This window comes from Thioclava sp. GXIMD4216, from assembly GCF_037949285.1.
In the GTDB taxonomy this organism is placed as follows: domain Bacteria; phylum Pseudomonadota; class Alphaproteobacteria; order Rhodobacterales; family Rhodobacteraceae; genus Thioclava; species Thioclava litoralis.
In genome coordinates, this window is the sequence record NZ_CP149926.1 from 2110154 (window position 1) to 2340839 (window position 230686).

A 230686-nucleotide genomic window follows, 5' to 3' on the forward strand; every position below is an offset into this window, starting at 1 on the left:
GGTCGCGCATCAGCTTCTGCGCGCGGGCCTGATCGTCCCACAGCGTCGGGTCCTCGATCATGGCGTTGAATTCCTCGATCCGGTGCGGAGCCGTTTCAAGGTCCATCCGCTGCCCCAGAAGGTCGAGCGATTTCTTGATCTGTTCAACGATGTTCTGCGTCTCGGCGCGCATGTCGAAACCTGTCCTTTTCCTGTTCTGGCCGGTCATACAGATTTAAGGCCCCCTCGACAAGTTGTCGAAGGGGCCGAAAATCCGTGGCCTGCGATGTTAGTATAGCCCGCCGGCACTGATTGTGCCGAAATTCGCGCGCTGTTTGGGGAGGATCGCGGTCTTGCCGGAGGAGGTGGTGACAGATGTCCCGCCCTCATCGCTTTCCCCGGGCGCAAAGAGCGGCAGGTTGGAGCCCATGCCGAAGCCGCCATCAACCACCAGCCCCATACCGGCAATGCTCTGGCCTTCGCGCAGATATTCGGCCTGCACATAATCGCCCGACGCCCCCGGCGGCAGCATCTCGCCGGTGAAGCGGTTGAAGTTCTGCCAATGCCCGCCCGGCGGCACGGTGAATTCGGAGCCGCCATATTTCTTGACCGCTTCCTTCATGAATTCGTTGAACACCGGCACACAGAGCGTCCCGCCGAAAGCATGCGCCCCCAGCCCTTTGGGATTGTCATAGCCGATATAGCACGACGCGACGATATTCGAAGTAAAGCCCGTGAACCACACGTCTTTTGCATCATTGGTCGTGCCGGTTTTTCCCGCGACGGGCACGCTGATATTCACCCCGCGGCCCGAACCACGCTGGACCACGCCCTTCATGAGCGAGATCATCTGATAGGCGGTGATCGGATCGACCACCTGCTCGGAATTCGACTCGATCCGCGGCCCCTCGCCCGCAGGCAGGGTCTGGGCGCTGCAATCGTCACAGACGCGCTGGTCGTGGCGGTAGATCGTGCGGCCATAGCGGTCCTGCACACGGTCCACCAGCGTCGGCTCCACCCGCTTGCCGCCATTCGCGAACATCGCATAGGCCGAGACCAGATTGAACATCGTGGTTTCCTGCGCCCCGAGCGCGTTGGCAAGGAACTTCTTCATCGGGTTATAGACGCCCATGCGCTCGGCATAATTGGCAATGGTATCCATGCCGATTTCCTGCGCGATCCGCACGGTCATGAGGTTACGCGACTGTTCCAGACCGGTCCGCATCGGGGTCGGGCCGTAATATTTGTTCGAGGCGTTCTTCGGACGCCACAGGCCTTGCGGGGTATTTACCTCGATCGGGGCGTCCACCACCACCGTCTCGGGCGAAAAGCCCGAATCCAGCGCCGCCGCATAGACGAAGGGTTTGAAGTTCGAGCCCGGCTGGCGCATCGCCTGCGTGGCGCGGTTGAATACGGTCGACTGATAGGAGAAGCCGCCCTGCATCGCGATCACACGGCCCGTATGCACGTCCATCGCCATGAAGGCCCCTTCCACCTGCGGCACCTGCCGCAGCGTCCAGCGGATGAAACTGCCATCGCTGTCCGAGGTCATGGCGCGCACCATCACCACATCGCCCACACTCACCAGATCCGACGCCACACGCGCCTTCGGACCCAGCTTGCCGTTCTCGTTCAGCTTGCGGGCCCATTGCACATCCTTGGCGGGGATCCAGTTGCCATTGCCTTCTTCCTTGATCCCCTCGATGCCGATGCGGGCATCTTCCTTGCCGACAGACAGCACGACGGCAGGCATCCAGCCCTCGACATCGCGCGGCACCTTATCGCTGCGCACATCGGCCAGCGCCGCGCGCCAATCGGCCTCGTTTTTCAGCTTGTCCGCCGGAATGGTCACCCCCGTGCCCCGCCAGACACCCCGGCTGCGGTCATAATCTTCCAACGCATGCTGAAGGGCGCGTCCTGCCTGTGCCTGCATCTCGGGATCGACGGTTGCGCGCACGGTCAACCCCCCCGAGAAGAACTCGTCCTGACCGAAGCTGCGCGAAAGCTGGCGGCGGATCTCGTCGGTGAAATAGTCGCGCGGCGGCATCTGGTCGCGGAACGGCGCGTAATCCCCGTTCTGCACCGATTTCACCGGCAATTCACGCTCTTCGCGATAGGTTGCCTCGGAGATATAGCCGTTCTGCCACATCTCATGCAGCACATAGTTGCGGCGGTCCTTCAACCGCTGCATATCGCGCACCGGATGGTAATTCGACGGGGCTTTCGGCATCGAGGCCAGTGTCGCGGCCTCATAGGGCTTCAGTTCCGACAGCGGCTTGTTGAAATAGGTCAGCGACGCCGCCGCCACACCATAGGAATTCTGGCCGAGGAAGATCTCGTTGAGATAGAGCTCCAGAATGCGTTTCTTGGGCAGCGCATGTTCGACCCGCGAGGCCAGAATAAGCTCCTTGATCTTCCGCTCGACCGACCGGTCCGAAGACAGCAGGAAGTTTTTCATCACCTGCTGGGTGATGGTCGAGGCCCCGCGCACGTCATGGCCGCCGGTGCGCACCGCCTCGAACACGGCTTGCGCGATCCCGACCGGATCATAACCCGCATGGTGCCAGAAATTCTTGTCCTCTGCGGACACAAAGGCATCCTGCACGATGGGCGGAATTTCGTCGATCGGCACGAACAGACGGCGCTCGGTGGCGAATTCGTCGATCAGGCGCCCGTCGCCATTATAGATGCGCGAAATCGTCTTGGGCTGGTATTGCGAAAGCTGATCATGGCTCGGCAGGTCACGGGAATACATCCAGAAGATCGCCCCGACCGTCAGCGCGGCGAAGAACACCGCCGTAACAATCCACGAAAAGATGCTGCCGAAGAAGGACAGGATAAATCGGATCAAGGTTCGCTCCTTACCGGGGGATGCCCGTTTATCGCGGAAAACCGCAATTCTGCCCGCCTATAGCCGCCACGGCCTGCGGGGTCAAAACAAGTTATACGCCTTCGCGGCAAGATCGCGCTCACATCTCGGCTATGTGAGCGGCGTTTCTACAGCATTCAGCGTCATTTATAGGGCTACTGGCGCAAAAGTCTTGCCTCTGCCGCATCCGATTGCGCCCAGGATTGCACAGCTTGCGTGATCGCGGCGGCCGCGGTTTTGCGCCAGCTGTCATCCAGCAGATGCTTGCGATCCCGTTCCGAGTCCAGAAAGCCCAGCTCGATCAGCACCGAAGGGAAATCGGCGGATTTCAGCACCGAGAAATCGGCCCCCTGCACGGGATGTTTGTAAAGCGTCACCCCCGCCGATTTCAGTGCTCCCACCAGAACCTGCGTAAAACGCACGGTGCGCGGGCGCGTCTCGGTGCGCGCCAGATCCATCAGCACCCGTGCGACATCATCGCCATGCCCGTCCAGATCGACACCGGCCAGAATATCGGCGCGATCATGGCGCTCGGCCAGTTTTTGCGACGCGTCGTCGGTGGCTTTCTCGTCAAGCATATAGATCGCCGTTCCGGTGGCTTTCCCGCTGGCCAGCGCGTCGGCATGCAGCGAGATGAACAGATCGGCCTCGGATTTGCGCGCAATCGTCAGACGGGTCTCAAGCGGCACAAACACATTCTCGTTGCGCGTCATCACCACATCGATCCCCGCGCGGGTCAGGGCCTCTTTCAGCTCGCGCGCGAAGGTCAGCACCAGCACCGCCTCCGAAGTGCCCTCCGCCTCCGCACCGGGATCAATGCCCCCATGACCGGGGTCAAGCACCACCCGCAGCGGGCGCGAGCCATCTTGGCGCAGGATCGGAGCCGGAACCGGCGCCGGCTGCGGCAAATCCCACAAGGCCGAATTCGGGTCGCCCTGCGTTGTTTCGAATTTGTCTTTGCTGACCGGAGTCAGCGAAATATCCAGTTCCGGCGCCTCGCCGGTCCGCAGCTGCGCGGCCGCGATTTTCATCGGGCCGGACAGCTCGGCCACCAGACGCGACCAGCCGGGGCGGAACGGCCCCCAGCGCAGCACCTGCACCGCGCCGCTTTTGCCCCCCTTGCCCAGCATCACCGCCGGATCCTGTGCGGAAAAATCGACCTCGCGGAAATCCACCACCAGACGCGGCGGATTATCCAGCAAGAACGCCCGCCACGCGACAGGCTGCGACAGCCCCAAGCGCAGATCCGTCTGCGTTGCATCGCCGGTGATGCCACTGCGCGCCGGATCAAGCTGCGCCAGCGCCGAAAGCCGGCTGTCTTGCGCCTGCGCCAGACCGCACCCCGCCAGAAACGCCCAAAGCGCCATGACCCAGAAAAGCGCCAAGCGCCCATGACACGGCTGCGCCGATCTCCGCATTCTGCCCGATTCCGTTCTTGTATCCTGTTCGGGGCGAGCTTAGCGCAGCGCCCTCCGAAAGTCAGTGCTCACTTGCCACGCTGCGCCATGAAGCTCTGCAACCGTGCAAGCCCCTCGCGGATGCGGTCGGTCGACTGCGCATAGGAAAACCGCAGCGTCGTGGCCCCGCGCGCAGGGTCGAAATCCAGCCCGGGGGTCACGGCAACCCCTGCCTCGCGCAGGATCTCTTCGGCAAAGGCCAGCGAGTTATCGGTCAGATGCGCGACATCGGCATAGATATAGAAGGCCCCATCGGGCGGCGCGATGCGGTCAAAGCCGATCTGCGGCAGAACCTCCAGCATCAGGCGGCGGTTCTCGGCATAGGCGGCGCGATTGGCCTCCAGCTCGTCGATGCAGTCCAGCGCGGCAAGGGCGGCAATCTGGCTGGCATGCGGCGGGCAGATGAACATGTTCTGCGCCAGACGCTCGACTGTGCGCACATGGTCTTCGGGCACCACAAGCCAGCCGACCCGCCAGCCCGTCATCGAGAAATATTTCGAGAAGGAATTGACCACATAGGCCTGATCCGAGACCTCAAGCGCCGTCACCGCGCGGTCCTCGTAATGGAGGCCATGATAGATCTCGTCCGAGATGAAAGCCAGATCGCGCGCCTCGGCCAGATCCATCAACGCCTTCAGTTCAGCCTTGCCCAGCATGGTGCCCGACGGATTGCCCGGCGAGGCCACGATCAGCCCCTGCACATCTTCGGGGATATCCGAAGGCACCGGCTGATAGCGGTTTTCGGCACTGGTCGGCATGCCCACCGGTTCCACCGACATCGCGCGCAGGATCTGGCGGTAGCTGGGATAGCCCGGCTCGCCCAGAGCAACCTTGTCGCCCGCGTCGAACAGCGCCGAGAATGCCAGTACGAACGCGCCCGAGGAGCCCGAGGTGACCACCACCCGCGCCGGATCGAGATCGACCCCGTACCAACGTTTATACAGCCCCGCGATCCCTTGACGAAGCTCCGGAATTCCCAGCGCCACGGTATAGCCCATCGCCTGATCGTCCAGCGCCTGCGCCAGCGCCTGGCGGGCACCGGAGGGCGCGGGGGTCGAGGGCTGGCCCACTTCCATGTGAACGATATCGCGCCCCTCCCCTTCGGCTGCGCGCGCAGCCTCCATCACATCCATCACGATGAAAGGATCGACTTGTCCGCGGGTTGAGAAACGCATGGTGGGGCTCCATTTTAGGCTTCGACCCCGCCGCGATAGGCCAGCCGCTGCCATAGGTCAATGCAAAGGCTGTGCCCCCCCTTGCCCCGCCGCCGCGCTTGCGCCAGTGTGGGCGCCAACCTCCCGCGCCGGTCTGTGGCGCTGGACCAAGGATCGACAGAGGACCCAGATGACCCGCAAACTCCTTCCCGCCTTCGCCCTTTCTGCGCTTTTGGCCCAGCCCGCAGGCGCGCTTGATCTGGGGTCGATGACCGATAGCGAACGCGCCGATTTCGGACGGGCCGTGCGCAATTACCTGATGGACAATCCCGAAGTCCTGATGGAGGCGATCAACGAGCTTGAAAAGAAGCAGAACGCCCAGATCGCGCAGAATGACCAGCAACTGATTGCGACCAATGAAGACGAGCTGACCAATGATCCCGAGTCATGGGTGGGCGGCAATCCCGATGGGGATGTGACGATTGTCGAGTTCATGGATTACCGCTGCGGCTATTGCAAGAAGGCCTATCCCGAAATCAACGCGCTTCTGAAATCGGATGGCCATATCCGTTTCATCGTCAAGGAATTCCCTATTCTGGGCGACGCCTCGGTAAAGGCTGCGCGTTTTGCCATTGCCACCAAGCAGGTCGCGGGCGATGAGGCGTATGAGAAGGTCCATAACGCCTTGATGACCCTGCGTGGCGATATTTCCGATGACAGCCTTTCGGCGCTGGCCAAGAAGCTCGATCTGGACGGCGATGCGATCCAGAAAGCCGCCGCCTCGCCCGAGGTTGAAAAGGTGATCGAGGCGAATTACGCGCTTGGCCAGCGGATGGGCCTGTCCGGCACCCCGTCTTTTGTGATCGGCGACGAGATGCTGCGCGGTTATGCGCCGGAAGAGGCCATGAAAAAGATCGTCGCCGATCAGCGCGGCTGAACAGGCGCGGCTGTAACTGGCACCGATTTCTGGCACTGATGTCTGGCGCGGCGATAAGACGCAGCGCCGGTCCTGATGGCAAGTTTCGGGAGAGATTGCCCCAAGCCTTCCACCGCACGCGACACTGGGGGATCGGAAGCCCCCGAACAGGCAGCTCTCTGGCCTCTGGCAGGCGGCAAGCCGGAGCGGTCCTCTACGGGGCGGCTTTTGCGGGTTCTGCCATTCGGGCCAGCCCATCTGGATAGCGGCCCCGTCCGACAGGATCGTGCTCTGGACCACGCAGCAGAAAGCTGGCCCGAGGGCCAGCTTCCGGATCTTCCTCAACAGAAGAGATCAGTTGAACACATAGACAATGGCACGGCTATGCGGGTCCACCAGAACCGGTTCCTTGTTGACGTTCACATAGGCGTATTTGCTGTCGGGCACGGGCTGCAATGCCACGTTATCGGGCAGCTTCGCACCGGTTTTCACATCGCCTTTCAGGAAGACCGGATCAACCGGATGCTCCTGCACATAGGTGACCGTGGTGGGCTCGGGTTTGGCGGCCTCGCCAACCAGCGCGCCCCCGATAAGCGCCCCCACAACGGCACCAGCCGGCCCGCCGATCACCGTGCCTGCGGCAATGGCGCCGCCTGCCGCCCCACCTGCGGCGGCACCGGCAAAGGCACCGGCCGCTTGGCCATTGCCGTTATCCTTGATCTCGATGGTCTTCACATCGACATTTTTCGGGCGATCGGCCAGATAGACGATGTTGTTCCCCTCATGGATCGCGATATTCGACGCGGGGGTCCAGCCGGTATTGTCGCCATAGCTGACCTGACACCAGCTGCCGGTCGAGATGCAGCCATCCACCTCGATATTGGCGGCTTGCGGCACGGTCGAGCTGACCTGATAATCCGCCCCCGGCCCTGCGCGCAGCGAGCTGTCAGTGCCAAGCATGGCCGGAAACGCCGAGGCGCTGGTGGCCAGACCTGCGGTTGCAAGCGTGGCGAATGCGGCAACGGTCATCGTGGTTTTCTTGAACATCTTCTATCTCCTAAGCTTACCCGTCGCAGCCGCTGCGCACCGATCCGGCGCTGTGCTGCGATTTGGACAAACAACCCGCATTCGGGCAGAGACGTTCCCCGCAAACCGTTCACAAGATTCTCAAGCCATCGGCGGGAACCGGCCAGCGCCCTCAGCCGCCAAAGCTGCGGCTGGTGCTGGAGCTGGTCCCGAACCCCCCGCGCGAAACCGCCGTGGCACGGGTCATCGGCGCCTTGCCGATGGTCGTGGCCGGTTTCTTGAACAGCCCCTGACTGAGCTTGGCCTTGCCGTTATTGGTCGAGAAGCTGGCCGAGCGGTCGGCATTGGTATAGCCTCCCTGCCCGTTACGATACAAAGGCTGCGCCGAGCCGCGCCCGCCCAGCATATTGCCGATCAGATAGCCTGCCAGAAGCGGCATGAAGATCCCGCCCATACCGCTGCCCTGATGCCCCGTGGCCTCTTCTTCGCTGCCGCAATTCCCGACCCCGTGCTGCTCTTCGCAGACCTGCAGGCTGTCATAGCGCGGGGCGGATTCCACGTTCAGCTCCTGCGCCTGGGCAAAAGCGGTGCGGCATTGCTCGGCGGTGAAGTCGCCCCCCGCGCCTGCCGCCTGCTCGCAAGAGGCCAGATCGGGGAAAGCCTGTGCATCGACCTTTTCCTCCTTGCACCCCGCCAGCGTAAAGGCGGCAGCCCCCATGATGGTCAGGGCAACATAGCGTGAGCGTTTCTTCATCAATCTGGTCCTTCATCAAACAGTATCGGAGCCCCGAGCACGCACGGCATAAGGCCCCATATCACAGGTCCGCGGCATCGGCACCGCAGCTACGGGCGCATCAGCCCCGAATGAAATGCGGCTTGAAGCGCGACAGGTCTTGCGTGATCCGCGAGCGATCCTCGCGCAGCCCCATCCCCACGCAGTCCCCGCCCACGATCCAGGCCCCGATAATCGGTCGGAAGCCTGAAAATTCCGGTAAGGGCTGATAGGCCTGCACGATGCGGGGATATTGCGCATAGCCGTCCTGCTGCGACGTCTCGACCTTGCTGCCCTCGATGATATGCACCGATGCGCCCTCGCGCGAGAAAATCGGTTTGGTGACATAGCCCCGCAGAAGCTGGCCATGCGCGCGGGCGAAACTTTCGGCAATCTCGGGAGCGGGGCGGCCCTTTCCGGCCAGCCCCTCGCGCACATCCTCCTCGAAATAGGCGGGCAGCAGATTGGGATGGCCCTCGAAGAAATACCAGAGCATCGGCAGGATGGCCTTATTGGAGACAAGCGCCTTCCAAGCGGGTTCGATAAACTGTGCCCCCGACCCTGCCAGATACTGGGCATAGTCCTCGCGCAGCAGATCTTCCCACGGATACAGCTTGAACAGCGTGCCGATCACCCGATCCTCGTCATCAAGAAACTGCTGCTCTTCGCTCAGCCCGATCTTTTCCAGATCACAGTAATGCGCCCCCAGACCCGCCTCGCGCGCGGCCCAACCCAGCGCCTCGACCGTGGCATAATCCTCGGGATTGCCGCCCATCGCGGTGAAATGCAGGTCCGTCTTGGGCGCAAACAGGGCGCGGAACCGCTCGACCAGCGCCTCGTGGATGCCGTTGAACTGGTCGGCGTCCTCCGCCAGCACGCCCGCCGCGATCTGCTCTTCGAGCCATTGCCACTGGAAGGCCGCGCTCTCGTATAAAGAGGTGGGCGTATCGGCGTTATATTCCAGCATCTTGGCCGGTCCCTTGCCGTCATAGGCCAGATCGAAACGGCCATACAGTTCGGGCTGCCCGTCGCGCCAGCTATTGCGGACCAGATCCCAATGCGCCTCGGGCAGGCCCATGACCCCGATCAATTCCTCCGAATTCACGATCCGGTCCACCGCCTCGCGGCACATCGCGTGCAGCTCGGTGGCAGGGTCCTCGATGCGGTCCTCGATCTCGCGCAGCGTGAATTCATAGGCCGAGCTTTCGTCCCAATAGGGTTCGCCATGCATATCGGCAAAGGTGAACCCCACCTCTTTGGCCATATCGCGCCAGCCAGCACGTTCGGGCAGATCGAGTTTGCGCATATCATCCTCCTCGGACCCTGACCGGATACCGCAAACCTACGGATATCGCGGGGGGCCTTGCCCGCGCTCTACCCGTTTTCGGCCCCCCATGCCAGCCTTGGCCGCCATCGGTGCGGTTTTCCTCCGAGGGTTTAACCGCTCATCAGGGTTTGCCGCTTATAGCTTTGCCCATTGCAGGAGACCACTTGATGCCGCATTCGCCTTTCCCCACCCGTTCTGTCTTGCGCCTGTTGCCCCCTGCGCCAAGCCGCGCGCTGATAGTAAGGCCGGGGCTGATGCTGACCCTGCTGCTGGGCCTGATGATCTTCGGTGGTCTGCGCGCAATGGCACAACCGCAAAGCAGCGCGCTGTTTCTGGCGGTCACCTCGATTGCCGAGCCGCAGGACGACATCCGTTCGACCGCGCTGTTACTGGCGGGCGGGGCGGCGGATGCCACGGCAGGCCGGAGCGAAACGATTGCCCGGACACTGGCGGACATGCATACGCTTGTCATTACCATCGATCCGGACTGGCTTCTGGATCTCGGGGGCGGCTGCCAGCAGGCAACCGACGCCCTGCTATATATCGCACAGGAAATCGGCAAGCGGCGGGAAGCCGCGCCCCGTGCCCCGGTCCTGCTTGGCATCGGAGAGGGGACGGCCCTTGCGCGCTTGGCGGCCGCCACCCGCCCCGACCAGTTCAAGGGGATCGTGACGCAGGATCTGCACAGGGATCTGCCCGATACCTGTCAGACCGCCCTGCCCGAAGCGGGCCGCAAGACGGTGCTGCGTTGGCATGATGCCGCAACCGACGCGGCCTCGGTGCTACAGGCGGTGCGTGGTGTGCGCTTCTACCCGCCCGCCGAGGACAGCACCGAGGCCCGTAACGCGGCGCTGGTGCAGGCCTATCTGGCGCTGGCAGGAACCGATCACGCCTTTGACACCGGCACCCGTGCACAGGATCTCCAGGATCTGCCGATCACTCTCCACCTGCCCGAAGCGGCCACCGATCATAGCGCTGCGGACACCCCACCGGAGGCATTTGTGATTTTCCTGTCGGGCGATGGCGGCTGGGCCAATTTCGACGAGGAAATCGCAGACCGGCTGGCACAGAACGGGCTACCTGTCATCGGGATTTCAACCATGCGTTATCTGTGGCAGGAACGCAGCCCGGACCGGATTGCCGCCGATATGACCCGCATCCACTCGCATTTTGCGGCCCGTTTCGGCACGCAGAACGTCATTCTGGTGGGATTTTCGCTGGGGGCGAATGTCACCCCGTTCTATGCGCCCTTGCTGCCCGCGACGCTGCGCGAGAACGTGTTGGGGCTGGCCTTGCTTTCGCCCGAAACCCATACCGGCTTCGAGGTGGTCATGGGGGGATGGCTTGGCCAGAAGACCGGCAGCCGCGATGTGGTCGCGGCCCTGGAGGCACTGCCGCCGTCCCTGCATGTGCTCTGCCTGTACGGGCGCAAAGACCAATACAGCGCCTGCCCTGCCAGCCCCTCGGTTACGGCGCTGGCCTTCGAAGGGGGCCATCATCTGGACAAAAACTATGACCGCGCAGCAGAGGCCATACTGGGTCTGCGCCTTCCCGACGCACAGGAGGCAAGACCGCCCGCCGATGCTCTTCCCGCACAACAGGCAGACCCCGCCCCCGCGCCCTCAGTGCGGACCGACGCCGACAGACCGCCTGCGCTTGGCACCGTTTCACTGCCCGTCTCCTTGCCCGTGCCGTTGCTCCCGCCTCTGCCTTCCCCCCCGCCTCTGCCCGCCGATACCGCCGCCTTACCCTGAGCAAGACCCTCCGGAACTGGTCAGCCGGTGCCGTGTCAAAACGGCCACCGCTACGGGAGAGCCCCCCCCCGCGGCATTACCACGGCCCATCAAAGCGAGAGCAGCCTACCCCGATGCAGGATCGATCGCGGGCCCCTGTGGAACGTGCGAAACAACGAAATGAGCCTGCGCCTTTAATGACAGCGCGGGCCCGCGCGGACTGGGGGCCTGGATCGGCCTGTTCGACGCTGAACGGGACCGTGAGGGTATCAGCCGGATTGGCGCGCGCCAAAGCAGGTCCGTGCCAAACCGCCCCCTCCCGATCTCGGCCTTGCTATCCGCAAGCCCGTCAATGCGCGCCCATGCCTTTCTTGATCCGCCGCAGCATCAGCCAGACCGCCAGCACAACCAGTGGCGTCAGCCCCGCAACCATCATCTCTTTGCCCATGCCCAGCTTCTTGGCGAGCGGATAGGCCAGATATCCGCACAGGCTGACGGCGTAATAGCTGATCGCCACCACCGATAGCCCCTCGACCGTATGCTGCAAGCGCAACTGCAGATCCGAACGGCGATCCATGCTTTCCAACAGCTTCTGGTTCTGCGCCGAACGGTCCACATCCACCCGTGTGCGCAGCAATTCGGCGGCGCGACCGGCACGTTCCAGCATCGCATTCAGCCGCTGCTCGGCGGCAAAGACGGTGCGGATCGCCGGATCGTAACGGCGCGAGACGAATTCGCCCAGCTTCTGCCGCCCCGCAAAACGTGTCTCGCGCAGCATCTCGACCCGCTCGCGCACCAAGGCGGCATAGGCGCGGGTCGCCCCGAAACGGAAGGACAGATGCATCGCCAGCATCTCCAGCTCGTAGGAGATATCGAGCAACGCGTTCAACACCTTCTCGGGCGTGGTATCGGCATCGCGCATGGATGCGATCAGCGAGGACAGGGCCGGATCAAGGCTGTTAAGCCGCGCGGTCAGCTCGCGCGCGCGCGACAGCCCCAGCATGGACATCGCGCGATAGGCCTCCAGATCGCAGAGCCGCTGGACCACCCTCCCGACCCGACCCGGCCCCGTTCCGGGCCGCACGAAAAGCGCAAAACGCATCTGCCCTGCCGCATCGATGCGGAAATCGCCCGCCAAAGCGATCGCCTCATCCACAACCCAGGTGCAGACCAGATTTTCCGGTACGAACCAGTCATCGACCATCTTGGCCAGTTGCCCCGGATCTTCGGGCATTTCCTTGATGCGGATATGCACGGCCACCAGACGCTTTCCGGGGGCCGTTCTAAGCCAGTCCTCGGGGAAAACCGCCGTTTCCGCAGGATCGAAGGGGCGCTGTGATACCCCGTCGGACTGCGCAAGATAGCTGACAAACTCTGTATGGCTTTCCCAAGACAGCCGGTATCGCCCGATATTTCCCGCATGGTGGGTGGCCCCTTCGGGAGGCAGCGGCGCGCCATGCCGGTCCAGAAGATCACATAGATGTTCCATATCTGCCGCCCGCGAACGCGATGCCGCCCCCAGCGGTTCTTTCACCGCCAGATAGACCACATGCGAGGGCACCGATATCTTGGGAAAGGGGCGCGCATGAAGCTCTGCCACCATCGGGTAGCGCTGCGGATGGTCTTCGACCGGAGGCATGGGCATGACAGTCATTCCTGGTTACGACCGTCGGAGCCTGCCTCAATCACACCCGCCTGTAAATAATTTTTTGCATTAATATCATATATTTATTAGCATACATTCGTATGCCGCAACAGTTTTTCCGCTGGCACGCGTAGGGACCGCGCGCGGATTGCGTAAAGGAAGACATCGCCAGTTTGCCGGAGACCGCCATGACCTGCCGCCTGTCACGCCCCTCATCGCTTGTGATGTCCTGCCTGTTTGCCCTTTTCGCCCCGCTGGCCGAAGCCAGCCCCGACACAGATATGGCCCGCGCCGCCCAGATCCTTGATCGCTATGACCGCAATCAGGACCGGAGGCTGGATCTGGCGGAATTCGACGCCCTGCGCCGCACGATCTTCAACGGGATCGATCGCGATCAGGATGGAAAAATCCGCGCGCAGGATGTGGCGCAGGCCGCACAGGCCCGCGGGCAGCATGCGGATGGCCAGCGTCTGATGAAACGTGACACAAATCGCGACGGATTTGTGGACTGGTCCGAGTTTAAGGCACAGACACAGGGCTTTACCCGTGCCGACCGCAACAGCGACGGACATCTCAGCGCGGCAGAACTGGCGCGCCTGATCGCCCGCCTTCCTGCAGGCCTCTCGCCTGCGTCATTTTAACAACGGAGCTGTCATGCTCTGTTTTCTCCCCCGCAAAAGGATTTTGCTATGAAACTTCTCCCTGTTTTGCTGACCTCGCTCGGCCTGTTCACGATGGCCGCCACCGCGCAGGCGCAAAGCGTCACCGTGCAGACCGGCAAAGGCAGCACCGTCACCAAGGACCGCGACTGCGTGCGTGAAAACGGTCAGGCCAAATGCACCACGACCACCAAGGCGACCAGCCCGACGGGGCAGACCGCCTCGAAAACGCGCACCCGTAGCAGCGACGGCACCGGCACCGAAACCACCGTTACGGCGACCGGCACGAATGGCGAAACCGGCCAGACAAGCCGCAAGATCAGTGTCACCCGCTGATCACGCTTGCCCTTCCTTCCTGCCTGCGATCCAATCCGGTTGCAGGCAGGGATCGGGCGGAAGGAGGCCCGCGTGACACAGGCCGACAACCGCCCCGAAACCGAATGGGTCGCGCTGATGGCCGCACTGGCGCAGGGCGACCGGCAGGCCCTGCAGCGCCTGATGCAGCGCTTCGGCCCCGGAGTAACGCGGTTCAGCGCCGCTATGTTGCGCCGCCCCGAAGAGGCCGAGGACGTTGTGCAGGAGGTGTTCCTGCGCGTCTGGCAGAAAGCCTCCCGCTATGACCCTGCGCGGGCCGCCGTCTCGACTTGGATCTACCGCATTGCCGCCAACCATTGCACCGACCGCAACCGGCGTCTGGGGGTCCGGCACTTTCTGGGGCTTGACGCAGCCCCCGACCCGGTCGATGACCATCCCCCTGCCGAATATGATCTGGCGATGCGCCAGCGGCTGGGGCTGACGCGAGCCGCCCTGCACCATCTGCCCGACCGCCAGCGGCGCGCGCTTTTGCTGCGCGCCAGTGGCGAGCTGAGCACCCGAGAGATTGCCCAGATCATGGGGCTGTCGACGGGGGCTGTCGAACAACTGCTGATCCGCGCCCGCGCCAGACTGCGCGACCAACTCAAGGAGATCGATCCATGACGCAAGACACCGAAGACATCGACGCGCGCGTGATCGAACTGATGCAGGCGACACCCGTAGACCTCCCCCGACTGTCGCGCACCGTGCTGAGCGAAATCGCCCGACAGACGCCGCACAGACCGCCTCTGGCCGAGGTTCTCATCCGCCCCCTGCCCGTTACGCTTGGCTTCGGTGGCGCGCTGATTGTGGCGCTCGCCCTTGGCTGGGGCGTGATCGGGCCGCTCTTCGGCGATGATCTGGCCCTGGCGCTGATTACCGGCAGCCTGCCGCCGGGAGGCTTCTGATGCAGCGCAAGGTTCTGATTTGCGTACTGGCGGTGTCTTTATTGGGCAATGCGCTGGCGATCGGCGCGGGGCTGCGGCTGATGTCGCTGCGCGCCCAGCTGACCGGCCCCGTGGGCGAGGCGGTGATCTTCCCGCGCGAGATCCGGCGCGATCTGCGGGACGCTCTGGCCGAGAACCGCGAGACCCTGACCCCTGCCCTGCAAGAGGTGCTGAAGGCGCGCGCCAGAATTGTGGCGCTTGGCACCGCCCAGCCCTTCGACCGCGCAGCGACCGAAGCGGCGATGGGCGACTTCCGCCGCGATCTGGATGCGCTTCTGGATCAGCTACAGCCCTTAGTGCTGGACAGGCTTGACGCGCATCACCAATGAAAAAGGCCCCGAGAAACCTCGGGGCCTTTTCCTGCCTGATCAGGCTTTCATCATATGTAGGAGTTCATCCACCGACTTACGGGCATCGCCGTAGAACATGCGGGTGTTTTCCTTATAGAACAGCGGGTTCTCGATGCCCGAATAACCGGTGCCCTGTCCGCGTTTGGACACAAACACCTGTTTCGCTTCCCAGACCTTCAGAACCGGCATGCCCGCGATGGGGGAATTCGGGTCTTCCTGGGCGGCGGGGTTCACGATGTCATTCGAACCGATGACGATAACCACATCCGTCGAGGGGAAGTCGTCATTGATCTCGTCCATCTCCAGCACGATGTCATAGGGCACTTTGGCTTCCGCCAAGAGCACGTTCATATGACCCGGCAGGCGGCCTGCCACGGGGTGGATCGCAAAGCGCACGGTCTTCCCACGCGAGCGCAGCATATTGGTCAGCTCGGACACGGCGTTTTGCGCCTGCGCCACGGCCATCCCGTAACCCGGCACGATAATGACGCTATCGGCATCATGCAGCGCATCCGCCACACCACCGGCGTCGATTGCGATCTGCTCGCCCTCGACTTCCATCGCGGGGCCCGTGGTCGTGCCGAAGCCGCCAAGGATCACCGACACGAAGGAGCGGTTCATCGCCTTACACATGATGTAGCTCAGGATCGCGCCCGAAGAGCCCACCAGCGCACCGGTGACGATCAGCAGGTCATTGCCAAGCGAGAAGCCGATGGCCGAGGCCGCCCAGCCCGAGTAGCTGTTGAGCATGGACACCACCACCGGCATATCGGCGCCGCCGATGCCCATGATCAGGTGATAGCCGATGAAGAAGGCCAAAAGCGCCATCAGGATCAGCGTCCAAGCCCCCGAGCCACCCATGTAGCACAGCAGAAGCGCCAGCGACAGGATCGCCGCACCGGCGTTCAGAACATGGCCACCCGGAAGTTTCTTGGCCTTGCCGTCGATCTTGCCTGCAAGCTTGCCGAAAGCCACGATGGACCCTGTGAAGGTGACCGCGCCGATGAACACGCCAAGGAAGGTCTCGACCTTGAGGATATTCACCTCGGCCATCGACTTATGCGCCACAATCGCGGCAAAGCCCGACAGTTGCTCATAAGCGGTGGGCATTACGCCGGTTTGGGCATGTTCCAGAATGATCGGCATGACCGAGGCCAGCACGATATGGGTATTGATGCCGATAAAGACAGCGGCCAGACCCACGAAGCTGTGCAGCGCCGCCACAAGCTGCGGCATGGCGGTCATTTCCACCTTACGCGCCAGCTGCGCACCGATGCCGCCGCCGACGATCAGCATCAGCAGGATCAGCCAGTAGAAGCCCACACCCGGACCGAAAACGGTCGCAATGATGGCCAGAGCCATGCCCGAGATGCCATACCAGACAGCGCGCTTGGCGCTTTCCTGCCCCGAGAGGCCACCAAGGCAGAGGATGAACAGGATGGCCGCCGCGATATAGGCGGCCGAGATCAGAGCGATATCCATAGATCCCACCCCCTTACGACTTCTGGAACATGGCAAGCATCCGGCGCGTAACCAGGAAGCCGCCGACGATGTTGATCGTGGCAATCAGGATCGAGATGGCCGAGAGGATCACCACAAGCCAGCCGCCCGAGACCTGCGTGCCCGCGCCGATCTGCAACAGCGCGCCAAGGATGATGATCCCCGAAACCGCGTTGGTGACCGCCATCAGGGGCGTATGCAGGCTGTGCGAGACATTCCAGATGACCTGGAAGCCCACAAAGCACGACAGCACGAAGACCACGAAATGCGCCATGAAGCTGGCCGGTGCGACCGCGCCCACCAGAAGCAGCAGCACGGTGCCCGCCACCAGCAGCGTGACCTGAGACATGGTCTGCTTGCGGAAGGCCGCCTTTTCCTGCGCCTTATATTCCTCGGGCGTCAGCTCTTTGGCCTTTTCCTTCGGTTTTTGCGCGGCAATCGCCTTCACCTTGGGCGGCGGCGGCGGGAAGGTGATCTCGCCCTGATGAACCACGGTCGCGCCACGGATCACGTCATCTTCCATGTTATGGTTGATGACACCGTCTTTTTCCGGCGTAAGATCGGCCAGCATATGGCGGATATTGGTCGAGTAAAGCGTCGAGGATTGCGTCGCCATCCGCGAGGGCAGATCGGTATAGCCAAGAATGGTCACGCCATTCTCGGTGACAATCCGCTCGTCCTTGACGGTCAGCTCGCAGTTCCCGCCACGCTCGGCGGCCAGATCCACGATCACCGAGCCGCGCTTCATCATCTCGACCATATCCTTGGTCCAGAGCACCGGCGCATCACGACCGGGGATGAGGGCGGTGGTGATGACGATATCGACTTCCGGCGCAAGCTCGCGGAATTTCTTCAGCTGCGCTTCGCGGAATTCGGGGGAAGACGGGGCCGCATAGCCGCCCGTCGCCGCGCCATCGGTCTGGGCTTCCTCGAAGTCCAGATAGACGAAGGACGCGCCCATGGATTCAATCTGCTCGGCCACTTCGGGACGCACGTCAAAGGCCATGGTGATCGCGCCGAGCGAGGTCGAGGCCCCGATGGCGGCAAGACCTGCCACACCCGCGCCCACGATCAGCACCTTGGCAGGCGGCACCTTACCCGCTGCCGTCACCTGACCGGTGAAGAAGCGCCCGAAGTTATTGCCCGCCTCGATGACCGCGCGGTAGCCCGCGATATTGGCCATGGACGACAGCGCATCCATCTTCTGCGCGCGCGAAATCCGCGGCACCATATCCATTGCGATCACATTCGCGCCGGTGGCCTTGGCTTTTTCCAGCATCTCCGGCGATTGCGCCGGATAGAAGAACGAAATCAGCGTCTGACCCGTCTTCAGGCGCGACAGCTCCGCCTCCTCCGGCGGACGCACCTTGACAACGAAATCAACCGCGTCGAACAGCGCCTCGGCGCCCTCGATAACGGTGACGCCGGCAGCCGTATAGGCCGCATCGGTAAAGCCCGCCTTGATGCCGGCCCCCGATTGAATGAAACACTCATGGCCCAGCTTTTGCAGCTGGAGCGCGGAATCCGGCGTCATCGCAACACGCGATTCCCCCGAATAAATCTCCTCTGGAGCACCGATCTTCAAGTTGATCCCCCCTTTTGACGCGGTGTCAGGTCAATAGACGACATGCCCAAAGCGACACGCCCTGCAAAAGGATTAGACTGCGCAAGATTGTTTCACAAGCGCCCCTATAGTCGAAATCCTTGAAAAGAAGAGCGTTTCACCCCGGAATACAAAGGCATACCTCTGCATACCAAGGCATACTGAATAATTTCATATATTTTTCAGCATCTTGCGGTGCATTTCAAATTCACCTGCAATCCATAAATGGACAGCATGGTTGCCATATATTTTTTTGATTGCGACCATAGACCGCAGTATGTTTGCGGAAACATTCAAATATAGGACACTAATACTGCCTCTTTTTCAGCAACGGTTTGAAAATTATAGGCAAGTTTCCACACGGGTTTTGGCAAATAAAAAACCGGCCCATCCTCCGACGGGCCGGTCGCGGGTCAGCACCCCCCTCGCCAATGCGGATTACAGCGCATAGACCGTCAGGGTCGGCAGGTCGGTAAGCGAGACATCCAGCATCCGGAGCGCCGAGAGCGAAAGCTGGCTGGCACCATCTTCGGCGGGCAGAAGCATCACCTGCACGGATTTGCCGTTCGACAATGTGACCCGGCCCTTGGTCTGGGTTTTCACCAAAGAGGTCTTCAGCCAGAAACCGGCTTGGGTCGGGTCGCCGAGGCTGGCCACGGTCGTGCCAAGCTTGGTGCCGCCGGTGCTGGTTGCCATCGCCGCCGCGCGCTCGCCCGCGCTGGCCTGATCCAGCGATTGAGCCGTATGGGCCACCCCCTGCGGAATGGGGCTTTTGATCAGCCCCGTCCCCGGTGCAGCCGCCGGGTCCGTATGGCCGCCCAACTGGGAACAGGCGCTCAGGCCAAGGCCGCAAACCAGCACCACCAGCCCCTGTTTCAACCGCACGGTCTGCCCCCAGACCCGTTCCTGCGTCCGCTGCCTCGCCATCATGCACCCATCCTTTTATAAAAATACAGCGTGTTCCCGAAGCCATTGCCGCAGGTCACGCCCGTATAGCTAGCGCAAGGGAATTCCTTGGGCAAATCGCATTGCGCAAATCCCAGAGACCGCTTGCTCAATGCCGCTGGCAAACCTAGATTTCGGACATGACACATGCGCCTCTCATAGACCCTTTTGCACGGCCTATCTCGTATCTGCGGGTTTCAGTGACCGACAGATGCGATTTCCGCTGCACCTATTGCATGGCCGAGCATATGCAGTTCCTGCCCAAGCGCGATCTACTGAGCCTTGAAGAGCTTGACCGGCTCTGCTCGGCGTTCATCGGGCTGGGCGTGCGCAAGCTGCGCATCACGGGGGGCGAACCTTTGGTGCGGCGCGATATCATGACCTTTTTCCGCGCGATTGCCCGCCATCTCGACACCGGCGCGCTTGACGAGCTGACGCTGACCACCAATGGCTCGCAACTGGCGCGGCATGCCACAGAGCTGGCCGCCTTGGGGATGCGCCGGATCAATGTCTCGCTTGATACGCTTGATCCGCAGAAATTTGCGCAGATCACCCGCTGGGGGCGGCTTGAGCAGGTTCTCGAAGGGCTACAGGCCGCCAAAGCGGCGGGGTTACGGGTCAAGATCAACACCGTCGCTCTGAAAGGGTTCAACGAGGCAGAGCTGTTCGATCTGGTAAAATGGTGCGGCGACGAGGGGTTCGACCTGACCTTCATCGAGGTCATGCCGATGGGCGAGATGGGCGAAGACCTGCGGCTGGACCAGTACTGGCCGCTTTCGGCGCTGCGCACCCGTCTGGCCGAGCGGTTCACACTGACCGACCTGCCCGAGAGCACGGGTGGGCCTGCGCGCTATGTCCGCTTGCGCGAGAGCGGTCAGAAAATCGGCTTCATCACACCGCTCTCCCATAATTTCTGCGAAAGCTGCAACAGGGTGCGCGTCACCTGCACGGGCGAGCTGTATATGTGTCTGGGTCAGGAGGACCGCGCCGATCTGCGGGCGCCCCTGCGCGCCGACCACGCGGATGCCCCCCTGATCGCTGCCATCCGCGACGCCATTGCCCGCAAACCCAAGGGCCACGATTTCGACTATTCGCGCCAGCAGGTCGCGGGGCAGATGTCGCGCCATATGAGCCATACCGGCGGCTAGACAGGGAACCAACCCCTCCTTTGCGGCTTGTCTCAAGACATAGGTCACGAGGGAAAGAACATGTCATCCGCCACACCAGCAAGCCCGCGTTCGGGGCATGGCACCGCCTGCACCGATTGCCCGCTCCGCAAGAAGGACTGTTTCGAGACATTCTCCGATCAGGAAATCGCGTTCATGGAGCGGTTCAAGGCCGGAGAGATGAGTGTAGCGGCGGGCACGACGGTGATGCTTGAAGGCGCGGCAAGCCCGCAGATGTATACCGTTCTTGAGGGTCTGGGGATGCGCTACAAGACCCTGCCCGACGGCAGCCGTCAGGTGCTGAACTTCGTGTTTCCCGGCGATTTCGTCGGGCTGCAGACCGCTGTGATGGGCGAAATGTGCCACGGCTTCGAAAGCTCTTCCGACATGCGGCTATGCGTGTTCGATCGCAGCGCCTTCTGGGATCTGATGCGCACACAGCCCGAACGCGCCTTTACCGTGACATGGCTGGCCGCCCGCGAGGAGCATTTCCTTGGCGAAAGCCTTGCCGCCATCGGTCAGCGTGAAGCCACAAGCCGCATCGCCTGGGCGCTTTTGCAGATCTTCCTGCGCCAGATCGAGCTGGAGCCTTCGCGCTCTGCCGCCCCCGGAACGGAACGGGGTCTGAAAGGACCGACCGTGCCGATGCCCTGGAAGCAGCAGGATCTGGCCGACGCGCTGGGGATGTCTTTGGTGCATACCAACAAGACGCTGGCCAGATTGCGGCGCGAGAAACTGGCCGAATGGAAGCGGGGCTGGCTGACCCTGCCCGACCCCGAAAAGCTAGCCCGCGCGCAGGATATCATCCTGCCGCAAAAGGTCACGCGCCCTCTGTTGTAAGCCCGACACCGGCGCTGCGCCGACCGCATGCCGGACCCGTCAGGTCATCCCCGTCACGCCAGACCCGTCACGTCAAACCGGCAGACGGGTCTCGACCATTTCGACAAACCAGCTCGCCCCGTAAGGCAAGGCACGGTCATCGAAGATGTAATCGGGGCTATGCAGGATCGCGCTATCGCCATTGCCCAGCCAGATATAGGCGCCGGGACGGGCTTCGAGCATATAGCTGAAATCCTCGGCCCCCATCATCGGGGTGACATCCGGATTGACCTTATCGGTGACCCCGCGCGCGCCCTGCACGGCAAGCGCGGCATATTCGGGCGGGTTCGAGGTCACGGGATAGCCGCGGTCATAATGGATCTCGGCCCGCGCCCCGAAGGCCTCTGCGGTGGCGGTCACGATCTGGTGCAGGCGCGCTTCGACATAATCGCGCAACTCGGGGCGCATGGTGCGCACGGTGCCGCGCAGCTTCACCTCCTGCGCGATGACATTATGCACCGAGCTGTCGGATTTGACCGCGCAGGTCGAGACCACCACCTGATCATGCGGGTTCACATTGCGCGAGGCGATGGTCTGGAGCGCCATGATGATCTGCGCCGAGACAACCACCGCATCCACCGCATCATGCGGGGTCGCGGCATGCCCGCCCCGCCCGAGCACACGGATATCGAACTGGTCGCAAGCCGCCATGATCGGACCATCGCAAATAGCGAATTCGCCCACGGGGATGCCCGGCATATTATGGATGGCATAGACCTCCTCGATGCCGAAGCGGTCCATCAGCCCGTCGCGGCACATTTCAAGGCCGCCACCGCCCCCTTCCTCGGCGGGCTGGAAAATCACCACGGCGCGCCCTGCAAACTGCCGCGTTTCACACAGGTATTTCGCGGCCCCCAAAAGCATGGCGGTATGCCCGTCATGGCCACAGGCATGCATTTTGCCCTTCACGGTCGAGGCATAGGGCACATCGGCCTGTTCAAGGATCGGCAATGCATCCATATCGGCGCGCAGCCCGATGGCACGCTCTGCGCGAGGTCCCTGCGCCTGAGTGGACTGCCCGTGGATCACCCCGACCACACCTGTGCGACCGATGCCCTCGACCACCTCGTCGCAGCCGAACTCGCGCAAAAGCGCGGCAACCCGCCCAGCCGTGCGTCCAACATCGAACAACAGTTCAGGATGCTGGTGGAAGTCATGCCGCCATGCTGTGATTTCCGAAAGCATCTCGGCAAAACGGGTCTTGATCGGCATTGGCGGCTCTTTCTACGCTAAATCCCCTCGCAGCTTGCGCGATGGCGTGCGCGGGCACAAGGCCTGCCGTCTTTGCCCGTGTCGCTTTGCCTCCCCCCGAGGATCTTTGTCCCCTATGAATGGCCTGAAGACGGCTTTGGGGCGCAGGAGGCGACACCCCGCCCCCGCAACTGGCTGTAAAATTACGCAATATTCGGCCTTTAGGGCAAAAAAATCCGCAGAATGCGGAAAATGATTGACGAAGCGCCAAGAAGCGTGATCACCTTAAAGTTGAGTTAATCATAAATCAAAATTTGACCATTTTCTCCCTGTGGATGCGTTTGACCAGTCTGATCGGTTTTCTTGCTTAGGACATTGCGATGGCACATAAATCTCGCGGGACAGCCCCCATTTCGGTCACGATGGTCGGTCAGCCTTTTCCGCCTGCGCAGACGCGAGGGACCTATCAGTTGCACGAATTGGAAATGCGGAACCTGCGCGCAGCCCATTGGCAGGAAAAGCAGGACGCGACGCTGGACGCGACGGACAGTTCCCCATTACTTTTGCAAGACCTCTCGGCGCTGGCGCAACGTCTGACAGGGGCCACGCGCGCGCATGTCACCCTTGCGCAGGACAGCCCCGCCGAAAGCCGCACCGAGGGCTTCACCGAGGGCCGCACCACCCAAGAGGATGCGCTCAGCTTCGGGCTGGAAGAGGTCACGGCACAGTCCCATCTGCACGGGCGCGCAACCCCGCCCTATAGCTGCAGCACCGAGGACTACGTGTTCTACAGCCACGGGCTGTTCAGCGAAACGGGGCGGCGGCTCGGGGGGCTCAGCACCGCCTTTCCGACCAGCGCCCCCGCCTGCGCCTATCGCGCCGAACAGCTTGACACCACCGCCCAGCTTCTGGCGCATACGCTGGCCGTGCATCTGGAAAAGCAGGCGCTCCAGAACAGCTATCAGGCCGCACAGCGCCGCGCGAAACGGCTGGAACGCGAGGCCGAGGTCGATCCGCTGACGCAGGTCGAGAACCACTGCTCGTTCGAGCGCAAGGTCGCGATGCGGCTGGACCTTCTGAATGCCAAAGAGGCGCAGGGGGCGTTCATCATGCTCGACATCGACCATTTCAAGTCGATCAACGATATTTACGGCCATAGTTTCGGCGACAAATATCTGCGCATCATCGCCTCCGCCATCACGTCGGCCTTCCCTCCGCCTGCGATCGTGGGGCGTGTCGGCGGGGATGAATTCGGGATTTTCGTCGAAACGGGTCGGACCTCGTCGAACTATCTGGAAACGCTTCTGTCGCGCTGCCGTTCGGCGGTGCAGCGGGGTGCGGCCATGCTGGGAAAAGCGGATCTGGGGCGGGTCAGCATCGGGGCCAGCCTGTTTCCGTCGCAGGGGCGCAGCTTCAGTCACCTGTTCGAACTGGCCGATAGCGCGCTCTATGCCTCGAAACATGCAGGGCGCGCGGTCAATACCATCTTCTCGCCCAGCCATCACGAACGCTTCAATTCGCGTGCCATCGGGCGCCGCTTTGACGAGGCAATCGGGGCCCACCGGCTGGAACCCTATTTCCAGCCAATCGTCGATAGCGGGACGGGCGAAGTGCAAGGCTATGAGGTTCTGGCCCGCTGGTGCGATCCGCAGCGCGGCATCCTGCTGCCCGATGCTTTCGCCTCGATCTTCAAGGACTACCGCCTTGCCGAGACCTTGACCCGCACGGTGCTCGAACGCGCGCTGATGGCCTATAACGAGGCCGGTCTGGGTCAGCGCGGCGCCCGCCCCGCCTCCCTTTCGATCAACCTGACCGCCTTCGACCTGCTGAACCCCGAATTCGTCTTCGATGTCCAGTCCATGCTGAACCGGCACCATCTGGACTGGAGCATGATCACCATCGAGGTCACCGAAAAGGTCATGCTGGACGAACGCTCGGGGCAGATCCTGCGGTCGTTGCTGGAATTGCGCACAAGGGGCGCGAAAGTGGCGCTGGATGATTTCGGCACGGGCTATGGGGGCTTGCGCCATCTGGACAACTGGCCGGTGGATATTCTCAAGATCGACCGGTCTTTCTGCGCCAAGCTGTCGCAAAGCAGCTCGGGGGGCGCGATTGCCGAAGCCATCCTGCTGATCGCACGGAAATGCGGCTACGAGGTGGTGGCCGAAGGCGTCGAAACCCTTGAACAGCTACAGATGCTCAAGGCGATGGGCTGTCCGCGCGCGCAGGGGTTCCTGTTTGCCCGTCCGATGTCCATCGAAGACCTGATACAGGCCCCCACCCGCTACGATCCGGCCTCACCGACGCCCTCTGCGCAAAAGTAGCCCCGCACGCCAAAACAACAGCGCGTCACGGCGCAGACGGGCCCGGCCCATCACCGGGCCTGTTATGCAAGGTCAGCGCAATGGCATTGACCAGATTGTCCAGTGCCAGCGGTTTGCGCAGCAACAGCCCCTGCACGCTGCGCCCCGAACGGCTGATCTGGTCGGTATAGCCCGACATGTAGATCACCCGCAGATCAGGCCAGATCTTGCGGCTTTCAAAGGCCAGACGATAGCCGTCCAACCCGTTCGGCAGCATGATATCGGTGATCAGCAGATCTGGCACACGGGTCTGGCGCGCCAGAATATCCAGCGCCTGCGCCGCCGACGAGGCCGACAGCACCTCGGCCGAAAGCATTTGCAGGGATTGGGTCAGAATATCATGGAAATGCGGGTCGTCTTCCACCACCAGCACCCGCAGACCGCCCAGATCCGGCAGCTGCATCTGCGGCGGGGCAGCTTCGGCATCGGCCGGTGACACCACCCCGAGCACCAGCGTCGCGGTCGTGCCCTCGCCTTCGGTCGAGCGCAGCTCGAACAGGCCATTCGACTGACGGGCGAAATTATCGACCATCGGCAGCCCCAATCCGGTGCCGCCCTGCGCCTCGCGCGTTGTGTAGAACGGTTCGCGCACATGTTCGAGCAATGCCGCCGACATGCCCGGCCCCGTATCGATCACCGAAATCGCGACACGACCATCGGGGCACGCATGGCTGCGCAGCGTGATCCCGCCCGCCCCCGGCCCTTCCATGATCGCATGGCTGGCATTGAGCACCAGATTGAGCAGCGCGCTTTCCAGATCACGCGGCACACAGCGCACGAAGAGATCCCCGCAGCCCAGATCGAGGTCGAAACGGATCGCCGCCGGAACCGTCTGGCGGGCCAGATCCGCAACCTCGCGCAGCTTCGCGTCCAGCCGCAGCGTCTCGTCCTCGGCGGCGCGGTCTCGGGTCAGGTTCAAAAGCCGTTCGGTCAGATCGGCCCCGCGCTCGCAGACCGTGCGGATAGCCGTGATCTTGCCACGCTGCGTCTCGGAAAGCTCTTCGGGTTTCAGCAGCAACGTATCCACCGAAAGGCGCGCAGCCCCCAGAATATTGGCCATTTCATGGGCAACGCCCCCCGCCATCTGGCCGATCGCATCCAGCCGTTCGGTGCGCGAGAGGTTCTCGCGCAGGATCCAGCCCTCGGTCTGGTCCTGAATGGCCAAAATCCGCACCGGCTCGGCAAAGCCCTGCCCCGGATGGGTCCGCGTCACCGACAGCCGCAGCGCATGTTCCCGACCGCTCCCATCGATCCAGCCGCAATGCAGCTCTGTCGGACCGCCCTGCGCCAGAAGCCGTGTAACGGGATGCTCGTCCCCCTCCAACGGACGGCGGTTGCGCATCGAATGGAATTCTGCCGTCTGCAGGAAGGTGTCGGGGGCGTTGGCCGCCATCTTCTCGGCGGCATGGTTGACCATCCGCAGCACGCCCTGCGCATCAATCACGAAGACCGCCGTTTCCAGCCCATCCAGCACCTCGCGCAGGCGACGCTCTTCATAGACCGCCCTGCGCGCGGCGATATTCTGGTAGCGTGCCCCGCGCAGGGTGGCCACCGCCGCCAGCAGCAGCAGCACAATGGCCAGACTGCTGAGCCGCAAATTGGGCGAGATCAGCCCGTGCTCGGTGCTGCGCAGCGCGACATAGCAAAGCGCGATAGGCCCTATTACGGCCCAAGGCAGCACCCAACGCGCCATACGCCCCCCTGGAAGGTCGGTAAACAGGTCGGGCACCCAGCTTCCTTCGGGAGATGCCAGCAAAGCCGCGACATATAAAAGAAAAAAACCCAAAGCCGTATGGAAGGCCATCGCCGACAGGAAGGTGATGCGCGACAAGGCGGGCGCATCGAAGAAATAGGCATCCATCGCGATCAGGCACGAAAAGATGCCGAAACTCGCCAGCGCCGCATGGCCCCATTTGCACCATTTGGCTCTGGCCATCTGCAATGCCAAAATCGCCACCATCAGCAAGACGCCCGCAATGGTTGCGGGGGCCATCCGTCCGGTGCTGGAGGTCACCAGCGGGTTCAGAGACAGCCGCCGGATCTGGGTTTGCGGCAGGGTATGCAACTGGTCCTCGATCCCGATCCCCGCCATTGCCAGCGCCAGCACGAGCGTCACCAGCACCGGCCCCCGCCCGATACCGCGCAACAGCCCGCCTTGGGCCAGCGCCAGAAACAGCAGGGCATAGGCGGTCTGCGGCACCATCGCGGGCCAGCCCGGCGCAAGCTGGCGCAAAAGCGCGATGTCAAGAACATAGCCGCCAAGCAGAACACAGGCGCAGAGCGCCAGACAGGCCCCCAGCAGCGCATAGGACCCGCCGGAAACATTGCGGATCTGCGGGCGCGCAAACAGGCGATCTTCGAGCTGCACTCTGTGTCTCATGCGATCCTTCCCGCCTGCGCCCCCTGAGATAGGCCCGTGACATATGCGCGCCTGTAACGCCGCCGCAAAACCGGCGGGTGGCTACACGCGATACGTGTTATTGCCGCGCTTTACTGACGAGATCATCGACCAGTTCCGACAGCTTAGCGAGCGATGTCGATTTGGACACCCGCGCATTTGCCGCGCGCATACCCAGCGTGAAAATCGGCGAATCCACCACCTCGGGCATGCCCGAAATCACCACAACGGGAAGGCTCGCGCTGAATTCACGCACCTTGTGCAACGCCACGATCGCCCCGCCTCCGGCCATCACCACGTCGAGAAAAACGATATCGAACCCGCCCAGTTCCAGATTCGGAAGCAGCCTGTCGGATTGCGTCACACAGACGGTTTCATGACCAAGCGCCTCCATCCCCTCCGAAAAGGCGATCAGATAGTTTTCGTCGTCATCTGCAATAAGAATTCTGGCCAAGGGGGTGTCCTTAAAGTTGCGGCTGGCAGAGTATGTGCTACGGTTTGAATTAACTCAAGACCGACAAGGACTTCACAATGACCGATGCATCTCAGGCTCAGCACGGGGATTCACACGCTCTTCCCGTTGTGGCGTTGGGCGCATCGGCGGGCGGGCTGGAACCGCTGGAGGCTTTCTTCTCCAACTGCCCCGATTCGACAGGATGGGCTTATATCGTTATCCAGCATCTATCGCCCGATTACCGGTCCATGATGGACGAGTTGCTCAGCCGCCGTTCGAAGATGCGCATCGAACATATCGAAGACGGCATGCGGCTGGAGCCGAACACCATCTATCTCAACCAGCCCAACCAGACGGTCGAACTGGTCGGGGACCATTTCGTGACCACGGCCTTCGGCGAGAGAGGGCACCGCCCGCCCATGCCGATTGATGCGCTTTTTCGCTCTCTGGTAGAACGCCCGCCCGAAGCGACGGTTGCGATCATCCTCTCCGGCTCGGGCACCGATGGCACCCGCGGCGCGCAAATCCTGCATAATGCCGATGCCACGGTGCTGGCGCAGGCCCCCGCACAGGCGGCATTTTCCTCGATGCCGCGCTCGGTGCTGACAGCCGGTGCGGTGGACCGCGTGCTGGAGGTCGAGGAGATGCCCGAGGCGATCTCTATCGTCTTCACGATGGGCAAGAAAGGCCGTGGTGCCCTGACCGAGATGGAAGGATCGGCCTCGCAGGCGATCCTGAAACTTCTGGAACGCAAATACCATGTGGATTTCTCGTCCTATAAGCCGATCAACGTGCAGCGGCGGATCGACCGCCGCCAGCATCTGCGGGGCCTGCCCTCGCTCGAGGCCTATCGCGTTCTGCTCTCCGAGGATGCGAATGCGCTGGAGGAGCTTTATCAGGACCTGCTGATCGGCGTCACCGAATTCTACCGCGATCCCGAAGCGATCCGCATCCTGCGCAAGGATGCGCTGGATGAGTTGGTAGAACGTTCCGATGACGATGCCCCTTTGCGTATCTGGATTCCGGGCTGTGCCAGCGGCGAAGAGGCCTATACGATTGCCATCGAACTCAGCGAAGCGCTGGAAGCCGCCCGACTTGACCGTAAATTCCGGATCATCGCCACCGATGTGCATCGCCGGTCCATCGATATCGCCTCGGCGGGCATCTATTCGGAAACCAGCGTGGCCAAAGTCCCCGCCGAACTGCGGGCCAAATATTTCATCCAGCATCGCGACCAGTATATCATCGAACCCAAGCTGCGGCAGTCGATCATCTTCTCGGTGCATGACGCGCTCAGTGACCCGCCCTTCATGAATCTGGATCTGGTCTCGTGCCGGAACCTGCTGATCTATCTCAACGAAGAACCACAGGCGCGCATCATCTCGATGTTCCTGTTCGGGTTGCGCAAGGACGGGTTCCTGTTGCTTGGCCCGTCCGAGACGATCGGCCGCTTCGGACCGGAATTCAAACAGATCAATGCCCGTTGGCGACTGTTCCAGAAAGCCTCCAGCCGCAGGGTGCTGGACAGGAACATCCTGTCACACCAGCTGGGCTCGGCCACGCGCAATTCCGAGCGCGCGCCGGTGACCTCGGCCCGCCCTGCCCCGCGCCGCAACGCCGCCACCAACAGCACTTTCTTCGACATGTCGCATCGCGAGATGCTGATTGCGGGATATGATGCGCTGCTCAAACGCTACGCGCCCTCCTCCATTCTGGTGACCACGGACGGGCATGTGCTCAGCTGGTTCGGGGCCGCCAGCGCCTTTATCGACACGATGAACAATCTGGCCGAATGGACGGTGGACGAGATCGTGCATCGCGATCTGCAATTCCCGATCAAGGTCGGGATGGAGCGCCTGCGCCAAGGGGTGCTGGATATCTCGTCGCGCGAGGTGAAGGTGGATATGGGCGGCGGACGCCTGCGGTCGGTTGTGCTACGCATCGAGCCGCTGGATCAACTGACCCGCTCGCGGCTCATGCTGGTGGATATCACCTTCCGCGAGGCAAGCGAGACCGATGCGGAGGACGCCCCGCCCAAATCTGCCAAGCCGATCAGCTTCAACGAGGATGTGCTGCTGCTGACCCGCCGCATCCAGGAACTGGAACGCGACTTGCGCCTGACCGAGGAAACGCTCCAGCATGTGACCGAGCGTCTGGAAGCCAGCGGCGAGGAATTGCAGGCCTCCAACGAAGAGCTACAGGCCTCGAACGAGGAATTGCAGGCCTCCAACGAAGAGCTTCAAAGCTCGAACGAGGAACTGCACGCGGTCAACGAAGAACTGGTGACGCTGAGCACAGAGCACGAATTGCAGATCGACAAGCTTTCCGAGCTGAACGAGCATACCGACACGGTCCTGCGCAAGCTGCGCGTCGGGGTGATCTTCGTGGATAGCGACCTGCGCATCCGGCGTTTCAGCGATCTGGTCGGGGCGCATTTCCTGCTGGAAGCGCATGATGTGAACCGCCCGCTGGCGGTGGTCACGCCGAAGCTGTCCTTCATCGACCTGCCGAAACTGGCGCGCGAGGTGATCAGCTCCAAGACATCGCGCAATGCCGAAGGGGATCACGAAGGCCATCATCTGCGCATCGAGGTCCACCCGATGATGCAGAAATCGACTACGCAGGCCGAACCGACAACGGGGGCGATGCTGCTGTTTCACGGCATCGATACCACGCCCGCCTGAGATCTAGCCCCTGCCCGCGTCAGACGGCAGGCGGGCCATAGGCCAGCAGGAAGATGCGCACCGCCTCCTGACAGTTGCGCTCGATTTCGGCGTCGCTGGGTGGGGCCGTACGCAATCCGAAAAGACATTGCCGCCAGATCCCCGCCGTCACCAGTTCGGAAAACCGGTGCGCGGCCATCACCGGATCGCTCAGCGAAAGCTGTCCGGCCTGCGCCTGCGCGCCCAGCCACTGACTGAAGACGCCAAGAAAATTCCGCGCGCCCGCCTCGTAAAAACGCTGACCCAGCTCGGGCATCCGTTCAACCACACCAATCACGATCCGCTGCACCCGCACCACATCCTCGGCGCATAGCCGCCCCGCCAGAAGGCGCGCCGCCCCCAGAAGTTTGTCCCGCGTCCCTCCCGGTCCGGCAAGACAATCCTCGACACCGGCCAGAAAAATACGTTTGCGCTGCTCGACCAGCGCCACGAACAGATCCTGCTTATCGGCAAAATACACATAAAGCGTGCTTTTGGAGACACCCGCCGCCTTGCAGATGCTGTTCATCGTGGTCGCGTCAAAGCCGCGCTCCAGAAACATCTCCCAGGCACCATCCAGAATCTGTTCACGCTTTTCGGGGTCTTGGCCCGCAGCATGTCGCTTTGCATATCCGGTGCACGGAGAATCTTTTTCGGTCATTACGGCCCTCAAACTTTCCCCATTATTAATCGAACCATCCGGTTCGATAAAGTCTTGATTGATAAGCAGGCTTGCGTTAATGACATCGAACCCAATGGTTCGATTTATCTCTTCGCCTGCCCTTTATCCTCCGTTCCGCCCATATGTCCCGAAAGTCTGCCATGTCCTCCGATCCCAAATCCGCGCCGGATTCCACTGCAAATTCCGGCACCCCGAAATCCGGCAACCGCAAAAAGAAGATCCTGACGGGCGTCGCGGTGGTCGCGATTCTGGCGGGCGGCTGGTTCGGCATCAGCTGGTGGACACATGGGCGGTTCATGGTGAAAACCGACGATGCCTATGTGCAGGCCGATGTCTCGCTGATGTCATCGAAACTGCAGGGCTATATCTCGGAAATCCCCGTGCAGGATAACCAGCATGTGCATAAGGGCGATGTGCTGCTGCGCATCGACGAGGGCGACTACAAGATCGCGCTTGAACTGGCGCAATCCAAACTGCCGACGCTGGAACGCACTCTGGCGCGTATCGACACGCAGATCGCGGCCGCCGAAACCGCCGTGACCCAAGCCAAGGCCCAGCTTGCCGCAAGCGACGCGGCGCTGAGCAATGCGCAAACCAATGCCAAACGCGCCAAGGATCTGGCGGCACGGCGCGTCACCTCGCAGGCGGATCTGGATACCGCCAACGAAACACTGGCCACGGCACAGGCCAATCGCACCGCCGCAGTGGCCGCCATCGCCGGAGCCGAAGCCGATGTGGATGTGCTGCGCGCCGAACGGGCCGAAAGCGATTCCAGCCGCAAGGAGCTTGAACTGGCGGTGGCCCAAGCGCAGCGCGATCTGGACCATACGGTCCTGCGTGCGCCCTTCGACGGGGTCGTGGCCAATATCGCGATCAAGCAGGGCGAACTGGTCAGCATCGGCGAGACCCTCGCAGCGGTCGTGCCCGATCACGGCCTCTATGTGGAAGCCAATCTCAAAGAGACCCAGCTGGCCGGCATCGCCCCCGGCGCCAAGGCCCGCGTGGTGCTTGATACCGATAAGGATCACCCGCTCGAAGGGGTCGTCAGTTCGGTGGCCCCTGCGACGGGCGCGATCTTCTCGCTGCTGCCTGCCGATAATGCCACCGGAAATTTCACCAAGATCGTGCAGCGGGTTCCGGTGCGGATCACCCTGCCCGAGGACGATCATGAACGCCTGCGCGCCGGTCTTTCGGCGGTGATCGAAATCGACAGGCGCACGTCGCCCGAACCCGGTGCGGCGGATACGGCCAGCGCGCAATGAACGCCGCCGCTGCCCATGCTGCGCCCGAGATGACGCCCCGCAGGATGATCGCCTTCATGGTGATGGTCTTCGGGATGTTCATGGCGATTCTGGATATCCAGATCGTCTCGGCCTCGCTGACGGAAATCCAGGCGGGGCTGGGTGCCTCCAGCGACGAGATCTCTTGGGTGCAGACCGCCTATCTGATCGCCGAAGTGATCATGATCCCGCTCTCGGGCGTGTTGGGGCGGATGATGTCCACCCGCTATCTCTTTGCGGCCTCGGCGGCAGGTTTCACGGCGGCCTCTTTCCTGTGCGCCACCGCAGGCTCGATCAACGAGATGATCCTGTGGCGCGCATTGCAGGGGTTTCTGGGGGGCGGCATGATCCCTGCGGTCTTTGCCGCAGCCTTCACCATCTTCCCACCCTCCAAACGCAATATCGTCTCCCCCATCATCGGGTTGATCGCCACGCTGGCCCCGACCGTCGGGCCGACAGTGGGCGGTTATCTTTCCCACGCGCTGTCATGGCACTGGCTGTTTCTGGTCAATGTGCCTGCGGGGATTCTGGTCACGCTCGGCTCGCTGAGCCTGATCGATTTCGACGAACCCAACTGGTCGCTTTTCGACAGCTTCGACTGGACCGGCCTGCTGGCGCTGGCATGTTTCTTGGGCGGGGCCGAATATGTGCTGGAAGAAGGCCCCGGCAATGACTGGTTTCAGGACGAGGCCGTCGCCATTCTTTTCGTCGTGGCCACGATCGGCGCGGTGGTCACATTCTGGCGCGCCTTCACCCGCGAAAATCCGGTGGTCGACCTGTCGGCCTTTGCCGATATCAATTTCTCGGTGGGCTCGGTCTTTTCCTTCGTCATGGGGATCGGGCTTTACGGGATGACCTATCTCTACCCGCTCTATCTGGCGACGGTGCGCGGCTATGACAGCCTGATGACCGGCGAGACGGTTTTCGTCTCGGGCATCGCCATGTTCATTGCGGCACCGCTGGCGGGGATACTGGCCTCGAAAATCGATCTCAGACTGATGCTGCTGATGGGGTTTCTGGGCTTTGGCAGCTCGACCTATCTGCTGACCTATATGACGGCAGACTGGGACTTCTGGGAACTGTTCTGGCCACAGGTGCTGCGCGGCCTGTCGCTGATGATCTGCATGGTTCCGATCAACAATCTGGCGCTTGGCACGCTGCCGCCTGCCAAGATCAAGGGCGCGTCGGGGCTGTATAACCTGATGCGCAATCTGGGCGGCGCGGTGGGGCTTGCCCTGATCAACCAGCTCCTGACCGACCGTCAGGCCCTTCATGGGGCGCGTCTGTCCGAAGCGGTCAGCTGGGCCAATCCCGAAGCGATCCGCCAGCGCGATCTTCTGGCCCAAATCTATAGCTCCTCGGGGATGGATGGCACCACCGCCGCGCTGTCGCAACTGGCGGCCCGCGTCTCGGCGCAGGCACATGTGATGGCGTTTATCGATACATTCGTCGTCCTGACCTGCCTCTTTGCCGGCCTCGCCGCGATGGCTTTGGCGATGAAGCCACCACAGGCCCAAGGCAAGCCCCCCGCGCATTGATCCCCATGCGCTCCTGCGCGAAATCCCCAAGGGCGAGGCCTATCCCGTAGACGCGCTAGGGCCGCTCACAGAGGTAGTGCAGGCTGTGGTCGACATAACGCAGGCACCCACCGCCATTGCTGCGCAATCGGCCCTCTCGGTGGCCTCTCTGGCCGTGCAGGGCTTTGCCGATGTGGAGACCCTGGGCGGAGATTCCCCTCTATCGCTATTCTGCCTGACCATTGCCGAGAGCGGGGAGCGCAAAAGCACCTGTGACCGTCTGCTTATGCGCGGGGTGCGGGAGTATGAACAGGCTGAGGATGAAACCTATCGGGCAGATCTGGCCGAGCATGAGGTGCAACTCAAAGTTTGGACCAAGAAGCGCGAGCGTCTTATGACCGAGGCGGCAGGGGCCAAGGCCGAGAAAGCAGCCGGTGCCCGCGCCGATCTGGCGGCAATGGGGCCGGAGCCTATGCCGCCCATGCGCCCGAACCTGACCGCAATGGACCCGACCTTTGAAGGGCTTATGAAACTCTATGGCATTGGACGCCCGAGCCTTGGCCTGTTCTCGGATGAAGCGGGCGGGTTTATCGGGGGCCATGCTATGAACTCGGATAACCGGCTGAAGACAATGGCGGGGCTGTCGTGCCTCTGGAACGGGGAGCCGATTGACCGCACCCGCGCAGGGGATGGCTCACAGATCTATAGGGGGCGCAGGCTGGCCGCGCACCTGATGGTGCAGCCGGTAGCGGTTCGCCCTCTTCTGGCCGATCCTCTGGCGTCTCGACAGGGCTTTACCGCCCGCTTCCTGATTACCGAACCGCCCAGCCGGATCGGCACCCGCCTTAAGCGTGGCGCTGGGCCGGAAAGCGCTCGTTCGGTGGATAGGTTCACCGCCCGTCTGACGCACATTTTACAAACTGATCTGCCAACCGACCGGCACCCGCAGGAACTGACCCCGCGCCGCCTGACCCTCTCGCCCAGTGCGAAAGAACTTCTATACCGCTTTGCCGAGGCGGTGGAGCTTGCGCAGGCCGCTGGGCAGGACATGGAACAGGTGAGGGCCTATGCCAGTAAGGCGGCAGAACAGGCCACGCGAATTTCCGGTGTACTGACACTGTGGGCGGATCTAGACGCCGCCGAGGTGACACCGCAGGCGATGGGTTGGGGTATCACCCTCGCGCAATTTTATCTGGGGGAGGCCAAGCGGCTGGCCGAGGCGGGCGGTATCTCTATCGAGACCGAGAATGCCGAGCTTGTGCGCCACTGGCTTCTGGAGGAATGCCCTTATGATGAGGTGACTATCCGCGACATTGTACAAAGAGGTCCGAACCGCCTACGGGAGACTAAAACCATCCGAGCGGCGGTAGCTATTCTCGAGAACTATGGCTGGCTTGTGCGCCTCCCTGCAGACACGGTGGTTCGCGACGCAGTCTGCAAGGAAGCCTATCGGATCGTAAGGCCCGCCAATGCTGTTTGATGTGCAAGCCGCACTGGCGGATATTTTAAAGACCTCGCCCCCCGCTACATTCGCTACACCCGCTACATTGGACCTTCTTGTAGCAGAAGTAGCGGATGTAGCAGAGACCCCCACCCGTAATGGGATGCACCGCCCGCAGGCAACGCCCAGCGCCCGTGTAGCGGAAGTAGCGGGTGTAGCAACGCCCCCCGTCCGAAATCAGGAAAACCCGCCCACCGTATTTACTGCGCATCGAATGCCCAGCGATGGGCCGGATGACGCTTGCCACCGGCACGGGCGCGGCATCAACGGGGAGCCTGTCACATGGACGGGCCGCGTGGTCTCTCTGGATCAATGGCGCAGGCTACGCCTGCGGATCAACCTTCCTCGAACTATCAAAAAAGGACTTCAAGAAGTGCTCCTTCCTTGTTCCTGATCTCCCTGAACAAGAGCGGATAGCTGCGGTTCTAAACGACGCAGATGCCGAGATGCACGAGCACCGCCAAGAGATTGAGAAGCTCCGCACCGAGAAGAAAGCCCTGATGCAGAAACTCCTGACCGGTAACCGGCGGGTTGTGGTTAGATAATTTGATTATAGGAGTATTTTATGACCAGCAATTATTGGACCGAGCGTCTTCAAAATTCGCCGAGAAACGATCACCGGAGTGAGTGAGAACGGGATTATGCACGTGTCGTGCACTCCGCAAGCTTCCGCCGTCTCCAAGCTAAGACACAGGTTCTTGGCTTGGGTGACGGTGACTTCTATCGGACCCGCCTGACACATTCGATGGAAGTCAGCCAGATCGGCGTTTCGATCACCAAGAAGCTTTTCCGTGATGCGAAGGCAGCGAATTTCTCAGGAAAAGAACACGTCCTCAGTCAAGCGGCGATTAATTACCTACCTCATCCTATGCTAATGAGCACTATCTGCCTGGCTCATGACATCGGCCATCCTCCGTTTGGTCACGGCGGGGAGGTGGCTTTAAATCGGTGCATGCTTCCTTATGGTGGCTTTGAGGGTAATGGACAAACGCTAAGGATCGTAACTAAGCTCGAAAAGTACGCTGAGCTTTGCGGTATGAATCTCACGAGGCGCGCGGTGTTAGGTGTCATTAAATATCCCGCGCCATTTAGCGAAACAGTGGATTGGAATATCGTTCCTGGTGGAAAACCTGCTTCTGTTATCAGAGAAGCGCCGCTTGAAAAGGGTAACCCAGGTTATAAGGTCGTTACGCCCGACAGTTCTCTTTTTGTGGCGAGCGACTTTAAGCCGCCAAAATGCTATTTGGACGAAGAGCACGAAGACACGGTGCTCAATTGGGTCGCAAAAGATATTAAAGACTGGGATGTTATTCGATCGGACCGCAAGCCAAAAGAAAACGGTAAGCATGCAAAAACGAAGTATAAATGCCTCGATACGTCCATCATGGAACTGGCGGATGACATTGCGTATGGCGTCCATGACTTAGAAGATGCGATTGGGCTCGGCTTGATCTCCCGTCGTAAGTTCTTGACCTGGTTTGACGAGAAGGAACAGCGCAAGAAAAATCTATCCTTGCTCTTGGACAAGATCTTTGACGGTAAATTTGAAGCCTTTACTCAGGAGCTTTTCGACAAACCTTCTCCCGAAAGGAAGCGCGCTATAGGACAGATGGTCGGGTTCTTCGTTGAAAACACTTCGTTTAGCGAAGAACACCCAGAATTAAGTGAGCCGCTGTTCAGATACCAAGCCAAGTTCTGCACTAATCCCGGACGAGATAATTCGACGGTCGAGAGCGCCTTGGAGGTCCTTCGATCGCTCGTCGTAGACTTAGTCATACGGACTCCAGCGGTGCAACAACTCGAATTTAAAGGGCAGAAAATGGTCTCGGAGCTTTTCGAGGCGTTTGCTACCGACCCGAAAAGATTGCTTGATGAAGAACACTACCGAAAAACCATTCAGGCAGGCGGAAAAATCACAACAGCTCGAGTGATCTGTGATTATATCGCGGGAATGACGGATAACTATGCAACGAAACGCTACCAGCAACTTTTTGAGCCCCTAACAGGCTCGGTTTTCGATAGATTATAAGCGGTCTCAATATGTCTCCCGACACCCGCGAAGAAGCCGCCGCCAAGATTCCCGCGCTACATGTACTGATGGCGATGGGCTACCGCTATCTCAGCCCCGCGCAGGCTTTGGCGATGCGCGGATCGGATCAGGCCGTATTGCTGAAAACCGTTTTGCGCGAGCGGCTGAAAGCGCATCGTTTCGAGCATCGCGGCAAACTTCACCCGCTATCCGAAGGCGGGATCGACGAAGTGATCAAGACACTGTCTTCGACGGGGATGACCGAAGGGGTAATCCCCGCGAACAAGGCAATGACCGCGCATGTCACCCAAGGCATCACCGTCACGGAATTTGTGGAGGGCGAAAAGACCAGCAAGACGGTCCCGCTGATCGACTGGGCGGATATTGATGCGAATGTGTTCCATGTGACCGAGGAGTTCAGCGTGCAGCGGCCTGCGGGCCTTGGCAGCTACCGCCCCGATATCGTGGTCTTTGTGAATGGTGTCCCCTTGGCCGTGCTGGAGGCGAAGCGTCCGGTTTCGGCCACCAAGGAAAAGGCCATGGTTGAGGAAGGGATCAGCCAGCATCTGCGTAACCAGCAAGGGGATGGCATTCAGGATCTTTACGCTTATGCCCAGCTCCTGCTTTCCATCTCCGGCTCGGACGGGCGCTATGGCACGGCTGGAACGAAAAAGAAGTTCTGGTCGCTCTGGCGGGAAGAAGGGCTATCGGAAGGCGAGCTTGGCGCCGTACGCAACCAGAGACTTTCACAGAGCCAACAGGACGCCCTGTTTGCCGATCGCCCTACCAGTGCAAGGACTGCCTACCTGCGGCTTCACGCGGCCACTGTGGCCGTGACAGAGCAGGATCGGCTGATCATCGGTCTTTTGCGGCCTGATCGCCTGATCGATTTCACCCGGCGTTTCACCTTCTTCGACAAGAAGCTTGGCAAGATCGCTGCCCGCTATCAGCAGGTCGAGGGCGCGAAGGCCATCATCCGGCAGGTGACGCGCAAGAAGCCCGATGGCAGCCGTCAAGGCGGGGTCATCTGGCACACGACAGGGTCCGGCAAGTCCAATCTGATGGTCTTTCTGACCAAGGCGCTTCTGGTGGAGCCTGAGCTGGCGAATGCGCGGATCATCATCGTGACCGACCGCGTCGATCTGGAAAAGCAACTGGCTGGGACATTCCTGACGGGTGGCGCGTTCGGCTCGGAGATTGCCACCAAGAAGGATGGCGAGAAGGCGAAGGTGCAATCCGGTCGGGATCTGGCGCAGCGGATCGGTCAGGGAAATGAGCGCATCATCTTCACGCTTCTTCAGAAGTTCAATTCCGCGACCAAACTGCCGGAATGCCACAATGCGTCCGATCAACTGATTGTTCTGGTGGATGAGGGGCACCGTAGCCAAGGCGGCGAGAACCATGAACGGATGCGCATGGCCCTTCCGAATGCGGCCTTCATCGCCTTCACGGGGACGCCCTTGTTGAAAGAAGACAAGACGCACAACAAATTCGGGCCGATCCTCCACGCCTATACGATGCAGCGGGCCGTGGAAGATGGTGCCGTCACGCCTCTGGTCTATGAAGAGCGCAGGCCCGTCGTCGATATCAACGAGGCCGCAATCGATAACTGGTTCGACAAGATCACCAAGGGGCTGACGGACAGCCAGAAATCCGACCTCAAGAAGAAATTCTCGACGCGCGGCAGTATCTATGGAGCGGCCAATCGGATCGATCTGATCGCCTGGGACATCGCCGAGCATTTCAGCGAGAATTTCAAAGCGCTCAATCTGGGTCTGAAGGGGCAGCTCGCTACGGATTCGAAGCTCTCTGCCATCCGATATAAGGCGGCCCTTGATGCCACAGGGCTGGTCAGTAGCGCCGTGGTCATTTCGGCCCCGGATAGCCGCGAAGGCCATGAGGATACCGATGAGGCAAAGACGCCGGAGGTGCAAGCATGGTGGAAAGCCAATGTTGGCAATGATCCAAAGACCTATGAGGACGGGATCATCGAGGATTTCGGAACCGATGGCGATCCGGACATTCTGATCGTCGTCGATAAGCTACTAACGGGGTTTGACGAGCCACGGAACGCCGTCCTCTATATCGACAAGCATCTCAGGGGTCATAACCTGCTTCAGGCTATTGCCCGTGTGAACCGCCTGCATGATGCGAAGAAATTCGGCCTTCTGGTGGATTACCGCGGCATTCTGGCCGAGCTTGATACCTCGATACAGGACTATCAGGATCTCGCCGCACAGACACAGGCGGGCTACGAGATCGACGATCTGGCAGGGACTGTCAGCAATGTCTCGACCGAATACAAGCGGCTGCCAGCCTTGCATGATGCCTTGTGGGCTCTGTTCAGCCCTGTGAAGAACAAACATGACTGGGAACAGTATCGCCAGCTTCTGACCCCGCGCCTAAGCGAGGATGATAGCGGGCATATGGTCGATGACACCCAGAAACTGCGCGAGGATTTCTATGATGCGCTGACCGAATTCGGGATGTGTCTGCAGCTTGCCCTGTCGTCGCGAAGCTTCTTTGAAGACAGCGCCTTCGACGAGGCCCTTGTGAAAGCCTATAAGAAGGATCTGAAGTTCTTCAGCGATTTGCGCGCACAGGCAAAGCTCGATGCGCAGGAGACGGTCGACTTCACCGAATATGAACGCCAGATCCGGAACATGGTCGATAAGCAGGTCATCGGCCAGAATATCGTCGATCCACCGGGGGTGATCAGCATTGGCTCTCTGGGCAATGACGATCCGGAAAGCTGGTCGCCCGAGAAGACCCGCACCGAAGCTGACCTCATCAAAACCCGCATGAAGAAGACGATCGAACAGGATCTGATCGACGATCCTTATGCGCGCAAGGTGTTCTCGGAGCTTCTGCGCGACGCGATCAGACAGGCCGAAGCGCTGTTCGACCATCCGGACCAGCAATATATCCTCTTCAAGGATCTGCAGGCCCAGATGGATGAACGCCGGACGCCAGGGGTGCCGGATCGCTTTGCAGGCCATCCCAAAGCCCAGAGCTACTTTGGCCTCTTGCGCCTACAGGGCGAGGAAATGCCCTCCGGCCTCAGCGAAGACCAGCTTATCGATGAGGCATTCCATATCGACAGGGCGGTCGAGGAGGCCGTACAGACGCATTCGATCAATCCCGGCAATATCGAGGGTGAAATCCGCAAGCAGCTTCTGCCGCGCTATTTCAAGCTGCTAGAGGGGCTCGATGCCGCCAAAGCGCTGATCGAGAAGATCATCCTTGTGGTGCGGGCGGGCCGGACGAAGGGCTCCGAGGGATGAATTACGTCAGCTATGGCGGGCAGCGGCTTGAATATTCCGTACGCTCCGATGGCGCGCGGAGCGCCAAGATCGCGATCCATGTCGAGCCGGATGGGCGCGTTCTGGTCGATGCGCCGGAGGCCGCCGAGCAAGCCGACATCCGCAACGCCGTACAGAAGCGCGCCCGCTGGATCTTCACACAGGTGGAAGAAGCCAGAAGCCGTTTTCAACATGTGCGCCAGAAAGAGTATGTGTCCGGCGAGGAAATCCTCTATCTCGGGCGCCGCTATGTGCTGAAGGTCATCAGGGATACCGAGGGCCGTCAGCCGGTCAAGCTGCGCGGCAACCGGCTCGAGGTCACCTGTCGCACCGGCGCGCCCGCAATCGTTCGGGCCAGCGTCCGCGCGTGGTATCGGGTAAAGGGCCGCGATTACTTTGATCGCAGGTTGGCGTTCTGGGAGCAGAGGCTCTCATGGATCAGCGCCCGCCCGCCGTTCCGCATGCAGGAGATGGAAAAGCGCTGGGGAAGCTGTGCGTCGCATGGCGAGATCGTCCTAAACCCGCATCTCATCAAGGCGCCGCAGGAATGCATCGATTACGTCATCCTGCACGAGCTGGTCCACCTCAAGCACCACAACCACGGCCCCGAATTCTGGGCAACACTGAGCGCCGCCGACCCCGACTGGGAACGTAAGAAGCAGCGGCTTGATGCCGATGTCGAGCGGTTGATGGCGGAGTAACAGGCGTGCAAGTGGGGCGGCCCATGGGAGACTAGGCGCTGACGACCTAGAATCACGTCTTAAGAAAGGACAGTCTGGCGATCTATGAGAAGTTTAGACGATCCATTCACACTAGATTTTAACGCTGCCAGACCAAAAAACAATAGGTGGGCCAAAAGGTGGACCAGATCCGAGGTGACCCCATTAAGTCATTGAGTTATGTAGATTTTTAAGCAAATTTTGGTGCCCCCAGAGAGACTCGAACTCCCGACCCTCGACTTACAAAATCGCAGCTCTACCAACTGAGCTATGGAGGCACTCCCGTTCAGATACAAACTTGTTCGGGCGCTGGCAAGTCCTTGCGGCACTTAACGTCTCGAAAGATTGGCTTTGGCCAGAACCACCACCGCCAGCAATCCGACCGCCATCACCAGAAGGGCGGGCGGCGCGGCATCGCCAAGGTTTTCGAGGCTCGCTTTTTCGTGCACCCGCGTTGCCAGCGTCTCGTAATTGAAAGGCCGCAGCAGCAATGTCGCAGGCAGTTCTTTCACGCATTCGACAAAGACCAGAAGCAGCGCCGAGCCGACAGATCCACGCATCAACGGCAGATAGACCGTGCACAGAACCTGCCCCAAGGACCGCCCCAGCGAGCGGGCGGCCATTGGCAAGGACGGGGCCACCCGCCCGAAAGCGGCATCGGTCGAGGCCTGCGCGATGGCAAAGAACCGCACCACATAGGCCAGAATGATCGCCATGCCCGTTCCGGTCAGGATCAGCCCCGGATCATGGCCGGTCAGCGCCCAGATCGTATCGGCCTGCCAGTTATCAAGCGCCGCCAGAGGTATCAAGATCCCCACCGCCAGCACCGCGCCCGGCGCGGCGTACCCAAGTGCCGTCAACGGAATGACCAGACGCGGCAGTCCCTGCCCCGACAGGCGCATCCCGTAGACCATCACCAGAGCCGCCAGCACACAGATGACAGAGGCCAGCCCCCCCGTCAGCAGACTATGCCAGACCGCAAGCAGCAATCCCGATCCGGCCCAGGCCTCGGGATTGGCCAGCGCATGGCCGCCGATCACCAGAACCGGCAGAACGAACCCCGCCGCAAAAGGAATGCAGCACAGCCCGAAGGCCAGCCATCCCGCCGCCCCATGCAGGGAGACCGGCGTCACGGGGCGGCTCTGCCGCGCCGACTGGTAATAGCGCGACCGTCTGCGCCCTAGCGTTTCGGCCGCAAAAAGAGCAAAGATCACCGCAAGAATAACCAGCGCGATCTGCGCCGCGCCTCCGGCATTTCCGGCCTCGAGCCATGTGGTAAAGATCCCCGTGGTCAGGGTCTGCACGCCGAAATAGTCCACGACACCGAAATCGGCGACCGTCTCCATCATGGCAATCGCCGCGCCCGCAACAATGGCCGGACGCGCCAGCGGCAGCCCCACCCGCCAGAACAGCGCCCAAGGCCCCGCCCCCAAGGCGCGGGCCACCTCGTAGCTGGCACCGGATTGCTCGCGGAAGGCATTGCGCGCCAGAAGATAGGCATAGGGATAGAAACTTGCCGCCAGCACGATGACCGCCGCCCAACGCGAGCGCACTTGCGGAAACCAGTAGGCCTGCGCCCCCTGCCAGCCGAAAACCCCGCGGGCCAGCGTCTGCAGCGGACCGGAATAGTCCAGAAAATCCACCAGCGCATAGGCTGTCACATAGGCCGGAATGGCCAGCGGAAACAGCAGCGCCCATTCCAGCCAGCGATGCCCCGGAAAGCGGTACATCGCCACCAGCCAAGCGGCCCCCGTCCCCACCACCGCAGTCAGCACGCCAACGCCGCCCGTCAGAATGGCCGAATTCGCAAGATAGCGCGGCAGGGTCGTGGCCAGAAGATGCGGCCAGATATTTTCCACCGGATGCGCGGCAAGCCAGCCCACCGCCCCGATCGGCGCAAGGATCAGCAGGGCAAACAGCACAGCCACCGCCGACCAGCCCGCCGTACCTGCCGCCCTGCCCCGTTCGAGATGCGCCTTTAGCTTGCCCATATCCTGCCCAATTCCGAGTTTATCCATCAGGAACACCCTTCCCGCATAGACCGAAAGCCGTTTGCCTGTAAAGCAAAGCTCCTTTAATCTAACCCCATAATGAGAGCGGAGAAAAAACATGCAGGTTGTCTTCCATCTTGGCGCCCATGCAACCGACGAGGATAGTCTGGTGCGCTGTCTGGCAAGAAACCCGCGCGTGCTGGACGAGAACGGGGTGATTGTCCCGCATCCGCGCCGTTACCGGATGGTGCTGCGCGACACGCTTCTGGCGCTGAAGGGCGGGGAAGCCGATCCCGAGACCGCCGATGCCGTGCTGGCTGCGGTGACCGATAAGGAAGAGATCAACCGCATCATCTTCAGCCATGAATATTTCATGTGCATTCCCGAGCGTGTGGTCACCGATAAGGGCTTCTATACGATGGTTCCGGGCAAGCTGGAGCCATTGGCCAATATCTTCCCCGATGCCGAGATCGAATTCCATCTGGCACTGATCAACCCCGCCACCCTGATCCCCGCTTTGGCCACGCGCCTGCCCGAGCGCAGCTATGACGATCTCATGCAGGGGGTCGACCCCCGGGATCTGCGCTGGCGGCCTGTCCTCGAACGGATGGTCGAGGCCGCACAGGGCCATAAGATCGTGGTCTGGTGCAATGAGGACGCGCCGCTGATCTGGCCGGAAATCCTGCATAGCCTGAGCGGCATCAGCGGGGATGTCACACTTAACGGCGAACAGATGATCCTGAAGACGATCATGACCGAGGGCGGCTTCCGCCGCTATGCCGATTACATTCTCAACAACCCGCCCAAAACCGTCGAGCAACGGCGCAAGATCACGATGGCCTTTCTCGACAAATTCGCCAAGCCGGACGAGCTGGAAATGGATGTGGCCCTCCCCGGCTGGGACGAGGCCCTGATCGACGAGGTCACCGCCCTCTACGAGGCCGATATCGACGCCATTGCCGCCATGCCGAATGTCACCTTCCTCGCGCCCTGACCACGGTTCGGGCCGCCGTCAGGCCACGCCGGAAGCGGGGGACTGACGCGACAGAAGGCTCCGATTGCCCACATAGACAAAAGGCCCCCCGCAAGGAGAGGCCTTTTCAGGGCGCCATAGCTGGCGGGGATCATTCCATCCCCAGCGCCTGCTTGTAGATATCCATGATCGCCTCTTCTTCCGCGACATCGTTCTTGTCGCGCTTGCGCAGGGCGATGATCTTCTTGATCACCTTGGTATCGTAGCCGCGCGCTTTGGCTTCGGACATGATGTCCTTCTGCTGCTCGGCAATATCCTTTTTCTCGGCTTCGAGACTTTCGAACTGCTCGATGAACTGGCGCAGCTCGTCGGCGGTTACCTGATAGGCGGCATCATTGGGCATGACATGTTCCTCTTATTCGTCTTGCCCTGTTCCCTAAGCCAGCCGCGCCTGCGGAGCAAGCACTCTCGGGGGGCACGAACCGCCTGAATGCTTGTCACATTGGCGCGAAATCGCTAAGCGCAGGCATAACAGCAATTCTTTGAAAAGGGCAGCGCGATGCAATTCCTCATCTGGACCGGCGCGATCATTTCCGTATTGGGGCTGGCGGGCCTTGCATGGTGCATTCTGACCGTCGCCAAAGCCAAACGCGCGGGTCTTTCCGAAGACGAAATGCGGCTCAGGCTGCAACGCATCGTGGCGGTCAATCTGGCCGCGCTTTTCGTGTCGGTGATCGGGCTGATGATGGTCGTCGTCGGGATCTTCCTGCGCTAGACGGGCGCCCCCCAGACCGCGACAGAGGCGCGTCGGGGGCGTGAGCGCTCAGGCGCGATCAAGATCCCCGAAGCTGCGCCCGTTACGGATCAGCACATCCCACAGCGTAACAGGCTCCGGCGCGCCCCCTGCGGCAAGCTGCGCCAGTTGTTCGCGGCAGGCCAGCAGACCGCGCTGGTCGGCCATGAACATCGGCCCGCCCTCGTGGCGCGGGAAGCCCAGCCCGTGCACGGCGCTCAGATCAAGATCACCGGGCCGGTCCACCGCCCCCAGCTGCAAAAGCTTCGCCCCCTCTGCCGCCATTGCCAGCCAGATCCGCTCGACAATCCGCTCGGCATCCAGCGGACGTGCCACACGGTCCGCCTCGGCACGCAATGCGTCCAGCAGCGCAGGCTCGAGCGGGTCGGGCCGCGCCACCCCGTCACTGTAAAGATAGACGCCGCGCCCTTTGCGGATCCCCCCATAGCCCTCGACCAGAAGATAGGTCAGAAGCGGGCCGGGCACGAAACCGGCACGACGCAGACAATGCGCCACGGTCTCGACGCCAAGCCGGTCGATCTGCTGGAAGGGAGGCTGCAAGCCGAAGGCCTGACAGGCCTGATCCACCTGTACCGGCGTCGCCCCCGAAAGCACGGACTGTTCCGCCGCAGCCCATAGCGCAGCCTGAAGACGCGCGACCAGCCCCGGATCCAGCCCCGGCAGGCCGATCGCCAGATCGCCGCCTGCCCGCAGGATCGCGGCCAGAAAATAGACATCCTCGACCGCTTTGCCATGCACTTCGACATGGCGGCCATAGCGTTCGATCCGGATGGCGGCCTCGGGCTGGTTCGTTGCCACCAGCGCCGCCGCCGAGACCGCCTGTAGCGCCCCGACGATCTCGGCGCGCTCTTGCGGCGCAGAGTCGGCAAGGATGATATCGGCCTTGGCAAAGGCCTGCGCCGCGTCGGTCGTGGCGCTGACACGATCCCATGCGGCGTCGCGCTCTGCCGCGCTCATCCGGCCCAACAGCACGGCCGCTTCCTGCGCCCGCGCCAGCCCCGACAGCCCTGCCTCCAAACGGTCCTGTTGTGCCTCGGCCCAGATCACCCGATGACCGGCACCGGCCAGCGCATAGACCAGACCCTCGGGCGGGTTCCAGACGGCAAAGGTCCTTGCGCCGATCTCGCCCGCCCCCACCGGCTCCACCTCCTGCGCATGCACCCGCGCCGCGGACGCGCGCAGATGGCGGAGCGCCCGCGAGGCAGGCGAAGACAGCAGATCGCTATGCGCCACCGCCTCGAAATCCAACGCCTCGGGGAAGGGCAGCAGAACCGCCGCCTCGGCAATGCTCAGCGCCTTTTCCCAGACCGCGTGCTGCGGCCCGGCCTCAAGCGTGTCGCGCAGCGCATCGAGTTCGGTGAAATAGCGTCCGGTCTCGCGGCTGGCCCCTTCCGGATCGGGCACCAGCCCCTCTTCGGCAAAGGCCTGCTGCAAGGTATCAGCCAGAGCGGACATATCCAGCGCATCTGTCGGAACGACCGCATCGCAGCCCCCCAGCTCGACCGCCTGCGCCGCCGAAAGCGCACGCCCGGCCTTCAGGAAAGACAGAAGTTTGCGCGGCCCGCTCCGGCGTAGGAAGCGGATCAGGCTCCCCCCTGCCGGAAGATAGCCAAGGCTCGGCTCGACCGGATCGAAGCTGGCGGTCTCTAGCGCCAGACGCAGACGTGCCGCCTGTGCCAGAGCAAAAGCCCCCGCGCGGATGCGCCCCTCAAGCACGACAACCACCGGACAGGGCAGATCGGACAGGCTCTGCGCAAGCGCCGTCATCGACGGGGTCTCGGCCTCATCGGCGAAATCCGTTTCGGGAGTGTCGGCGCAAGGCCATGCGCCGGTCGCGCGGATCACAACGCCCCGCAGGTCGGCCTCCTGTCGGCACAGGCCGATCGCGCCCCCCAAAGAGCGGCGCAGCACCGCATCGAAGCCTTCACCGCCTGTCTCCGGCAAAGTCAGAAAAGTGACCCCATCACATCGCTGAACCCTGATCCGCCTGACCATACGACCCCGCCCCGCTAAACTGCACATGGCAGGCCCGCGCAGGCCCGCCTTCTCACCGCTTACGGCAAGCCATAGGCGTCTCGCAAGTCGCACGGGGGGAATTTGGTGAAAATCATGCAAAGCCCTGCCCGGCGGGCGGGCCTAGCCACCCGTTCCGGTGCGTTGGGCGTCATCCTCTTCGAAGGCGCTGAAATCCATCGCGGGGAAGCCGCCTTCCGCGGCATCATCACCGCCCAGACCGCCCATATCCATCGCCGGAAAGCCGCCAGCATCGGCCTCCCCGCCCATGTCGAAGCCACTCATTGCCGGAAATCCGTCGCCGCTGGTCCCCTCTTCGCCAAAGGGCGTGTTGCCAATGGCCATAGCGCCCAGATCGGGGCGGGTCTGCATCTCGTCCAGTTCGTTGATTTCCGCGCTTTCGGCTTCGCTGGCGGTCAGTCGCAAAGCGCGGCGTCCGCTATGCTGGCCCAGCTTGGCCATCCCCATCCGGCGGCCATCCACCCCCTCGACACGCAGCTTCTCGAGCGCCTCGCGCGGGATCGGAATCTCGACCCCCGGTTTGAAATTCATCACCCCCGAAAGCGGCATGCTCCAGCGATGCAGTACCGCCGTCAGTTCGGCGCGGGTGCTCATAACGGTGCTTTCCATCTGCTGCGCCCACAGCGCCTCTGCCTCGGGAGCGCGGTTATCGGCATCGCTTTGCGGCAGAACACGCTCCCCGCGTCCGCGCGCGGGCACGGCCCAAAGCAGCGAGACCTCGCGGTCCATCGCGCTGCCGATCTGCATCGTGATGCGGAACATGCGATAGGTGATTTCCTCGAGGATCAGCGAAAGCGGGCGCGGATCATCGAAGAAGGACAGATAGCGGAACCCGCCAGCCCAGATGATGTCATCGCTTTCCGCCAGCGCGTCCTCCAGCCCCGCCAGAAGCGAATCGAGCACCCCCTGCACCATAGAGGCATCCACGCGCGTCGGCCTGCGCGGCGCGGGCTGGATGCGCGAGAGCACCCCCATCGTCTGCACCTCGATCAGGGAGGAAAAGGTGATTGGCGGCAACGCCACAACCCCAAAAGCGTCTTTCGGCCCCTCGATCACGCAGAGCATCGGCTGTTCGGGGAAAGACTCCATCAGTTCGGTCAAGGAGACCTGAGACTGATGCACATCCAGCACCTGAAGCGGCAGCCCCAATGTATCCTGTGCGACTTTCGCGAAGACATGGCGGATCGCACGCTCGGGCGAGACCGGACCGCCCGACGCCGCCGCCTTGGCTGCATCGGTCTTCATACGCAAGATTGTCGAAGGCTTCTGATCCACCATAATATCCCATTTGTACCCGACTGAGGGTCGCTTCCGTCAGACTCGCAGATCAGGGTTTACAAAACATTTAATCCTGTCCCGATTTACGTCTCTTCCGCGCCCTCGTGAACCATTTTTCCGCGCCGCAGCGGTATCAAAACACGAAATGCCGCCCCTCCCTGACCCGGCAGATAATCAATACGTCCCCCGAGATTGGTGAGAATCTCCCGACAGATGGCAAGACCAAGCCCCGCTCCGCCTGCCCTAGACATATCTGTAAGCCTTGAAAATTTCTCAAAGATTAAATCCTGAGCCGACTTCGGGATACCTGCACCATTATCGACGAAATCGATCTGCGCCTGATCATCCTGCCGTTGCACCTCGATTCGCAGCACGGGTTTCTCCGCATCGCAGTATTTCTGGGCATTGGTGATAAGGTTAATAAAAACCTGCACCAGCCTGTCCCCATCGGTAAACAATGCCACATGTTCATTGGGGAAATCTCGCTCGATACGGCACTGCGCCGCAGTGCCGCTATGGGCGGCGGACTGCACCGCCCGATTGAGCAGCTCATGCAGATTGCTCAGGCCGATATGCAACTGCACCTTGCGATGCTCCAACACGGAAAGATCCAGAAGATCGTCAAGCAGCCGGGTCAGGCGGCGCGCTTCCTCAAGGATGATCTTGGCATAGCTCTGACGCATCTCGTCGGGCAGGTCCGGCTCCATCAGGATCTCTGAAAAGGCGCGGATCGAGGTCATCGGCGTGCGCAGTTCGTGGCTGATTTGGCCCAGAAACGCATCCTTTTGCACCGAGATCTGCGTCAGCTTCTCATTGGCCAGCCGCAACTGACGTGCCACCTGTGCAAGCTCTTCGGACTTTGCCTCAAGCTGGGAGGAATGCTCTTTCATATCAGCGGCTTCGCTGGCCATATTGATAAGATCCCCGACCGAGATCACCCGCCCGCCCGACAGTTGCGCCAGCATCGCATGGGCGGTGGCCGAGCCGACAGAACCGGCAAATTTCCGTTCGAGAGCGGCCAGAAAATCGGGGGTCGGGTCCGGCAGCCAGCCGGTTTTGCCCTGCCGCGCCGCCTCGCTCTGGAAGAACTTCTGCGCGGTCTGCGCCCCCAGAATACGCTGCGCCGTCGACAGGTAATCCTCGGATTCGGCCACCGCCATATGCCAGCCCCGCGGCCCCGGCCCCTCGTCATAGATATTGACGAACGCCACCCCCTGCAGCCGTTCGAGCGGCGGCGGAAAGGCCCGAAGCGACAGGCCGATATAGGCTGTCACATTGGCAAACAACGACCAGAACAGCGCATGCAGCAGCGGGTCCATCCCGCTGAGCCCGAAAAGGGCCTCCGGACGCAGCCAGCCGATCCCCCACGGCCCTTCCGCCAGCATCTGCGGCGACATCAACCCGTCGATCCCCAGCGAGGGCAGAAACAGCGTATAGATCCAGATCCCGCCGCCCAGCAGCACCCCGCCCATCGCCCCGTGATGGGTGCCACCGCGCCAGTACAGCCCGCCCAGCAACGCCGGTAGGGTCTGCGCGGCCCCAACAAAAGCGATCAGCCCGATCTCGGCCAGCGCCCCCTGCCCTGACAGCCGGTAATAGCCATAGCCCAGCGCCAGCACCAAGGCGATGGAGAAGCGCCGCGACATCAGCACCACATGGCGCAGATTACTGTTATGCGACGGCCATAAAGCCAGCCAGAGCGGCGTGACGATCTGGTTCGAGATCATGGTCGCCAAGGCGATAGCCGCAACGATCACCATCGATGTGGCCGAGGAGAAGCCCCCTAGAAAGGCCAGCAAAGCCAGCCAGTCGTGATGCTGCGACAGCGGCAGGGTCAGCACGAAAAGATCGGGATTGGCGCCCTCGGGCAGAAGCTCCAGCCCGATCACCGCAATCGGCAGCACGAACACGCTGATCAGCGCCAGATAGGCCGGAAAGGCCCAGGAGGCGATGGCCAGATGACGCTCTTCGACATTCTCGACCACCAGAACCTGAAACATGCGCGGCAGCGTCAGGATCGCCGCCGCCGAAAGCAGTGTCAGCCCCATGAAACGCCCGGGTTGGGGCACCCAGTCCTGCGTGGCGAAATGGTCGATACGGTCCATCACCGCCCCCCAGCCGCCGCCCAGCCCCCAGACCACGAAGCTGCCGACCGCCAGAACCGCCACCAGCTTGACCACCGCCTCAAGCGCCACGGCCATGACCACGCCATGATGGCGCTCGTTGGCATCCAGATTGCGCGTCCCAAACAAAATCGCAAACGCGGCCAGCCCGACGGCGATCCAAAGGGCCCAGTTCTGCTGGGCCCCTTCCGCGGGGGGCGTAAAACCGGGGGTCGCGAAGGCGCTCAGGCTTTCGGTCACCGATTGCAACTGCAACGCGATATAGGGGGTGGCTGCCAGCACTGCCAGAAGCGTCAGCACCACGCCCAGACTGTTGGATTTTCCGTAGCGGGCCGAGATCAGGTCTGCGACAGAGGTGGCCCTTTGGGCCCGCCCTACCCGCACAAGCTTGCGCAAGAACCACCACCATCCACAGAAGACAAGGCTCGGCCCCAGATAGATCGTCACGAATTCCAGCCCCGAACGGGCCGCATAGCCGACGGCGCCGTAAAAAGTCCATGCCGTGCAGTAGATCGACAAGGACAGCGTATAGACCCACGGGCTTTGCAAGACCCGCATCCGCCCCGAACGCGCGCGCCCCTCGGCCCAGAAGGCCACGCCGAACAGCAAGACGACATAAAGCAGGCAGACAAGGATCAGGCTGTCGAACGTCATACCGACGGGTGTTTCAGTCATTCGATCGCTCAGTCATCGCAAATTTCGGCCAGCGGTTCGCCGGGATCCAGCGCCCGGTCGAGCCTGCGCGACAGATAGGCCGTCACGGCAATCACCGCCCCCCAGACCGCAAAGATATACAGCCCGAACCGCGCCACCTGCGACGGCTCCACCACAAACATCGCGGGCAACACAAACAGGATCAGCCCGAACAGCGGAAGCAGGCGCAGCGCATCCATTACCCGCCGCAGCCGGTAGGACCGCCTAGCCAGAAAAAGCGGCGCTCTAGCCGGTGCCATGACGCACCCCCTGCGCCGCAGGCGCGCGACACGCGGCCAGCATACCATCCAGCGCCGCGACCAGATCGGCATTGGCGAAGGGCTTGGCCAGAAAGGCCGTCGCGCCCGCCTGATCTGCCGCGGCACGGTCACGCGCCTGCCCGCGCGCGGTCAGCATCAGCACGGGGATCGCCCGCAAGGCCGGATGTGCGCGCATCTGCGTCAGGATCTCCAGCCCCGACAGGCCGGGCAGCATCATATCCAGAATCACGGCATCGGGTCGGGTGGTCTCTATGGCCCCCAACGCCTTTGCCCCATCGGATTCACTCGACACAACAAAACCACGCCGCGACAAGATAAAGCGCAGCGCCTCGACAATATTCGGTTCATCCTCGATCAGAAGAACATGGTCTTGCGGCATGCCCGTCTCTCCTTCTCCCGTCTCGACTATCTCTTGCCGGAGGGGTTGTGTCAAATTCCGCGCTCAAGATCTTGCTGCCGATTGGTCTTAAAGCGGAGCCTATCCCAGCTCGGCGCGCACCGCCCCCAGAATCGAGGGCTCGCGCCGCGCGCTGCAGGCACTGCGCGGGCAGATCCGGCAGGTCACGCCAATCGGCCTGCGCGGCTGCAACAGCGCGGCCGGATCCAGCGGCACGATCAGCATATAGGCCTGCACCGCAACCGGCTGACCAAAGCCGGCCCCCACCACCTGCGGCACGGAAATCGCATAGGTGGTAAAGCTCTGGCTGACCCGACCGGCAATTTCCACATCATGGCGCAACGGCTGCATCGGCTGGCGCAGCGCATCATAGATCGGCCACAAGGCACATCCCGCCCCGTAACGCGGCAGGGCAAAGCCGCTGCACGGCCTGCGGAAAATCACCGCCCCCGAAGCATCGCAGATCACCAGCCCCAGATCGGGCAGCACCGGATGCCCCGCTGGCAGTTGCGCCAGACGGCGCAGAACCAGATCGGCGGGCAACTGATAGGCCGCCGCGATCTCGCCCGGAGACATTCCGAACCGCGCGAGCCCCTCTTCCAGCCGTGCCATCGGAAAGGCGCGGATATCATTGCGCATCCGCTCCAGCCAGTCGCGCACCAAAGCACGGGCCGCATCCGAGGCAAGCTCGGGCGCATTCTGGACAATATCGGCCACCCTGGCACGGGGATTGGCCTCCAGCTCGGCCACCGACCAACCCTGATCGCGCAGCCATGCCTCCATCTGCTCGAACGGGCCGGACTGCCCGAGATCCGCCCCGCTTTGTGCATCCAGATAGCCCACCAGCGCCTCTGCCGCCCCCGACAGACGCAGGCTTTCCCCCGAAATCGTCTGCAAGAACCGCGCCTGCCATTCCGGTTCGATCTGCGGCTCGTCGGTGAGGATCGCCGCCGTCGAGCGCAGACTGGTCACCGCCGAGATGACCTCGTGCAGACCATCCAGCAGAAACGGGTCCTCCGACAGCCGTTCGGAGAGCTGCTCCACCAGCCGGTTCAGCGCCCCGACCTGCCGCTGGCGCTCGGACAGAAGCGCGGCCCAGCCCGGAAAACGGCTGACGAATTCCTCGATCCGGTCGCTCTCGATCTGCGTGGCGATATCGGCAGGCGCCTGCGCCGCCGCCTCGCGCAGATTATCGAACAAGACGCCCTCGGCCCCTTCGGCCAGCGCCATCGGATCGACCTCCAACGCGGCGGCAATCTGCTCCAGCAGGCTATCGGCCACCCGACGCCGGTTATGTTCGATCAGGTTGATATAGGCCGCGGACATGCCGATACGATTGGCAAGCTCTGCCTGCCGCATGCCCATCGCCATCCGTCTTTCGCGGATGCGGGTGCCGGTAAGCGCCGCGCGCACCATGCCAGTCCTCTCGCCCAAAAGCCGCCAATCAGACAGTCCTGTCAAAGGGATAGCGCGAAACATCCCATCACGAAAGCAAAATGCCGCAGATCGGGACGGCTCGGCTTGACTTCTTCGCGCCGCAACGCAGCATAAGAGGGCGCGTAAGAGATCGGAGACAAAGATGGCCTCCCAGACCACCCCCGATACCGGACAGACCCTCGAAGGGGCGCATGAGACCCTGCCGGAAGGGTTGCAGGACCTTGAAACCGCGGTGAATGATGCGGTCAGCACGGCGGTGGATCATGCCAGCCGCTACCTGCCGGATTGGGCGGTTTCAACGCTGGTGCTGGCGATGTGCCTGCTGCTGGCATTGGCGCTGCATCGGGTGGTGCGCAGCATGCTGGACCGGATGGTGCGCAACCGTGATCTGTTCTGGCGTTCGCTGGTCGGGCGCTCTACCCGACCGCTGCGTCTTCTGATGATCGTGCTGGCGCTTGGCATAGGGATCAGCGTCGCGCCCCTGTCCGAGGGAGCGGCGCGGCTGATCAGTCACCTGCTGCTGATTGCCTTCATCCTCTGTCTGGCATGGATCGCGCATACCGCGCTCTACATCTGGACGACGCTGCATATGCGCCGTTTCAAGCTGGATGCCGAAGACAATCTTCTGGCGCGCAAGCATGTGACGCAGGCGCGCATCCTGCTCCGTGTGGCAAATGTTGCCATCGTGGTTCTGGCGGTCGCCGCCGCCCTGATGACGGTGCCTGCCGTGCGCCAATATGGGGTCTCGCTGCTGGCGGCGGGTGGAGCTGCGGGGATTGTGGTGGGCCTTGCCCTGCAACCCATCCTCAAAAACCTGATTGCCGGTATCCAGCTTGCCCTGACCCAGCCGATCCGTATCGATGATGCGCTGATCGTGGAGGGGGAATGGGGATGGGTCGAGGAAATCACTTCGACCTATGTCGTGCTCAAACTCTGGGACTGGCGCCGGCTTGTGGTGCCGCTGAGCTATTTCATCGAGCAACCCTTCCAGAACTGGACCCGCGAGAATGCCGAACTGATCGGCACCTGTATGTTCTATCTCGACCATTCCGCCCCGATTGCCGATCTGCGCAAGGCGGGCCAGAAAATCGCCGAGGACAACCGGCTCTGGGATGGCAAGGTCTATGCGATGCAGGTCACCGATTTCCGTGAACGGGTGATGGAGGTGCGCGTTCTGGTATCGGCCCGCACCGCGCCACGCGTCTTCGATCTGCGCTGCGAGATGCGCGAGGGGCTGATCGACTATATCCAGCGCGAAATTCCCTCGGCCCTGCCCAAGACCCGCGCCGAAGCCATGCTGAACACCGAACCCGGGCCCGGGCGCGCGCTGCCCGAGACAGATGCCGGAGCACAGGGCCAGACCCGCGGGCCGCTTGGATAGCGACGTTACTGGAATTCGCGGAAACGCATACCGTAGCTTGTGGCCTTATGGCTGCATTCGCTGACCGTAAATTCCAGCCATTCGCGTTTCGGGTTGGGTTTCGTGACCTGTTCGATATCGCGCGTCAGCTGAACCCGCGCCTTGAGAAGCGCCTCGCCCATTGTCGGCCCCGCGATCTTGCGCAACCGCTCCATCCAGAAATTGCGCGCCTCGCTGATATACGAGCCGGGCGGCACCAGATTGGGATGGATCTCTTCGGCGACGACCATGCAATAGGCCGCCTCGACCTCTTGCGTGGGTGTGTTGAACAGAAATGACGCAGGGGCCGCAAACTGGCTTTGGGACACCGCAAAGAACGCCCAGCCAAAGCCGCCGATCATGACCGGAAACAGGCCCCATTTCACCCATGCCGGCAGCCCGTCTTCCTTGACGATCTCTTTATGTACTGTCGCTTTACTCATACCGCCCTCCTCTGGGCCTCGTCCACATGCAGACTGCCAGAGGGCGGTGAAATTTCGATTAAAACCGGAAGGGCGCGCGATCCTCTGCCCGCGCGCCCTCCCCGTCATGCCAAAGGCTTACTTCAGCGCCTCGTCGGTAATCTCCAGCGTATAGGCGCCTTCCGGCTCTTTGGTGATCACCGGATCCGAGCCGCCATTCATCAGCACCTTCACGGTGCGCTGGTAATCTGCCGGATCCAGCGCGCCATTGGACCCTGCCGTCAGCTTGGCGACCTCTTCCATCATGCGCTTCTGGTGCTCTTCGGTCTGCGCCCCGGTCATATCGTTGTCCAGCACGATCTCGGCGGCCTCATCGGGGTTTTCCTCGGCCCATTTCCAGCCCTTCATCGACGCACGGACAAATTTGACCATCTTCGCCTTGAAGTCCGGATCTTCCAGCTTGTCCTGCATGACGTAAAGACCGTCCTCAAGCGTCGCCACACCCTCGTCCTCGTATTTGAACGTCACCAGATCATCAGGGGAAATCCCCGCCTCGATGATCTGCCAGTATTCATTATAGGTCATGGTCGAAATGCAGGAGGCCTGCTTTTGCAAAAGCGGATCGACATTGAAGCCCTGCTTGAGCACCGTCACCCCCTCGGGGGAGCCATCTGTGGGGATGCCCAAGGTGCTCATCCAGCTCAAAAACGGGTATTCATTGCCGCCAAACCACACGCCCAGCGTCTTGCCCTTGAAATCCTCGGGGCTCTTGATGCCGCTTTCCTTCAGGCAGGTCAGCATCATGCCCGAGGATTTGAACGGCTGCGCGATATTCACAAGCGGCAGCCCTTTCTCGCGCGCGGCCAAGGCCGAGGGCATCCAGTCCACCGTCACATCGGCCCCACCACCGGCCATCACCTGCGTGGGCGAGATATCGGGACCACCGGGCAGGATATCCACATCGATGCCCTCATCCTCGTAAAACCCTTTGTCCTTCGCCACGTAATAGCCTGCAAACTGCGCCTGCGTGACCCATTTCAGCTGCAGCGTCACATCCGCCGCAAAGGCAGGGCTTGCCGTCGCCAAAGCCGCCAGCGCCGCGCCCATCATCCAGTTCTTCATCTTACTCTCCTGTTGGTTTTTATCTTGCCGTCTCTTGGCCCGCCTCATCCCCTTTGAGACGGATGCCAGAAGGTCAGCACTTTTTCGGCCAGCGCAATCAGCCCGTAGAATCCGGTACCAGCCAACGCCGCTACCGTAATTTCAGACCAAACCAGTGCCATGTCGAGTTGCCCCACCGCGGTCGAGATCCGAAACCCCATCCCCCGCGTCGGAGAGCCGAAAAATTCAGCAACAATCGCCCCGATCAACGCCAGAGTGGTGGCAATCTTCAGCCCGTTGAACAGGAAGGGCAAAGCCGCAGGCAGGCGCATTTTTATTAGCGTCTGCAGATAGCTGGCCGAATAGGTGCGCATCAGATCGCGCTGCAGCGGATCGGTGGCCTTCAACCCCGCGACCATATTGACCAGCACCGGAAAGAACACGGTGACAATCACCACCGCCGCCTTCGACTGCCAGTCAAAGCCGAACCACATGACGAAAATCGGCGCGATCCCCACGATAGGCAGCGCGGCAAGGAAGTTCCCCACCGGCATCAGCCCCCGTTCCAGAAAGGCCGAACGGTCCACCAGCACCGCCATCACAAAGGCCGCAGCACAGCCCATCACATAGCCCGAAAGCGCCCCCTTCAGAATGGTCTGGCGGAAATCGACCCAAAGCACACCGGTCGAGGCCGCAAAGCGCATCGCAATCTGGCTTGGCGCAGGCAGGATCACCTGTGGCACCGCAAAGCCGCGCACGATCCCCTCCCACAGCACCAGAAGCGTCACGCCAAAGAGCGCAGGCACAAAATAGCGCGCCCATCCTGTCTCGGACCAACGTGCCGCGATGGTTGCATTCATCCAGAAGGCCACGGCCCAGAACAGGATCGCAAAGATCAGAAAGCTCATCTTACCAACCCCATCCGTTTCAACACGACCGCCTCGATCAGGCCCACCAGCCCCACCAGCACCGCTGCCAGACAGGCTGCCGCAATCAGTGCCGCCCAGATCTGGACCGTCTGCCCGTAATAGCTGCCCTGCAACAGACGCGCACCAAGCCCCGCCACAGCCCCTGCGGGCAATTCGGCCACAATGGTGCCCACCAAAGCCGCCGCCACCCCGACCTTCAGCGAGGCAAAGAAATAGGCCATCGAGGACGGCAACCGCAGCTTCCAGAAAATCGCCGCCTTCGGCGCGCCATAGGTGCGCAACAGATCAATCTGCATCGCATCAGGTGCGCGCAAACCCTTCACCATCCCCACCAAGACAGGGAAGAAACTCAGATAGGCCGCAATCAGCGCCTTCGGCAAAAGCCCCTTCACCCCCAGCGAGGCCAGAACCACAATCACCATCGGCGCAATCGCCAGCACGGGGATCGTCTGGCTTGCAATCGCCCAAGGCATGAAACTCATATCCAGCGCCTTGTTATGCACCAGCGCCACGGCCAGCAACAGCCCCGCCACGGTCCCGATGATAAACCCGAGCCCCGTGGCCTCCAGCGTAATCCAGCCATGATAGACCAAAGACCGCTTCGACGTCACCTTCTGCCCCGTCACACCGTCCCAAAGCCCCATCACAACCTGATGCGGCGCAGGCAATACGGGCCTGTCCAGCGCCATCGTCTGACCAACCATATCCCAAAATCCAACCGCCTGCCCCGAACGCGCCGCCTGATCATAAACCCAGGCACTGTTCAGCCAGACCGTCGCGCCATACCAGACCGCGATAATGGCACAAACCACAACCAATACCGGACCAACCCGCGTCATGAGTCCCCCCCGATCACAGTTCCAGCTGCCCTAAATATCCCGGGGGGTTTGGGGGGCAGCGCCCCCCTTCCTATCCAAACAGACTCACACATGGGCATGCCCCGCATGCAGCCCCTCACGCACCCGATGCGCAATCTCCAGAAACTCTGGACTATCGCGGATCTCCAAGGGACGCTCCTTCGGCAAGGGGCTATCGATCACATCGGTGATCCGCCCAGGGCGCGGGCTCATCACCACAATCTTGGTCGAAAGATAAACCGCCTCTGGGATCGAATGGGTCACAAAACCGATCGTCTTGCCGGTCCGCGCCCAAAGCGCCAACAGCTCCTCGTTCAGCTTGTCCCGCACGATCTCGTCAAGCGCCCCGAAAGGCTCGTCCATCAAGAGGATATCGGCATCAAAGGACAACGCCCGCGCGATAGAGGCGCGCTGCTGCATGCCGCCCGACAGCTGCCACGGAAACTTCCGGCCAAAGCCCTTGAGGTCCACCAGCTCCAGAACCTTCTCGACCCGCGCATCCATCTCGGCCTTGGGATAGCCCATGATCTCCAAGGGCAGCTTGATATTTCCCGCAATCGTCCGCCACGGATAAAGACCCGCCGCCTGAAACACATAGCCATAGCTTCGCGCCTTACGCGCCTCATCGGGCGAAATCCCGTTAACGGTCAACGCGCCCCCTGTGGGCGTCTCGAGCGCCGCGATACAGCGCAGAAAGGTCGTTTTGCCACAGCCCGAAGGCCCGATAAACGACACGAACTCCCCGCGCTCGATGGACAGGTTCACATCCTTCAGCGCCTGGACCGGCCCGTCATTGGTTTCAAACACCAGATTGACATCGCGGGCATTGATAATCGGTTTCTTCATCTTCCCCGTTTTTCCCTAATGACCCGTTTTCCGGGCTCTGTGGGTTGAGGATGCCCAGAAGGCGGGCACCCCGCAAGAGTTGACGTCTCAGACGCCGCTGGCCGGAATACCGGCGCGTACCACAGGGCGCGGCGCGGTCAGTTCCTTCCATGTCGACAGCGCTTTCGAGACCGCCGTTCCCGGCGGGCGGGCGACAAATTGCCCGTGGCCCTCGGGCGCCTCGACACGGCCCTCGGTTGCCGCAACCACCCCGCGCGACAGCGTATAGCGCGGCAGGCCCTTGACCTCTTTGCCCTCGAAGACGTTGTAATCGATCGACGACACCTGCGTCTTGGCGGAGACCACCTTGCTGGCCTCGGGGTCCCAGACCACCAGATCGGCATCCGCGCCCACCAGAACCGCGCCCTTCTTGGGATAGATATTCATGATCTTGGCGATATTGGTCGAGGTCACGGCGACAAACTCATTCATCGTGATGCGGCCCGTATTCACCCCATAGGTCCAGAGCATCGGCATCCGGTCCTCAAGCCCGCCGGTGCCATTGGGGATCTTGGTGAAATCGCCCACGCCATAGCGCTTCTGCTCGGTCGTGAAGGCGCAGTGGTCAGTCGCCACACAAGACAGCGTCCCCGAAGCCAGACCCGCCCAAAGACTGTCCTGATGTTGCTTGTTGCGGAAGGGCGGCGACATCACGCGCCGCGCCGAATGGTCCCAATCCTTGTCGAAATACTCGCTCTCATCCAGCACCAGATGCTGGATCAGCGGCTCGCCATAGACGCGCTTGCCCAGCATCTTGGCACGGCGGATCGCCTCATGGCTTTCCTCGCAGGAGGTATGCACCACATAAAGCGGCACGCCCGCCATATCGGCGATCATGATCGCGCGGTTGGTGGCCTCGCCCTCGACAATCGTCGGGCGGGAATAGGCATGGGCCTCGGGGCCGGTATTGCCCTCGGCCAGAAGGCGTGCCGACATCTCGGCCACCACATCGCCATTCTCGGCATGGACCATCGGCAGCGCGCCCAGCTCGGCGCAGCGTTTGAACGAGGCGAAAAGCTCGTCATCATTGACCATCAGGCTGCCCTTATAGGCCATGAAATGCTTGAAGGAATTGATGCCGCGCTCGGTGATGGTCTTCATCTCGTCAAAGACCTGCTCACCCCACCATGTCACCGCCATATGGAAGCTGTAATCACAATGCGCGCGGGCGGCCTTATTGTCCCATTTCTTCAGCGCATCGAGCATGCTCTCGCCCGGATTGGGCAGGGCGAAATCGATCACCATCGTAGTGCCGCCCGAGACCGCCGCAGCTGTCCCCGCGTCAAAATCATCGGCGGAATAGGTGCCCATGAAGGGCATTTCCAGATGGGTATGCGGGTCGATCCCGCCGGGCATCACATAGCAGCCCTCGGCGTCCAGAACCTTGTCGCCTGCAAGGTCAGGCCCGATTTCGATGATCTGGCCGCCCTCGACCAGAACATCCGCCTTGTAGGTCAGATCGGCGGTGACAATCGTGCCGCCCTTGATGACCGTTTTCGTCATGGGTGTCTCCCTATTGTGGCAGGGGCGCAGCAGATCTGTGCTACGCCCGAAGCCGCAACAGAGATCAGAGTTCGCCCGTCAGGAATTGCGCGCGACCGAAGCCGAAGCTCCAATCCGCGCGTGTGTTGGACATCACCGACACCATCAGATCTTTCGGATCCAGACCGATCGCTGTTTCCAGCTTGCGGCAAAGAATGTCGTAGAAGGCCTGTTTTTGTTCTTCGCTGCGCGGCGAGGAGAAGACCTGCACAAGGATCGGGCTCGGGCCGCGGGTAAAGCCCAGCCCCGTATCCAGCAGCACCATGCGACCGGGTTTGTATTCGGTCACCAGCTGGTAGCGGTCGTCCTGCGGCACAGCGAAGGCCTCCAGAACGGCCTCGTGACCGGCATCGAGCATCGCTTTGATCTCGGCCTCGGGGCGCCCTTCGATGACATGAAACTGGATAAGCGGCATCTGTGATCTCCTTCATTGTCGCATCCGGCACTCCCAAAGAAGGTGCGCCGTCTTGACAGTGAAATTGACCCATCACGCCCATGTTTCAAGCATCCTTGTTGCAAGGTTCGATTTGCGAAAATGCCGGTATGCATTGAGGTAATACCTCCATGAACCGAATTATCCGCAAAATACATCACCCCACGATCTGCGCGGTTTCCAGAACGGCATGACACAGAACATCACAGCCCGCCGCCGCCCATTCGGGGCTGATTTCCTCGGCCTCGTTATGCGAGAGACCATCGACACAGGGGCACATGATCATCGTCGTCGGCGCCACTTTCGCCGCCCAGCAAGCGTCATGGCCCGCCCCCGAGATGATATCCATATGGCTGTAGCCCAGACGCTCGGCGGCAGTGCGGACATTGGCCACCAGCTCCGGCGCGAAGGTCACAGGATCAAAGTGCCCCACCGGATCAATGACGCAGCCCACACCAAGCTCTGCACAGATCCCAGTGGCGCGGGTCTCGATCTCGGCGCGCATCGCATCCAGCTTGGCCTGATCGGGCGTGCGGATATCGACGGTAAACACCACCTTGCCCGGCAGCACATTGCGCGAGTTCGGGGTGAAGGTCACCTGCCCCACACCGCCCACAGCTCCCGGCTGGTTCTTCATGGCCACGTCCTGAACCATCTCGAAAATCCGGCTCATGGCAAGACCCGCATTCACCCGCATCGCCATCGGCGTAGAGCCGGTATGCGCATCCTTGCCGGTCAGCGTGAATTCCAGCCACCACAGCCCCTGACAATGGGTCACGACGCCAATGGATTTCTCGGCGGCCTCAAGGATCGGCCCCTGTTCGATATGATATTCGTAATAGGCATGCATCTTGCGCGCGCCGACCTCTTCGACGCCCTTCCAGCCGATACGTTCAAGCTCGGCCCCATAGGTCTTGCCCTCAAGATCCTGACGGCCATAGGCGTAATCCAGATCGATCTCGCCCGCGAAAACCCCAGAGGCCAGCATGGCAGGGGCGAAACGCGCGCCCTCCTCATTGGCCCAGTTGGTCACCACGATCGGATGTCTGGTCTTGATATTGAGGTCGTTCAAGGTGCGCACAACCTCAAGCGCGGCCAGCACCCCCAGCACCCCGTCATATTTGCCGCCCGTGGGCTGGGTATCAAGATGGCTGCCGATATAGACGGGCAACGCCTCGGGGTCCTCGCCCGCGCGGGTGGCAAACATGGTGCCCATCTTGTCGACGCCCATCGACATGCCCGCCGCCTCGCACCAGCTCTGGAACAGCGCGCGCCCTTCGGCATCTTCATCGGTCAGGGTCTGTCGGTTATTTCCGCCTGCAACCCCTGGCCCGATTTTGGCCATTTCCATAAGACTATCCCAAAGGCGTGCGGAATTGATGCGGAGGTTTTCTCCGGGTGCGGACATATTCAAATACTCCCTGTCACCGGAACGTCTTCGCGGGCGTCCTCTTTGTGACGAATTCGTTTCTGACCAACTGGTCAAGAATATTGAGACACCCCAAGCCGAAACGGGTCAAGGGCCTGACAGGGTCCGCCCTAACCGGAGCGTAGAAACCTGAAGCCTGCGCCTAAATTTTACGCATAAGCTCCGGATGGCGGGGCGGGACAAGTAAAATGGTCAGGAAAATCGGGGCCGAGCCAGTCGCTTAACGCAACTCCGCTTTGCTGGGTTGGCGCCCGCCCGAGCGGATCTCAGGACACGGCAATCAGCGAATCCGCCGCATAGGTGCCGGGCGCATCAAGGATCAGCGGCATACGGCGCAACGGAAGGCCGTTCTGCATCCGCCGGTCGAACGTGATAAAACGGCCAATCCCCGCCGCCATCGGCTCTTCGGGGATCACCATCGGGAAGCCATGCTTTTGCCGGTGCGCGACAATCAGTTCCACCTGCTCGGGGCGCTTTTCCTTGAGCAGCATGATGGCCGAGAAATCGACGCGCTCATCCGCCGGATTATGGATTGCCAGAATGGGGGTGCGGGTCGCACCTATGAAACTCGGGAAGGCAAATCCGCCCGATAGCACGAAGGCGGCGCGGATCGGCGGCAGCGTGCGGCCAAGATGCTCGGCCAGAAACAGGGTATTGAGCACCGAAATCCCACCGGCAGAGGCCCCTGCCAGCAGGTATTCCCCCGACAGGCCGAACTCGGCCTCGCGCGCCGTGATCCAGCCGAAGAACGCGCAGACATCCTCGACCACTGCCATCGGACGACGGCCACGGAAAGACTCGTTCAGCCCCGGGCAATGGGTTTCCCCATCGTTCAGAAGCTCGGATAATTTCTGCTGGGTTGGCCAAGACAGAACCGCTGGCGGGCGCGCCAGACGGTAATCCAGCGCGGCAAAGGCATAGCCCTCATCGACAAAGATCTGGGCGATCTTGGCATGGGTCCAGCTTTGACGGCTTCCCGTGCGAAATCCGCCCGCATGCAGCCACACGACAAGCGGCACCGGCCCGGAGGACTCTTTCGGGCGATACAGATCGACATGCAGATCGACCTCTCCCTTCTTATGGGAGGAGGTTGTGTAGACATGCGTGGAACAATCGAAAGAAGACATGGCGGAACGGATCGATGCAGGGAGGGAACTTCCCCGACCATACCGTCACGGACCTCAAAAGCAATTTTTAAGATCTTCCACGACGCCAAAACGCCCTTAAATCAAAGTTAACCCTGTCAACGCGTCATATCCAGCGTCACGATCTCCGCATCTGCACCGCTTTGCGGCGCCGTCTCCGGCACCGCCGCCACCTGATTCGTCGCCTCCGGCGCGGTGCCCTGCGTGGCCGTACCACCGGCAACCCAGCCCGTGTCTGTCTGCGTCAGATCATGCGTCAGACTGGCATAGGCTTCGGTCATCAGTTCCGGTGTCACCGTCTCGGCGCTGCTGACACCGGCCCGCACACGCGCCGCCTGTTGTTCCAGCAAGGAGACGCGGAAGGCAGGGCTTGGCCCCGCAGGCAGAGCCAGGATCTCGCTATCGACATAGCTGGCCGATACGGTTTCGGCGGTGCTGCTTTCCGCCTGCCGCGCCAGTGCCACACCCGTGCCCGTTCCCGTGCCGGACCCGCTTTGCGTGTCCACATTTGCCCCCTGTCCGCTATTGCTCGACGACAAGGCAGCCGCCGCCTCGACTGTTGTCGCCGGAGCGGATTTTGCCAAAGCCGGCATCAACAACGGCGACCAACCGATTGAGGGCAAGAACCCCGAAAAACGATCCATCACCACAGCCCTTTCCCCAAAGAGCCCCCACAGATCAAGCTTGGGCGCGAGTCGTTACCGAAGCCCTAACCATGCCGATAAAGACATGCTATAGTTAACGCCTTAAGGGCTATTCCGGCGAGCCTCGGCACAGGATCTCAGGGATCGACAGACAGCAGCCTGCCGAACAGAAACTCCAGAAAACGCTCGGCCTCGGCGAAGGGATCGCGTTCGGACCCCAAGATGGTGCGGACCTGCACATCGAAATCAGCATAATGTTGTGTCAGCGACCATATCGAGAAGATCAGGTGATACGGGTCAACCTTGGCCAGCTGACCGGCATCGATCCACTGCTGGATAATTAACGCTTTCTCCTCGACCAGCGTCTTCAACTGCCCCGCCAGACCGTCATGGAAGCGCGGCGCCCCCTGAAGCACCTCATTTGCGAAGAGCCGCGATTCGCGTGGCATCTCGCGCGACATCTCCAGCTTGCGGCGCATATAGGCCATAATCTCGGTTTTCGGGTCCCCTTCGGCGGTCATCGCATGCAGCGGAGCCAGCCAGACATCCAACAACCCCGACAGCAATTCGACATGGATCGCCTCTTTCGAGGGGAAGTAATAAAGCAGATTGGGCTTGGACAACCCCGCCTCGGTGGCAATCTGGTCCAGTGTCGATCCGCGGAACCCATGCGCCGAGAACACCTCAAGCGCCGCTTCCAGAATGGTCTGGCGATTCCGGCGCTGGATGCGGGTCAGGGGTTTGCCCGATGTCTTCCCCGCTGCGGTCTGGACAGCGGTCTGCACGCCGTTGTGCTGCGCATTCTGGGGGGCGGATGGGCGTGTATCGGTCACAGAATTCCTCCGAAGCTTTATTTTGCATATCCAGCAATCCGGTTTTCATCAAGTTTGCGCCGGTGAAAGGGCCGGATTTCCCCGCAAGAAACCGTAGATGCGCGCGAAACTGTCATTGGCGCGGCAATAGCCAAGCTGATAGGATATGTCGCGCTATTCCTTTTCGGTGCATATGATGAGATCACTCTCCCTGCCCTGCCTGCTGACAAGTGCCCTGGTCGCGGCCTTGCCTGCAACATTTTCCGCCTTCCCCGCCCATGCAGAGCTGCAAAGCTGCCAGACCTCGATTCGCGGCCAGCAGAACCAGTTCGTCTTCGATGCCGACAATCCGCAGGTGAAAGAAAGCCTGAGCCTGCGCGAAAAGATCTTCGGATCACGCGGCAAGGTCACCTGCCCCGGTCAGGTCACCCTGCGCGCGATGACCCCCGAGCTTGACGATCAGGGCCGCGCGCCCTTCTGCCTGCAATGGGACAAGGACGAGGACACCTATATCGGCTATGCGCAGGGCGAGCGCGACGGGTTCGGCCATTGTATCGAGGCGTCCAAAAGCTTTTGCGAGCGGGTGAACGGCTCGGGCGATGCCGCCAAACAGATGACCGAGAATACCAACGGGTTTGCCAAGGATGTCACCGGCAAGGTGGTGGGCAAGAAGATCGGTTCGGTCGTTGTCAAAACGACAGGGGACAAGCTGAAAGGCCGGCTGAAGGATGCAGGCGTGGCCGCTATTGCCGCAGCCTCTCCGGCAGGTCTGGCCGCAGTCGCGGTGACTGCGGTGGCTGTGGGCGGCACGATGTATGTCTGCTCGGATAAGGGGGCGAAGGGCGCGGATGTCGAGGGCACCACAAACCAGTTGCCCGATGGCGCGAATGTCGATGCGACGGTCAATGCCAATGACGGGGCAGAGCTTCTCGGGTCGGAGCTTCCGGTCTTCACCGACCCCGAGGCCGTCACCCCGCCTGTCACGCAACCTGTCGAGGAAGCGCCGCTAAATGCGATCAATCCCGAGACGGGGATCGGCGTTCAGGGCGCGGCCGAAGACGACGTGTCGAACAAGAACAAGCACTGACCTGCTGCCTTTCGAAACGATAAAAGGGGCCGGAACATCCGGCCCCTTCCTTTATTCCGCCGCCTGAGAGGCGGGATTGTTGGGATGGGTCGTCCAATTGGCATAGGCGGCGACTTCGCGCCCCGTGCGGGGATCAACCTCGCCCAATTCCAGCTCGCGCATGGTGATGCAATCCACCGGACAGACATCGACACAAAGGTTACAGGCCACGCATTCCTCGTCCTTCACCGAATAGATGCGGTCTTCCGAAACGGCGATGGCTTGGTGGCTGGTGTCTTCACAGGCCGCATAGCAACGCCCGCATTTGATGCAATCGTCCTGATTGATCTCGGCCTTGGTGACATAATTGAGGTTGAGATACTGCCAGTCGGTCGTATTGGGCACCGCGCGGCCTACCAGCTCGTCAATCGAGGTGAACCCTTTCTCGTCCATATAATGCGACAGCCCCGAGATCATCTCTTGCACGACCTTGAACCCATAGGTCATCGCCGCCGTGCAAACCTGCACATTGCCCGCCCCTAGCGCCATGAACTCGGCGGCATCGCGCCAAGTGGTCACGCCGCCGATGCCGGAAATCGGCAGGCCTGCGGTTTCGGGGCTACGCGCGATTTCCGCCACCATATTCAGCGCGATCGGCTTCACCGCAGGGCCGCAATAGCCACCGTGGCTACCCTTACCGTCAATCGTCGGCTGCGGCGCGAAACTGTCCAGATCGACAGAGGTGATCGAGTTGATCGTGTTGATCAGGCTCACCGCATCGGCGCCTCCGCGTTTGGCGGCCTCGGCGGGTTTGCGGATATCGGTGATATTGGGCGTCAGCTTCACAATCACCGGCTTGTCGTAATACTGCTTGCACCAGCGGGTGACCATCTCGATGTATTCCGGCACCTGCCCCACGGCAGAACCCATCCCGCGTTCGGCCATTCCATGCGGGCAGCCGAAGTTCAGCTCGATCCCATCGGCGCCGGTTTCCATCACCCGCGGCAGGATCGCCTTCCAAGCCTCTTCCTCGCAGGGCACCATGATAGAGGCAATCAACGCGCGGTCAGGGTAGTCCTTCTTGACGCGGGTCATCTCGTCAAGATTGGTCTGCAGGTCGCGATCGGTAATCAGCTCGATATTGTTGATCCCCAACACGCGACGATCCGCCCCATAGACCACGCCATACCGCGGGCCTGACACATTCACCACCGGCGGGCCTTCCATGCCCAAAGTCTTCCAGACCACCCCGCCCCATCCAGCCTCATAGGCGCGGCGGACGTTATATTCCTTATCGGTCGGCGGCGCCGAGGCCAGCCAGAAGGGATTGGGGGATTTGATACCGAGAAAATTGCTCGACAGATCGGCCATGTCTTAGCCCTCCATCAGGAAAGAGTGAATATCTTCAGCCGCATCGCGCCCCTGCGCGACCGCCGTCACGGTCAGATCCTCGCCCGCATGGGTGCAATCGCCCCCCGCCCAGACACGCGCCATGCTGGTGCGGCCGATGCCATCAGTGATGATCTTGCCGCCCGCCACTTTGACCTCTTCCGGCGTATCCCCCAGCGTCTGGCCGATGGCCTTGAAGCATTGATCCGCGCTCAGCCGGAAGGTGTCTTCGGTTATCTCAAGCCCCTCAGGGCCCGCCTTGGTATAGGCGAATTCCACCTCGCGCACCGATCCATTGCCGATAATCCCCACAGGGGCGGCATGTTCGATGATCCGCACGCCTTTGGATAGCGCCAGATCCTGCTCGAAGCCCGAGGCCGGCATCTCGGCCCGCGAGCGGCGGTAGACGATGGTCACATTCAACGCGCCCAACAGCTTCGCCTGCACCGCCGCATCTACCGCTGTCATGCCGCCGCCGATCACCACCACATCGCGACCAATCGGCAAAGCGGCCAGATCGGATGCCTGACGGAGGTCCGCGATAAAATCGGTTGCCGGAAGAATGCCGTCCTTCTCTTCGCCCGTCAGACGCAGCGCATTCACCCCCGACAAGCCCATGCCAAGGAAGACCGCGTCATAGTCCTCCAGCAACTCGGCCAGATCGCCATCGCCCGCACGGCCCAACATCCAGTTTTCCACCAGAGTGATCCCGCCGATCTGCATCAGCCAAGCGACTTCCTTCTGCGCGAAATCATCCGGCGCCTTGTAAGAGGCAATGCCATATTCATTCAGCCCCCCCGGCTTGCGGCGCGCATCATAGATGGTGACCTCATGGCCCTTCATCGCCAGCCGATGCGCACAGGCCAGACCCGCAGGCCCCGCCCCCACCACGGCCACCGAACGTCCCGTGATGTCGGCGCGCACATAGGGGTGGCTCTGCTTGGCCATCAGCGTATCGGTCGCATGGCGCTGCAACAGCCCGATCTCCACCGGCTTGCCCTCCGCCGTCTCGCGCACACAAGAGCCTTCGCACAGGTTTTCCGTCGGGCAGACACGCGCGCACATGCCGCCCAGGATATTGCTATCAAAGATGGTCTTGGCCGCAGCCTCGGGAGTGCCGGTCGACACCTGACGAATAAATAACGGAATGTCGATCGAGGTCGGACAGGCCGTCACACAAGGCGCATCATGGCAGAAATAGCAGCGATCTGCCGCCACCTGTGCCTCATGCCCGTCGAGCGGCGGATGAAGATCGGTAAAATTGGCCCCAAGAGCCTCCGGATCAATGCGCCCCGCCACTATTCCGGCTGTGAGCTGGCTGTTGGACATGATGTCCTCCCTGCTTGCGTCTTTTTTCCACAGTGCCACCGAATATTTTTTTATCAAATGGTAAAATATAGGAAGTGCCGAAAAAACTGATCATTGCCCAAGAACAGATCGATGACCCTCTCTGTGCCGTGATTTTCAGCACCCCCCGAACGGCTCTTGATGCTTTTCACTGCGCTATACCTGGCGTATAAGCACGGCCAGAACGCCTGTGGACAAGGAACATTGGCATTCTTGACAGGCCACAACACGCACCTTTCGAGGACCCTATGAGCAATAATATCCGTGAAACCGATGTCGCCTTCATTCAGGCGCTTGCCGAGCTGCTGAATACAAACGATCTGGCCGAAATTTCGGTCACCCGTGAATATGGCGAAGATGACAGCCTGAAGGTGCGCGTCTCGAAACAGTCGACTGTTGTGACCCAGATCGCAGCTGCGGCACCTGTTGCGACGCCCGCACCTAGCGCGGCCCCTGCTGCCGCCGCTCCTGCCGCTGCACCGGCCAGCGAAGACCTCGCCGCCCATCCGGGGGCTGTGACCTCGCCGATGGTCGGCACCGCCTATCTGTCGCCCGAACCGGGGGCTGCCGCTTTTGTCACCGTTGGCGCACAGGTCAAGGAAGGCCAGACGCTGATGATCATCGAAGCGATGAAAACCATGAACCACATTCCCGCCCCGAAAGCAGGGACCGTGAAACGCATCCTGATCGATGATGCGCAGCCGGTCGAGTTCGGCTCGCCCTTGATGATCATCGAGTAAGGCCGGACCCATGTTTGACAAGATCCTTATCGCGAACCGGGGCGAAATCGCGCTACGCGTGATCCGTGCCTGCCGCGAGATGGGCATCGCCTCTGTCGCTGTCCACTCGACCGCCGATGCCGATGCCATGCATGTGCGCATGGCCGATGAATCGGTCTGCATCGGCCCGAACCCCTCGTCCGAAAGCTACCTGAAGGTCAGCCAGATCATCGCCGCCTGTGAAGTCACCGGCGCGCAGGCGATCCATCCGGGCTACGGGTTCCTCTCGGAAAACGCAGGCTTCGTGCAGGCGCTGGAAGATCACGGCATCACCTTCATCGGCCCCTCGGCGGAACATATCCGCATGATGGGGGACAAGATCACCGCCAAGGAAACCGCGAAACGTCTCGGCATTCCGGTCGTGCCGGGTTCGGCCGGTGGCGTGCCCGATATCGAAACCGCGCAGGCCGTGGCCAGCGAAATGGGCTTTCCGGTGATCATCAAGGCCACCGCAGGCGGCGGCGGGCGCGGCATGAAAGTCGCGACCTCGCTCGAAGATCTCGAAGTCGCCTTCCGCACCGCCCGTTCGGAAGCCAAAGCCGCTTTCGGCAATGACGAGGTCTATATCGAGAAATATCTCGAAAAACCGCGCCATATCGAAATTCAGGTCTTTGGCGACGGCAAGGGCCGCGGCGTCCATCTGGGCGAGCGCGACTGCTCGCTCCAGCGCCGTCACCAGAAAGTGCTCGAAGAGGCCCCCGGCCCCTGCATCACCCCGGAAGAGCGTGCCCGTATCGGCAAGATCTGCGCCGATGCGATTGGCGAACTGGGCTATGCCGGTGCCGGCACCATCGAATTCCTCTATGAGGATGGCGAGTTCTATTTCATCGAGATGAACACCCGCCTGCAGGTGGAGCACCCCGTCACCGAGGCCATCTTCGGCGTCGATCTCGTGCGCCAGCAAATCCGTGTGGCCGCAGGGCTCGGCATGGAGTTCACGCAGGACGATCTCAAGATCAACGGTCATGCCATCGAAGTGCGGATCAATGCCGAACGCATCCCCAACTTCGCCCCCTGCCCCGGCAAGGTCACGGCCTTCCATGCGCCAGGTGGTCTGGGCGTGCGCATCGATAGCGCGCTTTATGCGGGCTACAAGATCCCGCCCTATTACGACAGCCTCATCGGCAAGCTGATCGTGCATGGCGCCGACCGTCAGGAGGCACTGGCCCGCCTGCACCGCGCGCTTGGCGAAATGATCATCGACGGTGTCGATACCACGATCCCACTGTTCAACGCCCTGCTGGAAGAACCCGATATTCAGGCCGGCAACTACTCGATCCACTGGCTCGAGAAATGGCTGAAAGCCAAATACGCATAACGGCAAACCGCGTCCGAGACGCTGCCACATGCTCCAGAAAAAGCAGCAAGGCCGCCGATCAGGCGGCCTTTCCTTTTGGCAAACGGCGCCTCAGACGGTTTTCGGGCGCAGCAAGCAGCTATAGCGCCGCTTCTCGCCCTTGCGGTAGTAATCCCCGACATGCTCCCGTTGCGCCACGGGCAGCCCCTCCCAGTCCAGCCAGTCGATATCAAAGCCCTGCACCTCGGCAATCAACTCCATCGCCTTGCGCGAGGGAATGCCGATGGCCGTCACCTCCTGCCCCTCGAACTGGGCAATCGCGTTCAGGTCCTTATGGGTCCGCTCGCGCTGGAGCGCGATCACCGCCCCCGGACGGTCCAGAAATTCGCTATCCACCACCACCAGTTTCGGCCCCAACTGACGCACCAGATCGAACAGGCGCATATGGTCCATCACATGGTAAAGAATGCCCAGAACCCCAACCACATCATAGCGTTGCCCCGCCTCAATCTCGGCCTGCATTCCCGCAAAGAGATCGCCACATTTCAGGCTGACCTTCTTCTTCAGATGCTCGCGCGGAAACTCGGCAAAGCGGTCGATCAGGCTCTGGCGCCCCTCGATCCCCACCACCTCTGCGGCCCCTGCCGCGGCAAAGGCATAGGCCCAACGACCGTCATGGGCCGCCAGATCCAGCACCCGCTTGCCCGCGATCTCCTCCGCCAGCGGTTTGATCACCATCTTATGGCGGGCATTCATTCGGGCCACAGTTCCGGGATCTTCGGAATATCGATCAATCTCCGGCAAAAAATCAAAGAAACCCATGATTTGCGCTCGCCCCCAATTCGGTCCATTCTCGCACTAGGCAGACCCTAAAAGGATAATACGGGCAAGAAAATGGCACAAACGCTAACAGCCGAGCTCCTTCTGAGCGGCTATGCAAATGGCATCTTCCCGATGGCCGAAAGCCGCGAGGATCCGCGCCTGTACTGGTTCGAACCCAAGCTGCGCGGCGTGATGCCGCTTGAGGGCTTCCACCTTTCCCGTTCGCTGGCCCGCGAGATCCGCCGCATGCCCTATCATATCAGGGTCAATCACGCTTTCCGTGCCACGGTCGAAGGATGCGCCGACCGTGAGGAAACATGGATCAACGCGCAACTGTTCGACCTCTATGACCAGTTGCACAGCCACGGATTCGCCCATTCGATGGAGGTCTGGGAGGGAAAGACGCTGGTGGGTGGGCTGTTCGGCATCACCCTCGGGGGCGCGTTTTTTGGCGAATCAATGTTCTCGCGTCGCACCAATGCCTCGAAAATCGCGATCGCCTATGTGATTGACCGCCTTCGTGTATCTGGCTTCACATTATTTGACACACAATACCTGACGCCGCATCTGGCCAGCCTTGGCGGGATCGAAATTCCCCGCGAAGCATATCGCGCAGAACTGGCACGGGCTTTGGAAAGCGAGGGCGATTTCACAAAACGCCCCCTGCCCTCGGGTCAGGAATTGGTGCAGCGGATGACCCAGACATCGTAACGCTGATTGTCGAGCGCCGAAAGCGCGGGGCTCGACGCGATCATCCAGCCGGAAAATGCCTGTTTATCGGTCTGATTGTCGAAAATGGTCAGATGTGCGAACGCATTCGAACTCGGATCTTCCGAAGGGTAGCGGCATTCGTTCAGAGTCACCTTCAACGTGCCATAGGTCACGCTCTGGCCGGTTTTCAATGCAATATCCGAAGCGATGCCATTGATCTTGTCGAGCCCGCGCAGCTGCGCCCCCGAGGCATCGGCAAGGCCGGTCATAACACCGCTTTCCTGCGCATACACAGCCGCTGGCAGGATGGCCATCACCGCCACAGAAAGAAACTTGAAGATACGCATGGATCAGATCACTCGGGCTGCCATGCCTCGTAGTCGTGACGCTCGACCGGCATCACGCGACGAAGCGACCCTGCAGGCGCATAAGCCGCAGGCGTCCCGGTGAGGTTTTCCTCATGCGGTTTTTCCCAGGTCTTATGGATCATCGGACGTTCGGTCGGCGGCTCTGCAAAGGTGTGATGCAGCCAGCCATGCCAATCGGGCGACACGCGGCTTGCCTGGCTCTCGCCATTATAGATCACCCAGCGACGCTTGCCGTCCTTGGTCTGGTAAAAGATGTTACCTTGCTCGTCTTCGCCGACTTTCTTGCCATTGCGTGCCGACCAGATGCGCGTATTGAGCGTCTGACCATTCCACCATGTCAGAATCTGAAGCAGGGTTTTCATCTTATTCCTCCGCAGGCTGTCTCAGCCCCTTATATCGCAGCGCACGACAAGGTCCAGTGCGCAGATAGGCTTTGCGACCGATCCCGTGGTCACGAAAACGCCGCCCCGAAAGAACGGAGCGGCGCAAGGATCTTAGCTCGCAGAGCTGCCCTCTTTCTTGGCATCTGCATAAATCAGAAGCGGCTTGGCACTGGCTTGAGTGACCGCCTCTTCATTGACCACCACTTCGTTCACGCCATCCATGCCCGGCAGTTCGAACATCGTATCCAGCAGGATATCCTCGAGGATCGACCTCAGGCCGCGTGCACCGGTTTTCCGCTCGATCGCGCGTTTGGCAATCGCCGACAGCGCATCTTCGGTGAAGGACAGGTCGACGCCTTCGATCTCGAACAGACGCTGGTATTGCTTGACCAGCGCGTTTTTCGGCTGGGTCAGAATGATGACCAGCGCATCCTCGTCGAGATCGGTCAGCGTTGCAATCACCGGCAAACGCCCCACGAATTCGGGGATCAGCCCGAATTTCAGCAGATCTTCCGGCTCGAGTTCGGCAAACAGCTCGCCCACGCCACGGTCATCGTTGTTCTTCACATCGGCGCCAAAGCCCATGGCCGAACCTTTGCCGCGCTGCGCGATGATCCGGTCAAGCCCCGCGAATGCGCCACCACAGATGAACAGGATGTTCGTGGTATCCACCTGCAGGAATTCCTGCTGCGGGTGTTTGCGCCCCCCTTGCGGCGGAACCGACGCCACGGTGCCTTCCATGATCTTCAGCAGCGCCTGCTGCACGCCCTCGCCCGACACATCGCGGGTGATCGAGGGGTTGTCGGATTTGCGGGTGATCTTGTCGACCTCGTCGATATAGACGATGCCGCGCTGCGCCCGCTCGACATTATATTCCGACGCCTGCAGAAGCTTGAGGATGATATTCTCGACATCCTCACCGACATAGCCGGCTTCGGTCAGCGTGGTCGCATCGGCCATCGTGAAGGGCACATCCAGAATGCGCGCCAGCGTCTGGGCCAGAAGCGTTTTACCACAGCCGGTCGGACCGATCAGCAAGATGTTCGACTTCGACAGTTCGATATCCTGTTTCGACCCGTGGTTCAGACGTTTGTAATGGTTGTGCACCGCGACCGAAAGAACGCGCTTGGCCTTTTCCTGACCGATGACATAGTCATCCAGAACCTTGCAGATATCGCGCGGCGTCGGCACGCCTTCGGAGGATTTCAGCCCCGCCGATTTCGTCTCCTCGCGGATGATGTCCATACAAAGTTCAACGCATTCATCGCAGATGAATACAGTCGGCCCGGCAATCAGTTTCCGGACCTCGTGCTGGCTTTTGCCGCAGAAGGAACAGTAAAGGGTGTTCTTGCTGTCGGAGCCTGTAGTGTTCGCCATGATATCCCTCTGCAGTAACGGCCGGGCGGGTCCGGTCCTTTTGGGCGGCGGGCCACCCGCAAACAAAGTCTAGGGCAGCCCGACCGTCATGCCAATGTCAAATTACCTCTCCCGGTTAAGGGAGGGTCACTTCTTGTCTTCGGTTTTCCCGCGATTTTCGAGAATTTCGTCGATCAGACCCCAGTCTTTGGCCTGCTCTGCCGACATGAAATTATCGCGTTCAAGGGCCGCTTCGACGGTCTCGTAGTCATTGCCGGTATGCTTGACATAGATCTCGTTGAGGCGGCGTTTCAGTTTTGCCGTTTCCTGTGCGTGGATCATGATATCGGTCGCCTGACCCTGATAGCCACCGGACGGCTGGTGGACCATCACGCGCGAGTTAGGTAGCGAGAACCGCATGTCTTTTTCGCCTGCCGTCAGCAGGAGCGAGCCCATCGAAGCCGCCTGACCGATCACCAGCGTCGAGACCTTCGGCTTGATGTATTGCATGGTGTCATAGATCGACAGACCTGCCGTCACCACACCGCCGGGGCTGTTGATATACATCGAGATCTCTTTCGACGGATTCTCGGCCTCGAGGAACAGAAGCTGCGCACAGATCAGGGTGGCCATGCCATCATGGACCGGACCCGACAGGAAAATGATGCGCTCTTTCAGAAGGCGCGAGTAAATATCGTAGGACCGCTCCCCGCGCGAGGTCTGTTCGACCACCATCGGCACGAGCGTGTTCATATAGGTATCCATCGGGTCTTTCATGGAAATCTGCCCTTCCCTGTCATTAGTCAGACATGTCTAACGCCAAAATCGTTACTTGAGTCTTATGATCGCGCACCGTCCTTCGCAAGGGACGTTCACGGTTTGCTCAGCGTATTGCGAAGAAATCTCCTCGATTTTGCATAAGATTGTTCGTTTCTCTCCACACAGATCGCCAAACCGCTTTGAGACACCCGCTCCGCGCAATCCGCGTTTGTATGAAATATTTTTCGCGCTTTCGATCAGAGCCGCCCTGCCTGCTAGCTGCCGCGATAGGTCGACATGCCATAGGGCGACACAAGCAACGGCACATGGTAATGTGACTTTGCGTCATTGATCCCGAAACGGATCGGCACGATGTCCAGAAACAGCGGCTCGCCTCCTGCTTGGCCGGTTGCGCGCAGATAGTCCCCCGCATGGAAGACCAGCTCGTAAATCCCCGTGGCAAAATCCGCAGCGGGGAGAATCGGCTGGTCCGTGCGCCCATCGGCATTGGTGCGCATCCGCGCCAGTTCAACGCGTTGCTCACCCGCAAGACGAAACAGCACCACCTCCAGCCCCTGAGCAGGGCACCCCCGCGCTGTGTCCAGAACATGTGTGCTCAGATAGCCTGACATGCGATCGCTCCGTCTCGAACCCCATATAGCCCTGCAAGATTGGCCCGAGCGGCAAGGCAGCGCAAGCCGATCATGCCCTGCCACCGCAATTCCCTGAGCGCACTCTTGAAGTTGCCGCATTTTGGGCTTTTGATCGGACCCAAGACAGGAGAGATAAAAATGGACCGGTATCCCAGAAACATGCGCGGCTACGGTCGCGACGCACCCGATGCACACTGGCCGGAAGGGGCAAAGCTCGCGATATCGCTCGTGCTCAATTACGAAGAAGGCGGCGAGAACAACATCCTGCATGGCGATGCCGCATCCGAGGCGTTTTTGTCCGATATCGCAGGGGCCGCGCAATGGGCCGGCCAGCGCCATTGGAACATGGAATCGATCTATGAATATGGCGCGCGTGCGGGGTTCTGGCGGCTGCACCGGCTGTTCACCCGCCGGAACCTGCCGGTGACCATCTATGGCGTGGCCACGGCGCTGGCCCGCAGCCCCGAACAGGTCGAGGCGATGAAGGAGGCGGGGTGGGAAATTGCCAGCCACGGGCTGAAATGGGTCGAACACAAGGACATCCCGCCCGAAGAAGAAGCCCGCCAGATCACCGAAGCCATCCGCCTGCATACCGAGGTCGTGGGCACCCCGCCCAAGGGCTGGTATACGGGGCGCTGCTCGGCCAATACCGTGGCGCTGACCGCCAAAACCGGCGCATTCGACTGGATCTCGGACACCTATGACGACGACCTGCCCTATTGGCTGACGCTCGAGGGGCGCGACCAGCTGGTGATCCCCTACACGCTGGAAGCCAATGACATGCGCTTTGCCACAGCCCCCGGCTATATCGAGGGCGAGCAGTTCTTCCAGTATCTCAAAGACACATTCGACACGCTCTATGCCGAAGGCGTGGCCGGTCAGGGCAAGATGTTCTCGATCGGGCTGCATAACCGGCTGATCGGACGTCCGGGCAAAATTGCGGGGCTCACACGGTTTCTCGACTATGCGCAAAGCCACGAGGGCGTGTGGTTTGCCACCCGTGGCCAGATTGCCGCGCATTGGGCCGCCACCCATCCGCCGGTCCACAAACCCCGCCCGAGCGAGATGACACAGGATGAATTCGCCACCCGCTTTGGCCGAATTTACGAGCATTCGCAATGGATTGCGGGCCGCGCATGGGAGCTGGAGTTGGGCCCTGCCCATGATTGCGCGGCAGGGGTGGCCTCTGTGCTGGCGCGGATCTTCCGCACCGCAGGCCACGAGGCGCAACTGGCCGTGCTGCGCGCCCATCCCGATCTGGCAGGCAAGCTGGCACAGGCCAAACGCCTGACCGCCGAAAGCACCTCCGAACAGGCCAGTGCGGGCCTTGATGCGCTGACCGATGACGAACGCGCGACCTTCCAGCAGCTCAATGCCGATTACGTCGCCAAATTCGGCTTTCCCTTCATCATTGCCGTGCGCGACCATAGCAAGGCCTCGATCCTTCAGGCTTTCCACACCCGCCTCACCCATGACGCCGAGACCGAATTCACCGAGGCCTGCCGACAGGTCGAACGGATCGCGCGCCACCGTCTCAACGATATGGATATCTGATGAGTTCTTCCTATTACGCCCCGCCGGGTGGTCTGCGCGACCAGAACACCCGTACTGTTGATCGCGCGGTTTTCACCGAAGCCTATGCCTTCCTGCCCGCCCATACGCTGTCAGACATCACCACCTCCTACCTGCCGGGATGGGACAAGGCCCGCGCATGGGTTCTGGCCCGCCCCATGTCGGGCTTTGCCGAAACCTTCGCGCAGCTGATTGTCGAGATCGCTCCGGGTGGCCATGCCACCAAACCCGAGCCGGACCCCGATGCCGAGGGCGTGGTTTTCGTGCTGTCGGGCCACCTTGACCTGACGCTCAAGGGCACGCACCATGATCTCTCCGAGGGCGGCTATGCCTTCCTTGCCCCGAACGAGGACTGGTCACTTGCCAATGTCTCCGCGGCACCTGTCACTCTGGTCTGGATACGCAAGATCTGGACCCCCGCCGAGGGCATTGCCAAACCCGAAAGCTTCGTGACCTCGGACCAGCAGACAGCGGCGCGCCCGATGGCGGGCACCGAAGGCAAATGGGCCACCACCCGTTTCGTCGAACCCGACGACATGCGCCACGACATGCATGTCAACATCGTCACCATCCAGCCGGGGGCAACGATTCCCTTTGCCGAGACCCATGTGATGGAGCACGGGCTATATGTGCTACAGGGGCGCGGGGTCTATCTGCTGAACAAGGACTGGGTCGAGGTCGAGGGCGGCGATTTCATGTGGCTGCGCGCCTTCTGCCCGCAGGCCTGCTATGCGGGCGGCACCCAGCCCTTCCGGTACCTCCTGTATAAGGACGTCAACCGCCACATGCCCTTGCGCGGAATGCTGGGGCGCTGATGGATATTACCACCGAACCGCTTACCGCCGAAGCCTTCGCCCCTTTTGGCGATGTCCTGTCGGCGGAGGGAGCGCCCGACCGTCTGATCAATGCCGGCAAATGTGGCCGCTATCATGATCGCGCCGCGCTCAGTTTCTTCGAAGGCCGCGCGGGTGTGTCGATCTTCAAGGCCGAACCGCGTAGCCTGCCCTATGAATGCGACCTGCTGGAGCGCCATCCTCATGGCAGCCAATGCTTTATCCCGATGTCGGAACATCCTTTCCTGATCATCGTGGCCACCGATCTGGGCGACCGCCCCGGCAGCCCGCGCGCTTTTCTGACAAACGGCGCGCAGGCGATCAACTTCCACCGCGGCATCTGGCATGGTGTGCTGACGCCACTGGCCGGTCCGGGGCTCTTTGCGGTGGTCGACCGCATCGGGGACGGCAAAAACCTTGAAGAGGTAAGGATCGCCCCGCCCTTCCGCGTGCGGACCAGCTAGAAGCAGCGCTTCCCCAAACCTGCACGGGCCTGCCCTTATCTGGGCGGTCCGGGAGGCACAGTCTTCGGGGCCCTCTATGCGGTCCCGAAGCCCCCCCCTGCTATGGCCGATGGCCGCCCCGTTTGCAGGCCGCTCAACCGCCCCCAATTCCCCAAGAACAGAGATACGGCCCCGCAATGTGACGCAGCGGAAAAGCCGCCTTTGATTGATCTTGCGCGCAAAGGACCAAGATCCTGTCTTAACGGATAAATCTGGAGGGATCACAATGCGCTGGCGCGGAATAAACCATGTCGAATTTTCGGTTCTCGATTACGATGCCTCGGTCGCCTTCTATGACCGCATGTTCGGCTGGCTGGGATATCGCTGCTTCTGGACGCTCGATATCGGGTATCGCTCGACCTATTACATGGCGCGTTTTCCCTTCCCGCATAGCTATATCGGGCTGCAACCCGCCAAATCGGGCGGCAAACTTTCGCATGAAGCTCGCGCGACGGGCATCCATCACATCGCGCTCTGGGCCCGCAACCGGCGCGAGGTGGACGCGTTCCATGCGGAATTTCTGTGCCCGAACGCTGTCCCCGTGACAGATGCGCCCGCAGAATATCCCGTCTATTCACCGGGGTATTATGCGGTATTTTTTGAGGACCCGATCAACGGTATTCACTGGGAACTGGCGCATATTCCGCGACTGCCGTCTTTGGGCGCATGGAAACGCTTCCGTCAGGCGGTGAAAGAGCAAGAAAAGCAGCACCCCGAATGGGGCGGCTCGGCCATGAAACAGGCCGAACGCCCCCTGCCCGGAAGAACCGGGCGATAAAACACCATCGCGCCTGTGACATCAGGCAAACGGGGGCTCCGGGTGAACGGGGGAGCCCCCATCACCTTAAAGATCCGGATTGATCAGCCGGTGATATTCCTGAATGGCGAAACGGTCGGTCATGCCCGCCACATAATCGAGCACCACCCGCGCCAAGAGGATTTCGGCATCCCCCCCCGAGGCCAAGGCCTTGCCCACATCGCCCTGCCAGTCAGACGGAAGCTGCTGCGGGTTTTCCATGAAAAACGGGAATAGCCCGTTGACCATCGTCGTCACCCGCTTGCGCTCGACCACCACGGTCGGGGCGCGATACATGCGGGTGAACAGGAAGCGCTTGATCGCCTTGAGGTTCTGGTAAAGCGGCTTCGAGAAACGGATGATCGGCCCCTCCATCGAGCGGATATCGTCCACCGTCTCGGGGCGCAAAGATTCCAGCCGGTTCTGCGCCACAGCGATCACATCCTCGACCATCACACCAAAGACACGGCGCAAGGCCTCGTGCTGGCGACGCGAGCGGTCCAGCCCCGGATACAGCTTGTCGACCGCCGCGAAACACTCGCCGATCACCGGCAATTCGCACAGGTCATCCTCGGTAAACAGTCCCGCCCGCAAGCCGTCATGCAGGTCATGGTGGTTATAGGCACAATCATCGGCCACCGCAGCCACCTGTGCCTCGGCACTGGCATTGGACGCCAGTTCCAGATCCCACATCGCATCGACTTCGGCCAGTGCGTAGGGCAGATCCTCGCGCCGCGCGACCGTATGGCTACCGCCACGATCCGAAATCACCGGACCATTATGTTTGGCAATGCCTTCAAGGGCTTCCCATGTCAGGTTCAGCCCGTCGAAATCGGCGTAATGGCGCTCAAGCTTGGTCACGATGCGTAAGGCCTGCGCGTTATGGTCGAAGCCGCCATAGGGCGCCATCAGCTCGTGCAGCGCATCCTCGCCGGTATGACCGAAGGGCGGATGGCCCAGATCATGCGCCAGCGCCACGGTTTCCGCCAGATCGGTGTTCAGCCCCAGATGGTTGGCAATCGTGCGCGCCACCTGCGCCACCTCGATCGTATGGGTCAGACGGGTGCGGTAATAATCGCCCTCATGTTCGACAAACACCTGGGTCTTATGTTTCAGCCGCCGGAAGGCCGAAGAATGGATGATCCTGTCGCGGTCCCGTTGAAACGCGGTCCGGAACGTGGAATAGTTTTCCGGAATAAGTCTCCCCCGAGTCTTCTCGGGATGGCAGGCATAGGGCTTGAGCACGGCAACCTCTTCTTGTCGCGGCATATAAGACATCCTATATCCCCTAGCCTAGGGAAGAACAGGCCCCAACGGGCAGAAAGCGTGTGAAAATGCTGCAAATTCCGCCAAAAGTCACCGAGCGCGCCTTCGCGCGACTGGCAGAAATCAACGAAGATGCCGAGACCCCGCGCGCCCTGCGTGTGGCCGTTGAGGGCGGCGGCTGTTCGGGCTTCCAATATGACATCAAGCTCGAAGAGCAGGCCGCCGAAGATGACCTGATCCTGCAAGGCGCGGGCCAGCGCGTGCTGATCGACCCCGTCTCGCTGCCGTTTCTGGAAAACGCGGTGATCGATTTCACCGACGAACTGATCGGCGCGCGCTTTGTGGTCAATAATCCCAATGCCGTATCCTCCTGCGGCTGCGGGATTTCCTTCTCCATGTAACATGCCACAGGCCGCGCCCGTTTCGTCATGACCGGTGCGGCCTGCGACCTTTTTGAAAGCCGCCCATGCGGATCCCTGATATACTTCTCGCCGGATCGGTAGCCGCTGCCGCCTGCGCCTTTTTTCTGGATCAGCCAGATTTGCTGGCCCTCTGCCTGATTTCCTCGCTCGCGGCACTTTATCTGGTGCTAAGGGTCCGCAATTTCCGGATATCGAAGCCACCGCGCCAGTGGCAACTACGCCGCAAAGCCCCCGCACCCGCCCCGCACAGGGATCTGCGCGGACACAAGCCCATCCTCATCGACGGCTCCAACGTCCTGCATTGGCGCAAGAACCTGCCCGAGCTGACCGCCCTGCAACGGGTTCTGGCACGGGCCAAAGCCGCCGGTTACGCGCCCCTCGTGATCTTTGATGCCAATGTGGGCTACAAGCTCTCGGACCATTACATGGGGCCAGAAGAGCTTGCGCCGCTGCTTGGCCTGCCCCCCAGGCGGATACAGGTTGTTGATCGCGGCCTGCCTGCCGACCCCGAAATCCTGCGTCAGGCCACACGGCTTGGTGCAAAGATCATCACCAATGACCGTTATCGCGACTGGCTCGACCAGTTTTCCCACGCCAAGCGCAAGAATGTCCTGATCCGCGGCCATTTCCGCGGCGGGCGACTTGTGCTTTCTCTCTGACCAGAGTCAGCCATCCACACCGGACACCCGATGCAGCTCGAAACCGCGATCCGTATTGCCGCACTGGCCCATAAGGGCCAGACCGATAAGGGCGGCGCGCCCTATATCCTGCATCCTTTACGGGTGATGCTGGGGGCCAAGGACCATGACAGCCGCGTGGTGGCCGTGCTGCATGATGTGGTCGAGGATAGCGACTGGACGCTCGCGGCGCTACGCATCGAAGGGCTGAGCGACCTTCAGGCCACAGCCCTCGATGCGCTGAGCAAACGCATGGGCGAGCCCTACGAGGCCTTCGTTCTGCGCGCCGCCGCCCACCCGATTGCGCGGGTCGTCAAGCGCCTCGACCTCTTGGACAATCTGGATCTGTCGCGTATTGCTCATATCGGGCCGGAAGACAGGCAGCGGATCGCCCGCTATCATGCCGCGCTCAAGATGCTGGACCAGAGCGGAGACAGGCCATGAAAATCGCGACCTTCAATATCAATGGCGTCAAGGCCCGTATCAATGCGCTGGTGGACTGGCTGAAAGAGGCCGATCCCGATGTCGCCCTGCTGCAAGAGATCAAATCCATCGACGAGGCCTTCCCCCGCGAGATCATCGAGGATCTGGGCTATCGCGTTGAAACCCACGGGCAGAAAAGCTTCAACGGGGTGGCGATCCTGTCGAAACTGCCGCTAGAGGACATCTCCCGCGGCCTGCCGGGTGATGACAGCGACGAACAGGCCCGCTGGATCGAGGCGACCGTCATCGGCGAGCGCGCGGTTCGGGTTTGCGGGCTGTATCTGCCCAATGGCAATCCGGTGGAGTTCGACGCCGAGGGCGCGCCGGTTGCCGAAGGCAAATACGGCTATAAGCTGGCATGGATGGAGCGCATGAAGGCCCGCGCGACCGAGCTTCTGGCGCTGGAAGAACCGCTGGTTCTAGCGGGCGATTACAACATCATCCCGCAGGATGAGGATGCCGCCAAACCCGAAAGCTGGCAAAAGGACGCGCTGGCCCTGCCCGAAAGCCGCGCCGCCTTCCGCCGCATCCTGAATCTTGGCTTCACCGAGGCCTTCCGCGCCCGCACCCAAGGCCCCGGACATTACTCTTTCTGGGATTACCAAGCGGGCGCATGGGCGCGCAATAACGGCATCCGCATCGACCACCTGCTGCTGAGCCCGCAGGCCGCCGACCTGATGACCGACTGCCAGATCGACCGTGACATCCGTGGCCGCGAGAAGCCTTCGGACCACGTGCCGGTCTGGATCACCCTCGACGCCTGATCCGCACCTTCTCCCCTGCCTCCGTCTAAGACCCGCTTCCCGTTTCGAAAGGACCCCGCCTATGGCAACGAGCTTCGAGCAGCTCAAACAGACCACATTGCTGGATCGGGCCATCGGGGTCATTCTGGGCCTGATCATCCTTTGCACCATTCTGGCCAACTGGGAGATCTTCGCCTTTGCCGCGCCCGTCGCGAAAGTCCTGAGCGTCATCGCCGTGCTGGCGCTGACACCTTCGGTCAAGAATTCGCGCCGGATCTTCGTGGTGGTGGCGCTGGCACTATGCGCCTATGCGTTCCTCTTCTATCCCACACCCTGGGCGGTGATCTCGGAGGCGCTTGGCCGTGCGAGCTTCATCATCGCTTTTTTCTCGGCTCTGGCCACATTGCGCCATGTGGCGGGGATCTCGGAAAAAATCACCCGCGCGGCGATCTATCTGGCCAGCCAGCCGCCCGGACGGCGCTATAGCGCGCTGACCATCGGCACACAGGCCTTCGCCCCGATGCTGAACTACGGCGCGATCTCGCTTCTGGGGGGCATGTCGCGTGCCTCCTCAGACCGCGAACCCGACCCCGAAATCCGCAAAATCCGCATACGCCGCATGCTGCAGGCGGTCCATCGCGGCTTTGCCGCCAGCCTGTGCTGGTCTCCGCTGGGCTTTGCGATGGTGATCTCGACCTCGATCGTGCGAGGGGCGGAGTTGAACCATATCATCCTGCCCGCCCTCGTGTCCTCCGCGATCCTGATCGGGGTCGGCTGGGCGATGGACCAACTGTTCAAGCCGGTGATCCCGCAAGGCCATCACGCAACCCCGCTGCGCGACAGTATGCCCACCACCGCCCGCGATCTTCTGCCGGTGCTCTGGCTGATCCTGCTGATCGCGATCCCCGCTGTCATTCTGGATCTGACCGCCGGATTGCCCGCTGCCATGTCCGTCCTGATGATCATTCCGCTGCTCTCTGCGGGCTGGCTGCTGATCGGGGCCCCCAGACGCACGCGCCTCAACCATGCGGTGCTGCACGCCTGCGAATTCGGGTTCATCGAGCTGCCCTCCTATCGCAACGAGATCGTTCTCCTGTCGATGGCGGGGTTTATCGGCTCGTCTGCGGGCACCATGCTTGCGCCAATCGTTGCGGGAAGCGGGCTGGATCTGGCGGCGATGCCGGTCTGGCTGCTGCTGATCCTGCCCATCGTCCTGATCCCGATCGGCGGGCAGTTGGGGATGAACCCCATCCTGTTCGTCTCGCTTTTCGGGCCGCTGCTGCCGACACCGGAGGCGCTTGGCATCTCGCCCACCGCGATGGTGCTGTCGATCACGGCAGGATGGTCGCTTTCGGGGGTTACCTCGCCCTTCACAGCCTCGGTAATGCTTGTGGCGCGGCTGGGCGATGTGACGCCCGCGACCGTCAGTCTCAGATGGAACGGTGCCTATAGCGCCGTCTGTGCGGTGATGCTTGCGCTCTGGCTGATGTTCTGGATCTGATCGAAAAAGCGCGCGACTTTGGCCGCGCGCTTTTCGTATCCGGTTATTGCCTGACTTAAGTCAGCGAAACCATATCATCGCGATGGATCAGCGCCGCCCGTCCGGGATAGCCCAGAATCTCGGCAATTTCCTGCGACTTATGCCCCGCGATCGCGCGCGCCTCGCTCGAGGTATAGCGCACAAGCCCCTTGGCCACGATCTGCCCGTCCGGCGCAAGAATGGCCACCGGCTCGCCGCGACCGAACTCGCCCGAGACCCGCGTCACCCCCGCAGGCAACAGCGATTTGCCATGCGATAGCGCCTGCACGGCCCCTTGATCGACATGCATCTGGCCTTGCGGTTTCATGCCCGAAATCCAGCGCTTGCGCGCCGCACGCGGGTCCCCCTCGGGGAGGAACCAGCTCGCCCTTGCCCCCTCTTCCAGCGCCAGAAGCGGGCGTGCAACGAAACCGTCCATGATGGCCATCGCACATCCGCCCGCCACAGCCACTTTCGCGGCCAGCAGCTTGGTCTTCATGCCGCCTTTCGAGACACCAGAGATGGGGTCGCCCGCCATCGCCTCGATTTCGGGGGTGATATGCGGCACGACCGGAAAATGTTCGGCGGTCGCGTCGGTCTTGGGGTTGGCGGAATAGAGCCCGTCGACATCCGACAGAAGCACCAGATGGTCCGCCCCGATCGTCACCGCAATCGACGCGGCCAGACGGTCATTATCGCCAAAGCGGATCTCGTCCGTGGCGACCGTATCGTTTTCATTCACAATCGGCACGACGCCCAGCGACAGCAGGGTTTCCAGCGTCGCGCGCGAATTCAGATAACGGCGACGGTTGGCGGTATCGTCCAGCGTCATCAGGACCTGCGCGGTGATCACCCCATGCGGTGCAAGCATTTCCTGATAGCCCTGCGCCAGCCGGATCTGTCCGACAGCAGCGGCCGCCTGCGACTGCTCCAGCGGCAGATCACCTTGGGGCAATCGCAGGATGCGGCGACCAAGCGCGATCGAGCCCGAGGACACCAGCACCACATCGGTGCCCTGCCCCCTGAGCATCGCCACATCCTCGGCCAATGCCTGCAACCACTCCGCCCGCAGACCGGCCTGATCGACCAGAAGCGCCGAACCGATTTTGATCACCACCCGCTTGGCCTGCGACAGGCGCGGGCTTTGTGCGGCGGTTGACACGCTGGGGGCACCTGCCATCCGGCCCGCGATCAGGGTTGCCACGATCCGTCCTCGTCATCACCATTGCCACCGCGGTCTTCCACGATCTGCGCCCAAAGCGCGCGCAGCACGGTATCCACGTTTTTCTTGGCCACGCTAGACATCAGATAGACCTTGCCGCCCACGGCCTCTTCCAGCTCGGCCTTGCGCTCGGCCAAGGTCTCCTCATCCAGCGCGTCGATCTTGTTGAGAACGGTCACGCGGGGTTTGTCGAACAACGCCTCGGAATAGGCTTCCAGCTCGCCCACGATGGTCTGCCAGTCCTCGACCACGGTCTCGGAGGTGCCATCCACCAGATGCAGAAGGACCGAGCAACGCTCGACATGGCCCAGAAACTGGTCGCCCAAGCCACGGCCCTCGGAAGCGCCCTCGATCAGACCGGGAATATCGGCCATCACGAATTCGCGCCCGTCCACGCCTACGACGCCAAGGTTCGGCACCAGCGTGGTGAAGGGGTAATCCGCGATTTTCGGGCGCGCATTCGACACGGTGGCAAGGAAGGTCGACTTGCCCGCATTGGGCATGCCCAGAAGCCCCGCATCGGCGATCAGTTTCAGACGCAGCCAGATCGTGCGCTCCACCCCTTCCTGACCGGGATTGGCCTTGGACGGCGAACGGTTGGTCGAGGATTTGAAACGCAGGTTGCCCCAGCCGCCATTGCCCCCCTTGGCCAGCAGGATACGCTGCCCGACCTCGGTCAGGTCGGCAATGACCGTCTCTTCATCCTCTTCGATAATCTCGGTGCCGACCGGCACTTTCAGCACGATATCATCGCCATCCTTACCGGTGCGCTGGCTGCCCATACCATGCTGACCGGATTTGGCGAAAAAGTGCTGCTGGTAGCGGAAATCGATCAGCGTGTTCAGCCCTTCGACCGCCTCGACATAGACCGAGCCACCCTTGCCGCCATCGCCCCCGTCAGGGCCACCGAATTCGATGAATTTCTCGCGACGGAAAGACACACAGCCGGCACCGCCGCCGCCGGAACGGATATAGACTTTGGCGAGGTCGAGAAATTTCATCGGGCTGTTCCTTCGGGTTGCAGCAGTTTCGGGCGTGATGTGGCGTTGATACCAATGGCACGGGATACGCTGCCTGCGCCTGCGGATCAAGGTGGGAAGTGGGGCGCGCGGCCACAGCTTGGGGATATTTGCGAAATTCAGGCCTCGGGGTCGGGCGCCTCATAGTCCAAGCCCCAGTCCGGTGCAGGGGCAGCGCGCTGCGCCGACGTTCCCGAACCGGTGCCGGTCACACGGAAGCCCGCCTTTTCCAGCACATGTCGCGAGGCAGGGTTGTCGCAAAACACCCGCGCCGTCAGTTGCCGCAGCCCCCAGGCCTCGGACAGCCAGCCGATAAACCCCTCTAACGCTTCGGACATCAGCCCCCGCCCCGCCTCCGCCGGATCAAGGAAATAGAAAATAGCGGGGCACGCGCCCTGCCCCACCCCGATCGAGCCAACGAACCGGCCCTGATGGCGCAGCGCAAGACGGCACGGACGCGCGCCCTGCCAACGGGCTTCGGCCAGAAAGGCGCGTGCCTGCGGCAGTGTCCAATCGGCAGGAAACCGTTGCAGCATCCGCCCGATAGACGGACAGGTCACGAGCCGGTGGAAGGCCACATCATCCTCGGGACGCAGCGGGTCGATCCGCAGGCGCGGCGTGCGGATCTGTGGAACAAAGCGCCGCGCCCAGCCTGCGCGGTCAAGGCGCAAAGGCTGATGCGGGCGCAGGTCCGCCCATGCCACGCTCGGCCGCCTGTCTGCCGGACCATCCTCGACAAACCCGAGCCCGTAAAGAATTCTGGCCGATGCATGGTTGCCGATAAAATAGCCCGCTTTCAGATGATCCACCTGCGGGTCGGCAAAGTGGCAGGCCACAAGATGCAGCGCCGCCTCCTGAATATACCCCTTGCCGCGCGCGTGCGGCGCGAGCCAGTAGCCAAGCTCGCCCACCATCCCGATCATACCGGCAAAGCCCGCGCCATCCTCGATGGCCCAGACCTGCTTGTCCTGACTGCGCGCCACGAATTCCTGTGCATCGGACAGACGATAGGGGTGCGGCACCCGCCCCAGCCAGCGCGCTGTTTCGAACCCCGAAAGCGCGGAGACAATGGCAGGCACATCCGCCGGAGATAAAGGGCGCAACCTCAGGCGCGCCGTATGGACATGGCGCGCCAGAAGCATGGCTCAGTCCATTTTCCGAAGATAAGTCCATGTCGGCACCGAGGCATTGCGCGCCACGGACCAGCTTTCGGCATCCCCAAGATATTCGAAACCGGCATTGGTCAGGACACGGCCCGAACCGGGATTATCCTGAAACACCTCGGCCAGCAGCGTGCGCGAGCCATGCGGATTGGCCGCAACCATCGCCTGCACGGCTTCGGACGCATAGCCCGCATTCCAATAGCCTGCCCCGACCCAGAAGCCGATCTCGGACTGGGTGTCATTGATACGGGTCAGCGACACAATGCCCAACAGTTCGCACGAGCCCTGCGCAGAACCGTCGATCGCCCAGACATCCTCATCGCCCTGTCCTGACAGGATACGCGCGATGAACTGGTCTGACGCCCCCGGCGGGAGCGGATGCGGAATGGCACGGGTTCCGGTAGCGACACGTTTATCCGAAGTATACATGGTCATCAGCCCGGCATCGGACTTGCGCAGCGGGCGCAGGATGAACCTTTCAGCTTCGATCACAGGTTGGTCAGGGATGGCTTCCTGAAACATGTCGTCCTCCGTAATGCCTCTAGTGTAATCCAGTTTCGAGGCGAATTCTGGCAGATAATGTGCCAAGGTAAAAATCGTATAAAGACCTAGCGTCAATTCGCAAAGAAGCGCCGGATGCCGGATCATTTATCGCGTTATGGGCGTTTCGCATTGCATTATGCACAAGGCCCCTCCTCCTCGCGCCAAACGCAAACCCTGCGACACGCAAAAGGGGGACCGGCTGCTGCCGATCCCCCTTCATATTATCCGTGTGACGGGAAGGTCGGCTTACTCGGCCGCCTCCGCAACAGGAAGAACCGAGACGAAGGTGCGGCCCTTGAGGCCCTTCTTGAACTCGATAGTGCCTTCGGCGACAGCAAAGAGGGTGTGGTCTTTGCCCATCATGACGTTATCGCCGGCCCAGACTTTGGTGCCGCGCTGACGCACGATGATGTTGCCCGGGAGAGCCGCCTGACCGCCATAGAGTTTGACGCCAAGACGACGACCTGCGGAGTCGCGACCGTTACGGGACGAACCGCCTGCTTTCTTGTGTGCCATGGGTGGTTACTCCCCTGATTACTTGGTTTCGTGAGCCGCACGACGTGCGACGGCGGTGCCAACAGCTGCTTTCACCGAAGCATCTGCGCCCGAGGCGACGATGTCGGTGACGCGCAGCAGCGTGAGCTTCTGGCGGTGACCACGGGTACGCTGCGACGAGTGCTTACGACGGCGCTTGTGGTAGGTGATGACTTTGTCGGCTTTGATCGAGTCGATGACTTCGGCTTGCACGGCAGCACCTTCAACGAAGGGCGCGCCAACGACAAGCTTGTCGCCGCCAACCATCAGAATTTCATTGAACTGGACTTTATCGCCAGCTTCAGCAGCAATCAGTTCCACGCGGAGCACGTCGCCCGCTTGAACCTTGTATTGCTTGCCGCCAGTCTTGAGGACCGCAAACATCGCGTCTTCCTTTTTGCTTCCGCGTCCTTTGGCCCCTGACGGTGTTGTGGTCCCTCATGGGACCGCCTTCGGACAGCGCGCCCTTTTCAGGGCGGTGACAATGATAAACCCGGCAGACAGAATCATGCCGGGTTGGCGCTGTATGCGTGATCACAGAACAAAAGTCAATCTCCAGATGTCCCGTTCACAAGATCGCCCGACTGGCGCGCGGCTGGAACCGCACGGCAACGGCAAATCCCCGCTCGACGGGCACCTGTTCATACTGCCCTGCCGCCTGCGCAGCCGAGGCCTCCATGATCTGCAATCCCAACCCTTTGCGCGTCACACCGCCTTCGGGAAGACCGATTCCGTCATCGGAAAGCTCCAGACAGGCCTCGTCGGGCGCGATCTGGCGCAGCCCCACACGAATATTGCCGCGTCGCCCGTCGGGATAGCCATGTTTGATCGAATTGGCGACGAATTCGTTCACCAGCGTCCCGATAGCGGCAGATTGCTCGGCCACGACGGCCAGATCGCAGGCCTCGCACAGGATACTGACCCGATCCGGCGTCTGCCCTTCGAGATAGCGCGCCACATCCGTCAGATAGCCTCCCAGATTGACCGCAGAACCGCTATCGGAACGATAGAGCTGTTCGTGCAGCATGGCCACGGTCTGGATGCGCCGCTGAATGGCCTGCAAGGCCTCGCGCCCCTCATCGGAAGCCACATTGCGCGCCTTGATCGAGGCCAGCGCCGCCAGCGATTGCAAGGAGTTCTTTACGCGGTGATCCACCTCGCCGCGCAACTCGCGCGCCAGACGCAGGGTCCGGCGCAGCTCCAGCCGCGCCATGACCTGATGCGCCATCACCCGCAGGGTCTGACGTTGCAGATCGGTCAGAACACGCGGGCGGTGATCCAGCGCGCACAGGCTGCCAATCGCAAAACCCTCCTTGGTCACCAGCGGCATCCCCGCGTAGAAACGCAGATCGGGGTCCTGCGTGCACAGGCGATTGTCGCGCGTGCGCGGATCAAGCAGGGTATCGCCGATTTCCAGAATATCGTCCTGCAAGACCGTATAGGCACATATGGCGACATCGCGCGGCGTCTCGTCCACATCCAGACCTCGGCGCGCCTTGAACCACTGCCGCTCTTCCGCCACCAGCGAAATCAGCACGATCGGCACGTCACAGACCGCGCGCACGAAATCGACAACCTCATCGAATTCCGCCTCGAATTCGGTATCGACAATATCGTAAGACCGGAGGGCCTGAAGACGGTCGGCTTCGCAGGGATGCAGCGGGGCTTGCATAGGGATCTCGTTCACACAATCCGGAACATGCGCAAGCGCAGGTCCCTCAGAAATTTCAACGTTTTGTGAAATCTAGAAGCGCCTCTGCCGCAAGGCAAGCAGGGAGTAAGCCTCCCCGCTTCACTTTTTATCCCTGCGCCTTTTCTTCCAGCTCCAGCCACTCTTCTTCAGCCTCCGACAGCGCCTGCTGCCGCTCGACCAAAGCCTCCGTGGCTTTCTGGAACTTCACCGGTTCCTTGGCGAAAAGATCGGGGACCGACAGAAACTCTTCCAGCTTGGCAATCTCGGCCTCTAGCCGCTCGATCACCGCAGGTAGCGCCTCAAGCCGATGCTTTTCCGTAAAGCTCAGCTTTGCCTCGGTTTTGGCCGCGACAACCGGCGAAGCCGCAGGCCGGACCGCCTCCCCCGCGGGTTTGTTCACAGGCCGGTCCTCGGGTTCGGTCAAGGACCGCTGATGGCGGTAATCGCTCCAGCCACCGGCATAGACCACAGCCCGACCATTGCCTTCCATCGCGATGGTGGTCGAGGCCACACGGTCGATAAAGTCCCGATCGTGGCTGACCAGCAAAACAGTGCCGTCATAGTCGCCCAGGATATCCTGCAGAAGATCCAGCGTCTCGACATCCAGATCGTTGGTCGGCTCGTCCAGCACCAAAAGGTTTGACGGCTTGGCCATGATCCGCGCCAACAAAAGCCGCGCCCGCTCGCCGCCCGACAGCGACTTGATCGGCGCCCGCGCCTGTGCCTCATCAAAAAGGAAATCCTTCAGATAGGCCACAACATGCTTGGGCGTGCCGCGCACCATCACCTGATCCGAGGCCCCGCGCACCGCCATATCGGGGTCATTCACCAACCCCTCCCACAGCGTCTGCTCGGGATCAAGCGCCGCGCGGGTCTGGTCGAAAATCGCAACCTCCAGATTGGTGCCAAGGGTCACGGTCCCCGCATCCGGCTCCATCTGCCCCATCAACATCTTCAGAAGCGTGGTCTTACCCACACCATTGGGGCCCACAAACGCAATCCGGTCACCGCGCAAAACCCGCAGGTCGAAATCCTGCACGATGGTCTTGCCGCCGAACTCCTTGCACAGCCCCTTCGCCTCGATCACCCGCTTGCCCGACGCCTTGCCCGATTCGATCTCCATCGCGGCCACGCCCTGACGCTTGATCTGGTTTGATCGTTCCGCGCGCATATCCTGAAGCGCCCGCAACCGCCCCTGATTGCGCTTGCGCCGCGCCGAAATGCCCTCCACAGCCCATTTCGCCTCGACCTTGATCTTCTTGTCCAGCTTGGCCCGCGCCTCGTCCTCGGCGGCCCAAACCTCCTCGCGCCATTCCTCGAAATGCTCGAAGCCGCGCTCAAGACGGCGCACCTTCCCACGGTCAATCCACAAAGTGGCCCGCGTCAAAGCCTTCAAAAACGCCCGGTCGTGCGAAATCACCACAAAGGCCGCCTTCGTCGCCTTCAGCTCGGCCTCCAGCCAGCCGATCGCCTCGATGTCCAGATGGTTGGTCGGCTCGTCGAGCAGCATCAACTCCGGCGCCTCCGCCAAAAGCTTGGCCAAAGCCGCACGCCGCCGCTCGCCGCCTGATGCCGTCTCGGGCGCGGCCTCCATATTCAGCTTCAACCCCTCGGCCACCATCTCGACCTTATAGCCCTCAGAAGGATCCAGCCCCGAAGCGGCATACTCCCCCAGCGTCGCAAAACCCGACAGATCGGGCTCCTGCTCCATATAGCCCACCGAAATGCCGGGCGGGATCACCACCTCGCCATGATCGGCCTCCACCAGCTTCGCCATCACCTTCATCAAGGTGGATTTGCCGGTGCCGTTGCGGCCCACCAAGGCCACACGGTCGCCCTGCTGGACAACAAGATCGAGACCGTCGAACACGGGATCGCCGCCATGGGACAGCGAAATATCGGAAAGCTGTAAAATAGGTGCACGTGCCATGACGCGCAGCTAATCACGCCCAGCCCAAAGGTCAATCACCCTTCACACAGGCCCCCGCTTCCAGCTGCCCGAAATATCCCGGGGTGAATTGGGGCAACGCCCCAAGAGGGGCAGCGCCCCTACCCCGCCACCAGACGCAAGGCCCGCCGCCGTGCCGCCGGAATGCGGCCGATTTCAAGCCCCGTGAACACATGCAACGTTCCCAGATCCGGATCCACCACCGCATGATCGGAAACCCAGCCCCCCATTGCCAGATAGCTGCGCAGCAAGGGCGGCATCCGCAATATCGCCTGTTTCGGGTTCCCCTGCGCCCCCATCAACGCACGCGCATAGCGCACCACATCAGGCGCCTTGACCCGTGGCAACCAGCGCTCCGGCCCCAGATGGCGCTGCGACAAAAGCGTGAAACTATCCGCATAATCGCGCCAGTCCGTGCCCCTGAAGGACGAGCAGCCAAACAGCATTTCCACCCCTGCCCCATCGACAAAACGCGTCATCGCCCCCCATGCCACCCGCAGGATATCCGCGTCGTGATAGGCAGGATGGATACAGAACCGCCCCATCTCCACCATCGGTGCGGGATAATCCGCCAGCGCCTCCAGCGCATAGAACTGCGCTGCGTAGCTGCGCCCGATCTCCTCCCCCGAGGCCAGCGGCAGCAGGCGGAAACAGCAGACCAGCCGCCCGCTCCCGCATTCTTCCACCATCACATGCTGACACTGCGCGTCAAACGCATCGCGGTCCACACAGCCCTCGCCACGGAAACACAGTCCCCGAATCGCCTGCACCGCCTCAAGATCCTGCACCGTCTGGGCAAAGCGAGCCACATATCGACCCCGTATCAACGAAAAACTCATCTGTCGCCTCCGGCCCTATGGTCCACTCTCACGACCCGCCCGACTTCCATGACCTGCCCGACGGCCCACCCGACAGCCCGCCGACAGCCCGCCTGCCGAAAGACTATGCGCAGTTCATGAAAAAAAGAAGTCAGCGCCCGCTCCCGCCTGCCCGACACCGTGCCTGCGCATGAATTTTCGGCAGCTTTCCTGCGGCAAACGGGCGGCCAATGAAAAACGCGCCGCAAGACGGCGCGTTCGATCTTGGCATGCATATGGCCCAGACGGGCGGCACCCCGTTAATTGTCGGGGCTGCTCGACCCCAGAAGTGTGCCGGCGTCCATACGCCCCACCGAGCCCAGCAACTGGCGGATCAGACCGATGCCCTTCACATTGGCCTCGGTCACGCGATGGGTCAGCGGCACCACATGGCCATCCTTGAGGGTATAGCGCTCGACCCCCGACACCACGCCAGCCTTGTTGAAGCTGACAGCTAGAACCTGACGGTCGATCTCATGCGAGGCCCCCCAGCCCACACGTTTCCAGCGCGAGCCGACGTAATACCAGTCCGAGCCTTCCAGAACGCCCGAAGAGCTGGGTCGCCCGATCAGCCGGTCAAGATCGTCTTTGGTGGTTTTTCCGACCTGAACTTGCGACAGGTCTTCTTCCGTCGGCACATAGCCATGATTGCGATAGATAGGCGAACAAGCGCCAAGCCCGATCACTGCGCAAAGGGCAACCCCCTGCATCAGGCGGCGCGGTGCGAAACCAATGCTCACTGTATCCCCCTTGCCTCGCGGCCACTGGCCTTTTATCCCGATTACAATACCTGCACACGGCCCTCAAGACCGGAACCGGTAGGTTCTGGCCCGCTTGGTGCCGGATATTGCCGGAAAAAACAACCCGCCATCGCGGCGGCCCCCCTCTTCACCCGCATCTTGCGGGCCCTGACACAGCCAAAGGCCCGCCCGGCCCCTGCCGGACAGCCCCAGACAGAAGGACACGCGTCATGACAGACGGCACCCCCCTTGAAATGCCCTGGTCCCACCCCGTCGCGGTGAAAGACCTCAACGGACGCAAGCCTCTGCGCTTCGACATCTCGCCCGAACCCGCCCTGCGCAAGGAGATCGCCCAATGGGCCGATATCGTCTCGGTGGAGGCGCTGAGCTTCAAAGGCGAACTGACGCCCGCCGGCAAACATGACTTCGTTCTCAACGGCAAGCTCCACGCACGCATCACGCAATCTTGCGTCATCACGCTGGAGCCGGTCGCGGGCGAGGTGAAAGAATCGGTCAGCCGTCGCTTCCTGCGCGACTGGGTGGAACCTACCGCCGAAGAATCGGAGATCCCCGAGGATGACAGCGCCGAGGCCCTGCCCGCGGTGATCGACCTTGCCCATGTGGCGCTCGAAGCCTTCGAACTCGGCCTGCCGCTCTATCCGCGCAAGGACGGCGCAGAGCTGGGCGAGACGGTCATCACCAAACCCGGTGAAACGCCGCTGCGCGATGAGGACCTCAAACCTTTCGCCAATCTGAAGGCTTTGATGGACAAGAAGGACGGAAACGCGTAAGCGGGCGGGGAACGCACGAATCCCGGCCCTTCCAAAAGGCCAGATCCCTTGGGGACCCTCCGTCTTGGAAGGCATCTCGTACGATCAATTTGCCCCGTATCGGGCAGGCCGGACCTTGCCGCGAAAAATCTAGGCCCAAGCCCCAAGAAAGGGCTTGCACCTTTGGAAAATCGCAGTATGTTCCCGGCCTCATTCGAGTTTTGGGTTCACACCAGAGTCGCCGCAAGCGTCTATCGGGTGAAACACCAGGAAAATCACGGCTTTACGGCCACCAACGCGGGCGATGCGCCCCCTAACATCCGAGGTTGAGACATGGCTGTCCCTCAGAATAAAGTCACGCGCTCCCGCCGCAACATGCGCCGCGCGCATGACGCACTTGTTGCTGCAAATCCGGCTGAATGCCCGAACTGCGGCGAACTGAAGCGCCCGCACCACGTTTGTGGCGCTTGCGGCCACTACGACGACCGCGAAGTCGTCGCAGCTGCTGACGAAGTCGATCTGGACGACGACGCGGCATAAGCCGCGTTGCCCGACGACACAGCTATCGGCATGCTTAATCGGCAAGACCAATCGCTGGACGCAGGGCAGGATACGACTGCTGTGACGCAGGGTCGCGATGCGACCGCAGCGCCGGAGCAATCCGGCGCTATCGTCATTTCTGTCGATGCGATGGGGGGCGATCATGGCCCTTCCGTCGTGGTCGACGGGGTTGCGCGCGCGTCCAAGAAGTCTCCTGAACTGCGCTTCCTGCTCAACGGCCCCGAAGCGGAGCTTAAAAGCCTCGTCGATGCACGTGGTCTGGGCAAGGTTGTCACCATTCGCCACGCCAGTGATGTGGTGCGGATGGAGGACAAGCCCTCTCAGGTCATGCGCAATGGCAAGGACAGCTCCATGTGGGCCTCCGTCGATGCCGTGCGCGAGAAATCGGCGCAGGTGGCGGTGAGCTGCGGCAATACCGGCGCGCTGATGGCGCTGTCGATGCTGCGCCTGCGCAAGCTGCCGGGCGTGAACCGCCCCGCCATTGCCAGCTTCTGGCCCTCGCAGAATTCTGCGGGCTGGTGCGTCATGCTGGATATGGGCGCCGATATCAAAGCCGATGCGCCCGACCTGCTGACCTATGCGCTGATGGGCAGTTCCTACTGCCGCAATGCACTCAATATCGAGCGCCCGCGTGTGGGGCTGCTGAATGTCGGCACCGAAGAACATAAGGGCCGCGCCGAGCTGAAAGAAGCTTACGGCCTGTGCCGTGATGCGCAGGCGCGCGGTGATTTCGAATTTGTGGGCTTCGTCGAGGGTAGTGACCTGTCCTCCAACAAAGCTGACGTCATTGTGACTGACGGATTTACCGGCAATATCGCCCTGAAAACCGGCGAAGGCACGGCCAAACTGGCCGGTCGCCTGCTGAAAGAGGCGCTGACCTCTTCGGTCTTGTCGAAGCTGGGGGCGATGCTGGCGATGAAGTCGCTCAAACGCCTGTCTGAAAAGATCGATCCGCGCCGCGCCAATGGCGGGGTATTCCTTGGCCTGAACGGCACGGTCGTGAAATCGCATGGCTCTGCCGATGCGCTCGGGGTTGCCGCAGCGATTGATCTGGCGGCCCGTCTTGCGGCGTCCGGTTTTGCCGAAAGGCTCGCGGCGCGGGTTGCAAGTGACATGCCCATTGGGCAGGATGCCGCGCAAGGCGACGCTGCCAATTCTAAAAACGAGTAATCGAATGACTATCAGAGCTGTGGTCCGTGGTGTCGGGCATTACCTGCCCGAGCGCATTGTCGAAAATGCCGAATTCGAGACCAAGCTTGAAACGTCGGATGAATGGATCCGCTCGCGCACCGGCATCGAGCGGCGCCATTTCGCCGCCGAAGGCGAGACCACCTCGCAACTGGCGATCAAGGCCGCCGAAGCCGCATTGAAACATGCGGGCATGAGCGTCGAGGATATCGACGCGATTGTCGTGGCGACCTCCACCCCCGATTTCACCTTCCCCTCCGTGGCGACAATGGTGCAGGCGGGGCTCGGCTCGACCCGCGGTTTTGCCTATGACGTGCAGGCGGTCTGTGCGGGGTTCATCTTCGCGCTGACCAATGCCAACGGGCTGATCGTCTCGGGTCAGGCAGAGCGCGTGCTGGTGATCGGGGCCGAGACCTTCTCGCGCATTATGGACTGGGAAGACCGCTCGACCTGCGTGCTGTTCGGGGATGGTGCGGGCGCGCTGATTCTGGAAGCGGCCGAAGGCACCGGCACGGTCAATGACCGTGGCATTCTGGCCTCGGATCTGCACTCGGATGGGCGCTATCGCGAGCTTCTTTATGTCGATGGTGGCGTGTCCAGCACCGGCACCACCGGCCATCTGCGGATGCAGGGCAATCAGGTCTTCCGCCATGCGGTCACCAAACTTGCCCAGACCGCGCATACGGCCTTGGACAAGCTTGGCCTGTCGGGCAATGATGTGGACTGGATCGTGCCGCATCAGGCCAATCTGCGCATCATTTCCGCTACGGCGGAAAAAATGGGCGTTCCGATGGAGCGCGTGGTCGTCACCGTGCAAGATCATGGCAACACCTCGGCAGCCTCCATCCCGCTGGCCCTGTCGGTCGGTGCCTCCGAGGGCAAGCTGAAGACCGGCGAGATCGTCGTGGTCGAGGCGATTGGCGGCGGTCTGGCATGGGGATCGGTGGTTCTGCGCTGGTAAGCCGCGCCCAAAATCCGGCAAAACCCGACATTATCTCCTGGGAAAGACCGGCCAAGGCACTGGCGATATTGACTTTGCTGACCGACAGCCCCATCCTTGAGTGAAAATTCTTCTCAGGGGGCGATATGTCCAAAACACTGACCCGTATGGATCTAAGCGAGGCTGTCTTCCGCGAAGTCGGCCTGTCGCGCAATGAATCGGCCCAACTGGTCGAGGATGTGCTACAACATATCTCCGACGCGCTTGTCGCAGGCGAGACGGTAAAGATCTCGTCCTTCGGCACATTCTCCATCCGCGACAAAGCCTCGCGCATGGGTCGCAATCCCAAGACCGGCGAAGAAGTTCCGATCAGCCCGCGTCGGGTGCTGAGCTTCCGCCCCTCCCATCTGATGAAAGACCGTGTGGCCGACGGCAACTCGAACTGATCCGATCAGGTGACCTGCGCCCCCGAATGGGGTGCCTTTAGACAAGCCCGGCCCCAGCAGCGTCCGGGAAAGGAATTGACGAGTCATGGCAAAAGCTGCCGATGCCTTCCGGACGATCTCTGAAACTTCCGAGATCGTTGGCGTCCCATCGCATGTCCTGCGGTTTTGGGAGGGGAAATTCCCACAGGTCAAGCCAACCAAGCGGGCTGGCAACCGCCGCTATTACCGCCCCGATGATATCGCGCTTTTGTCAGGTATCCGCAAGCTTCTGCACGAAGACGGGCTGACCATACGTGGCGTGCAGAAAGTGCTCAAGGAGCAGGGCGTGCGCCATGTCTGCGATCTCGGGCGGCTCCATCTTCCGCCGGACGACGCCCCAGACGCGCCCTTTGCGCAGCCTGCGCCCCCCCTTTCCGACATGCCGCGCGCGGCGTCCCCCCTGCCTTCAGATGCGCCCTTGCCGTGGGATGAAAGCGCCGTGCACGGGACACAGCCGCTTTCTGCCCCCGAGGCTCCGCCCCCCACGCATCCGCCGCTGGCAGCCCCCGCAGGGAGCCTGCCGGACGCGATGACGGACCCGGACTTCGCGGTGCCCGCACATACGGTTTCTGTCGAGAAGACCGCAGAGCCGGATCACGACGCCCCGTCCACACCGGAGCCGCAGGCAGAGGAAGCTCCGGACGCCCCCATATCTCCCCCCGAGACGGAGGTTATCGCGCCCGACCTCAACGCGGCTACAGACACTCCCTGCCAGACGGAGCCGCAAGCGGCGTCCGAAGGCGCGCTGCAGCCGCATGACTTTCTGCCCGAGCTGGAACCGGCAGAGGGCGAAGAGGTGATGGACACGCTTCCCGACACCCCTGCCCAGCCCGCGCACGCCGCCTCGCTCGTCCCCGAGCCAGAGGTTCCGGACGGGCCGAGCTTTGCCGATGTCTGGGAACAGACACCGCTTTTCGCCGACGAGACCGACGCGGATGACGATGACGACATCTCGGCTCTGATCGAGGACGAAGAAGACATCTCTTCCCCCGCGATTCTTCCCGAGGCGATGGAAACTGCACCCTCGGAACCGGAGGGGGAGGCCGAGGATCACGACGCACCGGAACAGGCAGTTCCCGAACTGGCAGAACCGGAGCTGGCAGAGCCGGAGCTGGCAGAGCCGCAAGTCGCACAGCCCCCCGCCCCCCCGCGGCCCAGTGCCGAGCAAAGCGCCGCAGCCCTTGCCACGGTCACCCTGCCCCAAAGCGATGGTGCCGGGGTCGCAGCTTTGCCGCCCACGCGAATCTCGGTGCTGGTGGCCCGTATCTCGACCATCAAGCCCGACCGGATGACCCGCACAGAGCAGGTCGCCCTGTCGCGGGCGGTCGATAAACTGCATGCATTGCGGCGTGAATTGTCGCGCGAAATCCGGCCCTGAAGGGTTTTTCGCCGTTTTCGGGAAAGCAGATGAAAAAAGACGAAAAAATCTTCGATTTCGGTCTTGCGCCCCGCGCCGCTTTCCCTCTATATGCGCCTCATGTCGGGCCATGGCGCAGCCTGGTTAGCGCGTCCGTCTGGGGGACGGAAGGCCGTGAGTTCGAATCTCGCTGGCCCGACCACCGAAACACCCACCCTTTGGGGTGGGTGTTCGCTTATCCGGATCTGCCGAACGGGCCCACCCCCTGCCCGAGCATGACGATGGAGAGCCGCCCATGACCCTTGGTGTTTTGTCCGATACCGCCATCGAGGCGATGATCTCCAAGCAGGAAATCCGTGCCGCAACGCCGGTGATCCCCGAACAGATCCAGCCCGCCAGCCTTGACCTGCGACTGGGCCATGTCGCCTATCGCGTGCGCGCCTCCTTCCTTGCGGGGCGCGGCACCTGCGTGACCGACAAGCTGGCGGATTTCGAGATGCACCGGATGGACCTGTCCAACGGAGCGGTCCTTGAAAAGGGCTGCGTCTATCTGGTGCCCTTGATGGAATCGCTCAGCCTGCCCGAAGGCATCAGCGCGGTGGCCAATGCGAAATCCTCGACCGGACGGCTGGACCTGCTGACCCGCGTCATCACCGATCATGGCACCGAATTCGACCGTATCCCCGATGGCTATCAGGGGCCTCTTTTTGCCGAAATCTGCCCGCGCAGTTTTTCGGTGCTGGTACGGCCCGGAATGCGGCTCAACCAGATCCGCTTCTCGGGCGGTCAGGCGGCGCTTTCGGATGACGAGCTGCGCGCGCTGCATATGGTCGAGCCGCTGGTCAGCGGACAAGCGGTCATCGACCACGGCCTGGGCTTCTCGGTCGATCTGCGTCCCGAGACGGGCGATCTGGTAGGCTACCGCGCCAAGCCCCATACAGGCGTCATCGATCTGGACCGGATCGGGGCCTATAATCCGACCGAGTTCTGGGAAGAGCTACACACCAGCGAAGGCCGTATCATCCTCGACCCAGGTGCGTTCTATATCCTCGTCTCGCGCGAATCGGTGACGATTCCTCCCGATTTTGCTGCCGAGATGGCGCCCTATCTGGCGATGGTGGGCGAGTTCCGTGTGCATTACGCGGGCTTCTTCGACCCGGGGTTCGGACATGGGGCGGCAGGGGGCATCGGCTCGCGCGGGGTGCTGGAAGTCCGTTGCCACGAGGCCCCCTTTGTTCTGGAACACGGGCAGATCGTGGGCCGTCTGGTCTATGAACATATGGCCGAGCGCCCCAAACGCCTTTACGGCGCGGATCTGAAATCGAACTACCAAGGCCAAGGGCTGAAGCTCGCCAAGCATTTCAAGTCATAAGTCCGGCCCGTGGCCTAAGCACGCACGCCCCAGAAGACGCGTTTCATATCGCGTGTGCCGCGTTCTTTGCGCCACGCGGCGCGCCTCTGGCGACCCCGCTTGTAACGACGCAGGATGTGCCACACCGGATATGACACACAGAGGGTGCCGCCCTTAGCGGTGCCCCCTAGCGGTGAAACATCCTAAAACCTGCGGCCCAGCTTGGTCATGCGTGCCAAACGGCGTGCATTTCCGGCCATTTTGCGCAGTTGTTGCTGTTTCCTGCGCTCTTCGGGGGTCAACGGCGTATCGTCGTTGCGGCCCTTGCGCGACGCCCTTTCGATGCCTTTGTTGATCCCGTAGTTTATGCCACGCCGCAAAAGCTGGTTGAAGATCATCCGCAGGATCTGTTGCATCGCTCTGGCTCCTATTCCTCGAACATCTCGCTTTGTCCGGCCTGTCCGGTGGCGATATCTTCCTCGTCATCCTCGACCTCCTCGCCCGGCATCCGTCTGCTATCAAGCAATCCGGCGCTGCGAAGTTCCGCAAGAGCGGGCAGATCACGGGCGGATTCGAGGCTGAAATGGTCAAGGAAGCTTTGCGTCACCACAAATGTCACCGGACGGCCCGGCGTCATCCGCCGTCGCCCGAAACGGATCCAGTCGAGCTCCAGCAGCAGATCAAGGGTCCCGCGCGAGACAGCCACCCCCCTGATCTCCTCGATTTCGGCGCGGGTGACCGGCTGGTGATAGGCGATAATCGCCAGGGTCTCGGTAGCGGCCCGCGAGAGTTTGCGCTGCTCCACCGTTTCCTTGTGCAGCAGGAAGGACATATCGGGGGCGGTGCGCATCGCCCAGCCTTCCCCCACCCGCACGACCTGCACGCCACGCCCCTCATAACGGGCGCGCACGTTTTCCAGCGCCTCGCGCGGGTCGGACCCTACGGGCATGCGCGATTGCATCTCGCGCGTGGTGATCGGCTCGGGGGTGGCAAACAGCATCGCCTCCACCATGCGCTCCTGTGCCTCCATCGCGGGGGCGGAAAACAGCTGCGGCTCGCGCTCTTCGGCGGAAACGGTTTCTACAGGATCACTCATGATGTTTTCCGGATAGAGATGGGGGAAAAGGTTTCGGATTGCCGCAGTTCGACCACGCCCTGTTTGGCAAGTTCCAGCGACGCCGCAAAGGTGGCCGCCGTGGCCGAGCGCCTGCGCGCAGGGTCCACCCGCCAGCTTTCGGGCAGGTAGCTTGACAGATCCATCCACTCGCCCGCATAGCCCAGCAGGTCGCGGAGCTGTTCAAGCGCCTGTTCCATCGTAAAGATATTGCGCCGGTCAAAGGCATAGGGGCGGAATTCGTCGCGGGTGCGCACGCGCGAATAGGCGCGCATCAGATCCATCAGCGTGGCGGAATAGGTGATCTTTTTCACCCGCACCACCTCTTCGGAAATCCCGCGGGCAAAGACGTCCCGACCCAGTTGGTCACGCGCCATCAACTGCGCTGCGGCATCGCGCATCGCTTCCAGCCGTTCCAGCTGGAAGGCCAGATGCGCGGCCATATCCTCGGCAGAGGGGCCCTCGGCATCGGGTTCGGGCGGCAGCAAAAGGCGCGATTTCAGATAGGCCAGCCACGCCGCCATCACCAGATAATCGGCGGCCAGTTCGATCCGTAACGCGCGTGCATGGTCGACAAAGGCCAGATATTGCTCGGCCAGCGCCAGCACGGAGATCTTGCGCAGATCCACCTTCTGGCTGCGGGACAATGTCAGCAACAGATCAAGCGGGCCTTCGAAGCCGTTGACATCAATGATCAGCGCCTCGGCAGCCAGACGGTCAGCCACGCGGCCATCTTGCGATTTCGGACGATCGGCCATCAGACCTCGCTTGCCTGCAATACGCCTTCCAGTTCCCGTTCAAGGGCTGCGATATCGGCAGGCTCGGGCGGCCCCCGCCGCGCAAGCGCCGCTGCCGCCCGTGCAGAGGCGGCTTCGGACATTGCCCCCGCCCCGAGAACGGCGTCTTCCATCTCGGCCATATCCCCGTTGCAATGCAGCGCCACATCACAGCCTGCCGCCATGGTGGCCTCGGCCCGCTGGCGGATGCCGCCCGACAGCGCCTGCATCGACAGGTCATCCGACATCAGTAGCCCGTCAAAGCCGATCACCTGCCGGATCAGGTCCACCATCACCGGCGACTGGGTCGCGGGCGCATCATCGAAGGCGGCAAAACGGATATGGGCGGTCATCGCCATCGGCATATCGCGCAGCGGCTGGAAAGCGGCGAAATCATGGGTCAGCAGATCCTCGGCGCAGGCCTCGACCAGCGGCAGATCCTTGTGACTGTCCGCCATTGCCCGACCATGCCCCGGAATATGCTTGATGATCGGCAACACGCCCCCGGCCAGAAACCCCAAAGCGGTCGCGCGGGCATTGCGGGCCACGGTTGCGGCATCCTCGCCCAGACAGCGGTTGCGCAGGAAAGGATGGGTCTGCGGCCCCGCAATATCGCAGCAGGGCGCGCAATTCGCATCAATCCCCACGGCGCGTAATTCATCGGCCATGATCCGCGCCCGCAGCCAGAAGCCGCGCTCGGGGTCGGGCCGCTGCGCCTGTTCCAGAGGCGGCAGCCATTCGCGCCAATGCGGGGCGCGCAGACGTTGCACCCGCCCGCCCTCCTGGTCGATCAGCACCGGCGCGTCCCGCCCCACGGCCTCGCGCAGATCCGCCGTCAGACGGCGCAGCTGTTCGGGTGTGTCGATATTGCGCGCGAACAGGATAAATCCCCAAGGCTGGACGGCGCGGAAAAAAGCGCGCTCCCGCGCGGTCAGGGTCAGCCCCGACAGACCGAGAATCGTTGCCGAGCTCATCAGCGCACCGTCGCCGGAATACAGGATGCCCCCTCGGCCACAAGGGCCGCACAGAACTGACGGGCCTGTGCCAGATCCTCGAAGCCCTGCACACGCAGGCGGTAGAAGGTACGCCCCCCCGCCGTCGCTTCCTGTATCACACGTTTCTTACCATCCATTAGGGGCCCGAATTTGGTCACCACGCGGTCCCAGTCCTTCCGCGCCTCATCGGCACTTTGATAGGTGTTCAACTGCACAAGACGCGTCCCCGCCGGCAGGCTCGCCGCATCGATTTCCACCGGCCCCTCGCTTTCGCTGGGGGTCGAGGCATCGGCCCCGCCACCAAACGAGGCTGCCACCGCCTCCGCCACCAGATCACGCGCAGGGCGCAACATCGGACGCGGCGAGCGGATCACGCCCGGAATCGTCTGGGAAATCGCCTCTGGCGAAGGCGGTGCCACCGCACCATCGTCGCCCGTTCCATCGGCATCATCGACGACCAAAGCGTTACTGTCGGAATTGGTCAGGCTATCGGCAGTGGCCTCGTCCACGGCCCCAGGGGCGGCAAGCGATTGAGTCGCGGCCTGCATCTCGGGGGTGGGCCGGGCATTGCTATCGGGCACCGGCACCACAATGGTCTCGGGCGTCTCGTCGGTTTCCATCGGCGCGGTCGCGGCATCAATGGGCTTGAGATCGGACATCGCCTTGTCATCATCGCTCAGACCGGCCTCGGCGGGGGCCAATGTCACCCGTTCGGGGGCAGGCGCGGCCACGCCGGTTCCCGCCACACCATTGACCGAAAGCCCCACATGTTCGGCCAGTTCGCCACCCGGATCTTCGGGGGCCACGCGCGACGGACCCTCCATCGCCTTGATGACCGGCACGCCCTGAATATCGCGCATCGCCAGCTTGTAGCCCCAGACGACGACGCCCAGAATCAGCGCGACAGATGTTGCCGCCCCCGCCAGATTGACCCAGCGCTGGAACGGATTGGGGCGTAAGGCGGGTTCGTCATCGTCAAAGACCTCCGCCCCGTAACGCGGATCAAACCCGCCTGCGGTCGAGGGATGCGGCTGATTGGCGTAATTCGGGGTAAAGCCCCGTGCGGAACCGGCCACCAATGCGCCGGAGGCAACAGCCGCTGCGGCAGGGGCTTCTGGCGTGTAGGCCGGTGCGGGTTCGGCCCATGCCTCGGGATCTTCTTCCGCGATGAAATCGTGATCGTCGGGCTGGCGGTGCGGGCGATAGGCCCCGAATTCCAGTGCCTCGTCCTCCACGTCATAATCACCGCGCGGCACAAAGGCCTGACTGGGCATGAAAAAGCTCGACTCGCCCGAAGGGTCGGAGGAATCGCGCCGCTTCTTGCCAACCGAAGGCGCAAGATAGCTGGACGAGCGCCGCCGTGGGCGCCCCCCCTCATTGCCGGATGCCTCCTCTTCAAAGGACGCATCCTCCCCCTCGAAGGGTCTGTGAAAGACTGCCATCATCCGCCTCGCCGCCGGTTTCCCGGTCCACTACCTTCTATTCCGGCGGCGTGCGTTTTAGCGCATCTCTTCAGCCGGAGTGACGCCAAGGATACCAAGTCCGGCAGAAATCACAACCGCCGTGGCGCGTGCCAATGCGATTCGTGCAGCGGTTGCGGCCTCGTCCCCCTCCTGGAAGAAACGCAGCTCGGGCTTGTCATTGCCACGGTTCCACAGGCTGTGCAGATCGGAGGCCAGCTCGTAGAGGAAGAAGGCCACGCGATGCGGCTCATTGGCACGCGCCGCGATTTCCACCAGACGCGGCCATTCCGCGATCTTGCGCGCCAGCACTTGCTGGGCGGCATCGTCCAGCATGATATCCACCTCGGCCAGCTTGGCATCATTGAGATCCCAACCGGCATCACGCGCCTTACGCAGCACCGAGCACACCCGTGCATGCGCATATTGCACGTAGAACACGGGGTTGTCTTTCGACTGCTCCAGCACCTTGTCGAAGTCGAAATCAAGGGCCGCGTCATTCTTGCGGGTCAGCATATGGAAGCGGGTCACATCGGCGCCCGCCTGCTCGACCACATCGCGCAGGGTGACAAAGGTGCCCGCACGTTTGGACATCTTGAAGGGCTCGCCGTTCTTGAACAGCTTCACCAGCTGGATCAGCTTGATATCCAGCGGCACCTTGCGGTCGGACAGCGCGGCCACAGCCGCCTTCATCCGCTTGACATAGCCGCCATGATCGGCGCCGAAGACGTCGATCAGCATATCATAGCCACGCTCGACCTTGGTCCAGTGATAGGCGATATCGGGGGCGAAATAGGTCCAGCTGCCGTCGGATTTCTTCACCGGACGGTCAACATCATCCCCGAATTGGGTCGATTTGAACAGCGTCTGCTCGCGCTCTTCCCAATCCTCGGGCAGCTTGCCTTTCGGCGGCTCCAGCACGCCTTCATAGATCAGGCCCAGATCTTCCAGACGCTTCAACGCGCCTTCAATCTGCCCCGTGCCATAAAGCGATTTCTCGGAATAGAAGACATCCATCTTCACACCCAGCGACGCCAGATCGCCGCGGATCATCTCCATCATCGCTTCGGTCGCGAATTCGCGGATATCCTCCAGCCAGTATTGCTCGCCCTTATCCAGCAGGCTGTCGCCGTATTTGTCCTTCAGCGCCTGACCCACGGGGATCAGGTAATCGCCGGGATACAGCCCCTCGCGGATCTCGGGCTCCTGACCGCAGGCCTCGCGGTAACGCTCATAGGCGGAGCGCGCCAGAACATCGACCTGAGCGCCGCCATCATTGATGTAATATTCGCGCGTCACATCATAACCCGCGAAATCCAGCAAGCTGCAGAGCGCGTCGCCGAAGATCGCGCCACGGGTATGGCCCACATGCATCGGGCCGGTCGGATTGGCCGAGACATATTCGACATTGACCTTCAGACCTTTGCCCAGATCGGCACGCCCGAAATCGGCACCGGCTTTCAGCGCCGCACGCGCCACATCGCCCCAGACCGATCCCTCAAGACGCAGGTTCAAAAAGCCCGGACCCGCCACTTCGGCAGAACTCACACGCGGCTCATCGCGCAGCTTGGCCGCCAGCGCCTCGGCCAGATCGCGGGGCTTGGCGCCTGCGGGCTTGGCCAGCACCATGGCGGCATTGGTCGCCATATCGCCATGCAGCGGATCACGCGGCGGCTCGACAGTGACATTGCTCAGGTCCAGCCCCTCGGGGAGCGTGCCTTCCTTCGACATCTCGTTCAGCGCGTTGATCACGACCGCGCGGATATTGGCAAACAGGTTCATCTGGGTCTTCCTCTGGTTGCCTCTCCACTGCCAGAGGCGGGGCATAAGGTCAACTGCTGCGGCTGGGCCGCGCGGCTTTTGCGGCGATCTTTAGGCCGTCACAGCCCTCAGGGCAACGGTGCCACCGGTCCGGGCGGGGCATCGGGCCGGTCGCCCCCCTCGGGTAAAGACTGGCGCGCGGGGCCCTCCGATCCCGCATCGGGCGATCCGGCATCAGGCGATCCGGCATCGGGCGGCAGAAGCGCCAGAATCCGCATCCCCGCATCGGCTTTCATCTCCTCGCCATTATCGACAAACCCGATCTCGCCGCGCGGCGAAATCCGCAGGATGGGCACCGCCATCGGACGCCGTTCGCGCCATTGCGCCAGCGTGAACTCCTCGGTCAGGCGGGTCACACGGAAGCTCCAGCCCTCGCGCTCCATATCGCGGAAGGTTTCAAAACTGCGCCCGCCGCCAAAGGGCTGCCCGCCCAGTTGCGTGGGCAGCGCATGACGGCGCTGGTCTTCTTTCTGCCGCGCCACCTGCCAGACATGGGCGCGGCCAAGCTCGGCGCCAAGGTCGGTGCAGACCAGCGTGTTATAGGCATCGTTATCGGTGACCGCCAGAACGTTGGAATAGGCCAGACGTTCAATCGTGTCTTCCGCCGCCTCGCCCAGAATATCGCCATAGAAGGTCTTCAGCCCCGCCGCACGGGCACGGATCAGATGCTGGTGGTTCGGGTCGGCAATCAGCACCGGCACATCGGCTTTTTGCAACGCCTCACCCAGACGGGTGGAAAACCGCGAGCCGCCCACGATCAGCACCCCCGGTTTATCGGTGTCCGCAAGCCCCAGAAACCGCGCCAGCGGGGCCAGCGTAAAGCCATGCAGCACCACCGTGACCGTCACCAGCAGGAAAGCCAGAGGCGCGATCAGGGCCCCATCCTCCACTCCCGCATCGGCCAAGCGCTGGCCAAACAGCCCCGCCACCGCCACCAGAACCACCCCGCGCGGACCGGTCAGCGCGATGAACAGCCGCTCTTTCCACGCGATCGTCGTCCCCATGAGCGACAGAAGCACCGTGGCCGGACGCGCAATCCCCACAACCGCGATGATAAAGCCCGCCGCGCGCCAGTCGAGCATCGCCAGCTGCGACAGGTCCAGACTGGCCGCCAGCAGGATGAACACCCCCGACACCAGCAGCACCGTGGCATGTTCCTTGAAACGGCGCAGCTCTGTATAGGCGGGCAGATCGGCATTGCCGATCACCAGCCCCATCGCCGTCACCGCCAGAAGCCCGCTTTCATGCAAGATGGTATCGGCCAGCGCGAAGGTCATCAGCAACCCCACAAACAGCACCGGCACCTTCATGAATTCGGGCACCCTCCCGCCCTGAAACGCCCAGACCGTCGCGCGCCCCGCCGCAAGCCCCAGCGCCAGAGCGAACAGAATGCCGAAACCGGTCTCCAGCGCGGCTTTCGACAATGCCAGATCGGCATGGAACACCAGCACCACGCCATAGGCCAGCACCGCCGCCAGCGCCCCGATCGGGTCGTTCACGATGGCTTCCCATTGCAGAAGCTGCGCCGGTCGCCGCGCCAGCCGTGCCGAGCGTAAGAGCGGCGCGATCACCGTGGGGCCCGTCACGATCATGATGCCCCCAAACACGGCTGCACTTTCCCACGACAGATCCGCCGCCAAGCGCAGCGCCAGCGTCGACATCAGCCAGCCCAGAGGCGCGCCGATCAGCACCAGCCGCATCACCCCCGCACGGGCATCGCCCAGCCGGTGCAGATCCAGCGACATGCCCCCCTCAAAGAGGATCACCGCCACCGCAAGGCTGATCAGCGGGCCGGTCAGGTCTCCGAAATCGCGCATCGGGTCCACCAGACCAGTCACCGGCCCGACCAGAACCCCTGCAATCAGCATGAACACGATGGCGGGCAGGCGCAGACGCCACGCCAGCCATTGCGCCCCCACTCCAACGATCCCCACAAGGGCGAAGGCCATGACAGGCCCCAGACCGGCGGCCTGATGCGCTGCCTGCGTTGCGATCTCTTGCGCCATTCCCTAGGCCCTTTACAAACTGAAGCATCCTGAACCGAAGAACCGGCACAGCTGACAGAACCGCCGTGCCCTGTCAAAGCCGTAAACCCCGCCCCGCGCCCTGTTCCCGACATTTGAACCCGCCCCGCCAAAGGTCAATATCGGCCCCGATCCGCGCGGCAAGAAAGCCGTTTCGGGGCTGTCGCGCCGCCCGTTTGCGGTAAAATGCGGGCATTTGCCATGCCAAACCCCGTTTACATTGACCTTTTGCAGAAATTCGGCTAGTGCAGCGCCATCCCGCAATCCGGCGGGACAGTAGCCGGGGCGCCTGAACAACCGCGTCCCTTTTTTCTGCAGACCTCCTCTGCTGTGATCAGGACGCGTATGACCAAGTTTTCCGAGCTGAAACTCGACCCCAAGGTTCTTCTTGCCATCGAAGAGGCGGGCTATACCTCGCCCACCCCGATTCAGGAAAAAGCGATTCCCCCTGCCCTTGAAGGCAAGGATGTTCTGGGAATTGCACAGACCGGTACCGGCAAGACCGCGTCCTTCACCCTGCCGATGCTGACCCGCCTGCGCCGTGGCCGTGCCCGCGCGCGGATGCCGCGTTCGCTGGTGCTGGCACCGACGCGCGAACTGGCCGCTCAGGTCGCGGAGAATTTCGACCTTTACGCCAAGCACACCAAACTGACCCGCGCCCTGCTGATCGGTGGCGTGGCCTTTGGCGAACAGGACAAGCTGATCGACAAGGGCGTGGACGTGCTGATTGCCACCCCGGGCCGCCTGCTGGACCATTTCGAACGCGGCAAGCTGATTCTGACCGATGTGAAGGTGATGGTCGTCGACGAAGCCGACCGCATGCTGGATATGGGCTTCATTCCCGATATCGAGCGCATCTTCCAGCTGACCCCCTTCACCCGCCAGACGCTGTTCTTCTCGGCAACGATGGCCCCCGAGATCGAGCGGATCACCAATACCTTCCTGCAGGCGCCGGTGCGCGTGGAAGTGGCCCGTCAGGCTACCACCTCGCAGAACATCACTCAGAAGCTGGTGGAAATCACCCCGCCGCGTAAGGACCAATCCGCCAAGACCAAACGCGAGCTGCTGCGTGCGCTGATCACGGCTGAAGGCGATAAGCTGGATAACGGCATCGTCTTCTGCAACCGCAAGACAGATGTGGATATCGTGTCGAAATCCTTGCAGAAATACGGGTTTGACGCACAGCCGATCCACGGCGATCTGGACCAGTCGCAGCGCACGCGCACGCTGGAGAATTTCCGCGATGGCAAGCTGAAGATCCTTGTGGCGTCGGATGTGGCCGCCCGCGGTCTGGATGTGCCCAGCGTCAGCCATGTGTTCAACTATGACCTGCCGATGCATGCCGAAGACTATGTGCACCGCATCGGGCGCACGGGCCGCGCGGGCCGTCATGGCACCGCTGTGTCGCTGGCAACGCCCTATGACGAGAAATTCCTCAGCCAGATCGAGGAACTGGTCAAGATGACCCTGCCCCGTGCAGAGATCCCCGAAGGGTTCGAGCTTTCGGAAGCCGCAAGTCAGGCCCCGCGTCCGCGCAATGACCGCGGGGGCCGCACCGGCACGCGCCGCGAACGTGATCGCGACCGCAAGCGTCCGGTGCCTGACCACGGTCAGGAAGCCTCGAAAGAGCCGATCAAGCAATCCGGCGACGCCTCTGCCAAGCCGGAGCGCGCCAAGGCCGAACGCAAGGAAGACGCCCCGCGCATCGAGGATACGCAGGCCCGCGCCCCGCGCCACGAACATCCCCGCGCACACCCCCGCGAGCAGGACCGTCCCAACACGGATCGCAACGGCTCGGACCGCTATCGCCGCAACCGTCGGGATGACGGTCCCGATGTGGTGGGCATGGGTGATCATGTGCCGGAATTCCTGTTGCGGGAATTCGTGATTTCGCGCCCGACGCTCGAGGATGCCGAGGACGAGACCGAGGTTGTGGCACAGACTGCGACCGACACCGTCGAAACGGTCAAAGAGGCACCGGCGGAAAAGCCCGCCCGTTCGCGCCGTCGCAAATCTCCGGCGAAGAAGGCCGAGGACGCCTCGACCGAGGCAGCCGCGACCGCTGCGCCCCCCGCAGAAGAGGTGTCGGCTGACGCCACAGGGGACGACAAGGCGCCCGCAGCCGAGCCATCGGCTGCGCCTGCCCCCGAGGGTGTCGCGGACGCTGCGGCCGAAACGGCGTCTGTGCCCGCTGACGACGCGCCAACAGCGCAGGAGTCCGCGCCTGTCGACGCTCCGGCCGTCTCGGCTGCCGAAGACGAAGCCGCGGCAGAGGCGCCCGAAAAGCCTAAACGTGCCACCCGTGCGCGCGCCAAAACCGCAAAGCCGAAGACCACCAAGGCCAAAACGACCACGACGCGCACGCGCAAGAAAAAAGTGGACGAGGCGGCGGTAGTGGAGCCTGCCACGGACACAGGCGCAGAGGCTCCCGCCGCTGAAACCACAGTGCCGGGGGGCGAGGCCTGAGGCCCGACCCAATATGAAACGACGAGAAAGCGGCCCTTCGGGGTCGCTTTTTTCATGGCGGAAAGGCACCTGCCATCTCGGGCCAGGCCACATCATGCCCGCCCTGCGAAAACGGTAAAAGAGGCGCGGCACGCGGACATAAAAAACCCCGCCGCGTGCCATGCACGGGCGGGGCATCTTTGGGATGCAGAGACGGGATTATTCGTCCATCAGCCGCGAGACCACAACCGTCACCTCGGGCTTCTTGCCGATCTCTTCCAAAGAGCAGGTACGGGCCTGACGACGCAGCAGATCCTCGATCTTATCGTCATCGCCCAGCACCTTACCCGGCGCGCGGTCCAGCGCCTCGGTCAGCTCCTGCTCCAGCACCTCCTCAAGCGCGATACCGGAACGGCCCTTCGGCGGCAGGCCCATCGTTTCGACCCACGGATCGCCCAGCGGGCCGCCATCCTCGTCGATGATCACGTTGACCATGATATGGCCGTTCAGCGCCATCCGGATCCGTTCGCGCACGACCCCGTCCAGCGCGCCAATCAACACGGTGCCGTCCAGATACAGGCGGCCTGTCTCGATATATTCCACCACCTTCGGAGTGTCGCCCGCCAGATCCAGCATGGTGCCGTTGGTCGCAATTTCCGAGGCAATCCCCTTCGACTGCGCCAGTTTCATATGCTCGCGCAGATGGCGGTGTTCGCCATGCATCGGGATCAGCATCTTCGGGCGCAGCAAGTCATGCACCGCTTCCAGATCGGGGCGGTTGGCATGGCCGGAGACGTGATAGAGGCCGCCGCGATCACCGATCACCTCGACCCCCATCTCCGAAAACGCGTTCATGATCTTGATAACGCCGATCTCGTTGCCGGGGATGGTTTTCGAAGAGAAGAGGAATGCATCGCCCTCTTTCATCTCCAGCCCCAGATATTTGCCGCGCGACAGCGCCGCCGAAGCCGCGCGCCGCTCGCCCTGCGAGCCGGTGACGATCAGCATCAGGTTCTCGCGCGGGATCTCGGCGGCTTCTTCCGGCTGGATCACCGAAGGGAACCCTATCAGCACGCCGGTCTCTTTCGCCGTCTGCACCATGCGTTTCATCGAACGCCCCAGCAGGCAGACCGAACGCCCTGCCGCCACGCCGGCATCCGCCAGCGTTTTCAGACGCGCAACGTTGGATGCAAATGTCGTGGCAACAATCATGCCTTCCTGCATCTGGATCAGCTTGGTCAAAGGCTCGATCAGGGTGGCTTCGGATTTGCCCGGAAGATGGCTGAAAATATTGGTGGAATCACAGGTGAGCACCTTGATGCCCTCGCCTTCCTGCGCGATCTCGTGCCACATATTCACATCGAAGGGTTCGCCCACGATGGGGTTGGCATCCAGCTTGAAATCGCCCGAATGCACCACACGGCCCGCAGGCGTGTCGATGATCAGCGCCGAGCTTTCGGGGATCGAATGCGAGATCGGCACGAATTGCACCTTGAAGGGGCCTGCCTCGATCACCTCGGGGCGCGGCTCGACCACGGTCACCTGCGTGTTCACCCCGTTCTCGTTCAGCTTCTGCTGGCCGAGGCTTGCGGTGAAGGCACGGGCATAGACCGGCTTGCGCAGTTTCGGCCAGAGGAAGGGCAGCGCGCCGATATGGTCCTCATGGGCATGGGTGATGAAAATCGCCTCGATCCGGTCGACATTGTCTTCCAACCAGCCCGCATCGGCCATGATCAGATCGACCCCGGGCGAACCGTCCATATCAGGGAAAGTCACGCCCAGATCGACAACGATCAGCCGTTCCGCCCCTTCGGGACCATAGCCATAGACATAGGCATTCATCCCGATTTCGCCTGCCCCGCCCAGCGGGAGATAGATCAGCCTGTCGCTCATGCGGTTGCCAGCCCCTTGTTATAATCGTGTATCAGTCGCAGCCCGTGAATAGTTAGGTCGTACTCGACACTGTCAAAGAGATCAAACCCTTGCTCGAAAAGTTCTGCAAGACCACCCGTGGCGATCACTTTCATCGGGCGGGCACGTTCCAGCCGGATCTGCCGCACGATGCCTTCGACAAGGCCGATATAGCCCCAAAAAACACCGGATTGGATACAGGCGACCGTATTCGTGCCTACGGCCTTTTCCGGCATGGTCACATCGACATGCGGCAGCGCCGCCGCAGAGGCATGCAACGCCTCAAGCGACAGGTTCACGCCGGGCGCGATCACCCCGCCGATATAGGCCCCATCGGGGGCCACCACATCGAAGGTGGTTGCCGTGCCGAAATCGACAACAATCAGGTCACCCCCATGCCGGTCGAACCCCGCCACGGTATTCACCAGCCGGTCCGGCCCGACCGTGGTGCCGATATCCACGCGCGGCGCAACCGGCAACAGGCATTCGGGCTTGCCCACCACCAGCGGGCGACAATCGAAATAGCGGCTGGCCAGAACCCGCAGATTGAAGACCACCCGTGGCACGGTCGAAGAAATCACCACCGCCCCGATCCGCACTTTCATATCATGCAGCATCATTAGCGAGGTCAGCCAGACATAGTATTCGTCCGCCGTGCGCTTGTGATTGGTCTCGATGCGCCAAGTGCTCAGAAACTCGGTGCCGTTCCAGATCGAGAAAACCGTATTGGTGTTCCCGCAATCAATACAGAGAAGCATCGCGCCCCCCTTTCAGAAAAAGATATCGGCGGCGGAGATGGCCATGCGCCCGTCGGCACCGGCCAGAATCATCGCGCCGCTTTCGTCGATCGTTTCAAAAATGCCCTCATGGGTCTCGGTGCCCGTTCTGGCGCGGATCTGCGTGCCGATCCGTGCCGCGCGCGCCAGCCATGCCGTGCGGATGGGCGCAAAGCCATAGGTGCGGAACTGGGTCGCGAAGCGTTCGAACGCGGGGGCAAGATAGGCGAGGAACTCGTCGGGCGTGGGGGCAAATCCCAGCGTTTCACGCAGGCTGACGGGGGCAATGGCCCCTGGCTCGACACTTGTGCCGGGCGGTGCCCCTGCCAGATTGACGCCCACCCCGATGCACAACCATGCCTCCGGTCCCTGCCCGATGGTTTCAAGCAAGATCCCCGAGACCTTGCCACCATTCAGCAACACGTCATTGGGCCATTTGATCGCCAGATGCGCTTGCGGACCGGCAACCTGACACAGCGCCTCGTCCAGCGCCAAGGCCGTCACAAAGGAATACAGGGCCGCCTGCGCCGGTTCGACGCCCGGACGGAACAGGTAGCTGGCCGAGAAATTGCCCGCTGGCGCGATCCACGGGCGACCACGCCGCCCGTGACCTGCGGTTTGTTCATGGGCCAGAATCCACACAGGCCCCGCTTGATGCGGAGCCATGCGGGACGCCTCACTCATCGTGCTGTCCACCCGAGGCAGGGTCTTGCGGGCCACTGCCTCGGGCCAGTGCGGTAGGTCAGTGGACAAGTGCTGCCGCTGCCGCTTGCGCGACGCCCTCGATGCCGAAGAGATTGATCGAACCGGCCACCATGAGGATCCCCGAACCGATCAGCAACACGCGCTGCGGCGTGGCGATACGCTTGTCGATGCCCAGCTCTTCCTCGTCACCGAAATACATGTAGTAGACGATGCGCAGGTAATAGAAGGCCGCAATGGCAGAGCCGACCACCGCAAAGACCGCAGGCCAGACATAGCCTGCCTCGACAGCGGCCACGAGCACCGAGAACTTGGCCCAGAAGCCCATCATCGGCGGCACACCGGCCAGCGCGAAGAGCAGGATCAACAGCGCCCATGCCCGCATCGGACCACGGCGCGCCAGCATGCTGAGCGCCTTGATATCGGTCACCGGCTGGCCATCGCGTTCCATCGACAGGATAAAGGAGAACATGCCGATATTCATCGTCACATACACCGCCATATAGAGCAGCATCGCCGCGACGCCCTGCTCCGTGCCTGCCATCAGCCCCAGAAGCGCAAAGCCCATATGGGTGATCGAGGAATAGGCCATCAGACGTTTGATATTGGTCTGACCGATCGCCCCGATGGAGCCCAGCATGATCGAGGCCACCGACAACAGCGCCACAACCTGACCCCATTGCGCCGTAACGCCGCCGAATGCGTCAAACAGCAGACGCGCGAAGAGCGCCATCGCCGCCACTTTCGGTGCGGTTGCGAAGAAGGCGGTGATCGAAGAGGGCGAGCCCTCATAGACATCCGGCGTCCACATATGGAACGGCACTGCCGACACTTTGAAGGCCAGACCGATCATCATGAAGACCAGCCCGAAGAGCACGCCGACGGGGATCTCGCCGGCATGGACCACCGACAGGATCCCTGCGAAATCGGTTGTACCGGCGAAGCCATAGGTCAGCGACGCACCGTAAAGCAGGATCCCCGAGCTGAGCGCGCCCAGCACGAAATATTTCAGACCGGCTTCGGAGGACCGTGTGCTGTCACGGCGCAGCGCGGCAACCACATAAAGCGCCAGCGACTGCAGCTCCAGCCCGATATAGAGCGACATCAGGTTGCCCGCCGAGACCATCATCATCATCCCGACGACCGCCAGCGTGATCAGCACCGGATATTCGAAGCGCATCAGGCCGCGACGCTCCTGATAATCCGCCCCCATCGCCAGCACCCCAGCCGCCGACAGCAGGATAAGCACTTTGGCAAAGCGCGAGAACCCGTCCTCGATGAACAGCCCGTTAAAGGCCACATTGTTCACGTTGGAAAGGCCGATCAGCAGTGCGAACAGCACGAGGATCGCCACCGTCAGCCACAGGATGAACCCCGCGACCTTATCCTTGCCAAGCCAGACGCCACCCAGAAGTGCCGCCATCGCGTAAAGCGACAGCATAAATTCCGGTATCACCGTGGTGAAATCCGTAGAAGTCATTGTTGGCTCTCCTTACTGCACGAGCACGCCGGCAGCGGCGAGTTCGGCATGGTAGTTAGCGACCAGTTTGGCCACGGTCGGTCCGATGATATCGGTCAGGAAGCTGGGATAGATCCCGAGAAGCAGCACGATGAAGACCAGCGGCACGACCATTGCGTATTCGCGCGCATCCAGATCACGCACCGCTTTCAGGCTCTCCTTGATCAGATCGCCGAAGAAGATCCGGCGATACATCCACAACCCGTAGGCCGCCGAAAGGATCACCCCGACCGTCGCCAGCGTGGCAACAACCGTATGCGCCTTGAAGGCACCTGTCAGCGCGAGGAATTCCCCCACAAAGCTGCCCGTCCCCGGAAGGCCCAGATTGGCCATCGTGAAGAACATGAAGAACAGCGCGTAGGTCGGCATCCGCTTGACCAGCCCGCCGAAAGCGGCCAGCTCGCGGGTATGCAGGCGTTCATAGATGATCCCCACGCCAAGGAACAGCGCGCCCGAAACGAAGCCGTGGCTCAGCATGATATAGACGGCCCCGTCGATGCCCTGCTTGTTGAACGAGAAGATCCCCATCGTCACAAAGCCCATATGCGCGATGGACGAATAGGCTATGACCTTTTTCATATCGGTCTGCGCCAGCGCCACCAGCGAGGCATAGATGATCGCGATGACCGACATCCACAGGATGAAATCCGACATCAGGTTGGAGGCGACAGGGAACATCGGCAGCGAGAAGCGCAGGAAGCCGTAGCCGCCCATTTTCAGCAGGATCGCCGCAAGGTCGACCGAGCCCGCCGTCGGGGCCTGCACGTGCGCGTCAGGCAACCATGTATGCACCGGCCACATCGGGATTTTCACCGCGAAAGAGGCAAAGAAGGCAAGGAACAGCAGCGTCTGCACACCACCCGGAATATTGATGCCCAGCACACTGAAGGCCTCCGACGAGAAGTCGTAGCTCATCAGGCTCGGGATATCGGTGGTGCCGGTAATCGCGAACATCCATGCAATCCCCACCAGCATGAGCACCGAGCCCGTGAAGGTGTAGAGGAAGAACTTGAAAGTCGCATAGACGCGGCGACGCCCGCCCCAGACACCGATGATCAGGAACATCGGGATCAGCGACGCCTCGAAGAAGAGGTAGAACAGCACGATATCGAGCGCGGTGAACACGCCCAGCATGAAGGTTTCCAGCACGAGGAAGGCAATCATGTATTCCTTCACACGGCGGTCATTGACCCATGCCGACAGAATGGTGATCGGCATCATGATGGTGATCAGCATCACGAAAATCAGCGAGATCCCGTCGATACCGACTTTGTAGTTCATACCCAGAATCCAGCTTGCCTGCTCGACAAATTGGAATTCGGTGTTTTTCGGATCATAGCCTGCCAGCAGGAAGAAGGACGCAAGAAGCGTCACCAGCGTGGCGGTCAGTGCAAACCATTTTGCGTTACGGTCTGCCGCCTCGGTGCCCCCGCGCATGACCACCGCAAGGATGATCGCCGACAGCGCGGGGATAAAGGTGACGATGGAAAGCAGGTTCTGCATTACTGCGACCCTCCGGCCAGAACGACCCAGAACATGAGCACCACGATGCCGATGACCATGGTGAATGCGTAGTGGAAGAGGTAGCCGGACTGCATCCGGCCAGCGAGGCGGGTCAGCGCAGGAATAACCTTGAACGCAAGCCCGTTGATGGCACCGTCAATCGTGGCTTCGTCGATTTTCTTCCAGAAGAAACGTGCGAGGCCCAATGCGGGACGGCGGAAGAGGAAGTCATAAAGCTCGTCGAAATACCACTTGTTCAGCAGGAACTTATAAAGCGGATACATCGACGAGGCCAGTTTGGCGGGCAGTTTGGGTTGAGCGATATACATCACCCACGCCACAACGAAGCCGATCAGCATTGCGATGAACGGCGAGACCTTGACCCATGCGGGGGCCTCATGCGCTTCGTGGATCACATGGTTCGCGGGAGAGATATACACAGCCGCTTCGCCAGTCGGACCCGCAACAGGCATCTCATGCGCACCATCGGCGGCCTGACCTGCCTCGGTCGTCTCGGTGCCGGTTGCCACGGCCTCGGCGGCAGGCGCCTCGACAGCGGCCACTTCATGGCTGGGCATATTGAAGAATTTGGCCATTTTCTCTTCGTTTCCGAAGAACGGACCATACCAGACCATCCCCGCCAGAATGGCCCCCAGACCAAGGATGCCCAGCGGCACTGTCATGACGGCTTTGCTTTCATGCGCATGCTCATGCTTGTGCTTGTCACCGCGTGCGGTGCCGAAGAACGTCATGAACATCAGACGCCACGAGTAGAACGAGGTGAAGAGCGCGGCGATGACCAGCATCCAGAAGGCATAACCGCCCGCAGTACCTGCCCATGCGCTTTCCACGATCGCGTCTTTCGACAGGAAACCCGCAAAACCGATATGGGTCAGCGGAATGCCGACGCCAGTGATCGCCAGCGTGCCTACCATCATCGCCCAGAAGGTCAGCGGCAGTTTCTTACGCAGACCGCCATAGTTGCGCATATCCTGCTCGTGATGCATCGCGGTGATGACCGAACCGGCGCTGAGGAACAGCATCGCCTTGAAGAAGGCATGCGTCAGCAGGTGGAACATGGCAACCGGATAGACCCCGACGCCTGCCGCCACGAACATATAGCCCAGCTGCGAACAGGTCGAATAGGCGATCACACGCTTGATGTCGTTCTGCACAAGACCAACGGTCGCGGCGAAGAAGGCGGTGGTTGCACCAAGGAAGACGATGAAGGATTTGGTTTCCGGCGCGAATTCGTAAAGCGGCGACATACGGCACAGCAGGAACACGCCTGCGGTGACCATCGTGGCCGCGTGGATCAGCGCCGAAACGGGCGTAGGGCCTTCCATTGCGTCGGGCAGCCAGGTGTGCAGCAGAAGCTGCGCGGATTTGCCCATCGCACCGATGAAGAGGAAGATCGCAGCCAGCTCGACTGCATTCACCTGCACGCCCCAGAAATCGAGACGGCGCTCTGCCAGTTGCGGCACCATCTGGAAGATCGTGTCGAAATCGACCGATGAGGTCAGGAAGAACAGCGCGAAAATCCCGATCAGGAAACCGAAATCGCCCACACGGTTGACGATGAACGCCTTGATCGCGGCGGCCCCTGCCGAGGGTTTCTTGTAGTAGAACCCGATCAGCAGATAGGAGGCCAAGCCCACGCCTTCCCAGCCGAAGAAGATCTGGATCAGGTTGTCGGCAGTGACCAGCGACAGCATCATGAAGGTGAAGAGCGACAGATAGGCGAAGAAGCGGGCCTTATAATGCTCGCCCTCCCCGAAATTCTCGTCATGCGCCATGTAGCCGATGGAATAGACATGCACGAGCGCCGAGACGGTGTTGATCACGATCAGCATGATCGCGGTCAGACGGTCAAGGCGGATCGCCCAGGAGCTGTCGATATCGCCCGATTCAATAAAGCGGAACAGTTCGATATGCTGCGTCGGACCGTCAAAGCCCAGAAACACGACCCAGCTCAGCACGGCAGACAGGATCAGCAGGGCGGTCGAGACATACATCGCGCCCTTCTCGGTGATCAGCCGCCAGCCGAAGCCCGCGATAAGCGCGCCCAGAAGCGGCGCAAACAGAATGATCGTCGGCATCGCTTATCCCTTCATCATATTGACGTCGGACACGTCGATAGAGCCACGGTTACGGAAGAAGACCACCAGAATGGCAAGGCCGATCGCGGCCTCTGCGGCAGCCACCGTCAACACGAACATGGTAAACACCTGCCCCACCAGATCGCCCATATGGGTCGAGAAGGCGACGAGGTTGATATTGACCGAAAGAAGCATCAGTTCGATCGACATCAGAATGACGATGACGTTCTTCCGGTTCACGAAAATTCCGAAAATGCCGATGACGAACAGGATCGCCGCCACCCCCAGGTAATGCTCAAGTCCGATCATCGTTGTCCCTCCGGGTCATCGTCCCGTACTCCATCCGTCTTTGACAGGTCCTGCCTGCCGAATTCTTGCGCGCTCAGGCGTTTGGGGGCGCAGGTTCCCGCGCCCGATCTTTATCGCGGCAGGCTTAAAGCCCCTGCCCCGGCTTCACATCAACAAGCTTCAGCTGTGCTTTGGGGTCGCGCTGCATCTGCATCATCGGGTCCTGCCGCTTCACATCCACACGATGGCGCATGGTCAGCATGATCGCGCCGATCATCGCGACCAGAAGCACAAGGCTCGAGGCCTCGAAGAGATACAGATACTGGTCATAGATGATCATCCCCAGCGCGCGGGTGTTATCCACACCTTCCGGCGCGACAGCCGCCCGCAGCGAGGTCGCCTGATCCGAAATCTTCCATGTGCCAATCGCCCAGCCAAGCTGAACGAGGATCACGATGCCGATCAGCACGGCGATGGGCAGATATTTGACCATCCCGCTTTTAAGCGCCGAGAAGTCGACATCCAGCATCATCACCACAAAGAGGAACAGCACCGCGACCGCGCCCACATAGACGATGACCATCAGCATGGCGACGAATTCCGCGCCCATCAGAATGAACAGCCCCGCCGCCGAGAAGAAGGCCAAAATCAGCCACAGCACCGAGTGCACAGGGTTGCGCGCCAGCACAACCATCAGCCCCGACACCACCACGAGGATGGCGAAGAGATAAAACGAAAATACCATCATGCGTCATCTCCCGCAGATTCTTCTGCCTGCTCTGCAAAGACCGCTTTGGCGATCTCGAAGGCACGGCTCATGGCGGGCACCCCGCCAAACATGCTCATCTGGAAGATCGTCTCGGCGACCTCCCGCTGTGTTGCACCGGCCTCCATCGCGTGGCGGATCGTCAGCCGGATCTGGCCGTCGGCTTGCGCGCCCATGGCGGTCAGTGCCGCGAGGGTCAGCAGAAGACGTGTCTTCGCATCCAGACCATCGCGATTGAATGTATTGCCGAACCACATCTCCATCATGTCGCGCGACATGGTGGGGAAGTAGCTATCGAATGCCGCAGGATTGAAGCTCTCCAATGCGGGATTGAAGCGGCGGGCCATTTCAGCCCCCTGCTCCATCATCGTCTGGAAAAGTTTGGTGAAATCCTGCGTCATGGCACGTTACCTATAAGGGGCGTCGATTTCGATGTTACGGGCGATCTCGGCTTCCCAGCGCGCGCCGTTATCCAGAAGCTTTTCCTTGTTGTAGAACAGCTCTTCACGGGTCTCGGTGGAAAACTCGAAGTTCGGGCCTTCGACGATGGCATCCACAGGGCAGGCTTCCTGACAGAAGCCGCAATAGATGCATTTCGTCATGTCGATATCGTAGCGCGTGGTGCGGCGCGAGCCATCAGCGCGCGGCTCCGCATCGATGGTGATCGCCTGCGCGGGGCAGACGGCTTCGCACAGCTTGCAGGCGATGCAGCGCTCTTCCCCGTTGGGATAGCGGCGCAGCGCGTGTTCGCCACGGAAACGGGGCGATAGCGGCCCCTTTTCATGCGGGTAGTTCAGCGTGGGCTTCGGGCTGAAGAAATACCGCATACCGATGCCGAAGCCTTTGATGAAATCGACAAGCAGGAAGTATTTCGCGGCGCGGGCATAATCGAATGCCATATTAGCCTCCAATCGCGAAGCGGGCCCAGAAGGCACCAAGGATTTCGAATTTCGCCAGGAACGCGATGATCACGACCCAACCCAGCGACAGCGGCAGGAAGACCTTCCAACCGATGCGCATCAGCTGGTCGTAGCGATAGCGCGGCGTGATGGCTTTCACCATGGCGAACATGAAGAACCAGAAGACCATCTTCAGGAACATCCACAAGACGCCATCGGGCAGACCGGGGATCGGCGACAGCCAGCCACCGAAGAACAGGATCGAGATCAGCGCACACATCAGCCAGATCGCGATATATTCGCCCGCCATGAAGAGCAGATAGGGGGTGGAGCTATATTCCACCATGAAGCCCGCAACCAGTTCGGACTCGGCTTCGGGAAGGTCGAAGGGCGGACGGTTCGTCTCGGCCAGCGCCGAGATGAAGAACAGTGCTACCATCGGCAGATGCGGAAGCCAGTACCAGTTGAACAGACCGAAGGAGCCATCCTGCGCGCGCACGATATCGCTCAGGTTCATCGACCCGGTCGAGATGATGATCCCGATAATGATCAGACCGAGAGAGACCTCGTAGGAGATCATCTGTGCCGCCGAGCGCAGCGAGCCGAGGAAGGGGTATTTCGAGTTCGACGCCCAACCGCCCATGATCACGCCGTAAACCTCGAGCGAGGAGATCGCGAAGACGAACAGGATCGCCACGTTGATATCGGCCAGCACCCAGCCATCAGCCATCGGGATCACGGCCCAAGCGAGGACCGCGAGCACCATCGACATCACAGGTGCGAGGAAGAACACGAATTTATCGGCACCGGCGGGAACCACGATCTCTTTGAGAACGTATTTCCCCGCATCGGCGAAGGTCTGGAACAGACCCCACGGACCGACAACGTTGGGACCGCGGCGCATTTGCACCGCCGCCCAGATCTTGCGGTCGCCATAGACCAGAAAGATCAATGCAACCATCACGAAGGCAATCAATGCGACCGCCTGCAGGAGGATGATCACGAATGTGCCAAAGGGTGTAGCGATAAACTCGGCCATGATGTTCCTCAGATCGCCTTCTCTTAAACCGTCGGGATGCCACGATCAGCGCAATCGGATACCGTCACTTCGGCATCAATGGTGCGCAGACCCCGCGGCAATGCGGGTGAAATTGTGTAAACGGCATCTGCCCGCCAGAGACCGTCCTTGTCGTCAAGGGTCGTGCGGATATGCCGCGCGAACCCGAAGCCCCTGATCAGGGAATATTGTGCCGCAGCGCAGGCCGCGAAATCGGTTGCCGCCTCGGCGGTTGCCCCCTTACCGCCCACGGATGCCCTGAATTCGACCAGATCATCCTGTAGCAGGCGGGTTTCAACCGGCTGGTAGGTCACGTCCCGATACGTCCCTTTTGCCGAGGCACAGGCCGACAGACCGACCAAAAGGCCGGTTGTGGCAAGCGCGATCTGGCAAAGGCTGGGGCGCATCGGGCGGGGTCCTTATTCAGCGGCCAGTTGGGATTTCGCACGTTCCTTGGCACCGGCGGAAAGCTCCGCCATCAGCACCGAAGCCCGTGCAATGGGGTTGGTCAGATAATAGTCGCGGAAGGGGGCACGGAAGGTCGCCTTGCCCATGTCGCGGATCTCGACCGGTGTCCAGTCGCTTTCGACAACCTCGTCCACGCGTGCGAGATGCGGCACGGCGGCCACCATCGCACGGCGCAGACCGGCCAGCGTGTCCCAGCCCTGTTTCGCGCCCAGCTCGGCGGAAAGCGCACGCAGGATCGCCCAGTTTTCCTTCGCCTCACCCGGCGGGTAAGCGGCGCGGAAGGCAAGCTGCGGACGGCCCTCGGTATTGACGAACAGACCGTTTTCCTCGGTGTAGCAGGCGCTTGGCAGGATGATATCGGCGCGGTTCGCACCGCGATCGCCGTGGCTGCCCTGATAGATGACCAGCGGGCCACCCTCGGAACGCGGCGCGATCTCGACCTCATCGGCGCCGAGGTTATAGATCACCTCTGCGCCCTCGATCGCCACCGGCAGACCGCCCATGGTGACAGCGCCAACATCCATAGCCCCCACACGGCCAGCCGCCGTATGCAGAACCAGAAGCTTCGAGTTGCTGTTCTCCGCAAGCTTCATCGCATGGGCCAGAACGGCCTCGCCATCCGCCTCGGACAGCGCGCCCTGCCCCACGATCACAAGGCTGGGTTTCTCTTTGGTCTCGTCCGAGATCTCGCGCGAGGACAGGCTTTCCAGCGCCGCGCGATCGGTGCCGACATGGGCATAGTCATAGGTCAGATCGACAGCCTCACCGACCAGACCGATCTTCGCCCCATTCAGCCATGCCTTGCGCAGACGCGCATTCAGCACCGGCGCTTCGACGCGCGGATTGGTCCCGATCAGCTGGATCATCTTGGCATTGTCGATATCGGCGATCGTCGCATTGCCCACATAGGCCGAGCGGTTGCCAACCGGCAGACGCGCGCCATCGGTGCGGCATTCAACCTTGCCACCCTGCGCCTCGATCAACTGTTTCAACGCGAAGGCCGCTTCGGTCGAGGCCAGATCACCAACAAGGCCCGCAACCTTCTTGCCCTTGATCGCGGCTGCGGCCGCTTCCAGAGCCTCGGGCCAGCTGACGGGGGTCAGCTTGCCATCCTTGCGGATATAGGGCTTGTCCAGACGCTGGCGTTTCAGCCCGTCCCAGATATAGCGCGATTTGTCGCCCAGCCACTCCTCGTTCACCGCGTCATTATTGCGCGGCAGGATCCGCATGACCTGACGGCCCTTGGTATCCACGCGGATGTTCGACCCAAGCGCATCCATCACGTCGATGGATTCGGTCTTGGTCAGCTCCCACGGGCGGGCGGTAAAGGCATAGGGCTTCGACACCAGCGCACCAACGGGGCAAAGATCGACGATATTGCCCTGAAGATTGCTGTCGAGCGTCTGGTCCAGATAGGAGGAAATCTCGCTATCCTCACCGCGTCCGGTCTGGCCCATCTGGGTGATGCCCGCGACTTCCGTCGTGAAGCGCACGCAGCGGGTGCAGGAGATGCAGCGCGTCATATGGGTTTCGACCAGCGGGCCGAGGTTCAGCTCGGTGGCCGAACGCTTGGGCTCGCGATAGCGCGAGAAATCGACGCCGTAAGCCACAGCCTGATCCTGAAGGTCGCATTCGCCGCCTTGGTCACAGATCGGGCAGTCGAGCGGGTGGTTGATCAGGAGGAACTCCATCACACCCTCGCGCGCCTTCTTCACCATCGGCGATTTGGTCTTCATGACCGGCGGCTGGCCTTCCGGCCCGGGGCGCAGATCCTTGACCTGCATCGCGCAGGAGGCCGTGGGTTTGGGCGGGCCGCCCACGACTTCCACCAGACACATCCGGCAGTTGCCCGCAATCGACAGACGCTCGTGATAGCAGAAACGCGGAACCTCGATACCGGCTTCCTCGCAGGCCTGCAGAAGCGTCAGGCTGCCATCCACCTCGTAATCGGTGCCATCAATATTGATTTTTCTGAGGTCTGCCATGTCACAATCCGTCAGTATGCTCGGGCGCGGCAATCCGCGCGGTGATATCTGTGCGAAGGGCCATCATTTACAGCCCCCCGGAAAGACCCAGGTTCCGTTGCTGAAACTGTCATCCAGCCCCGAATTGACCCCCTGCGCGCCACACCAGCGGCTGAGGACTTTCTTGGCCTCGGCCCCCTCATCGGCGGCGAAGGGCGCCCCGTCGCGCATGACGATCAGCCCCGAAGGCGATTGCGCGATCTGGTACCCCGCAGGCACCGCACGCGCCGCGCCATCCACCAGTGCATCCGGACCATCAAGAGGCTTGTCGCCACATGCCGCAAGCGCCAGAAGCGCACCGGCAAGGACAGCCCCGCGGGCGATATGAGGGAAGCTCAGGGTCATTCTGCCGCAAACGCCCCCATGCGACCGGTCTTACGGGCCTTGATCCGGTCTTCGATCTCTTCACGGAAGTTACGGATTAGGCCCTGGATCGGCCAAGCCGCCGCGTCGCCAAGGGCGCAGATGGTGTGGCCTTCGACCTGTTTGGTGACCGATTGCAGCATGTCGATCTCTTCGATCTCGGCATCGCCGGTCACCAGACGGTCCATCAGGCGGCTCATCCAGCCGGTGCCTTCACGGCAGGGCGTGCATTGGCCGCAGCTCTCGTGATGGAAGAATTTCGACAGGCGCGCCACCGCTTTGATGACATCGGTGTTCTGGTCCATCACGATCATGCAGCCCGTGCCGAAGACCGATTTCTTGTCGCGCATCCCGTCGAAATCCATGATCGCGTCTTCGCACATCGACGCTGGCAGGATCGGGCAGGACGCGCCGCCCGGAATAACCGCCTTGAGGTTTTTCCAGCCACCACGGACACCGCCGCCGTGTTTCTCGATCATCTCGCGCATCGACAGGCCCAGCGTCTCTTCGACAACGCAGGGCGTGTTCACATGGCCCGAGAAGCCGAACAGCTTCACGCCCACGTTGTTGGGGCGGCCAAAGCTTGCAAACCACTCCGGCCCGCGACGCAGGATCGTGGGCGTTACCGAGATGGATTCAACGTTATTCACCGTGGTCGGGCAGCCATAAAGGCCCGCGCCTGCGGGGAATGGCGGCTTCATGCGGGGCATGCCCTTCTTGCCTTCGAGGCTTTCCAGAAGCGCGGTTTCCTCGCCGCAGATATAGGCACCGGCCCCGTGATGCAGGAAGACATCGAACTGATAGCCCGAGCCGCAGGCATTCGGGCCAAGGAAGCCCGCGTCATAGGCCTCGTCGATCGCCCGCTGCAGCGCCTCTTTCTCGCGGGTATATTCGCCGCGCTGGTAGATATAGGCCGCGCGCGCGCCCATCGCATAACCGGCAACCAGCGCCCCTTCGACCAGACAATGCGGGTCGTGGCGCATGATCTCGCGGTCCTTACAGGTCGCGGGCTCGGATTCATCGGCATTGATCACAAGGAAGGACGGACGGCCATCGGTTTCCTTCGGCATGAAGGACCATTTCAGACCGGTCGGGAAACCTGCACCACCACGGCCACGCAGCCCCGACGCCTTGATCTGGTCCACGATCCAGTCGCGCCCATTGGCCAGAAGACCGGCGGTATTATCCCAATGCCCGCGTTTCATCGCGCCAGCCAGCGACTGGTCATACATCCCGTAGAGGTTGGTAAAGATCCGATCCTGATCTTTCAGCATGTCACTTTCCTCACTTCCCTGGCCCTTTGGCCGGCTGTTACCGGAGTTCCGGCGGCAGATGCGCCGTTCCGACCAGCGCGGTATTGTAATCGAGCTAACGCTCAGTAATCATTCGTCTTCGCGCGTGCAAGAAAGGCCTCTTTGCCTTCCTCCACAATCAGCTTGGCCTGTGCGACCCATTTATCCCGCGTGCAGCGCCCCTTGAAGCGCGGCACATTGGCATCGGCATAAGCCACCTGTGCAGGCCCCCAAGCCGCGATCTGGTCGTAATGCCAGATCCCCCAGCTGTTCAAGCGCTCTTCCAGTTTCGGCCCGATCCCCTCGATCAGCTTGAGGTCGTCGCCCTGCCCGTTCCGCGGTGCGGCAATCCCCTGCGGTGCCTCGCCCGGATCTGCGGCCCCCTCGGCGGGATCCGCCTCTTCGGCATCCTCCTCGTCCGGATCGACCCAGCCGGGCTGGTCCTTCTGGTGACGGATCCGGCTTTCCGCCGTGGCCGCGATGATATCGACCTTGTCCATATGCACCTTGGCCTGCGATTCTGCCGCGTCCAGACCGTCGGCCAGCTTTTCGCTCAACTCGGCGGCAGGCTCGCTTTTATGCGTATAGGCCACCACAGCGTCATGATTGACCGAATGCATCGGCGGGACGGCACGCGCCGCTTTGCCCACCTCGATTTCGGCCTCCTGCAGATCCAGTGTCCCGTCCATGAAGGCCCATTTCAGAACACCGCGAAACAGCGCCCCTGCCACGATCCCCAAAAACAGTGCCGCAAGAAAACCCGAGCTAAGAGTGAACAAGAAGACGATAACACCCAGAACAGCCCCCCAGAGGGTCACTGTTTTCTGCGCTTGGCTCTTCATTTCGTTCATCATGCGCGTCAGGCCTTTCGGGCTGCGGAGAGGTCCATGCCCCTAACGGGGCACGGGGCGTGAATTAAAGCGGCTTGGACTCTTCGGTCGGCTTCCCTTTGGAATCGGCCTCGGCGTCCTGCTCGGTGATGCCGTGGGTGCTTGCAGGCACGCCCTGTGCGGGGCGCGGAGCACGGGCAGCCGCCTGCTGAGCGGCAGTTTTCGGACGCGGCTGGGTGCCCATCAGGCCCACAGGGCCAATCTGGCCCGTCGCCTGCCACGGCGCGGTCAGCGGCACTTCGGTGCCATCGATTTTCTTGATATAGGTGCCATATTGAAGCGCGATCGAAGTGGTCGCGTTATGGGCTTCCTTATCGCCCGGAACATCGACACAGGCATTCGGGCCGGTCTTCGGTTCCGACGAGAAGCGCCCGATGCGCGACCCCGGAGCCGGACGCTCGCCCGCTTTCAGCTGGTCGATCAGGGTCGACATGCTCTCTTCCGAGAGGTCTTCATAGTAATCGCGGCCAATCTGGGCCATCGGCGCATTGGCACAAGCGCCAAGGCATTCGACCTCTTCCCAAGACAGGGTGCCATCTGCCGACAGCTCATGCGGGTTGGGCGCGATCTTTTCCTTACAGACCTTCATCAGGTCTTCCGACCCGCAGATCATGCAGGACGTGGTGCCACAGATCTGGATATGCGCCACCGACCCAACAGGGGCCAGATGGAACATGAAGTAGAAGGTCGCAACCTCGAGCGCCCGCATATAGGGCATTTCCAGCATATCCGCGACATATTCGATTGCCGGACGGCTCAGCCAGCCCTCTTGCTCCTGCGCGCGGAACAAGAGCGGAATGATGGCCGAGGCCTGACGCCCGACCGGATATTTGGTCATCTGCGCCAGCGCCCATTCATGGTTGGCGGGCGTGAACTCGAAGCTCTCGGGCTGTTCGTGATGTAGACGGCGAAGCATTAGCGGTCGACCTCCCCGAACACGATATCCATCGTGCCGATGATTGCGGCCAGATCGGCGAGCATATGGCCCTTGCCGACATAGTCCATGGATTGCAGGTGCAGATAGCCCGGCGCGCGGATCTTCGCGCGGTAAGGTTTATTGGTGCCATCGGATTTGAGGAACACGCCGAATTCGCCCTTGGGCGCCTCGACGGCGGCATAGACCTCGCCTGCCGGAACCTTGAACCCTTCGGTGTAAAGCTTGAAATGGTGGATCAGGCTCTCCATCGAGGTTTTCATATCGCCGCGTTTGGGGGGCGTGATCTTGCCACGGGCCAGAACATCGCCCTTTTCCACGCGCAGCTTGTCCAGCGCCTGACGGATGATCTTCACCGATTCGCGCATCTCGGCCATACGGACCAGATAGCGGTCATAGCAGTCGCCATTCTTGCCCACAGCCACGTCGAAATCGAATTCGTCATAGCATTCATAGGGCTGGCTGCGACGCAGATCCCATGCAAGCCCCGAGCCGCGGACCATCACGCCGGAATAGCTCCAGTCGAGAATGTCCTGTTCGGTGATGATGGCGATATCCACGTTACGCTGCTTGAACACGCGGTTTTCGGTGATCAGCGTGTCGATATCGTCGAGCTTGGACGGAAATTCCTTGGCCCAGATGTCGATATCTTCGATCAGCTCGGGCGGCAGGTCCTGATGCACGCCGCCGGGCCGGAAATAGGCCGAGTGCAGACGCGCGCCACAGGCCCGCTCGTAGAAAATCATCAGCTTCTCGCGTTCCTCGAAGCCCCAGAGCGGCGGTGTCAGCGCGCCCACGTCCATAGCTTGGGTCGTCACGTTCAGCAGGTGGTTCAGCACACGGCCGATCTCGCAGAAGAGCACGCGGATCAGCGAAGCACGGCGCGGCACCTCGGTCCCCGTCAGTTTCTCGATCGCCAGACACCATGCATGTTCCTGATTCATCGGCGCGACATAATCGAGCCGGTCGAAATAGGGCAGGTTCTGCAGATAGGTGCGGCTTTCCATCAGCTTCTCGGTGCCGCGATGCAAGAGGCCGATATGCGGGTCCACACGTTCCACGATCTCGCCGTCAAGCTCGACAACCATCCGCAAAACGCCGTGCGCTGCGGGGTGCTGGGGCCCGAAGTTGAGGTTGAAGTTGCGGATGCGCTGTTCGCCGGTCAGGGCGTCCTGCGTGCCGTCGTCATAATGGTTCTGCCGGATATCGCCGTCCATCATGCGCCCATCTCCATCGCAAAAGTCTTGATGTGCATCACTTCGCCCCCGCCTTCTCGTCGCCCGGAAGGATGTATTTCGCCCCTTCCCACGGGCTGAGGAAGTCGAACTGGCGGAATTCCTGCACCAGTTTGACGGGCTCGTAGACCACACGTTTCTGCACCTCGTCCCAACGCACCTCGACATAGCCGGTGGTCGGGAAGTCCTTGCGCAGCGGGTGGCCACGGAAGCCGTAATCGGTCAGCAGACGGCGCAGGTCGGGATGGCCCGAGAACAGCACGCCGAACATGTCGAAGACCTCGCGCTCGAACCAGTTGGCGCATTTATGCACCTCGGTGATCGAGGGCACCATCTCGTCGATGCGGACCTCGGCCTTCACGCGGATGCGCTGGTTGCGATACATCGACAGGAATTGCCAGACCATATCGAAGCGCTTCGCGCGCTCGGGGTGGTCGACCGCCGTGATATCGGTCAACGAAGAGAACATGCAGTTCGGGTCTTCCTTGAGGAAGGCCACGAAATCCTCGATCCCCGAAAGGGTCACGTTCACCGTCAGCTCGCCAAAAGCGATCTCGGTGGAAATCACGTCATCGGGGCGACGGGCCTCGATATGGGCGGCCAGCTCGGCCAGCGCATCAAGGCGGGCGTCCTGACGGGCGTCGGTTTGCAGATCATCGGTCATAGCCTGCCCTCCTTAGCGAACCAGCGTGCCGGTACGGCGGATTTTGCGTTGCAGCTGCAGCAGACCGTAAAGCAGCGCCTCTGCGGTGGGCGGGCAGCCCGGCACATAGATATCGACCGGAACGATGCGGTCGCAGCCACGCACGACCGAATAGCTGTAGTGGTAATAGCCACCGCCATTGGCGCAGGACCCCATCGAGATCACATAGCGCGGCTCGGGCATCTGGTCATAGACCTTGCGCAGCGCGGGTGCCATCTTGTTGGTCAGCGTGCCGGCCACGATCATCAGGTCCGACTGGCGCGGCGAGGCCCGCGGCGCCATGCCGAACCGTTCGACGTCATAGCGCGGCATGGAAGCCTGCATCATCTCCACGGCGCAGCAGGCAAGACCGAAGGTCATCCAGTGCAGCGAGCCATTGCGCGCCCAGTTGATCACATCCTCGGTCGAGGTCAGCAGGAAGCCTTTGTCCTGCAACTCTTTGTTGATGGCCTGCGTCGCGAACTCTTTGTCCACAGCAGCGGTATTGGCAGAGGTCATCACGCCCATTCCAACGCCCCTTTCTTCCATTCATAGGCAAAGCCCACGGTCAGCACGCCAAGGAACACCATCATGGCCCAGAAACTGGTCATAGAAATATCCTGGAACGCCACCGCCCACGGGAACAGGAAGGCCACTTCGAGGTCGAAGATGATGAAAAGGATCGACACGAGATAGAAGCGCACGTCGAATTTCATCCGCGCGTCATCGAATGCGTTGAAACCACATTCATAGGCCGAGACCTTTTCCGGGTCAGGATTGCGGATCGCAATGATCGCGGCTGCCCCCAGAAGCAATAGTGCCAAGGCAATGGCAACGCACAGAAAGATGAGGATGGGAAGATATTCGCGCAGGTATTCGTGCACTGTCTGGCTCCCTAGACTCGCGACGTTTCGTCGCGCCGGTTCAAGCTGCGGTGAGCAATAGACTCGTGTCGCTCCGGGGTCAACAGATGTCGGGTCTATTTCGTATATTTCAGGGCAGTCATTTTAGATAAGAAACCCTGAAAAAGCGAATATCGACAATAAGATCCGAAGCAAACCGATCAGTCCAACTCACCGCTCAGGATATGGCATGAGAGCTAACGAGCAAGCGTGAATCGACCGTTTACGGCGAAATGTTTTCCTCTAAAATATGCATTTATTAACCCTATTTTCCGCAAATGGCTTGTTTCACAGGGAAAATTCCATGTTGAAATCCCGCGAAATTCTTTGTCGCAGGTGTTTCATTTCCGGATCACCCGCCCCGAGACGGCAAAGGATGCACAACTTCCGGTTTATATCGCCCGTGTTTTTTGCAGCTCTTCGCGCAGAATACGGGCGATCAGCGCGATATCGTCCAGATCGAAGCTCAAAGGCAGCCGCAGATCGAGCAATCCGGCCAGAATGGCATTGCTACGTGGCAGGGATTGGGGCGGAACATAGTGCCAGCTCTCATGACGTGACGTAAAACCCATCGGCTCCTTCGCGCCGAACCATTTCAGCTCGACCCCGCGCGCCAGACAGCGCGTCACAAAATCCACAACCATAGGGGCGCTAAAGGCGGGCAGGCGGAACTGGAATGACGATCCCACATAGGATTCGCCCTCGGCACGCGACACCAAGGCCAGCCCCTGCCCCCCTGCAAGCTCGGCTTCCAATCTCTGGTAAAGGCGATTCCATCGTGCGATCTGCTGCGGCAGATCGGCCAGTTGCGGGCGCAGGATCGCCGCGCGCAGGTTATCCATCCGCCCCGAGACATTGGGCGTGTCATATTTCGACTGCTCGAAATAGTCGCTGGCGGGGGCAGCGCGGTGGCGCGGATAAAGCATATAGCTGCCCGACAGCAGGATCGCCCGCGCCATCACCTGCGGATCGTCACTGACCAGCAATCCGCCCTCGCCCGAATTCATATGCTTGTAGGTCTGGGTCGAATAGCAACCGATCACCCCATGCCGCCCCGAAGGCACCCCCTTCCACGCCGCCCCCATCGTATGGGCGCAATCCTCGATCACCGTCAGGTCATGGCGGCGGGCAATCTCCATCAGCCGGTCCATGTCGCAGATATGGCCGCGCATATGGCTCAGCAGCAGCACCCGCGCCTGACCGGCCTTGGCCTCCAGATCATCCAGATCGATCACCAGATCTTCCGTCACCTCGACCAGCACCGGCACGCCCCCCACCGCCGCAATCGCGCCGGGCACAGGCGCCAGCGTAAAAGCATTGGTCAGCACGTGCTCGCCCTGCCGCACACCAATCGCCCGTAAGGCGCAGCCCAGAGCATAGCCCCCCGATGCCACCGCCAACGCAAAGCGCGCGCCGGTGAAATCGGCAAACTCGATCTCGAGATCGGCCACTTCGCCATATTCGCCCGGAAGGGTGTTATAGCGGTGCAGCCGCCCGTGGCGCATCACCTCGACGGCGCGGGCGATGGCCGCCTCGGGGAGAGGCTCCTGCTGGGTGAAGGGCTTGGTAAAGATCTCGTCAGGCATCGGCCATGCTCCAGAGTTCGGCGGAAAATCGGCACCATTCGGCGGGCGGTACAACGCGCAGCCGCCGCCCCGCCCCTCAGCCCTGTGGCCGCGCGGGCAGAAGCTGCGCGACCAATGCGGGCAGGATCGTATAGCTGGCCATCGCCGCCTCGGGTTCCAGACGCAAGATAGCCTCGCCCTCGGGGCCGAAAGTGACCAGTACACAAGGCACCCCCACGGCGGCGGCGGTCTTCCGGTCCGTTTCGGTATCACCGATCAGGACCGATTGCGCCACAGCCCCCCCTGCCCGCTCGACTGCCGCAAGATAGGGGGCGGGGTCGGGTTTGCGGGTGGGCAGGGTATCGGCCCCGATCAGCGCATCGAACAGAGGCGCAATGCCAAGCTGATCCACCAGCTTCACCGCAAGGCCTTCGGGCTTATTGGTGCAGATAGCGGTCTTGTACCCCGCCTCGCGCAGCGCCTCTATCGCCGCCACCACACCGGGATACAGCGTGGTGTGGACGCAGATATGGGCGTCGTAATGGGCCAGAAGGCGGTCGAAATCGGCATCGATGGCCGCCTCCACATCCTCATGGCCCAGCCGTCCGAACCCCTCGCGCAGCATCGCCCGCCCGCCATGAAAAGCGATCACCGCATCGTCCAGCGGATGCAGCACCGGCGCATAGCCGCGCGCCACGAAACAGGCATTGGCCGCCGCGATAAGATCCGCCGAGGTATCGGCCAATGTGCCGTCCAGATCGAAGACAACCGTCTGCATGCAGTCCTTCCTGTCCCGAAGCCGGGACGATGTTGAAACACGCCGAAAGACGACGTGATGATCAGGCACCTTGCGGCCCGTTGCACTATGGGTAAAACGGGGATGAGCAGAAGAAAAGGCCAGAAGAAAAGGCAGAGCTATGGCAAACGCGCTGATTATCCTTGCTGCCGGGCAAGGCACCCGCATGAATTCCGACCTGCCGAAGGTGCTGCATCAGGTGGGCCGCGCGCCTCTGGTCGCGCATGCTTTGGCCGCAGGACGCGCGCTGGAGCCCGAGCGGATTATCGCCGTAACCGGCCACGGGGCCGATCTGGTGGAGAAGGCGATCGGCCAATGGGCACCCGATGCGCAATATGTCCGGCAGGCCGAGCAGCTTGGCACCGGCCATGCCGTGGCACAGGCGCTGCCGCTGCTGGAGGGCTTCGACGGGCGCGTGATCGTGCTCTATGGCGACACACCCTTCATCCGCCCCGAAACGCTGGATGCGCTTGCCGCCTCGGATGCGGCGGTTGCGGTGCTGGGCTTTGTGGCCGCCGATCCGGGCCGTTACGGACGCCTGATCGCGCAGGGTCCCGCGCTGGAGCGGATCGTGGAATACAAGGACGCCTCCGAAAGCGAGCGGGCGATCCGGCTGTGCAATTCCGGCGTCATCGCCTGTGATGCGGTGCTGCTGACCGAGCTGGTGCAGGGTTTGAGCAATGACAATGCGGCGGGCGAATATTACCTGACCGATATCGTGGGCGCGGCGCGTGCCCGCGGCCTGAGCGCCGAAGTGGTCACCTGCGACGAGGCCGAGACGCTGGGCATCAACACCCGCGCCGAACTCGCCCGTGCCGAGGCCCTGTTCCAGACCCGCCAGCGCAACGACGCTCTGGAAAACGGCGTCAGCATGGCCGATCCCGACAGCGTCTATTTCGCACTCGATACGTATCTGGGCCGCGATGTGACCGTGGGCCCGAATGTGGTGTTCGGCACGGGGGTCACCGTTGAATCCGGCGCCTCCATCGAAGCCTTCTGCCATCTTGAAGGCTGCCATATCTCGCGCGGGGCCACTATCGGGCCCTTTGCCCGCCTGCGCCCCGGCGCCGAACTGGCCGAGGATGTCCATGTGGGCAATTTCGTCGAGGTCAAGAATGCGACGCTGGCCGAGGGGGTGAAGGTCGGCCATCTGACCTATCTGGGCGATGCCGAGATCGGCGCGCGCACCAATATCGGCGCGGGCACCATCACCTGCAACTATGATGGCGTCTTCAAACATCGCACGGTGATCGGAGAAGACGCGTTTATCGGCTCCTCGACCATGCTGGTGGCCCCCGTGACCATCGGTGCGCGCGCGCTCACCGGATCGGGGTCGGTGATTACCAAGAATGTGCCCGATGACGCCCTTTCCGTGGCGCGCGGCCAACAGGTCAACAAACCCGGTCTGGCCCGCAAACTGATGACCATGCTGCGCGAGGAAAAAGCCCGCCGCGCCGCCGCGAAATCCGAAAAGAAAGGCTGAGCCCATGTGCGGAATCATCGGCGTGCTTGGCACGCATGAAGTCTCCCCCCTTCTGGTCGAAAGCCTCAAGCGGCTGGAATATCGCGGCTATGACAGCGCGGGCATCGCCACCATCAACGAAGGCCGCCTTGACCGCCGCCGCGCGGTGGGCAAGCTGGTCAACCTCTCGGATCTTCTGGTGCATGAACCGCTGCCGGGCAAAGCCGGCATCGGCCATACCCGCTGGGCGACCCACGGCGCGGCGACGGTGACCAATGCGCATCCCCATCGCTCGGGGCCGGTGGCGGTGGTCCATAACGGCATCATCGAGAATTTCCGCGAGCTGCGCGCCGAGCTGGCCCAAGCCGGCATCACCCCCGAAACCGAGACCGACACCGAAACCGTGGCCCAGCTGACCCGCCTGATGATGGACCGCGGCATGCCCCCGCGCGAGGCGGCCGTGGCCACGCTGGCCAAGCTTGAGGGCGCCTTCGCCCTTCTGTGGCTGTTTGACGGCGAGGACGATCTGATGATCGCCGCGCGTAAGGGCTCGCCTCTGGCGATCGGGCATGGCGAGGGCGAAATGTTCGTGGGCTCGGATGCCATCGCGCTGTCGCCGATGACCGACCGCATCACCTATCTGGAAGAGGGCGATTATGCCTTCATCACCCGGCAGGGCGCGGAGATCTTCGACCACGCGGGCCGCCGCGCCAATCGCGATGAGGCCCGTATCGATCTGGGCCAGACCCGCGTCGAAAAGGGCGGATACAAGCATTTCATGGCCAAGGAGATCGCCGAGCAACCGGTGGTTCTGGCCGATGCGCTGGCCCATTATCTGCGGGGCGACAGCCTCAACCTGCCGGAAAGCGTGGATTTTTCCGGCACCGAGCGGCTGACGCTGGTGGCCTGTGGCACGGCCTTCTATGCCTGCCAGACCGCGAAATACTGGTTTGAAAAGCTCGCGGGCATCCCCTGCGAGATTGATGTCGCCTCCGAGTTCCGCTACCGCGAGCCGCCGATGCCCGCGCGCTCCACGGCGCTGTTTGTCAGCCAGTCGGGCGAAACCGCCGATACGCTGGCCGCGCTGCGCTATTGCAACGAGAAGGTCGAGAAAACCATCGCCGTGGTCAATGTCCCCACCTCCACTATGGCGCGCGAGGCGGGCATCGCCCTGCCGATCCATGCGGGCGTCGAAGTGGGCGTGGCCTCGACCAAAGCCTTCACCTGCCAGCTACTGACCCTTGCCATTCTGGCGCTGAAAGCGGGTCTGGATCGCGGCCACCTCAAGCCCGAGGACGCCCAGAAACACATGGAAGCCCTGCGCGCCCTGCCCGGCCTGATGAATGCAGGCCTCGGCATCGGCGCGAAAATCGCCGAGCTGTCGGGCCAGCTGGCCGAGGCGCAGGACATCCTCTTCCTCGGGCGCGGCCCGCTGTATCCGCTGGCGATGGAAGGCGCGCTGAAGCTGAAGGAAATCAGCTATATCCACGCCGAAGGCTATGCCAGCGGCGAGCTGAAACACGGCCCCATCGCGCTGATCGAACGCACGGTTCCGGTGATCGTCTTCGCCCCCCATGACGGGCTTTTCGACAAGACCGTATCGAACATGCAAGAGGTCATGGCGCGCCACGGCAAGGTGCTTCTGGTCTCCGATGCCCAAGGCCTCTCCGAGGCCTCCGAGGGCACCTGGGCCACGCTGCAGCTGCCGGAAGTGCTTGAACCCTGGGCCCCGATCCTCTATGCGCTGCCCGCGCAACTTCTGGCCTATCACACCGCCATCGCTAAAGGCACCGATGTGGACCAGCCCCGCAACCTAGCTAAATCGGTGACCGTCGAATGAGCCGCAAACGTGGGGGCCGCAAAGGCCCCAAACCCGAAATCCTGCAGGACGATGGCACCCGCCTCTCGCCCGAAGAAACCGCAAAACTCAGCGCCGAGGCCGAAGCCTATGCCGCCTCGGATGCCGATTACGAGTTCTTCGAGGAAGAGGCCGAGCCGGAAGACACCGTCGCACCGCCCAGCATCGAAGATGCGCTCTATGCCCTTGAGGCATGGGCCGATGCAGAACGCGCCGCCCAACTGCAAGCGCAAACCGGCACCAGCTGCCGCGTCATCGGCGTAACCGCCACCGGCCTCACCGATATGGCCGCCATGTGGCGCGAGGCGCTGGACAATGAAGGCCGTGTCAGCCTCGCCAATGAGCTTTGGCAATCGGGCATCTATGAGGCCCGCATCGCCGCCACCAAGCTGCTGACCCAAGCCCGCATGCGCCCCGACGATATGGCGTGGCAACTGCTGACCCGCTGGATCGAAGAGGCCGATTGCTTCGCCCTGATCGACGCGCTCAGCAAGCCGGCGGCCAAACGCCTGCAGGCCAATCTCGCACGCCTCAGCCAGCTTGACGCATGGGCGAATGAGGGCCAGCCCCTCTCCGAAGACCTCGACGAAGCGGTCGAACAGCCCCAAGGCCCGATCGGCCCGAAGCTCGCCATCTTCCTGATGACGCGCCCCTATACCAAGCTGCGCAACCCCAAACCCGAAGACCACCGCGTACAAGACCACCTGCTGACACTGGCCGCACGTCTGGCACCGGGCGCGCCGGTCGATCTGTCGCGCGCCATCGGCCGCTGGCTGGCAGATCTGGCAAAATTCGAACGCGCCCGCGTCGAACATTTCCTTGCCACACAGGAACATCTGCCGCGCACCCTGCGCCGCGAAGCCCAGAACGGCCTCTGAGTCCAGCTGCCGAAAATATCCTCGGGGGATGAATTTCATATTCCCCGAATATGAAAGAAGGGGGCGAGATCGCCCCCTTTTCCACATCTGCCACCAAGATCAGGCCACTTTCACCGCACCACGCCGCGCAATCGCCCACGACCTCACCGAATGACCAAAGGCCTCGAACAGGGGCCGCGACACTGGGTCCTGCGCCGCCCGATGCTCGGGGTGCCATTGCACTGACATGGTAAACCCGGGCGCGTCTTTCACATAGATCGCCTCGGCAGTGCCATCATCGGCCCGCCCCTCGATCACGATGCGAGGGCCCGCTTCCAGAATGCCCTGACCGTGCAGCGAATTGGTTTCCACCTCTTCCGCCCCGAAGAGCCGCGCAAATCGCCCCCCCGCAGCAAGCGAGACCTTGTGCCGGTTGGAAAACCCTTCCTCCAGCGACACATCCACAGGCATCCGGTGGTTGCGCCGCCCCGGCAATTCGCGGATCTCGGGATGCAGCGTCGAGCCCATCGCCACGGCAATCTCCTGAAACCCGCGGCAGATCCCGAAAATCGGCTGCCCCGTCGCCACACAGGCCCGCACAAGCTCCAGTGCAATGGCATCGCGCTTGCGGTCAAAAGTGCCATGCGCCTCGGTTTCCTCATCGCCATATTCGGACGGGTGCACATTCGGGCGCCCGCCGGGCAGAAGGAAACCGTCACAGCTTTCCATCAGTTCGGCCACCGTCATCCAGCCGGGGTCGGGCGGAATGATCATCGGGATACAGCCAGACACTTCCGCAATCGCCTCGGACACCATGGTGCCGGTCTCGTGCACCGGAAAACGATCATTGATCAGCGCGGTGTTGCCGATAATGCCTACGATGGGTCTGGTCATGCCTGCTCTCCTTTGCGGTCAAGCTAAGCGGGAAGGTTTCGCAAGAAAAGGCTTCATATGCGCAACAAATGTGCGCCACGGCGAAGAGCCTGCCAAAGATACGCACAGCCTGCCCGTCGCGTAACATTCTGCCCGCGAATGCAGCGCGACAAAGCGGATCTGCCTGCACCGCAAGCAGATCCGGTTCGGTTACCTAGCGGGCCGCCTTATATTGCAGGCGACGGTGATGCAGGACCGGCTCGGTATAGCCCGAAGGCTGGTTGCGCCCCTGAAACACCAGATCGCAGGCCGCCTGAAAGGCCACGCCATTATAATCGGGCGCCATCGGCTGATAGGCCGGATCGCCCGCGTTCTGGCGGTCCACCACCACAGCCATCTCGCGCAGCCCATGCATCACGGCCTCTTCCGAAACCACCCCGTGATGCAGCCAGTTGGCCAGCGCCTGCGCCGAAATCCGGCAGGTCGCGCGGTCTTCCATCAGCCCCACGTCATGGATATCGGGCACTTTGGAGCAGCCCACCCCCTGATCGACCCAGCGCACCACATAGCCCAGAATGCCCTGCGCGTTATTGCGGATCTCGCGGGAGGTTTCCTCTTCCGAGAAATTACGCCCCGTGGCCAGCGGGATCGACAGCAGATCGTCCAGCCGCTCGGGCCGGCGCTCGGCCGCAATCTCGCGCTGGCGGGCCAGAACATCCACCGCATGGTAATGCATCGCATGCAAAGTGGCCGCCGTGGGCGATGGCACCCAAGCACAATTGGCCCCCGCCTTGGGGTGGCCCACCTTCTGCTCCAGCATGGCGGCCATCAGATCGGGCATCGCCCACATGCCCTTGCCAATCTGCGCCCGCCCCGAAAGCCCGCAGCGCAGACCGATATCCACATTGCGGTCCTCATAGGCGGCAATCCACGGCTGGGATTTCATCTCGCCCTTGGGCAGCAGAGGCCCAGCCTCCATCGACGTATGGATCTCGTCGCCCGTCCGGTCAAGGAAGCCCGTGTTGATAAAGGCCACGCGATGTTTAGCCGCGCGGATACATTCCTTGAGGTTCACCGAGGTCCGGCGCTCCTCATCCATGATCCCCAGCTTCACCGTATAGCGCGGCAGGCCCAGCACCTCTTCGACATAGTCAAAGACCGCACAGGCAAAAGCGACTTCGGCAGGACCATGCATCTTCGGCTTGACCACATAGACCGAGCCCGTCTCGGAGTTACGCGGCCCGTCCGTCTTGACCAGATCGGGCATGGCGCAAAGCGTGGTCACCAGCGCATCCATCAGCCCCTCGGGGATCTCGCGGCCCTCGGCATCCAGCACGGCAGGGTTGGTCATCAGATGGCCGACATTACGCACCAGCATCATCGAGCGGCCCTTCAGCTGCGCCTCACCGCCTTCGGGCAGGGTGATGGCCAGATCGGGGTTCAACGCGCGGGTGAAGGTCTTGCCCCCCTTCTCGACGCTTTCGGTCAGATCGCCGCGCATCAGCCCCAGCCAGTTGGAATAGGCCAGCACCTTATCCTCGGCATCCACAGCGGCGACCGAATCCTCGCAATCCATGATCGCGGAGACAGCCGCCTCCATCACAACGTCGCTGATATGCGCCGGATCGGTCTTGCCGATGGGATGGGTGGCATCGATCTTCACGATCACATGCAGCCCGTTATTCTTCAGCACAATGGCCGAGGGCGCCTCTGCCGCGCCCTGATAACCTGCAAATTGCGCAGGGTTCATCAGGCCGGTCAGATCATCGGTGGTCACAAACAGCCCGCCATGATCAACCCGCAGGTCACTGACATCGGCCCATTTGCCCGAAACCAGCGGGAAGGTCCTGTCCAGAAACGCCTTGGCCGCGGCGACTACCTTCGCCCCGCGTGCAGCATCAAAGCCCTTGCCTTCAGGCAGATCGCCCAAAGCATCCGTGCCGTAAAACGCATCGTACAAAGACCCCCAACGCGCATTGGCGGCATTCAGCGCATAGCGCGCGTTCATGATCGGAACCACCAGCTGCGGGCCGCAGATCTGCGCGAATTCCGGATCGGTCGCGGGGGTCTCGACGGTGAAATCCGCGCCCTCGGGCAGCAGATAGCCGATCTCCTGCAGGAAGGCCTTATAGGCCGCCGCCTCATGCGGCTCACCGCGCCGCTGCAAATGCCATGCGTCGATCTGCGCCTGCATCTTCTCGCGCACCTCCAGCAGGTCGCGGTTTTTCGGAGCGAAATCGCTCATCAGCACCGCAAGACCTGCCCAGAACCGCTTGGGCGTCACCTCCGTGCCCGCAAGCGCCTGCTCTTCGATAAAGGCGGCAAGCTCTGCCGCGACCTGTAATCCTGCGCGCTCGACCCGATCAACCATCGCACCCTCCCGTCATTCGTGATTTGGCTTACAACCTGACCCGAGATCACCGGAGTGTCCAGTGACACAAAGACATGACCCCGTCTTGAACCTCCCCGCGCGCAGGCCTACCCTGAGCCGCCTATAAAGACGTCACAAGACGAAGCAAAGGAGCCACCCCGATGGACGGCACGATCTACCTGTCAGACTATACGCCCTACCCGTTCGATCTGGATCAGGTACATCTGACCTTCCGGCTGGCCCCTGCCGCCACCCGAGTCCTTGCGCGACTGCATCTGACCCCCAAGGGCGAGGGCGCCTCGCTGCATCTGGATGGCGAAGACCTCAAGCTGATCTCGCTGGGCATTGACGGCACCGCCTTGCAACCTGCCGATTACCTGCTGACCGAGACGGGTCTGACGGTCCATGCAGCCGCCCTCCCCGAAGGCGCCTTTACGCTGGAGACCGAGGTCGAGATCGCGCCCAATGCCAATACCGCGCTAGAGGGGCTTTATATGTCGAACGGCATGTATTGCACCCAATGCGAGGCCGAGGGCTTCCGCAAGATCACCTTCTACCCCGACCATCCCGATGTGATGGCGCGCTTTCATGTGCGCATCGAAGGCGACCTGCCGGTGCTTCTGTCGAATGGCAATGCGGGTGCCTCCGGTGAGGGTTGGGCCGAATGGGATGACCCCTGGCCCAAACCCGCCTATCTTTTCGCGCTGGTGGCGGGCGATCTGGTGGCGACTTCGGGCAAATTCACCACGAAATCCGGCCTCGAGGTCGATCTGAACATCTGGGTCCGTCCGGGCGATGAGGACCGCTGCGATTTCGCCCTCGAAAGCCTTGTGCGCTCGATGGTTTGGGATGAAGAGGCTTATGGGCGCGAATATGACCTCTCGGTTTTCAATCTTGTGGCGGTTGATGATTTCAACATGGGGGCGATGGAGAATAAGGGGCTGAATATCTTCAACTCCAAACTGGTTCTGGCCTCTCCCGAAACCGCAACCGATACCGATTATATGCGTATCGAGGCCGTCATCGGGCATGAGTATTTCCACAATTGGACAGGCGACCGCATCACCTGCCGCGACTGGTTCCAGCTGTGCCTGAAGGAAGGCCTGACCGTCTTCCGCGACCAGAGCTTCACCCGTGACGTGCGCCTTGGTCCGGTCAAGCGGATCGAGGATGCCGCCATGCTGCGCACCCGCCAGTTCCGCGAAGACCAAGGCCCTCTGGCGCACCCCCCGCGCCCCAACCACTACCGCGAGATCAACAACTTCTACACCGTCACCGTCTATGAGAAAGGCGCCGAGATCGTCGGCATGCTCAAACGGCTTGCGGGCGATGAGGGCTACCGCCGCGCGCTTGATCTCTACTTCGACCGCCATGACGGGCAGGCCTGCACGATCGAGGACTGGCTGAAGGTCTTCGAGGATGTGACGGGGCGTGACCTGTCGCAATTCGCGCTGTGGTATACCTCGGCGGGCACGCCGCATCTGAAGGTCACCGACACCTATGCCGATGGCCGCTACACGCTGACCTTCCGCCAATCCACGCCCCCCACTCCGGGCGAGGCCGAAAAAGCCCCGCGCCATATCCCGATTGCCTTGGGCCTGCTGGACCTGCAAGGCCGCGAGGTGCTGTCCACCCAGCTTCTGGAAATGACAGAGGAAGAACAGAGCTTCAGCTTCGATGTGGCCGAAAAGCCCGTCCCCTCGATCCTGCGCGATTTCTCGGCACCCGTCGTGCTGCAGCGCGAGCAGACGCCTGCAGAACAGGCCTTCCTGCTGGCCCATGACACCGATGGTTTCAATCGCTGGGAGGCAGGCCGCAGCCTCGCCCAACGCACGCTGATCGACATGACCATGGGCGCGGAACCGGCCCCCGCCTATCTGGAGGCCATCGGCAACCTGCTGGCCGACGACACGCTGGAGCCCGCCTTCATCGCCCATTGTCTCGCGCTTCCGGGCGAGGACGAATTGGCACAGGCGATCTTCGCCGCAGGCGGCACGCCCGACCCCGATGCGATCCACGCGGCCCGCAATGCGCTGTCGAAAGCCATCGCCACCACGCATGAGGCCCGCCTCGCCGCGCTTTACGACGCGCTGGAGGTCACCGGCCCCTATTCCCCCGATGCCGAGCCCGCAGGCAAAAGGGGCCTGCGCCTTGCCTGCCTGAGCCTCCTGACCAAACTCGACGGCGGCACCCGCGCCAAAGCCCTCTTCGATCAGGCGAATAATATGACCGAAAGCTTCGGTGCCCTCTCGATCCTGATCCGCGCAGGAATAGGCCAAGAGGCCTCACGAACCTTCCGCAACCGCTGGCAGGACAACCGCCTCGTGATGGACAAATGGTTCATGGTCGAAGTCGCTGCCTGCCCGCCCGAAAGTGCCGTGTCCCGCGCGCGCGAACTGGCGCAAGACTCCGCCTTCGACTGGAAAAACCCCAACCGCTTCCGCGCGCTGGTGGGCGGGCTCACCGCCAACCACGCGGGCTTCCACGCGAAGGACGGCTCGGGCTACGCCTTCCTGGCCGACTGGCTGATCAAACTGGACCCGATGAACCCGCAAACAGCCGCCCGCATGTCCACCAGCTTCGAGACATGGCGCCGCTATGACGCCCCCCGCCAGCAGATGATCCGCGAGGAACTGACCCGCATCACCGAGACCCGCGGCCTCTCGCGCGACCTTAGCGAAATGTCGCAACGCCTGCTCGGATAACCCAAAGGCCCGTCCCGTGCGGGCCTTTCCCGTTAACGCACACGCAGCCCCCTATCCCCCAAATCCGGCCAGCCCCCGTCAATAAAGATCCGCCGCCCCCGTTCCAGCTGCTCCAAATATCCCGGGGGGCGCCCGCAAGGGCGCGGGGGCAGAGCCCCCTCTGCCCATTCCCCCTCTTGCCCCCGATCTGCCCCTGTCCTAGAAGACACTCAAGCACGTTGGGGCCAGAGGCCTGCCAAAGACACGAGGAATGCGGATATGCTCGACCATCTCGCTTATGAAGCGCCCAAACCGAAAGTCATCGCCGGGGCCAAATCGGATTGGGAACTGGTGATCGGTCTCGAGGTCCACGCGCAAGTCCATTCCAATGCCAAGCTGTTCTCGGGCGCTTCCACCACTTTCGGCGCCGAGCCCAACTCGAATGTCGCCTTCGTGGACGCCGCCATGCCGGGCATGCTGCCGGTCATCAATGAATATTGCGTGGCACAGGCCGTGCGCACGGGGCTGGGGCTGAAAGCCGACATCAACCTCTTCTCGGCTTTTGACCGCAAGAACTACTTCTACCCCGACCTGCCGCAGGGCTATCAGATCAGCCAGCTCTACCACCCCATCGTGGGGGAAGGCGAAATGCTTGTCGATATGGGGCCGGGCGTCGGGCGCATGGTCCGTATCGAGCGGATCCACCTCGAACAGGACGCGGGCAAATCGATCCACGACATGGACCCGAACATGTCCTTCGTCGACCTCAACCGCACGGGCGTGGCGCTGATGGAAATCGTCTCGCGCCCCGATATCCGTGGCCCCGAAGAGGCGGCCGCCTATGTCGGCAAGCTGCGCCAGATCCTGCGCTACTTGGGCACCTGTGACGGCAATATGCAAAACGGCAACCTGCGCGCCGATGTGAACGTCTCGATCTGCAAACCGGGCGATTACGAGAAATTCCGCGAAACCGGCGATTTCTCGGTGCTGGGCACGCGCTGCGAGATCAAGAACATGAACTCCATGCGCTTCATTCAGGCGGCCATCGAATATGAGGCCCGCCGCCAGATCGCCATCGTCGAGGATGGCGGCGAGGTGGTGCAGGAAACCCGCCTCTATGATCCCGACAAGAACGAGACCCGTTCCATGCGCTCGAAAGAAGAAGCGCATGACTACCGTTATTTCCCCTGCCCCGACCTGCTTCCGCTGGAAATCGAACAGGCTTGGGTCGATGACATCGCAGCCTCCATGCCCGAACTTCCCGACGCCAAGAAAGCGCGTTTCGTGAAAGAACTCGGGCTGTCGGAATATGACGCCTCGGTGCTGACCGCCGAGGTCGAGAATGCCGATTACTTCGAGGCTGTTCTGGCCGTCGGCGGCGATGGCAAGCTTTCGGCCAACTGGGTGATCAACGAACTCTTCGGTCGTCTGAAGAAAGACGACCATGATGTGACCACCTCGCCCGTGTCGCCCGAACAGCTGGGCAAGATCGTCAAGCTGATCAAATCGGGCGATATCTCGGGCAAGATCGGTAAGGATCTCTTCGAGATCGTCTATAGCGAAGGCGGCGACCCCGAGGTTCTGGTCGAAGAGCGCGGCATGAAGCAGGTCACCGATATGGGCGCCATCGAGGCCGCCGTGGACGAGGTGATCGCCGCCAACCCGGCGCAGGTCGAAAAGGCCAAGGCCAACCCGAAACTGGCGGGCTGGTTTGTGGGCCAGGTGATGAAATCGACGGGTGGCAAGGCCAATCCGGCAGCGGTCAACGAGCTGGTGGTCAAGAAGCTCGGGCAGTAACGCGGCCAATCTTGAACGCGGCCAGTCCTGAACGCGGCCGATCCTGAAACGCTCGGAACAGATTGCGAAGGGGCGCTTTGGCGCCCCTTTTCCATGCCCGCTTTGCAGAGCGTTCACCCATCCGTCACTTGACCCCGGGCCTCACATGACCGACAAGTTCCGCCCGAACCAGAACGCGCGAGGCTTCCGATGCAAGAGTATGAGTATAAAGTCATTCCCGCCCCCGTGCGTGGCGAACGCGATCGCGGCCTGAAAACCGCCGAGGACCGTTTTGCCAATACTCTTACGGCCACGCTGAACGCTATGGCCGTAGATGGCTGGCACTATCTGCGCGCCGAGACCCTCCCTGCCGAAGAGCGCAGCGGCTTGCGCAGCAAGACCACCACCTATCACAATCTTCTGGTCTTCCGCCGCCCGAAATCCGCGCTTGCCCCGCGTCCTGTTGCCGAGGACCATCCGGCACCGGTGCCGAAGGCCCCGCTTCGGGCAGAACCGGCCGCTACATATGCGGCGCCTGCCCCTGCACCAGCGCCCTCTGCGCCTGCGCCGACCGCGCCCGCCAGAGCCGCTAATGCGACATTGCCAAAAGCCGAAGCCGGCCCTGCAACGCCGCAACCGCCGCGCATCCCCAGTGCGATCGAAAAGCGCGCCCGCTCGCTATCGGCCAACGGGCCGGAAGGCAAATCGCCCAAACTCGGCGGTGCCGCCAGCGAGAGCGATGACGGGACGGGCCGCAGCTAACAGGATGCCCCGCGCCTCCGGTCCGCACCGGAGGCCCCCGCCTCAGGTCACATAAAGCCCGTGCCGTCTGCCACGCCTGTCCCAAGGAGAGCCCTCCCTATACGCCTGTCGAACGGGCTGGGTTCATGGCCGCTCGCGTCGCGATCAAAAGTGAGATCCAGGGCTTTCACCCGACGAAAAATGACATAGAATGCGTGACCCGAGTCGGAGGCGGGGTCTGCCCTCCCCGCATGCCGTCATACTACCCCCGAGCCGTCAGATTACGGAGACCCACCCTTATGGAAAAGAACGACCCGTTTGGATTTAACATCTCGGCTGCGGCAGACAAGAAGCGCCGCCAGAAGGGCCGCCGTGGCATGTCGGGGGCCTTCGAGACCTCGACCCGTGTCTGTGACAAGGCGGGCTGCAACGAGCCCGCGAAATACCGCGCCCCCAAAAGCCCGAAGGTGCTGGACGAATATTTCTGGTTCTGCAAGGAACATATCCGCGAATACAACCTGAACTGGAACTATTTCCAGGGCCAGTCCGAAGAAGAGTTTCAGGCCTTTCTGGACAATGCCACCGTCTGGGAGCGCCCGACCAAGCCGTTCAACCGCGCCAATGACGAGAAGCTGGGCCTTGCCCGTCATGGGGTGACCGACCCGCATGAGATTCTGGGCGAGAATGCGACGCAGAATCCGGGCCGCCGTTCTGTGGGACGCAAGCTGCCGCCAACCGAACGCAAGGCCGCCGAGATCCTCGAGGTGACCAATGCCGAGACCAAGGCCGAGGTGCGCAAGGCCTATAAGGCGCTGATCAAGGTGCTGCACCCCGATATGAATGGGGGCGACCGGTCGCAGGAGGAGATGCTGCAGGAGGTTGTCTGGGCGTGGGACCAGTTAAAGGACAGCCGCTTCTTCAAGTAAGGGGCGCTGCCCCTCTTGGGGCCTGAGGCCCCAATTCACCCCGGGATATTTCATGCAGCTGGACTGCGGGACGGGCGCTTTCGGGGTGCCCGTTTTTACCGCAGCCCGTTTTTTCGCAGCCGGTCTGGTTCACAGATTGAGGTCGCGGATCAGGCGCCCGTGTTTGCGCGCGGCGATGATCACCTCGGACAGCGTCTGCAAGCCCTTGGATTTCAGTGCGGGCAACATGCGCAGGAAGGCGGAGGCTGTGGCATCGGCATCGCCCATCGCGCTATGGCGCAATTCCGGCGCGATGATGATGCCCAGACGGTCACAGAGCGCATCCAGCGTATGGGTCTGCGACTGGCCGAACAGGATGGCCGAGAGCAGTACCGTATCGAGCACCGGATGGTCGAATTGGTATCCCAGCCGGTGGGTCTGCTCTGCCGCCTGAAGCAGGCCGATATCGAAGGGCGCATTATGTGCCACAAGCACCGCATCCTTGGCAAAATGGTGGAAGGCCGAAAGGGCATCTGCCACCGAGGGGGCCTGCGCCACCATTTCATCGGAAATGCCGTGGATGGCGGTCGCGGAGGCAGGGATCGGACGGGCGGGGTTGACCAGCATATCGAAGGTTTCCGACACCCGCCCGTTGACGATACGTTGTCCGGCGATCTGCACGATGGCGTCTCGTTGGGGATCGAGCCCCGTGGTTTCGGTATCGAAGACCACATAGGTCAGCCTGTCGAGCGTGCTGGCACGGATATCGCCCAGCGGCTGACGGTCGAGCAGGTCGAAATCATAGGTGACGCGGCGCGGCAGGGCGGCGGGCGGATCGTTGTGGCCCGCCAGTTCCCGCAAGGGCATACACAGGCGCGCGCGTCCGTCATGCAGGGGTTCGGGCCAGAGATCGCTGTGGTGATGGTCGAGGATCTGGCGTGGCGATTGCCCCAGCGACAGGTCCGGTTGGTGCAGGAAGGCTTCCAGAGCGCCGAGCCCCAAGGACGGGCCCTGCCATTCGAGGGACAGAAGTGCCCCCGCCCCTTCCTGCGTGATCTCGAACCGGAAGTCGCTGCGCCGATCCTCCGCGACCAGCGCCGCCAGCGCCGACCAGAGCGCCAGCACCCCGCCCGCATCGCAGCGCAGCATCAGCGGGGCTGTGGCCAAGGTCAGTGCCGTTCCCTGCGTCTCGACGCGCGCCCTCAGCGCCTCGGCCAGATCGGAGGCACGCAGCGCGGTCAGGGTGCAATCGGGCAGGGTTTCGAAAGCCTGTGCCATCCGGTGCAGGTCCTGCGCCAGCGTCTGCGCCTCGTGGCGGGCCGCCTGACGGATGCGGTCGCGGGTCTCGCCAACGGGGCCATCGGGATCGCTGAGCGTTTCCATCAGCGATTGCAGCGCCGCGACGCCCGGTCGGGTGCGGGCAAGCAGCTCTGCCGTCAGGGCGATCTGCGCGCGGTTCTGCGCCATCATTGCCGACATGTCCTGCAAGGTCAGCACATGCCCCCCTTCCCCCGCCGGTACGGCGCGCAGATGACCGGTCAGGGTCTGGCCTGCACCGGTGACACAAAGCACATCCGAGCGCGCCTCGGGGTCGGCGCTTTTGGCCAGACGTTCCACCGCATGCAGGATCGGCGCGATCGAGAGGAAATCTTCCAGTTTACGGCCCAGCCCCGGACGGTTGGCACCGTGGCCAAGCAGCTCTGCCGCTTGCGGATTATAGAAGACCAGCCGCTGGTCGGCTGACAGAAGCACCACGCCCACCGGCAGATCCGCCAGCAGCAGCTCCAGCCGCGCCTGACTGGTTGCCGCCTGCCCCAGCGCCTGTTCGACATCGGCGGCAAGCCGGTCCTTCTGGGCCGACATCGCCGCACCGAGCGCCGCCCCCGCCGAGGCGAGATCGCCCAGATAGGGGGCGTCGAACGCGGCCCTGTCGCCCCAGCCTCCCATGCGCATGGCTCCCGACAGCGCCTCGATCGGGCGGGCGACATGCTCGTCGAACAGCAGCCACAGTCCCGCAATCAGCGTCCCCCCCAGAAGACCGGACACCAGCGCCATGACGATCAGCGCCTCATGTCCGGCCCCTTGCCGTGCGCCCAGCCACACCCCCGCCAGCAGCGCCAGCACAAGTCCGAAGGCGAGCCCCGCAAACAGCAGGAAGACCCGCAGACGCAGACCCAGCGTGGCAATCCAGTCGGACATCAGGCGGCCTCGTCCAGCAGGCGGTGCAGCTCGGCGCGCAGTTCCTTCAGTTCGAAAGGTTTGGCGATAAACCCGTCCGCCCCGAGCGCCAGCCCCTTGCGCCGTTCCACCGAAGAGCCGCGCGCCGTCATCAGCAGGATCTTCACGCCGCGCAGATCGGGGTCGGTGCGCATGGCCTCGCAGATTTCATATCCCGAAACCTCGGGCAGCATGATATCCAGCAAGACCAGATCGGGGCGCATTTCGCGGATCAGGTCCAGCGCCCCTGCACCTGTGGAAATCCGGGCATGATCAAACCCTTCGCGGCCCATCAGGAAATCAAGCGCCAAGGCGATATTGTCTTCGTCCTCGACAATCAGCACACGGCGCGGGGCATCCTCAGCCATGACGCGCGCTCCCGCAAAGGGCGGCAAGCGCCGGATCTTGCGGCGAGACAGTCAACCATTCGCCGCCGGTCAGGGTGCCGTCCTGCAGATGCGCGCCACCAATCAGATCCGCGCGCCGATGGCCTGCGCAATCATAGGCCACGGGCACCTGCTGCATCGGTTGCCAGCGCGAGACCAGCAGCAGCTTGCCCGCCCGCACCCCCGGTGCCGGATCGGTGACCTGCGCCAGATCGACCGCCATGAAGCGGGTGGTCACCGGGGCCGCATAGGTCCACGGGCGCCACCAGTTACGGTCCTCGACCGTCATTACCACGCTCATATCGCCATTCAGCCCCGCCTTCAGATCGGGATACCAGCGGTATTCGGCATGGATGGTATAGCCCAGCATCGCCAGCCCCGCCATTGCGGGCATCACCCATTTGGGCAGCACGACCCCGCCCCATTTGCGCAAGCCGTGCCGGAACGCGAAGACCACCAGAACCGCCAGAGCCGCGGCGGAAAGCATTGCGATAAAATCCACGATCATAAGGGGTCTCCTTCGTTAAACCGTCACAGTTGCACGGGCACCCGCCCTAGCTGACACTGGCCTTACCATGACCCAGAGCCGATTGCAGGCTGCGCACCACCACGAAAGCGTCGCGCAGATGGGAACGTTCGAAATCGGGCAGCGCCGAGGGGGCCAGATAGTTGTCGGGGGCCGCACCTTTGCGGATCTGGCGTGCCTGATTTTCCAGCCGCGTCATCGCGATCAGGTCATAGGCGGCAATCAGGTCCTGCCCACCCGCCACCGATATCGTGCCCGCCTCGCAGGCCGCCAGCAGGCGCGCGCGCGTATTGGCCACCGCAAGCTGCCCCCGCAGCGCATGGACCCGCCCCAGATCGGCCACCGGCACCACACCATTATGCTTGAGGTCGATCTGGTGGCGATGTTCGCCCGAACGGATGGTGGCAAAGCCGCGGATCAGCCCCAGCGGCGGGTGGTGTTTGAGGCTATTGGCAATCATATGCGCCACGAAAATCGAATTTTTTGCCGCATTGGCAAGGGTTTCGGCCTGCAATGCCTCGAACAGCGCAGGGGCTGTGCCGCCGATCACCCGCAGGTCGAACATGACAGAGGCCAGCATCTGCGCCTCGGGATTGGGCGTCGCGATCCAGCCGCGGAAATAGCGCGCCCAGACCTCGGCACGCTGGCACCAGCGCGGATTGGTCGCCATCATATCGCCCGGACAATAGACGTAACCGCACGCGTGCAGACCGTCCGAGACGATCTGCGCGAAGCGGCGGAAATACTCCATATCGGCTTCGGTGGCCGTGTCCCCGACGATCAGGCAGTTATCCTGATCGGAGACGCCGGTCTGCTCCTGCCGCCCCTGAGAGCCGCAGGCCGCCCACACCCAAGGCGCAGGCGCGGGGCCAAGCTGTGCCTCGGCCATCGCCAGCAGACGGCGGGTCACCGCATCGGCGATATCGGTGATCAGCCGCGTGGTGACCTCATGCGCGTGATGGGCCCCCACCAGCTGCACCAGAAGCTGCGGGATGCGCGCGGTTATCGCGGCCATACCGGCGACATCCTGCGCGCGCGCGATCTCGTGGATCAGGCTCGCGGAACTGACCGCCTGAAAACGGGTGAGATCGGTCTGGGTGATCATGCCGATGAAACGCCCGTGCTCGGTCACCGGCAGATGCCCGATCCCTTTTTCCAGCATCCGGTGCAGGATATCCGACCCCAGCGCATCGGGCGGCAGGGTCACCGGATCGGGGGTCATCACCCGCCCCACCTCTGCCGACATCGGGAAATTGCCCGCCAGAACCTTGTTCGACATATCGCGCTGCGTCACGATACCCAGCAGACGGCCCTGCGGGTCCGTCACCCCCAAGGACGATACATGACGGTCGCGCATCATCCGTGCCGCCTCGACCACATTGGTCTCGGGGCGGCAGGCCACCGCCTTGCCCGACAGCAGATCGGCCACCCGCATCGTCGCCAGATCGGCCCCTGCACGGGCTTTGCGCACCGGCATCCGGTCAAAAAACCGCCGGAAACTGTCAACGCTCTGGCACAGACGGGTAAATTCGGCGGCAGGCAAAAGCAGCAGAACGCCCGCCTCGCGCATCCGCGCGGTGGTGGCGGCCTGACCGTCGCGCATCAGGCCGCGTTCGCCAAAACTGTTGCGCGGCCCCAGCACCGAGACCAGCGCCCCGTTGGCATCACTCACCTCGACGGCACCGGATTGCACCAGATACAGCCCGTCCAGCACGCTGCCCAAACGGTAGATCTCGGCACCGGCCTCCAGCGTCCTGCGGTCAAAGGATCGGGCCACGCGGGCCAGATCGTTACGCGGCAGGGTGTCGTAGGGGTGGACCCCTTCGAGAAATGTCATAACAGAGGCAAGATCGTCACGCATGATCTCTATCCGTTCGCCAGTAATCAGGTTGGGGGGAAAATGCTCCGGGGGTGACGTGGGCCCGCCCCCCGGAGCACTACAGGCGAAGGCCCCGCCTGCAGTCATCGCCAGCCTTGGTGGATCAGTGATCCACGGCCTGGCCTGCGCCTTTCGGGATACGGATCGATTCGATCAGATCCTGAATTTCTTCCGGCGGTTCTTCGGTCGCGGAGGACACGATATAGGCCACCACGAAGTTGATCACTGCGCCAATCGCCCCGAAGGAGGTGGATTTCACCGACAGAAGCAGCGGGTCCGCATCATCGAAGCTTGCCGTGCCGGGGATGAAGAACCAGCCCTTATGCAGGAAGATATAGATGATGGTCACGATCAGACCGGTCAGCATGCCGGCCACGGCCCCCTTGTTGTTGATGCGCTTCGAGAAAATGCCCATCATCAGTGCGGGGAAGATCGAGGCGGCTGCCAGACCGAAGGCCAGTGCCACGGTTTGCGCCGCAAAGCCCGGAGGATTGAGGCCCAGCCACGTGGCCACCGCAATCGCCACCGCCATCGAGATCCGTGCCGACAGCAGCTCGTTCTTCTCGGAGATGCCCGGATTGATCTGACCCTTGATCAGGTCGTGGCTGACCGCCGAAGAGATCGCCATCAACAGACCTGCCGCCGTGGACAGAGCCGCTGCCAGACCACCGGCTGCGATCAATGCGATCACCCAGCCCGGAAGATTGGCGATTTCGGGGTTGGCCAGCACGATGATGTCGCGGTTGACATCGAACTCGTTGGCCGCCGGATCTGCGACATAGTTGATCAGGCCGTCACCGTTCTTGTCTTCGAATTTCAGAAGACCGGTCTGTTCCCAGTTCTTCATCCAGTCGGGACGCGCATCATAGGCCAGCGGTGCCGATTGGGTGCCTTCGGGATAGACGGTGTTGATCAGGTTCAGACGGGCCATCGCCCCAACCGCAGGCGCGGTCAGATAGAGCAGCGCGATGAACACCAGCGCCCAGCCGGCCGAGGTACGGGCATCCGACACTTTCGGCACGGTGAAGAAGCGCACGATAACGTGGGGCAGACCGGCGGTGCCGATCATCAGCGACATGGTGAACAGGAACATGTTCAGCATGGTGTCCGACTGCTCGGTATAGCTGGAGAAGCCCAGATCGCCCAGCAGACCATTGAGTTCCTGCAGAATCGGCTTGCCGGTGGCGGTGCTGTCAGAGAACAGACCCAGACCCGGGATCGGATTGCCGGTCAGTTGCAGCGAGATGAACACCGCCGGAATGGTATAGGCGATGATCAGCACGACATATTGCGCAACCTGCGTGTAGGTGATGCCCTTCATCCCGCCAAGCACGGCATACATGAAGACGATCGCCGCACCGATATAGAGGCCGGTTGCGTTATCCACTTCGAGGAAGCGCGAGAAGGCAACGCCCACGCCGGTCATCTGGCCGATCACATAGGTGACCGATGCGATGATCAGGCAGATCACGGCCACGGTGCGCGCGGTCTGGCTGTAGAAGCGGTCGCCGATGAATTCCGGCACGGTGAATTTGCCGAATTTGCGCAGGTAAGGCGCCAGCAGCATCGCCAGCAGCACATAGCCGCCGGTCCAGCCCATCAGATAGGCCGAGGTATTGAAACCGCCGAAGGCGATGATACCGGCCATCGAGATGAAGGACGCCGCCGACATCCAGTCCGCGCCGGTGGCCATGCCGTTGAGCACGGGGTGGACACCGCGCCCTGCCGCATAGAATTCCGAGGTCGATCCGGCACGGGCCCAGATCGCGATGCCGATATAGAGGGCGAAGGTCGCGCCGACTACCAGCAGATTCAGGGTAAACTGATCCATAAGTCTTACTTGCCTCCGTTACTCTTCGACGCCATGTTCACGGTCGAGCTTGTTCATCTTGGCCGCATAGGCAAAGATCAGCACGAGGAACACGAGGATAGAGCCCTGCTGGGCGAACCAGAAGCCGAGGTCTGTGCCGCCGACCGGAATGCCCGCAAGCATCGGTCGCAGCAGAATGCCGAAGCCGAAGGAACAGATGAACCAAATTACAAGGTAAAGCCGGATCGTGCGTATATTCGCTTTCCAATAAGCATTGGATGATGATTGATCAGCCATTGTGTTTGTCTCCCTTGGATTTTCTCCATAGACCAGCCGCGCACAGCCCTCAGGCTGCCCGAAACAGGCCCCTCCCTTAAACCGGATCGGGCGACCGACCCCCGCAAGGGCCGGTCCTTCGATCCTTAGTCGCGCGTGGTCACGCCCTTCTCCTCCATGACCATGCGAAGCTCGGAAGCGACGGTATCGATGCTGCCCATCGCATCCACCTCTTCCAGCTTGCCCAACGCGCGGTAATGCGCGATGAGCGGTGCCGTCTGCGCGTGATAGGCCTCCAACCTTGTCCGCGCAGTTTCGGCATTATCGTCGGCCCGACGTTTGAATTCGGTGCCGCCACATTTGTCGCACGTGCCCGCCACGGCGGGCTGTTTGAACGTATCGTGGTATCCTTCGCCGCATTTGGCGCAGGTATAGCGGCCAGCAACACGGGCGATCATCGCCTCGTCATCGACCGCCAGAGAGATCGCCGCCGTCACCTGCTGATCGGTGTAATGCAGCAGATCATCCAGCGCCGCCGCTTGCCCCGCCGTGCGGGGGAAGCCGTCAAGAATAACACCAGAACGGGTATCGGGATTGCCAAGGCGGTCCCGCAGGATCGCCAGAACAATCTCGTCACTGACAAGGCCACCGGCCTCCATCACCGATTTCGCGGCCAGACCGGCAGGCGTGCCCTGAGCCACGGCCTCGCGCAGCATGTCGCCGGTCGAAAGCTGCACCAGCCCGAATTTCTCCTCCAGCATCCGGGCCTGAGTGCCCTTGCCTGCGCCCGGAGGCCCAAGCAGGATCAGAACAGCAGGTGTTGTCTTGACGGTATCGGCCATGAGCTCACCCCTTGTTTGCACGGTTGGCAATCAGATCATCAACCACCGACGGATCGGCCAGCGTCGAGATATCGCCCAAGGCACCGGTGTCGTTCTCGGCGATCTTGCGCAGGATACGGCGCATGATCTTGCCCGAACGGGTCTTCGGCAGACCGGGCGCCCATTGGATGACATCGGGCTTGGCAATCGGGCCAATCTCGGTGCGCACCCATTTTTCCAGATCCTTGCGCAGATCGTCGGAGGGCTCGACATCGTTCATCAGGGTGACATAGGCGTAGATGCCCTGCCCCTTGAGTTCATGCGGGAAGCCCACCACGGCGGCCTCGGCCACAGCCTGATGCGCCACCAGCGCCGATTCCACCTCGGCCGTGCCCATCCGGTGCCCCGAGACGTTGATCACATCATCCACGCGACCCGTGATCCAGTAATAGCCATCGCTGTCACGGCGGCAGCCGTCGCCGGTGAAGTAATAGCCCTTGTACTGGCTGAAATAGGTCTCCTGGAAGCGCTCGTGATCGCCCCAGACGGTGCGCATCTGACCCGGCCAGCTATCGGCGATACACAGCACGCCTTCGGTGGCGGTCTCATCCTGTTTGACCGCCGTGGTCGGATCAAGGATCACCGGCTTCACACCGAAGAACGGACGCGTGGCAGATCCGGGTTTGGTCGGGATCGCGCCCGGAAGCGGCGTGATCATATGGCCGCCGGTCTCGGTCTGCCACCAGGTATCGACGATGGGGCATTTGCCTTTGCCCACGTATTTGTCATACCAGGCCCAGGCTTCGGGGTTGATCGGCTCGCCCACCGACCCCAGCGTTTTCAGCGCGGACAGATCGTATTTCTCGACATATTCCGGCCCCTGCCCCATCAGCGCGCGGATCGCAGTCGGCGCGGTGTAGAACTGATTGACCTTGTGCTTTTCGCAGACTTCCCAGAAGCGGCCCGCATCCGGATAGGTCGGGGTGCCTTCGAACATCAGCGAGGTGCCGCCATTGGCCAGCGGACCATAGACGATATAGCTGTGGCCGGTGACCCAGCCCACATCCGCCGAACACCAGTAGACATCCCCCTGATGATAATCGAAGACATATTCATGGGTCATCGCCGCATAGACGAGATAGCCACCAGTGCAATGCACCACGCCCTTGGGCTTGCCGGTCGAGCCGGAGGTATAGAGGATGAACAGCGGGTCTTCGGCATTCATCGGACGCGGCGGGCACTCGGGCGAGACGTCTTCCATCATCGCCTTCACATCCACATCGCGGCCCTGAATCCACGTGGTCTGGTCGCCGGTATGCTTGACCACAAGGCAGCGCACCTTGTCCGAGCAGTGCAGAAGCGCGGCATCGGTATTCGACTTCAGCGGCGTGCGACGCCCCCCGCGCGGCGCGGTGTCGGCGGTGATTACCAGCTTCGCGCCACAGTCATTGATCCGGTTGGCCAGCGCATCCGGCGAGAAGCCCGCGAAGACGATCGAATGGATCGCGCCGATCCGCGCGCAGGCCAGCATCGCATAGGCGGCCTCGGGGATCATCGGCAGATAGATCACCACACGGTCGCCACGCATGACGCCCTGCGACAGCAGGACGTTGGCCATACGGTTCACCTTCTCGCTCAGTTCGCGATAGGTGATGTATTGCGCCGGATCGCTCGGCTCGTCGGGCTCGAAAATGATCGCGGTCTGATCGCCGCGCGTGGCCAGATGGCGGTCGATGCAGTTGACCGAGGCATTGAGCACCCCGTCATGGAACCACTTGATCGACACATTGCCAAAGGTGAAATCGGTGTCCTTGACCTTGGTGTAGGGGGTGATCCAGTCCAGCCGTTTGCCTTCACGGCCCCAGAAGGCCTCCGGATTTTCGACCGACTCGTTATACATCTCGCGATATTTAGCGGCATCGGCATGTGCCGGCCCGAAATGGCTCGGTACTTCGCGCATATCCGGCGCAGCCAGCACCTGTTCCTGAGCAGCCATAAGCTTTCCTCCCTCAGCTATATCCTGCGGCCCTTTTGAGCCGCGCGGTGCCTCCGACCTCCATCAGATGCACCTTTCCCCAGAGACGAGTGTAAACACGAGATACGATTTTTGATAACCCCCTTTTTTCGTTCATTTTTCCTGTTAATTTATTCACGTCTATATTTGCCTATTTGTAAATTTTTGAAAAATTACGCCGATTTTATGACGTTTCGTCAAACTGTTGCCTGTAGCGCAAAATCAGCATCTACAACTTTAGGCCAAGGGGCTTCGCCGCATCGCAGAAACACTTTATGCGTGTGCAGCATGGCCCGAAGACGAAAATGACCTGATTCGATCCGCCCTAAAGGCTGCCCCGGAGGCGGCGTGATTTATCCACAAACTTGCCAAGCTCCGCCCGCAATCCTACCCTTTGTAAAACCACCCCAGAGAGGGACATCCGATGCCCGCACCGATCGACATACCAAAAGACCCGCTGCCGCTTTCGGGGGCTGTGCAACGGGCCGATCCAGTGCAGGGCGCAGATCAGGAGTCGCGCGATCTTGCGCGCAGATTGCTGGCAGAGTCGCTGTTCGCCGCCATCGGCACCATTGATCCGGCCACCGGCTTTCCGCATGTCTCGCGCATCGCCATCGGGCCCGGTCCGGCGGGTGGATTATGGTCGCTGGTCTCAGGGCTTTCGGTCCATGCCCGCGCACTGGCTGCGGACCCGCGGGCAGGTATGCTGATCGGCATTCCGGGCAGCAAGGGGGACCCGCTGACCCATCCCCGCCTCAGCCTTCAGGTCGAGGCCCGCCCGCTGGACCGGATGGACCCGCGTCATCCCAGCCTGCGCGACCGCTGGCTGGCCGACCATCCCAAATCCAAGCTCTATATCGATCTGGGCGATTTCTACTTCATCGAGTTCCATATCCTCGCAGCCCAGCTCAATGGCGGTTTTGCCCGTAGCTATCGCCTGACCTCTACCGACCTGCTGCAAAGCTGAAAGCCGCCCCCCGAAGGAAGCGGCGTGTATCGGCCCGAAACCCACATGGCTCGGTCAAACAGGTGTGTCCATCCGCAGCCTGACCTGCAACCGCCCGCGCGTGGCCTTTGACCAGTTCAGCCAGACCTGCTGCTTCGCTGTACCCTGTTCGACCTGCACATAGGGCATTTCGGTCACCCGTGCCGCGCTGCCATCACGCACCATCCCCTCGGCCACGATCCCTTCGACATTGCGCGCCCATCCCCCGAACGGCATGTACTCGGCCGCATCCAGCACCCAGACCTGCTGCGCGGTGGACTGGTTCATCTCCAGCGTCACCGGCGAACAGGTGAATTTGGTGACCCCGTTGAACATATTCCCTTCAATCATCACATTCCGGATGCGGGAATAATCCAGATCGGCAAAGGTGGTATCGACCTTCTCGATCTTGTCGATGGTGCCATTGAGCGACTTGAACACATTGTTCGAGATATTCAGCCCCTGAATGAAATGCCCCGTGCCATAGGGCTTGATCGAGAACCATGTGAACCAGGCGGCCGTGTTGATGCACACACAGGTATTGCCGGTCACCGTCAGCCCGCCAAAGCTGTATTCATTGCCGAAATCGGGGGTGGCGTCATGTTCATTGGTCCATTCGATAATGTTGTTATCGATGTAATTGCCGGTGACTGCCGATTGCACATTGGTCTGGGTAAAGACCAGCCCCGCCACCCGCGTGGCCGAGGTCTCGTTATCGCCCTGAAACCAGTGATTGCCCACGATCAGATGCCCCGAGCCGTTCAGCACGAAGGTGGTGCCAAAGCGCACGAAGCGCGAGTCGCGGATCTTCACGTCATTGGCGTTGACATTGAGCACCACCGATTTGCGGTCCTGGGCGGGGGTGGATTGCTCGTCCGAGAGGAACTGGCAACCGTCGATCAGAAAGTCCTGACACCCCCGCCCGATCGAGGTGAAGACCCGATCCTTGGGCCGCACCACATAGCTGTCGCGGATCTGGTTCATCTGCCCGTCCGGCGCAAACATCCACGCGCTGGACACGCCGTTACACAGGATCTCGACATTGGCGATGTTGAAGCGGTCCAGCTTGTCCATCCCCGAGAAATCCAGCACATACTGATAGCGGGTGAAAGTATAGCTCCGCGTGCCCGACCCGCCATAAAGCGGCTGGCTCAGGGTGATGGTCTGCGCGCCCACATTCTTGGCGCGCACATAGACCTCGCGCCCGACCCCTGTGCCGGTGATATGCGCGCCCACGGGAATATTCGCCACATTGGCAACCCCCGTCAGGGTCGTCGGCTGCGCGATATTATAGGTGGCCGCGCTCGTCACCGTCACATCATTCCATGCCGTCCCCTCGATCACATTCAACTGGCCGTTCTGCAGCACACGACGGTTGGAGAAGCTGGACAGATCGGGGGCGTATTCCTCGACCCGCAGCGGCTTGGTGATTTCCACCCGACGGCCTTTCAGGTCCAGAACGTTATGATCCACATAGCCGAATAGCGCCTGCAACGCCTTGCGCAGGCCAAGCTCCTCATCGCCAAAGGCCGCGGCATAGGTCGGGAAATCATAGCTCGTCATCAGCGCCAGCCGTGCCGCCGCAGGCATCACCAGCGTCCCGATAAACCGCATGGGCGATTGCAACGAGATCGAGGACGCAATGTAGTAGCTGCCCTCCGGCACCAGAACCGTGCGCCCGCCCGCATCACTATCGGCTGCCGCAAAGGCTGCCGCATCATCGGTGCTGCCATCGCCCTTGGCCCCGTAATCGCGCACATCCACCATGCCGATCAGATCGCGGAAGAAATACTCGCTGACATCCTCGATCTCCAGGTCGTCGATGCGCACCACTCCGCCCGTCTGTCCGGTCAGATCAATGCCGAAATGGCCGTAAACAGGGTCCATTCCCCAAGCCATATCCACGCCTTCGCGGGCGGCAACCGAAACGATGGCCCGCACCGTGACCACCTCGCCATAGGCCGATAGCGCTGTGGCCGCCCCCACCTCGGTCAGCCCCGACACATGCGCCGACGCGCCCATCGCATAGCCCGCAATCCGCACGCTGGGAAGGTTCCCGCTGACCGCCTTCACCCGTGCGGTGATCTGCAGATAGAGACCGGGCCGGATTGGCACCTGACCCATCCAGCGCAGTTTCTGCGTGGACTGGGTCTTCTGCAGTTCCAGACAGCCCCCAAAATCGGCATCCGAGGGCACATAAGCCGCCGAGGCCGAACCCGCATATGTCGCAGACCCGCTGGTTCCGTTGGCCGAAGACCAGACATCCAGCCCGTCCGAAAATGCGGGCGGCATGATGGCCAGCCCCTCGGTTATCGCGACATTCATAGCATCCTCCTGTGATCATCGGCATCACCCGCAAGGCGTGCTCCGGAAAGCTCCGGCCAACGCCATCTGCAAAGATCTTCTGCCGCCTGATCACAGGCTGGTCCTCAGGTATGAACATCTTCCGACCGCAGCGTCCGCTTGCAACAGCCGGCGCAACAGGGCGAGGATTTCAGAAAGAAAAACCGGCAGAAACCGTCATAAACGGCACCACCGAGACCTCCTCCAGATCGGCATTAATGCGGGCCTGCTCCGCCTCGACCGCGCGCTTGTCCACAGAATCAAGCGCCTCGAGCCCCGTCAGATGCAGAGTATGGGTGGCAATTTTCCCGCCCAGCTCGACCCCTGCATAAAACGCCGAGCCCGAGAAATAACGATAGCCCACCGACACCACCGGCGCCACATCCTGCGATTGTGCCACCTCGAAACCGAAGGCCCCCGATACAGGGCCGCTCCCGGTGTCAATCTCGCGCAACTGCCCTGAAAAATCATATCCGCCCCAAAGCACACCCCCCGAGACAAACACACCATTTTCCCACGGCCTGTAATCCAGCACCACCCCGCCCTGAAACGAGTCGAGCCCGCCGTGAAAGGCCGTACCTCTCTGGTTAACAGATACAGATCCCAGCTCCGCCGCATAAACCGGCAGCCGCAGCGACAGATTCGGCCCCAATGCCACCTCGGGCGCCAGATAGGCCCCAAGGCTGGACATGCCGGTATCTATGAAGAAATAACGATCAATATCAAATGCATAACCGGAAGACACACCGGCAAGCAGACAGCATAGACTGAGACGGACAAGCATGGCAGCACCTCTGGCAGGAGATGGGCCAAGTGTCGCGCGGATAGCTCAATCTATAGTTAACAAAACCGCCCCGAAGCAAAAATCCGGAGCGGTTTCACAAGTCTTGGATCTGGCTCAGGCGACCAGTTCGCCCTTCAGCGCACGCGTGATCAGCGCCACGGTCTCATCCGCCCCGTAAAGTGCGATAAACCCGCCGAAACGCGGCCCTTGGGATTGCCCCAACAGCACCTCATACAGCGCCTGGAACCACGCGCGCAGGTTGTCGAACCCGTGGTTCTTGCCAATCGCGAACACCAAGGTCTGCAGGAAATCATCCGAGGTCATATCGGCTTCGGGAGCGGCCTCGCCTTTGCCCTCGGCGTCGTTTTTCTTGGCAATCTCGGCCACAGCGCGGGCCGGATCTTGCAGGCAGGCCAGCAGATCTTCCAGCGCCGCACGCTCCTGATCCGACGGCAGGCGGAATTGCAGCGTGGGCTTCACGAAATCATCGAAGTAACGCAGCGCGAAGCCCGCCGCCTGATCCAGATCGGGATGGCTCTCGGGGGTCGCTTCCGGCGCATAGCGGCGGATAAAGCCCCATAGCCCGTCCTTATCCGCAGCCCCTGCCACCGACGCAAGGTTCAGCAGCATCGAGAACGGCACCACCATCTTCGATTCCGGCGGCTGACCGCCGTGGATGTGCCAGACAGGGTTGGCCACCTGCTGTTCCAAGGTCTGATCGGGGAAGGCGCGCAGCTGCTGGTGATATTCGTCCATCATCTTCGGGATGACATCGAAATGCAGCCGTTTCGCGGTCTTCGGCTTGAGGAACATGAAATAGCCCAAGCTCTCGGTCGAGGCATAGGTCAGCCATTCGTCGATCGACAGGCCATTGCCCTTGGACTTCGAGATTTTCTCGCCATTGGCATCAAGGAAAAGCTCATAGGTGAAATGCTCGGGCTTCTTGCCGCCCAAGATCTCGCAGATGCGGTCGTAGATCGGGGTGTTGGTCGAGTGGTCCTTGCCATACATCTCGAAATCGACATCCAGCGCCGCCCAACGCGCGCCGAAATCCGGCTTCCATTGCAGCTTCACATTGCCGCCCGTCACCGGCAGCGTCCATTCGCGGCCATCCTCGTCGTCAAAGGTGATCGTGTAATCCGCCACATTCACCGATTTCATCGGCACATAAAGAACACGGCCCGTCTCGGGATGGATCGGCAGGAAGATCGAATAGGTCGAGGCCCGCTCGTCGCGCAGCGATTTCAGCATCACCTTCATGATGTCATCATAGCGCTCGACCGCGCGTTTCAGCACCTCGTCGAACTGGCCCGATTTGTAGAATTCGGTTGCCGAATAAAACTCGTATTCAAAGCCGAACGTATCAAGGAAACGACGCAGCATCGCGTTGTTATGATGGCCGAAGCTCTCATATTCCTCGAACGGGTCCGGCACCGAGGTCAGCGGCTTTTGCGCGTTCTCGTGCAGCATCTCCTGATTGGGCACATTCGACGGGATCTTGCGCATCCCGTCCATGTCATCCGAGAAACAGATCAGGCGGGTCGGGATATCCGAGATCGCTTCAAACGCGCGGCGGATCATCGTCGTGCGCGCCACCTCGCCAAAGGTGCCGATATGCGGCAGCCCCGAGGGACCATAGCCCGTCTCGAACAGCACATAGCCCTTTTCGGGCGGCTGTTTCTCGTACCGTTTGAGGATGCTGCGCGCTTCTTCAAAGGGCCATGCTTTGGACTTCAGTGCGGCGTCGCGCAGAGTGCTCATGCTATACCTCATAACGGTGGAATTGGGCGAAAAACCGCCCCGTTGCCCTTCCCCTATTGAACGCGGGCAGGGTCGTCAATAACTCAAGCCTCATAACCCTGTTTGCAAAGGACCGAATACCATGCCGGATGCCCTTCCCTCGCTTTCGCCGCAAGATGCCCTTGTGGCGGTCATGGTGGCGGTTTCCGCCTCGGATGAAGAGATCCGCACCTCGGAACTGGTGGCGATCGAGCGCATCGTGAACCACCTGCCGGTCTTTGCCGATTACGATGCGGACCGGATCGGCACGATCGCCCGCACCGTCTTTGCGCTATTCGAGGAGGAAGACGGTATCGAGGCGCTATTCGGGCTTGTGCGCGACAGCCTGCCGCAAGCGATGTCCGAAACCGCCTATGCGCTGGCCTGCGATGTGGCCGCAGCCGACGGGCTTCTCAACCAGCCCGAGTTGCGCATGCTGGAAGAAACGCGGATCGAACTGGGGCTTGACCGCCTGCATGCCGCCGCAATCGAGCGTGGAGCCCGCGCCCGTCATATGGTGCTACCGGCCTGAACACCGACTGCGCAGGGGTTAGCCGTAAACAGCGCCCCATCGCATGAGCAGTTGCGACTGCAGTATTTTCGAACGCTTCACCCATTCCACCGACCCCGCCGGACGATCTTCGTCCTGCGTGCGGCGGCGGCGGTCCACATCGCCGGTCAGGATGGCAAACATCAGCTCGCGCCCGTTCGGTGCCGTCATATAGCCCGCCAGCGAGGACACGAAATTCAGCGTGCCGGTCTTCGCATCTACCGCAAAAGGCTGGCTTTGCAGGTTGCGCCCTGCCGCATCACGCAGCTTGAAAGGTTTGACAAGGTTGCGCAGACCCATCGGCTGGCCTGCGGCAATCACCCGCACCATATCCATCGCAGTCACACGCGACGCGCCGCCCAGCCCCGAATGGTCGACAAGATCGATCGCCTGCGTGCCCGCCTTCGCTGCAATCCACCGGCTCATCGCGGTCCCCGAGCGCCCGCGCGCGGCCGGCAAACCACGCACCGTCGAGGAGGTCATCCCCACCGCCTCGGCCGTCAGGTTGGTGGAATATTTCAGCATATCCTGCAGGATAGTCGGCAGAAGCTGCGAGGCATGGGTCACCAGAACCGTGCCGACAGGAGCCGTCTTGGCCTCTTGCGGGCTGGGCAGGGGGCAGCCCTGCCCGCGCGCCAGCGTCTGGAACACATCCCCCGCATAGGCCGTCGGATGCCGCACTGGCAGCCAGCGCGACCCAGAGCGCCCCAAGGCAGGGGCCGCCACCGTCCATTGCTCTTTTCCCCCGCGATCCGAATAGGCGAAAAGCGGCGACTGGCGCGCTGCCACCTGCATCGACGCGGTATAGGCCGTCGGCGTGTAGCTGTCGCCGCGGGCATCCATCGTCAGTTGATAGCCGTTTCCGGCACGTTTCCACGCAAAATAGACGCGGTTATAGTTCAGGATCAGCCCAGAGATAGAGGGGTTATAGCTGACATAAACGGGCTGGTCCTTCGCGATTTCCTCGGCATAGGGCAGCGCCCCGCCCCAGACAAGAAACCGCCCCGTCACGCCCCGCACCCCGATCCGCGCAAGCTCTGCCGCCATTGCCCCCAGATGATCGGTCGAAAGCGTCGGGTCCGCCCCGCCCGACAGGACCAGATCGCCCTGAACCACGCCATTCACCACCGGCCCCGTCGCAATCAGCCACGTGCCGAAACGGTAGTTTGTTCCAAGGGTTTCAAGGGCATAAAGCGTCGTGATGGTTTTTGCCGTCGAGGCGGGCGGCAGACCCATCGTCGGGTTGCGCGCCTCCAGCACCTGCCCGCTGCGCGCATCCATCACCACATAGCCGACATCGCCCCCCAGCCGCGCCGCCTGCACATAACCCTCGCCCGAGGCCACCTGGGCCTGCGCCAATGTCGGCGGTGCCGCCAGCCCAAGAGTAGAAGCCGCCAGACCCGTAACGAAACCGCGCCGAGAAACCTGCATCGTGCCAAACCGCCTTTTTCTGGAATGTCTGGCCAGAATAACCCGCGCGAGGCTCTGGTTCAAGCTTCGCGCGCAGGGCTTTTCCAGTCTCCGGCATCGCGGATACGGGTCGAGGATTCCGAAGACATCGGCATGTTGATAAAGCACCAGCGCGGCGCAGGCCCCGCCGCCAGTTCCTGCGAACGCCATCCGGGCAGTTTGGCATGGGCGAAAACCCGCGCCGCTTTCGAACAGCGTGCCCGCAACCGCACCCCGGGGCGCGCCAGAACCCCGACCGGCATCCGGTCGAAAATATCCTGCCAGTGATCCCAGCGGTCGATCTGGATCAGGTTGTCCGCCCCCATCAGCCAGACAAAATCTACCTGCCGATAATGGGCCTGCAGCGCACGCAGCGTATCGGCGGTAAAACATGTGCCCAGCCGCTGTTCCAGATCGGTGATCTTGATCCGGGGATCGGGCATGACCTCGCGCGCGCGCCGCATCCGCGCGGCCAGCGGCGCAGGCCCCTTGGCCTTGAGCGGATTGCCCGGACTGAGCAGCCACCAGACCTGATCCAGCCCGAACCGCCGTAGTGCCACACGACTGATATGGGCATGCCCCTGATGGGCCGGATCGAAAGATCCCCCCAAGAGGCCGATGCGCATTCCCGGACGGGCTATAGGAAAATTCTGGCTCATGCGCGAAGACCTAGCCAAAGCACCTGCGGATGGGAAGCCCAAATGCGACATTATGCCACTGCCGCGTGCGGAAACTGCCCGTGGGCAGGACACCGCACAAAAGGCTGTGCTCCGCAGCGCAAAGCCGCATGTTTGCGCGTTTTCCTGCACGGCGGCCCGTGAAAGGGCCTGCCTAGGATGCCCCCCCCGACCCAGGCACCGACAGGGTGCAACGGGCGCGTCCTTCCCGCTTCGAGGTGTAAAGCGCGGCATCGGCATCGGCCATCATTTCTTCCGCCACCGGATCGTCGTAATCTTGCGACATCGCCACCCCGATCGAGCCTGAAATCCGGCATTCATGCCCCTCGAAGGGGATCGGCTCTTCCAGACGGGCAATGATGCGCGCGCCCATCATCCGCAGCCGCTCCGGATCGACCGAATCGCGCAGCAGCATCACGAATTCATCGCCCCCCACCCGCGAGACGACATCCATCTCGCGCGTTTCCTCGCGCAGGATTTTGGCCACCACCGCCAGAACATGATCGCCCGCCGCATGGCCAAGCGTGTCATTCACCGCCTTGAAATGGTCCAGATCAAGCTGGGCCAGCGCGAAGGGCGCCCCCCCGCGACGACCGGCCTCAAGACTGGCCTCCAGTGCGATATCGAAGGCGCGGCGGTTGGACAGGCCGGTCAGCGGATCTGTGCGCGCCGCATCTTCCGCGCTGCGGCGGGCGCGCTCCAGCCGGTGATTGAGCGCACGCAACTCTCCCAGAACGGCCGTCTTGGCCTCTTGCAGATAGAGCAGCTCCATCGTGAGGTCGGAGGTGGAGAAATCGGCTTCGGTCAGGCGAAAGGCCCGGATTGCCTTGTTAAGATGCACGCCGAATGTCAGGTTGAGCATCACCCCCCGCTGGACGATCGGCACCACCACACCACGCAAAGACACGTCGGGCCAGCTGCGCGGGGTCAGATGGATCCGCCGCGACGGGGAAATATCGAACGTGGCCTGCCGTGTCCGGCCCCGCCCCATCTGGAAGCAATCCGTCACCGAATGCCCGAGCGCGGAGGCACCGCCCACCACTTTCATCAGGGTCGGCCCCATGCCCAAAATCGTGCCATCCTCGTCCAGCCACAGAAACATCGGCATCAACTGGCCCAGAGCCTCGACCGACAAGGTGGGCGCGCGCGGCACGGGGGCGGTCTCCATCTGGCTGATCAACATCATACTCTCCCCGCCGGTGCCGCGAGGTCGAAGCTGCGACCTTCGGCAAAACTTTCTTCAAGCAGGGTGACCAAAACGTCTTCCTGCACCATCTGGTCGTCACAGACGCCGCCCCGATCCTGCACCTGATCGAGATATTCGATAAAGGCCAGAGCCCCGTAATCATCGGCCATCGCGCGGACCAGACCGGTCATCGCCGCCCCCCAGCCCAGCATCTTGCTATGGACGGACAGCCGATAAACCCCCACATGCTCGAGAGAGCAGGTAAGTTCCGGCATTTCGAGATCGGGCAGAGCCATCTGCGCCCTGCCCTGCATCTCGTTCAGAGATAACAGAAATTCCGGATAGTCGGGGCCGCTGAACCGCAAGAGCCTGCGCACCGGCTCGATCATGGCGACATAGGCCCCGAGGTCTTCCAGAAAGCCCAGCCGCGGCTTGTTCAGCCGTGTCGAAGCCGCCGCCAGCAAGGCGTCCGTATGGGAATGGTCATAGGTCAGCATCGCCTCATAGCCTTCGGGAGGAATGCCGATTTCAGTCGCGACATCCAGCCAGACAGCCGTGCCGTAATTTCCAATCAAAAAGGTCTGAATCGAGGTATTTATAAGGCCATGCATGACAATCGGACCCGGGTTAAGCGACATATGCGCCCAGCCTAGATCCTGACTGTTAAAATACCCTCAACCCGTCATAAGACATCAGCCTCAACCCTGACTGGCAAGCCATTCGGGCAATTCACCAATATCGGATAGAATAGCCTGCGCGAAAGGGGCCAGCACCTCGGCGGTGGCCGGACCGGTCAGCACCCCGACCGGCATCATACCCGCCGCTTTTGCCGCCTGAAGGTCATGCAGGCTGTCGCCCAGCATCACACAAGCCTCCGCCGCGACCCCCAGCTTCTGCGCCAGTGCCAGCAGCGGTGCCGGATCGGGTTTGGCCCCGAACCCGCTATCGGCGCCCATCACATAGTCGAAATAATCCAGCGCCGCTTCGCGGTGCAGATGGACCCGCGCCGACGCCTCGGCATCATTGGTCATCACCCCCAGTTTCAGCCCCCGCGCACGCAAGCGCGGCAGCAAATCCGCCAGCGGTGCTGCGGCCACCTGCGGTGCGCCCTGCGCCATGCGGTGCATCTCCTGCGCCAGATCCGCGCGGGACCATTGCGGCAGATGCGCGGCCAGCGCGGCAACGATCTCGTCCATTGTTCCCGCAATCGCCACCGAGCTGGGCCGGAACCGCCCCGCCCGAAGGTCATAGTCTATGGCCTCCGCCAGCACCGTTGCCAAGGCCGGATCGCCGTCCGACAGATGCTGCAGCAGATCGCGGGCCCATGCGCTCCATGTCGCATGGAAATCGAACAGGGTTCCGTCTTTGTCAAACAGCAGCGCCGCAATCTGCATGAAAGCTCCTCAGGTCCAATGCATCTGGTCGCCGCCGCCCAGAACGGCCCGCGCGGCAACAAGTTCGTCGGGGCGATAGCCCAGATCCTGCGCACAGTCGATCACCCATGCGTCCTGCGTCAGGATAAAATCCAGCAGCGCCGTCTGGAAACCGGTCTCGCGCGCGATGGAACGGATCTGGCTGGCCTCGGCGCCGCTGACGTTGAGAAAGGCCTCCAGCAGGTTTTCCCGACCGGCCAGCCAGCCCAATGCACCAAGCGCGATCTCTTCGGCAGTTTCTTGCCGCATTTGAATTTCCTTTCCGACAAGTCGAAACATTTTATTAACCTAATACCAAGCAATATGCACAAGTGAATTAACGCCGAGGGAGAACAAGGCGTCATGGCAGGCAAGATCCTGATTGCAGACCAGATCGCGACCAATCGCATCATGCTCAAGGCAAAGCTTGCCGGAGCACGCTACGATGTCGTCTTGGCCAGTAACGGGCAGATGGCACTGAACCTTGCCATCCGCGAGCGCCCCGAGCTGATCCTGATCGATCAGGCGCAACCGGATATGAGCGGGGTGGAGCTTGTGCACCATCTGAAAACCGACCCGCTGACCAGCGAGATTCCCGTGATTTTCCTGCATCAGCCGGAAGATATCGCCAACCGTCTGGCCGCATTGCGGGCGGGGGCCGATGTCTGCCTGCCCAAACCCTATGACGAGGTGCTGCTGCTGGCGCGTCTGCGCAGCCTGCTACGGACCCGTTCCACCGATGCCGAAATGCGCCTGCGCGAAAGCACCTTCCGCGATCTGGGCTTTGCCGAAGGGCCGGCCACCTTCGCCGCACCAGCACGGATCGGGCTGATCGCCCCGACCCGCGTGCAGGCCGCCGCATGGAAACAGGCCTTGGCGCGGCATCTCCCCGCCAATTATCTGACCATTCTCGAACGCTCCGAGGCGCTGAGCGTGGCCACCGAAGCCCAAAGCGCTTTCGACGCGCTTATTCTGGCTGCGGATCTGTCGCGCCGCGACGAGGGGTTGCGCCTGATGGCCGAGCTGCGTGCCCGTGCCGGATCGAAAGCGGCGGTGATCTGCATTGCCGCCGAGGCCGAGGCCCGCGAAACGGCGGTGATGGCTCTGGATCTGGGGGCCGATGATGTGCTGCCCGCCGATATGACCGCCCGCGAAACCACCGAGGATATCGCCTTACGCCTGCGCCGCCATCTGGCCCGCAAACGCCGCCTTGACCAAAGCCGGAAGAACCTGACCGAAGGGCTGCGCCTTGCCACGATCGACCCGCTGACGGGGCTGTATAACCGCCGTTATGCCATGCCGCAGCTGGAGCGGATCGCCGATCATGCCCGCCGCACCGGCAAGGATTTTGCCGTGATGCTGCTGGATCTGGACCGTTTCAAGGACATCAACGACACCTATGGCCATGCCGTCGGAGACAGCGTGCTGACCGAGGTTGCCCATCGTCTGAGCACCGTGCTGGACGGCAATGACCTCCTTGCCCGCATCGGCGGCGAGGAGTTCCTGATCGCTCTGCCCGACTGCCCGCCCGAAGAGGCGCGACTGGCGGCGGACCTGCTTTGTCGGGTGATCAACGAACGCCCCTTCCACCGCGCCAATGGGCCGGATCTGAACGTGACGATCTCGATCGGGCTGGTGCTGGGCGACGAGCGCCTCCGGTCCATCGATCATCTGTTCGAGGCGGCAGATCACGCGATGCTGCTGTCCAAACATAACGGGCGCAATCAGGTGCAGGTCTTTCCCTGCCCCTCGGCCGCCTGAACGCCCCCGCCCCCGCCTCTGCCCCCAAGGCCCGAAGCCCCCGCAACAGCGATAGGAACAACAAAACGCCCCGCCGGTTTTCCCAGCGGGGCGTTCGAACAGCGCGTCCTGCAACCGCTCACGCGGCAGGCTAATGCTGCGGTGGCGGGCCACCCCCTTCTTCTTCATGGGTGCGAATCCGCTCGACAAAGGTCTTGCGGTCCTCGGGGGTGAGTGTCCCGAGCCACTTCACCATAATATCCTCGCCGGTCTGGATACGGGACACGATATGCATCCGGTGCGCATTCAGCGCATCGCGCACGGCGACCTCGTCATAGGGGGTCTGCTCGATCGCCGTCAGAATCCTGTCCAGCCAGACATCCATAGCACCGGGATAATTGTTGAACTCGAACCCTTCGGCCTTGGCCATCTTGGTCAGGGTCTGGCGGTCCGCATCGGTCAACCCACGGTCAAAAGGCCCCAGCCCGACCTGCGGCGGCTGGGGGCCGCGATTGGCGGGACCGAAGGCACCGCCAATAATAACGCCTGCGACCAAGAGATTGAGCGTGACGGAAATCATAAGTGCCCAGCGGGTCTTACGATCCCCTTTGCGCCTTGTCTCGTTCATTTAATAAGCTCCAGACTCGCTTGCGACCTGCGCGGCAACGGAGAACAGATCACCGGTCGGCAACAGCTCAACAGTTGTTGACTCAGCGGTGGAAATCGTCTTCAGCCCAACATAGGACAAAGGATTGCCGCTCGACAAACCAATAATAACGCCCATGCAGGTTGCCGCCACCATGCCGCCCATCGGCAACCAGTTGCGTGCAGCATCGCGCAGCACGGATATCAGACCGAACAGACCGCCGGTCCAGGCCACATCTGCCGCCCCCGGAGCGCCGGGACGCAAGTGCTGTGCCTGCATCTGTAGACCATCCGCCAGCACGCGCGCCAGAAACTCGGGCGACGGCTCGGGCTGCTGGTCCCGCGCGGCTTGCCAGAATGGCTCAAGCTTATGTTCGTCAACCATCATCACACCCTCCTTCACGGCCTTAATCCCTGTCATAGCCAAGACTATCCTTACGTTGGCGTAACAGGGCGGCCAATGCACGTTTCCCCCGTGCTGTCAGACTTTCTACGGCCTCCACGCCGGTTTCCATCGCTTCCGCGATCTCCGGATTGGATAAACCTTCAAGATGGCGTAAAATCACCGCCTGTTTCTGGCGGATCGGCAACTGGTCCAGTGCCCATTGTAACGCCTCAGCGCGCTGATTTTCCAGCATTTGTTCATCAACAGACAAAGTTTCATCGGCAGGATCGCCCGCTTCGTCCAAAGATGTGGCGCGCCGTTTGCGCAAACGGTCCGTCGCCAGATTCGAGGTCACACGATACAGCCATGTGGAAACTTTGGCTTCCCCCACACGCCATTGCGGGGCAATTTTCCACAGCCGCAACATGGCTTCCTGCGCCACATCCTCGGCTTCGGCCTCATCGCGCAGCATGCGGCAGGCCAGACGATAGCTCAATGGCGCAAGGCGCACTGTCAGCGCCTGCGCTGCAGCACGGTCGCCCTGACCATAGGCCAGAAGCAATGCCTCGTCGGATGTTTCTGCCCCCATTTCGACTGCCATTCCTTTCGCCTGTTCTCCCCCTAGCAGATACCGGAATTTCCGCAAGACAGAGCGCCAGACACATAACGAAGCCGGCCCGAAAAAACGGACCGGCCAATCACTTATGGAAGACCAAACTCAGTTTGCATTATCGGCTGCGGGAGCCTCGGGCGCATCTGCGGGCGGCATGGGCGGGCGGCCATTCGCGTCACCGCGCGGACCACGATCCCCTTTCGGGCCATGCCCGTCACCGCGCGCACCGTGATCCCCACGGCCCCCTTGGTCCCCACGGGCACCATGATCGCCTTTTGCGCCCTGATCCCCGCGCATGCCACGCTCGCCACGCGGACCACCCTTGCCGTCAAAACGGTCATGGCCCGCCGCCATCTTCTGCTTGGCCGCTGCCAGTTCGTCGGCATCAAGTTTGCCGTCGCCATTGGTATCGGCCATCATGAAGAACCGGATCTCCGGATCGGGCTTGGCGGCCAGCTCGGCTGCGCTCAGCTTGCCGTCGCCATTGCTGTCCATCATCTCGAAATAGGCCTTCACGCGCTTCTCGATGCGGGCCTGAGCGTCCGCCATCTCTGCGGCAACCATCTCTTCTTCGGTGATATAGCCATCCCCGTTCGCATCAAGCTTGGCGGCTTTTTCCGCCCGCGGGGCCTGCAGTTCTTTCAGGGTTACAACACCGTCTTTATCGGTATCAAAGCGCGAGAAATCCATTGCAGCGCCAGCTTTCCCATCGCGCGGAGGCATCGGGGCCTCTGACTGCGCGGGGGCGGGCTGGGCTTGCTGGGCCGAAACGCCGCCTGCCACCATGGCGAGGCCGGTCGTGGCCAGAAGAACTGCTCCGATGGATTTCTTGATCGTCGTTTTCATCTCGAACTCCTCACCGATCCGTTCAGGACCTGTCCTATTTGCTACGTGCGCCGCCTGTCTTTCCGTTGCCAGATCGGCGCGGTATCATTGCGTTTCCAATTCCTCCGAAGGGGCGTGTGCGCCTTCGACCTGTTCTTTTTGTCGCCCGACCCTGAAGTGAGCCTGAAGCAAACTTAAGCCCCGATCACATCCGCATCACGAAAAACGGAGACCCCATGTCCGCGCCGCTCCCCCCTCAGACCCCGCCACCGATCCGCGATGCCTGCAGCCTTATTTTATGGCGCCAAACCACGCAGGGGCCCGCCGTTCTGATGGGGCAGCGCGGGGCGAAGGCCCAGTTCATGCCGAATAAATTCGTATTTCCGGGCGGCGGGCTGGACCCGCAGGACACCTCAAGCCCGCAGAATTCGGGGCTCTCGCCGCGCTGCCATCGGCGACTCGGGGCGCTGGCCGATGCGCTGATCAGTTGCGGATTGCGCGAATTGCAGGAGGAAACGGGACTGACGCTGCGTCAGGGCGCCGGATTGCACTTCATCTTCCGGGCCATCACGCCGCGCCAGCGCCCCAGACGATTCGATGCGCGTTTCCTGATGGCCGATGCCCGCGACCTTGCCAATCCCGACGCCCCTCTGCCCAATGATGGGGAATTGCGCCATCTGACATGGGTTCCCCTGCACGAGGCGCGCGCGCTGGATCTGCCTTTTGTCACCGAACTGGTGCTGGCCGAGGCGGGTGCCTTGCTGGCTGCGGCCCATAGACTGCAAGATATGGCCCCCGCTGAGGGGGTCCCGTTTTTTGACAATCGCGGCCCGCGTCCTGTCTTTTCGCGGATCTGCTAGGCGGCGGCCAGCACCACCACAATCACCGAGGCCAGCACCAGCGCGATGCCCACCGCCTCGCGGCGGTGCAGCCGCTCGTGGAAAATCAGCACCGACGCGCAGAGGGTAAAGACCATCTCCACCTGCCCCAATGCCCGCACATAGGCGGCATTCTGGAGGGCGAAGGCCATGAACCAGCCCGCAGAGCCTGCCGCGCCAAGAATACCGACCCAGATCGTGCGCGACCATGCCCGCAGCACGCGCGTCAGTTCGCCGGGTTGGAACAGGCGCAGGCACAGCCCCATCCCCAATGTCTGCACCGATGTCACACAGGCCAGCGTGACAAAGGCACGCCCCATGAAGGGCAAGGGCGTGAGCTCCAGCGTCGCCCCGCGATAGGCGATGGCCGACAGCCCGAACAGCCCGCCTGCCACAATCCCGTATACCGCCGCTCTGCCCGCGATGCCCCCTTCGGGCGGGCGCGAAAGGCACAACACCCCCACCAGCCCCAGCACGATCCCGACCCAGCCCAGCACGGCAATCCGGTCTCCCAGAAAGACAAGCGACATCAGCGCGACCTGCACCACTTCGGTTTTGGTAAAGGCAATCCCCACCGCGAAATTACGCAAGGCAAACAACCGCACCAGAAGCAGCGTCGCCGAGGCCTGCGCCGCGCCGCCGATCACCACATAGGCCCAGAACCCCGCCCCCATCTGGCCGAACAGATCCGCAGGACGGCCCATCTCGGGCAGCAGGATCAATGCGCCCGCAATCGCCAGCGGTGCCCCGAACACAAAGCGCGAGAACGTGGCCCCTGCGGCCGACAGACCCGACCCGGCCAGCTTCTTTTGCAGCACGAAACGCCCTGTCTGCAGGGCTGCGGCGCAAAGGGTCAGGAGAATCCACATTATACAACGCTTTCCGTCCCGCGCGAGAAGCTCGCGCAGGATCAATGATGACGATCCCGCAGGCGGGATCAGTTGGTAATAAGGTTCAGATAGTAGCCGTTAAAGGCCATGACTTCGCGCGCCGCCGTCAACAGGTCCGAGCGCGGCCCGACCGAGGGGCGCACCATGATCTGGCCCCAGCGGCCCGACGGGGTGCCCAATGCGACGATGCGGTAATCCTGATCGACCCACAGCACCCAGACCGGTTCGCGGCCAAAGCTGTCCGAGGTCGAGATCCGCCCGCCCGGTCCGGTTACAACCGCCGTCCCGCCAAGCATGCGCGGTGCCGTGCCATCGCTGCAATCGGTGCCCGAGAGGCGATAGCCGGTCTTGCCGGAGAGAGCCCAGTTCTGCTTGCCCCCCGCGCAGCGCGGCGTGCTGGAGGCCACCACCAGCCACTCGCCGGCAAAGCGTTCGGGGTCGAAAAGTGCCGCCGAGGAAATCCCCGATTTCGGATCACGCACCAGCTTTTCCTGCGGTGCGCGGCCACAGCTGGCCAAAGTCACAGCAGCAATCGCGGTTGCAAGGGCCAGGTTCCGGCTCAGCCAAGGCATTGGGTCACACTCATACCGTTTTCGGTGCGGATGTCGTTGCAGCCCATCAAGGGGCGCACCGGCGCACAGGTGTTCGACCGGGCAAGACATTCACCCTCGCAATCGGACGCCTTGCGACAGGACTTACCCGCATCTTTCGGCCGCGTCACGCAGATTGCACCATCCGCCCGCTGATTCCACGTGCCCCCGCGCTTTGTGCAGGACTGCTGCAACAGGCTGTCGCGCGCCTTGCCCACGGGCGGCAGGGTCTGTGCCGCCCCGGGCGTGCCGAATGGGAGGAAACCGGGCCGACAGGAGGCCACGCCCATCAGCGCGGCCCCCAGCAGGATGACCTTAAAAGGGCATCGGGTGATCATGATGCACCTTGGCGATCGCCTCTTTGACGTCAGCCGACAGCACCAGCCCCGCCGCATCGATCGACGCCCCGATCTGCGCCACCGAGCGCCCGCCAATGATCGGCAGGCAGGGGAAGGGGCGATCCAGCGTGAAGGCGATGGCCATCGTGATCGGGTCCAGCCCGTGATCGCGGGCAATCCTCACATACAGATCGGCAATCTCGAAGGCGCGCGGATTGGCCCGTCCGCCCAGATTGCCATTGGCCGCCATCCGCGACCCCGCAGGCACAGCCCCGCCCGAATACTGCCCCGACAGGATACCGGCGGCGAGCGGCGAATAGGCCAGAAGCGTGACATCCTCCTGCACACCCAGTTCGGCCAGATCGAGATCGTAATAGCGGCACATCAGCGAATATTCGTTCTGGATCGAGGCCACGCGCGGGCCGTGCCCCGCCTCGGCCAGTTCCAGAAACTGCGCCGTGCCCCATGCGCTTTCATTGGACAGACCGAACGCGCGCAGCTTGCCCTCCCTGACCAACGCCCCTAGCGTTTCGAGACACTCGACCATATTGGCGCGGATCCCCGATTTCGCGGGCTGCCGGTCGGGTGCAAAGCTCCATGTCTTGCGGAAATGGTAGCTGCCGCGATTGGGCCAGTGGAACTGGTAGAGGTCGATATAATCGCTTTGCAGGCGGCGCAGGCTGTCCTCGACACAGGCGCGGATGGCCGGTCCGGTAATCGCCGCCCCCTCGCGCGCGGCACCGCCCTCGCCGGTGATCTTGGTCGCCAGAATGACATCCTGCCGCTTGCCGGTTCGGGCCAGCCAGTTCCCGATGATCTCTTCGGTGCGGCCCACCGTGTCCTTCGACACAGGATTGACCGGATACATCTCGGCGGTGTCAATGAAATCCACGCCGCGCTCCAAAGCATAATCGAGCTGGGCATGACCGTTTTCCTCGCTGTCCTGCGAGCCCCATGTCATCGACCCGAGGCAGATCTCGCTCACCTCGATATCGGTCCGGCCAAGCTTTACTTTACGCATATACTCATTCCTCTCAGAGTGCGGGGTCAACTGCGGGTCCGACGCGCGGGATGGACATAAGCCACAAAGACGCGCCCTGCCCGGCGGGACGCGCGCATCAGTCGGGCCTATCGGGGGCGAGCCTGCCACAGCGCCCCGCCATTCGAAAGGCCCCGAGGCGGGACCTTTTGTGCGCAGATCCACATATCTTTCTGCCCCCGAGCCAAACCGGAACAGAACCGGAGACACCGCGCGGGACAGGCAGGCCACGAAGCAGGACACAAAACGGGCCACAAAACGGGGCGACGCGCCAGCGCTCCGCCCCCCTTGCTGTCAGTCGATGCGGGCAATCAGATCGCCGTAACCTTCGGCCTCCATCTCCTCGAGCGGGACAAACCGCAGCGAGGCCGAGTTGATGCAATAGCGCAAGCCCCCCTGCTCGCGCGGGCCGTCGGGAAAGACATGGCCCAGATGGCTGTCCCCATAGGTCGAGCGGACCTCGGTGCGGATCATGCCGTGGCTGGTATCATGGATCTCGGTGATGTGGTCCGCAAGGAGCGGGCGGGTAAAACTGGGCCAGCCGCACCCCGATTCATACTTGGACGAGGATGCGAAAAGCGGCTCGCCCGAGACCACATCCACATAGAGGCCGCGGCGCTTCTCGTGCAGATACGCGCCCGTGCCGGGGCGTTCGGTGCCCGATTGCTGGGTCACGCGGAACTGCTCGGGCGTCAGGCGTTCGATCGCGTCGCGCGACTTGGCATAGGTCTTTTCGGTGCTCATGGATATCTCCTTTGCTGGCTCTCAAGATATGGGGCGCGCGGCAAAAGCAAAGGGGCAAAACGGCCCCAAAGCCGCGAAAGCCCCGACGGCGCGAAATCCGGCGGCCCGTCTTCCCCCTTTACTGAGGCGGGGGCTGGCAGGCGCGCGCCCTTGAAATACGCGCCTCCCATCGCGATTTATATCGGGGCCGTGCCGGTGATGCACCGCCCCCACCACCAGACGTTCTTCCCAGCCCTGCCCCTTTAAAGGAGCCGCCCTTGGCCGATACGCCTCTTCCGCCCGTTTCGCAGACCTCCACCCCCCCCGAAAGCGAGGCCCATCGTTACGCCCACGAGCTATCGCGCCATCTGCGCTGGCTCGACAGTTTTACCGGCGCGGCGCTTGGCGTGCTGGCGGCGGCGTCGGGGATCTATACCTATCTGGGCGTGCGCTCGCTCTTGGATGATAGCGGGGCATGGACCACCTTTGCCGCGCTCAGCTATTCGCTGGCGGTCTCGGTGGGGATCTTCGTGTTCTGGTCCTATATGATGCGGCTTTTGCCCGCGATGCGCACGGCGGCCTCGCGGCTGGGGTTGCTGCTGAGCATGGCGCTGGGATCGCTGGCGATTGTCGCCATGTCGAGCTGGCTGAATGCCGCAGCGCTGGCGGGGGCGGCGGCGGTAGAACAGCATCTGGCCCATACCGTACAGGAGTATCAGACCGCGCTGGAACGCACCCATGCCAAGACCATTGCCGGTCAGGCGCTGGCCCGCGATGTGGCCCGCGTGCGCGACACATTCGACGGGCTGTCCCAGCAGGAAGCCACGGGCGATCTGTCGGGGCTTGCAGGGCGTGGTGCGGTCTTCCGGGTCCTGACCCAGAAATCCAACGAGCTACAGGGCCTTGAGGCGCAGATTGCCGCACAGGACAAGGCGGTGGAGGAAGCCTTTGCCAATGGCAATGCGATCCTGTCGCGGATGCGGGCGCTTTCGGTCGAGCCGGGCGCGGTCGAGGGCCGCTCGGTGCGGTTTTCCGAAGAGGCGGTGCGGCTGTCGGCGATTATTGCCGAGCTACGCCAGTTGAATGTCGCGCCTTTGGTGATGCGGGCGGCGGCAGACCTGCGGGATTCGGTGGTGCTGCCCGACCTTGATGCCAGCACCGATGCGGGGCGCAGCTCGCAAGAAAGCACGATTGCCTCGGTCATGACCCTTCTGGCCGACCGCGCCAGCACGCTGGAAAGCGCCGCCGCCGAGGTGCAGGCCCTGCCCGACCCCGCCGAAATCGAATATACCGCGCTTTCGGCCGCCGATGCGGTGATCCGCTATGCGGGCAATTTCGTCCCGTCCTGGGCGGGGGCGATCGCCATCGACCTCCTGCCTGCCGTTCTGGTCTTCATCCTGATGGTGGTGCAGTCGGCAATCCGTCAGGCGCAAGGCGCCCATGCCCCCGAAGAGCATATGACCGTGGCCGAGCTGCGCGCGGCACTGGCAGCTGCGCGGGATCTGAATATCGGGCCTGACCTGACGCCGCCCCCCACGGTCTCCCCGCCCGAGATGCGGCACGGAACGCCCGCGCCTGCCGCCTCCCTCCATCCGGTGGAGTAAGCGGCGATGCGCGACATATCCCAACCGCCCAACCAGATCCGGCGCGTCATCGTTGCGCTGATCGGCGCGCAGGTGGCCATTGGCGTGGCGCTGATGGGGATTGACCTGATCGGTAGCTGGGGCGGCAAGGACCCGCTGACCGCGCCCCTGCCCTCCGGCCCCTCGACCCGCCCCTATACGCCCGATCGCAGGCCCGGCACCGCTCCGGGCGTGCCCGCCCCGCAAGGCCCGATGCCCGAGCGGCTGGAGCTTGGCGGCGAAGGGGCGGATCTGACCCTGACCGGCCAGATCGCCGCCGGCGATGCGGCCCGCATCACCGAGGAATTGCGCCGCCGCGCCGAAACGGGGCAGACCATCCGCATGGTCAGTCTTGATTCGACCGGCGGTTCGGTCTCGGATGCGCTGGAGATCGGCGAGGTTCTGCGCGACAGCGGCATTGCGACCTCGGTCAAGGACGGGGCGATCTGCCTGTCCGCCTGCCCCTATCTCTTTGCCGGAGGCCGCACGCGGCAGGTTGCGCCCAATGGCAAGCTTGGCGTGCATCAGCACAGCTTCGGCACCAGCGCCATCCTACCCGCCTTCATGGCGGTGGAATCTGTGCAGCGCGGGCAAGCGGCGGTGATGGCCTATCTGATCAGGATGGGCATCGACCCTGCGGTGATGGAGCCTGCCATGCGAACCGCCCCCGACCGGATCTATCTGCTCTCGAAAGCCGAGTTGCAGCAGTATGGCTTCCTTGCGCCCCCCTGATCCGCCGCCCCCTACTCCGCCAGACATCCCTGCCGGATGACCTGCCGCACCCAATCCAGCTTTTCAGAGACCTTCGGGGTGAGGATGAAGGGATAGAAGCTGGGATGGCCCAGACTGTCATTCAGCGCGTTCAGCGCCAGTGACAGCGCGATCCAGGCCGAGACCAGATCCTCCATCGCGATCCCCAGCAACCAGAACAGGATATCGCGCGGGGCCTCGGGCGCGGCCAGTTCGTGCCCTGCAGGCATCAGCCCGTAACACAGCGCGGTTTCCAGCCCGTCGAGGATATGCAGCAGGTTTGCCCAGCTTTCGGCGAAATCCTCATATGGATGGGCGGTGGCATATTCGGACACGAAGGCCTGCTCCCACCCTGCGGGCGCGGGCTGCGCGTAATGGCGCTCCAGCGCCTGCCCGTAATCTTCGCGCTCATCACCGAACAACGCACGGCACGCCGCCAGACGGTCGGGAAAGGGCTTCACCAGCACCTCCCAGAACGCATGCCCCGATTCGTGGCGCAAATGCCCGATCAGGGTGCGATAGGGCTCGCCCATTTCCGCACGGGTCGCGGCGCGATACTCATCATCGGCCTCGGCGATATTGAGCGTGATATCGCCGTCGGCATGCCCCATCACCACCGCTTCGCCCGCATCCGGCGCTTTGAACAGAAAACGCGGGCGCGGCCCCGCGCTGTCGGTCAGGGGCAGATCCAGCAGGACAGCCATCCGCATCAGATTGCGCTTGGCCGCTTCGAACTCGGCCCAGCGCTGCAGATTGCCCTCCACTGAAAGATCGGGGATCACCGTCGTATGCCGACAGGACAGGCACAGCCCTCCCTGCGCACCCTCCTGCGCATCGGCCACCCAGTTACAGCCGATACGCGCACGGTTTTCACAAGCCGGCAGGCCTTCCGCCCGCAAATCCAGAAAGCCGCGTCCGGGCTCGAACACGAGTTCCGTCCCGCAGGACAGACAGGTGTCATTGCCGAAATAGACTTCGGCGCGACAGGACGGGCAGTGATAACGCATCATGGGCAGACCCTCCGCAACCGCCCGAAACCTACGCGAAACCTGTGCGGGCGGGCCTGTGATATTCTCCCCACAAATGGCGCAAGCCAGCGCCAAGACAACCTTGGCCGCGCGAGAACTTTATTTCTGCACCGAGGGAACCTTCACGGCCATGACAGGTTAGCCCGATTGGTATGCATGAACCGAAATCTTCAGCCGATAGGCCACGAACAACGAGGGAAAAAATCTTTGAGTTATGTCTTTTGACATAGTTGGGATGCGGCACCTGTGCCAAGGGGGACGAGGCGCATGATTTGTGCCCTCTCATTCTTTATAAGTTTCGCTATACCCGCGCGTAACAAGTTCACTCTTACTGCGAAAGCATGTTGCCATTGACCCATTCCCCCGCCGCGCCAGAGACGGCCAGTTCCGGTGCACAAACCCTGCGCGATGCCCTGCGGCAGCGTCTTACACCTGCCCATGATGCCTTGGACCGCGCGTTCTCGGCGCTCGATCTCGGGATCGATGCCGATTATGCGGTCTTCCTGCGCGCGCATCGTCAGGCTCTGGGCCGGATGCAGGCCGCAACCGATACGGATCCTGCACCGGAGCAAATGGCGGGCTCGGCGCTGATCCGCAGGCTGCTGGCGGCGCTGGAGGCCGATCTGGCGCCTTTCACGGGTCATGCCCTTTGTGGCGACGCGCCTCAAAGCCAGAACACGGCCCCGCTGCGCCTGCATCCGCTGGCCCGAGACTATGTGCTATTCGGGTCGCGGCTGGGCACACAGGTGCTGGCCCGCCGCCGTCGCGAGGCCCTTGTACAACAGGGCCGCGACGCGGTGCCAAGCCAGTATCTGGAACATGTTTTCGACCCCCGTCTTTGGCAAAACTACGTTCATCAAACGTCTCAAATTTCGGTAGAAAATCCTCAAACCGAGAGTATTATCGCAGATGCCGAACAGTGCTTCGAATGGTTCGCCCTTGCCCTGTCTCAGCATCTCTCGTCCCCTGCTGCACCGATGCATCCCCATCGGGCAGAGAAAGCACCTTTATGACCCAGATGCCGGACTATTCCGCCTTGACCCAAACGGATCTTACAAATTGCGACCGCGAACCGATCCACCAGCTCGGGCGCGTCCAAAGCTGGGCCTGCCTGATTGCGCTGAGCCATGACTGGATCGTGCAGCATCATTCGGCCAATGCCGCGCGCATGCTGGGCCTTGCTGCCGAAGACCTGCTGGGGCTGCCGCTGGCCGATCTGCTGCCGGTGCAGACCAAGCAACTGATCCGTGCCCATCTGACGCGGCTCAGCCTCGACCAGCAAACGGTGCGTCTTTTCGGCTTGGAAATCGGGCGGCGCGGTGTGCTTTTTGACGTAGCGGCCCATGCCTATAAGCATGGGTTCATTCTGGAATTCGAAATCAAGAAAAGCCACAACCATGCCAGTGATCTGGCCGTGGTGCAGCCGCTGATCCAGAAGCTGTCGACGATGCGCGATGTGCCGCAGATGGCGAGTTCTGCCGCCGAAAGCCTGCGTCGCCTGACGGGGTTTGCGCGGGTGATGGTCTACCAGTTCTCGCCCGATGGCTCCGGCAAGGTGATCGCCGAGGCGCTTGCCCCCGGCATGAGTGGCTATCTGGGGCTGCGCTTTCCGGGGTCCGACATCCCCAAACAGGCGCGCGCCCTTTATAAACGCTCGCTTCTACGGCTGATCGGCAATGTCGATGATGCGGGCTCCGAGATCTTACCGGCGCAAAACCCGATGGGGGAGCCACTGGACCTGTCGCTTTCCGTATCGCGCTCGGTTTCGCCGATCCATCTGGAATATCTGCGCAATATGGGCGTTCAGGCCTCGATGTCGGTGTCCATCCTCAATCAGGGGGAATTGTGGGGGCTGATTGCCTGCCACCATCCCGAACCGCTGATCATGGATTACGAAAAGCGCACCTCGGTCGAACTTTTCGGCCAGCTTTTCGCCTACGAGCTGGCCCGCGCCGAGACGATGATCGAAAATGAATCGGCCCTGCGCGCGCAAGAGACCCATAACCGGATCATGGCGCTGGTTTCGGCCACCAGCGAGTGGGCCGAGAATTTCAGCGATATCGCCCGCCAGATCGAGGATCTGATCCAGTTCGACGGGATCGCGCTTTACAGTGACGGCAAGCTGCTGACACAGGGCACCACCCCGACCGAAGAACAGTTCTACCGCCTTGCACGCTATCTCAACACCGCTTCGGGATCGCGGGTCTATGCGACCGACCATCTGTCCAAAGGCTTTCCCGAGGCCGCGACCTATCAGGAAGACTGCGCCGGCCTGCTGGCGCTGCCGATCTCGCGCCGTCCGCGCGACTATCTGGTGCTGTTCCGCCGCGAGATCGCGAAATCGGTGACATGGGCGGGCAACCCCGAGAAACCGGTCGAGCATGGTCCCAATGGCGACCGCCTGAGCCCGCGCAAATCTTTCGAGGCGTGGCGCGAGGAGGTGCATGGCCACTGTGCGCCTTGGGCGGCGGGCGAGTTGCGGGCCGCCGAGGCCCTGCGCGGCACCTTGCTGGAAGTGGTGCTCAAGCTGACCGATCAGGCCGAGAAAGAGCGCAAACAGGCGCAGGAACGGCAGGCATTGCTGATTTCCGAGCTGAACCACCGTGTGCGCAATATCCTCAATCTCATCCGCTCGATCATGAAACAGTCCAGCAGCGGCGCCGAGACATTGAGCGAATTCACCGTGGCACTGGACGGGCGCATCAACGCGCTGGCGCGCGCCCATGACCAGCTGACCCGCGACCAGTTCGCGCCGATCCCGCTGGCCGAGCTGATCGAGGTCGAGGCCAATGCCTTCGGGCTGGGCAACAAGAGCCGTCTGGATTTCACGGGCCAGAATATCGTCATCACGGCAGAGGCGTTCACGCCCTTGGCGCTGGTCTTCCACGAACTGGTGACCAATTCGGTGAAATACGGGGCCCTGCATGCGCCCAGCGGACGGGTCGAGATCGGCATTACCGAAGAGCCCGATGGCACATGGACGATCGACTGGCACGAGCGGGGCGGACCGGTGGTGCGTGCACCCACGCGTCGCGGCTTCGGCTCGACCGTGATCGAGAAGACCATCCCGCATGAGCTGAAAGGCGCCGCCGAGGTGCGTTACAACTCGGCCGGCGTCGAGGCGCGCTTCTCATTACCGGCCAATATTGTTATCACTCATCGCCCGTTTGATGGAAATCCAGAGATCAATATGCAAGACGAAACCTCTCCTGCCAGTGGCGAACCTTGGGTTGGTGGTCCGGCTCTTGTGCTGGAAGATACGATGATCGTTGCGCTGGATCTGGCAGGAATGCTGGAGGACATGGGCGCGGACGAGGTGCGCACGGCGGCCTCCGTAGCCGAGGCGCTGTCGATCCTGAAGGACGGGTTCGTGCCGAAGCTTGCCGTGCTGGATGTCAATCTGGGCGAGGAAACCTCGTTGCCGGTGGCCGAACATCTCGCCGCGCAGGGGGTCCCTATCGTGCTGGCTTCCGGCTATGATGCGAACGAAGCCGGCATTGACGCCTATCCCGAGGCCGAGCTGATGCGCAAACCCTATACCACAGGGGATCTGTCGGATGTGCTGACCAAGATGGGCTTTTTGCGGAACTGACCCTGCCCTTGCCTCCGCCGCTCCCGTGCATGTAACGGCGGGGCGGTGACAGAACCCTGCGGCGCCCTATTGCGCGGGCGCCGGACCACCCTATCTGCTAGGCATGACAGCCCAGATCCCCCCTCCGCCAGAACCGGCCCTGCCCCCCAAGCTGCAACGCTGGTTTACAGATCAGGGCTGGGTGCCCCATCCCCACCAGTTGGAAATGTTGCGCCAGCCGGGCGACACGCTGCTGATCGCGCCCACGGGCGGGGGCAAGACGCTTGCGGGCTTTCTGCCCAGCCTTGCCGATCTGCTAAAGGGCACCAAAGGCGGGCTTCATACGCTTTATGTCTCCCCGCTCAAGGCGCTGAGTGCCGATATCGCGCGGGCGCTGACCGCCCCTGTGACCGGATTGGGGTTGCAGATCCGCATCGAGGACCGCACCGGCGACACCAAGGCCACCACCCGCAGACGGCAGCGCGTGGACCCGCCCGACATCCTGTTGACCACACCGGAATCGCTGGCGCTGCTGCTGTCCTATCCCGAAGCCCCCAAAATTTTCGCCGGTGTGAAACGGGTGATCCTCGACGAGATCCACGCCTTGGCCGAAAGCCGCCGTGGGGACCAGCTTATGCTGGGGCTGGCGCGGCTGCGCGTCCTTTCGCCCGCGCTGACCGTCACCGGCTTGTCGGCCACGGTGGAAGACCCCGAGGGGCTGGCCCGCTTTATGGGCGGGGCGCATATCCTGCAGGCCGATCCCGGACCGCCCCCCGATATTGCCATGCTGGCCACCACCGATCCGCCACCGTGGGCGGGCGGCGGCGGGCGCTATGCGGTGCGCGATGTGATGGCCGCCATTCGCGAGGCCCGCCTGACGCTGGTGTTTCTGAACACCCGCGCGCAGGCCGAGCTGTTCTTTCAGGCGCTCTGGGAGGTCAATGACACCAACGAGCCGATCGGGCTGCATCACGGCTCGCTGGCGCGTGAGGCCCGCCAGAAGGTCGAGGCGGCGATGGTGGCAGGCCGCCTGCGCGCCGTGGTCTGCACCGGCTCGCTGGATCTGGGGCTGGATTGGGGCGATGTCGATCTGGTCATTCAGGTGGGTGCGCCCAAGAATGTCAAACGTCTGGTGCAACGGATCGGGCGGGCCAATCACCGCTATGACACACCCTCGCGCGCGCGTATCGTCGCCGCCAACCGCTTTGAGGAGATCGAATGTGCCGCAGCCCTCGAGGCCGTGCGCGCGCATGATCTGGATGGCGACCCACGCGGCCCCGGCCCTCTGGATGTGCTGTGCCAGCATATCCTGCTGACCGCCTGCGCAGGCCCGTTTTCGGCAGAGGCGCTTTATACCGAAATCCAGCGGGCGGGCCCCTATACCGGTCTCTCGCAAGAGGATTTCGACGCCTGTCTGAACTACTGCGCCACGGGCGGTTACGCGCTGCGGGCCTATGACCGCTGGCAGCGCCTGATGCAGCGGCAGGGGGTGTGGCAGCTGCGCGACCCCCGTGCGGCGCGGGATCTGCGGATGAATATCGGCACCATCGTCGATAGCGAGACCCTGAAGGTGCGGATGAAAGCGCGGCGGGGCGGCGCGCCTTTGGGCGAGGTCGAGGAAGCCTTTGCCGCCACCCTCTCGCCCGGAGATACCTTCCTGATTGGCGGTCAGGTGGTGCGCTATGAGGGGCTGCATGATCTGGTGGTCGAGGTCAGCCCCGCCCGCGGGCGCGACCCGAAGATCGCGGTCTATTCCGGCACCAAGCTGGCCACCTCGACCCAGCTTTCCCACCGCGTCGAGGCGCTGATCGCGGACCCTGCCCGCTGGCAGGCCCTGCCCCCCCATTGCCGCGACTGGCTGGACCGGCAGGGTCGCCTTTCCGGCCTGCCGCAGCCGCGCGTCCTGCTGGTCGAGACCTTCCCCCGCAAGGACCGCCACTATACCTGCATCTACGGCTTTGCGGGGCGCAATGCCCATCAGACGCTGGGCCTTCTGGTCACCAAACGGATGGAGGATCTGGGTCTGGGGCCTTTGGGCTTTACCGCCACCGATTATGCGGTTCTGATCTGGTCGGTCGCTCCGGTGCACCATCCCGCCAGCCTGCTGGAACCTGCGGGACTGCGCATGGGCTTTGCCGACTGGCTGGGGCAGAATGCGGTGATGAAGCGCGCCTTCCGCACGGTGGCCACCATTGCGGGCCTGATCCAGCGCACCCTGCCCGGCGGACGGCGCTCTGGCAAACAGGCGGTTTTCAGCTCGGATATTCTGTATGACACCCTGCGTCGGCACGACCCGCAGCATCTCATGTTAAGGATGACCCAAGACGAAGCGCAGCGGGGGCTTGTGGATTTTGGCCGGATCGAGGACATGTTGCAGGCCCATGAGCGGATCGCCTATCACCCGCTGGCGCATGTGTCCCCCCTGGCCGCGCCACTTCTGCTGGAGGCCGGACGGGTTGCGATCCGTGGCGGTTCGGGCGAAATGCGTCTGATGGAACAGGAAGCCGAGCGGTTGATGAAAGAGGCAGGTCTGACATGACGGACGGGATGTCGAGCATACTCCCCGATTTCGACGAGAAGCTGGTCACGGCGCCCGTGCGCTTTGCGGGCCATAGTTTCATGGTGCTGTCCACAGGGGCGCTTTACTGGCCCGAACGGCGCACCCTGATTTTGGGGGATCTGCATTTCGGCAAGGCCGAGCGCGTGGCGCGGCGGGGCGGCGCGCTGCTGCCCCCTTTCGGGGATCTCGACACTCTGGCCCGCCTTGATGCCACGCTGTTTTTCACCAAACCCGCCTGCGTGGTCTCGCTGGGGGATGCGTTTGACGATGATGAGGCGGGGCGGTCTCTGGCGCGTTCGGTCAAGGCGCGGCTGGCGGCGATTGCCAAGGTCTCTGACTGGATCTGGATCACCGGCAACCATGATCCGGGCCAGCATGACCTGCCCGGAGATATCATGCCCGAGCTGCGCTTCGGCAACCTGACCTTCCGGCACAAGGCCGGACGGGGGCCGGATATCTCGGGGCATTTCCACCCCAAGACCCGTATCGCGGGGCGTGCCGCCCGTGCACTTCTGGTGGGCGAAACCCACATGGTCCTGCCCGCTTTCGGCACCTTCACCGGCGGGTTGGAGATGGACCACCCCGAACTGGCCCGCCTGACCGGCGGCGGCATTGCCTATGCGATGGGGCGCAAGATCCTGCGGGTGCCGATCCCTGCGCTGCCTGCGGATACGGAACCTGCGGATGAGGTGCCTGCGGCGGCGGCCGACACCACCGCCCATCTGCCCGACCCCGACCCCGACCCCGCGCCAGATGCCGAGCGGACAGAAGGCCAGCCCTAACGCGCGCCCCTTTGGCGCGTTCTATCTACAGGCCCTACTCCGGCATGAAGGCCAGATCGGTCACGCCCGAATTGACACCTGCCATCGACAACATGGCATGGATCTGGCCACGGTGATGGGTCTGATGGTTGAAGATATGCGCCAGCACCTGCGCATGCGGTCTGACCATATCGCGCCCCAATGCGCCGGAATACCATGACAGCGTGCCAGAGAACCACGTCTCGTCCAGCCCCTCGACCCAGTCGAAAATCTGCTGGTCAAGTGCCTGACGGTCGCTCTGGAAGAGGTCCCAATCGTGGATCAGGCCGGTGCTTTCGGGAAGGCCCAGCCCCAAGGGCGCCCCCACCCCGAAGCGCGCCAGCCATGTCTGGTCGGCCCAATAGAGATGCGAGAATGTCGCCTCGATCGATTTGAAGAAAGTGCCGAAATCGCGCTGTCTTTCGCGCATGGGCAACTGGTTGGCCGCCGAAATCATCGCGTTGTTCTGCCAGCTATTATAGCGCGCCATACGCAAGGCACTGGTTTTCTCGGACATTGCATTCCCCCCTTTGCTACCGGACCGAAAGGTATCGGCATCAGGGCAGTTGATCCAGCAGCGATTGCAGGCGGTCGGCCTCATGGGCGGGTTTGTCCCAGCGGATGCGGTTGATGCGCGGAAACCGCATCGCCACACCGGATTTATGGCGCGCAGAGCGGTTGAGTCCCTCGAAGGCCACCTCGACCACCAGCTCCGGCACAAGCGAGCGCACGGGGCCGAAGCGTTCACGCGTATGGGTGCGCACAAAACGGTCGAGGCGGCGCAGGTCTTCATCGGTGAAGCCGGAATAGGCTTTGCCGACAGGCACCAGCGGCGCCTCCGGCGCCTCGCCATCCCAAAGCGCGAAGGTGAAATCCGAGTAGAACCCCGACCGCTTGCCATGCCCGCGCTGTGCATAAAGCAGCACCGCATCCACCAGCCGCGCCTCGCGCTTCCATTTGAACCACGGCCCGCGCGGGCGGCCGGCCAGATAGGCGCTGTCCGGACGCTTGAGCATGACCCCCTCGATCACCGCCTCGGGCGGGTTGGCCCGCAATGCCGCCAGCGCCTGCCAGTCCGCGAAAGGCACAAGCGGCGACACATCCAGCCGCGGACCAAGCCCTGCCACGGCCTGCTCCAGCCGTGCGCGACGAGCGGTGAAGGGAAGCGGTCGCAGGTCTTCGCCCTGCCATGTCAGGATGTCATAGGCACGCAGCGCGGCGGGGGCCTCGGCCATCATCTTCTGGCCGGGTGTCTTACGCCCCAGACGTTTCTGGAGATCGGCAAAGGGGGCCACCTGATCGCCGCGCCGGATCAGCAGCTCGCCATCCAGTGCGCCCTCGAAAGCCATCGCCCCGACCAGATCGGGAAAGCTGCCCGAGATATCGTCGCCCGTGCGCGAATACAGCCTGCGGGTGCCGCCTTCGGACACGGCCTGCACGCGGATCCCGTCCCATTTCCATTCGGCCACATAGTCTTCGGGCGCGAATTTCGACAGCTCCTCCTCGGTGACGGGCGTCGACAGCATCACCGGACGGAACGGCGCAAGCGCGGCATGGGCGGGACGCGGCCCACCCTCGATCCAGCCAAACAGCGCGGCATAGGGCGGGGTCAGCCCATGCCAGAGTTCCTCGATCTCCTCGACAGATGGCCCCCCGTCCTGCGCGCCCATCTGCGCCAGTGCCAGCCGCGCCAGCCGTGCCGAAACCCCAACGCGCAGCCCGCCCGTGGCCAGTTTCAGCAGGGCCAGCCGTGCGGGGGCGGCCAGATGGTCCAGCCATTGCGCGATCTGCCGCGCGGCCTGGGGCCTGGACAGCGGCGTCAACGTGCCGACCACCTCGGCCAGAGACAGATCCTCGCAAGTGGCAGGGTCGGGCCAGATCAGGGCGATTGTCTCGGCCAGATCCCCGACAAAATCGTAAGACAGCGCAAACAGCTCGGCATCCACGCGCTCCGCCACCATCTCGCGCAAAAGCGCGGGCTGCACACGGCCCAAAGACAGATCACCGGTCAGCGCGGCCAGCGCATAGCCCCGATCGGGGTCCGGCGTGGCATGGAAATATGCGGCCAGATAGGCCAGTTTCGCATTGCGGCCACCGGTAAAGGCCAGACGTTCCAGAAGCTCGGCAAAGGCGCGCATCACTCGGGTTCCTCGTCATAGCCCAGCAGATGCAGCGGGCGCGCATGCCGCCCCTCCAGCACCGCCCACCGCATCAGCGCCTCCTCGCGCCCATGCGTGATCCAGAGTTCCTGCGGGTCGACCTGCCGGATGGTGCGGGTCACATCGGGCCAGTCGACATGATCGGAGATGACCAGCGGCAATTCCACCCCCCGCCTGCGCGCATGGGCGCGGATCTGCATCCAGCCACTGGCAAAAGCGATCACCGGATCGGCAAAACGCTGCACCCAGGCCGAGCCGAAGGCCGAGGGCGGCGCGATGATGATCGCCCCGTGCAGCGCCCGCGCCTGCGCGGTCTCTATTGTCGCGGGGCGCAGATCCCCCAAGGCAATGCCTTGTGACAGATGGTAGTCACAAAGCGCCTGAAGTGCGCCATGGATATAGACCGGCTCGCTATAGCCTGCCTGCCGCAGCAACATGATGACCCGCTGCGCCTTGCCCAATGCATAGGCCCCGACGATATGGGCCCGCTCGGGAAACCGGCGCACCGAGGCCAGAAGCCGGTTGATCTCGTTCAGCGGGTCGGGGTGACGGAAGACCGGCAGGGCAAAGGTGGCCTCGGTCACGAAGAGGTCGCAGGGCACAGGCTCGAAGGGCGCACAGGCCGGATTGGCCACGCGGGAATAATCCCCCGACACCACCTCGCGCCGCCCGCCTTTCTCGATCACTACCTGCGCCGAGCCCAGCACATGACCGGCCGGCACAAGCCGCAGATCCACCCCGCCAAGGCGAATCGGATCTGTCAGCTTCTGCGTCGCCCTCGCGAAGGTTTCGCCATAGCGAATCCTCATGATATCAAGCGTTTCACCTGTAGCGAGAACCGCCCCGTGGCCCGCTCGCGCGTGATCGGCATGGCCGTGAGTGATCACCGCACGCGGCACCGGACGGTGCGGGTCGATATAGAAATCGCCCGCCGCGCAGTAGATCCCGAATTCTGTTTTAGAAATAAGGGACTTAGCCATTTCCTCTAGGTAAACCTGCAATTTTTCTGCATGTTAAGATCGTAAATCCTGTCTATATTTCCCATGTATATCAATCACATGCTTATCTTACGAAGCAGATTATTAAGTAATTCAGCCTAGTTTGGGTTCCGTAATGATTACGGAGCACCTCCCGTGTTAACCTTCAAAAAACGCCGCGCCGCCGCACCCTCTGACAGCTTTCCCATCGAATGGGCTGTCCTGCAGTCGCAAGCGGTCATCTGCTTTGCGCCCGACGGCACGATCCGTCAGGCCAACCAGATTTTCTGCGATCTGATGGGCTATACGCCCGAGACGCTGATCGGCCAGCATCATCGTATTTTCATGCCCGACAGACAGGCAGACCTGCCTGAATATTCTGCCTTCTGGGAGGCGCTGCGCAATGGCAAAGCGCAGACGCAGGTCTTCGCACGCAAGACACGCGAGGGCGGGTGCGTTTATATCAGCGCCAGCTATACGCCGTTCTATGGCCCTGAAGGCCGTGTCAGCGGTATCATCGAAACGGCCAGCGATGTCACCAAGCAGGAAATGGCCCGCTTGGCGATGACGGGCAAGCTGGATGCGCTGGACAAGTCGAATGCGGTGATCGAATTCACCCCCGAGGGCGAGGTGATTTTTGCCAATGCCGCCTTCTGCAAGGCGATGGGCTATACGGCCCCCGAGCTGGTGGGCCTGCATCATGCAAGCTTCATGCCGGTGGGTAAGGCGGACAGTCCGGCCTATATGCAGTTCTGGGAAGAGCTGCGAGCGGGCAAATTCCAGTCGGGCGAGTTCAAACGCCGCACCAAATCGGGGCGCGATATCTGGCTGAATGCCAGCTACAATCCGGTCACCGATCATCGCGGCAGGGTGCTGCGCGTGGTCAAGATCGCCACGGATATTACCGCCGACAAGGCCCGCACGACGGATGCCGAGGGGCAGATCGCGGCTTTGGGCCGGTCTCAGGCGGTGATCGAATTCACCCCCGAGGGCAAGGTGCTGCGCGCCAATGACCTGTTCCTAGAGGCTCTGGGCTACCGTCTTGACGAGATCACGGGCCAGCATCACCAGATTTTCGTGGCCGAGGCGGAACGGACCAGCCCCGCCTATGCACAGTTCTGGCAGGATCTGGGGGCAGGCAAGTTCCAGCGCGCGGAATATCGCCGGATCTGCAAATCGGGCAAGGAAATCTGGATTCAGGCCACCTATAACCCGATTTTCGATGACGAGGGCAAGGTTGTCAAAGTGGTCAAATTCGCCACGGACGTGACCCTGCGCAAAAACGCGATTGCCGATTTCCAGCGTATCGCCGAGGCAATGAACCGCGGCGATCTGAGCCAGCGGCTGCATGTCGAGGTGCCGCCAGAGCTGGAAAAGCTGCGTGACGATATGAACAACTCGCTCGAGCAGATTTCGTCCCTGATCAGCAGCATCGTCGAAAGCGCGATGACGCTGAATGTCGAGACCTTGAGCCTTACTCAGGCCGGCGACAAGCTGGGCCAGCGCACCGAGGCACAGGCGGCCTCGCTGGAGGAATCGGCGGCGGCCATCAACCAGCTTGCGGCATCGGTCAAAAGTTCGGCCGATGGGGCGCGTCAGGCCGAGAAGTCGGTGGGCAGTGCGCGTGTGCGGGCCGAGAACGGGCGCCAGATCGTGCAGGATACGATCGTCGCGATGAATGCGATTGCCCAAAGCAGTCAGGCCATTTCGCGCATCACCTCGGTGATCGACGACATCGCCTTCCAGACCAATCTTCTGGCACTGAACGCTGGTGTCGAGGCGGCACGGGCGGGCGAGACAGGGCGCGGCTTTGCGGTGGTGGCCTCGGAGGTCCGCGCGCTTGCCCAGCGGTCATCGAAGGCGGCACAGGAAATCGCCGAGCTGATCTCGACCTCCGAGAAACAGGTGACCTCGGGCGTGTCGCTCGTCAACCAGTCGGGCGTGTCCTTGCAGGAAATTCAGGATGTGGTCGTGTTGCTGGATCAGGCCGTGCGCGATATCGCCAATTCGGCAGCCGAGCAATCGATCGGCCTGAACGAGATCCAGACGGCCGTGAACCAGCTTGATCAGGTCACCCAGCAGAACGCCGCAATGTTCGAGGAAGCGTCGGCCACCACCCGCGTCTTGCAGAATATGGCCGAGGCTCTGGCCAGAGAAAGCAGCAAGTTCATTCTGGACGCGCCTGTGGCACAGCAGGTCCCGCAGGAGCGGCTGGCCGGTTAGCGCCACAGAACACCGGTGAGCGCACCGGCTGACACATGGGCGGAAACCTCCGCCACACAGGGCGCGCACCGGCAAGGTTTCGCGCCCTCACGCATTTCTGAGGCCAGACGCCTTGTCAGGCCCCTTTCACGGCACCAGAGGTGCTTTCCTTGCGACGATTTGCCAGTTACAGTTGCGCGACACGACCGGCCCGAAAGAGGCTGGCATCCGAGGCAATGTAATCGCCGCCCCGCGGGGCGCGCTCAGGGCAGATAGGGATATTCCCATCGCGACCCGTCAATGGGAAGGGCAGAATGCACAGACGACGTCTATCTCCGGTGATCCTCATGCTTGGCGCGGGCCTGTCGCTTGCGGCCTGCCAGACCACGGGCCTGCCCTTCGGCAAAAGCAAGACCGAAGACGGTGCCGTGACCGAGCAGACCTCGGCACGGCTGGTCGAGCGTGATGTCGAGGCCCCTCAGGTCTTTTCCGTCGAGGAGCAGGGGCTTTGGGATGGCCGGCCGTCGCTGGGCGGTGTCTGGGTCGCCCATCCGACCGTCAAGGACCCCGAGCGCGTGATCATCCGCAACACCGAAAACGGCAAATTCGTGATTGGCGCGCTGTTCCGCCGCGAACGCGAGAATCCCGGCCCCAAATTGCAGGTGTCCTCGGATGCGGCAGATGCGCTTGGCATGCTGGCCGGTGCGCCCGCCAAGCTTTCGGTGGTGGCGCTGCGCCGTCAGGAAGCCGCGCCCGAAGGGACGGACCCTGCCCCCGAAGCCGAGGTCGTGGCCGCCTCCGACGCGATGACGCCCGAAACCATCACCACCGGCGCCCTGCCCGCACAGACGCCCGCAAAGGCGCCCCCCGCCCCGCAGGGCTCGGGCAAGCCTGCCGCGAAACCGGCAGCCAAGCCCGCCCCCAAAGCGGCCTCCAAACCGCCCGCCGCGCAGGCCGCATCCGTCCAGCCCTCCGCCGCCAAACCAGGCGGTCTGCTGGTGCAGATCGGGATCTTCTCGGTCAAGGCCAATGCCGAAAGCGCAACCGCCAAGCTTGGTAAATCCGGCGTTGTGGCCCAGACCATTGAGGAAAACTGGCAGGGCAAGAAATTCTGGCGCGTTGTGGCTGGTCCCGCCGCGTCCCAATCCGACCGCAACACGTTGCTGACGAAAATCAAGGGGCTGGGCTTTACCGACGCCTTTGCCGTCTCGAAATAAGGAAGAAATATGATGCGTTTCGCGCACCGGTTCGCCGCACTTTGCCTCACGGTGGTGACTGTCCTGCCGTTCACGGCGCCCAAGGCAAAAGCATTCGACACCTCGGCCTCGGCGGCGTGGGTCTATGATGTCTCGACCAAAACCGTCCTGATGGCAAAAAATGCCGATATTCCGCTGCCGCCCGCCTCGATGTCGAAGCTGATGACGCTGGATCTGCTGTTCGAGGCGCTGCGCGACGGGCGGGTGACGATGGACACGACCTTCTCCGTCTCCGACCATGCGCAATCGATGGGCGGCTCGACGATGTTCCTCAACACGATGGACCGTCCGACGGTGGAAGAGCTGATCCACGGGATCATCATCAATTCCGGCAATGATGCCTGTGTGACCGTGGCCGAAGGGCTGGCAGGCTCGGAATCCGCCTTTGCCGAACAGATGACCGAACGCGCCCACCAACTGGGCATGAAGAACTCGATGTTTGCCAATGCCTCGGGCTGGCCCGACCCCGGCCAGCGCATGTCCACCCATGATCTGGGCATCCTCGCGACCCGCATCATCACCGAATTCCCCGAATATTATAAGTTCTTCGGGATGACCGAATTCAATTACAAGGACCGCGCGCCCGCGAATGCGCAAAACCGCAACCCGCTGCTGGAGATCAAGGCCGCTGACTGGACCGCAGATGGCATGAAAACCGGCCATACCCAGGAAGCGGGCTATGGTATCGTGGGATCGGCCCATCTGGGCAACCGCCGCATCGTTTTCGTGCTGGCCGGTATGGATAGCGAAACCGCCCGCCGTCAGGAGGCCGAGGCGGTTGCCAACTGGGCCTTTCGCCAATTCGTTATGAAAACCGTTGTCACCAAGGGCACGCAGGTGGCCCGCGTGCCGGTCTGGCTGGGCGCGCAGAAAGATGTCTCGCTGGTGCCTGCCGAGGATCTCGAACTGCTGGTGCCCGCCACCGCGCAGGATGCGATCAAGGCCGAGGCGCATTACACCACCCCCATCGAAGCGCCGGTCAAGGCCGGAACCAAGCTGGGAGAACTGGCCCTGACCATTCCGGGGATCGACAAGCCGAAGATGGTCGATCTGGTCGCGGGCGAAGATGTGGCCGAAGGGGGTTTCATGATCCGGATAAAAACGGCATTGTCGCGGCTAACCGCGAAGGCCCTTGAGGCCGCTAACAGCTAAGGGATTCTGATGTTCATCAGTTTCGAGGGGATTGACGGGTCGGGCAAATCGACCCAAGCCCGTCTTCTGGCAGAGGCTCTCCGCAAGGAGGGCCTCGATGTCGTTCTGACCCGTGAACCCGGCGGGTCGACCGGGGCCGAGGAAATCCGCGCGCTCGTCCTGCAGGGCGAGCCGGACCGCTGGTCGCCCCATACCGAACTTCTCCTGTTCACCGCCGCGCGGCGCGACCATATGGAGCGGGTGATCACGCCCGCACTGACCGCCGGCAAAGTGGTGATCTGCGACCGTTTCGCCGACAGCACCCGCATGTATCAGGGCCTCTCGCGCGGCGATATCCGCGCTTTGGTGGACCGCCTGCACGATATGATGATCGGACGCGAACCCGATCTGACCTTCCTGATCGACATCGACCCCGCAGTGGGGCTCGCGCGTGCCAAGGGACGGCAGGGCCATGAGGAACGGTTCGAGGATTTCGGGCTGGACCTGCAAAAGAAGATGCGCGCGGGGTTTGTGGATCTGAGCCACCTTTTCCCCGACCGGTTCCGCACGATCAATGGCGGGCGCTCCCCCGAAGAGGTGGCCGCCGATGTGCTGCGCTACACGCAGGACATGGCCGCCGACCTGAAGAAGGCCCCCTGATGGCCCCGAGAGCCGCCAAAACCGAGCCGGGCCTGCCCGATCCCTCCTGCATCGAGGGTGCGCCCCATCCGCGTATGGCCGAGGCGGTCTTTGGCCAGTCGAAGGCCGAGGCCGAGTTTCTTGAGGCCTTCCGTGCAGGGCGCCTGCATCACGGCTGGCTGCTGACCGGCCCGCGCGGCATCGGCAAGGCGACGTTTGCATGGCGCATCGCCAAATTCCTGATGTCGCAGCCCGAGGCAGGCGGCATGTTCGCCCCCGAGCCGCCCGAGACCCTGAATACCGACCCCGACCATGCGGCGGTGCGGCGGATCATGGCAGGGTCCGAACCCGGTGTGTTCGAGCTCAAGCGCGGGCCGAATGCCACCGGATCGGCCCTGTCTCAGGATATCCGCGTGGACCGCGTGCGCGAGATGCGCAGCTTCCTGCATCTATCGGCCAGTGACGGCGGCCCCCGTGTGGTGATCGTGGATTGCGCCGACGAAATGAATGTGCAGGCCGCCAATGCGCTGCTGAAGCTTCTGGAAGAGCCGCCCGAGCGGGTGACCTTCCTGATGATCTCGCATCAGCCTGCGGGGCTTTTGCCGACCATCCGCTCGCGCTGCCGCGAGTTGCGGCTACATGCGCTGGACCCCGAGGCCATGGCGCAGGCGCTGGATCAGGCCGAGGCAATGGACCCCGATGTGGATATGATGGCGCTTTCGGCGCTTTCGGCAGGGTCGGTGGGCGAGGCGATCCGGCTGATCAATCTGGGCGGGCTCGAGACCTATGCCCAGATTGTGGATCTTATGGCCACCCTGCCCCGCCTTGACCGCCCCAAGGCGCTGGCCTTGGCCGAAAGTTTCACCGGCAAGCAGAATGCCGAGCGGTTTGATTTGGCGCTGGGGCTCTTGGATCTGTTCATGGCGCGGCTGGCGCGTGCGGGCGTGATGGGCCCGCCCCATCCCGAAGGGGCGCAGGGCGAGGCCAAGCTGATGGCGCGATTGTCGCCCGACCAGCTGGCAGCGATGAAATGGGCGGCATTGCACCAAGAACTTGGCACCCGCGCGCGTCATGGGCGGGCGGTGAACCTTGACCCTGCCGCGCTGGTGGTCGATATGGTTCTTAAATTAACAGCGGCGGCCGCCTGAGCCGCCCGGAAAGAGAGGCAAAGTGGCCCGCGAGACCGATATTCCGCAAATTACCGACAGCCACTGCCATCTGGATTTCGACAGTTTCGACGAGGACCGCGATCAGGTCATTGCCCGCGCTCTCGAGGCGGGCGTCAGCCGGATGGTGACCATCTGCACGCGGCTGAAAAATGAACCGCAGGTCCGCGCGATTGCCGAGCGCTATGATCAGGTCTTCTATGCGGCAGGCACCCACCCGATGAGCGCCGCCGAAGAGCCGATGGTCTCGGTCGAGGAGCTGGTGGCGCTGGCGCAGCACCCGAAATTCGTGGGGCTTGGCGAGACGGGTCTGGATTACCACTATTCCGCCGATAGCGCCGAGGTGCAGAAGGTCAGCCTGAAGATCCATATCGAGGCGGCGCAGGAAACCCAGTTGCCGCTGATCATCCATGCCCGCAATGCCGATGAGGATATGGCGAAACTCCTTGGCGAGGGCATGGCCCGCAAAGCCTATCCTTGCGTGCTGCATTGTTTTTCCTCGGGGCCGGAACTGGCGAAAGCCGCGCTTGAAATGGGGATCTACCTGTCGATGTCGGGCATTGCGACCTTCCCGAAAAGCCAGGAGATCCGCGATATTTTCGCCACCGCCCCCGTGGACCGCATTCTGGTGGAAACCGACAGCCCCTATCTTGCGCCCAAACCCCATCGCGGCAAGCGCAACGAACCGGCCTACACCGCCCATACCGCCCGTGTGGGTGCCGAGGTCTTCGGCATGGACTACGCCGAGTTTGCAGCGCAGACGCAGAACAACTTCGACACGCTCTTTGCCAAGGCCGCCAGTTGGAGGGCCAAATGACCCTGCGCTTCACGATCCTTGGCTGTGGTTCCTCGGGCGGCGTGCCGCGGCTTGGCGGGCATTGGGGGGAATGTGACCCCGCAAACCCCAAGAACGCCCGCCGCCGATGTTCGATGCTGGTCGAACGTCTGGGCGCGGCAGGCACCACCCGCGTGCTGATCGACACCGGCCCCGATATGCGCGCGCAGCTGCTGGATGCGGGCGTGGGCGAATTGGATGCGGTGGTCTATACACATTCGCATGCCGACCATATCCACGGGCTCGATGACCTGCGCCAGATCGTGTTCAACATGGGCCAGCGTCTGCCGGTCTTTGCCGACCCCGAGACCGCTGGCCGTCTGGTCAAGGCCTTCGACTATGCTTTTGTCCAGCCCGAGGACAGCAATTACAAACCGATCTGCGAGCTGACCGAGATCGACGGCCCCTTCATCATCGATGGCGCGGGCGGGCAGTTGCCGTTCACCCCTTTCGAGGTGGATCACGGCAATATCAAGGCTTTGGGCTTCCGTATCGGCGGGCCGCAGGGCGGTCTGGCCTATCTGCCCGATGTGTCGGATATTCCGCCTCTGGCTTGGCCCTATCTGCAAAACCTCGATATCTGGGTGCTGGACGGGCTGCGTCGCAAGCCGCATCCGACCCATGCCCATCTGGCGCTTGCGCTGGAATGGATGGAGCGCGCGGGCAACCGCCACGGCGTGATCACCAATATGCATATCGACCTCGATTATGACGCGGTGATGCGCGAGACCCCCGATCATGTGGTCCCCGCCTATGATGGCATGGTGCTGGAGCTGCCCGACGCATGAGCGCATTGATCGACGTCATCCTACCTGTCTTCCTGATCGTCGGTCTTGGCTATCTTGCCACTTGGAAAGGCCTGTTTTCGGAGACAGCGGTTGACGGGCTGATGCGCTTTGCGCAGAATTTCGCGGTGCCGGTGCTGCTGGCGCGGTCGATTGCGAAACTGGATCTGGGCGCAAGCTTCGACTGGCGGCTGATGGTCAGCTTTTACGCGGGCGCTCTGCTGGCCTTCGGGGTCGGCATTCTGGGCGCGCGCCTGATGGGCCGCCATCCCGACGAGGCGATCGCCATCGGTTTCTGCTGCCTGTTTTCCAACTCGCTGCTGCTGGGCATCCCGATCACCGAGCGCGCCTATGGCACCGAGGCGCTGGCGGGCAATTTCGCGATCATCTCGATCCATTCGCCCTTCCTCTATACGGTAGGCATTCTGGCGATGGAGGCCACGCGCTCGGCAGGTCAGGGCATCAGCCTTGCGCGGGTGGGGATCAATGCGCTGAAAGGCGTGCTGCGAACGCCTCTGGTGATCGGCATCCTTTGCGGGCTGCTGATCAAGCTGGGGCAGTTCGTCACCGGCCAGCCGCTGCCGCATCCGATCTGGGCCGCGATGGATATGATGGCGGGGGCGGCGATTCCGGCGGCGCTTTTCGGGCTGGGCGGCGTGCTGGTGCGCTATCGCCCGGAAGGGGACAGCCGCGCGATCACGATGGTCTGCGTGCTGTCGTTGCTTGTGCATCCGGGACTTGCCTATGTGCTGGCGCGGTTCGGCTTTGGCCTGAACATGGACCAGCTGCGTTCGGTCACGATGACAGCGGCGATGGCGCCGGGGGTCAATGCCTATCTCTTCGCCAATATCTATGGGGTGGGCAAACGGGTGGCGGCTTCGGCGGTGCTGGTGGGCACGGCACTTTCGACCCTGACCATATGGACGTGGATCGCCTTCCTGCCTTAATCGGGACTTCAGTCGGGAATCGTGACGATGATCACGCCCTTCTCGGTCGCCACCACGGTATGTTCATATTGCACGGTGGGGGCCGAGGGCTCGGCATAAAGCGTCCAGCCGTCTTCCTCGGTATCGGCCCATTCGCCGCCCATCGACAGGAAGGGCTCGACCGTCAGCACCAGCCCCTTCTCGATCACGCGCTTGTCGCGTTTCTCGGTCCATGTCGGGATTTCCTCTGGGTATTCATGCAGCGAATTGCCCACCCCGTGGCTGGCCAGATTGCGGATCAGCGTATAGCCGCGCGGCTTGGCAAAGCGCTCGATCGCCATGCCGATGCCGTTCAGGGGCTTGCCCGCCGCGACCTGTTTCACGCCGATCTGCATGGCCTTCTTCCCGTCGCGGCACAGCTGGTCCAGCACGGAGCGCATCTGCCCCACCCCGAAACTTGCACCATTATCGGCGAAATAGCCATTTTTGCTGGCCGAAACATCGATATTGACCAGATCGCCCGCGCGGATCACCCGACCCGACGGAATGCCATGCGCCACTTCCTCATTGACCGAAATGCAGGTGGCGCCGGGAAACTGGTAGACCGCCTCGGGGGCCGAGACCGCGCCCGCCGCCTCCAGCATGGCACGCCCGATGTCATCCAGCTCCAGCGTCGTCATCCCCGGCTCGACCGCGCGGGCCATCCCCTGCAGCACATTGGCGCAGATCCGGCCGATCTCTTTCAGCCCGTCTAGCTCGGCTTCACTGGTCACAATCATATCGGGCTCCGTCTAACGTGCCTTGGCTTATCAAACCGCCACCTGATGGACAATAAACCCTTGCGGTAGAATCTACCGCAGACACGCGTTATCTGTGACCGGCTGAGGGATCTTCCGGTGTTTTCGCCAGATCAGGAGAGCGATCCCCCTGAACCGGTTGTGACTCTGGCCGGGATGATCAGAAAAAGCGACGGACTGATTATCGCGAGCCCCGAATATGTGCGCTCTATTCCGGGTGGCTTGAAAAACGCCATCGACTGGCTGGTCTCGCGCGAGGAGCTTATTCACAAGCCTATCGCCGTAATGCATGCCTCCCATCGTGGCGATGATATGCTGGCGCAGCCCCGGCTGGTGCTGGCAACGGTCAGTTCCGGATTTCTGCCCGAGGTGTTCTTGCAGCTTGAGTTGCTGCACATCCTGCAACCGGCGATTGAAACTCACCTGTCACAAGATAAGCAGCGCCATGACATGGAAAGCTACTTGAACCGGTTTTCCGCAGCTATTGAAACATAAAAAGGCCCGCGCAACGCACGGACCTTCTGGTTCATTTAAGCTTTCGTCTTGCCCGTTTAGCGCGGGGTGACACCGCGCAGACGTTCATTCCGGCGGCGCAGCAGCTCTACCGCTGCCAGCAGCGCGATAGAGAACACCACAAGGATCGTGGCCACCGCCAGAATGGTGGGCGAGATCTGTTCGCGCAGGCCGATGAACATCTGCCACGGCAGGGTCTTTTGCGAGGCCGAACCCACAAACAGCACCACCACCACCTCATCGAAGGAGGTGATAAAGGCGAAAAGCGCGCCCGAGATCACCCCCGGCAGGATCAGCGGCATCTGCACCTTGAAGAAGGTGCGCACCGGCCCTGCGCCCATATTCGCCGCAGCACGGGTCAGCGAGCGGTCAAAGCCCACCAGCGTGGCCGTCACGGTGATGATGACGAAGGGGATGCCCAGAGCGGCATGGGCCAGCACCACACCGATATAGGTGCCCTGCAAGCCGACGCGGGAGTAGAAGAAATACATCCCCGCCGCCGAGATGATCAGCGGCACGATCATCGGCGAGATCAGGATCGCCATGATCGCACGCTTGAAGGGCACATGGCTCTGGCTGAGGCCGATGGCCGCCAGCGTCCCCAAAGACACCGAGATCAGCGTCGCCACCGGTGCGATCGTGACCGAGTTTTTCAGCGCCTGCTGCCAGTCGGGATTGGTGAAGAAATCCACATAATGCTTGAGCGAATAGGCATCGGGGTCCAGTGCCAGCATACCCGGCGTGAAGGTAAAGAAGTTCTCGGCGTTGAAGGAAAGCGGAATGATCGTGATGATCGGTGCGATCAGGAAGAAGAAGATCAGGCCACACAGAACACGGAACGTATAGAACCAGATCCGCTGGCCGGTGGAGGCATAGGGGGGAAGTGCGCTCATGTCTCTTATCCCAGTTTCACGTTATCGATGCCGACGATTTTGTCATAGGCCCAGTAGAGCAGCATGACGGCGGCCAGAAGGATGCTGCCAAGGGCGGCGGCGAGACCCCAGTTCAGCGAGCTGGAGATGTGATAAGCGATGCGGTTCGAGATGAAGATCCCCGAGGTACCCCCCACCAGTTCCGGCGTAATGTAGTAGCCGATGGCAAGGATGAACACGAGAATGGACCCTGCCCCGATGCCCGGCACCGATTGCGGGAAGTAGACCCGCCAGAAGGCCGTCCAGTCGGTCGCGCCCAAGGATTTGGCCGCACGCACATAGGTTGGCGGGATGGTCTGCATCACGGAATACAGTGGCAAGATCATGAAGGGCAGCAGGATATGGGTCATCGCGATGATCGTGCCGGTCTGGTTATTGATCAGCGCCAGCCGCCCGTCTTCCCCGATGATATGCGCCCAGACGAGAATATCATTGATCACCCCCTGATTTTGCAACAGCACCTTCCACGCCGAGGTCCGCACCAGAAGCGAGGTCCAGAAAGGCAGAAGCACAAGGATCATCAACAGGTTCGAGGTGCGCATCGGCAGATTGGCCAGCAGATAGGCCACCGGATAGCCCAGCAGGATACAGCTGACCGTAATCGCCAGCGACATCACCAGCGTGCGCCAGAACAGCTTCAGATAGACCTGCTGGTCTTCGGGCTGTTTCTCGATGCCATGCGGGGTCAGTTTGTAGTCAATGGCGGTCAGGAAATAGCCGGGAGTGAATTTCGGCGCATAGGCCTTGATGGTGCCCCATACTTCGGGGTCGAGCCAGCCCTTGTCGATGGCCGAAAACTGGTCGCGGATCGAGACGGTCTCGAAGCTGCCCACCGCCGCCTTGGCCTGCGCGAAGATCGGCGCAAGCGTGCCCTCCGGCCCCGGCGCACCGGCGGCCAGATCGCGGTAAAGCGCGGTGAACAGCATATCGACCGGCTTGGTTTTGGCCAGCGTCTTGCCATCCGCCTTCAGCATATGTTCGTAATCTTTCAGCGCGCCTGCGGTTTCGGGCAGCGCATCGGGGGTCTCTTCAAGAACCCCGGCCAGCGTCTCCCATGTGGCGGGGGCCGCCCATGCCGGATCCAGCGCCGTGAACTGCTTGGTGTAGATATCCGTATCGAACCGGTCCACACGGCGGCCCGACTTACGGAACAGCGACGAGATCCCCGTGGTCTCGTAATTCAGCCGCGAGCCAAGACGGGTATGTTCTTTCAGCTCGGAGGCGACATACATATCGTAATAGAAAGCGGCAAAGACCTTTTCGGACGGGGCTTGGCCGCTGCTATAATCCCAATCGTCAAGCGCCTTCACCGTCAGTGGCAGCGTGTCGGACACGATCTCGTTCTCGACCGAACGGAACAGCATATCCGCAATCGGCGCGATAAACGTCACGAGAATGAAAATCAGCAGCGGGGCGATCATTGCCAGCGCCCGCATCTTCTGTGCCCGCAGCGCGCGCGCAAGACTGCGCTTGAGTTCGCGGCTGCCTTCGCCGGAAATCTGGTCGGCGCTTTCGACGGTGTCGCTCATGTCATTGGTCCCTGTCGGTTCAACCGCCTGCCTCTTGAACTGGGCGGGTCGGAAGGCAATCGGGGGCCGGGCGTGCGGCCCCCGGAATGGTCATGATGTCAGGCGCTTACTGCGCGAGCCATGCCTGGAACTTGGCATCCAGATCGTCGCGGTAATCGGCCCACCATTCGTAGTTATACAGAAGGGTGTTTTTCGCATTGGCCGGATCGGTCGGCATATGCGGGGCCATATCGATGCCCAGCGTCGCGTGTTTGCCAACCAGCGGTGCCGAAGAGGCCCGCGCCGGACCGTAGGAGATATAGCTGGCCTCGCGGGCCAGAGCCTCGGTGGTGGTTTCCTTCTTGATGAAGTCCTTCACGCGCGCCAGACGGTCGGCGGGCAGCCCTGCCGGAATGATCCAGCCATCGATATCGAAGACCTGCATATCCCAGAGCATGGCCACCGGCTGATGCTGCTCTTCGATGACCGAGAAGAGACGGCCATTATAGGTGGAGCCCATGAAGACCTCGCCATCGGCCAGAAGCTGCGGCGTATCGGCACCGGCGGACCACCAGACAACATCCTTCTTGATGGTGTCGAGCTTCTTGAAGGCGCGTTCCTGACCTTCATCGGTCTCCAGAACATCGTAGATATCGTCTTTGGCGACGCCGTCACAATACAGCGCCCATTCCATATTGTTGATCGGACGCTTCTCAAGCGCGCGCTTGCCCGGATAGGTTTTGGTGTCGAACAGGGCGCAGATATCGGTCGGCGGATCGGTGCCTTCGGGCACCATATCGGTCCGGTACCCGACGGTGGTCGAATAGACGATCTGCGGAATGAAGCAGTCCGACACCATCAGATCCCCGAAATCATCCTCGGCGCTGGAGCCGTCCGCCCCTTTGACAAGATCGGTCTCGGGGTCGATCTCGGCGGCCAGCCCTTCATCGCACAGCCGGATCGCGTCGGAGGCCACGACATCGACCAGATCCCAGGTCACGTTACCGGCTTCGTTCATTGCGCGCAGCTTGGCCACGGCCTCATTGGAGGATTCATCCCAATGGGCGGTCAAACCGGGATTTTCGGCGAGATAGGGCTCAACATAGGCTTTGTTCTGGCTGTTCTGGTAGGCCCCGCCCCAAGACACGATCGTCATGGAATTGGCCATCTCCTCTGCAGAGAGCGGCGCGGCAAACAGAGCCGCGGCGGTACTCGCCAGAAGGGCTTTCTTGAAAGTCATGTAGTCTCTCCCGTTGAAAAAGGTCAGGTGTTCCCGTCGTCCCTAGACGGTCCACAGGCAGATTGCGCCGCCCGCGGTTAAGAATTCGATCACAGAGGGTCGAGTGCCCGTGCATCATCAGGGTGCCAGCCGATTTTGATCTTCTGGCCTTTCGGAAGCATCGAGGCGCCCAATGTATTACGGGTCTTCATCACGAAATCTTCCGTGCCCGCGACGCGCAGGACGGTGCGGTAGATATCGCCCATATAGACGACATCAAGGACTTCGGCCTCGATCAGGTGCCAGTCGGGCGCCATACGAGCGGGGTCGAATTCGATACGTTCGGGGCGGATCGATACCAGCGTGTCCTGCCCCTCATGGCGGATATTGACCGCCGTCGCCGCGATCAGCTCGCCATTCTGCAGCCGGATGGTGCACAGCCCCGCCGCCTTGTCGAGGGTTTCGACCTTGCCCGGCAGACGGTTGTTTTCGCCGATGAACTGCGCCACGAAGCTGTTTTTGGGGCGTTCATACAGCTCGTCGGGCGGCGCGAGCTGCTGGATGCGGCCATCATTGAACACCGCCACGCGGTCCGACATGGTCAGCGCCTCGCCCTGATCATGGGTCACATAGACGACGGTGATGCCAAGGTTCTCGTGCAGCGCCTTGATCTCGAACTGCATATGCTCGCGCAGCTGCTTGTCGAGCGCGCCGAGCGGTTCGTCCATCAAGACCAGCTCGGGATCGAAGACCAGCGCCCGCGCCAGCGCGATCCGCTGGCATTGACCGCCCGACATCTGGCCCGGACGACGGTTGGCAAACGCCCCCATCTGCACCATATCCAGCGCGCGCTTGATCTTGGCCTCGCGTTCGGCCTTGCCCATTTTGCGCACTTCCAGCGGGAAGGCCAGATTTTCGGCCACCGTCATATGCGGGAAAAGCGCATAATTCTGGAACACCATGCCAATTCCGCGCTTGTGCGGCGGCACGTTGTTGATATTAGTTCCCCCAAGACGAATCTCGCCATTGGTCGCGGTCTCGAAGCCTGCAAGCATCATCAGGCAGGTCGTCTTGCCCGAGCCTGACGGCCCGAGCATCGTCAGAAACTCGCCTTTTCCGATGGACAGGTTGAGGTCTTTTACGACCAGATTCTCACCGTCGTAGCTTTTTTGCACGCGGTCGAAAACGACGAATCCGCCGTTGTCACTGTTCATAGCCAAATCGGGCTCCCCGTCGGATTTATCTCGGTTTATTGTTTTTACATTCCCGTGAGCCAACCTAACCAAGGCTCTGCCTTTATTTCAACCCTTCGCTTGGAAAGAAGGCAAAATCCGGTGAACGGCCGGTCAATGCGGAAAGTGTCTGGTCAAAATACGGCCATTTTGATGCGTGAAGCGACCATTTTGGCACCTATTCATCGCCCATCGAAAGTGCAGTTTAAAAACGTCTATAATATTAAGCGGAAAATCTGTCGGATCATTTCGCCCCAGACGCGCATTGCCACGGCGTCTTACAAGCCGGATCCATCGCGCGAGATCAGGGGGATTCGGAGGCCCCGCAGGGCCCCCGCCTTAGCTTTCAACCACGAACTGGCCCGAAACAATCAACCAGCCGGTGCCCGCGCGTGTCATGACCGAAATGAACACCGCCCCGACCCGTCCGGCATCCGAGCCATCGGCATTGATGATGCCCGACAGCACGAAACGTTGCTGCACAATCACCACATCGCGCCCCACAGGCCGGAAACGCACCTTGCCGGTGACCAGCCTCGCGCGGGAGAACGCCCCTGCCAGCTCGCCCGCCAGCAATTCGGCAATCTGTGCGCGCCCGTCGGCGGATTCCCCCGTCAGCCCGAGGAAATCGGCATCGTCGGTAAAGAAAGACGCCATAAGCCGCGCGTCCTTCGAGCTCCACGCGCGGGTGAACGCGCGCGGCAAATCTTCGGGGCTCGGAAACGGAACCTCGATGGAAGAGATCATTCAGCAGCCTCCCTGACGGCCTTGGTCTGGTCCGGCACCATCTTGCCGGGATTAAGAATATTCAACGGGTCGAGCGCCTGTTTGATCGCGCCCATGACCTGCCATGCCGCACCATGTTCGGCCTCCATATAGGCCAGCTTGCCCATGCCGATACCATGTTCGCCGGTCACCGTCCCGCCCATCGACAGCGCGCGCTCGGACATTTTGGCGGCGACCTCTTTGGCGCGTTTGAATTCATCCTTGTCGTTGCGATCCAGCATCAGAACCGAGTGGAAATTCCCATCGCCCACATGGCCAAGGATCGGGCCGACCAGCCCCGCCGCATCAATGTCGCGGCGGGTGTCCTCGACCGCTTCGGCCAGACGCGAGATCGGCACCACGATATCGGTCACCAGCCCCATACAGCCCGGACGATAGGCGATACAGGCCGGATAGGCGCCATGACGCATCCGCCACAGCCGCGTGCGGTCCTCGGTGGTGGTCGCCCAGTCGAAATTGGCGCCGCCCATCTCGGAGACCACCTCGCCAAAGCGTTCGGATTGCTCGGCCACCATCGCCTCGGACCCGTGGAACTCGATCATCAGATGCGGTTTTTCCGGCAGGTCGGTGCCGTTCATCTTGTTGAAGATCTGCGCGGTCATCGCATCGACAAACTCGATCCGCGCCATGCGGATGCCCATCTGGATCACCATCTGCACGGTTTCCACCGCCGCATGCAGGGTATCGAAAGCACAGACCGCCGAAGAGACTGCCTCGGGCTGGCCATGCAGTTTCAGCGTGAGTTCCGTGATAATCCCCAGCGTGCCTTCCGAGCCCAGCATCAGCGCGGTCAGGTCATAGCCTGCCGAAGACTTCCGCGCGCGCGAGCCGGTGCGGATGATGGTGCCATCGGCCAGCACGACCTCCAGCCCCATCACGTTATCCTTCATCGTACCGTAACCCACCGTGGTGGTGCCAGACGCCCGCGTCGAGGCCATGCCCCCCAAGGACGCATTCGCCCCCGGATCGACAGGGAAGAACAGCCCCGTGGCGCGCAGTTCGGTGTTGAGCACCTCGCGCGTCATGCCGGGCTGGACGCGGACCTGCATGTCGTCCTGATAGAGCTCGACCAGCTTATCCATCCGGCTCATATCCAGACAGAGCCCGCCATGAATTGCCAGCGCGTGCCCTTCCAGCGAAGTGCCCGTGCCCCAAGCCACCACCGGCATCTTATGGGCGGTGCAGATCTTCATGATCTGCGACACCTCTTCGGTCGTGGCGGGATAGGCCACCGCATCGGGCGGCGCGGGGGCGAACCAGGTTTCATTCTGGCCATGCAGGTCGCGATCGGCCTGCGTCAGGCTCAACCGGTCCCCCAGCAGGGATTTCAGGGCGTCGAGGGCTGCATCATATGCCATAATCTGTCTCCGGATCTTTGCCCACGGTTCTAGGCCCGGAACCGGCAAGAGAAAAGCCCCACGGACCAGATTCCGCATGCAGAGCGGCTGTGCAAACCGGCCTTTCGGCGGGGATCAGCCCGCCCCCAGAAGCTCGGCTGCGGCGGCACGGGCGGCATCTGTCACCTCGGCACCGGCGATCATACGGGCGATCTCGTCGCGGCGTTCGGTCTCATCCAGCGGCACGACCTCGGACAGCGTCATCCCACCTTCCACCCGTTTCTGCACGCGGAAATGCTGTGCACCCCTTGCGGCCACCTGCGGCGAATGGGTCACCACCAGCACCTGTGCCTCTTCGGCCACCCGCGCCAGACGACGGCCCACCGCATCGGCGGTGGCCCCCCCCACCCCGCGGTCGATCTCGTCAAAGATCAGCACCAGCGCATCGGCGCCCTTCGACAGCACCACCTTCAGCGCCAGCAAAAACCGCGAAAGCTCGCCACCCGAGGCGATCTTGTTCAGCGGCCCCGCAGGCGCGCCGGGGTTGGTGGCCACGGTGAAGGCCACATTATCCGAGCCTTCCACTGAGGGTTCGCCCGCCGACACGCGGGTCTCGAACACCGCGCGTTCCATCTTCAGCGGTGCCAGCTCCGCCGCCATCGCCTGATCCAAACGGGTGGCCGCCTTGCGCCGCGCCAGACCCAGCCTGTCGGCCACCTCGCGATAGGCCAGATCGGCCTTGGTCACGGCCGATTCGAGATCGCGGATCCGGCCCTCGCCTGCATCCAGCGCCTCAAGCCGCGCGCGCAGTCCGGTGGCGAAATCACCCAGATCATCGGGTTGCACCCCATGTTTGCGGGCCAAAGCACGAATGGCAAAAAGACGCTCCTCGGTGGCTTCCAGCGCGTAAGGGTCGAAGCTGAGCGCATCCAGCGCCTCTTCCACGCATTGCGTGGCATCGCCCAATTCGATCAGCGCGCGTTCCAGCACGCTGAGAGGTTGATCGAGCCGCCCCTCGGCACGGTCAGCGGCGCCCTGAAGCCAGCGGTCGGCCTCGCGCATCAGCCCTTCGGCCCCTTCCGGCCCCAAGGCCTGCAAGGCGCGCGCCACATCCGAGCGGATCTTCTCGGCCTGCTGCATCACGCGGCGCTCGGTATCAAGGGGCGCTTCCTCGCCCGGCTGAGGGTCCAGCTTGTCCAGCTCGGCCACCGAATGACGCAGGAATTCTTCCTCGGCCTGCACCTCGGCCAATGCGGCCTGCGCCGCCGACAGGGCCTTGCGCGCCGCAGAACGATCTTTCCACGCCGCCGCAACCTGCGCCAGAAGCGGGGCGTTTTCGGCGAAGGCATCCAGCATCGCGCGGTGGCCTTTTTCATTCAGCAAACCGCCATCATCCTGCTGCCCATGCAGCTCCACCAGCGACGCCGAGATCCGGCGTAGCACCTCGCCCGTCACACGGCGGTCGTTGACATAGGCGGTCTTGCGGCCATCGGCGCGGTTCACACGGCGCAGGATCAGCGCGTCATCTTCGGGCAGATCGGCCTCGCGCAGGATGTCGCGCACCGGATGGCCCTCGGGCAGGTCGAACTCGGCGGTGACTTCGCCCTGTTCGGCCCCCTTGCGCACCAGTTCGGCACGCCCCCGCCAGCCCAGCACAAAGCCCAGACAGTCCAGCAGGATCGACTTCCCCGCCCCTGTCTCGCCCGTCAAAACATTGAGCCCCGCACCGAAGTCCAACTCGGTGCGTTCCACGATGAGGATATCGCGAATCTCAAGGCTGCGCAGCATGGGTGGTCCCGCTATAAGGCCAGTCGGGGCGCGGGCTTACAGCCACTGCCCCTTGATAACCTGGCGGTAAATCGTTGAAAGCCAGCTATCGCCCTTGTTTTCCGGTTCAAGCCCTTTGGCACGCAAAAGCTTGTAGGCGTCTTCGTAGAAGGGCGAAGACTGGAAGTTATGGCCAAGGATCGCCGCCGCCGTCTGGGCCTCGTCGGTCAGACCAAGAGCCAGATAGGCCTCGACCAGACGTTCCAGCGCCTCGGGCGTGTGGGTCGTGGTCTGGAACTGCTCGACCACGACACGGAAGCGGTTGATGGCCGCCGTGTAATTGCCGTGCTTGAGGTAATAGCGACCGATCTCCATTTCCTTGCCCGCCAGATGGTCGAAGGCAAGGTCGAATTTCAGCATTGCCGAGCGCGCATAATCGCTGTCGGGATATTGCTCGATCACTTCGCGCAGCGCCTGCAGCGCCTGATAGGTCAGGCCCTGATCGCGACCGACCTCATCGATCTGGTCGTAATAGCTCAGCGCCAGAAGATATTTCGCATAGGGCGCATCTTCCGACCCCGGATAGGTGTCAAGATAACGCTGCGCGGTCGAGCGCGCCTCTTCGTAATTCTTCGCGCGGTGCTGGGCATAGGCCTGCATGATCACAGAGCGCTGCGCCCATTCCGAATAGGGATAAAGACGCTCGACCTCTTGGAAGTAATGCAGCGCATCCGTCGGACGGCGCGGGTTCCCCACTTCCAGCTCGTATTCGCCGCGCTCGTAGATCTGCTGCGCGGTGAAGTTATCCAGAGGCACATCCTTGGGGCTGTCGCCTTTGCCCGAACAGGCAGCGAGGGTCGCCACCAGCAAGAGACACCCGACCCTTGTAGCCGCTGATTTGCCGTGCATCATGCCCTGCCCTATCCCATTCTTGCCCTGCCCCGATGGGCGGGATCTCTTCCTGATCTGCCCGAGGGCAGTAACGTTCAACACCGCTTAACACAGAACAATCGGCTGCGCAAAACGCCTTTCACTGCACCTTCCTAGCGTCAACGCATTGAGAAGCCAAGCATCACTGTGACAAATGAAAAAGCCTCCATGCACACAAGCGCATGAAGGCTTCACAATCGCAAGAGCGCCATGCCGCAAAGCGGCGCGAACCCACCGGATCCGTTACTGGGCGGCGAAAAGATGCGGCATACAGACGCCCGCGCCGGGGGTGGCGTCTGCCGCTTCGGAATCAAGCACGACCCACTCATAGGCGCCAGGCGTGGCGAAGACCGCGCGCAGCAGCTTGTTGGTCATCGCATGCCCCGAGCGGTTGCCCACATAGCGCCCGAGAATCGGCCCGCCTGCCAGCAGAAGGTCGCCAAGCGCGTCCAGCATCTTATGGCGCACCGCCTCGTCCTTGTGGCGCAGGCCACCGGGGCTAAGCACCTTGTCGCCATCGATCACGACCGCATTGTCATAGGTGCCGCCAAGGGCCAGACCGTTCTTCTGCATCATCTCCACATCGGCACGGCGGCAGAAGGTGCGGCTATCCATCAACTCGCGCACGAAAGCGCCGTTGGACATGCCCAGACGTTTGTGCTGATGACCGATCGCCTTGTCGGTGAAATCAATCGAGAAATCGATCTCGAGCGTGCGGTTGGGTTCCAGTCGCGCCCATGCCTCGCCCTCCGTCACCTCGACGGGGCGCAGGATACGCAAGGCGCGCAACTGGCCGCCCACTTCCACCAGACCGGCAGCGCGGATGCCTTTGACGAAGGGGGCCGAGGATCCGTCAAGGATCGGCACTTCCGGCCCGTCGATTTCGATCAGCGCATTATGCACGCCGCAACCGGCCAGAGCGGCCATGATATGTTCGATCGTCGAGACGGTGATCCCGTCTTCGTTTTCGATCAGGGTGCAAAGGCGGGCATTGGTCACATTATCCCAACGGGCCGCGATCAGACCGTTACGTTCCGTCACATCCACGCGGTTGAACACGATGCCATGATCGGCGGGCGCAGGCAAAAGACGCATGCGCACGGGCTGGCCTTTGTGGAGGCCGACACCATCGAAGCTCACGGGTTTTGCAAGGCTGGTCTGCACGATCAATTCCTTTCGATTCTTAGCGACGAACGGTTGAAAGTTGTCCCTCGTTCCATCGCAACATCAGTTAAGAAAAACCTGCGACTTTCTCAACTCACTCTTTGCAACAGAATGAAACATTAACCACACGCCGTAGCGGAACCCCGCCAAGCACCCTACAACCCCCTGAATAAAAAAGAAAATAGGCCGGGAAAACCCGGCCTATTTTATGCATTTTGTGATCGAAATTTTTCAGCAAGATCGGCGCGATCGGCGTTTCTCACCGAGACATTTCAAACCGATCAGTTTGCCTGACGGCGCAGGAAGGCCGGAATCTCGATGCGATCCTGATCATTGGTCTGCTCGTCATCATAGTCTTCCGCGCGGGCCTGCGGCTGCTGCGGTGCGGGCGCCTGAGCACGCGGCTGCTGACGGGCCGGTTGCTGCGCGGGCTGCTGCGCATCATGTGCGTGGCCGGTCATGCGGTTGATCAGCGAGTTGATCCCGAAACGCGGCTTCTCGGCCTGCGGCTGCGGCGCGCGCTCTGCGGCCATGCCCTGACGCGGTTGCTGCGGAGCCACACCCTGTGCCGGCTGACGGTTCACAGCGGCCTGCAGACGGGCAAGCGCCTCAGGCGAGGGCTGACCGGGCTGACGCGGACGCGGGGCCACATATTCGGCGGCCTCTTCGGCAGCTTCGTTATAATGCGGCTGACGCGACTGGTAGGTCGGGGCCTGCTGCGGCTCTTCCTGCGGCGCGGCATATTGGGCGCGCGGCTGCTGCTGGCGATATTGCGGCTGGGCAGCGGGTGCCTCGTATTGCGGCTGGGCTGCGGCCTGACGCGGCTGCTCGTAATGACGCTCGGCCTGTTGCGGGGCCGACTGGCGCATCTCCGCCTGTGCCGGACGGTATTCCTGTGCGGCACGGTGCTGCGGGGCCTGATAGCCGCGCGATTGCTGAACGGGCTGGGCCGAGGTCACGGCAACTTGCGGCTGACGCGGGGCCGGAGCCGGTTCCTGCACATGCGGAGCAGCGGCGCGGGCTTCTTCGGCCGCTTCCTGCGGATTGCGCAGCGGCTCTGCCAGAGTGCGACGCGGCACCGGAACTTCTGCCGGAGCGGCCAGAGCGTCGATACCGGTTGCCACAACCGACACGCGCATCATGCCATCCATATCGGGGTCGAGGGTCGAACCAACGATGATATTCGCATCCGGATCAACTTCCTCGCGGATACGGTTGGCCGCTTCGTCCAGTTCGAACAGGGTCAGGTCGTAACCGCCGGTGATGTTGATCAGCACACCCTTCGCGCCTTTCAGCGAGATCTCGTCCAAGAGCGGGTTGGCAATCGCCTTCTCTGCCGCCTGGATCGCACGATCCTCGCCCGAGGCCTCGCCGGTGCCCATCATTGCCTTGCCCATCTCGTCCATCACGGCGCGAACATCCGCGAAGTCGAGGTTGATCAGGCCCGGACGGACCATGAGGTCGGTCACACCCTTCACGCCCTGATAGAGCACATCATCGGCCATCTCGAAGGCTTCGGTGAAGGTGGTCTTTTCGTTGGCAAGGCGGAACAGGTTCTGGTTGGGGATGATGATCAGCGTATCCACAACCTTTTGCAGCGCTTCCAGACCTTCTTCGGCCTGACGCATGCGCTTGGTGCCTTCGAACTGGAAGGGCTTGGTCACGACGCCAACGGTCAGTACGCCCAGCTCACGCGCGGCCTGCGCGATGATCGGTGCCGCACCGGTGCCGGTGCCGCCGCCCATACCGGCGGTGATGAAGCACATATGCGCGCCTGCAAGGTGGTCGACGATCTCTTCGATCGTCTCCTCGGCCGCAGCCGCACCTACAGACGGGCGCGCGCCCGCGCCCAGACCTTCGGTCGCCTTGATCCCCATCTGGATGCGCGCCTGGCTCTTGGATTGCTGGAGCGCCTGCGCGTCGGTATTGGCAACAACGAACTCCACGCCTTCCAGCGCCTGTTCGATCATGTTATTGACGGCGTTGCCCCCAGCGCCACCAACGCCGAAGACGGTAATCCGCGGCTTCAGATCCTGTTGATCGGTCATCATGAGGTTCAAGGTCATAGAGGTCCGCCTGTTTTTTTGGTGATTGGCCCTGTCCCGGCCGTTTGAAAAATTACCCTTATTTTACCAGAAAACGACGCGTCGTCACGCGAAAAACACGGTTAAGACACAAAATCTGGGCAGATCGAAGCGCGACTCAGCGGTATTTCGCGCAGTTCTCCGGATATGGTAGAATGGCAAAAAACACCCCGGAAGACCTAGCTTTCGCGGCAGATACAGTTACGTCAACATTAAGATTGGCGCGCAAGCCTCTGGGCTTTACCAGTTATCCTTGAACCAGCGGAACGCCCTGCGGAAGCTGCGCCCGCCCAGCCGGTCGACGGGGATCTCGAAATCCCACCACTCGTCCTGCGGGTTGGTCGCATGCAGCGCCAGACCGACAATGGCGCTAAAACCGGCAGATGTCGCCTGCTGCGGCAACCCCTGCACGCGAAGCGGCCGCCCCAAGCGCACGTTATGGCCGAGGATTCGCGCCGCCATACCGTCAATACCGGGCAACTGGCTGGTGCCGCCCGTCAGCACGATCTGCTGGCTGGGCATATGCGAGAAGCCCGCCACATCCAGCCGCGCCTTGATCTCCTCGAAGATCTCCTCGACGCGGGGCCGGATGATGCCGATCAGCTCGGCGCGGGTGGCGGTGCGGCTGTCCTTTTCCCAATCGCCGGAATTGGCGGAAAGCTCGATCAGCTCGCGGTCATCCATCGAGGTCGCATGGACCCCGCCATGAATTGTCTTCAGCCGCTCGGCCAACTGGCCCGAAACCTGAAGCCCCGCCGAAATATCGGAGGTGATATGATCACCACCCATGCGCACAGCATCGGAGTAGATCATGTGTTTTTTCATAAAGATAGACAGGCCCGACGCGCCACCGCCCAAATCGATGCAGGCGGCCCCCAGTTCCTGTTCATCCTCGACAAGGCTGGCCACGCCCGACACATAGGCAGAGCTTGCCACACCGGCCAGCTCCAGATCGCAGCGCCGGATCGCATTCACAAGGTTCTGCAGCGCGAACCCGTCCACCGTCAGCAGGTGCATATCGGTTGCCAGCTTGCGCCCCGCATGACCACGCGGGTCCGACAGGCCCGACCGGTGATCAAGCGCGAAATTGACGGGCTGGGCATGCAGCACCTCGCGCCCTGCCCCGAAATCAGGCACATCACAGGCGGCCAGCACGCGGCCCACATCCTGCCCCGTGACCTGATCTCCGGCAATATCGATCTGGCCGGTCAGCCCGTAGCTGCGCGGTTCGCCGCCCGCAAAGCAGGCAATCACATGATCCACACGGATTGCGGCCTTCTTCTGCGCGGCCTGCACCACGGTGCGGATCGCCCGCTCGGTCTGCGCCATCGTGTCGATCTCGCCAAAGCGGACCCCGCGCGATTGTGTGGTGGCCGCACCGATCACCTTGAAGCCCGCCTGCCCCGCCAGAGGCCCGCCGCCCTCCATCTCTGCCAGACCGCTCGGCCCTTCGATTTTCAGCACCAAGCACACAATCTTCGATGTGCCTATATCCAGAAGCGCAACAACACCGCGCTGCATCGCGGCCTTGCGCATATTGCGCATCGCTCTCTGGGCTTGGTAAAAATCGGGCATAGGATGCAATCTCGGTAGCTATGGCTCAGTAATTATGGGCGATGGCGCGATAACTTTCCATCGCATGGGGTGTCAGCCGGATCGTGGGGCGATCCTTGTCACGCAAATCGATCCGCGTAAAATCACGGGCAAGCACATCTTCGGCGGTATTCATCGCCAGAAGCCGCTCGACCGCCTGTACCGGCGTATCCTGCGGCAGCATCACGCGGCGATCTCCCTCCAGAACAATGTCCCAACGCCGCTGGCCCACACGGATCAGACCGCGCGCTTTGGGCAGAAGCGGCCCCATTGCCTTCAGGATCGCCAACGCCTCGGGCACCGCCTGATTGGCACCGACACCGGCAATCAACGGCAGATCGGAGCGCGCGGCACGGTCGATCAGCGTCGCAACGCGATGCCCGCCGTGGTCCAGCATCTCCAGCCCCGTCGCCGTGCGCCACAAAATCACCGGCGTGCGTTCGGTCACCACCACATCCAGCACCCCGCCGGATTTGATGCTGATCGAGGCATCCGCCACCGCATCCAGCCGCATGATCGTCTCGCGATACTGGTCCAGATCGATATTGAAGGAAGAGACCGGCAAACCGGTCGGCAGCATCGTATAGACCGCCCGCTCGACCTCGGGGCTTGCCCCCTCGACCTTGAGTTCATTGACCATGAATTCGGGACGGTTCTGGATCGAGGCCTTGATATCCTCGTAGGTCTGCAGCATATCCGCGCGCCGACCGGAATCCCCGAAATAGATCCCCAGCCCCAGCACCACGGCGAAAGTCGGCACCCCGATACGGGTCAGCGACCGCACGATGGGCGTCAGCCAGAGCCGGTTCAGCCGGAAGGCCAGACGCGAGGGGGCAGGGTCCTTGCGGCGCGACGAGCGGCGCACGTAAAGCTGGCCCTGCTGGCTGCGCGAGGCACCGCCAACCGCGCGTGTGCCCGACCATTTGCCCGCATCCGCCTTGGACGGATCCTGCGACGCCCCTACCTTCCGCATGAGGCATCCTCCACCATCCAGCGGCACAGCGCAGGAAAGTCGATCCCCGCCTGCATCGCCTGTTCCGGCACCAGCGATGTCGGCGTCATACCGGGCTGGTTATTGGTTTCCAGCAGGAACAACCCCGCCAATCCGCGCGTGTCATCCCAACGGAAATCGGTGCGCGAAACACCGCGGCAGCCAAGCGCCTTATGCGCCCGCAGCGCAAAATCCTGACAGGCCGTCGCGATCTCTTCGGGAATATCGGCGGGGCAGACATGACGCGAGCCACCTGCCGAATATTTGGCCTGATAGTCATACCAGCCGGTGGTCACGATCTCGGTCACGCAAAAGGCGCGGTCTTCCATCACGGCACAGGTCAGTTCGCGCCCCGGCACATAGGTTTCCACCATGACGCTTTCGGGCATGTCATCGGAAAGCTGCGGCGGGCTATTGGCCGCCTCCTGCACGATATAGACGCCGACGGAGGAGCCTTCATTATTGGGTTTGACCACATAAGGCGGCGGCAGGACATGGCGCTGGCGCACCTCGTCGCGCGCGGCAATCACGCTGTCGACCACCGGCAGACCGGCCTGTGCATAGACCTGCTTCGAGCGATCCTTGTCCATCGCGATGGCCGAGGCAAGCACCCCCGAATGCGTATAGGGAAGACGCAGCCATTCCAGCAGCCCCTGCACACAACCATCCTCGCCCCAGCGGCCATGCAGCGCGTTGAAGACGACATCCGGTTCGATTTCGGTGAGACGCTGCGCCAGATCGGGGCCAGCATCGACCTCAATCACCTCATATCCCGCAGCCCGCAAGGCGATGGCGCATTCGCGCCCAGAAGAAAGAGACACATCCCGCTCTGCGGACGCGCCACCCATCAATACCGCCACAAGCTGGGTCGTCCTGCTCGACTTACCCGCCATACTTTGCCTCGTCGGGGTTTTCCCCGTTTTGCGCTTTTGGTTAAGCCCATCGGTTACTGCCAAAAGACGGCCCTTCTTCTATGGCCTTATCTTTCTCCGACGCGCATGATTTCCCACTGTAGCTCAATTCCGCTGTTGAGCAAAACCTTTTTGCGAACCTCTTCCCCCAAACCTTCCAGATCGGCGGCACTGGCACCGCCCGCGTTGATCAGGAAGTTGGAATGCATTTCAGACATTTGCGCCCCGCCAAGACGGGCCCCACGCATTCCGGCATCGTCGATGACTTTCCACGCCTTGAGATCATGCACGTCATCGGCCCGCCCCGTAGAGCTGAACCCCGACGGATTGCGGAAGGTCGAACCTGCGCTGCGCTCCTTGCTGGGCTGGGAGGCGTCACGCTTGGCGATCTGTTCGGCCATGCGCGCTTCGAGATCGGCGGGTTCGGCGGGGAGCCCCTCGAACACGGCATCGGTGATCACCCAGCCTTCCGGCAGCGCGCTCTGGCGATAGGCCAGATGCAGATCGGCCGCATGAAGGCGACGTGCCTCCCCCGCCCGCGTGACCACACCGATTTCCACCAGATGGTCGGCCACATAGGTGCCATAGCACCCGGCATTCATCCGCACCGCGCCGCCGACAGAGCCGGGAATGGTGCGCAAAAAGGTCAGATCCACGCCGCCTGCTGCCGCCTTGCGGGCCACATGCGCATCCAGCGCCGCAGCGCCCGCCCGAATGCGCGTGCCTTCGATCTCGATCCCGTTGAAGCCACGGCCCAGACGGATCACCACGGCGCGCAGCCCGCCATCCCGCACGATCAGGTTCGAGCCGACGCCCATCGGAAACACCGCAACCGTCTCCGGCAGCCCCGCCAGAAACGCGCAAAGATCGTCCGTATCGGCAGGCTGGAACAGCCAATCGGCCGGACCACCCACACGCAGCCATGTCAGCTCGGACAATGCGCGCTGCGGCGTCAGGGCACCGCGCGGCTGATAGGAAGAGGGAGAAAGCATATCGGTCATACAGGCGTTCCTAGCGAAGCCCTGTCAGCACGGCAAGCCCTCGCGCTATTTATCCCGATTTATCGCAAAAGGCGGATCGCGATCAGGCGTCCTGACGGTTGTCCGCCGGACGCGGCTCGGCATGCAGGCGGGCAATCAGCCGGTGCAGCGGCCAACGCAGGACCGACATCCCCGCCGCCAGCACCACCAAGCCCCAAAGCGGCCCCTGCTGATAGGTCACCGCCCCGAGGATCGGCACCCCTGTCACAATCAGCACCCAAGCCGCGACCCAGTGCCAACGTTGCGGCCCCATCGCCAGAACCGAGGCAAAGACACCCCATAGGCAGGCAAGGGTGAGCGAGAGTGACATTATGACGGCTCCATTCCTCTGATATCGGCCTTGGACTTCGGGTCTCTGGTGACGGGACCCCGCGTCGGGTCCGGCTGCCGGAAAACAGATGCTGGCCCCCTGCAATCGGGTTGCTGGCAAGAAATGGCCGGCCCATGACAGACCGGCCCAGTGCGACATCCTGACCGGCGGACAGCCCGGACATCGTCCAGAGACAAAACATGTCTCTGTTTTTCAACGCGCAATACGCCGGTTTCCGACGGCATGCGCCACACTTGTCAAACGCCCACCCCCTTCAAAGGTCGACGAAACAGATCAGGCGCCCAGCTTTGCCGGAAGCCCGTTTGCCCAGGTCGAAATCGTCCCTGCCCCGAGGCAGACCACGATATCGCCGGGGCGCGCCTGTTCACGCACCAGCCGCGCCAGATCGTCCTCGGACAGGATCGCGCGGGCATGGCGGTGACCATGCTGGATCAACCCCGCCACAAGGCCCTCGCGGGTCGCGCCCTCGATCGGGTCCTCGCCCGCCGAATAGACCTCGGCGATGGCCACCACATCGGCCTCGTTGAAGCAGGTGCAGAAATCATCAAACAGCGAATGCAGGCGCGAATAGCGGTGCGGTTGATGCACAGCAATCACCCGCGCGCCGGGCGTGCCCGAAACAGCCTGACGGGCCGCCTTCAGAACGGCTGCGATTTCAACGGGGTGGTGGCCGTAATCATCAATGATCGCCACGCCGCCCAGAACCTCGCCCACCTTGGTGAAGCGGCGGTTCACGCCCTTGAAATTGGCCAGCGCCTCGCGGATCTCGTCGCGCTTCATGCCCAGATGGCGGGCCACGGCCACAGCCGCCAGCGCATTGGACACGTTATGGTCGCCGGGCATCGGCAGGGTGCAGCCCTCGATCAGCTTGGCGCGGCCTGCCTCATCATGTTCCTCGCCCTGAAGGGCTATGTCGAAATGCGCGATCCCGCGTTCATAGCGCAGGTTCAGCGCGCGCACATCGGCCTGAGCGTTAAACCCGAAGGTCGTCACACGACGGTCGGTCAGCTTGCCCACAAGCGTCTGCACCTCGGGATGGTCGGTGCAGCAGACCGCCAGCCCGTAGAAGGGGATATTCGAGACGAAATCGTAGAACCCTTTGCGCAGGGCATCGAAATTGCCCCAATGCTCCATATGCTCGGGGTCGATATTGGTGACAATCGCAATCGTCGCCGGAAGCCGGTTGAACGAGCCGTCGGATTCATCGGCCTCGACCACCATCCACTCGCCCTCGCCCGCCCTCGCATTCGAGCCATAGGCATGGATCACCCCGCCATTGATCACGGTCGGGTCGAAATTGCCCTTGTCCAGCAGGGTGGCCACCATCGTCGTGGTAGTGGTTTTGCCATGCGTCCCCGCAATCGCGATATTCGAACGCAAGCGCATCAGCTCGGCCAGCATCTCGGCGCGACGCACAACCGGCAGGCCACGCTTGCGCGCCTCTTCCAGCTCGGGATTGCCGCGCTTGATCGCGGAAGAAATCACCACGACCCCCGCATTGCCGATATTCTCGGCGCGCTGGCCCTCATAGAAAGTGGCGCCCAGCTCTTGCAGCCGGTCGGTGATCTTGGAGGCTTTCGCATCCGATCCCTGCACCGTAAAGCCTTGGGTCAAAAGCACTTCGGCGATGCCAGACATGCCGATCCCACCCATGCCGATGAAATGAATCGGGCCAAGTTCACCGGGTAGTTTCGTCGCGTTCATCGCGCGTCTCCTGTCAGTTGTTCCACCATATCCACAAGCCGTGCCGTGGCATCGGTGATGCCATAGCTCTGGCTTGCGCGCGCCATCTGCAAGGCGCCCTCGGGGTTTGCAAGCACCAGGGCCACCTGTTCGGCCAAGGTCTCCGGGGTCATACGGCTTTCGGGGATCACAATCGCACCACCAGCCTCGGTCAACCCTTTGGCATTGGCGCTCTGATGGTCGCCCGCAGCGGCGGCGAAAGGCACCAGAATAGCCGGACGCCCGACCACCGAGATATCGGCCACCGACGATGCCCCCGAGCGCGAGATCACAAGCTGCGCCTCGGTCAGACGGCGCGGCACATCATTGAAAAACGACTGGACCTCGGCGGTGATCCCCGCCTCTTCATAGGCGGCAATCACCCGCTCCAGATCTTCGGGCCGCGCCTGATGCGCCACGCGCAGATTGCGCCGGATCTCGGGCGGCAGCAGGGCCAGTGCGGCAGGCACCACATCCGACAGGATGCGCGCGCCCTGTGACCCGCCCATCACCAGCAGCGACATGGGATAGTCTCCCGGTACGATATAGGGGGCCCCTGCCCGCTCCAGCACGGCCCCGCGCACCGGATTTCCGGTATGGATTGCCCGCACACCGGCAGGCAGGTCGGTCGGCCAGGTGCCGCAGGCCACCGCATTCACCTTGGGGGCGAATTTGCGGTTGACCTTGCCCATCACGCCATTCTGTTCATGGATCGCACGCGGCAGCCCCAGCAACTGTGCCGAAGCCAATGCCGGAATCGTCGGATAGCCGCCAAAGCCCACCACAGCGGCAGGTTTGTCCCGCAGGTTGCGCCCCACCGCCGAGGCGATACCGCCCAGAATTTTCAGCGGCACCAGCAGACGCGCCAGCAGGCCCCCGCGCGAAAACGTCGCCGAGCTGACCTGTTCCACCTGCACCACATGCGGAAAGCCGCCCGCATAGCGCGCGCCGCGATCATCGGTGGAAAGCTTCACACGCCATCCACGGCGCACCATTTCCTCGGCCAGAGCCTGCGCGGGGAACATATGCCCCCCCGTGCCGCCTGCCGCGATCAGCAATAGAGGTGCCGCCTCCTGTGTCATGCCAGCCCCTCTCAACCGCGTTTGTTGCGCGCCAGAATATCCGAAATCTGCCCCTGCGGGCGCGAGCGGGTCAGCGCGAGCAACATGCCCACGGCAATCCCCGAGGCGATCATCGACGAACCGCCATAGCTGACAAAGGGAAGCGTCATGCCCTTTGCAGGCAGAAGACGCACGGCCACGCCCATATTGATAAAGGCCTGCACCCCGAACGCCGCGGCCAGACCACAGCCTGCCAGACGGGTGAAGGGATCACGCTCGCGCATCAGACGCAGCATCGAGCGCATGACGACCGTGGCATAGAGCGCGATGATGATCAGCACGAGGATCAGGCCGTATTCTTCCGCAGCGACCGCGATGATAAAATCGGTATGCGCATCGGGCAGCGACCATTTCACTGTGCCCTCGCCCACGCCCACGCCAAAGAAGCCGCCCTCCTGAATGGCGTTGGTGGCATAGCCGATCTGGGTACGCGGATCGACCTCCGAGGACAGGAAGCCATTGATACGGCGGGCAAAGTGGTCGGAAAGGTTATAGGCGGTAAAGCCCCCGATGGCTGTCAGCCCCCCGATCGAGACAAGCAGCATGATCGGCGCGCCCCCGACGAAATACATCACCATCCACGAAAAGAGGATCAGCGAGGCCTGACCGAAATCGGGCTGCATCGCAAGGATCAGCACGATGATGACCATCAGGATGAAGGAATATAGCCGACCGGGCGGGCCTGCGATCTCGTGGGCCGCCGCCATGAACCATGCTGCGGTCACAATGAAGGCAGGCTTGAGAAATTCCGAAGGCTGCACGGATGCAAAACCGAACGAGAACCAGCGGATCGCCCCCTTGCCGAAATCCGTGCCGACGAAGGGCAAGGCCAGAATGGCGGCAAAGCAGGCAAAGAAGGCCAGCACGCCCACACGTCGCACCTGACGCGGGCTCATCATCGAGGTCAGCAGCATGGCAACGATGCCCGCACCGCCAAAGAAGGCCTGACGCTTCACATAGTAAAACGCCTCAAGACCGTTCTTCTCGGCCAGCGGCACCGAGGCCGCAAGCCCGAGAAGCATCCCGATCCCGAACAGGATCAACACGCAAGACAGCGCCCATTTGTCAAGGGTCCGCCACCAGCGTGGAAGTACAGGTTCACCGACGCGCGAAGGCGCGGTGCCGAAAACCATATCTGTCATGGGCTGTTACTGCCGTACTGCCTCGAAAAAATGCCCGTTTTCCGGGTCTGCCTTCGATGCTAGCGCAATTTATGCCTTATGGCCAGATAAACTATGTCCGATTTACGGCGCATTTCGCAGGATTTCGCCACGAGATTGCCGCGATCTGTGCGCCAGAACGCGCGCCGCTCCTACTCAGGAAAAGGCATGGCCATCCCATAAAAGGGAAAGCCTCATTTATACAACGGAAAACCTTTGCGATTCTCAGTCGGCCAGCGCCTCAACCAGCGCGACAAAATGCTCACCGCGCTTTTCGAAGCTGCCATACTGGTCGAAGCTGGCCGCCGCCGGTGCCAGCAGCACGGTATCTCCGGCCACCGCATCGCGCGCACAGGCCGCCACAGCGGCGTCCATCGTTTCGCAGATCTCATGGTCCAGCCCCGTCAGCTGCAAGGCGAAATCCCGCGCCGAGTGGCCGATGAAATAGGCCTTTTTCACATGTTCGAGATCCTTGGCCAGCGAGGCAACCCCGCCCTCTTTCCCAAGCCCGCCCGCAATCCAGCGGATATTCTTGAAAGCCTGAAGCGCCTTGGACGCACTATCGACATTGGTCGCCTTGGAGTCGTTGACCCACGCCACCCCGCCTTTCTCGGCAACGGTCTGGCTGCGATGGGGTAGACCGGCAAAGCTGTGGAAAGCGGCCTCGATCTCGCGCGGAGCAAGCCCGATGGCGCGCAGTGCCGCAAAGGCCGCACAGGCATTCTGGTGGTTATGCGCCCCCGGCAGCCCCTTGATCGCGCGCAGGTCGATAGAGGCCACCTGCCGCCCCTTGCGCCATTCGGCCAGAAACCCCTTGCGCGCGAAAACCGACCAGCCCCAATCGCCCAGCTTGCGCGACACGGCAATACGGATCAGCCGGTCATCCTCGCGGTTGGTGGCGATCTGATTGGCCAGATAGACCCCTTCGGGTTCATCCACCCCGATCACCGCCCGATCCGGCCCGCCCTCGGCAAAGAGCCGCCGCTTGGCCGCAAAATAGCCCCCCATCCCCGCATGGCGGTCCAGATGGTCCGGCGACAGATTGGTGAACACCGCCACATCCGGCGTCAAGGCCCGCGCCAGATCGGTCTGATAGCTCGACAATTCCAGCACCACCACATCGCCATCCTCGGCAGGCTCCAGATCCAGCACACCGCGCCCGATATTGCCCGCCATCTGCGACCGACGCCCGCAATGGGTCAGAACATGATGGATCAGCGCGGTGGTGGTGGATTTGCCATTCGATCCGGTCACACAGATCGTCTTCGGGGCCACGTCGAAGCTGTCCCAGTCCGGCCCCGCCCAAGAGCGGAAGAACAGCCCGATATCGTTATCCACCGGCACACCCATCTGCATCGCCTGTGCGATAATCGGGTTGGGATGCGGATAAAGATGCGGAATCCCCGGCGAGACCACCAGCAAGGCGACATCCTCGAAAGCCCCCGCCTTCGACAGATCGCGGCAGACAAACCCCGCCGTCTCCGCCCGCGCGCGGCCCTCCGGACTGTCATCCCACGCCAGCACCTCGGCCCCGCCCGCCTGCAACGCTGCCGCTGTCGCCAGCCCAGAACGGCCCAAGCCCAGAACGGCAATCTTCTGCCCCTCGACACCGCGTACTGCAATCATGACAAAACCCTTCCCATGTCGCCTGTTTCCAGCTGCCCGAAATATCCTCGGGGGTGAATTGGGCCGCAAGGCCCAAAAGGGGGCAGACAGCCCCCTCTCTTAGCGCAGCTTCAACGTCGCAAGACCGATCAGCGCAAGGATCAGCGAAATAATCCAGAACCGGATCACGATCTGGCTCTCCGCCCACCCCTTCTTCTCGAAATGGTGGTGGATCGGCGCCATCAGGAACACCCGCTTGCCGGTGCGCTTGAAATAGGCCACCTGAATGATCACCGACATGGCCTCCACAACGAACAGCCCGCCGACAATCGCCAGAACGATCTCGTGCTTGGTGCACACCGCAATCGCCCCGATCGCGCCGCCAAGCGCCAAAGACCCCGTATCGCCCATGAACACCGCCGCAGGCGGCGCGTTATACCACAAGAACCCAAGCCCCGCGCCGATCAGTGCCGCCGTAAACACCAGAATCTCGCCGGTGCCGGGCACGTAATGCACATCCAGATAGGAGGTGAAATCACTCCGGCCCACGATATAGGCAATCGCCCCCAAAGTGCCTGCCGCGATCATGGCGGGCATGATCGCCAGACCGTCCAGACCGTCGGTCAGGTTGACCGCATTGGCCGCCCCCACGATCACCAGCATCGCAAAAGGCACGAAGAGCACACCCAGATTGATCAGCACATTCTTGAATACCGGCACCGCTAGTTGTCCCGACAGATCTGCCGGATGCAGCCATGCCGCCCACACCCCCGCAACCGCCGCAAGCAAAAGCCCCAACCCCATCCGCACGCGCCCGCTGACGCCTTTGGTATTCTGCTTGGAGACCTTTGCGTAATCATCGGCGAACCCGATCAGCGCATAGCCCACCGTCACCATCAGAACCAGCCAGACATAGCCGTTATCCAGCCGCGCCCAAAGCAGCGTAGACACCAGAATGGAGGCCAGAATAAGCAAGCCCCCCATGGTCGGCGTACCGGCTTTGGCCAGATGGCTTTCCGGCCCGTCGCTGCGGATCGGCTGCCCTTTGCCCTGCGTGCGACGCAGGAAATTGATCAGTGCCGGACCGAACAGGAACCCGAAGATCAACGCGGTAAAAAACGACGCTCCCGCACGGAAGGTCAGGTAACGGAACAGGTTGAAGAGGTCGCCCCCGTCCGAAAGATTTGTCAACCAATAGAGCATTCCGTCTTATCCTTTATATCTCGGTCGAAACCGGCTGACCAAGCTTACGCAGCGCCTCGACAACAAGGCTCACCTTCGACCCCTTGGAGCCTTTCACCAAAATCACATCGCCCGCATCGACCAGATGGCGCACGCGGCTGACCATGTCCTGCGCCGTTTCATACCACTCGCCGCGCTTGGCTGCAGGCAGCGCATCGCGCAAGGCCGCCATGCGCGGACCGACCATATGCACCACATCGATCGACGCCATTGGCGCCAGACGCGCCAACCCCGCATGCATCTCCGCCTCGCTCGGCCCCAGCTCCAGCATCTCGCCCAGAATGGCCACACGGCGGCCATGCTTGACCCGCCCCACACCATCTTGCGGCATCTGGGCGGCCAGCATTTCAAGCGCCACCGCCATCGAGGTCGGATTGGCGTTGAAGGCATCATCAAACAGATCGATCCCCTGTTCGGGGTTGATCGGGTCAAACAGCACCCTCTCGCGCGTGCCGCGCCCCGCCGGTGGCACCCAATGCCCCAGATCGATGGCCGCCACCGCCTGCTCGCAGCCAAGCGCCGCGCAGGCGGCAATCGCGCCCAAAGCGTTGGAAGCGAAATGCCGCCCCGGGCTTTGCACCTTGAAAAGCAGATCCTGCCCGCGCGCATCAGCCTGCACCACGGTAGTATCGCCATGAATATCTACCCTGACCAGCCGGTAATCTGCCGCCTCATCCGCCCCGAACGTCACCACCTCGCCCGCCGCTTTCGCCGCCTGCATCAGCACGTCCGACACCTCAAGCCCCAAGGGCACGACACAGGTGCCCCCGGGCTCCAGCCCCTCGAAGATCGCCGCCTTTTCACGGGCAATGCCGAAGAGGTCGTCGAATGCCGCCAGATGGGCCGCAGCCACCGTGGTGATCATCGCCACATGCGGACGCGCCATCCGCGCCAGCGGCGCGATCTCGCCCGGATGGTTCATCCCGATCTCGATCACCGCGAAATCGGCATCGGCCGGCAGGCGCGCCAGCGTGATCGGCACCCCCCAGTGATTGTTGAAAGAGGCCTCGGCCGCATGGGTCTTGCCCTGCCCCTTGAGCACCTCGCGCAGCATCTCCTTGGTCGAGGTCTTCCCCACCGACCCCGTCACCGCGATGACCTTCGCGCCAGAGCGCGCGCGCCCCGCACGGCCCAGATCCTGCAGCCCCTCCAGCACATCCGCCACAAGCACCAGCGGATCGGCCTCGCTACAGCCTTCGGGAATACGCGACACAAGCGCCGCCCCCGCCCCCTTATCCAGCGCCTGCCGCACGAAATCATGCCCGTCGCGCGCCGCGGTCAGCGCCACGAAAAGATCCCCCCGCGCAATCGTGCGGGTGTCAATGGAGATCCCGCCGATCTGTGCGTCAAGGGTGGCCCGTCCCCGCGTGGCACGGGCAATCTCGGCTGTGGTCCAGAGTGTCATCAGATTTTCCCATCCAGTGCAGCCACCGCAACCGATGCCTGTTCGGCATCATCGAACGGATAGACATCCGTACCGATCACCTGCCCCGTCTCATGGCCCTTGCCCGCAATCAGAAGCGCATCGCCCGGTTCCAGCTTGTCGACCGCCAGCAGGATGGCCTCGGCACGGTCGCCCACCTCGATTGCGGTCGGGCCCGCGCCCTCCATCACCGCCGCGCGGATCAGGGCGGGATCTTCGGTGCGCGGGTTATCATCGGTGACAAAGACCATATCGGCATGATCGGTCGCGGCCCTGCCCATCAGCGGGCGCTTGGTCCGGTCACGGTCCCCGCCCGCCCCGACGATCACCACGATCTTGCCCAGCACATGCGGACGCAGCGCGCTCAGCGCCGTGGCCACCGCATCGGGCGTATGGGCATAATCGACAAACACCGTCGCACCGTTCTCGCGCACCGCGACTTGCTGCATCCGCCCCCTGACGGTCGTCAGATGCCCCAGCGCCTGCACCACAGACAGAGGGTCGGCCCCGCAGCCGATCACCAGCGCCGCAGCCGTCAGCACATTCATCGCCTGGAACTCGCCAATCAGTGACAGGCGCACCATCTGCGGCTTGCCCTCCCATGCAAAGCGCACATCCTGCCCTGTGGCATCGGGACGCTTGCCCAGAAGCCGCATCTCGCATTCTTCACCATGCCCCACACGGATCACCCGCTGCCCGCGGGCATGGGCGATCTCGGCCATTGCCTCGCCTTTGGGGTCATCCATATTGATCACGGCCACCCCGTCTTCCGGCAGGACACGGCCGAACAGCCCCGCCTTGGCCGCGAAATAGTCCTCGAAGGTGGCGTGATAATCGAGATGGTCTTGCGTGAAGTTGGTAAACGCCGCCGCGCGCAGGGTCACACCATCCAGCCGCTTCTGGGCCAGACCATGCGACGAAGCCTCCATCGCGGCATGGGTGATGCCGGTCTTGGCCATCTCGGCCAGAAGGCGGTGCAGCGTGATCGGCTCGGGGGTCGTGTGATTGGACGGGGCGGAATAGGCCCCCTCTACGCCGGTGGTGCCGATATTGACCGCCTCATAGCCAAGAACCTGCCAGATCTGGCGGGTGAACGTGGCCACGCTTGTTTTCCCGTTGGTGCCGGTCACCGCGATCATCGTGGCAGGCTGCTGCCCGAAAAACAGCGCCGCCGCATAGGCCAGCGCCTGCCGCGGATCTTCCGCCACAACCAGCGTCGCCCCCGCCTCGGAGAGAGCCGCCTGCACCAGCGCCGCCCCCGCGCGGTCGGTCAGAACGGCCACCGCACCTTTGGCCAGCGCGGCAGGCACGAAATCGGCCCCATGCACCTTCGTGCCCGGAAGGGCTGCAAAAAGATGACCGGGCCGGACCTGACGACTGTCGACCGAAAGCCCTGTAATCTGGCGGTCCCCCCCCGAATGCGGGGTCAGCCCCAATGCGATCAGGCTCGATTGCGGCACATCTGTCGGCATGATTATGGCTCTCTGTTTCAATTTCGGCGCGCGGCGAAAAGGGTGCCGGAGATGACGCGCCTTCCGTCAAAAGCGGCCCCTGCCCCATAGGCTTCATTTATCGCGGGCAAGTGGACAAGGTCAACGCATCGCCTGCCTGCCGCCCGACCGTATCGGCAAATTCCGACCGGTGCGGACAGGCCCCGCGACCTGCCCCGATCACTCGTCGGCGACCGTCTTCTCGCCCGGCTTCTTGGTGACCTGAATACCGGCAATCTGGTCATGCGCGGGCATCGGGCGCAGGCCCAGAAGCGGGGCACAACGGCGGATCACCTCGGCGGCCACGGGCACAGCGGTCCAGCCTGCGGTGCGGCGCGGGATCGGGCCGGAATTGTCCGAAGGCTCGTCCAGCGTCAGCACTAGCACATATTTCGGATCCGAAATCGGGAACGCGCCGGCAAAGGTGGCGATGACCTTGTCGTCATAATAGCCGCCCGTCGGCTTTACCTTATCGGCGGTGCCGGTTTTGCCGCCCACCTCATAGCCCGGCACATTGCCGAACGAGGCCGTCCCCTGCGTCACAACGATCCGCATCATCGCCAGTGCCTTGCGCGACACATCATCGCTGATCACCCGCTCGCCATGACCTTTATCCACCCCCGCCAGAAGTGTGGGTTCGACGCGGATACCATGATTGGCAATGGTGGCATAGGCCGCCGCCAGATGCAGCGGGCTGGCCGCCAGACCATGCCCATAGCCGATGGTCATCGCCGAAACATCTCCCCATTTCGGCGGCAGTTGCGGCTGGCCCGTCTCGGCCTCGATCAGCTCGACCGAGGTCGGTTTGAGAAAGCCCAGCTTGGCAAGAAACTTCTTCTGCGCATCGGGGCCGAACATCTCGACAATATGCGCCGTGCCGACGTTCGAACTGTGTTTGATAACATCGGTCACCGTCAGATGGGCACCGTAATTGTGGAAATCGCGGATACGGAACCGCCCGACTTTCATCGGCGACTGGCTATCGACGACGGTGGTAGGGGTCACCAGCCCCATCTGCATCGCCTGCGAGACCGCAAAAATCTTGAAGGTCGAGCCCAGCTCGTAAAGCCCCTGAACCGCGCGGTTGAACAGCGGGCTGTCGGAGGCATCGCCCGTGGTCAGCGGACGCGGGCGTTTGTTGGGGTCGAAATCGGGCAGGCTGGCCATCGCCACGATCTGGCCGGTCTGCACCTGCATCAGGATCGCGGTGGCGCCCTTGGCATTCATCAGCTTCATGCCGCCGTCCAGAATTTCTTCCAGCGCCGCCTGCACGGTCAGGTCGATCGACAGCCTCAGCGGCGCGCCCTTATTGGCCGGATCGCGCAGCCAGCTATCGAATTCTTTCTCGACACCTGCCGTCCCCACGATCTCGGCAGAATTCACCCCCTCGGCCCCGAAGCGCGACCCGCCCAGAATATGGGCCGCCACGGCACCATTGGGATAAAGCCGCATCTCGCGCGGGCCGAACAACAGCCCCGGCTCGCCGATATCATGCACGGCCTGCATCTGCTCGGGCGAGATCTTCTTTTTGATCCAGACGAATTTTCGGTTGCCGGTGAAATCCTTCATCAGCCGGTCATGGTCAAGATCGGGGAAAATCTTGATCAGCTTGTCAACCGTACCCACAGGGTCCAC

At 62.2% G+C, this 230686-nt stretch carries 205 protein-coding genes, 2 tRNA genes and 2 pseudogenes (2 of these 209 cut by a window edge); 69 read left to right on the forward strand and 140 right to left on the reverse strand.

Going from position 1 to position 230686, the window contains the following annotated elements:
- The 4 genes from prfB to WDB88_RS10380 form a co-directional block, all read right to left on the reverse strand.
- Nucleotides 1-172, reverse strand: partial view of a peptide chain release factor 2 gene (prfB, locus tag WDB88_RS10365; protein WP_339107603.1) — the beginning only. 956 nt of this gene lie to the left of the window's left edge; 172 of the gene's 1128 nt are visible here — the first part of the coding sequence; its start codon is at nt 170-172; its stop codon lies beyond the left edge, outside the window.
- A 96-nt stretch (nt 173-268) separates the two neighbouring features.
- Nucleotides 269-2830, reverse strand: coding sequence for a PBP1A family penicillin-binding protein (locus WDB88_RS10370; RefSeq protein WP_339107605.1), 2562 nt, complete (start codon nt 2828-2830; stop codon nt 269-271).
- 173 nt (nt 2831-3003) lie between these two features.
- On the reverse strand, nt 3004-4266 hold the full coding sequence (locus WDB88_RS10375) for an N-acetylmuramoyl-L-alanine amidase (protein ID WP_339107606.1): 1263 nt from the start codon (nt 4264-4266) through the stop codon (nt 3004-3006).
- 68 nt (nt 4267-4334) lie between these two features.
- Complete coding sequence (locus tag WDB88_RS10380) at nt 4335-5480, reverse strand: pyridoxal phosphate-dependent aminotransferase (protein ID WP_339107607.1); 1146 nt, start codon at nt 5478-5480, stop codon at nt 4335-4337.
- 169 nt (nt 5481-5649) lie between these two features.
- Here WDB88_RS10380 and WDB88_RS10385 point away from each other — a divergent pair, with 169 nt between their 5' ends.
- Complete coding sequence (locus WDB88_RS10385) at nt 5650-6396, forward strand: DsbA family protein (RefSeq protein WP_339107608.1); 747 nt, start codon at nt 5650-5652, stop codon at nt 6394-6396.
- Nucleotides 6397-6729: 333 nt separating this feature from the next.
- Here WDB88_RS10385 and WDB88_RS10390 read toward each other — a convergent pair whose 3' ends face one another.
- The 3 genes from WDB88_RS10390 to WDB88_RS10400 all read right to left on the reverse strand — a co-directional run bounded on the left by WDB88_RS10390 (nt 6730) and on the right by WDB88_RS10400 (nt 9479).
- Entirely contained in the window at nt 6730-7422 is a 693-nt protein-coding gene (locus WDB88_RS10390; protein ID WP_339107609.1) for a DUF1236 domain-containing protein, read from the reverse strand.
- Nucleotides 7423-7573: 151 nt separating this feature from the next.
- Nucleotides 7574-8155, reverse strand: a complete 582-nt coding sequence (locus WDB88_RS10395) for a DUF1190 domain-containing protein (protein WP_339107610.1) — start codon at nt 8153-8155, stop codon at nt 7574-7576.
- Nucleotides 8156-8255: 100 nt separating this feature from the next.
- On the reverse strand, nt 8256-9479 hold the full coding sequence (locus WDB88_RS10400; protein ID WP_339107611.1) for a glutathionylspermidine synthase family protein: 1224 nt from the start codon (nt 9477-9479) through the stop codon (nt 8256-8258).
- Between the two features lie 188 nt (nt 9480-9667).
- Between WDB88_RS10400 and WDB88_RS10405 the strand changes: the two genes are divergently transcribed.
- Complete coding sequence (locus WDB88_RS10405) at nt 9668-11254, forward strand: alpha/beta fold hydrolase (protein ID WP_339107612.1); 1587 nt, start codon at nt 9668-9670, stop codon at nt 11252-11254.
- A 328-nt stretch (nt 11255-11582) separates the two neighbouring features.
- Here WDB88_RS10405 and WDB88_RS10410 read toward each other — a convergent pair whose 3' ends face one another.
- Entirely contained in the window at nt 11583-12872 is a 1290-nt protein-coding gene (locus WDB88_RS10410; RefSeq protein ID WP_339109517.1) for a DUF3422 domain-containing protein, read from the reverse strand.
- Nucleotides 12873-13066: 194 nt separating this feature from the next.
- Here WDB88_RS10410 and WDB88_RS10415 point away from each other — a divergent pair, with 194 nt between their 5' ends.
- The 5 genes from WDB88_RS10415 (at nt 13067) to WDB88_RS10435 (ending at nt 15167) form a co-directional block, all read left to right on the forward strand.
- The gene (locus tag WDB88_RS10415; RefSeq protein ID WP_339107613.1) at nt 13067-13519 is read left to right on the forward strand and encodes an EF-hand domain-containing protein; all 453 of its coding nucleotides are present in this window, start codon (nt 13067-13069) and stop codon (nt 13517-13519) included.
- 48 nt (nt 13520-13567) lie between these two features.
- A complete protein-coding gene (locus tag WDB88_RS10420; RefSeq protein WP_339107614.1) occupies nt 13568-13873 on the forward strand; it encodes a hypothetical protein in 306 nt (101 codons plus the stop codon).
- Between the two features lie 72 nt (nt 13874-13945).
- Complete coding sequence (locus WDB88_RS10425) at nt 13946-14515, forward strand: sigma-70 family RNA polymerase sigma factor (RefSeq protein WP_339107615.1); 570 nt, start codon at nt 13946-13948, stop codon at nt 14513-14515.
- Nucleotides 14512-14799 (forward strand): hypothetical protein, encoded by a 288-nt coding sequence (locus WDB88_RS10430; protein ID WP_339107616.1) that lies wholly within the window; start codon nt 14512-14514, stop codon nt 14797-14799. Before WDB88_RS10425 ends, WDB88_RS10430 begins: the two co-directional genes overlap by 4 nt.
- Nucleotides 14799-15167: a hypothetical protein gene (locus WDB88_RS10435; RefSeq protein ID WP_339107617.1), complete on the forward strand. Its 369-nt coding sequence runs from the start codon at nt 14799-14801 to the stop codon at nt 15165-15167. The genes WDB88_RS10430 and WDB88_RS10435 overlap by 1 nt, the downstream gene beginning before the upstream one ends.
- Nucleotides 15168-15206: 39 nt before the next feature.
- Here WDB88_RS10435 and WDB88_RS10440 read toward each other — a convergent pair whose 3' ends face one another.
- The 3 genes from WDB88_RS10440 to WDB88_RS10450 all read right to left on the reverse strand — a co-directional run bounded on the left by WDB88_RS10440 (nt 15207) and on the right by WDB88_RS10450 (nt 19221).
- The gene (locus tag WDB88_RS10440) at nt 15207-16670 is read right to left on the reverse strand and encodes an NAD(P)(+) transhydrogenase (Re/Si-specific) subunit beta (protein WP_339107618.1); all 1464 of its coding nucleotides are present in this window, start codon (nt 16668-16670) and stop codon (nt 15207-15209) included.
- A gap of 13 nt (nt 16671-16683) precedes the next feature.
- Entirely contained in the window at nt 16684-18273 is a 1590-nt protein-coding gene (locus WDB88_RS10445) for a Re/Si-specific NAD(P)(+) transhydrogenase subunit alpha (protein ID WP_339107619.1), read from the reverse strand.
- A 456-nt stretch (nt 18274-18729) separates the two neighbouring features.
- On the reverse strand, nt 18730-19221 hold the full coding sequence (locus tag WDB88_RS10450) for a hypothetical protein (protein WP_339107620.1): 492 nt from the start codon (nt 19219-19221) through the stop codon (nt 18730-18732).
- Nucleotides 19222-19376: 155 nt separating this feature from the next.
- Here WDB88_RS10450 and moaA point away from each other — a divergent pair, with 155 nt between their 5' ends.
- Nucleotides 19377-20384: a GTP 3',8-cyclase MoaA gene (moaA, locus tag WDB88_RS10455; RefSeq protein WP_339107621.1), complete on the forward strand. Its 1008-nt coding sequence runs from the start codon at nt 19377-19379 to the stop codon at nt 20382-20384.
- 60 nt (nt 20385-20444) lie between these two features.
- Nucleotides 20445-21242 (forward strand): Crp/Fnr family transcriptional regulator, encoded by a 798-nt coding sequence (locus tag WDB88_RS10460; RefSeq protein ID WP_339107622.1) that lies wholly within the window; start codon nt 20445-20447, stop codon nt 21240-21242.
- A 72-nt stretch (nt 21243-21314) separates the two neighbouring features.
- Here WDB88_RS10460 and WDB88_RS10465 read toward each other — a convergent pair whose 3' ends face one another.
- The gene (locus WDB88_RS10465; RefSeq protein ID WP_339107623.1) at nt 21315-22493 is read right to left on the reverse strand and encodes a M20 aminoacylase family protein; all 1179 of its coding nucleotides are present in this window, start codon (nt 22491-22493) and stop codon (nt 21315-21317) included.
- Nucleotides 22494-22852: 359 nt separating this feature from the next.
- On the opposite strand from WDB88_RS10465, the gene WDB88_RS10470 reads away from it, so the two are divergent.
- Nucleotides 22853-24796 (forward strand): bifunctional diguanylate cyclase/phosphodiesterase, encoded by a 1944-nt coding sequence (locus WDB88_RS10470; RefSeq protein WP_339107624.1) that lies wholly within the window; start codon nt 22853-22855, stop codon nt 24794-24796.
- Nucleotides 24797-24821: 25 nt separating this feature from the next.
- Here WDB88_RS10470 and WDB88_RS10475 read toward each other — a convergent pair whose 3' ends face one another.
- Both WDB88_RS10475 and WDB88_RS10480 read right to left on the reverse strand, forming a co-directional pair.
- Complete coding sequence (locus tag WDB88_RS10475; RefSeq protein ID WP_339107625.1) at nt 24822-27215, reverse strand: ATP-binding protein; 2394 nt, start codon at nt 27213-27215, stop codon at nt 24822-24824.
- 97 nt (nt 27216-27312) lie between these two features.
- Nucleotides 27313-27687, reverse strand: a complete 375-nt coding sequence (locus tag WDB88_RS10480) for a response regulator (protein WP_339107626.1) — start codon at nt 27685-27687, stop codon at nt 27313-27315.
- Between the two features lie 77 nt (nt 27688-27764).
- Here WDB88_RS10480 and WDB88_RS10485 point away from each other — a divergent pair, with 77 nt between their 5' ends.
- Complete coding sequence (locus tag WDB88_RS10485; protein ID WP_339107627.1) at nt 27765-30371, forward strand: chemotaxis protein CheB; 2607 nt, start codon at nt 27765-27767, stop codon at nt 30369-30371.
- 19 nt (nt 30372-30390) lie between these two features.
- Here the strand turns inward: WDB88_RS10485 and WDB88_RS10490 are convergent, their stop codons facing one another.
- Nucleotides 30391-31050: a TetR/AcrR family transcriptional regulator gene (locus tag WDB88_RS10490; RefSeq protein WP_339107628.1), complete on the reverse strand. Its 660-nt coding sequence runs from the start codon at nt 31048-31050 to the stop codon at nt 30391-30393.
- Nucleotides 31051-31211: 161 nt separating this feature from the next.
- On the opposite strand from WDB88_RS10490, the gene WDB88_RS10495 reads away from it, so the two are divergent.
- From WDB88_RS10495 to WDB88_RS10525, 7 genes and pseudogenes are all read left to right on the forward strand, one after another.
- On the forward strand, nt 31212-32333 hold the full coding sequence (locus tag WDB88_RS10495; RefSeq protein ID WP_339107629.1) for an HlyD family secretion protein: 1122 nt from the start codon (nt 31212-31214) through the stop codon (nt 32331-32333).
- Nucleotides 32330-33889, forward strand: a complete 1560-nt coding sequence (locus WDB88_RS10500; RefSeq protein ID WP_339107630.1) for a DHA2 family efflux MFS transporter permease subunit — start codon at nt 32330-32332, stop codon at nt 33887-33889. Before WDB88_RS10495 ends, WDB88_RS10500 begins: the two co-directional genes overlap by 4 nt.
- Before the next feature lie 85 nt (nt 33890-33974).
- Nucleotides 33975-35348 carry a YfjI family protein gene (locus WDB88_RS10505; protein WP_339107631.1) on the forward strand — a complete coding sequence of 458 codons (1374 nt, stop codon included), beginning with the start codon at nt 33975-33977 and terminating at the stop codon, nt 35346-35348.
- Between the two features lie 254 nt (nt 35349-35602).
- Nucleotides 35603-35914: a restriction endonuclease subunit S gene (locus WDB88_RS10510; protein WP_339107632.1), complete on the forward strand. Its 312-nt coding sequence runs from the start codon at nt 35603-35605 to the stop codon at nt 35912-35914.
- Between the two features lie 98 nt (nt 35915-36012).
- A pseudogene (locus WDB88_RS10515) lies at nt 36013-37398 on the forward strand (anti-phage deoxyguanosine triphosphatase); the annotation flags it as partial.
- A gap of 11 nt (nt 37399-37409) precedes the next feature.
- On the forward strand, nt 37410-40682 hold the full coding sequence (locus WDB88_RS10520; protein ID WP_339107633.1) for an HsdR family type I site-specific deoxyribonuclease: 3273 nt from the start codon (nt 37410-37412) through the stop codon (nt 40680-40682).
- Nucleotides 40679-41401 carry a SprT family zinc-dependent metalloprotease gene (locus tag WDB88_RS10525; RefSeq protein ID WP_339107634.1) on the forward strand — a complete coding sequence of 241 codons (723 nt, stop codon included), beginning with the start codon at nt 40679-40681 and terminating at the stop codon, nt 41399-41401. Before WDB88_RS10520 ends, WDB88_RS10525 begins: the two co-directional genes overlap by 4 nt.
- 220 nt (nt 41402-41621) lie before the next feature.
- On the opposite strand, the gene WDB88_RS10530 is transcribed toward WDB88_RS10525, so the two are convergent.
- Both WDB88_RS10530 and WDB88_RS10535 read right to left on the reverse strand, forming a co-directional pair.
- Nucleotides 41622-41697 (reverse strand) — tRNA-Thr (locus WDB88_RS10530).
- 51 nt (nt 41698-41748) lie between these two features.
- Entirely contained in the window at nt 41749-43410 is a 1662-nt protein-coding gene (locus WDB88_RS10535) for an iron ABC transporter permease (protein WP_339109518.1), read from the reverse strand.
- Nucleotides 43411-43528: 118 nt separating this feature from the next.
- Between WDB88_RS10535 and WDB88_RS10540 the strand changes: the two genes are divergently transcribed.
- The gene (locus WDB88_RS10540; RefSeq protein ID WP_339107635.1) at nt 43529-44404 is read left to right on the forward strand and encodes a hypothetical protein; all 876 of its coding nucleotides are present in this window, start codon (nt 43529-43531) and stop codon (nt 44402-44404) included.
- 130 nt (nt 44405-44534) lie between these two features.
- Here the strand turns inward: WDB88_RS10540 and WDB88_RS10545 are convergent, their stop codons facing one another.
- Entirely contained in the window at nt 44535-44786 is a 252-nt protein-coding gene (locus WDB88_RS10545) for a DUF2312 domain-containing protein (protein WP_339107636.1), read from the reverse strand.
- A gap of 156 nt (nt 44787-44942) precedes the next feature.
- Here WDB88_RS10545 and WDB88_RS10550 point away from each other — a divergent pair, with 156 nt between their 5' ends.
- Nucleotides 44943-45158, forward strand: a complete 216-nt coding sequence (locus WDB88_RS10550) for a hypothetical protein (RefSeq protein ID WP_339107637.1) — start codon at nt 44943-44945, stop codon at nt 45156-45158.
- 48 nt (nt 45159-45206) lie between these two features.
- Here the strand turns inward: WDB88_RS10550 and WDB88_RS10555 are convergent, their stop codons facing one another.
- From WDB88_RS10555 to WDB88_RS10580, 6 genes are all read right to left on the reverse strand, one after another.
- On the reverse strand, nt 45207-47141 hold the full coding sequence (locus WDB88_RS10555; RefSeq protein WP_339107638.1) for an enoyl-CoA hydratase-related protein: 1935 nt from the start codon (nt 47139-47141) through the stop codon (nt 45207-45209).
- A gap of 192 nt (nt 47142-47333) precedes the next feature.
- Nucleotides 47334-48476, reverse strand: coding sequence for a FliM/FliN family flagellar motor switch protein (locus WDB88_RS10560; protein WP_339107639.1), 1143 nt, complete (start codon nt 48474-48476; stop codon nt 47334-47336).
- Between the two features lie 116 nt (nt 48477-48592).
- Entirely contained in the window at nt 48593-51286 is a 2694-nt protein-coding gene (locus tag WDB88_RS10565) for an ATP-binding protein (protein ID WP_339109519.1), read from the reverse strand.
- Between the two features lie 29 nt (nt 51287-51315).
- Entirely contained in the window at nt 51316-51585 is a 270-nt protein-coding gene (locus WDB88_RS10570; RefSeq protein WP_339107640.1) for a hypothetical protein, read from the reverse strand.
- A complete protein-coding gene (locus tag WDB88_RS10575) occupies nt 51572-51985 on the reverse strand; it encodes a response regulator (RefSeq protein WP_339107641.1) in 414 nt (137 codons plus the stop codon). Before WDB88_RS10575 ends, WDB88_RS10570 begins: the two co-directional genes overlap by 14 nt.
- Before the next feature lie 99 nt (nt 51986-52084).
- Entirely contained in the window at nt 52085-53419 is a 1335-nt protein-coding gene (locus tag WDB88_RS10580) for a short-chain fatty acyl-CoA regulator family protein (RefSeq protein WP_339107642.1), read from the reverse strand.
- Nucleotides 53420-53582: 163 nt separating this feature from the next.
- Between WDB88_RS10580 and WDB88_RS10585 the strand changes: the two genes are divergently transcribed.
- Complete coding sequence (locus WDB88_RS10585; RefSeq protein ID WP_339107643.1) at nt 53583-54821, forward strand: mechanosensitive ion channel domain-containing protein; 1239 nt, start codon at nt 53583-53585, stop codon at nt 54819-54821.
- Between the two features lie 5 nt (nt 54822-54826).
- On the opposite strand, the gene WDB88_RS10590 is transcribed toward WDB88_RS10585, so the two are convergent.
- From WDB88_RS10590 to WDB88_RS10640, 11 genes are all read right to left on the reverse strand, one after another.
- Nucleotides 54827-55282: a hypothetical protein gene (locus WDB88_RS10590; protein ID WP_339107644.1), complete on the reverse strand. Its 456-nt coding sequence runs from the start codon at nt 55280-55282 to the stop codon at nt 54827-54829.
- A gap of 117 nt (nt 55283-55399) precedes the next feature.
- The gene (locus WDB88_RS10595; RefSeq protein WP_339107645.1) at nt 55400-56383 is read right to left on the reverse strand and encodes an ABC transporter substrate-binding protein; all 984 of its coding nucleotides are present in this window, start codon (nt 56381-56383) and stop codon (nt 55400-55402) included.
- Nucleotides 56384-56427: 44 nt separating this feature from the next.
- Nucleotides 56428-57270, reverse strand: a complete 843-nt coding sequence (locus WDB88_RS10600) for an ABC transporter permease (protein WP_339107646.1) — start codon at nt 57268-57270, stop codon at nt 56428-56430.
- Nucleotides 57267-58130, reverse strand: coding sequence for an ABC transporter permease (locus WDB88_RS10605; RefSeq protein WP_339107647.1), 864 nt, complete (start codon nt 58128-58130; stop codon nt 57267-57269). Before WDB88_RS10605 ends, WDB88_RS10600 begins: the two co-directional genes overlap by 4 nt.
- 84 nt (nt 58131-58214) lie before the next feature.
- A complete protein-coding gene (locus tag WDB88_RS10610) occupies nt 58215-58994 on the reverse strand; it encodes an ABC transporter ATP-binding protein (protein WP_339107648.1) in 780 nt (259 codons plus the stop codon).
- Nucleotides 58995-59081: 87 nt separating this feature from the next.
- Nucleotides 59082-60536, reverse strand: a complete 1455-nt coding sequence (gene hydA, locus WDB88_RS10615; RefSeq protein WP_339107649.1) for a dihydropyrimidinase — start codon at nt 60534-60536, stop codon at nt 59082-59084.
- 64 nt (nt 60537-60600) lie between these two features.
- Nucleotides 60601-60990, reverse strand: a complete 390-nt coding sequence (locus WDB88_RS10620) for a tautomerase family protein (RefSeq protein WP_339107650.1) — start codon at nt 60988-60990, stop codon at nt 60601-60603.
- Between the two features lie 175 nt (nt 60991-61165).
- A complete protein-coding gene (locus WDB88_RS10625) occupies nt 61166-62416 on the reverse strand; it encodes a Zn-dependent hydrolase (RefSeq protein WP_339107651.1) in 1251 nt (416 codons plus the stop codon).
- A 287-nt stretch (nt 62417-62703) separates the two neighbouring features.
- Nucleotides 62704-63564 carry a hypothetical protein gene (locus WDB88_RS10630; RefSeq protein ID WP_339107652.1) on the reverse strand — a complete coding sequence of 287 codons (861 nt, stop codon included), beginning with the start codon at nt 63562-63564 and terminating at the stop codon, nt 62704-62706.
- A gap of 116 nt (nt 63565-63680) precedes the next feature.
- A complete protein-coding gene (locus tag WDB88_RS10635) occupies nt 63681-64088 on the reverse strand; it encodes a hypothetical protein (protein WP_339107653.1) in 408 nt (135 codons plus the stop codon).
- A 275-nt stretch (nt 64089-64363) separates the two neighbouring features.
- Nucleotides 64364-64963, reverse strand: a complete 600-nt coding sequence (locus WDB88_RS10640; protein ID WP_339109520.1) for a TetR family transcriptional regulator C-terminal domain-containing protein — start codon at nt 64961-64963, stop codon at nt 64364-64366.
- Between the two features lie 241 nt (nt 64964-65204).
- Here WDB88_RS10640 and WDB88_RS10645 point away from each other — a divergent pair, with 241 nt between their 5' ends.
- Nucleotides 65205-66125, forward strand: a complete 921-nt coding sequence (locus WDB88_RS10645; protein WP_339107654.1) for a hypothetical protein — start codon at nt 65205-65207, stop codon at nt 66123-66125.
- A 51-nt stretch (nt 66126-66176) separates the two neighbouring features.
- Here the strand turns inward: WDB88_RS10645 and preA are convergent, their stop codons facing one another.
- On the reverse strand, nt 66177-67475 hold the full coding sequence (gene preA / locus WDB88_RS10650; protein ID WP_339107655.1) for an NAD-dependent dihydropyrimidine dehydrogenase subunit PreA: 1299 nt from the start codon (nt 67473-67475) through the stop codon (nt 66177-66179).
- Between the two features lie 3 nt (nt 67476-67478).
- Complete coding sequence (locus WDB88_RS10655) at nt 67479-68822, reverse strand: NAD(P)-dependent oxidoreductase (protein WP_339107656.1); 1344 nt, start codon at nt 68820-68822, stop codon at nt 67479-67481.
- Nucleotides 68823-69088: 266 nt separating this feature from the next.
- Here WDB88_RS10655 and accB point away from each other — a divergent pair, with 266 nt between their 5' ends.
- Nucleotides 69089-69580, forward strand: coding sequence for an acetyl-CoA carboxylase biotin carboxyl carrier protein (gene accB, locus WDB88_RS10660; protein WP_339107657.1), 492 nt, complete (start codon nt 69089-69091; stop codon nt 69578-69580).
- Nucleotides 69581-69590: 10 nt separating this feature from the next.
- Nucleotides 69591-70937: an acetyl-CoA carboxylase biotin carboxylase subunit gene (gene accC / locus WDB88_RS10665; protein ID WP_339107658.1), complete on the forward strand. Its 1347-nt coding sequence runs from the start codon at nt 69591-69593 to the stop codon at nt 70935-70937.
- Between the two features lie 90 nt (nt 70938-71027).
- Here the strand turns inward: accC and WDB88_RS10670 are convergent, their stop codons facing one another.
- A complete protein-coding gene (locus WDB88_RS10670) occupies nt 71028-71738 on the reverse strand; it encodes a methyltransferase domain-containing protein (RefSeq protein WP_339107659.1) in 711 nt (236 codons plus the stop codon).
- A 72-nt stretch (nt 71739-71810) separates the two neighbouring features.
- On the opposite strand from WDB88_RS10670, the gene aat reads away from it, so the two are divergent.
- The gene (aat, locus tag WDB88_RS10675) at nt 71811-72449 is read left to right on the forward strand and encodes a leucyl/phenylalanyl-tRNA--protein transferase (protein ID WP_339107660.1); all 639 of its coding nucleotides are present in this window, start codon (nt 71811-71813) and stop codon (nt 72447-72449) included.
- Here the strand turns inward: aat and WDB88_RS10680 are convergent.
- The 5 genes from WDB88_RS10680 to uraH all read right to left on the reverse strand — a co-directional run bounded on the left by WDB88_RS10680 (nt 72413) and on the right by uraH (nt 75947).
- Nucleotides 72413-72796 carry a DUF2155 domain-containing protein gene (locus WDB88_RS10680; RefSeq protein ID WP_339107661.1) on the reverse strand — a complete coding sequence of 128 codons (384 nt, stop codon included), beginning with the start codon at nt 72794-72796 and terminating at the stop codon, nt 72413-72415. The genes aat and WDB88_RS10680 overlap by 37 nt on opposite strands.
- An 8-nt stretch (nt 72797-72804) precedes the next feature.
- Nucleotides 72805-73179 carry an NADH:ubiquinone oxidoreductase subunit NDUFA12 gene (locus tag WDB88_RS10685; protein ID WP_339107662.1) on the reverse strand — a complete coding sequence of 125 codons (375 nt, stop codon included), beginning with the start codon at nt 73177-73179 and terminating at the stop codon, nt 72805-72807.
- Nucleotides 73180-73311: 132 nt separating this feature from the next.
- Nucleotides 73312-74577 carry an ATP-dependent Clp protease ATP-binding subunit ClpX gene (gene clpX / locus WDB88_RS10690; RefSeq protein ID WP_339107663.1) on the reverse strand — a complete coding sequence of 422 codons (1266 nt, stop codon included), beginning with the start codon at nt 74575-74577 and terminating at the stop codon, nt 73312-73314.
- Nucleotides 74578-74703: 126 nt separating this feature from the next.
- The gene (locus WDB88_RS10695; RefSeq protein ID WP_339107664.1) at nt 74704-75333 is read right to left on the reverse strand and encodes an ATP-dependent Clp protease proteolytic subunit; all 630 of its coding nucleotides are present in this window, start codon (nt 75331-75333) and stop codon (nt 74704-74706) included.
- 257 nt (nt 75334-75590) lie between these two features.
- Nucleotides 75591-75947: a hydroxyisourate hydrolase gene (uraH, locus tag WDB88_RS10700; protein WP_339107665.1), complete on the reverse strand. Its 357-nt coding sequence runs from the start codon at nt 75945-75947 to the stop codon at nt 75591-75593.
- Nucleotides 75948-76106: 159 nt separating this feature from the next.
- On the opposite strand from uraH, the gene puuE reads away from it, so the two are divergent.
- The 4 genes from puuE (at nt 76107) to WDB88_RS10720 (ending at nt 79654) form a co-directional block, all read left to right on the forward strand.
- Complete coding sequence (gene puuE / locus WDB88_RS10705) at nt 76107-77522, forward strand: allantoinase PuuE (protein ID WP_339107666.1); 1416 nt, start codon at nt 76107-76109, stop codon at nt 77520-77522.
- Complete coding sequence (locus tag WDB88_RS10710; protein WP_339109521.1) at nt 77519-78355, forward strand: bifunctional allantoicase/(S)-ureidoglycine aminohydrolase; 837 nt, start codon at nt 77519-77521, stop codon at nt 78353-78355. Before puuE ends, WDB88_RS10710 begins: the two co-directional genes overlap by 4 nt.
- On the forward strand, nt 78355-78837 hold the full coding sequence (locus WDB88_RS10715) for an ureidoglycolate lyase (RefSeq protein WP_339107667.1): 483 nt from the start codon (nt 78355-78357) through the stop codon (nt 78835-78837). Before WDB88_RS10710 ends, WDB88_RS10715 begins: the two co-directional genes overlap by 1 nt.
- A 265-nt stretch (nt 78838-79102) precedes the next feature.
- Nucleotides 79103-79654: a VOC family protein gene (locus WDB88_RS10720; protein ID WP_339107668.1), complete on the forward strand. Its 552-nt coding sequence runs from the start codon at nt 79103-79105 to the stop codon at nt 79652-79654.
- 66 nt (nt 79655-79720) lie between these two features.
- On the opposite strand, the gene WDB88_RS10725 is transcribed toward WDB88_RS10720, so the two are convergent.
- Nucleotides 79721-80917, reverse strand: coding sequence for a deoxyguanosinetriphosphate triphosphohydrolase (locus tag WDB88_RS10725; protein ID WP_339109522.1), 1197 nt, complete (start codon nt 80915-80917; stop codon nt 79721-79723).
- Nucleotides 80918-81006: 89 nt separating this feature from the next.
- Here WDB88_RS10725 and WDB88_RS10730 point away from each other — a divergent pair, with 89 nt between their 5' ends.
- From WDB88_RS10730 to WDB88_RS10750, 5 genes are all read left to right on the forward strand, one after another.
- On the forward strand, nt 81007-81339 hold the full coding sequence (locus tag WDB88_RS10730; protein ID WP_339107669.1) for an iron-sulfur cluster assembly accessory protein: 333 nt from the start codon (nt 81007-81009) through the stop codon (nt 81337-81339).
- 140 nt (nt 81340-81479) lie between these two features.
- Nucleotides 81480-82019, forward strand: coding sequence for a hypothetical protein (locus WDB88_RS10735; protein ID WP_339107670.1), 540 nt, complete (start codon nt 81480-81482; stop codon nt 82017-82019).
- Nucleotides 82020-82049: 30 nt separating this feature from the next.
- Entirely contained in the window at nt 82050-82481 is a 432-nt protein-coding gene (locus tag WDB88_RS10740) for a phosphohydrolase (RefSeq protein ID WP_339107671.1), read from the forward strand.
- Nucleotides 82478-83284 (forward strand): exodeoxyribonuclease III, encoded by an 807-nt coding sequence (gene xth, locus WDB88_RS10745; protein ID WP_339107672.1) that lies wholly within the window; start codon nt 82478-82480, stop codon nt 83282-83284. Before WDB88_RS10740 ends, xth begins: the two co-directional genes overlap by 4 nt.
- A gap of 61 nt (nt 83285-83345) precedes the next feature.
- Nucleotides 83346-84764 carry a hypothetical protein gene (locus tag WDB88_RS10750; protein WP_339107673.1) on the forward strand — a complete coding sequence of 473 codons (1419 nt, stop codon included), beginning with the start codon at nt 83346-83348 and terminating at the stop codon, nt 84762-84764.
- 55 nt (nt 84765-84819) lie between these two features.
- Here the strand turns inward: WDB88_RS10750 and proB are convergent, their stop codons facing one another.
- The 10 genes from proB to bamE all read right to left on the reverse strand — a co-directional run bounded on the left by proB (nt 84820) and on the right by bamE (nt 94501).
- Nucleotides 84820-85962, reverse strand: a complete 1143-nt coding sequence (proB, locus tag WDB88_RS10755) for a glutamate 5-kinase (RefSeq protein WP_339109523.1) — start codon at nt 85960-85962, stop codon at nt 84820-84822.
- A gap of 11 nt (nt 85963-85973) precedes the next feature.
- A complete protein-coding gene (gene obgE, locus WDB88_RS10760; RefSeq protein WP_339107674.1) occupies nt 85974-87005 on the reverse strand; it encodes a GTPase ObgE in 1032 nt (343 codons plus the stop codon).
- Nucleotides 87006-87142: 137 nt separating this feature from the next.
- Nucleotides 87143-88165, reverse strand: a complete 1023-nt coding sequence (locus tag WDB88_RS10765; protein WP_339107675.1) for a GNAT family N-acetyltransferase — start codon at nt 88163-88165, stop codon at nt 87143-87145.
- 3 nt (nt 88166-88168) lie between these two features.
- Entirely contained in the window at nt 88169-88708 is a 540-nt protein-coding gene (locus WDB88_RS10770; RefSeq protein ID WP_339109524.1) for a GNAT family N-acetyltransferase, read from the reverse strand.
- Nucleotides 88709-88975: 267 nt separating this feature from the next.
- Nucleotides 88976-89245 (reverse strand): 50S ribosomal protein L27, encoded by a 270-nt coding sequence (rpmA, locus tag WDB88_RS10775; protein WP_339107676.1) that lies wholly within the window; start codon nt 89243-89245, stop codon nt 88976-88978.
- A gap of 18 nt (nt 89246-89263) precedes the next feature.
- Nucleotides 89264-89647, reverse strand: coding sequence for a 50S ribosomal protein L21 (gene rplU / locus WDB88_RS10780; RefSeq protein WP_339107677.1), 384 nt, complete (start codon nt 89645-89647; stop codon nt 89264-89266).
- 184 nt (nt 89648-89831) lie between these two features.
- Nucleotides 89832-90935 (reverse strand): histidine kinase dimerization/phosphoacceptor domain -containing protein, encoded by a 1104-nt coding sequence (locus WDB88_RS10785; protein ID WP_339107678.1) that lies wholly within the window; start codon nt 90933-90935, stop codon nt 89832-89834.
- 127 nt (nt 90936-91062) lie between these two features.
- A complete protein-coding gene (locus tag WDB88_RS10790) occupies nt 91063-92886 on the reverse strand; it encodes an ATP-binding cassette domain-containing protein (protein ID WP_339107679.1) in 1824 nt (607 codons plus the stop codon).
- 119 nt (nt 92887-93005) lie between these two features.
- Nucleotides 93006-93743, reverse strand: coding sequence for a GNAT family N-acyltransferase (locus WDB88_RS10795; protein ID WP_339107680.1), 738 nt, complete (start codon nt 93741-93743; stop codon nt 93006-93008).
- Nucleotides 93744-94021: 278 nt separating this feature from the next.
- Nucleotides 94022-94501 carry an outer membrane protein assembly factor BamE gene (gene bamE / locus WDB88_RS10800; RefSeq protein ID WP_339107681.1) on the reverse strand — a complete coding sequence of 160 codons (480 nt, stop codon included), beginning with the start codon at nt 94499-94501 and terminating at the stop codon, nt 94022-94024.
- Nucleotides 94502-94731: 230 nt separating this feature from the next.
- Between bamE and WDB88_RS10805 the strand changes: the two genes are divergently transcribed.
- The 8 genes from WDB88_RS10805 to WDB88_RS10840 all read left to right on the forward strand — a co-directional run bounded on the left by WDB88_RS10805 (nt 94732) and on the right by WDB88_RS10840 (nt 101174).
- Entirely contained in the window at nt 94732-95292 is a 561-nt protein-coding gene (locus tag WDB88_RS10805; protein WP_339107682.1) for a DUF177 domain-containing protein, read from the forward strand.
- 312 nt (nt 95293-95604) lie between these two features.
- Nucleotides 95605-95811, forward strand: coding sequence for a 50S ribosomal protein L32 (rpmF, locus tag WDB88_RS10810; protein WP_339107683.1), 207 nt, complete (start codon nt 95605-95607; stop codon nt 95809-95811).
- A gap of 30 nt (nt 95812-95841) precedes the next feature.
- Nucleotides 95842-97002: a phosphate acyltransferase PlsX gene (gene plsX / locus WDB88_RS10815; RefSeq protein ID WP_339107684.1), complete on the forward strand. Its 1161-nt coding sequence runs from the start codon at nt 95842-95844 to the stop codon at nt 97000-97002.
- Nucleotides 97003-97006: 4 nt separating this feature from the next.
- Nucleotides 97007-97981, forward strand: a complete 975-nt coding sequence (locus WDB88_RS10820; protein ID WP_339107685.1) for a beta-ketoacyl-ACP synthase III — start codon at nt 97007-97009, stop codon at nt 97979-97981.
- Between the two features lie 125 nt (nt 97982-98106).
- Complete coding sequence (ihfA, locus tag WDB88_RS10825) at nt 98107-98406, forward strand: integration host factor subunit alpha (RefSeq protein ID WP_339107686.1); 300 nt, start codon at nt 98107-98109, stop codon at nt 98404-98406.
- A gap of 85 nt (nt 98407-98491) precedes the next feature.
- Nucleotides 98492-99823 carry a MerR family transcriptional regulator gene (locus tag WDB88_RS10830; RefSeq protein ID WP_339107687.1) on the forward strand — a complete coding sequence of 444 codons (1332 nt, stop codon included), beginning with the start codon at nt 98492-98494 and terminating at the stop codon, nt 99821-99823.
- Between the two features lie 103 nt (nt 99824-99926).
- Nucleotides 99927-100004 (forward strand) — tRNA-Pro (locus WDB88_RS10835).
- 93 nt (nt 100005-100097) lie between these two features.
- Nucleotides 100098-101174 (forward strand): 2'-deoxycytidine 5'-triphosphate deaminase, encoded by a 1077-nt coding sequence (locus tag WDB88_RS10840; protein WP_339107688.1) that lies wholly within the window; start codon nt 100098-100100, stop codon nt 101172-101174.
- A gap of 182 nt (nt 101175-101356) precedes the next feature.
- Here the strand turns inward: WDB88_RS10840 and WDB88_RS10845 are convergent, their stop codons facing one another.
- The 7 genes from WDB88_RS10845 to WDB88_RS10875 all read right to left on the reverse strand — a co-directional run bounded on the left by WDB88_RS10845 (nt 101357) and on the right by WDB88_RS10875 (nt 109325).
- Nucleotides 101357-101569 (reverse strand): hypothetical protein, encoded by a 213-nt coding sequence (locus tag WDB88_RS10845; protein WP_339107689.1) that lies wholly within the window; start codon nt 101567-101569, stop codon nt 101357-101359.
- Nucleotides 101570-101580: 11 nt separating this feature from the next.
- Nucleotides 101581-102249, reverse strand: a complete 669-nt coding sequence (gene scpB / locus WDB88_RS10850; RefSeq protein WP_339107690.1) for an SMC-Scp complex subunit ScpB — start codon at nt 102247-102249, stop codon at nt 101581-101583.
- Nucleotides 102246-103025 carry a ScpA family protein gene (locus WDB88_RS10855; protein WP_339107691.1) on the reverse strand — a complete coding sequence of 260 codons (780 nt, stop codon included), beginning with the start codon at nt 103023-103025 and terminating at the stop codon, nt 102246-102248. Before WDB88_RS10855 ends, scpB begins: the two co-directional genes overlap by 4 nt.
- Nucleotides 103025-104017 carry a glycoside hydrolase family 3 protein gene (locus tag WDB88_RS10860; protein ID WP_339107692.1) on the reverse strand — a complete coding sequence of 331 codons (993 nt, stop codon included), beginning with the start codon at nt 104015-104017 and terminating at the stop codon, nt 103025-103027. The genes WDB88_RS10855 and WDB88_RS10860 overlap by 1 nt, the downstream gene beginning before the upstream one ends.
- The gene (locus WDB88_RS10865; protein ID WP_339107693.1) at nt 104017-105483 is read right to left on the reverse strand and encodes an SPOR domain-containing protein; all 1467 of its coding nucleotides are present in this window, start codon (nt 105481-105483) and stop codon (nt 104017-104019) included. Before WDB88_RS10865 ends, WDB88_RS10860 begins: the two co-directional genes overlap by 1 nt.
- Nucleotides 105484-105537: 54 nt before the next feature.
- Nucleotides 105538-107280 (reverse strand): arginine--tRNA ligase, encoded by a 1743-nt coding sequence (gene argS / locus WDB88_RS10870; RefSeq protein ID WP_339107694.1) that lies wholly within the window; start codon nt 107278-107280, stop codon nt 105538-105540.
- A gap of 107 nt (nt 107281-107387) precedes the next feature.
- Nucleotides 107388-109325 (reverse strand): sodium:proton antiporter, encoded by a 1938-nt coding sequence (locus WDB88_RS10875; protein ID WP_339107695.1) that lies wholly within the window; start codon nt 109323-109325, stop codon nt 107388-107390.
- A 363-nt stretch (nt 109326-109688) separates the two neighbouring features.
- Between WDB88_RS10875 and WDB88_RS10880 the strand changes: the two are divergent.
- Nucleotides 109689-111320, forward strand: a pseudogene (locus WDB88_RS10880) (DEAD/DEAH box helicase); the annotation flags it as partial.
- 687 nt (nt 111321-112007) lie between these two features.
- Here the strand turns inward: WDB88_RS10880 and WDB88_RS10885 are convergent.
- From WDB88_RS10885 to WDB88_RS10995, 23 genes are all read right to left on the reverse strand, one after another.
- The gene (locus tag WDB88_RS10885) at nt 112008-113681 is read right to left on the reverse strand and encodes a ribonuclease J (protein WP_339107696.1); all 1674 of its coding nucleotides are present in this window, start codon (nt 113679-113681) and stop codon (nt 112008-112010) included.
- Complete coding sequence (locus WDB88_RS10890) at nt 113678-114457, reverse strand: type III pantothenate kinase (protein WP_339107697.1); 780 nt, start codon at nt 114455-114457, stop codon at nt 113678-113680. The genes WDB88_RS10885 and WDB88_RS10890 overlap by 4 nt, the downstream gene beginning before the upstream one ends.
- A 12-nt stretch (nt 114458-114469) precedes the next feature.
- Complete coding sequence (locus WDB88_RS10895) at nt 114470-115228, reverse strand: biotin--[acetyl-CoA-carboxylase] ligase (protein ID WP_339107698.1); 759 nt, start codon at nt 115226-115228, stop codon at nt 114470-114472.
- Complete coding sequence (gene nuoN / locus WDB88_RS10900) at nt 115218-116657, reverse strand: NADH-quinone oxidoreductase subunit NuoN (RefSeq protein ID WP_339107699.1); 1440 nt, start codon at nt 116655-116657, stop codon at nt 115218-115220. Before nuoN ends, WDB88_RS10895 begins: the two co-directional genes overlap by 11 nt.
- A 12-nt stretch (nt 116658-116669) precedes the next feature.
- Nucleotides 116670-118199, reverse strand: a complete 1530-nt coding sequence (locus WDB88_RS10905) for an NADH-quinone oxidoreductase subunit M (protein ID WP_339107700.1) — start codon at nt 118197-118199, stop codon at nt 116670-116672.
- Nucleotides 118199-120298: an NADH-quinone oxidoreductase subunit L gene (gene nuoL / locus WDB88_RS10910; protein WP_339107701.1), complete on the reverse strand. Its 2100-nt coding sequence runs from the start codon at nt 120296-120298 to the stop codon at nt 118199-118201. The genes WDB88_RS10905 and nuoL overlap by 1 nt, the downstream gene beginning before the upstream one ends.
- Before the next feature lie 3 nt (nt 120299-120301).
- Entirely contained in the window at nt 120302-120607 is a 306-nt protein-coding gene (gene nuoK / locus WDB88_RS10915) for an NADH-quinone oxidoreductase subunit NuoK (protein WP_339107702.1), read from the reverse strand.
- 124 nt (nt 120608-120731) lie between these two features.
- Complete coding sequence (locus tag WDB88_RS10920) at nt 120732-121334, reverse strand: NADH-quinone oxidoreductase subunit J (protein ID WP_339107703.1); 603 nt, start codon at nt 121332-121334, stop codon at nt 120732-120734.
- Nucleotides 121331-121753, reverse strand: a complete 423-nt coding sequence (locus tag WDB88_RS10925) for a carboxymuconolactone decarboxylase family protein (protein ID WP_339107704.1) — start codon at nt 121751-121753, stop codon at nt 121331-121333. Before WDB88_RS10925 ends, WDB88_RS10920 begins: the two co-directional genes overlap by 4 nt.
- Before the next feature lie 6 nt (nt 121754-121759).
- A complete protein-coding gene (nuoI, locus tag WDB88_RS10930) occupies nt 121760-122251 on the reverse strand; it encodes an NADH-quinone oxidoreductase subunit NuoI (RefSeq protein ID WP_339107705.1) in 492 nt (163 codons plus the stop codon).
- 1 nt (nt 122252) lies between these two features.
- On the reverse strand, nt 122253-123290 hold the full coding sequence (gene nuoH / locus WDB88_RS10935; protein WP_339107706.1) for an NADH-quinone oxidoreductase subunit NuoH: 1038 nt from the start codon (nt 123288-123290) through the stop codon (nt 122253-122255).
- A 23-nt stretch (nt 123291-123313) separates the two neighbouring features.
- The gene (locus WDB88_RS10940; protein ID WP_339107707.1) at nt 123314-123715 is read right to left on the reverse strand and encodes a hypothetical protein; all 402 of its coding nucleotides are present in this window, start codon (nt 123713-123715) and stop codon (nt 123314-123316) included.
- Nucleotides 123716-123727: 12 nt separating this feature from the next.
- Nucleotides 123728-125761, reverse strand: coding sequence for an NADH-quinone oxidoreductase subunit NuoG (gene nuoG, locus WDB88_RS10945; RefSeq protein WP_339107708.1), 2034 nt, complete (start codon nt 125759-125761; stop codon nt 123728-123730).
- Between the two features lie 63 nt (nt 125762-125824).
- Nucleotides 125825-126145 (reverse strand): hypothetical protein, encoded by a 321-nt coding sequence (locus tag WDB88_RS10950; protein WP_339107709.1) that lies wholly within the window; start codon nt 126143-126145, stop codon nt 125825-125827.
- The gene (gene nuoF / locus WDB88_RS10955) at nt 126142-127437 is read right to left on the reverse strand and encodes an NADH-quinone oxidoreductase subunit NuoF (RefSeq protein ID WP_339107710.1); all 1296 of its coding nucleotides are present in this window, start codon (nt 127435-127437) and stop codon (nt 126142-126144) included. The genes WDB88_RS10950 and nuoF overlap by 4 nt, the downstream gene beginning before the upstream one ends.
- Before the next feature lie 101 nt (nt 127438-127538).
- The gene (locus tag WDB88_RS10960) at nt 127539-128309 is read right to left on the reverse strand and encodes a hypothetical protein (protein WP_339107711.1); all 771 of its coding nucleotides are present in this window, start codon (nt 128307-128309) and stop codon (nt 127539-127541) included.
- 61 nt (nt 128310-128370) lie between these two features.
- On the reverse strand, nt 128371-129261 hold the full coding sequence (gene nuoE, locus WDB88_RS10965; protein ID WP_339107712.1) for an NADH-quinone oxidoreductase subunit NuoE: 891 nt from the start codon (nt 129259-129261) through the stop codon (nt 128371-128373).
- Nucleotides 129261-130499, reverse strand: a complete 1239-nt coding sequence (locus WDB88_RS10970; RefSeq protein ID WP_339107713.1) for an NADH-quinone oxidoreductase subunit D — start codon at nt 130497-130499, stop codon at nt 129261-129263. Before WDB88_RS10970 ends, nuoE begins: the two co-directional genes overlap by 1 nt.
- A 34-nt stretch (nt 130500-130533) precedes the next feature.
- Nucleotides 130534-131178 (reverse strand): NADH-quinone oxidoreductase subunit C, encoded by a 645-nt coding sequence (locus WDB88_RS10975; protein WP_339107714.1) that lies wholly within the window; start codon nt 131176-131178, stop codon nt 130534-130536.
- A 12-nt stretch (nt 131179-131190) separates the two neighbouring features.
- Nucleotides 131191-131724 (reverse strand): NADH-quinone oxidoreductase subunit B family protein, encoded by a 534-nt coding sequence (locus WDB88_RS10980; RefSeq protein ID WP_339107715.1) that lies wholly within the window; start codon nt 131722-131724, stop codon nt 131191-131193.
- On the reverse strand, nt 131715-132080 hold the full coding sequence (locus WDB88_RS10985) for an NADH-quinone oxidoreductase subunit A (RefSeq protein WP_339107716.1): 366 nt from the start codon (nt 132078-132080) through the stop codon (nt 131715-131717). Before WDB88_RS10985 ends, WDB88_RS10980 begins: the two co-directional genes overlap by 10 nt.
- Nucleotides 132081-132490: 410 nt before the next feature.
- Entirely contained in the window at nt 132491-133684 is a 1194-nt protein-coding gene (locus WDB88_RS10990; protein ID WP_339107717.1) for a DegT/DnrJ/EryC1/StrS family aminotransferase, read from the reverse strand.
- 76 nt (nt 133685-133760) lie between these two features.
- Complete coding sequence (locus tag WDB88_RS10995) at nt 133761-134441, reverse strand: HAD-IA family hydrolase (protein ID WP_339107718.1); 681 nt, start codon at nt 134439-134441, stop codon at nt 133761-133763.
- A 139-nt stretch (nt 134442-134580) separates the two neighbouring features.
- On the opposite strand from WDB88_RS10995, the gene glmU reads away from it, so the two are divergent.
- Genes glmU through WDB88_RS11010 form a run of 3 tightly spaced genes read left to right on the forward strand, consistent with a single transcriptional unit; the run spans nt 134581 to nt 138657 of the window.
- Nucleotides 134581-135942 (forward strand): bifunctional UDP-N-acetylglucosamine diphosphorylase/glucosamine-1-phosphate N-acetyltransferase GlmU, encoded by a 1362-nt coding sequence (gene glmU / locus WDB88_RS11000; protein WP_339107719.1) that lies wholly within the window; start codon nt 134581-134583, stop codon nt 135940-135942.
- Between the two features lie 4 nt (nt 135943-135946).
- The gene (gene glmS, locus WDB88_RS11005; RefSeq protein ID WP_339107720.1) at nt 135947-137761 is read left to right on the forward strand and encodes a glutamine--fructose-6-phosphate transaminase (isomerizing); all 1815 of its coding nucleotides are present in this window, start codon (nt 135947-135949) and stop codon (nt 137759-137761) included.
- Nucleotides 137758-138657 (forward strand): DNA alkylation repair protein, encoded by a 900-nt coding sequence (locus WDB88_RS11010; RefSeq protein WP_339107721.1) that lies wholly within the window; start codon nt 137758-137760, stop codon nt 138655-138657. Before glmS ends, WDB88_RS11010 begins: the two co-directional genes overlap by 4 nt.
- A 99-nt stretch (nt 138658-138756) precedes the next feature.
- On the opposite strand, the gene WDB88_RS11015 is transcribed toward WDB88_RS11010, so the two are convergent.
- Together WDB88_RS11015 and WDB88_RS11020 are read right to left on the reverse strand one after the other, a co-directional pair.
- On the reverse strand, nt 138757-139530 hold the full coding sequence (locus tag WDB88_RS11015; RefSeq protein ID WP_339107722.1) for a gamma-glutamyl-gamma-aminobutyrate hydrolase family protein: 774 nt from the start codon (nt 139528-139530) through the stop codon (nt 138757-138759).
- A 193-nt stretch (nt 139531-139723) separates the two neighbouring features.
- Complete coding sequence (locus WDB88_RS11020) at nt 139724-141880, reverse strand: malate synthase G (protein WP_339107723.1); 2157 nt, start codon at nt 141878-141880, stop codon at nt 139724-139726.
- Between the two features lie 161 nt (nt 141881-142041).
- Between WDB88_RS11020 and pepN the strand changes: the two genes are divergently transcribed.
- The 4 genes from pepN to WDB88_RS11040 all read left to right on the forward strand — a co-directional run bounded on the left by pepN (nt 142042) and on the right by WDB88_RS11040 (nt 148007).
- Nucleotides 142042-144585: an aminopeptidase N gene (pepN, locus tag WDB88_RS11025; RefSeq protein WP_339107724.1), complete on the forward strand. Its 2544-nt coding sequence runs from the start codon at nt 142042-142044 to the stop codon at nt 144583-144585.
- A gap of 258 nt (nt 144586-144843) precedes the next feature.
- Nucleotides 144844-146361, forward strand: a complete 1518-nt coding sequence (gatB, locus tag WDB88_RS11030; RefSeq protein WP_339107725.1) for an Asp-tRNA(Asn)/Glu-tRNA(Gln) amidotransferase subunit GatB — start codon at nt 144844-144846, stop codon at nt 146359-146361.
- A gap of 189 nt (nt 146362-146550) precedes the next feature.
- Nucleotides 146551-147102: a DUF4177 domain-containing protein gene (locus WDB88_RS11035; RefSeq protein WP_339107726.1), complete on the forward strand. Its 552-nt coding sequence runs from the start codon at nt 146551-146553 to the stop codon at nt 147100-147102.
- A 278-nt stretch (nt 147103-147380) separates the two neighbouring features.
- Nucleotides 147381-148007 carry a DnaJ domain-containing protein gene (locus WDB88_RS11040; protein ID WP_339107727.1) on the forward strand — a complete coding sequence of 209 codons (627 nt, stop codon included), beginning with the start codon at nt 147381-147383 and terminating at the stop codon, nt 148005-148007.
- Nucleotides 148008-148136: 129 nt separating this feature from the next.
- Here the strand turns inward: WDB88_RS11040 and WDB88_RS11045 are convergent, their stop codons facing one another.
- From WDB88_RS11045 to acs, 8 genes are all read right to left on the reverse strand, one after another.
- Nucleotides 148137-150185: an exonuclease domain-containing protein gene (locus WDB88_RS11045; RefSeq protein WP_339107728.1), complete on the reverse strand. Its 2049-nt coding sequence runs from the start codon at nt 150183-150185 to the stop codon at nt 148137-148139.
- Nucleotides 150185-150571 carry a response regulator gene (locus WDB88_RS11050; RefSeq protein ID WP_339107729.1) on the reverse strand — a complete coding sequence of 129 codons (387 nt, stop codon included), beginning with the start codon at nt 150569-150571 and terminating at the stop codon, nt 150185-150187. The genes WDB88_RS11045 and WDB88_RS11050 overlap by 1 nt, the downstream gene beginning before the upstream one ends.
- Nucleotides 150564-151097 (reverse strand): hypothetical protein, encoded by a 534-nt coding sequence (locus tag WDB88_RS11055; protein ID WP_339107730.1) that lies wholly within the window; start codon nt 151095-151097, stop codon nt 150564-150566. The genes WDB88_RS11050 and WDB88_RS11055 overlap by 8 nt, the downstream gene beginning before the upstream one ends.
- Nucleotides 151098-151143: 46 nt before the next feature.
- Entirely contained in the window at nt 151144-152976 is a 1833-nt protein-coding gene (locus WDB88_RS11060; protein ID WP_339107731.1) for a DUF294 nucleotidyltransferase-like domain-containing protein, read from the reverse strand.
- Between the two features lie 121 nt (nt 152977-153097).
- Nucleotides 153098-154825: a sodium:solute symporter family protein gene (locus WDB88_RS11065; protein ID WP_339107732.1), complete on the reverse strand. Its 1728-nt coding sequence runs from the start codon at nt 154823-154825 to the stop codon at nt 153098-153100.
- Between the two features lie 18 nt (nt 154826-154843).
- Complete coding sequence (locus tag WDB88_RS11070; protein ID WP_339107733.1) at nt 154844-155101, reverse strand: DUF4212 domain-containing protein; 258 nt, start codon at nt 155099-155101, stop codon at nt 154844-154846.
- A 125-nt stretch (nt 155102-155226) separates the two neighbouring features.
- Nucleotides 155227-155922 carry an adenylate kinase gene (locus WDB88_RS11075; RefSeq protein WP_339107734.1) on the reverse strand — a complete coding sequence of 232 codons (696 nt, stop codon included), beginning with the start codon at nt 155920-155922 and terminating at the stop codon, nt 155227-155229.
- 4 nt (nt 155923-155926) lie between these two features.
- Nucleotides 155927-157861 carry an acetate--CoA ligase gene (gene acs, locus WDB88_RS11080; protein ID WP_339109525.1) on the reverse strand — a complete coding sequence of 645 codons (1935 nt, stop codon included), beginning with the start codon at nt 157859-157861 and terminating at the stop codon, nt 155927-155929.
- A 478-nt stretch (nt 157862-158339) separates the two neighbouring features.
- Here acs and WDB88_RS11085 point away from each other — a divergent pair, with 478 nt between their 5' ends.
- Nucleotides 158340-158882, forward strand: a complete 543-nt coding sequence (locus WDB88_RS11085; protein WP_339107735.1) for a pyridoxamine 5'-phosphate oxidase family protein — start codon at nt 158340-158342, stop codon at nt 158880-158882.
- Between the two features lie 54 nt (nt 158883-158936).
- Here WDB88_RS11085 and WDB88_RS11090 read toward each other — a convergent pair whose 3' ends face one another.
- The 3 genes from WDB88_RS11090 to WDB88_RS11100 all read right to left on the reverse strand — a co-directional run bounded on the left by WDB88_RS11090 (nt 158937) and on the right by WDB88_RS11100 (nt 163788).
- A complete protein-coding gene (locus WDB88_RS11090; protein WP_339107736.1) occupies nt 158937-161225 on the reverse strand; it encodes a glycosyl hydrolase family 28-related protein in 2289 nt (762 codons plus the stop codon).
- Nucleotides 161226-161394: 169 nt separating this feature from the next.
- On the reverse strand, nt 161395-161934 hold the full coding sequence (locus WDB88_RS11095; protein WP_339107737.1) for a hypothetical protein: 540 nt from the start codon (nt 161932-161934) through the stop codon (nt 161395-161397).
- A 207-nt stretch (nt 161935-162141) separates the two neighbouring features.
- On the reverse strand, nt 162142-163788 hold the full coding sequence (locus WDB88_RS11100; protein ID WP_339107738.1) for a lysine--tRNA ligase: 1647 nt from the start codon (nt 163786-163788) through the stop codon (nt 162142-162144).
- A 121-nt stretch (nt 163789-163909) separates the two neighbouring features.
- Here WDB88_RS11100 and WDB88_RS11105 point away from each other — a divergent pair, with 121 nt between their 5' ends.
- Nucleotides 163910-164338, forward strand: a complete 429-nt coding sequence (locus WDB88_RS11105; protein WP_339107739.1) for a tellurite resistance TerB family protein — start codon at nt 163910-163912, stop codon at nt 164336-164338.
- Between the two features lie 18 nt (nt 164339-164356).
- On the opposite strand, the gene dacB is transcribed toward WDB88_RS11105, so the two are convergent.
- The 6 genes from dacB to WDB88_RS11135 form a co-directional block, all read right to left on the reverse strand.
- Nucleotides 164357-165787, reverse strand: coding sequence for a D-alanyl-D-alanine carboxypeptidase/D-alanyl-D-alanine-endopeptidase (gene dacB / locus WDB88_RS11110; protein WP_339107740.1), 1431 nt, complete (start codon nt 165785-165787; stop codon nt 164357-164359).
- A 59-nt stretch (nt 165788-165846) separates the two neighbouring features.
- Nucleotides 165847-166464 (reverse strand): nicotinate-nucleotide adenylyltransferase, encoded by a 618-nt coding sequence (locus WDB88_RS11115; protein WP_339107741.1) that lies wholly within the window; start codon nt 166462-166464, stop codon nt 165847-165849.
- Nucleotides 166465-166636: 172 nt separating this feature from the next.
- Nucleotides 166637-167668, reverse strand: coding sequence for a GGDEF domain-containing protein (locus WDB88_RS11120; RefSeq protein ID WP_339107742.1), 1032 nt, complete (start codon nt 167666-167668; stop codon nt 166637-166639).
- Complete coding sequence (locus WDB88_RS11125; RefSeq protein ID WP_339107743.1) at nt 167665-168306, reverse strand: heme NO-binding domain-containing protein; 642 nt, start codon at nt 168304-168306, stop codon at nt 167665-167667. Before WDB88_RS11125 ends, WDB88_RS11120 begins: the two co-directional genes overlap by 4 nt.
- 60 nt (nt 168307-168366) lie before the next feature.
- Nucleotides 168367-169062, reverse strand: a complete 696-nt coding sequence (locus WDB88_RS11130; RefSeq protein WP_339107744.1) for an HAD family hydrolase — start codon at nt 169060-169062, stop codon at nt 168367-168369.
- A gap of 9 nt (nt 169063-169071) precedes the next feature.
- A complete protein-coding gene (locus WDB88_RS11135; protein ID WP_339107745.1) occupies nt 169072-169350 on the reverse strand; it encodes a DUF3572 domain-containing protein in 279 nt (92 codons plus the stop codon).
- A gap of 93 nt (nt 169351-169443) precedes the next feature.
- Here WDB88_RS11135 and WDB88_RS11140 point away from each other — a divergent pair, with 93 nt between their 5' ends.
- Nucleotides 169444-170841 carry a diguanylate cyclase gene (locus WDB88_RS11140; protein ID WP_339107746.1) on the forward strand — a complete coding sequence of 466 codons (1398 nt, stop codon included), beginning with the start codon at nt 169444-169446 and terminating at the stop codon, nt 170839-170841.
- A 130-nt stretch (nt 170842-170971) separates the two neighbouring features.
- Here WDB88_RS11140 and WDB88_RS11145 read toward each other — a convergent pair whose 3' ends face one another.
- The 4 genes from WDB88_RS11145 to WDB88_RS11160 all read right to left on the reverse strand — a co-directional run bounded on the left by WDB88_RS11145 (nt 170972) and on the right by WDB88_RS11160 (nt 173309).
- Entirely contained in the window at nt 170972-171448 is a 477-nt protein-coding gene (locus WDB88_RS11145; RefSeq protein WP_339107747.1) for a periplasmic heavy metal sensor, read from the reverse strand.
- Nucleotides 171449-171853, reverse strand: a complete 405-nt coding sequence (locus tag WDB88_RS11150; RefSeq protein ID WP_339107748.1) for a hypothetical protein — start codon at nt 171851-171853, stop codon at nt 171449-171451.
- 19 nt (nt 171854-171872) lie between these two features.
- Entirely contained in the window at nt 171873-172451 is a 579-nt protein-coding gene (locus WDB88_RS11155; protein WP_339107749.1) for an RNA polymerase sigma factor, read from the reverse strand.
- A 117-nt stretch (nt 172452-172568) separates the two neighbouring features.
- Nucleotides 172569-173309, reverse strand: a complete 741-nt coding sequence (locus WDB88_RS11160) for an EF-hand domain-containing protein (protein ID WP_339107750.1) — start codon at nt 173307-173309, stop codon at nt 172569-172571.
- A gap of 215 nt (nt 173310-173524) precedes the next feature.
- On the opposite strand from WDB88_RS11160, the gene WDB88_RS11165 reads away from it, so the two are divergent.
- Nucleotides 173525-174148, forward strand: a complete 624-nt coding sequence (locus WDB88_RS11165) for an NUDIX hydrolase (RefSeq protein WP_339107751.1) — start codon at nt 173525-173527, stop codon at nt 174146-174148.
- Here the strand turns inward: WDB88_RS11165 and WDB88_RS11170 are convergent.
- The 5 genes from WDB88_RS11170 to msrB form a co-directional block, all read right to left on the reverse strand.
- Entirely contained in the window at nt 174145-175035 is an 891-nt protein-coding gene (locus WDB88_RS11170) for a DMT family transporter (RefSeq protein ID WP_339107752.1), read from the reverse strand. The genes WDB88_RS11165 and WDB88_RS11170 overlap by 4 nt on opposite strands.
- 68 nt (nt 175036-175103) lie before the next feature.
- Nucleotides 175104-175628 carry a lipocalin gene (locus WDB88_RS11175; RefSeq protein WP_339107753.1) on the reverse strand — a complete coding sequence of 175 codons (525 nt, stop codon included), beginning with the start codon at nt 175626-175628 and terminating at the stop codon, nt 175104-175106.
- On the reverse strand, nt 175616-175984 hold the full coding sequence (locus WDB88_RS11180) for a hypothetical protein (protein WP_339107754.1): 369 nt from the start codon (nt 175982-175984) through the stop codon (nt 175616-175618). Before WDB88_RS11180 ends, WDB88_RS11175 begins: the two co-directional genes overlap by 13 nt.
- The gene (locus WDB88_RS11185) at nt 175962-177005 is read right to left on the reverse strand and encodes an aldo/keto reductase (RefSeq protein WP_339107755.1); all 1044 of its coding nucleotides are present in this window, start codon (nt 177003-177005) and stop codon (nt 175962-175964) included. Before WDB88_RS11185 ends, WDB88_RS11180 begins: the two co-directional genes overlap by 23 nt.
- A gap of 312 nt (nt 177006-177317) precedes the next feature.
- A complete protein-coding gene (msrB, locus tag WDB88_RS11190) occupies nt 177318-177767 on the reverse strand; it encodes a peptide-methionine (R)-S-oxide reductase MsrB (protein WP_339107756.1) in 450 nt (149 codons plus the stop codon).
- A gap of 347 nt (nt 177768-178114) precedes the next feature.
- Here msrB and WDB88_RS11195 point away from each other — a divergent pair, with 347 nt between their 5' ends.
- Both WDB88_RS11195 and WDB88_RS11200 read left to right on the forward strand, forming a co-directional pair.
- A complete protein-coding gene (locus tag WDB88_RS11195; protein ID WP_339109526.1) occupies nt 178115-179350 on the forward strand; it encodes a hypothetical protein in 1236 nt (411 codons plus the stop codon).
- A gap of 6 nt (nt 179351-179356) precedes the next feature.
- The gene (locus WDB88_RS11200; RefSeq protein WP_339107757.1) at nt 179357-180100 is read left to right on the forward strand and encodes a hypothetical protein; all 744 of its coding nucleotides are present in this window, start codon (nt 179357-179359) and stop codon (nt 180098-180100) included.
- Nucleotides 180101-180111: 11 nt separating this feature from the next.
- On the opposite strand, the gene WDB88_RS11205 is transcribed toward WDB88_RS11200, so the two are convergent.
- On the reverse strand, nt 180112-181128 hold the full coding sequence (locus tag WDB88_RS11205; RefSeq protein WP_339107758.1) for a putative zinc-binding metallopeptidase: 1017 nt from the start codon (nt 181126-181128) through the stop codon (nt 180112-180114).
- A gap of 368 nt (nt 181129-181496) precedes the next feature.
- On the opposite strand from WDB88_RS11205, the gene WDB88_RS11210 reads away from it, so the two are divergent.
- The 4 genes from WDB88_RS11210 to pdeM all read left to right on the forward strand — a co-directional run bounded on the left by WDB88_RS11210 (nt 181497) and on the right by pdeM (nt 188059).
- The gene (locus tag WDB88_RS11210; RefSeq protein WP_339107759.1) at nt 181497-182159 is read left to right on the forward strand and encodes a hypothetical protein; all 663 of its coding nucleotides are present in this window, start codon (nt 181497-181499) and stop codon (nt 182157-182159) included.
- A complete protein-coding gene (locus WDB88_RS11215; RefSeq protein WP_339107760.1) occupies nt 182156-184738 on the forward strand; it encodes an HWE histidine kinase domain-containing protein in 2583 nt (860 codons plus the stop codon). Before WDB88_RS11210 ends, WDB88_RS11215 begins: the two co-directional genes overlap by 4 nt.
- Nucleotides 184739-184841: 103 nt before the next feature.
- Complete coding sequence (locus tag WDB88_RS11220; RefSeq protein WP_339107761.1) at nt 184842-187256, forward strand: ligase-associated DNA damage response DEXH box helicase; 2415 nt, start codon at nt 184842-184844, stop codon at nt 187254-187256.
- A gap of 8 nt (nt 187257-187264) precedes the next feature.
- On the forward strand, nt 187265-188059 hold the full coding sequence (gene pdeM / locus WDB88_RS11225) for a ligase-associated DNA damage response endonuclease PdeM (protein WP_339107762.1): 795 nt from the start codon (nt 187265-187267) through the stop codon (nt 188057-188059).
- Between the two features lie 34 nt (nt 188060-188093).
- On the opposite strand, the gene WDB88_RS11230 is transcribed toward pdeM, so the two are convergent.
- The 3 genes from WDB88_RS11230 to WDB88_RS11240 are packed head-to-tail and all read right to left on the reverse strand — an operon-like array spanning nt 188094 to nt 191216.
- A complete protein-coding gene (locus WDB88_RS11230) occupies nt 188094-188594 on the reverse strand; it encodes a DinB family protein (protein ID WP_339107763.1) in 501 nt (166 codons plus the stop codon).
- Nucleotides 188595-188634: 40 nt separating this feature from the next.
- Nucleotides 188635-190215 carry a cisplatin damage response ATP-dependent DNA ligase gene (locus WDB88_RS11235; protein ID WP_339107764.1) on the reverse strand — a complete coding sequence of 527 codons (1581 nt, stop codon included), beginning with the start codon at nt 190213-190215 and terminating at the stop codon, nt 188635-188637.
- On the reverse strand, nt 190215-191216 hold the full coding sequence (locus WDB88_RS11240; protein ID WP_339107765.1) for a ligase-associated DNA damage response exonuclease: 1002 nt from the start codon (nt 191214-191216) through the stop codon (nt 190215-190217). The genes WDB88_RS11235 and WDB88_RS11240 overlap by 1 nt, the downstream gene beginning before the upstream one ends.
- A 153-nt stretch (nt 191217-191369) precedes the next feature.
- Between WDB88_RS11240 and WDB88_RS11245 the strand changes: the two genes are divergently transcribed.
- The 8 genes from WDB88_RS11245 (at nt 191370) to WDB88_RS11280 (ending at nt 200174) form a co-directional block, all read left to right on the forward strand.
- A complete protein-coding gene (locus tag WDB88_RS11245) occupies nt 191370-193436 on the forward strand; it encodes a PAS domain-containing methyl-accepting chemotaxis protein (protein WP_339107766.1) in 2067 nt (688 codons plus the stop codon).
- Nucleotides 193437-193729: 293 nt separating this feature from the next.
- On the forward strand, nt 193730-194632 hold the full coding sequence (locus WDB88_RS11250; protein WP_339107767.1) for an SPOR domain-containing protein: 903 nt from the start codon (nt 193730-193732) through the stop codon (nt 194630-194632).
- Between the two features lie 12 nt (nt 194633-194644).
- On the forward strand, nt 194645-195823 hold the full coding sequence (locus WDB88_RS11255; RefSeq protein ID WP_339109527.1) for a D-alanyl-D-alanine carboxypeptidase family protein: 1179 nt from the start codon (nt 194645-194647) through the stop codon (nt 195821-195823).
- Nucleotides 195824-195832: 9 nt separating this feature from the next.
- Nucleotides 195833-196462, forward strand: coding sequence for a dTMP kinase (tmk, locus tag WDB88_RS11260; protein WP_339107768.1), 630 nt, complete (start codon nt 195833-195835; stop codon nt 196460-196462).
- Nucleotides 196462-197589: a DNA polymerase III subunit delta' gene (locus tag WDB88_RS11265; RefSeq protein ID WP_339107769.1), complete on the forward strand. Its 1128-nt coding sequence runs from the start codon at nt 196462-196464 to the stop codon at nt 197587-197589. Before tmk ends, WDB88_RS11265 begins: the two co-directional genes overlap by 1 nt.
- A gap of 22 nt (nt 197590-197611) precedes the next feature.
- Nucleotides 197612-198424 carry a TatD family hydrolase gene (locus WDB88_RS11270; RefSeq protein WP_339107770.1) on the forward strand — a complete coding sequence of 271 codons (813 nt, stop codon included), beginning with the start codon at nt 197612-197614 and terminating at the stop codon, nt 198422-198424.
- Nucleotides 198421-199230: an MBL fold metallo-hydrolase gene (locus tag WDB88_RS11275; RefSeq protein ID WP_339107771.1), complete on the forward strand. Its 810-nt coding sequence runs from the start codon at nt 198421-198423 to the stop codon at nt 199228-199230. The genes WDB88_RS11270 and WDB88_RS11275 overlap by 4 nt, the downstream gene beginning before the upstream one ends.
- Complete coding sequence (locus tag WDB88_RS11280; RefSeq protein WP_339107772.1) at nt 199227-200174, forward strand: AEC family transporter; 948 nt, start codon at nt 199227-199229, stop codon at nt 200172-200174. The genes WDB88_RS11275 and WDB88_RS11280 overlap by 4 nt, the downstream gene beginning before the upstream one ends.
- An 8-nt stretch (nt 200175-200182) precedes the next feature.
- Here the strand turns inward: WDB88_RS11280 and map are convergent, their stop codons facing one another.
- Nucleotides 200183-200932, reverse strand: a complete 750-nt coding sequence (gene map / locus WDB88_RS11285; protein ID WP_339107773.1) for a type I methionyl aminopeptidase — start codon at nt 200930-200932, stop codon at nt 200183-200185.
- Nucleotides 200933-201034: 102 nt separating this feature from the next.
- On the opposite strand from map, the gene WDB88_RS11290 reads away from it, so the two are divergent.
- A complete protein-coding gene (locus WDB88_RS11290) occupies nt 201035-201445 on the forward strand; it encodes an NADPH-dependent FMN reductase (protein WP_339109528.1) in 411 nt (136 codons plus the stop codon).
- A gap of 56 nt (nt 201446-201501) precedes the next feature.
- On the opposite strand, the gene WDB88_RS11295 is transcribed toward WDB88_RS11290, so the two are convergent.
- From WDB88_RS11295 to WDB88_RS11405, 23 genes are all read right to left on the reverse strand, one after another.
- Entirely contained in the window at nt 201502-202356 is an 855-nt protein-coding gene (locus WDB88_RS11295) for an ABC transporter permease (protein WP_339107774.1), read from the reverse strand.
- A gap of 5 nt (nt 202357-202361) precedes the next feature.
- Complete coding sequence (locus WDB88_RS11300) at nt 202362-203924, reverse strand: ABC transporter permease (protein ID WP_339107775.1); 1563 nt, start codon at nt 203922-203924, stop codon at nt 202362-202364.
- 106 nt (nt 203925-204030) lie between these two features.
- Nucleotides 204031-205143, reverse strand: coding sequence for an extracellular solute-binding protein (locus WDB88_RS11305; RefSeq protein WP_339107776.1), 1113 nt, complete (start codon nt 205141-205143; stop codon nt 204031-204033).
- Nucleotides 205144-205232: 89 nt separating this feature from the next.
- The gene (locus WDB88_RS11310) at nt 205233-206342 is read right to left on the reverse strand and encodes an ABC transporter ATP-binding protein (RefSeq protein ID WP_339107777.1); all 1110 of its coding nucleotides are present in this window, start codon (nt 206340-206342) and stop codon (nt 205233-205235) included.
- 351 nt (nt 206343-206693) lie between these two features.
- The gene (locus tag WDB88_RS11315) at nt 206694-207101 is read right to left on the reverse strand and encodes an SgcJ/EcaC family oxidoreductase (RefSeq protein ID WP_339107778.1); all 408 of its coding nucleotides are present in this window, start codon (nt 207099-207101) and stop codon (nt 206694-206696) included.
- Entirely contained in the window at nt 207098-208498 is a 1401-nt protein-coding gene (locus WDB88_RS11320) for an FAD-linked oxidase C-terminal domain-containing protein (protein ID WP_339107779.1), read from the reverse strand. Before WDB88_RS11320 ends, WDB88_RS11315 begins: the two co-directional genes overlap by 4 nt.
- A gap of 114 nt (nt 208499-208612) precedes the next feature.
- Nucleotides 208613-210265, reverse strand: coding sequence for a DNA repair protein RecN (gene recN, locus WDB88_RS11325; RefSeq protein WP_339107780.1), 1653 nt, complete (start codon nt 210263-210265; stop codon nt 208613-208615).
- Nucleotides 210266-210301: 36 nt separating this feature from the next.
- Nucleotides 210302-211156 (reverse strand): outer membrane protein assembly factor BamD, encoded by an 855-nt coding sequence (locus WDB88_RS11330; RefSeq protein WP_339107781.1) that lies wholly within the window; start codon nt 211154-211156, stop codon nt 210302-210304.
- Between the two features lie 261 nt (nt 211157-211417).
- A complete protein-coding gene (gene lpxC, locus WDB88_RS11335) occupies nt 211418-212338 on the reverse strand; it encodes a UDP-3-O-acyl-N-acetylglucosamine deacetylase (protein ID WP_339107782.1) in 921 nt (306 codons plus the stop codon).
- Nucleotides 212339-212619: 281 nt separating this feature from the next.
- Nucleotides 212620-214404: a cell division protein FtsZ gene (gene ftsZ / locus WDB88_RS11340; RefSeq protein ID WP_339107783.1), complete on the reverse strand. Its 1785-nt coding sequence runs from the start codon at nt 214402-214404 to the stop codon at nt 212620-212622.
- Nucleotides 214405-214662: 258 nt separating this feature from the next.
- Entirely contained in the window at nt 214663-215997 is a 1335-nt protein-coding gene (gene ftsA, locus WDB88_RS11345; RefSeq protein ID WP_339107784.1) for a cell division protein FtsA, read from the reverse strand.
- Nucleotides 215998-216022: 25 nt separating this feature from the next.
- The gene (locus WDB88_RS11350; RefSeq protein WP_339107785.1) at nt 216023-216988 is read right to left on the reverse strand and encodes a cell division protein FtsQ/DivIB; all 966 of its coding nucleotides are present in this window, start codon (nt 216986-216988) and stop codon (nt 216023-216025) included.
- Complete coding sequence (locus WDB88_RS11355; RefSeq protein ID WP_339107786.1) at nt 216976-217899, reverse strand: D-alanine--D-alanine ligase; 924 nt, start codon at nt 217897-217899, stop codon at nt 216976-216978. Before WDB88_RS11355 ends, WDB88_RS11350 begins: the two co-directional genes overlap by 13 nt.
- Before the next feature lie 86 nt (nt 217900-217985).
- The gene (gene murB, locus WDB88_RS11360) at nt 217986-218918 is read right to left on the reverse strand and encodes a UDP-N-acetylmuramate dehydrogenase (protein ID WP_339107787.1); all 933 of its coding nucleotides are present in this window, start codon (nt 218916-218918) and stop codon (nt 217986-217988) included.
- An 82-nt stretch (nt 218919-219000) separates the two neighbouring features.
- Complete coding sequence (locus WDB88_RS11365) at nt 219001-219267, reverse strand: DUF2484 family protein (protein WP_339107788.1); 267 nt, start codon at nt 219265-219267, stop codon at nt 219001-219003.
- Nucleotides 219268-219561: 294 nt separating this feature from the next.
- A complete protein-coding gene (murC, locus tag WDB88_RS11370) occupies nt 219562-220992 on the reverse strand; it encodes a UDP-N-acetylmuramate--L-alanine ligase (RefSeq protein WP_339107789.1) in 1431 nt (476 codons plus the stop codon).
- On the reverse strand, nt 220989-222092 hold the full coding sequence (locus WDB88_RS11375; RefSeq protein ID WP_339107790.1) for a UDP-N-acetylglucosamine--N-acetylmuramyl-(pentapeptide) pyrophosphoryl-undecaprenol N-acetylglucosamine transferase: 1104 nt from the start codon (nt 222090-222092) through the stop codon (nt 220989-220991). The genes murC and WDB88_RS11375 overlap by 4 nt, the downstream gene beginning before the upstream one ends.
- Nucleotides 222093-222103: 11 nt before the next feature.
- Nucleotides 222104-223273, reverse strand: coding sequence for a putative lipid II flippase FtsW (gene ftsW / locus WDB88_RS11380; protein ID WP_339107791.1), 1170 nt, complete (start codon nt 223271-223273; stop codon nt 222104-222106).
- A 243-nt stretch (nt 223274-223516) separates the two neighbouring features.
- On the reverse strand, nt 223517-224917 hold the full coding sequence (gene murD, locus WDB88_RS11385; RefSeq protein ID WP_339107792.1) for a UDP-N-acetylmuramoyl-L-alanine--D-glutamate ligase: 1401 nt from the start codon (nt 224915-224917) through the stop codon (nt 223517-223519).
- Between the two features lie 99 nt (nt 224918-225016).
- Nucleotides 225017-226099, reverse strand: a complete 1083-nt coding sequence (mraY, locus tag WDB88_RS11390) for a phospho-N-acetylmuramoyl-pentapeptide-transferase (RefSeq protein WP_339107793.1) — start codon at nt 226097-226099, stop codon at nt 225017-225019.
- A gap of 13 nt (nt 226100-226112) precedes the next feature.
- Complete coding sequence (gene murF / locus WDB88_RS11395) at nt 226113-227546, reverse strand: UDP-N-acetylmuramoyl-tripeptide--D-alanyl-D-alanine ligase (RefSeq protein WP_339109529.1); 1434 nt, start codon at nt 227544-227546, stop codon at nt 226113-226115.
- Nucleotides 227543-229033, reverse strand: coding sequence for a UDP-N-acetylmuramoyl-L-alanyl-D-glutamate--2,6-diaminopimelate ligase (locus WDB88_RS11400; RefSeq protein ID WP_339107794.1), 1491 nt, complete (start codon nt 229031-229033; stop codon nt 227543-227545). The genes murF and WDB88_RS11400 overlap by 4 nt, the downstream gene beginning before the upstream one ends.
- A gap of 198 nt (nt 229034-229231) precedes the next feature.
- Nucleotides 229232-230686, reverse strand: the 3' portion of a protein-coding gene (locus WDB88_RS11405) for a penicillin-binding protein 2 (protein ID WP_339107795.1). 351 nt of this gene lie beyond the right edge of the window; the window shows 1455 of its 1806 coding nt (coding positions 352-1806); the start codon falls outside the window, past its right edge; the stop codon is at nt 229232-229234.

Bases quoted from the DNA above. Each gene is read 5' to 3' on its own strand.
- map (WP_339107773.1), bottom strand. From the start codon at position 200,932: ATGATTGTGACCAGTGAAGCCGAGCTAGACGGGCTGAAAGAGATCGGC.
- WDB88_RS10630 (WP_339107652.1), bottom strand. From the start codon at position 63,564: ATGTCTTCTTTCGATTGTTCCACGCATGTCTACACAACCTCCTCCCAT.
- tmk (WP_339107768.1), top strand. From the start codon at position 195,833: ATGTTCATCAGTTTCGAGGGGATTGACGGGTCGGGCAAATCGACCCAA.
- WDB88_RS10500 (WP_339107630.1), top strand. From the start codon at position 32,330: ATGAACGCCGCCGCTGCCCATGCTGCGCCCGAGATGACGCCCCGCAGG.
- puuE (WP_339107666.1), top strand. From the start codon at position 76,107: ATGGACCGGTATCCCAGAAACATGCGCGGCTACGGTCGCGACGCACCC.
- nuoI (WP_339107705.1), bottom strand. From the start codon at position 122,251: ATGGCATTCGATTATGCCCGCGCCGCGAAATACTTCCTGCTTGTCGAT.
- WDB88_RS11230 (WP_339107763.1), bottom strand. From the start codon at position 188,594: ATGTCCGAGAAAACCAGTGCCTTGCGTATGGCGCGCTATAATAGCTGG.
- WDB88_RS10740 (WP_339107671.1), top strand. From the start codon at position 82,050: ATGCAGCTCGAAACCGCGATCCGTATTGCCGCACTGGCCCATAAGGGC.
- WDB88_RS11085 (WP_339107735.1), top strand. From the start codon at position 158,340: ATGCCCGCACCGATCGACATACCAAAAGACCCGCTGCCGCTTTCGGGG.
- WDB88_RS10940 (WP_339107707.1), bottom strand. From the start codon at position 123,715: ATGCGCCCCAGCCTTTGCCAGATCGCGCTTGCCACAACCGGCCTTTTG.
- WDB88_RS11100 (WP_339107738.1), bottom strand. From the start codon at position 163,788: ATGAGCACTCTGCGCGACGCCGCACTGAAGTCCAAAGCATGGCCCTTT.
- WDB88_RS11315 (WP_339107778.1), bottom strand. From the start codon at position 207,101: ATGATCTCTTCCATCGAGGTTCCGTTTCCGAGCCCCGAAGATTTGCCG.
- WDB88_RS10545 (WP_339107636.1), bottom strand. From the start codon at position 44,786: ATGCCCAATGATGCCGCCTATCAGGTAACCGCCGACGAGCTGCGCCAG.
- WDB88_RS10395 (WP_339107610.1), bottom strand. From the start codon at position 8,155: ATGAAGAAACGCTCACGCTATGTTGCCCTGACCATCATGGGGGCTGCC.
- WDB88_RS11065 (WP_339107732.1), bottom strand. From the start codon at position 154,825: ATGGATCAGTTTACCCTGAATCTGCTGGTAGTCGGCGCGACCTTCGCC.
- WDB88_RS10920 (WP_339107703.1), bottom strand. From the start codon at position 121,334: ATGATGGTATTTTCGTTTTATCTCTTCGCCATCCTCGTGGTGGTGTCG.
- ftsZ (WP_339107783.1), bottom strand. From the start codon at position 214,404: ATGACCTTGAACCTCATGATGACCGATCAACAGGATCTGAAGCCGCGG.
- WDB88_RS10440 (WP_339107618.1), bottom strand. From the start codon at position 16,670: ATGGATATCGCTCTGATCTCGGCCGCCTATATCGCGGCGGCCATCCTG.
- WDB88_RS11355 (WP_339107786.1), bottom strand. From the start codon at position 217,899: ATGGCGGGTAAGTCGAGCAGGACGACCCAGCTTGTGGCGGTATTGATG.
- WDB88_RS10415 (WP_339107613.1), top strand. From the start codon at position 13,067: ATGACCTGCCGCCTGTCACGCCCCTCATCGCTTGTGATGTCCTGCCTG.
- WDB88_RS10595 (WP_339107645.1), bottom strand. From the start codon at position 56,383: ATGAAGAACTGGATGATGGGCGCGGCGCTGGCGGCTTTGGCGACGGCA.
- nuoH (WP_339107706.1), bottom strand. From the start codon at position 123,290: ATGGCCGAGTTTATCGCTACACCCTTTGGCACATTCGTGATCATCCTC.
- WDB88_RS11250 (WP_339107767.1), top strand. From the start codon at position 193,730: ATGCACAGACGACGTCTATCTCCGGTGATCCTCATGCTTGGCGCGGGC.
- WDB88_RS11155 (WP_339107749.1), bottom strand. From the start codon at position 172,451: ATGGCAGTCGAAATGGGGGCAGAAACATCCGACGAGGCATTGCTTCTG.
- glmU (WP_339107719.1), top strand. From the start codon at position 134,581: ATGGCAAACGCGCTGATTATCCTTGCTGCCGGGCAAGGCACCCGCATG.
- plsX (WP_339107684.1), top strand. From the start codon at position 95,842: ATGCTTAATCGGCAAGACCAATCGCTGGACGCAGGGCAGGATACGACT.
- WDB88_RS11160 (WP_339107750.1), bottom strand. From the start codon at position 173,309: ATGAAAACGACGATCAAGAAATCCATCGGAGCAGTTCTTCTGGCCACG.
- WDB88_RS11130 (WP_339107744.1), bottom strand. From the start codon at position 169,062: ATGCAGATTGCGGCGCTGCTGTTTGACAAAGACGGAACCCTGTTCGAT.
- WDB88_RS11305 (WP_339107776.1), bottom strand. From the start codon at position 205,143: ATGACTTTCAAGAAAGCCCTTCTGGCGAGTACCGCCGCGGCTCTGTTT.
- glmS (WP_339107720.1), top strand. From the start codon at position 135,947: ATGTGCGGAATCATCGGCGTGCTTGGCACGCATGAAGTCTCCCCCCTT.
- WDB88_RS11185 (WP_339107755.1), bottom strand. From the start codon at position 177,005: ATGCGTAAAGTAAAGCTTGGCCGGACCGATATCGAGGTGAGCGAGATC.
- rpmF (WP_339107683.1), top strand. From the start codon at position 95,605: ATGGCTGTCCCTCAGAATAAAGTCACGCGCTCCCGCCGCAACATGCGC.
- mraY (WP_339107793.1), bottom strand. From the start codon at position 226,099: ATGCTCTATTGGTTGACAAATCTTTCGGACGGGGGCGACCTCTTCAAC.
- clpX (WP_339107663.1), bottom strand. From the start codon at position 74,577: ATGGCGAACACTACAGGCTCCGACAGCAAGAACACCCTTTACTGTTCC.
- WDB88_RS10620 (WP_339107650.1), bottom strand. From the start codon at position 60,990: ATGCCGCTTATCCAGTTTCATGTCATCGAAGGGCGCCCCGAGGCCGAG.
- WDB88_RS11175 (WP_339107753.1), bottom strand. From the start codon at position 175,628: ATGCCTTGGCTGAGCCGGAACCTGGCCCTTGCAACCGCGATTGCTGCT.
- WDB88_RS11375 (WP_339107790.1), bottom strand. From the start codon at position 222,092: ATGACACAGGAGGCGGCACCTCTATTGCTGATCGCGGCAGGCGGCACG.
- WDB88_RS10805 (WP_339107682.1), top strand. From the start codon at position 94,732: ATGACAGACGGCACCCCCCTTGAAATGCCCTGGTCCCACCCCGTCGCG.
- WDB88_RS10430 (WP_339107616.1), top strand. From the start codon at position 14,512: ATGACGCAAGACACCGAAGACATCGACGCGCGCGTGATCGAACTGATG.
- ihfA (WP_339107686.1), top strand. From the start codon at position 98,107: ATGTCCAAAACACTGACCCGTATGGATCTAAGCGAGGCTGTCTTCCGC.
- WDB88_RS10520 (WP_339107633.1), top strand. From the start codon at position 37,410: ATGTCTCCCGACACCCGCGAAGAAGCCGCCGCCAAGATTCCCGCGCTA.
- WDB88_RS11215 (WP_339107760.1), top strand. From the start codon at position 182,156: ATGACCCAGATGCCGGACTATTCCGCCTTGACCCAAACGGATCTTACA.
- WDB88_RS10960 (WP_339107711.1), bottom strand. From the start codon at position 128,309: ATGATGAACGAAATGAAGAGCCAAGCGCAGAAAACAGTGACCCTCTGG.
- WDB88_RS11135 (WP_339107745.1), bottom strand. From the start codon at position 169,350: ATGCGGCAAGAAACTGCCGAAGAGATCGCGCTTGGTGCATTGGGCTGG.
- WDB88_RS10390 (WP_339107609.1), bottom strand. From the start codon at position 7,422: ATGTTCAAGAAAACCACGATGACCGTTGCCGCATTCGCCACGCTTGCA.
- WDB88_RS10845 (WP_339107689.1), bottom strand. From the start codon at position 101,569: ATGCAACAGATCCTGCGGATGATCTTCAACCAGCTTTTGCGGCGTGGC.
- xth (WP_339107672.1), top strand. From the start codon at position 82,478: ATGAAAATCGCGACCTTCAATATCAATGGCGTCAAGGCCCGTATCAAT.
- WDB88_RS10720 (WP_339107668.1), top strand. From the start codon at position 79,103: ATGCGCTGGCGCGGAATAAACCATGTCGAATTTTCGGTTCTCGATTAC.
- WDB88_RS10460 (WP_339107622.1), top strand. From the start codon at position 20,445: ATGTCATCCGCCACACCAGCAAGCCCGCGTTCGGGGCATGGCACCGCC.
- pepN (WP_339107724.1), top strand. From the start codon at position 142,042: ATGGACGGCACGATCTACCTGTCAGACTATACGCCCTACCCGTTCGAT.
- acs (WP_339109525.1), bottom strand. From the start codon at position 157,861: ATGCGCGAAGTACCGAGCCATTTCGGGCCGGCACATGCCGATGCCGCT.
- WDB88_RS11235 (WP_339107764.1), bottom strand. From the start codon at position 190,215: ATGCGCGCCTTTGCCGAGCTTCTGGAACGTCTGGCCTTTACCGGTGGC.
- WDB88_RS11180 (WP_339107754.1), bottom strand. From the start codon at position 175,984: ATGATCACCCGATGCCCTTTTAAGGTCATCCTGCTGGGGGCCGCGCTG.
- WDB88_RS10855 (WP_339107691.1), bottom strand. From the start codon at position 103,025: ATGGCCGATCGTCCGAAATCGCAAGATGGCCGCGTGGCTGACCGTCTG.
- WDB88_RS11205 (WP_339107758.1), bottom strand. From the start codon at position 181,128: ATGATGCGTTATCACTGCCCGTCCTGTCGCGCCGAAGTCTATTTCGGC.
- pdeM (WP_339107762.1), top strand. From the start codon at position 187,265: ATGTCGAGCATACTCCCCGATTTCGACGAGAAGCTGGTCACGGCGCCC.
- WDB88_RS10715 (WP_339107667.1), top strand. From the start codon at position 78,355: ATGGATATTACCACCGAACCGCTTACCGCCGAAGCCTTCGCCCCTTTT.
- hydA (WP_339107649.1), bottom strand. From the start codon at position 60,536: ATGACGAAAACGGTCATCAAGGGCGGCACGATTGTCACCGCCGATCTG.
- WDB88_RS10575 (WP_339107641.1), bottom strand. From the start codon at position 51,985: ATGCCGCAAGACCATGTTCTTCTGATCGAGGATGAACCGAATATTGTC.
- WDB88_RS10510 (WP_339107632.1), top strand. From the start codon at position 35,603: ATGACGCTTGCCACCGGCACGGGCGCGGCATCAACGGGGAGCCTGTCA.
- WDB88_RS11240 (WP_339107765.1), bottom strand. From the start codon at position 191,216: ATGGCTAAGTCCCTTATTTCTAAAACAGAATTCGGGATCTACTGCGCG.
- WDB88_RS11330 (WP_339107781.1), bottom strand. From the start codon at position 211,156: ATGATGCACGGCAAATCAGCGGCTACAAGGGTCGGGTGTCTCTTGCTG.
- WDB88_RS10980 (WP_339107715.1), bottom strand. From the start codon at position 131,724: ATGGGCGTGATGACCTCTGCCAATACCGCTGCTGTGGACAAAGAGTTC.
- WDB88_RS11070 (WP_339107733.1), bottom strand. From the start codon at position 155,101: ATGGCTGATCAATCATCATCCAATGCTTATTGGAAAGCGAATATACGC.
- WDB88_RS11265 (WP_339107769.1), top strand. From the start codon at position 196,462: ATGGCCCCGAGAGCCGCCAAAACCGAGCCGGGCCTGCCCGATCCCTCC.
- WDB88_RS10625 (WP_339107651.1), bottom strand. From the start codon at position 62,416: ATGTCCGCACCCGGAGAAAACCTCCGCATCAATTCCGCACGCCTTTGG.
- ftsW (WP_339107791.1), bottom strand. From the start codon at position 223,273: ATGACAGATATGGTTTTCGGCACCGCGCCTTCGCGCGTCGGTGAACCT.
- rpmA (WP_339107676.1), bottom strand. From the start codon at position 89,245: ATGGCACACAAGAAAGCAGGCGGTTCGTCCCGTAACGGTCGCGACTCC.
- accC (WP_339107658.1), top strand. From the start codon at position 69,591: ATGTTTGACAAGATCCTTATCGCGAACCGGGGCGAAATCGCGCTACGC.
- recN (WP_339107780.1), bottom strand. From the start codon at position 210,265: ATGCTGCGCAGCCTTGAGATTCGCGATATCCTCATCGTGGAACGCACC.
- WDB88_RS10680 (WP_339107661.1), bottom strand. From the start codon at position 72,796: ATGCGTATCTTCAAGTTTCTTTCTGTGGCGGTGATGGCCATCCTGCCA.
- WDB88_RS10380 (WP_339107607.1), bottom strand. From the start codon at position 5,480: ATGCGTTTCTCAACCCGCGGACAAGTCGATCCTTTCATCGTGATGGAT.
- WDB88_RS10400 (WP_339107611.1), bottom strand. From the start codon at position 9,479: ATGCGCAAACTCGATCTGCCCGAACGTGCTGGCTGGCGCGATATGGCC.
- WDB88_RS10580 (WP_339107642.1), bottom strand. From the start codon at position 53,419: ATGGTGCGCGCGGCGCTTACCGGCACCCGCATCCGCGAAAGACGGATG.
- WDB88_RS10375 (WP_339107606.1), bottom strand. From the start codon at position 4,266: ATGCGGAGATCGGCGCAGCCGTGTCATGGGCGCTTGGCGCTTTTCTGG.
- WDB88_RS10695 (WP_339107664.1), bottom strand. From the start codon at position 75,333: ATGAAAGACCCGATGGATACCTATATGAACACGCTCGTGCCGATGGTG.
- msrB (WP_339107756.1), bottom strand. From the start codon at position 177,767: ATGAGCACCGAAAAGACCTATGCCAAGTCGCGCGACGCGATCGAACGC.
- WDB88_RS10600 (WP_339107646.1), bottom strand. From the start codon at position 57,270: ATGAGCTTTCTGATCTTTGCGATCCTGTTCTGGGCCGTGGCCTTCTGG.
- nuoL (WP_339107701.1), bottom strand. From the start codon at position 120,298: ATGCCGACGATCATTCTGTTTGCGCCGCTTCTGGGCGCGCTTATCGCG.
- WDB88_RS11055 (WP_339107730.1), bottom strand. From the start codon at position 151,097: ATGATCGTGGATTTTATCGCAATGCTTTCCGCCGCGGCTCTGGCGGTT.
- WDB88_RS10970 (WP_339107713.1), bottom strand. From the start codon at position 130,499: ATGATGGACGGCGATATCCGGCAGAACCATTATGACGACGGCACGCAG.
- WDB88_RS10405 (WP_339107612.1), top strand. From the start codon at position 9,668: ATGCCGCATTCGCCTTTCCCCACCCGTTCTGTCTTGCGCCTGTTGCCC.
- WDB88_RS11220 (WP_339107761.1), top strand. From the start codon at position 184,842: ATGACAGCCCAGATCCCCCCTCCGCCAGAACCGGCCCTGCCCCCCAAG.
- moaA (WP_339107621.1), top strand. From the start codon at position 19,377: ATGACACATGCGCCTCTCATAGACCCTTTTGCACGGCCTATCTCGTAT.
- WDB88_RS10975 (WP_339107714.1), bottom strand. From the start codon at position 131,178: ATGACCGATGATCTGCAAACCGACGCCCGTCAGGACGCCCGCCTTGAT.
- WDB88_RS10865 (WP_339107693.1), bottom strand. From the start codon at position 105,483: ATGATGGCAGTCTTTCACAGACCCTTCGAGGGGGAGGATGCGTCCTTT.
- argS (WP_339107694.1), bottom strand. From the start codon at position 107,280: ATGAACCTGTTTGCCAATATCCGCGCGGTCGTGATCAACGCGCTGAAC.
- WDB88_RS10490 (WP_339107628.1), bottom strand. From the start codon at position 31,050: ATGACCGAAAAAGATTCTCCGTGCACCGGATATGCAAAGCGACATGCT.
- WDB88_RS11015 (WP_339107722.1), bottom strand. From the start codon at position 139,530: ATGACCAGACCCATCGTAGGCATTATCGGCAACACCGCGCTGATCAAT.
- WDB88_RS10645 (WP_339107654.1), top strand. From the start codon at position 65,205: ATGTCGCGCTATTCCTTTTCGGTGCATATGATGAGATCACTCTCCCTG.
- WDB88_RS10450 (WP_339107620.1), bottom strand. From the start codon at position 19,221: ATGATGGCGAGGCAGCGGACGCAGGAACGGGTCTGGGGGCAGACCGTG.
- WDB88_RS10385 (WP_339107608.1), top strand. From the start codon at position 5,650: ATGACCCGCAAACTCCTTCCCGCCTTCGCCCTTTCTGCGCTTTTGGCC.
- nuoE (WP_339107712.1), bottom strand. From the start codon at position 129,261: ATGCTTCGCCGTCTACATCACGAACAGCCCGAGAGCTTCGAGTTCACG.
- WDB88_RS11040 (WP_339107727.1), top strand. From the start codon at position 147,381: ATGGAAAAGAACGACCCGTTTGGATTTAACATCTCGGCTGCGGCAGAC.
- WDB88_RS10840 (WP_339107688.1), top strand. From the start codon at position 100,098: ATGACCCTTGGTGTTTTGTCCGATACCGCCATCGAGGCGATGATCTCC.
- rplU (WP_339107677.1), bottom strand. From the start codon at position 89,647: ATGTTTGCGGTCCTCAAGACTGGCGGCAAGCAATACAAGGTTCAAGCG.
- WDB88_RS11275 (WP_339107771.1), top strand. From the start codon at position 198,421: ATGACCCTGCGCTTCACGATCCTTGGCTGTGGTTCCTCGGGCGGCGTG.
- WDB88_RS11020 (WP_339107723.1), bottom strand. From the start codon at position 141,880: ATGGTTGATCGGGTCGAGCGCGCAGGATTACAGGTCGCGGCAGAGCTT.
- nuoK (WP_339107702.1), bottom strand. From the start codon at position 120,607: ATGATCGGACTTGAGCATTACCTGGGGGTGGCGGCGATCCTGTTCGTC.
- WDB88_RS10875 (WP_339107695.1), bottom strand. From the start codon at position 109,325: ATGGCGCAAGAGATCGCAACGCAGGCAGCGCATCAGGCCGCCGGTCTG.
- WDB88_RS10990 (WP_339107717.1), bottom strand. From the start codon at position 133,684: ATGCCTGACGAGATCTTTACCAAGCCCTTCACCCAGCAGGAGCCTCTC.
- murD (WP_339107792.1), bottom strand. From the start codon at position 224,917: ATGATTGCAGTACGCGGTGTCGAGGGGCAGAAGATTGCCGTTCTGGGC.
- WDB88_RS11255 (WP_339109527.1), top strand. From the start codon at position 194,645: ATGCGTTTCGCGCACCGGTTCGCCGCACTTTGCCTCACGGTGGTGACT.
- preA (WP_339107655.1), bottom strand. From the start codon at position 67,475: ATGGCCGATCTGTCGAGCAATTTTCTCGGTATCAAATCCCCCAATCCC.
- WDB88_RS11095 (WP_339107737.1), bottom strand. From the start codon at position 161,934: ATGTCCAGCCTTGGGGCCTATCTGGCGCCCGAGGTGGCATTGGGGCCG.
- WDB88_RS10485 (WP_339107627.1), top strand. From the start codon at position 27,765: ATGACCGATGCATCTCAGGCTCAGCACGGGGATTCACACGCTCTTCCC.
- WDB88_RS10950 (WP_339107709.1), bottom strand. From the start codon at position 126,145: ATGACCCTGAGCTTCCCTCATATCGCCCGCGGGGCTGTCCTTGCCGGT.
- WDB88_RS11320 (WP_339107779.1), bottom strand. From the start codon at position 208,498: ATGGCATATGATGCAGCCCTCGACGCCCTGAAATCCCTGCTGGGGGAC.
- WDB88_RS10465 (WP_339107623.1), bottom strand. From the start codon at position 22,493: ATGCCGATCAAGACCCGTTTTGCCGAGATGCTTTCGGAAATCACAGCA.
- nuoN (WP_339107699.1), bottom strand. From the start codon at position 116,657: ATGACTTCTACGGATTTCACCACGGTGATACCGGAATTTATGCTGTCG.
- WDB88_RS10410 (WP_339109517.1), bottom strand. From the start codon at position 12,872: ATGCCTCCGGTCGAAGACCATCCGCAGCGCTACCCGATGGTGGCAGAG.
- WDB88_RS10535 (WP_339109518.1), bottom strand. From the start codon at position 43,410: ATGGGCAAGCTAAAGGCGCATCTCGAACGGGGCAGGGCGGCAGGTACG.
- nuoG (WP_339107708.1), bottom strand. From the start codon at position 125,761: ATGGCAGACCTCAGAAAAATCAATATTGATGGCACCGATTACGAGGTG.
- murC (WP_339107789.1), bottom strand. From the start codon at position 220,992: ATGAACGCGACGAAACTACCCGGTGAACTTGGCCCGATTCATTTCATC.
- WDB88_RS10475 (WP_339107625.1), bottom strand. From the start codon at position 27,215: ATGAGACACAGAGTGCAGCTCGAAGATCGCCTGTTTGCGCGCCCGCAG.
- WDB88_RS10925 (WP_339107704.1), bottom strand. From the start codon at position 121,753: ATGACGCAGGATTTCACCAAACTTTTCCAGACGATGATGGAGCAGGGG.
- WDB88_RS10655 (WP_339107656.1), bottom strand. From the start codon at position 68,822: ATGTCCAACAGCCAGCTCACAGCCGGAATAGTGGCGGGGCGCATTGAT.
- WDB88_RS11170 (WP_339107752.1), bottom strand. From the start codon at position 175,035: ATGTGGATTCTCCTGACCCTTTGCGCCGCAGCCCTGCAGACAGGGCGT.
- WDB88_RS10605 (WP_339107647.1), bottom strand. From the start codon at position 58,130: ATGACGCGGGTTGGTCCGGTATTGGTTGTGGTTTGTGCCATTATCGCG.
- gatB (WP_339107725.1), top strand. From the start codon at position 144,844: ATGCTCGACCATCTCGCTTATGAAGCGCCCAAACCGAAAGTCATCGCC.
- WDB88_RS11400 (WP_339107794.1), bottom strand. From the start codon at position 229,033: ATGCCGACAGATGTGCCGCAATCGAGCCTGATCGCATTGGGGCTGACC.
- WDB88_RS10820 (WP_339107685.1), top strand. From the start codon at position 97,007: ATGACTATCAGAGCTGTGGTCCGTGGTGTCGGGCATTACCTGCCCGAG.
- WDB88_RS11115 (WP_339107741.1), bottom strand. From the start codon at position 166,464: ATGAGCCAGAATTTTCCTATAGCCCGTCCGGGAATGCGCATCGGCCTC.
- WDB88_RS10830 (WP_339107687.1), top strand. From the start codon at position 98,492: ATGGCAAAAGCTGCCGATGCCTTCCGGACGATCTCTGAAACTTCCGAG.
- WDB88_RS10885 (WP_339107696.1), bottom strand. From the start codon at position 113,681: ATGAGCGACAGGCTGATCTATCTCCCGCTGGGCGGGGCAGGCGAAATC.
- WDB88_RS10730 (WP_339107669.1), top strand. From the start codon at position 81,007: ATGCTGCAAATTCCGCCAAAAGTCACCGAGCGCGCCTTCGCGCGACTG.
- WDB88_RS10550 (WP_339107637.1), top strand. From the start codon at position 44,943: ATGCAATTCCTCATCTGGACCGGCGCGATCATTTCCGTATTGGGGCTG.
- WDB88_RS10435 (WP_339107617.1), top strand. From the start codon at position 14,799: ATGCAGCGCAAGGTTCTGATTTGCGTACTGGCGGTGTCTTTATTGGGC.
- WDB88_RS10860 (WP_339107692.1), bottom strand. From the start codon at position 104,017: ATGAGCTCGGCAACGATTCTCGGTCTGTCGGGGCTGACCCTGACCGCG.
- WDB88_RS11050 (WP_339107729.1), bottom strand. From the start codon at position 150,571: ATGGCTGAGGATGCCCCGCGCCGTGTGCTGATTGTCGAGGACGAAGAC.
- WDB88_RS10785 (WP_339107678.1), bottom strand. From the start codon at position 90,935: ATGCAAGCCCCGCTGCATCCCTGCGAAGCCGACCGTCTTCAGGCCCTC.
- scpB (WP_339107690.1), bottom strand. From the start codon at position 102,249: ATGAGTGATCCTGTAGAAACCGTTTCCGCCGAAGAGCGCGAGCCGCAG.
- WDB88_RS11145 (WP_339107747.1), bottom strand. From the start codon at position 171,448: ATGAACGAGACAAGGCGCAAAGGGGATCGTAAGACCCGCTGGGCACTT.
- WDB88_RS10790 (WP_339107679.1), bottom strand. From the start codon at position 92,886: ATGGCACGTGCACCTATTTTACAGCTTTCCGATATTTCGCTGTCCCAT.
- WDB88_RS11060 (WP_339107731.1), bottom strand. From the start codon at position 152,976: ATGCGTGACGATCTTGCCTCTGTTATGACATTTCTCGAAGGGGTCCAC.
- WDB88_RS10750 (WP_339107673.1), top strand. From the start codon at position 83,346: ATGGCAACGAGCTTCGAGCAGCTCAAACAGACCACATTGCTGGATCGG.
- WDB88_RS11165 (WP_339107751.1), top strand. From the start codon at position 173,525: ATGTCCGCGCCGCTCCCCCCTCAGACCCCGCCACCGATCCGCGATGCC.
- WDB88_RS10560 (WP_339107639.1), bottom strand. From the start codon at position 48,476: ATGAAGACCGATGCAGCCAAGGCGGCGGCGTCGGGCGGTCCGGTCTCG.
- WDB88_RS10420 (WP_339107614.1), top strand. From the start codon at position 13,568: ATGAAACTTCTCCCTGTTTTGCTGACCTCGCTCGGCCTGTTCACGATG.
- uraH (WP_339107665.1), bottom strand. From the start codon at position 75,947: ATGTCAGGCTATCTGAGCACACATGTTCTGGACACAGCGCGGGGGTGC.
- WDB88_RS11090 (WP_339107736.1), bottom strand. From the start codon at position 161,225: ATGAATGTCGCGATAACCGAGGGGCTGGCCATCATGCCGCCCGCATTT.
- WDB88_RS11140 (WP_339107746.1), top strand. From the start codon at position 169,444: ATGGCAGGCAAGATCCTGATTGCAGACCAGATCGCGACCAATCGCATC.
- WDB88_RS11035 (WP_339107726.1), top strand. From the start codon at position 146,551: ATGCAAGAGTATGAGTATAAAGTCATTCCCGCCCCCGTGCGTGGCGAA.
- ftsA (WP_339107784.1), bottom strand. From the start codon at position 215,997: ATGCCCGATTTTTACCAAGCCCAGAGAGCGATGCGCAATATGCGCAAG.
- WDB88_RS11280 (WP_339107772.1), top strand. From the start codon at position 199,227: ATGAGCGCATTGATCGACGTCATCCTACCTGTCTTCCTGATCGTCGGT.
- WDB88_RS10585 (WP_339107643.1), top strand. From the start codon at position 53,583: ATGGCCTCCCAGACCACCCCCGATACCGGACAGACCCTCGAAGGGGCG.
- WDB88_RS10495 (WP_339107629.1), top strand. From the start codon at position 31,212: ATGTCCTCCGATCCCAAATCCGCGCCGGATTCCACTGCAAATTCCGGC.
- WDB88_RS10590 (WP_339107644.1), bottom strand. From the start codon at position 55,282: ATGAGTAAAGCGACAGTACATAAAGAGATCGTCAAGGAAGACGGGCTG.
- proB (WP_339109523.1), bottom strand. From the start codon at position 85,962: ATGGCAGGTGCCCCCAGCGTGTCAACCGCCGCACAAAGCCCGCGCCTG.
- WDB88_RS10770 (WP_339109524.1), bottom strand. From the start codon at position 88,708: ATGTTTCAGGAAGCCATCCCTGACCAACCTGTGATCGAAGCTGAAAGG.
- WDB88_RS10470 (WP_339107624.1), top strand. From the start codon at position 22,853: ATGGCACATAAATCTCGCGGGACAGCCCCCATTTCGGTCACGATGGTC.
- WDB88_RS10570 (WP_339107640.1), bottom strand. From the start codon at position 51,585: ATGGCACCGGCTAGAGCGCCGCTTTTTCTGGCTAGGCGGTCCTACCGG.
- murB (WP_339107787.1), bottom strand. From the start codon at position 218,918: ATGACCGATATGCTTTCTCCCTCTTCCTATCAGCCGCGCGGTGCCCTG.
- WDB88_RS10905 (WP_339107700.1), bottom strand. From the start codon at position 118,199: ATGCAGAACCTGCTTTCCATCGTCACCTTTATCCCCGCGCTGTCGGCG.
- WDB88_RS11295 (WP_339107774.1), bottom strand. From the start codon at position 202,356: ATGAGCGCACTTCCCCCCTATGCCTCCACCGGCCAGCGGATCTGGTTC.
- obgE (WP_339107674.1), bottom strand. From the start codon at position 87,005: ATGAAATTTCTCGACCTCGCCAAAGTCTATATCCGTTCCGGCGGCGGC.
- WDB88_RS11045 (WP_339107728.1), bottom strand. From the start codon at position 150,185: ATGTCCGACTGGATTGCCACGCTGGGTCTGCGTCTGCGGGTCTTCCTG.
- WDB88_RS11300 (WP_339107775.1), bottom strand. From the start codon at position 203,924: ATGAGCGACACCGTCGAAAGCGCCGACCAGATTTCCGGCGAAGGCAGC.
- accB (WP_339107657.1), top strand. From the start codon at position 69,089: ATGAGCAATAATATCCGTGAAACCGATGTCGCCTTCATTCAGGCGCTT.
- WDB88_RS11365 (WP_339107788.1), bottom strand. From the start codon at position 219,267: ATGTCACTCTCGCTCACCCTTGCCTGCCTATGGGGTGTCTTTGCCTCG.
- WDB88_RS10795 (WP_339107680.1), bottom strand. From the start codon at position 93,743: ATGAGTTTTTCGTTGATACGGGGTCGATATGTGGCTCGCTTTGCCCAG.
- WDB88_RS11075 (WP_339107734.1), bottom strand. From the start codon at position 155,922: ATGGCCGATACCGTCAAGACAACACCTGCTGTTCTGATCCTGCTTGGG.
- WDB88_RS10610 (WP_339107648.1), bottom strand. From the start codon at position 58,994: ATGAAGAAACCGATTATCAATGCCCGCGATGTCAATCTGGTGTTTGAA.
- nuoF (WP_339107710.1), bottom strand. From the start codon at position 127,437: ATGCTGAAAGATCAGGATCGGATCTTTACCAACCTCTACGGGATGTAT.
- WDB88_RS11010 (WP_339107721.1), top strand. From the start codon at position 137,758: ATGAGCCGCAAACGTGGGGGCCGCAAAGGCCCCAAACCCGAAATCCTG.
- WDB88_RS10525 (WP_339107634.1), top strand. From the start codon at position 40,679: ATGAATTACGTCAGCTATGGCGGGCAGCGGCTTGAATATTCCGTACGC.
- WDB88_RS10670 (WP_339107659.1), bottom strand. From the start codon at position 71,738: ATGGGTTTCTTTGATTTTTTGCCGGAGATTGATCGATATTCCGAAGAT.
- WDB88_RS11120 (WP_339107742.1), bottom strand. From the start codon at position 167,668: ATGATGTTGATCAGCCAGATGGAGACCGCCCCCGTGCCGCGCGCGCCC.
- WDB88_RS11350 (WP_339107785.1), bottom strand. From the start codon at position 216,988: ATGCGGAAGGTAGGGGCGTCGCAGGATCCGTCCAAGGCGGATGCGGGC.
- WDB88_RS10995 (WP_339107718.1), bottom strand. From the start codon at position 134,441: ATGCAGACGGTTGTCTTCGATCTGGACGGCACATTGGCCGATACCTCG.
- WDB88_RS10565 (WP_339109519.1), bottom strand. From the start codon at position 51,286: ATGACGTTCGACAGCCTGATCCTTGTCTGCCTGCTTTATGTCGTCTTG.
- dacB (WP_339107740.1), bottom strand. From the start codon at position 165,787: ATGCAGGTTTCTCGGCGCGGTTTCGTTACGGGTCTGGCGGCTTCTACT.
- WDB88_RS10685 (WP_339107662.1), bottom strand. From the start codon at position 73,179: ATGAAAACCCTGCTTCAGATTCTGACATGGTGGAATGGTCAGACGCTC.
- WDB88_RS11125 (WP_339107743.1), bottom strand. From the start codon at position 168,306: ATGTCGCTTAACCCGGGTCCGATTGTCATGCATGGCCTTATAAATACC.
- aat (WP_339107660.1), top strand. From the start codon at position 71,811: ATGGCACAAACGCTAACAGCCGAGCTCCTTCTGAGCGGCTATGCAAAT.
- WDB88_RS11150 (WP_339107748.1), bottom strand. From the start codon at position 171,853: ATGATGGTTGACGAACATAAGCTTGAGCCATTCTGGCAAGCCGCGCGG.
- WDB88_RS10540 (WP_339107635.1), top strand. From the start codon at position 43,529: ATGCAGGTTGTCTTCCATCTTGGCGCCCATGCAACCGACGAGGATAGT.
- WDB88_RS11200 (WP_339107757.1), top strand. From the start codon at position 179,357: ATGCGCGACATATCCCAACCGCCCAACCAGATCCGGCGCGTCATCGTT.
- WDB88_RS11105 (WP_339107739.1), top strand. From the start codon at position 163,910: ATGCCGGATGCCCTTCCCTCGCTTTCGCCGCAAGATGCCCTTGTGGCG.
- WDB88_RS10890 (WP_339107697.1), bottom strand. From the start codon at position 114,457: ATGCTTCTCTGTATTGATTGCGGGAACACCAATACGGTTTTCTCGATC.
- WDB88_RS10765 (WP_339107675.1), bottom strand. From the start codon at position 88,165: ATGCTTCTGGCGCGCCATGTCCATACGGCGCGCCTGAGGTTGCGCCCT.